General features: G+C 62.6%; 209 protein-coding genes, 3 tRNA genes, 1 other RNA gene and 1 riboswitch (1 of these 214 running past the window's edge). Of the genes, 126 read left to right on the top strand and 87 right to left on the bottom strand.

Annotation, left to right across the window (positions count from 1 at the left end; all coding sequences use genetic code 11):
• Positions 1-128 precede the first annotated feature (128 nt).
• The 6 genes from ABWV64_RS07325 to tsaD form a co-directional block, all read right to left on the bottom strand.
• Positions 129-971, bottom strand: coding sequence for a flagellar motor protein MotB (locus ABWV64_RS07325; RefSeq protein WP_353343599.1), 843 nt, complete (start codon positions 969-971; stop codon positions 129-131).
• A gap of 103 nt (positions 972-1,074) precedes the next feature.
• Complete coding sequence (locus tag ABWV64_RS07320; RefSeq protein ID WP_353343598.1) at positions 1,075-2,097, bottom strand: amidohydrolase family protein; 1,023 nt, start codon at positions 2,095-2,097, stop codon at positions 1,075-1,077.
• A gap of 108 nt (positions 2,098-2,205) precedes the next feature.
• Positions 2,206-2,625: an EVE domain-containing protein gene (locus ABWV64_RS07315; protein WP_353343597.1), complete on the bottom strand. Its 420-nt coding sequence runs from the start codon at positions 2,623-2,625 to the stop codon at positions 2,206-2,208.
• On the bottom strand, positions 2,625-2,897 hold the full coding sequence (locus ABWV64_RS07310; RefSeq protein WP_353343596.1) for a YciI family protein: 273 nt from the start codon (positions 2,895-2,897) through the stop codon (positions 2,625-2,627). Before ABWV64_RS07310 ends, ABWV64_RS07315 begins: the two co-directional genes overlap by 1 nt.
• Positions 2,898-2,900: 3 nt before the next feature.
• Positions 2,901-3,851: an NAD(P)H-dependent glycerol-3-phosphate dehydrogenase gene (locus ABWV64_RS07305; protein ID WP_353343595.1), complete on the bottom strand. Its 951-nt coding sequence runs from the start codon at positions 3,849-3,851 to the stop codon at positions 2,901-2,903.
• Positions 3,848-4,945 (bottom strand): tRNA (adenosine(37)-N6)-threonylcarbamoyltransferase complex transferase subunit TsaD, encoded by a 1,098-nt coding sequence (gene tsaD / locus ABWV64_RS07300; RefSeq protein WP_353343594.1) that lies wholly within the window; start codon positions 4,943-4,945, stop codon positions 3,848-3,850. Before tsaD ends, ABWV64_RS07305 begins: the two co-directional genes overlap by 4 nt.
• Positions 4,946-5,042: 97 nt before the next feature.
• Here tsaD and ABWV64_RS07295 point away from each other — a divergent pair, with 97 nt between their 5' ends.
• From ABWV64_RS07295 to ABWV64_RS07280, 4 genes are all read left to right on the top strand, one after another.
• Complete coding sequence (locus ABWV64_RS07295) at positions 5,043-5,834, top strand: uroporphyrinogen-III synthase (protein ID WP_353343593.1); 792 nt, start codon at positions 5,043-5,045, stop codon at positions 5,832-5,834.
• Positions 5,835-6,031: 197 nt separating this feature from the next.
• Positions 6,032-7,348: a COG4223 family protein gene (locus ABWV64_RS07290; protein ID WP_353343592.1), complete on the top strand. Its 1,317-nt coding sequence runs from the start codon at positions 6,032-6,034 to the stop codon at positions 7,346-7,348.
• A gap of 10 nt (positions 7,349-7,358) precedes the next feature.
• Positions 7,359-8,879, top strand: a complete 1,521-nt coding sequence (locus ABWV64_RS07285) for a heme biosynthesis protein HemY (RefSeq protein ID WP_353343591.1) — start codon at positions 7,359-7,361, stop codon at positions 8,877-8,879.
• Positions 8,880-8,959: 80 nt separating this feature from the next.
• Positions 8,960-9,035 (top strand) — tRNA-Thr (locus ABWV64_RS07280).
• Positions 9,036-9,299: 264 nt separating this feature from the next.
• Here the strand turns inward: ABWV64_RS07280 and ABWV64_RS07275 are convergent.
• Positions 9,300-10,043: a DUF1013 domain-containing protein gene (locus tag ABWV64_RS07275; protein WP_353343590.1), complete on the bottom strand. Its 744-nt coding sequence runs from the start codon at positions 10,041-10,043 to the stop codon at positions 9,300-9,302.
• Between the two features lie 185 nt (positions 10,044-10,228).
• Between ABWV64_RS07275 and ABWV64_RS07270 the strand changes: the two genes are divergently transcribed.
• On the top strand, positions 10,229-10,885 hold the full coding sequence (locus tag ABWV64_RS07270; RefSeq protein ID WP_353343589.1) for a ribonuclease T2 family protein: 657 nt from the start codon (positions 10,229-10,231) through the stop codon (positions 10,883-10,885).
• Positions 10,886-10,984: 99 nt separating this feature from the next.
• On the opposite strand, the gene recR is transcribed toward ABWV64_RS07270, so the two are convergent.
• The 4 genes from recR to ABWV64_RS07250 all read right to left on the bottom strand — a co-directional run bounded on the left by recR (position 10,985) and on the right by ABWV64_RS07250 (position 14,266).
• Positions 10,985-11,578, bottom strand: a complete 594-nt coding sequence (gene recR, locus ABWV64_RS07265; RefSeq protein WP_353343588.1) for a recombination mediator RecR — start codon at positions 11,576-11,578, stop codon at positions 10,985-10,987.
• 112 nt (positions 11,579-11,690) lie between these two features.
• Positions 11,691-12,035: a YbaB/EbfC family nucleoid-associated protein gene (locus tag ABWV64_RS07260; protein WP_353343587.1), complete on the bottom strand. Its 345-nt coding sequence runs from the start codon at positions 12,033-12,035 to the stop codon at positions 11,691-11,693.
• A gap of 3 nt (positions 12,036-12,038) precedes the next feature.
• Complete coding sequence (locus ABWV64_RS07255) at positions 12,039-12,488, bottom strand: hypothetical protein (protein ID WP_353343586.1); 450 nt, start codon at positions 12,486-12,488, stop codon at positions 12,039-12,041.
• Positions 12,464-14,266 (bottom strand): DNA polymerase III subunit gamma/tau, encoded by a 1,803-nt coding sequence (locus ABWV64_RS07250; protein WP_353343585.1) that lies wholly within the window; start codon positions 14,264-14,266, stop codon positions 12,464-12,466. The genes ABWV64_RS07255 and ABWV64_RS07250 overlap by 25 nt, the downstream gene beginning before the upstream one ends.
• Positions 14,267-14,514: 248 nt before the next feature.
• Between ABWV64_RS07250 and ypfJ the strand changes: the two genes are divergently transcribed.
• On the top strand, positions 14,515-15,354 hold the full coding sequence (gene ypfJ / locus ABWV64_RS07245; RefSeq protein ID WP_353343584.1) for a KPN_02809 family neutral zinc metallopeptidase: 840 nt from the start codon (positions 14,515-14,517) through the stop codon (positions 15,352-15,354).
• A 91-nt stretch (positions 15,355-15,445) separates the two neighbouring features.
• Positions 15,446-15,811: a DUF6404 family protein gene (locus tag ABWV64_RS07240; protein WP_353343583.1), complete on the top strand. Its 366-nt coding sequence runs from the start codon at positions 15,446-15,448 to the stop codon at positions 15,809-15,811.
• Positions 15,812-15,814: 3 nt separating this feature from the next.
• Here ABWV64_RS07240 and rsgA read toward each other — a convergent pair whose 3' ends face one another.
• From rsgA to ABWV64_RS07220, 4 genes are all read right to left on the bottom strand, one after another.
• On the bottom strand, positions 15,815-16,897 hold the full coding sequence (gene rsgA / locus ABWV64_RS07235) for a ribosome small subunit-dependent GTPase A (RefSeq protein ID WP_353343582.1): 1,083 nt from the start codon (positions 16,895-16,897) through the stop codon (positions 15,815-15,817).
• A gap of 147 nt (positions 16,898-17,044) precedes the next feature.
• An RNA gene (gene ffs / locus ABWV64_RS07230) (signal recognition particle sRNA small type) lies at positions 17,045-17,143 on the bottom strand.
• 103 nt (positions 17,144-17,246) lie between these two features.
• Positions 17,247-17,597 carry a hypothetical protein gene (locus ABWV64_RS07225; protein ID WP_353343581.1) on the bottom strand — a complete coding sequence of 117 codons (351 nt, stop codon included), beginning with the start codon at positions 17,595-17,597 and terminating at the stop codon, positions 17,247-17,249.
• Between the two features lie 126 nt (positions 17,598-17,723).
• Positions 17,724-19,643, bottom strand: a complete 1,920-nt coding sequence (locus tag ABWV64_RS07220; RefSeq protein ID WP_353343580.1) for a bifunctional 2',3'-cyclic-nucleotide 2'-phosphodiesterase/3'-nucleotidase — start codon at positions 19,641-19,643, stop codon at positions 17,724-17,726.
• Between the two features lie 258 nt (positions 19,644-19,901).
• On the opposite strand from ABWV64_RS07220, the gene nudC reads away from it, so the two are divergent.
• Entirely contained in the window at positions 19,902-20,873 is a 972-nt protein-coding gene (gene nudC, locus ABWV64_RS07215) for an NAD(+) diphosphatase (RefSeq protein ID WP_353343579.1), read from the top strand.
• A 49-nt stretch (positions 20,874-20,922) separates the two neighbouring features.
• Complete coding sequence (locus tag ABWV64_RS07210; RefSeq protein ID WP_353343578.1) at positions 20,923-21,390, top strand: SRPBCC family protein; 468 nt, start codon at positions 20,923-20,925, stop codon at positions 21,388-21,390.
• 25 nt (positions 21,391-21,415) lie between these two features.
• Here the strand turns inward: ABWV64_RS07210 and ABWV64_RS07205 are convergent, their stop codons facing one another.
• Positions 21,416-21,559, bottom strand: coding sequence for a hypothetical protein (locus ABWV64_RS07205; protein ID WP_353343577.1), 144 nt, complete (start codon positions 21,557-21,559; stop codon positions 21,416-21,418).
• Between the two features lie 139 nt (positions 21,560-21,698).
• Positions 21,699-22,535 (bottom strand): prephenate dehydratase, encoded by an 837-nt coding sequence (locus tag ABWV64_RS07200; RefSeq protein ID WP_353343576.1) that lies wholly within the window; start codon positions 22,533-22,535, stop codon positions 21,699-21,701.
• A 138-nt stretch (positions 22,536-22,673) separates the two neighbouring features.
• Between ABWV64_RS07200 and ABWV64_RS07195 the strand changes: the two genes are divergently transcribed.
• The 5 genes from ABWV64_RS07195 to ABWV64_RS07175 all read left to right on the top strand — a co-directional run bounded on the left by ABWV64_RS07195 (position 22,674) and on the right by ABWV64_RS07175 (position 29,204).
• Positions 22,674-23,186 (top strand): c-type cytochrome, encoded by a 513-nt coding sequence (locus ABWV64_RS07195; RefSeq protein ID WP_353343575.1) that lies wholly within the window; start codon positions 22,674-22,676, stop codon positions 23,184-23,186.
• 223 nt (positions 23,187-23,409) lie between these two features.
• A complete protein-coding gene (locus ABWV64_RS07190; protein WP_502902637.1) occupies positions 23,410-25,374 on the top strand; it encodes an extracellular solute-binding protein in 1,965 nt (654 codons plus the stop codon).
• Between the two features lie 9 nt (positions 25,375-25,383).
• Complete coding sequence (locus ABWV64_RS07185) at positions 25,384-26,475, top strand: microcin C ABC transporter permease YejB (RefSeq protein ID WP_353343574.1); 1,092 nt, start codon at positions 25,384-25,386, stop codon at positions 26,473-26,475.
• Positions 26,476-26,490: 15 nt separating this feature from the next.
• Positions 26,491-27,597, top strand: coding sequence for an ABC transporter permease (locus ABWV64_RS07180; protein WP_353344558.1), 1,107 nt, complete (start codon positions 26,491-26,493; stop codon positions 27,595-27,597).
• A complete protein-coding gene (locus ABWV64_RS07175; protein ID WP_353343573.1) occupies positions 27,594-29,204 on the top strand; it encodes an ABC transporter ATP-binding protein in 1,611 nt (536 codons plus the stop codon). The genes ABWV64_RS07180 and ABWV64_RS07175 overlap by 4 nt, the downstream gene beginning before the upstream one ends.
• Before the next feature lie 6 nt (positions 29,205-29,210).
• On the opposite strand, the gene hemN is transcribed toward ABWV64_RS07175, so the two are convergent.
• The gene (gene hemN, locus ABWV64_RS07170; RefSeq protein WP_353343572.1) at positions 29,211-30,566 is read right to left on the bottom strand and encodes an oxygen-independent coproporphyrinogen III oxidase; all 1,356 of its coding nucleotides are present in this window, start codon (positions 30,564-30,566) and stop codon (positions 29,211-29,213) included.
• 66 nt (positions 30,567-30,632) lie between these two features.
• Between hemN and fnrL the strand changes: the two genes are divergently transcribed.
• Positions 30,633-31,379, top strand: a complete 747-nt coding sequence (gene fnrL, locus ABWV64_RS07165) for a transcriptional regulator FnrL (RefSeq protein ID WP_353343571.1) — start codon at positions 30,633-30,635, stop codon at positions 31,377-31,379.
• Positions 31,380-31,488: 109 nt separating this feature from the next.
• Here fnrL and ABWV64_RS07160 read toward each other — a convergent pair whose 3' ends face one another.
• Positions 31,489-32,328, bottom strand: coding sequence for a universal stress protein (locus tag ABWV64_RS07160; protein WP_353343570.1), 840 nt, complete (start codon positions 32,326-32,328; stop codon positions 31,489-31,491).
• Between the two features lie 202 nt (positions 32,329-32,530).
• Here ABWV64_RS07160 and ccoN point away from each other — a divergent pair, with 202 nt between their 5' ends.
• From ccoN to ccoP, 4 genes are read left to right on the top strand one after another with little or no spacing between them, the layout of a single operon-like run.
• Positions 32,531-34,135 (top strand): cytochrome-c oxidase, cbb3-type subunit I, encoded by a 1,605-nt coding sequence (gene ccoN / locus ABWV64_RS07155; protein WP_353343569.1) that lies wholly within the window; start codon positions 32,531-32,533, stop codon positions 34,133-34,135.
• Between the two features lie 14 nt (positions 34,136-34,149).
• Positions 34,150-34,878 carry a cytochrome-c oxidase, cbb3-type subunit II gene (ccoO, locus tag ABWV64_RS07150; protein WP_353343568.1) on the top strand — a complete coding sequence of 243 codons (729 nt, stop codon included), beginning with the start codon at positions 34,150-34,152 and terminating at the stop codon, positions 34,876-34,878.
• Between the two features lie 11 nt (positions 34,879-34,889).
• Complete coding sequence (locus tag ABWV64_RS07145) at positions 34,890-35,084, top strand: cbb3-type cytochrome c oxidase subunit 3 (RefSeq protein WP_353343567.1); 195 nt, start codon at positions 34,890-34,892, stop codon at positions 35,082-35,084.
• 4 nt (positions 35,085-35,088) lie between these two features.
• Positions 35,089-35,949: a cytochrome-c oxidase, cbb3-type subunit III gene (gene ccoP / locus ABWV64_RS07140; protein ID WP_353343566.1), complete on the top strand. Its 861-nt coding sequence runs from the start codon at positions 35,089-35,091 to the stop codon at positions 35,947-35,949.
• 246 nt (positions 35,950-36,195) lie between these two features.
• Here ccoP and ABWV64_RS07135 read toward each other — a convergent pair whose 3' ends face one another.
• A complete protein-coding gene (locus tag ABWV64_RS07135; RefSeq protein WP_353343565.1) occupies positions 36,196-36,345 on the bottom strand; it encodes a hypothetical protein in 150 nt (49 codons plus the stop codon).
• Positions 36,346-36,440: 95 nt separating this feature from the next.
• Here ABWV64_RS07135 and ABWV64_RS07130 point away from each other — a divergent pair, with 95 nt between their 5' ends.
• The 5 genes from ABWV64_RS07130 (at position 36,441) to ccoS (ending at position 41,791) form a co-directional block, all read left to right on the top strand.
• Positions 36,441-37,307: a LysR substrate-binding domain-containing protein gene (locus tag ABWV64_RS07130; protein ID WP_353343564.1), complete on the top strand. Its 867-nt coding sequence runs from the start codon at positions 36,441-36,443 to the stop codon at positions 37,305-37,307.
• A 162-nt stretch (positions 37,308-37,469) separates the two neighbouring features.
• On the top strand, positions 37,470-38,897 hold the full coding sequence (gene ccoG, locus ABWV64_RS07125; protein ID WP_353343563.1) for a cytochrome c oxidase accessory protein CcoG: 1,428 nt from the start codon (positions 37,470-37,472) through the stop codon (positions 38,895-38,897).
• A 5-nt stretch (positions 38,898-38,902) separates the two neighbouring features.
• A complete protein-coding gene (locus ABWV64_RS07120; RefSeq protein ID WP_353344556.1) occupies positions 38,903-39,367 on the top strand; it encodes a FixH family protein in 465 nt (154 codons plus the stop codon).
• Between the two features lie 55 nt (positions 39,368-39,422).
• On the top strand, positions 39,423-41,636 hold the full coding sequence (locus ABWV64_RS07115) for a heavy metal translocating P-type ATPase (protein ID WP_502902624.1): 2,214 nt from the start codon (positions 39,423-39,425) through the stop codon (positions 41,634-41,636).
• Positions 41,633-41,791, top strand: a complete 159-nt coding sequence (gene ccoS / locus ABWV64_RS07110; protein WP_353343562.1) for a cbb3-type cytochrome oxidase assembly protein CcoS — start codon at positions 41,633-41,635, stop codon at positions 41,789-41,791. The genes ABWV64_RS07115 and ccoS overlap by 4 nt, the downstream gene beginning before the upstream one ends.
• A 298-nt stretch (positions 41,792-42,089) precedes the next feature.
• On the opposite strand, the gene ABWV64_RS07105 is transcribed toward ccoS, so the two are convergent.
• A complete protein-coding gene (locus tag ABWV64_RS07105; RefSeq protein WP_353343561.1) occupies positions 42,090-43,517 on the bottom strand; it encodes a D-alanyl-D-alanine carboxypeptidase family protein in 1,428 nt (475 codons plus the stop codon).
• A 296-nt stretch (positions 43,518-43,813) separates the two neighbouring features.
• Positions 43,814-44,515 (bottom strand): HAD family hydrolase, encoded by a 702-nt coding sequence (locus ABWV64_RS07100; RefSeq protein WP_353343560.1) that lies wholly within the window; start codon positions 44,513-44,515, stop codon positions 43,814-43,816.
• A 187-nt stretch (positions 44,516-44,702) separates the two neighbouring features.
• On the opposite strand from ABWV64_RS07100, the gene clpS reads away from it, so the two are divergent.
• The 4 genes from clpS (at position 44,703) to hemF (ending at position 47,903) form a co-directional block, all read left to right on the top strand.
• Positions 44,703-45,026 carry an ATP-dependent Clp protease adapter ClpS gene (gene clpS, locus ABWV64_RS07095; RefSeq protein ID WP_353344552.1) on the top strand — a complete coding sequence of 108 codons (324 nt, stop codon included), beginning with the start codon at positions 44,703-44,705 and terminating at the stop codon, positions 45,024-45,026.
• Between the two features lie 31 nt (positions 45,027-45,057).
• Positions 45,058-46,095 (top strand): class I SAM-dependent methyltransferase, encoded by a 1,038-nt coding sequence (locus tag ABWV64_RS07090; RefSeq protein WP_353343559.1) that lies wholly within the window; start codon positions 45,058-45,060, stop codon positions 46,093-46,095.
• Between the two features lie 75 nt (positions 46,096-46,170).
• A complete protein-coding gene (locus tag ABWV64_RS07085) occupies positions 46,171-46,968 on the top strand; it encodes an SDR family NAD(P)-dependent oxidoreductase (protein ID WP_353343558.1) in 798 nt (265 codons plus the stop codon).
• A gap of 23 nt (positions 46,969-46,991) precedes the next feature.
• Positions 46,992-47,903: an oxygen-dependent coproporphyrinogen oxidase gene (hemF, locus tag ABWV64_RS07080; protein WP_353343557.1), complete on the top strand. Its 912-nt coding sequence runs from the start codon at positions 46,992-46,994 to the stop codon at positions 47,901-47,903.
• A 142-nt stretch (positions 47,904-48,045) separates the two neighbouring features.
• Here the strand turns inward: hemF and hemE are convergent, their stop codons facing one another.
• A complete protein-coding gene (gene hemE / locus ABWV64_RS07075; protein WP_353343556.1) occupies positions 48,046-49,083 on the bottom strand; it encodes a uroporphyrinogen decarboxylase in 1,038 nt (345 codons plus the stop codon).
• Positions 49,084-49,181: 98 nt separating this feature from the next.
• On the opposite strand from hemE, the gene hemC reads away from it, so the two are divergent.
• Positions 49,182-50,129, top strand: coding sequence for a hydroxymethylbilane synthase (gene hemC / locus ABWV64_RS07070; protein WP_353343555.1), 948 nt, complete (start codon positions 49,182-49,184; stop codon positions 50,127-50,129).
• Between the two features lie 69 nt (positions 50,130-50,198).
• Here hemC and ABWV64_RS07065 read toward each other — a convergent pair whose 3' ends face one another.
• Both ABWV64_RS07065 and ABWV64_RS07060 read right to left on the bottom strand, forming a co-directional pair.
• Entirely contained in the window at positions 50,199-50,741 is a 543-nt protein-coding gene (locus ABWV64_RS07065; RefSeq protein ID WP_353343554.1) for a YcxB family protein, read from the bottom strand.
• A gap of 86 nt (positions 50,742-50,827) precedes the next feature.
• A complete protein-coding gene (locus ABWV64_RS07060) occupies positions 50,828-52,246 on the bottom strand; it encodes an FAD-binding oxidoreductase (protein ID WP_353343553.1) in 1,419 nt (472 codons plus the stop codon).
• Positions 52,247-52,395: 149 nt separating this feature from the next.
• A riboswitch (cobalamin riboswitch) is annotated at positions 52,396-52,605 on the top strand.
• A 126-nt stretch (positions 52,606-52,731) separates the two neighbouring features.
• Here ABWV64_RS07060 and ABWV64_RS07055 point away from each other — a divergent pair.
• The 9 genes from ABWV64_RS07055 (at position 52,732) to ABWV64_RS07015 (ending at position 61,122) form a co-directional block, all read left to right on the top strand.
• Entirely contained in the window at positions 52,732-53,538 is an 807-nt protein-coding gene (locus ABWV64_RS07055) for a DUF4198 domain-containing protein (RefSeq protein ID WP_353343552.1), read from the top strand.
• A gap of 3 nt (positions 53,539-53,541) precedes the next feature.
• Entirely contained in the window at positions 53,542-54,153 is a 612-nt protein-coding gene (cbiM, locus tag ABWV64_RS07050; RefSeq protein WP_353343551.1) for a cobalt transporter CbiM, read from the top strand.
• Positions 54,150-54,815: a NikL family nickel/cobalt ECF transporter subunit gene (locus ABWV64_RS07045; protein WP_353343550.1), complete on the top strand. Its 666-nt coding sequence runs from the start codon at positions 54,150-54,152 to the stop codon at positions 54,813-54,815. Before cbiM ends, ABWV64_RS07045 begins: the two co-directional genes overlap by 4 nt.
• Positions 54,812-55,588, top strand: coding sequence for a cobalt ECF transporter T component CbiQ (gene cbiQ, locus ABWV64_RS07040; protein WP_353343549.1), 777 nt, complete (start codon positions 54,812-54,814; stop codon positions 55,586-55,588). Before ABWV64_RS07045 ends, cbiQ begins: the two co-directional genes overlap by 4 nt.
• Entirely contained in the window at positions 55,575-56,285 is a 711-nt protein-coding gene (locus tag ABWV64_RS07035; protein ID WP_353343548.1) for an energy-coupling factor ABC transporter ATP-binding protein, read from the top strand. Before cbiQ ends, ABWV64_RS07035 begins: the two co-directional genes overlap by 14 nt.
• Positions 56,286-56,392: 107 nt before the next feature.
• Positions 56,393-56,947 carry a glutathione peroxidase gene (locus ABWV64_RS07030; protein WP_353343547.1) on the top strand — a complete coding sequence of 185 codons (555 nt, stop codon included), beginning with the start codon at positions 56,393-56,395 and terminating at the stop codon, positions 56,945-56,947.
• A 93-nt stretch (positions 56,948-57,040) separates the two neighbouring features.
• A tRNA-Met gene (locus ABWV64_RS07025) sits at positions 57,041-57,117 on the top strand.
• Positions 57,118-57,385: 268 nt separating this feature from the next.
• Positions 57,386-59,530 carry an HAD family hydrolase gene (locus ABWV64_RS07020; protein ID WP_353343546.1) on the top strand — a complete coding sequence of 715 codons (2,145 nt, stop codon included), beginning with the start codon at positions 57,386-57,388 and terminating at the stop codon, positions 59,528-59,530.
• Complete coding sequence (locus ABWV64_RS07015) at positions 59,527-61,122, top strand: glycosyltransferase (RefSeq protein ID WP_353343545.1); 1,596 nt, start codon at positions 59,527-59,529, stop codon at positions 61,120-61,122. The genes ABWV64_RS07020 and ABWV64_RS07015 overlap by 4 nt, the downstream gene beginning before the upstream one ends.
• Positions 61,123-61,171: 49 nt before the next feature.
• On the opposite strand, the gene ABWV64_RS07010 is transcribed toward ABWV64_RS07015, so the two are convergent.
• Genes ABWV64_RS07010 through ABWV64_RS07000 form a run of 3 tightly spaced genes read right to left on the bottom strand, consistent with a single transcriptional unit; the run spans position 61,172 to position 65,542 of the window.
• Positions 61,172-62,041, bottom strand: a complete 870-nt coding sequence (locus ABWV64_RS07010) for a hypothetical protein (protein ID WP_353343544.1) — start codon at positions 62,039-62,041, stop codon at positions 61,172-61,174.
• Between the two features lie 35 nt (positions 62,042-62,076).
• Positions 62,077-64,638, bottom strand: coding sequence for a glycosyltransferase family A protein (locus tag ABWV64_RS07005; protein ID WP_353343543.1), 2,562 nt, complete (start codon positions 64,636-64,638; stop codon positions 62,077-62,079).
• 7 nt (positions 64,639-64,645) lie between these two features.
• A complete protein-coding gene (locus tag ABWV64_RS07000) occupies positions 64,646-65,542 on the bottom strand; it encodes a hypothetical protein (protein WP_353343542.1) in 897 nt (298 codons plus the stop codon).
• 249 nt (positions 65,543-65,791) lie between these two features.
• Between ABWV64_RS07000 and ABWV64_RS06995 the strand changes: the two genes are divergently transcribed.
• Positions 65,792-66,526 (top strand): sulfotransferase family 2 domain-containing protein, encoded by a 735-nt coding sequence (locus ABWV64_RS06995; RefSeq protein WP_353343541.1) that lies wholly within the window; start codon positions 65,792-65,794, stop codon positions 66,524-66,526.
• Positions 66,527-66,533: 7 nt separating this feature from the next.
• Here ABWV64_RS06995 and chrA read toward each other — a convergent pair whose 3' ends face one another.
• Positions 66,534-67,841 carry a chromate efflux transporter gene (gene chrA / locus ABWV64_RS06990; RefSeq protein WP_353343540.1) on the bottom strand — a complete coding sequence of 436 codons (1,308 nt, stop codon included), beginning with the start codon at positions 67,839-67,841 and terminating at the stop codon, positions 66,534-66,536.
• A 467-nt stretch (positions 67,842-68,308) separates the two neighbouring features.
• Here chrA and ABWV64_RS06985 point away from each other — a divergent pair, with 467 nt between their 5' ends.
• Complete coding sequence (locus ABWV64_RS06985) at positions 68,309-70,693, top strand: putative bifunctional diguanylate cyclase/phosphodiesterase (protein ID WP_353343539.1); 2,385 nt, start codon at positions 68,309-68,311, stop codon at positions 70,691-70,693.
• 38 nt (positions 70,694-70,731) lie between these two features.
• On the opposite strand, the gene ABWV64_RS06980 is transcribed toward ABWV64_RS06985, so the two are convergent.
• From ABWV64_RS06980 to ABWV64_RS06965, 4 genes are all read right to left on the bottom strand, one after another.
• Positions 70,732-71,565, bottom strand: coding sequence for a shikimate dehydrogenase family protein (locus tag ABWV64_RS06980; RefSeq protein WP_353343538.1), 834 nt, complete (start codon positions 71,563-71,565; stop codon positions 70,732-70,734).
• The gene (locus tag ABWV64_RS06975; protein ID WP_353343537.1) at positions 71,562-73,067 is read right to left on the bottom strand and encodes a tripartite tricarboxylate transporter permease; all 1,506 of its coding nucleotides are present in this window, start codon (positions 73,065-73,067) and stop codon (positions 71,562-71,564) included. The genes ABWV64_RS06980 and ABWV64_RS06975 overlap by 4 nt, the downstream gene beginning before the upstream one ends.
• 1 nt (position 73,068) lies before the next feature.
• Positions 73,069-73,653, bottom strand: a complete 585-nt coding sequence (locus ABWV64_RS06970; RefSeq protein ID WP_353343536.1) for a tripartite tricarboxylate transporter TctB family protein — start codon at positions 73,651-73,653, stop codon at positions 73,069-73,071.
• Positions 73,654-73,830: 177 nt separating this feature from the next.
• Positions 73,831-74,826 carry a Bug family tripartite tricarboxylate transporter substrate binding protein gene (locus ABWV64_RS06965; protein WP_353343535.1) on the bottom strand — a complete coding sequence of 332 codons (996 nt, stop codon included), beginning with the start codon at positions 74,824-74,826 and terminating at the stop codon, positions 73,831-73,833.
• A 314-nt stretch (positions 74,827-75,140) separates the two neighbouring features.
• Between ABWV64_RS06965 and ABWV64_RS06960 the strand changes: the two genes are divergently transcribed.
• The 3 genes from ABWV64_RS06960 to tal all read left to right on the top strand — a co-directional run bounded on the left by ABWV64_RS06960 (position 75,141) and on the right by tal (position 78,878).
• A complete protein-coding gene (locus tag ABWV64_RS06960; RefSeq protein ID WP_353343534.1) occupies positions 75,141-76,892 on the top strand; it encodes an FAD-dependent oxidoreductase in 1,752 nt (583 codons plus the stop codon).
• Entirely contained in the window at positions 76,892-77,737 is an 846-nt protein-coding gene (locus ABWV64_RS06955) for a sugar phosphate isomerase/epimerase family protein (RefSeq protein WP_353343533.1), read from the top strand. The genes ABWV64_RS06960 and ABWV64_RS06955 overlap by 1 nt, the downstream gene beginning before the upstream one ends.
• 196 nt (positions 77,738-77,933) lie before the next feature.
• Positions 77,934-78,878 (top strand): transaldolase, encoded by a 945-nt coding sequence (gene tal / locus ABWV64_RS06950; RefSeq protein WP_353343532.1) that lies wholly within the window; start codon positions 77,934-77,936, stop codon positions 78,876-78,878.
• Positions 78,879-78,887: 9 nt separating this feature from the next.
• Here tal and ABWV64_RS06945 read toward each other — a convergent pair whose 3' ends face one another.
• The gene (locus ABWV64_RS06945; protein WP_353343531.1) at positions 78,888-79,313 is read right to left on the bottom strand and encodes a hypothetical protein; all 426 of its coding nucleotides are present in this window, start codon (positions 79,311-79,313) and stop codon (positions 78,888-78,890) included.
• A 240-nt stretch (positions 79,314-79,553) separates the two neighbouring features.
• Here ABWV64_RS06945 and ABWV64_RS06940 point away from each other — a divergent pair, with 240 nt between their 5' ends.
• On the top strand, positions 79,554-80,219 hold the full coding sequence (locus ABWV64_RS06940; protein ID WP_353343530.1) for a TetR/AcrR family transcriptional regulator: 666 nt from the start codon (positions 79,554-79,556) through the stop codon (positions 80,217-80,219).
• Positions 80,220-80,235: 16 nt separating this feature from the next.
• Here ABWV64_RS06940 and ABWV64_RS06935 read toward each other — a convergent pair whose 3' ends face one another.
• The 5 genes from ABWV64_RS06935 to ABWV64_RS06915 form a co-directional block, all read right to left on the bottom strand.
• Positions 80,236-80,466: a formate dehydrogenase subunit delta gene (locus ABWV64_RS06935; protein WP_353343529.1), complete on the bottom strand. Its 231-nt coding sequence runs from the start codon at positions 80,464-80,466 to the stop codon at positions 80,236-80,238.
• Positions 80,463-81,251, bottom strand: a complete 789-nt coding sequence (fdhD, locus tag ABWV64_RS06930; RefSeq protein WP_353343528.1) for a formate dehydrogenase accessory sulfurtransferase FdhD — start codon at positions 81,249-81,251, stop codon at positions 80,463-80,465. Before fdhD ends, ABWV64_RS06935 begins: the two co-directional genes overlap by 4 nt.
• 17 nt (positions 81,252-81,268) lie before the next feature.
• On the bottom strand, positions 81,269-84,154 hold the full coding sequence (fdhF, locus tag ABWV64_RS06925) for a formate dehydrogenase subunit alpha (protein ID WP_353343527.1): 2,886 nt from the start codon (positions 84,152-84,154) through the stop codon (positions 81,269-81,271).
• 154 nt (positions 84,155-84,308) lie between these two features.
• A complete protein-coding gene (locus ABWV64_RS06920) occupies positions 84,309-85,832 on the bottom strand; it encodes a formate dehydrogenase beta subunit (protein WP_353343526.1) in 1,524 nt (507 codons plus the stop codon).
• Positions 85,829-86,329, bottom strand: coding sequence for a formate dehydrogenase subunit gamma (locus tag ABWV64_RS06915; RefSeq protein WP_353343525.1), 501 nt, complete (start codon positions 86,327-86,329; stop codon positions 85,829-85,831). Before ABWV64_RS06915 ends, ABWV64_RS06920 begins: the two co-directional genes overlap by 4 nt.
• A gap of 298 nt (positions 86,330-86,627) precedes the next feature.
• On the opposite strand from ABWV64_RS06915, the gene ggt reads away from it, so the two are divergent.
• Positions 86,628-88,523 (top strand): gamma-glutamyltransferase, encoded by a 1,896-nt coding sequence (gene ggt, locus ABWV64_RS06910; protein ID WP_353343524.1) that lies wholly within the window; start codon positions 86,628-86,630, stop codon positions 88,521-88,523.
• A gap of 82 nt (positions 88,524-88,605) precedes the next feature.
• On the opposite strand, the gene ABWV64_RS06905 is transcribed toward ggt, so the two are convergent.
• From ABWV64_RS06905 to ABWV64_RS06890, 4 genes are read right to left on the bottom strand one after another with little or no spacing between them, the layout of a single operon-like run.
• On the bottom strand, positions 88,606-90,390 hold the full coding sequence (locus tag ABWV64_RS06905; protein ID WP_353343523.1) for a phospholipase D family protein: 1,785 nt from the start codon (positions 90,388-90,390) through the stop codon (positions 88,606-88,608).
• Positions 90,383-92,197 carry a sensor histidine kinase gene (locus ABWV64_RS06900; RefSeq protein WP_353343522.1) on the bottom strand — a complete coding sequence of 605 codons (1,815 nt, stop codon included), beginning with the start codon at positions 92,195-92,197 and terminating at the stop codon, positions 90,383-90,385. Before ABWV64_RS06900 ends, ABWV64_RS06905 begins: the two co-directional genes overlap by 8 nt.
• 9 nt (positions 92,198-92,206) lie before the next feature.
• Positions 92,207-92,830 (bottom strand): RNA polymerase sigma factor, encoded by a 624-nt coding sequence (locus tag ABWV64_RS06895; protein ID WP_353343521.1) that lies wholly within the window; start codon positions 92,828-92,830, stop codon positions 92,207-92,209.
• The gene (locus ABWV64_RS06890) at positions 92,827-92,985 is read right to left on the bottom strand and encodes a NepR family anti-sigma factor (RefSeq protein ID WP_353343520.1); all 159 of its coding nucleotides are present in this window, start codon (positions 92,983-92,985) and stop codon (positions 92,827-92,829) included. The genes ABWV64_RS06895 and ABWV64_RS06890 overlap by 4 nt, the downstream gene beginning before the upstream one ends.
• 115 nt (positions 92,986-93,100) lie before the next feature.
• Here ABWV64_RS06890 and ABWV64_RS06885 point away from each other — a divergent pair, with 115 nt between their 5' ends.
• The gene (locus tag ABWV64_RS06885; protein ID WP_353343519.1) at positions 93,101-93,943 is read left to right on the top strand and encodes a response regulator; all 843 of its coding nucleotides are present in this window, start codon (positions 93,101-93,103) and stop codon (positions 93,941-93,943) included.
• Positions 93,944-94,111: 168 nt separating this feature from the next.
• Here ABWV64_RS06885 and ABWV64_RS06880 read toward each other — a convergent pair whose 3' ends face one another.
• The 9 genes from ABWV64_RS06880 to ABWV64_RS06840 form a co-directional block, all read right to left on the bottom strand.
• Entirely contained in the window at positions 94,112-95,047 is a 936-nt protein-coding gene (locus tag ABWV64_RS06880; protein ID WP_353343518.1) for a carbohydrate kinase family protein, read from the bottom strand.
• Positions 95,048-95,096: 49 nt separating this feature from the next.
• Positions 95,097-96,575 (bottom strand): mannitol dehydrogenase family protein, encoded by a 1,479-nt coding sequence (locus tag ABWV64_RS06875; protein ID WP_353343517.1) that lies wholly within the window; start codon positions 96,573-96,575, stop codon positions 95,097-95,099.
• Entirely contained in the window at positions 96,563-97,336 is a 774-nt protein-coding gene (locus ABWV64_RS06870; RefSeq protein ID WP_353343516.1) for an L-iditol 2-dehydrogenase, read from the bottom strand. The genes ABWV64_RS06875 and ABWV64_RS06870 overlap by 13 nt, the downstream gene beginning before the upstream one ends.
• Entirely contained in the window at positions 97,333-98,337 is a 1,005-nt protein-coding gene (locus tag ABWV64_RS06865; RefSeq protein WP_353343515.1) for an ABC transporter ATP-binding protein, read from the bottom strand. Before ABWV64_RS06865 ends, ABWV64_RS06870 begins: the two co-directional genes overlap by 4 nt.
• Before the next feature lie 10 nt (positions 98,338-98,347).
• A complete protein-coding gene (locus tag ABWV64_RS06860) occupies positions 98,348-99,178 on the bottom strand; it encodes a carbohydrate ABC transporter permease (RefSeq protein WP_353343514.1) in 831 nt (276 codons plus the stop codon).
• 12 nt (positions 99,179-99,190) lie between these two features.
• Positions 99,191-100,057, bottom strand: coding sequence for a carbohydrate ABC transporter permease (locus ABWV64_RS06855; protein WP_353343513.1), 867 nt, complete (start codon positions 100,055-100,057; stop codon positions 99,191-99,193).
• 106 nt (positions 100,058-100,163) lie between these two features.
• The gene (locus tag ABWV64_RS06850) at positions 100,164-101,471 is read right to left on the bottom strand and encodes an ABC transporter substrate-binding protein (RefSeq protein ID WP_353343512.1); all 1,308 of its coding nucleotides are present in this window, start codon (positions 101,469-101,471) and stop codon (positions 100,164-100,166) included.
• 101 nt (positions 101,472-101,572) lie between these two features.
• Positions 101,573-102,601, bottom strand: coding sequence for a LacI family DNA-binding transcriptional regulator (locus tag ABWV64_RS06845; protein WP_353343511.1), 1,029 nt, complete (start codon positions 102,599-102,601; stop codon positions 101,573-101,575).
• Between the two features lie 218 nt (positions 102,602-102,819).
• On the bottom strand, positions 102,820-102,990 hold the full coding sequence (locus ABWV64_RS06840; protein ID WP_353343510.1) for a DUF1328 domain-containing protein: 171 nt from the start codon (positions 102,988-102,990) through the stop codon (positions 102,820-102,822).
• Between the two features lie 217 nt (positions 102,991-103,207).
• Here ABWV64_RS06840 and ABWV64_RS06835 point away from each other — a divergent pair, with 217 nt between their 5' ends.
• From ABWV64_RS06835 to phoB, 12 genes are all read left to right on the top strand, one after another.
• A complete protein-coding gene (locus ABWV64_RS06835; RefSeq protein ID WP_353343509.1) occupies positions 103,208-103,534 on the top strand; it encodes an ElaB/YgaM/YqjD family protein in 327 nt (108 codons plus the stop codon).
• Positions 103,535-103,544: 10 nt separating this feature from the next.
• The gene (locus ABWV64_RS06830) at positions 103,545-103,874 is read left to right on the top strand and encodes a phage holin family protein (protein ID WP_353343508.1); all 330 of its coding nucleotides are present in this window, start codon (positions 103,545-103,547) and stop codon (positions 103,872-103,874) included.
• 179 nt (positions 103,875-104,053) lie between these two features.
• Positions 104,054-104,254, top strand: a complete 201-nt coding sequence (rpmI, locus tag ABWV64_RS06825; RefSeq protein WP_353343507.1) for a 50S ribosomal protein L35 — start codon at positions 104,054-104,056, stop codon at positions 104,252-104,254.
• Positions 104,255-104,266: 12 nt separating this feature from the next.
• Positions 104,267-104,629: a 50S ribosomal protein L20 gene (gene rplT / locus ABWV64_RS06820; protein ID WP_353343506.1), complete on the top strand. Its 363-nt coding sequence runs from the start codon at positions 104,267-104,269 to the stop codon at positions 104,627-104,629.
• A gap of 153 nt (positions 104,630-104,782) precedes the next feature.
• The gene (gene pheS / locus ABWV64_RS06815) at positions 104,783-105,856 is read left to right on the top strand and encodes a phenylalanine--tRNA ligase subunit alpha (protein ID WP_353343505.1); all 1,074 of its coding nucleotides are present in this window, start codon (positions 104,783-104,785) and stop codon (positions 105,854-105,856) included.
• 84 nt (positions 105,857-105,940) lie between these two features.
• Entirely contained in the window at positions 105,941-108,352 is a 2,412-nt protein-coding gene (gene pheT / locus ABWV64_RS06810) for a phenylalanine--tRNA ligase subunit beta (RefSeq protein ID WP_353343504.1), read from the top strand.
• A gap of 299 nt (positions 108,353-108,651) precedes the next feature.
• Positions 108,652-109,695, top strand: a complete 1,044-nt coding sequence (locus ABWV64_RS06805; protein ID WP_353343503.1) for a substrate-binding domain-containing protein — start codon at positions 108,652-108,654, stop codon at positions 109,693-109,695.
• A gap of 84 nt (positions 109,696-109,779) precedes the next feature.
• Positions 109,780-111,018, top strand: a complete 1,239-nt coding sequence (gene pstC / locus ABWV64_RS06800; protein ID WP_353343502.1) for a phosphate ABC transporter permease subunit PstC — start codon at positions 109,780-109,782, stop codon at positions 111,016-111,018.
• Positions 111,015-112,379 carry a phosphate ABC transporter permease PstA gene (gene pstA / locus ABWV64_RS06795; RefSeq protein ID WP_353343501.1) on the top strand — a complete coding sequence of 455 codons (1,365 nt, stop codon included), beginning with the start codon at positions 111,015-111,017 and terminating at the stop codon, positions 112,377-112,379. The genes pstC and pstA overlap by 4 nt, the downstream gene beginning before the upstream one ends.
• 14 nt (positions 112,380-112,393) lie before the next feature.
• Positions 112,394-113,191, top strand: coding sequence for a phosphate ABC transporter ATP-binding protein PstB (pstB, locus tag ABWV64_RS06790; RefSeq protein ID WP_353343500.1), 798 nt, complete (start codon positions 112,394-112,396; stop codon positions 113,189-113,191).
• A 5-nt stretch (positions 113,192-113,196) separates the two neighbouring features.
• The gene (phoU, locus tag ABWV64_RS06785; RefSeq protein ID WP_353343499.1) at positions 113,197-113,916 is read left to right on the top strand and encodes a phosphate signaling complex protein PhoU; all 720 of its coding nucleotides are present in this window, start codon (positions 113,197-113,199) and stop codon (positions 113,914-113,916) included.
• A gap of 3 nt (positions 113,917-113,919) precedes the next feature.
• Positions 113,920-114,609 (top strand): phosphate regulon transcriptional regulator PhoB, encoded by a 690-nt coding sequence (gene phoB / locus ABWV64_RS06780; protein ID WP_353343498.1) that lies wholly within the window; start codon positions 113,920-113,922, stop codon positions 114,607-114,609.
• Between the two features lie 67 nt (positions 114,610-114,676).
• On the opposite strand, the gene uraH is transcribed toward phoB, so the two are convergent.
• Positions 114,677-115,036 carry a hydroxyisourate hydrolase gene (uraH, locus tag ABWV64_RS06775; RefSeq protein WP_353343497.1) on the bottom strand — a complete coding sequence of 120 codons (360 nt, stop codon included), beginning with the start codon at positions 115,034-115,036 and terminating at the stop codon, positions 114,677-114,679.
• 150 nt (positions 115,037-115,186) lie between these two features.
• Between uraH and puuE the strand changes: the two genes are divergently transcribed.
• From puuE to ABWV64_RS06740, 7 genes are all read left to right on the top strand, one after another.
• The gene (gene puuE, locus ABWV64_RS06770; RefSeq protein WP_353343496.1) at positions 115,187-116,599 is read left to right on the top strand and encodes an allantoinase PuuE; all 1,413 of its coding nucleotides are present in this window, start codon (positions 115,187-115,189) and stop codon (positions 116,597-116,599) included.
• Complete coding sequence (locus ABWV64_RS06765) at positions 116,596-117,411, top strand: bifunctional allantoicase/(S)-ureidoglycine aminohydrolase (RefSeq protein WP_353343495.1); 816 nt, start codon at positions 116,596-116,598, stop codon at positions 117,409-117,411. The genes puuE and ABWV64_RS06765 overlap by 4 nt, the downstream gene beginning before the upstream one ends.
• Entirely contained in the window at positions 117,408-117,899 is a 492-nt protein-coding gene (locus tag ABWV64_RS06760; protein ID WP_353343494.1) for an ureidoglycolate lyase, read from the top strand. Before ABWV64_RS06765 ends, ABWV64_RS06760 begins: the two co-directional genes overlap by 4 nt.
• A 51-nt stretch (positions 117,900-117,950) precedes the next feature.
• Positions 117,951-119,300, top strand: coding sequence for a uracil-xanthine permease family protein (locus ABWV64_RS06755; RefSeq protein WP_353343493.1), 1,350 nt, complete (start codon positions 117,951-117,953; stop codon positions 119,298-119,300).
• 246 nt (positions 119,301-119,546) lie between these two features.
• Positions 119,547-120,023 carry an SsrA-binding protein SmpB gene (gene smpB, locus ABWV64_RS06750; RefSeq protein WP_353343492.1) on the top strand — a complete coding sequence of 159 codons (477 nt, stop codon included), beginning with the start codon at positions 119,547-119,549 and terminating at the stop codon, positions 120,021-120,023.
• Positions 120,024-120,168: 145 nt separating this feature from the next.
• A complete protein-coding gene (gene sseA, locus ABWV64_RS06745; RefSeq protein ID WP_353343491.1) occupies positions 120,169-121,026 on the top strand; it encodes a 3-mercaptopyruvate sulfurtransferase in 858 nt (285 codons plus the stop codon).
• On the top strand, positions 121,026-122,210 hold the full coding sequence (locus tag ABWV64_RS06740) for an amino acid aminotransferase (protein ID WP_353343490.1): 1,185 nt from the start codon (positions 121,026-121,028) through the stop codon (positions 122,208-122,210). The genes sseA and ABWV64_RS06740 overlap by 1 nt, the downstream gene beginning before the upstream one ends.
• A 75-nt stretch (positions 122,211-122,285) precedes the next feature.
• On the opposite strand, the gene dapA is transcribed toward ABWV64_RS06740, so the two are convergent.
• Entirely contained in the window at positions 122,286-123,158 is an 873-nt protein-coding gene (gene dapA, locus ABWV64_RS06735; RefSeq protein ID WP_353343489.1) for a 4-hydroxy-tetrahydrodipicolinate synthase, read from the bottom strand.
• A 162-nt stretch (positions 123,159-123,320) separates the two neighbouring features.
• Here dapA and ABWV64_RS06730 point away from each other — a divergent pair, with 162 nt between their 5' ends.
• Complete coding sequence (locus ABWV64_RS06730) at positions 123,321-125,444, top strand: lytic transglycosylase domain-containing protein (protein ID WP_353343488.1); 2,124 nt, start codon at positions 123,321-123,323, stop codon at positions 125,442-125,444.
• A 312-nt stretch (positions 125,445-125,756) separates the two neighbouring features.
• Here the strand turns inward: ABWV64_RS06730 and ABWV64_RS06725 are convergent, their stop codons facing one another.
• The 3 genes from ABWV64_RS06725 to mnmC2 all read right to left on the bottom strand — a co-directional run bounded on the left by ABWV64_RS06725 (position 125,757) and on the right by mnmC2 (position 128,171).
• Complete coding sequence (locus ABWV64_RS06725; RefSeq protein WP_353343487.1) at positions 125,757-126,323, bottom strand: VPLPA-CTERM sorting domain-containing protein; 567 nt, start codon at positions 126,321-126,323, stop codon at positions 125,757-125,759.
• A 232-nt stretch (positions 126,324-126,555) separates the two neighbouring features.
• Complete coding sequence (locus ABWV64_RS06720) at positions 126,556-127,425, bottom strand: DMT family transporter (protein ID WP_353343486.1); 870 nt, start codon at positions 127,423-127,425, stop codon at positions 126,556-126,558.
• Entirely contained in the window at positions 127,422-128,171 is a 750-nt protein-coding gene (gene mnmC2 / locus ABWV64_RS06715; RefSeq protein WP_353343485.1) for a tRNA (5-methylaminomethyl-2-thiouridine)(34)-methyltransferase MnmC2, read from the bottom strand. Before mnmC2 ends, ABWV64_RS06720 begins: the two co-directional genes overlap by 4 nt.
• Positions 128,172-128,271: 100 nt before the next feature.
• Here mnmC2 and ABWV64_RS06710 point away from each other — a divergent pair, with 100 nt between their 5' ends.
• The gene (locus ABWV64_RS06710) at positions 128,272-129,396 is read left to right on the top strand and encodes an NAD(P)/FAD-dependent oxidoreductase (protein WP_353343484.1); all 1,125 of its coding nucleotides are present in this window, start codon (positions 128,272-128,274) and stop codon (positions 129,394-129,396) included.
• Between the two features lie 100 nt (positions 129,397-129,496).
• Positions 129,497-129,913, top strand: a complete 417-nt coding sequence (locus ABWV64_RS06705) for a VOC family protein (protein WP_353343483.1) — start codon at positions 129,497-129,499, stop codon at positions 129,911-129,913.
• A 4-nt stretch (positions 129,914-129,917) separates the two neighbouring features.
• On the opposite strand, the gene ABWV64_RS06700 is transcribed toward ABWV64_RS06705, so the two are convergent.
• The 4 genes from ABWV64_RS06700 to ABWV64_RS06685 all read right to left on the bottom strand — a co-directional run bounded on the left by ABWV64_RS06700 (position 129,918) and on the right by ABWV64_RS06685 (position 133,112).
• On the bottom strand, positions 129,918-130,457 hold the full coding sequence (locus ABWV64_RS06700) for an NADPH-dependent FMN reductase (RefSeq protein WP_353343482.1): 540 nt from the start codon (positions 130,455-130,457) through the stop codon (positions 129,918-129,920).
• Between the two features lie 129 nt (positions 130,458-130,586).
• Positions 130,587-131,279 carry a YiaD family glycine zipper/OmpA-like lipoprotein gene (locus ABWV64_RS06695; RefSeq protein ID WP_353343481.1) on the bottom strand — a complete coding sequence of 231 codons (693 nt, stop codon included), beginning with the start codon at positions 131,277-131,279 and terminating at the stop codon, positions 130,587-130,589.
• A 125-nt stretch (positions 131,280-131,404) separates the two neighbouring features.
• Positions 131,405-132,202: a methylated-DNA--[protein]-cysteine S-methyltransferase gene (locus ABWV64_RS06690; RefSeq protein ID WP_353344550.1), complete on the bottom strand. Its 798-nt coding sequence runs from the start codon at positions 132,200-132,202 to the stop codon at positions 131,405-131,407.
• A gap of 286 nt (positions 132,203-132,488) precedes the next feature.
• Positions 132,489-133,112 carry a Hint domain-containing protein gene (locus ABWV64_RS06685; protein WP_353343480.1) on the bottom strand — a complete coding sequence of 208 codons (624 nt, stop codon included), beginning with the start codon at positions 133,110-133,112 and terminating at the stop codon, positions 132,489-132,491.
• 176 nt (positions 133,113-133,288) lie between these two features.
• Here ABWV64_RS06685 and nth point away from each other — a divergent pair, with 176 nt between their 5' ends.
• Both nth and ABWV64_RS06675 read left to right on the top strand, forming a co-directional pair.
• Positions 133,289-133,933, top strand: coding sequence for an endonuclease III (gene nth, locus ABWV64_RS06680; protein WP_353343479.1), 645 nt, complete (start codon positions 133,289-133,291; stop codon positions 133,931-133,933).
• Complete coding sequence (locus ABWV64_RS06675) at positions 133,930-134,913, top strand: adenosine kinase (protein WP_353343478.1); 984 nt, start codon at positions 133,930-133,932, stop codon at positions 134,911-134,913. The genes nth and ABWV64_RS06675 overlap by 4 nt, the downstream gene beginning before the upstream one ends.
• Positions 134,914-135,312: 399 nt before the next feature.
• Here the strand turns inward: ABWV64_RS06675 and ABWV64_RS06670 are convergent, their stop codons facing one another.
• Positions 135,313-136,131: a sulfotransferase family protein gene (locus ABWV64_RS06670; protein WP_353343477.1), complete on the bottom strand. Its 819-nt coding sequence runs from the start codon at positions 136,129-136,131 to the stop codon at positions 135,313-135,315.
• A gap of 147 nt (positions 136,132-136,278) precedes the next feature.
• Between ABWV64_RS06670 and ABWV64_RS06665 the strand changes: the two genes are divergently transcribed.
• Together ABWV64_RS06665 and ABWV64_RS06660 are read left to right on the top strand one after the other, a co-directional pair.
• The gene (locus tag ABWV64_RS06665; RefSeq protein WP_353343476.1) at positions 136,279-137,856 is read left to right on the top strand and encodes a DUF5928 domain-containing protein; all 1,578 of its coding nucleotides are present in this window, start codon (positions 136,279-136,281) and stop codon (positions 137,854-137,856) included.
• Positions 137,857-137,869: 13 nt separating this feature from the next.
• Positions 137,870-138,253 (top strand): HIT domain-containing protein, encoded by a 384-nt coding sequence (locus ABWV64_RS06660; RefSeq protein WP_353343475.1) that lies wholly within the window; start codon positions 137,870-137,872, stop codon positions 138,251-138,253.
• Positions 138,254-138,345: 92 nt separating this feature from the next.
• Here the strand turns inward: ABWV64_RS06660 and polA are convergent, their stop codons facing one another.
• Positions 138,346-141,171 (bottom strand): DNA polymerase I, encoded by a 2,826-nt coding sequence (gene polA / locus ABWV64_RS06655; RefSeq protein ID WP_353343474.1) that lies wholly within the window; start codon positions 141,169-141,171, stop codon positions 138,346-138,348.
• A 43-nt stretch (positions 141,172-141,214) separates the two neighbouring features.
• On the opposite strand from polA, the gene ABWV64_RS06650 reads away from it, so the two are divergent.
• Entirely contained in the window at positions 141,215-141,688 is a 474-nt protein-coding gene (locus ABWV64_RS06650; protein WP_353343473.1) for a hypothetical protein, read from the top strand.
• A gap of 116 nt (positions 141,689-141,804) precedes the next feature.
• On the opposite strand, the gene ABWV64_RS06645 is transcribed toward ABWV64_RS06650, so the two are convergent.
• Positions 141,805-141,984 carry a zinc-finger domain-containing protein gene (locus ABWV64_RS06645; RefSeq protein ID WP_353343472.1) on the bottom strand — a complete coding sequence of 60 codons (180 nt, stop codon included), beginning with the start codon at positions 141,982-141,984 and terminating at the stop codon, positions 141,805-141,807.
• Positions 141,985-142,071: 87 nt separating this feature from the next.
• On the opposite strand from ABWV64_RS06645, the gene ABWV64_RS06640 reads away from it, so the two are divergent.
• The 3 genes from ABWV64_RS06640 to ABWV64_RS06630 all read left to right on the top strand — a co-directional run bounded on the left by ABWV64_RS06640 (position 142,072) and on the right by ABWV64_RS06630 (position 145,032).
• Positions 142,072-143,001: an ABC transporter ATP-binding protein gene (locus ABWV64_RS06640; protein ID WP_353343471.1), complete on the top strand. Its 930-nt coding sequence runs from the start codon at positions 142,072-142,074 to the stop codon at positions 142,999-143,001.
• 62 nt (positions 143,002-143,063) lie between these two features.
• Positions 143,064-143,993 carry a cation diffusion facilitator family transporter gene (locus ABWV64_RS06635; RefSeq protein ID WP_353343470.1) on the top strand — a complete coding sequence of 310 codons (930 nt, stop codon included), beginning with the start codon at positions 143,064-143,066 and terminating at the stop codon, positions 143,991-143,993.
• Between the two features lie 61 nt (positions 143,994-144,054).
• Positions 144,055-145,032 (top strand): BtrH N-terminal domain-containing protein, encoded by a 978-nt coding sequence (locus ABWV64_RS06630; RefSeq protein ID WP_353343469.1) that lies wholly within the window; start codon positions 144,055-144,057, stop codon positions 145,030-145,032.
• Between the two features lie 49 nt (positions 145,033-145,081).
• Here the strand turns inward: ABWV64_RS06630 and ABWV64_RS06625 are convergent, their stop codons facing one another.
• The 4 genes from ABWV64_RS06625 to ABWV64_RS06610 form a co-directional block, all read right to left on the bottom strand.
• Positions 145,082-145,801, bottom strand: a complete 720-nt coding sequence (locus ABWV64_RS06625) for a helix-turn-helix transcriptional regulator (protein WP_353343468.1) — start codon at positions 145,799-145,801, stop codon at positions 145,082-145,084.
• A gap of 30 nt (positions 145,802-145,831) precedes the next feature.
• Positions 145,832-146,215 carry a VOC family protein gene (locus tag ABWV64_RS06620; RefSeq protein WP_353343467.1) on the bottom strand — a complete coding sequence of 128 codons (384 nt, stop codon included), beginning with the start codon at positions 146,213-146,215 and terminating at the stop codon, positions 145,832-145,834.
• 129 nt (positions 146,216-146,344) lie between these two features.
• Positions 146,345-147,130 carry a hydroxypyruvate isomerase family protein gene (locus tag ABWV64_RS06615; protein WP_353343466.1) on the bottom strand — a complete coding sequence of 262 codons (786 nt, stop codon included), beginning with the start codon at positions 147,128-147,130 and terminating at the stop codon, positions 146,345-146,347.
• A gap of 3 nt (positions 147,131-147,133) precedes the next feature.
• Positions 147,134-147,757 (bottom strand): DUF1285 domain-containing protein, encoded by a 624-nt coding sequence (locus ABWV64_RS06610; protein WP_353343465.1) that lies wholly within the window; start codon positions 147,755-147,757, stop codon positions 147,134-147,136.
• A gap of 69 nt (positions 147,758-147,826) precedes the next feature.
• On the opposite strand from ABWV64_RS06610, the gene ABWV64_RS06605 reads away from it, so the two are divergent.
• Genes ABWV64_RS06605 through ABWV64_RS06590 form a run of 4 tightly spaced genes read left to right on the top strand, consistent with a single transcriptional unit; the run spans position 147,827 to position 154,638 of the window.
• Positions 147,827-148,867: an AAA family ATPase gene (locus tag ABWV64_RS06605; protein WP_353343464.1), complete on the top strand. Its 1,041-nt coding sequence runs from the start codon at positions 147,827-147,829 to the stop codon at positions 148,865-148,867.
• 17 nt (positions 148,868-148,884) lie between these two features.
• Positions 148,885-149,745: a DUF58 domain-containing protein gene (locus ABWV64_RS06600; RefSeq protein ID WP_353344548.1), complete on the top strand. Its 861-nt coding sequence runs from the start codon at positions 148,885-148,887 to the stop codon at positions 149,743-149,745.
• The gene (locus ABWV64_RS06595; protein WP_353343463.1) at positions 149,742-152,537 is read left to right on the top strand and encodes a DUF4159 domain-containing protein; all 2,796 of its coding nucleotides are present in this window, start codon (positions 149,742-149,744) and stop codon (positions 152,535-152,537) included. Before ABWV64_RS06600 ends, ABWV64_RS06595 begins: the two co-directional genes overlap by 4 nt.
• Positions 152,538-152,547: 10 nt before the next feature.
• Positions 152,548-154,638: a hypothetical protein gene (locus ABWV64_RS06590; RefSeq protein ID WP_353343462.1), complete on the top strand. Its 2,091-nt coding sequence runs from the start codon at positions 152,548-152,550 to the stop codon at positions 154,636-154,638.
• Between the two features lie 90 nt (positions 154,639-154,728).
• Here the strand turns inward: ABWV64_RS06590 and ABWV64_RS06585 are convergent, their stop codons facing one another.
• Together ABWV64_RS06585 and ABWV64_RS06580 are read right to left on the bottom strand one after the other, a co-directional pair.
• Positions 154,729-155,121 carry a hypothetical protein gene (locus ABWV64_RS06585; RefSeq protein WP_353343461.1) on the bottom strand — a complete coding sequence of 131 codons (393 nt, stop codon included), beginning with the start codon at positions 155,119-155,121 and terminating at the stop codon, positions 154,729-154,731.
• A gap of 35 nt (positions 155,122-155,156) precedes the next feature.
• Entirely contained in the window at positions 155,157-155,897 is a 741-nt protein-coding gene (locus ABWV64_RS06580; protein ID WP_353343460.1) for a DUF599 domain-containing protein, read from the bottom strand.
• Between the two features lie 218 nt (positions 155,898-156,115).
• Between ABWV64_RS06580 and ABWV64_RS06575 the strand changes: the two genes are divergently transcribed.
• From ABWV64_RS06575 to ABWV64_RS06545, 7 genes are all read left to right on the top strand, one after another.
• The gene (locus ABWV64_RS06575; RefSeq protein ID WP_353343459.1) at positions 156,116-157,549 is read left to right on the top strand and encodes an FAD-linked oxidase C-terminal domain-containing protein; all 1,434 of its coding nucleotides are present in this window, start codon (positions 156,116-156,118) and stop codon (positions 157,547-157,549) included.
• The gene (locus ABWV64_RS06570) at positions 157,549-158,679 is read left to right on the top strand and encodes an FAD-binding protein (RefSeq protein WP_353344546.1); all 1,131 of its coding nucleotides are present in this window, start codon (positions 157,549-157,551) and stop codon (positions 158,677-158,679) included. The genes ABWV64_RS06575 and ABWV64_RS06570 overlap by 1 nt, the downstream gene beginning before the upstream one ends.
• Before the next feature lie 5 nt (positions 158,680-158,684).
• On the top strand, positions 158,685-159,017 hold the full coding sequence (locus ABWV64_RS06565) for a hypothetical protein (protein ID WP_353343458.1): 333 nt from the start codon (positions 158,685-158,687) through the stop codon (positions 159,015-159,017).
• A gap of 2 nt (positions 159,018-159,019) precedes the next feature.
• Positions 159,020-160,342, top strand: a complete 1,323-nt coding sequence (glcF, locus tag ABWV64_RS06560; protein ID WP_353343457.1) for a glycolate oxidase subunit GlcF — start codon at positions 159,020-159,022, stop codon at positions 160,340-160,342.
• 62 nt (positions 160,343-160,404) lie between these two features.
• On the top strand, positions 160,405-161,217 hold the full coding sequence (locus ABWV64_RS06555) for a trypsin-like serine peptidase (protein WP_502902623.1): 813 nt from the start codon (positions 160,405-160,407) through the stop codon (positions 161,215-161,217).
• On the top strand, positions 161,214-162,095 hold the full coding sequence (locus ABWV64_RS06550; RefSeq protein WP_353343455.1) for a trypsin-like serine peptidase: 882 nt from the start codon (positions 161,214-161,216) through the stop codon (positions 162,093-162,095). The genes ABWV64_RS06555 and ABWV64_RS06550 overlap by 4 nt, the downstream gene beginning before the upstream one ends.
• Before the next feature lie 253 nt (positions 162,096-162,348).
• A complete protein-coding gene (locus ABWV64_RS06545; RefSeq protein WP_353343454.1) occupies positions 162,349-162,816 on the top strand; it encodes an Hsp20 family protein in 468 nt (155 codons plus the stop codon).
• 130 nt (positions 162,817-162,946) lie between these two features.
• On the opposite strand, the gene ABWV64_RS06540 is transcribed toward ABWV64_RS06545, so the two are convergent.
• Both ABWV64_RS06540 and ABWV64_RS06535 read right to left on the bottom strand, forming a co-directional pair.
• Positions 162,947-164,413 carry an NAD-dependent succinate-semialdehyde dehydrogenase gene (locus ABWV64_RS06540; RefSeq protein ID WP_502902622.1) on the bottom strand — a complete coding sequence of 489 codons (1,467 nt, stop codon included), beginning with the start codon at positions 164,411-164,413 and terminating at the stop codon, positions 162,947-162,949.
• 126 nt (positions 164,414-164,539) lie between these two features.
• The gene (locus tag ABWV64_RS06535; RefSeq protein ID WP_353343453.1) at positions 164,540-165,541 is read right to left on the bottom strand and encodes a P1 family peptidase; all 1,002 of its coding nucleotides are present in this window, start codon (positions 165,539-165,541) and stop codon (positions 164,540-164,542) included.
• Between the two features lie 258 nt (positions 165,542-165,799).
• Here ABWV64_RS06535 and ABWV64_RS06530 point away from each other — a divergent pair, with 258 nt between their 5' ends.
• The 7 genes from ABWV64_RS06530 to ABWV64_RS06500 all read left to right on the top strand — a co-directional run bounded on the left by ABWV64_RS06530 (position 165,800) and on the right by ABWV64_RS06500 (position 174,210).
• Positions 165,800-167,008, top strand: coding sequence for an aminopeptidase P family protein (locus ABWV64_RS06530; RefSeq protein WP_502902621.1), 1,209 nt, complete (start codon positions 165,800-165,802; stop codon positions 167,006-167,008).
• Between the two features lie 448 nt (positions 167,009-167,456).
• On the top strand, positions 167,457-168,530 hold the full coding sequence (locus tag ABWV64_RS06525) for a hypothetical protein (protein ID WP_353343451.1): 1,074 nt from the start codon (positions 167,457-167,459) through the stop codon (positions 168,528-168,530).
• A gap of 33 nt (positions 168,531-168,563) precedes the next feature.
• Positions 168,564-169,703, top strand: a complete 1,140-nt coding sequence (locus ABWV64_RS06520; RefSeq protein WP_353343450.1) for a hypothetical protein — start codon at positions 168,564-168,566, stop codon at positions 169,701-169,703.
• A 45-nt stretch (positions 169,704-169,748) separates the two neighbouring features.
• Positions 169,749-171,689, top strand: coding sequence for an AAA family ATPase (locus tag ABWV64_RS06515; protein WP_353343449.1), 1,941 nt, complete (start codon positions 169,749-169,751; stop codon positions 171,687-171,689).
• 87 nt (positions 171,690-171,776) lie between these two features.
• Positions 171,777-173,267 (top strand): DUF6638 family protein, encoded by a 1,491-nt coding sequence (locus ABWV64_RS06510; RefSeq protein ID WP_353343448.1) that lies wholly within the window; start codon positions 171,777-171,779, stop codon positions 173,265-173,267.
• Positions 173,264-173,551, top strand: coding sequence for a hypothetical protein (locus ABWV64_RS06505; protein ID WP_353343447.1), 288 nt, complete (start codon positions 173,264-173,266; stop codon positions 173,549-173,551). Before ABWV64_RS06510 ends, ABWV64_RS06505 begins: the two co-directional genes overlap by 4 nt.
• Positions 173,552-173,559: 8 nt before the next feature.
• On the top strand, positions 173,560-174,210 hold the full coding sequence (locus ABWV64_RS06500; protein ID WP_353343446.1) for a DUF1523 family protein: 651 nt from the start codon (positions 173,560-173,562) through the stop codon (positions 174,208-174,210).
• A gap of 130 nt (positions 174,211-174,340) precedes the next feature.
• On the opposite strand, the gene ABWV64_RS06495 is transcribed toward ABWV64_RS06500, so the two are convergent.
• Positions 174,341-175,738 (bottom strand): aminotransferase family protein, encoded by a 1,398-nt coding sequence (locus tag ABWV64_RS06495; protein ID WP_353343445.1) that lies wholly within the window; start codon positions 175,736-175,738, stop codon positions 174,341-174,343.
• 240 nt (positions 175,739-175,978) lie between these two features.
• Here ABWV64_RS06495 and ABWV64_RS06490 point away from each other — a divergent pair, with 240 nt between their 5' ends.
• From ABWV64_RS06490 to ABWV64_RS06460, 7 genes are all read left to right on the top strand, one after another.
• Positions 175,979-176,989 carry a lipid A-modifier LpxR family protein gene (locus ABWV64_RS06490; protein WP_353343444.1) on the top strand — a complete coding sequence of 337 codons (1,011 nt, stop codon included), beginning with the start codon at positions 175,979-175,981 and terminating at the stop codon, positions 176,987-176,989.
• 116 nt (positions 176,990-177,105) lie between these two features.
• On the top strand, positions 177,106-178,170 hold the full coding sequence (locus ABWV64_RS06485; protein ID WP_353343443.1) for a Hint domain-containing protein: 1,065 nt from the start codon (positions 177,106-177,108) through the stop codon (positions 178,168-178,170).
• A gap of 194 nt (positions 178,171-178,364) precedes the next feature.
• On the top strand, positions 178,365-178,985 hold the full coding sequence (rpsD, locus tag ABWV64_RS06480) for a 30S ribosomal protein S4 (protein WP_353343442.1): 621 nt from the start codon (positions 178,365-178,367) through the stop codon (positions 178,983-178,985).
• Positions 178,986-179,141: 156 nt separating this feature from the next.
• On the top strand, positions 179,142-180,557 hold the full coding sequence (locus tag ABWV64_RS06475; RefSeq protein ID WP_353343441.1) for a homospermidine synthase: 1,416 nt from the start codon (positions 179,142-179,144) through the stop codon (positions 180,555-180,557).
• Between the two features lie 246 nt (positions 180,558-180,803).
• On the top strand, positions 180,804-181,889 hold the full coding sequence (gene hisC / locus ABWV64_RS06470; protein WP_353343440.1) for a histidinol-phosphate transaminase: 1,086 nt from the start codon (positions 180,804-180,806) through the stop codon (positions 181,887-181,889).
• Complete coding sequence (locus ABWV64_RS06465) at positions 181,886-182,821, top strand: prephenate/arogenate dehydrogenase family protein (RefSeq protein ID WP_353343439.1); 936 nt, start codon at positions 181,886-181,888, stop codon at positions 182,819-182,821. Before hisC ends, ABWV64_RS06465 begins: the two co-directional genes overlap by 4 nt.
• Positions 182,818-183,657 (top strand): extensin-like domain-containing protein, encoded by an 840-nt coding sequence (locus ABWV64_RS06460; protein ID WP_353343438.1) that lies wholly within the window; start codon positions 182,818-182,820, stop codon positions 183,655-183,657. The genes ABWV64_RS06465 and ABWV64_RS06460 overlap by 4 nt, the downstream gene beginning before the upstream one ends.
• Before the next feature lie 3 nt (positions 183,658-183,660).
• Here ABWV64_RS06460 and ABWV64_RS06455 read toward each other — a convergent pair whose 3' ends face one another.
• The gene (locus ABWV64_RS06455) at positions 183,661-184,665 is read right to left on the bottom strand and encodes a DUF2125 domain-containing protein (protein ID WP_353343437.1); all 1,005 of its coding nucleotides are present in this window, start codon (positions 184,663-184,665) and stop codon (positions 183,661-183,663) included.
• Between the two features lie 67 nt (positions 184,666-184,732).
• Here ABWV64_RS06455 and ABWV64_RS06450 point away from each other — a divergent pair, with 67 nt between their 5' ends.
• From ABWV64_RS06450 to ABWV64_RS06440, 3 genes are all read left to right on the top strand, one after another.
• Positions 184,733-185,260 carry a gamma-glutamylcyclotransferase gene (locus tag ABWV64_RS06450; RefSeq protein WP_353343436.1) on the top strand — a complete coding sequence of 176 codons (528 nt, stop codon included), beginning with the start codon at positions 184,733-184,735 and terminating at the stop codon, positions 185,258-185,260.
• A 97-nt stretch (positions 185,261-185,357) separates the two neighbouring features.
• Positions 185,358-186,620 (top strand): biopolymer transporter ExbB, encoded by a 1,263-nt coding sequence (locus ABWV64_RS06445; RefSeq protein ID WP_353343435.1) that lies wholly within the window; start codon positions 185,358-185,360, stop codon positions 186,618-186,620.
• Positions 186,621-186,623: 3 nt separating this feature from the next.
• The gene (locus ABWV64_RS06440; RefSeq protein WP_353343434.1) at positions 186,624-188,201 is read left to right on the top strand and encodes a peptidoglycan -binding protein; all 1,578 of its coding nucleotides are present in this window, start codon (positions 186,624-186,626) and stop codon (positions 188,199-188,201) included.
• A gap of 10 nt (positions 188,202-188,211) precedes the next feature.
• On the opposite strand, the gene ABWV64_RS06435 is transcribed toward ABWV64_RS06440, so the two are convergent.
• From ABWV64_RS06435 to gloB, 3 genes are all read right to left on the bottom strand, one after another.
• Positions 188,212-189,177, bottom strand: a complete 966-nt coding sequence (locus ABWV64_RS06435; protein ID WP_353343433.1) for a M23 family metallopeptidase — start codon at positions 189,175-189,177, stop codon at positions 188,212-188,214.
• Positions 189,177-191,504: an ATP-dependent Clp protease ATP-binding subunit ClpA gene (gene clpA / locus ABWV64_RS06430; protein ID WP_353343432.1), complete on the bottom strand. Its 2,328-nt coding sequence runs from the start codon at positions 191,502-191,504 to the stop codon at positions 189,177-189,179. Before clpA ends, ABWV64_RS06435 begins: the two co-directional genes overlap by 1 nt.
• Before the next feature lie 349 nt (positions 191,505-191,853).
• Positions 191,854-192,621 carry a hydroxyacylglutathione hydrolase gene (gene gloB / locus ABWV64_RS06425; protein WP_353343431.1) on the bottom strand — a complete coding sequence of 256 codons (768 nt, stop codon included), beginning with the start codon at positions 192,619-192,621 and terminating at the stop codon, positions 191,854-191,856.
• Positions 192,622-192,695: 74 nt separating this feature from the next.
• Between gloB and ABWV64_RS06420 the strand changes: the two genes are divergently transcribed.
• Entirely contained in the window at positions 192,696-193,436 is a 741-nt protein-coding gene (locus ABWV64_RS06420; RefSeq protein ID WP_353343430.1) for a class I SAM-dependent methyltransferase, read from the top strand.
• Positions 193,437-193,649: 213 nt separating this feature from the next.
• Here ABWV64_RS06420 and ABWV64_RS06415 read toward each other — a convergent pair whose 3' ends face one another.
• Both ABWV64_RS06415 and ABWV64_RS06410 read right to left on the bottom strand, forming a co-directional pair.
• Positions 193,650-195,431 carry a hypothetical protein gene (locus ABWV64_RS06415; RefSeq protein WP_353343429.1) on the bottom strand — a complete coding sequence of 594 codons (1,782 nt, stop codon included), beginning with the start codon at positions 195,429-195,431 and terminating at the stop codon, positions 193,650-193,652.
• A 282-nt stretch (positions 195,432-195,713) separates the two neighbouring features.
• Entirely contained in the window at positions 195,714-196,868 is a 1,155-nt protein-coding gene (locus tag ABWV64_RS06410) for a hypothetical protein (protein WP_353343428.1), read from the bottom strand.
• 589 nt (positions 196,869-197,457) lie between these two features.
• Here ABWV64_RS06410 and ABWV64_RS06405 point away from each other — a divergent pair.
• From ABWV64_RS06405 to ABWV64_RS06380, 6 genes are all read left to right on the top strand, one after another.
• Positions 197,458-198,018, top strand: a complete 561-nt coding sequence (locus ABWV64_RS06405) for a F0F1 ATP synthase subunit delta (protein ID WP_353343427.1) — start codon at positions 197,458-197,460, stop codon at positions 198,016-198,018.
• A complete protein-coding gene (gene atpA, locus ABWV64_RS06400; RefSeq protein WP_353343426.1) occupies positions 198,019-199,557 on the top strand; it encodes a F0F1 ATP synthase subunit alpha in 1,539 nt (512 codons plus the stop codon).
• A gap of 15 nt (positions 199,558-199,572) precedes the next feature.
• Positions 199,573-200,448 (top strand): F0F1 ATP synthase subunit gamma, encoded by an 876-nt coding sequence (locus ABWV64_RS06395; protein ID WP_353343425.1) that lies wholly within the window; start codon positions 199,573-199,575, stop codon positions 200,446-200,448.
• Positions 200,449-200,466: 18 nt separating this feature from the next.
• Positions 200,467-201,888, top strand: a complete 1,422-nt coding sequence (gene atpD, locus ABWV64_RS06390; protein ID WP_353343424.1) for a F0F1 ATP synthase subunit beta — start codon at positions 200,467-200,469, stop codon at positions 201,886-201,888.
• A gap of 11 nt (positions 201,889-201,899) precedes the next feature.
• Positions 201,900-202,325 carry a F0F1 ATP synthase subunit epsilon gene (locus ABWV64_RS06385; RefSeq protein WP_353343423.1) on the top strand — a complete coding sequence of 142 codons (426 nt, stop codon included), beginning with the start codon at positions 201,900-201,902 and terminating at the stop codon, positions 202,323-202,325.
• Between the two features lie 175 nt (positions 202,326-202,500).
• Complete coding sequence (locus ABWV64_RS06380; protein WP_353343422.1) at positions 202,501-202,851, top strand: H-type lectin domain-containing protein; 351 nt, start codon at positions 202,501-202,503, stop codon at positions 202,849-202,851.
• 168 nt (positions 202,852-203,019) lie between these two features.
• Here ABWV64_RS06380 and ABWV64_RS06375 read toward each other — a convergent pair whose 3' ends face one another.
• A complete protein-coding gene (locus tag ABWV64_RS06375; protein WP_353343421.1) occupies positions 203,020-203,895 on the bottom strand; it encodes a 3-hydroxybutyryl-CoA dehydrogenase in 876 nt (291 codons plus the stop codon).
• Positions 203,896-204,069: 174 nt separating this feature from the next.
• On the opposite strand from ABWV64_RS06375, the gene ABWV64_RS06370 reads away from it, so the two are divergent.
• Positions 204,070-204,900, top strand: coding sequence for a DUF6473 family protein (locus tag ABWV64_RS06370; RefSeq protein WP_353343420.1), 831 nt, complete (start codon positions 204,070-204,072; stop codon positions 204,898-204,900).
• A gap of 106 nt (positions 204,901-205,006) precedes the next feature.
• Here the strand turns inward: ABWV64_RS06370 and ABWV64_RS06365 are convergent, their stop codons facing one another.
• From ABWV64_RS06365 to ABWV64_RS06340, 6 genes are all read right to left on the bottom strand, one after another.
• Positions 205,007-205,927, bottom strand: a complete 921-nt coding sequence (locus tag ABWV64_RS06365) for an electron transfer flavoprotein subunit alpha/FixB family protein (protein ID WP_353343419.1) — start codon at positions 205,925-205,927, stop codon at positions 205,007-205,009.
• Positions 205,927-206,685: an electron transfer flavoprotein subunit beta/FixA family protein gene (locus ABWV64_RS06360; protein ID WP_353343418.1), complete on the bottom strand. Its 759-nt coding sequence runs from the start codon at positions 206,683-206,685 to the stop codon at positions 205,927-205,929. The genes ABWV64_RS06365 and ABWV64_RS06360 overlap by 1 nt, the downstream gene beginning before the upstream one ends.
• 235 nt (positions 206,686-206,920) lie before the next feature.
• Positions 206,921-207,493: a cob(I)yrinic acid a,c-diamide adenosyltransferase gene (locus ABWV64_RS06355; protein ID WP_353343417.1), complete on the bottom strand. Its 573-nt coding sequence runs from the start codon at positions 207,491-207,493 to the stop codon at positions 206,921-206,923.
• Between the two features lie 3 nt (positions 207,494-207,496).
• A complete protein-coding gene (locus ABWV64_RS06350) occupies positions 207,497-207,703 on the bottom strand; it encodes a twin transmembrane helix small protein (protein ID WP_353343416.1) in 207 nt (68 codons plus the stop codon).
• 431 nt (positions 207,704-208,134) lie between these two features.
• Positions 208,135-208,986 carry an SDR family NAD(P)-dependent oxidoreductase gene (locus ABWV64_RS06345; RefSeq protein WP_353343415.1) on the bottom strand — a complete coding sequence of 284 codons (852 nt, stop codon included), beginning with the start codon at positions 208,984-208,986 and terminating at the stop codon, positions 208,135-208,137.
• Between the two features lie 145 nt (positions 208,987-209,131).
• Complete coding sequence (locus ABWV64_RS06340; protein WP_353343414.1) at positions 209,132-209,686, bottom strand: SH3 domain-containing protein; 555 nt, start codon at positions 209,684-209,686, stop codon at positions 209,132-209,134.
• A 327-nt stretch (positions 209,687-210,013) separates the two neighbouring features.
• On the opposite strand from ABWV64_RS06340, the gene ABWV64_RS06335 reads away from it, so the two are divergent.
• On the top strand, positions 210,014-212,326 hold the full coding sequence (locus ABWV64_RS06335; RefSeq protein WP_353343413.1) for a DNA topoisomerase IV subunit A: 2,313 nt from the start codon (positions 210,014-210,016) through the stop codon (positions 212,324-212,326).
• A 146-nt stretch (positions 212,327-212,472) separates the two neighbouring features.
• On the opposite strand, the gene ABWV64_RS06330 is transcribed toward ABWV64_RS06335, so the two are convergent.
• Positions 212,473-213,849: a cytochrome P450 gene (locus ABWV64_RS06330; protein WP_353344542.1), complete on the bottom strand. Its 1,377-nt coding sequence runs from the start codon at positions 213,847-213,849 to the stop codon at positions 212,473-212,475.
• Positions 213,850-214,154: 305 nt separating this feature from the next.
• Between ABWV64_RS06330 and ABWV64_RS06325 the strand changes: the two genes are divergently transcribed.
• From ABWV64_RS06325 to rpoB, 13 genes are all read left to right on the top strand, one after another.
• Positions 214,155-215,063 carry a hypothetical protein gene (locus ABWV64_RS06325; protein ID WP_353343412.1) on the top strand — a complete coding sequence of 303 codons (909 nt, stop codon included), beginning with the start codon at positions 214,155-214,157 and terminating at the stop codon, positions 215,061-215,063.
• A 298-nt stretch (positions 215,064-215,361) separates the two neighbouring features.
• Entirely contained in the window at positions 215,362-216,537 is a 1,176-nt protein-coding gene (tuf, locus tag ABWV64_RS06320) for an elongation factor Tu (protein ID WP_353343397.1), read from the top strand.
• Between the two features lie 191 nt (positions 216,538-216,728).
• Entirely contained in the window at positions 216,729-217,061 is a 333-nt protein-coding gene (locus ABWV64_RS06315) for a hypothetical protein (RefSeq protein WP_353343411.1), read from the top strand.
• A gap of 83 nt (positions 217,062-217,144) precedes the next feature.
• The gene (locus tag ABWV64_RS06310) at positions 217,145-218,113 is read left to right on the top strand and encodes a zinc transporter ZntB (protein WP_353343410.1); all 969 of its coding nucleotides are present in this window, start codon (positions 217,145-217,147) and stop codon (positions 218,111-218,113) included.
• A gap of 109 nt (positions 218,114-218,222) precedes the next feature.
• Complete coding sequence (locus ABWV64_RS06305) at positions 218,223-218,942, top strand: CatB-related O-acetyltransferase (protein ID WP_353343409.1); 720 nt, start codon at positions 218,223-218,225, stop codon at positions 218,940-218,942.
• Positions 218,943-218,980: 38 nt separating this feature from the next.
• Positions 218,981-219,056 (top strand) — tRNA-Trp (locus ABWV64_RS06300).
• Positions 219,057-219,163: 107 nt separating this feature from the next.
• Positions 219,164-219,361: a preprotein translocase subunit SecE gene (gene secE, locus ABWV64_RS06295; protein ID WP_353344540.1), complete on the top strand. Its 198-nt coding sequence runs from the start codon at positions 219,164-219,166 to the stop codon at positions 219,359-219,361.
• 396 nt (positions 219,362-219,757) lie between these two features.
• Positions 219,758-220,291, top strand: coding sequence for a transcription termination/antitermination protein NusG (gene nusG, locus ABWV64_RS06290; protein ID WP_353343408.1), 534 nt, complete (start codon positions 219,758-219,760; stop codon positions 220,289-220,291).
• 105 nt (positions 220,292-220,396) lie between these two features.
• A complete protein-coding gene (gene rplK / locus ABWV64_RS06285) occupies positions 220,397-220,822 on the top strand; it encodes a 50S ribosomal protein L11 (RefSeq protein WP_353343407.1) in 426 nt (141 codons plus the stop codon).
• Entirely contained in the window at positions 220,822-221,517 is a 696-nt protein-coding gene (gene rplA, locus ABWV64_RS06280) for a 50S ribosomal protein L1 (RefSeq protein WP_353343406.1), read from the top strand. The genes rplK and rplA overlap by 1 nt, the downstream gene beginning before the upstream one ends.
• 250 nt (positions 221,518-221,767) lie before the next feature.
• Positions 221,768-222,283: a 50S ribosomal protein L10 gene (rplJ, locus tag ABWV64_RS06275; RefSeq protein WP_353343405.1), complete on the top strand. Its 516-nt coding sequence runs from the start codon at positions 221,768-221,770 to the stop codon at positions 222,281-222,283.
• A gap of 72 nt (positions 222,284-222,355) precedes the next feature.
• Positions 222,356-222,733, top strand: coding sequence for a 50S ribosomal protein L7/L12 (gene rplL / locus ABWV64_RS06270; RefSeq protein ID WP_353343404.1), 378 nt, complete (start codon positions 222,356-222,358; stop codon positions 222,731-222,733).
• 251 nt (positions 222,734-222,984) lie between these two features.
• On the top strand, positions 222,985-226,943 hold the 5' portion of the coding sequence (rpoB, locus tag ABWV64_RS06265; protein WP_353343403.1) for a DNA-directed RNA polymerase subunit beta. Its footprint extends 178 nt past the window's final position; 3,959 of the gene's 4,137 nt are visible here — the first part of the coding sequence; the start codon lies at positions 222,985-222,987; the stop codon falls past the right edge of the window.

Genomic DNA, 226,943 nt, shown 5'->3' with positions numbered 1-226,943 from the left:
TCCGCTTGTTTCTCAGAGGTTTGATGGTTTCACCGCGCCGTTCTTTGCGTGGGGACTCGCGCCGCCATAGGCGGGCGGCGCGATTTGCGGACAATTTAAGCTGTCTGCTGTATCGGTCTTTCGCCTGCCTAGAGGTTTTGCCGCAGCAAAGTGACCTCAAGCCGGTCATTGCGCAGGGCCATCGTATTGCCCACGGCGGGTTCGCGGTCGGCATGTCCGGTCACGCGCTGAACGCGGCTGCGGCTCATACCCTGTGCTTCCATCATGGCGCGCATGGCATCGGCGCGTCGGGTCGACACCTCCCAGACCGGATTTTTGGCCACGACAACAGGTTGCGCGCGCACATGGCCTTCGACCGCGACGGGGTTTTCGACCAGCTTGGTGATCTTGGCGAGCATCCGCGCCAGATCTTCGAGCAAAGCGGTCGGTGCATCGGTGTCAGGGTCAAAGAGCGGCGCGCCCTCAAGCGAGAAGAGCTCGATCACCAGCCCTTCGTCGGTGACGCGGGTCACGATGTGTTTGAGCTGTTCTTGCGTGGCCATGCTTTCGCCGCCGCGCCCCATCAAGGCGGCTTCCATCTCTTTGAAGGCGGCGTCCTCGGCGGCGCGGTTCTCGCCTTCTGCGGTGACGCCGCTTTCGCCGCGCGCCTGCGCTTGCGGTGTCGGGCGCAGGTTGGTCGCGCCTGTGCCGTTCTTGGGCAGGGTGAATTCGGAAAACACGCTATCGCCGCCAAAGGCCCCGTCGCCGCCGCCCGATACGCGGTTGATCGGGATCGTCGGAGAGAAGTAGTCGGCAATGCCTTTGCGTTGCTTTTCGGTCGTCGCGTTCAACAGCCACATCAACAAGAAAAAGGCCATCATCGCAGTCACAAAGTCGGCATAGGCGACCTTCCAAGCACCGCCGTGGTGCCCACCAGCGATGACCTTTTTGCGCTTAATGATTATCGGCGCGACATTGCTTTGTCCGCTCATCTCACCACCTCGTTTTTCACCCGAGGCCAGAGGTATCAGCGGCGCGCTTACTGTGTGCTTAACATCCGCAGGATAGGGAGATTTTTAAAAAACGGGCTTTAGTTCAAAGGCGATAGACCTTGGCCGCAGTGTCATGGAATAGCGCGGCTTTTTCATTGGCACTGGCCCCTGCGGCGATGCGTTTGAACGCGTTCCACAGGACCGGATAATCGCAAGCACCGCGATCCACGGGGAAGTTGCTTTCGAACATGCAGCGGTCTGCGCCGAACAACTCGATCGCGGTTTCCATATAGGGCCGCCAAAGCCGGGCCATTTCCCCCGAAGACGGCGGCAGGGGATGCAGATGCAAATCGAACCCGTTCACATCCATCGCCAGCCCGCCCAATTTGACACGGGCATTGGGGCATTTCGCCAGTTCGCTCATCGAGGCTTTCCAATCGGCGAATACGTCGTCGCCGCGCCCGCGGTATGGGCCGACGCCAAGCGGCCCGCCAAAATGATCCAGAACCATTACCGTTTCAGGATGCGCGCGCGCCAGATCGGTGAATTCCGCGATCTGCGGATGATAGAGCCACGCATCAAAGCTCAGCCCGTGGCCCGCGAGTTTGGCAAAGCCTGCGCGAAAATCCTCCTGCATCATCAGCCGCGGTTTAATATCGGGCAGCGCGTCGTCAAATCCGGGGTCCACGGCGGTGATATGGCGGATACCGCGCAGGCGGCCCTTTGCGGCGGCTTTATGCGCCTCGATCGTCTCGTCCAGAAGGTCGGGTTTGGTCAGGTCGGCAAAGGCGACGATGCCCCCGCAGGCATTTATGGCGGGGTTTTTCGCGGCGGCCTCTTCAGCCACGCCGACGACGAATTCCGTCTCGCCCACAGGGCGCAGATGCTCCGGCCCATCGGTCTTATGCGCCCAGCGGCATTGGATAAAAACCGACGCCTTGACGTTGTGACCAGAGGTCAGATCGGCGAGCAACTCGTCGCAAAAATAAGGGCCCAGACGATCCCAAAGGTGATGATGCGGGTCGATGATCGGCAGGTCCGGCTCGAGAATGTCCTCGCGCAGTTTGCCGAGCCATTCGGGCCGGTTCATCACATGTTTCATCATCTCGCGCGGTGCGTTCGCCATGGTCTCTCTCCCTCTCATCGCGCCTGTCCGTGCGCGATCCTCGAATGGAAAACTGGCATAGGGATAGAGCGCGCGCCAGCAAAATCATGTTCCGCAGGCCAAATGACCCTAGCCCGCAAATTCGCCCATCGTGCAAACGATTTGCCATTCCTCTTCGCTCACCGGCTGCACCGACAGGCGGGCGGATTTGACAAGGGCCATACCGGCAAGACGCGGCTCGGCCTTGATCTCGGCCAAGGTGACCGGACGGGGCATATCGGCGACGGCGCGGATATCGACACAGTCCCAGCGCGGGTCATCGGTGCTGCTGTCGGGGTGGGCGGGGGCGCAGACCTCGACAATGCCGACCACGGCTTTTTCCTTTTGCGAATGGTAGAAAAATCCGCGATCTCCGAACGCCATCTCGCGCATAAAGTTGCGCGCTTGGTAATTGCGCACGCCGTCCCATTCCTCGCCCGCATCGCCCTTGGCTTTCTGGTCGTGCCAGCCCCACGTGTCCGGTTCGGATTTGAACAGCCAGTAGCGCATTACCCGATGACCTTGTTCCATTGGGTCAAAGTGACGCTCTCGAACAGACCCGCAAGCGCATAGGGGTCCTTTGCGGCCCAGCTTTCAGCCGCCTGCATGTCCTCGACATCAAGGATCACCAAAGATCCGGCCATTTGCCCGTCACTGTCGAGCAACGGACCGGCCTGCGCCACAACGCCGGTGTCGGCGATATAGGCCAGATGCGCGTCGCGGTTGTCTTTGCGGGTTTGTAGCGCGCCGGATTTGTCTTTGGCCATAAGGGCGATGAGCATGGGTTATTCCTCCTTGAGGGGACGGTTGAGCAGGTATTGGATAGCCTCGGCAACGCTGATTCCGCCACCTGAAATTTCATGAACCATCTGGCAGATCGGCATTTCGATACCGGTTTGGCGCGCCAGTTTTGTGACCGCTTCGGCGGTTTTGACACCTTCGACGGTGAGGGCCGGATCAAAGGCATCGCCGCGCCCCAAGGACAGCCCGAAGCGGTAATTGCGCGATTGCTCGGAGGTGCAGGTCAGCACCAGATCGCCAAATCCCGACAGGCCGGTGAGCGTTTCGGCGCGCGCGCCCAAATGCACGGCAAGGCGGGTCATTTCAGCAAAGCCGCGGGTGATGACGGCGGCGCGGGCGCTGTCGCCCATGCCCTCGCCAATGGCGGCGCCGCAAGCAATCGCGATGACATTCTTGAGCGCGCCGCCAAGCTCGGCTCCGGTCACATCCGCCGTGCGGTAGAGGCGCAAGCTTGGCGTCGAAAGCTGGTCTTGCAAGGCCTGCGCGGTGGCCGCATCGGCGCAGGCCAAGGTCAATGCCGTGGGCAATCCGCGCGCGATGTCGGCGGCGAAACTGGGGCCGGTGAGGATCGCGGGCGTGGCGCTTGGCCAATGCTGCGCAAGGATCGCGGCGGGGCCGTGCAAATGGTGCAGATCAATGCCCTTGCAGCAGGCCACAAGCGCCTTTCCGGCAAGCGGCGCTTTGATCCGGTCCGCAAACCCGTCAAGGCTTTGCATCGGCATAGCGAAGAGAAGCACATCGGCGCCGAGCGCCGCGTCGAGGTCAGCCGTCACCGTCACGCTATCGGGCAGGCGCACGCCGCGCAAACGCGGGCTCTCGCGGGTCTCGAGCAAAGGCGCGGCATCGCGCGCCCAAAGCGTTATGGGGCGGGTCTTGCCGATGGCCACGGCCAGAGCCGTGCCAAATGCACCGCCGCCAAGAATGGCTATGCTCATGCTTTTGCTCCCTTCTTGCCGCTGCCCAGCATCGCAGCGCTGTTTTGATCCAAGGGCCAGCGGGGCCGCGCGGCAAGGGTCATATCGTGGCGGACACCTTCGGCCATCAAGGCCGCGCCCGCATAGGCAATCATCGCGGCATTGTCGGTGCACAGGCGCAGCGGCGGCGCGCTGAAGGTCACGCCGCGCTCAAGGCACAGGGCTTCGAGCGCCGCGCGGATCGTGCCATTGGCCGCGACGCCGCCCGCCACCGCCAAAAGCGGCGTATCTGGGGCTTCGCCTTGGTAGAGCGCCAAAGCGCGGCGGGTCTTTTCGGTCAAGACCTCCGCAATGGCGGCTTGGAAGCTGGCGGCGAAATCGGCTTGGTCTTGGGCGGTTAATCCACCCGCTTCGGCCACGCGCGCGTCGCGGGCGCGCAGGATCGCGGTTTTGAGACCCGAAAAAGACATGTCGCACCCCTCGCGGTCGAGCAGGGGGCGCGGAAAGCGGTGGGCTTTGGGATTGCCCGATTTGGCCGCCGCCTCGACCGAGGGACCGCCCGGTTGCGGCAGGCCCAAAAGCCGCGCGGTTTTGTCAAAGGCCTCACCCGGGGCATCGTCGATGGTGCCGCCAAGGCGGGTGAACTCTTGCGCCCCGCGCACCAATAGAAACTGGCAATGCCCGCCCGAGACCAAGAGCATCAGATAGGGAAATGCGGCGTTGTCGGTCAGGCGCGGCGTCAAAGCATGGCCTGCCAGATGGTTCACGCCGATCAAGGGCAAACCGGCCCCCGCCGCGATGCCTTTGGCGCACATAACGCCCGACAATACGCCGCCGATCAATCCCGGACCGGCGGTGACCGCCACGCCATCCAGATCGCCAAGACCCAGCGCCGCCTCATCCAGAGCCGCGCGCACGCAGATATCGAGCTTTTCCGCATGGGCGCGGGCAGCGATTTCGGGCACAACGCCGCCAAAATCGCGGTGCAGGTCCATTTGCCCCTCGACGATAGAGGACAGCACCTCGGCCCCGTCCGGCCCGACGCGCACGACGGCAGCGGCGGTGTCATCGCAGCTGCTTTCGAGGCCGAGAAGGGTGAGGCTGTGTCGTTGCATCTGCGGCGGGACCTTTGGCGTTGCAGGGGCGGCGCGGTTGCGCCGCGCTTATGGGGCAGGTAACACCTTAGGCAGTTGCAAACAATATCGGCGCGCCATGTCTGCTTTGATCCTTCTCACTCGCCCGCGCGCCGCGTCCGAGCGTTTTGCGCAAGAGTTTCGCGCGCTCTATCATGTCCACGGGTCGGACGGTGGCGAGGGCGGCGCTTTGGTTGCGAGCAAGCAGGCGCCGCAGATCATGGTCCTTCCGCTCGCCGAAATCGTGCCCTGCGGGCCAGTGCCGGATATGAGCGCCTATCGCGGCGCTGTCTTTACCTCGCAAAATGCGGTTGCGGCCTATGCTTTGGGCGGGGGGAGCCGCGATATTCCTGCCTATTGTGTGGGCGACGTTACGGCGCAAGCTGCGCGTGATTTGGGGATGCGTGCCATGTCGTCGGATGGAACGGCCGAGGAATTGATCGCGGATATTTGCGCCAAAGGCCAAAACGGCCCGCTCATGCATCTGCGCGGCGCGCAGGGGCGCGGGCGGGTGGCACAGCGATTGAGCGCGGCAGGCATCCCTTGCGACGAGGCGGTGTTATATCGTCAGGACGACGTTCCGGTAAGCGTGCAAAACAAGGCCGATCTGACCGCGCAGGCGGCGCAAGCGGATGTGATCATCGCGCCGGTTTTCTCGCCATTGGGCGCGGCGCGGTTGTCGCTTTTAGGCGAATCTCCAGCCCCCATGTGGGTTCTCGCGATCAGCAAGGCCGCCGCTAACGCCTTGGACGGGCGCGGTGATGCGCGCATCGAAGTGGCTGATCGCCCGTCGTCTGACGCCATGCTCGCGGGGCTGAAGAGACTGTGTGACGCAGCAGAGCGCCTTGAGGGTCGCCCCAGTCCGCATTAGGCTAAGACAGCACAGGTTAAATGTATTTTCGAGAATCAGAGGTCCGACAGGTGGCAAAACCCAGCAAGCCCAACCCAAAGAGTCCCTCAAAGGCGCGCAGCGCTGCGGCCAAGACGCCAACTGCGAAGGCGAAAACGCAGACCAAGGCCGATGAGGCCAAGGCCGCAGAGGCGCAAACCTCTAAGGGAATCGAAGGGGTGATCGAGACGATGCAGTCGAAAGCGGGAAGCAAATCGGCCAAGGCGGCACAGGCCGGTGAGGGTGCCAGCACGGGCAAGGATGGCGCAGCGGCGGATACGCCGAGCGCCAGCGACGCCGCTGCGGCTGACGCTACCCCAGCACCTCAAGCCGCGACGGACATGGGTGAACCCGATGCGGCGGAGCCTCCCGCGCAGGACCTGTCCGAAAACTCCTCTGAGGCAAAGACAGATGATTTGGCGGATGCCACGGAGGAAACGCAGGCGCCTGCCGCGCCGCAGGCCCTCGAGGAGAATGCGGGCGACGACGCGAAATCTGCGGATGCTGCGGATCAATCTGCCGCGCCTGTTGCTGTGGCCACTGTCCAAGGCGCACCCGAGCAAAGCGGCGGGTTTTTTCCGGCGCTCTTGGGCGGGGTGATTGCCGCAGGGCTTGGCTTTGGTGCCGCTTATGTGTGGCTCGATGCGCCTGCGGGTGATCGTGCGGCGCTGGAGGCGCTACGCGAGGATGTCACGGCGTTGCAATCGGCAAAGCCTGCGTCGGTTGATACATCCGCGCTGGAGCAAGGATTGGCCGAGGCGCAGGATTTAGCCGGTGATGCGAGCGCGCAGATCGCGGCTTTGTCGGACCGCACTGCGGCGCTTGAAGCGCGGCTCGCGCAATTGGAAAGCTCTGGCGTGTCGTCTTCGCTTTCGCCCGAGGCGGTGAAAGCCTATGAGGCCGAGCTTCAGGCCTTGCAAACCTCGATGGCAGAGCAGCGCGCCGCTTTGGACGCCGCTGCGGCCGCTGCCGCGCAGGCCGAGGCCAGCGCCGAAGACAGTGCCAAATCCACCCTCGCGCGTGCCGCTTTGGCGCGGGTGCAGGCCGCGCTCGACAGCGGATCGGCTTTTGCGCCTGCACTTGCGGATCTGGCCGAGGCGGGCGTGGAGGCACCGGCGGCGCTTGGCGCGTTGGCGCAAGAGGGCGCACCGACATTGGCGACGCTGCGCGCCGGCTATCCGGCGGCGGCGCGCGCTGCTTTGGCACAGGCGCGCAAGGATGCGGGACCAGACGCGGGCGGCGGATTGACCGGCTTTTTGAAGGCGCAGCTTGGCGCGCGCTCGCTTGCGCCGCGCGAGGGCGATGATGCCGATGCGATTTTGTCGCGCGCCGAGGCCGCGCTCGATGCGGGGCGGTTGAACGATACAATGGCCGAGCTTGCCAGTTTGCCCGAGGCGGCGCGGGCCGTGATGGGCGATTGGCTGTCCCAAGCGCAGGCCCGTCTTGACGCGGTTGCGGCGGCGGATGCGCTTGCGCAAGATCTGAACCAGAATTGAGGATAACGCGATGCTTTGGTCGGTAGTGAAAATAGTTCTATTCGTGGTCCTCGTGGCGGCGGCAACGCTGGGCGCTTCTGCGCTATTGGATATGGAAGGGGGCGTGCGGATCGCGCTGGGCGGTATCGAGCTGAACCTGACACCGCTCAAAGCCGTATTGGCGATGATCGTCCTTGTGGCGGCGGTCTGGCTTTTGCTCAAACTGCTGTCGCTTGCGATTGCGGTATTGAAATTCATCAATGGCGACGAGACCGCGATCACCCGCTATTTCGACCGTAACCGCGAACGCAAAGGGTTCGAGGCGCTTTCTGAAGGCGTGATGGCCTTGGCTTCGGGCGAAGGCAATCTGGCTATGGCCAAGGCGGCCAAGGCGGAAAAATACCTGCGCAAACCGGAGTTGACCAACCTGATCACCGCGCAAGCGGCCGAAATGGTGGGCGATACGCGCAAGGCGGAAACCGTCTATAAACGGCTTTTGGCCGATGACCGCACGCGGTTTGTCGGGGTGCGCGGGATCATGAAGCAAAAGCTCGCCAACGGCGATACGGAAACGGCGCGCAAATTGGCCGAGAAGGCTTTGGCGCTCAAACCCAAACATGCCGAGACTCAAGACACGCTTTTGCAACTTCAGGCTCGCGCCCAAGATTGGGCCGGTGCGCGCGCCACGCTGCGCACCAAGCTCAAATACGGCACCTTGCCGCGTGATGTGCACCAGCGCCGCGATGCGGTTCTGGCTCTGTCCGAGGCCAAGGACGTGCTTAACGAGGGCAATGATATTTCTGCCCGCGAAGCCGCAATCGAGGCCAACCGGCTCTCGCCCGATTTGATCCCTGCTGCCGTGATGGCGGCGCGCGGATATATCGAACAAGGCAAACCGCGCTATGCCGTGCGGGTGATAAAAAAGGCATGGGACGCGCAGCCGCATCCCGATCTGGCCGCGGCATTTGCCGCGATCGCACCCGAAGAGACGCCGCAAGCGCGGATCAAACGGTTTGCGCAATTGGCCAAGATCAAACCCGATCACCGCGAGACAAAGCTGCTCATGGCCGAATTGAATATCGCGGCCGAAGACTTCCCCGCCGCCCGCCGCGCTTTGGGTGATCTATTGGAGAGCTCGCCTGATGCGAGGGTTTTGACGATCATGGCGGCCATTGACCGCGGCGAAGGCGCGGCGGACGCCGTTGTGCGCGGCTGGCTCACCCGCGCGCTCAATGCCCCGCGCGGCCCGCAATGGGTGTGCGAGAATTGCAATCACGTCCACGGCGAATGGATGCCGGTTTGCGATCAATGTCAGGGCGTCGATACATTGGCGTGGAAGACACCGAAAGAAAGCGAGATCATGGGCGCATCGGGGGCGGCTATGCTCCCGCTCATCGTCGGCGCGATTGAGGACAACAGCGATCAAGAGGCCGCTGATGCCAGCGCGGAGGTAGTCGAGGACGCCGACGTCGCCTCGGACGAAACAGCCACACAGGCAGAGGGCGCGCAGGCCGAGGTGATCGACGCCGAAGTCGTGCCAGACAAAGCCTGAAGCCGCGCGCAGAATTTGCTTTTCCATCGCGAAACGTGGTGGTAAAGCGCTGCGCATACGGGGCGATATCCGCCCCGCTGGCCGCTGTAGCTCAGATGGTAGAGCACGTCATTCGTAATGATGGGGTCGGGGGTTCGAGTCCCTTCAGCGGCACCAAAATTTCCTTATAAATTGTTGTTTTGAAAGACGTAATTTGGATTGATTTTCATCAATCCGCCTCTCTATCTCCCTTTGTATGTCTGCTGTTTTGCTTTGGGTGATTGTCCTACGCGGCGACGATGCGCGTCGGCCATCATTGGCGCATATCGCATGTTGGCGCGGGCCAAACAGACCCCTGCACCTTGGGGCGGGTCGGTCCGCAAAAGCAAAAGCCCGCGCAAATCTGCGCGGGCTTTTGTTATCGCTCTGAGGGTCGCGCGTTTACGCGTCGTCGTCGTCGTCATCATTGCCGGGAAGGTTGAAGAACGTGTCGGCATCAAAGACCTTCTCTTCTTCTTTCTCTTCGCGGTCATCGGAGAGCGAGAATGTCTCGAGGCCCTCGATCGCGCTGGGGATTTTGGGTTCGGGATCCATCGACAGGCTTTGCTCGGTCGAGAGCAGCTTGCGGCGCTCGTCGTCGGTCATTGCCGCGCCTTCGGCCGCCTTTTTCGCGGCGGCTTTTTGCACGGCGGCATCCAGCTCGGATTGCTTGCAAAGCCCCAAGGCGACCGGATCGATCGGTTGGATGTTGGCGATGTTCCAATGGGTGCGCTCGCGGATCGCTTGGATCGTCGGCTTTGTAGTGCCGACCAGCTTGGAGACCTGCGCATCGCTCAATTCGGGGTGGAACTTCACCAGCCACAGGATCGACGCAGGGCGGTCTTGGCGTTTGGACAGCGGGGTATAGCGCGGGCCGCGGCGTTTTTCCTCGCCCACGGCGGCGGCGTTGAACTTCAGTTTCAAAGCGTGCAGCGGGTTTTTCTCGGCCGCATCGATCTCGTCTTGGGTCAGCTGGTTGTTGGTGACCGGATCAAAGCCTTTGACGCCTGCGGCGACATCGCCATCGGCAATGCCTTGGACTTCCAACTCATGCATGCCGGTGAAATCGGCAATCTGCTTGAAGGTAAGAGTGGTGTTGTCCACAAGCCAAACGGCTGTGGCCTTTGCCATAATCGGTTTTGCCATATCGGCCTCCTTACAAAATCTCGCGCCGGATGTTGCGCCACCGGCGGGCGGGCCACGCCGGAGAGACCATCGGGGCAAATCTTTCCCGTCGCCTGAAAGAGGCGGCCCTTCGGGAAGGGTCTGGTTTCCATTGTGGGGGAACTTGCAGGCTATATACTGCGCAAAATTGCATAAGGAAAGAGTGAATGCGGTCCCTCACGCGTGTCGTTCAAGCCATTTTGATGGCGCTTGGCCTGTTTTCGGCCTCTGCCGCCCATGCGGATGGCGAGCCTTCGGGCGAATTTGACTATTATGTCATGGCGCTCAGCTGGTCGCCGACATGGTGCGCGCTGGAGGGGGATGCGCGGCGCTCGCCGCAATGCGATGCGTCCGAGGATTTCGGATGGGTCCTGCACGGGCTTTGGCCGCAATACCATCGCGGCTGGCCCGCATTTTGCCCGACAACCGCCCGCCAGCCGACGCGCACGATGACCCAAGCGATGGCCGATATCATGGGGACATCGGGGTTGGCGTGGTATCAATGGAAGAAGCACGGGGTGTGTTCGGGGCTTTCTGCGCCGGACTATTATGCGCTTGCGCGGCAAGCCTATGCGGCGATCAATCGCCCCGAGGTGTTTCGCAAATTGTCCAAACCTGTGAGCCTGCCCGCCAAGCTGATTGAGGAGGCCTTCATGAAGGCCAATCCTGCGCTGGAGCCGGATATGATCACGGTGACGTGCAAGGCAGGCCGCATCCAAGAGGCGCGGATTTGTCTGTCAAAATCGCTTGATCCTGTGCCCTGCGGCCAAGATGTGGTGCGCGACTGCAGGCTAAAGAATGCGCTTTTCGATCCCATTCGGTAAAGCGCCGCGGCGTTGCATTTACCTTGAATACGCCTGCGATAGCCGGCTGCAGGCCCGCGAAAGTTGCCGCGCGCGGGGCAGGCGAGGGAGAAGGTTTGGCTAAATCTCGCGCCGCGCGTTGAGCGCTGCGGTGATCGTGCCATCGTCGAGGTAGTCGAGCTCGCCGCCGATGGGCACGCCTTGGGCCAACGTGGTGATCCGGCAGCGGCCCTCCAGTTGATCGGCGATGTAATGGGCGGTGGTCAGCCCATCGACCGTCGCGTTGAGCGCGAGGATGATTTCGCTGACCTCCTCGTCCTCGACGCGCTGCGCCAGCTTCGGGATGCGCAGGGTCTCGGGCCCGACCGCGTCCAGCGCCGAGAGCGTGCCGCCGAGCACATGATAGCGGCCCTTGAACACCCCCGAACGCTCCATCGCCCAAAGGTCGGAGACATCTTCGACCACACAAATCTGTCCAATGGCGCGCTCGTTCGACAGGCAGATTTCACAGACCGGCTGCGCGGCGATATTGCCGCAGTTGCTGCACTCGCATGCGGTTGCGGCCACGTTGGTCATCAGGTCGGCCAGAGGTTCCATTTGCAGCGCGCGCTTACGGATCAGTTGCAAGACCGCGCGGCGCGCCGAGCGCGGCCCGAGGCCGGGCAGCTTGGCCATCATGTCGATCAGGGCTTCGATGTCGCGGGTGCTGCTCAATGGGGGAAACCTTGCGGGGTGAGGCGGGGGCGGGAGCCTCCGGCGGGGATATTTTGGGAACCTGCAAAGGGGCGCGCGCTTTTGGCGGCCCCCTGCGGGCGTATCGGGCCGCTTAGAAGGGAAGTTTCATATCGGCGGGCAGGCCCATGCCTTCGGTGATTTTGCTCATCTCCGATTGGGCGCGTTCATTGGCCTTTTGCTGGGCGTCCTTGATCGCCGCGAGGATCAGGTCTTCGACCACTTCCTTGTCATCGCCGGAGAAAATCGACGGGTCGATGTCGAGCGATTTCAATTCGCCCTTTGCCGTTGCGGTGGCTTTGACCAATCCCGCGCCGGATTCGCCGGTGACGATGATGGCGTGCATCTCCTCTTGCAAGGAGGCCATTTTCTCTTGCATCTCTTTGGCGGCTTTCATCATTTTGGCCATGTCACCCATGGCGCCCAAACCTTTGAGCATGTTCTAGATCTCCTTTGCGCGGCGTGCGGGCCGCAGTGATTGTATGATTGCGATGACGGATATGGCGGCAAGGATCGTGATCGGCAAGGTCGGCTGTGCGACGCATCCCTCTGCGCGGGCCATTTCATGAAATCCGGTGGGGTCGAGTTTTGCGCCTGCCCATGTGAGCATGGCCAAGAGGCCTGCGACCAAGGCGGCAGGGGTCCACAGCGTGGGCCGTTTGAAATAGAGAGCGGCACCGAGCAGGGCCAAAAGAACGAGGCCGGGTGCGGTTGAAAAGACGTGGTAGGTTTCGGTCAGCCCGCTGGCCGGTCCTTGATCGGGCGACCAATTGGGGCGCTCTTTATCGCAGACACTGGCCATAGCGGAGCCCGCGCCGAGCAACAGCGCGGCGGGCGCGAGCAAGGCCAAGCGCGCGGTGGGCAGGGTCAGTCTTCTTCGAAAGGGTCCCATTCATCCTCGACTTCTGGCAGGGCCTCGGCTTGGGCCGTGGCGGCAATGTCTTCGGCGGTGCGCACTTCGGTGATGCGCGCGCGCGGGAAGGCCAAGAGCACAGCTTGCACCAAAGGATGTGCGGCGGCTTCGGCCTTGATGGCGTTGTCTTTGGCGTCGCGGCGTTCGGCGACGGTTTGCGCGTCGCTGCCGTTGACCACGATCACCGCCCATCGGTTGCCGGTCCAGCGTTGCAAGCTTGCGCCGAGGCGCTGGGCAAGATCGGCGGGCGCGCGGTCGGTGGGGGTGAATTCGATCCGACCGGGTTGGTAGGCGGCAAGGCGCAGGGTGGTTTCGACCTCGATTAGCAATTTGGCATCGCGGTTGGCGCGAATGAGTTCGATCACATGTTCGAAGCTCGGATAGCGCGCCAATGCGGCATTGGGTTCTTCTGCCAGCATGGCCACGGGGCCGGAGCCGCCTGACAGGGTTGGCGCATGGGGCGTATTGCCGCCAGGATGGGTCGGGGCGGAGGCATATCCACCGCTTTGCGCGCTGGTTTGTGCGCCGCTGGCGGGGGCGCTCGAGGTTGTGCCCTGCGAGGCGCCGTCGCCAGCAGGGCGCGGGGTGTTTTCGAGCTTGCGCACAAGGTCCTCGGGCGCAGGCAGATCGGCAACATGGGTTAGGCGGATCACGGCCATTTCGGCGGCCATCATCGCATTGGGCGCGGCGGCGACTTCGTCGAGGGCCTTGAGCAACATTTGCCACATCCGCGTCATCGCCCGCATGCCGAGGCGTTCGGCGAGGTCCACTCCGCGGCTGCGTTCGTCGGGGGAAACGGTCGGGTCATTGGCGGCGTCAGGGGTGATTTTCACCACGGAAATCCAATGGGTGATTTCCGCCAGATCGCGCAGCACCGCCATCGGATCGGCGCCGTCGGCATATTGGCCGGACAGCTCGGTCAGCGCCGCCGCCGCATCGCCGCGCATGATCATTTCAAACAGGTCCAGAACACGGCCACGATCGGCAAGGCCGAGCATCGCGCGCACCTGATCGGCGGTGGTCTCGCCCGCGCCGTGGCTGATCGCCTGATCCAGAAGCGAGGTTGCATCGCGGGCCGATCCTTCGGCGGCGCGGGTGATGAGCGCCAGCGCTTCGTCGGTGATCTCGCCGCCTTCGGCATCGGCAATGCGGCGCAGCAGGCCGATTTGGTCTTCGGGTTCGATCCGGCGCAAATCAAAGCGTTGGCAGCGCGACAGGACCGTGACGGGCACCTTGCGAATCTCGGTGGTGGCAAAGATGAATTTGACGTGTTCGGGCGGCTCTTCGAGGGTCTTGAGCAACGCGTTGAAGGCGTTGTTCGAGAGCATGTGCACCTCATCGATGATATAGATTTTATAGCGGGCCGAGGCGGCGCGGTAATGCACCGAGTCGATGATTTCGCGAATGTCATTCACGCCCGTGCGCGAGGCGGCATCCATCTCCATCACATCGACATGGCGGCCCTCCATGATCGCCGTGCAATGCTCGCACTGCCCGCAAGGGTCGGTGGTCGGGCCGCCGGTGCCATCCGCGCCGATACAGTTCATCCCCTTGGCGATGATCCGCGCGGTGGTGGTTTTGCCCGTGCCGCGAATGCCGGTCATGATAAAGGCCTGCGCAATGCGGTCGGCGGCAAAGGCGTTTTTCAACGTGCGCACCATCGCGTCCTGCCCGACGAGATCGGCAAAGGTCTCGGGGCGGTATTTGCGGGCGAGGACCTTATAGGCGGTCTGCTCTGTGTCGCCGGACTGGCTCATGGAGGCTCCTAGATTCTAATCCACGCAAGGGTAAATGCCCGCGCGCCGAAGGTCCACTGCTGTCTGTGATGCGATTGGGGCGCGGCAGGCCGTAAAGGCCGCTGCCCGCTTTGCATCCATATGCTCTGTTCGAAAGTTGGACGGCGCGTCCGAGCGCGCGCTTGTTTGGTTGCTCTATTCGTGCGGCGGGGTAATATCGCGGCACAGGCGGCGCATTGGGCTGCGGCCAGTTTCCGGAGTGATATGCCATGCGTTTGAGAGGCACCCGCGCCAGCCGCAATATCGAAGACCGCCGCCGCCGTGGCGGGGCCAAAGCCGGTGGAATTGGCGGTGTTGGCCTTTTGATCGTTCTGGCTGTGGGCTATTTCGCGGGGATTGACGTGACGCCGCTTCTCGAAGGCGCCGCCCCGATGCAGCAGCAAAGCAGCAGCCGCGAATTGACCCCGCAAGAAGAGCGCGCGGGGGAATTCGCCGCGCGGGTTCTGACCACGACCGAAGAGGTTTGGGGGCAGATTTTCCCCCAGCAGGTCGGCAAACCCTATAGGCCGCCGATCATGGTGCTTTATGCGGGCGTGACGCAAAGCCCTTGCGGCGGAGCCTCCGGTGCGACGGGGCCGTTTTATTGCCCCGCGGATCGCAAAGCCTATCTCGACACGGCGTTTTTCGCCACGATGGAGCGGCAACTCGGGGCCAAGGGCGATTTCGCCGCGGCCTATGTGATCGCCCATGAGGTCGCGCACCATGTGCAAAACGAATTGGGCATCCTGCCCGAGGTCAACCGCCGCCGCGCGGCGGTCTCGCAGGCCGAGGCCAACGCGCTGACCGTGCGGCTCGAGCTTCAGGCCGATTGCCTGTCGGGCGTTTGGGCGCGCGCCGTGGGCAGCAGGCTTGAGCAGGGGGATCTCGAAGAGGCGCTCAACGCCGCGCGGCAGATCGGCGATGACACGCTGCAACGCAATGCGGGCCGTGTGCCGCAGCCGCACACCTTTACCCATGGCACCAGCGCACAGCGCGCCGGATGGTTCAAACGCGGCTATGACAGCGGCGATATGAACCAGTGTGATACTTTTGCAGCGCGCCGCCTCTAGCGCCGCGCCGCGCGTTGATTGACCCTGCGGAAGCCTGTAATCTGCGCCTATTCACGGTGACCGGTTTACCCGTATTGAAAGGGCGCCTCTTATGCTGACCCAGCGCGATCATATTTATAGCTCCAAATACCAAAATGCCCTGCGCGAGATGGAATTGGCAGGGGTTGCACCGCGCGATGCCGATCCTTGGACGCAGCGCGTCTTGCGCCGTTTGGGCGTGCCGCACCGCCCCGCATATTATCGCGGGTTTTGTTGCACCGCGCTGATGAGCGGGACCCTGTTCGGGCTGTTTTGCCTGTTGTTTTTGGTGTTGATCTACAACCGTGAGGGCCTGTTTTCGGTGCAAACCATGACGATCACCGGCGTTCTTGCGGGGCTGTTCTTCGGGATTGGTGTGGCGCTGATTGTGCGGCGCAAGGCGATCGAGTTTAAACTTAGCTCTTGGGACGCGCTTTAACCGCTAGCGGCGAAACTTGCCCTGCTTTCCTTGCTGGCTTTCCGACTGCACACGTTTGTGGAAGCGCGACATCTTTTTCTCGCGCCGCCGTTTTTCGCCGACGCTTTCGGTATTGCGATTGTCTTCCTCGGCAAGCTTTTTCCAACGCTCGACGCGCTCTGCGTCCAACTCGCCCGCTGCAATCGCCGCGCCGATGGCACAGCCCGGCTCGCCCGCGTGGGCGCAATCGCGAAAGCGGCAGTCGGCGGCCAGATCGACGATGTCTTCAAATAGGGTATTAATCCCCGCCGCCGCATCGATCAGGCCCAATTCGCGCATGCCAGGCATGTCGACCAAAACCCCGCCACCATCGAGCAAATGCAAGCTGCGCGCGGTGGTTGTGTGACGGCCCTTGGCATCGTCTTCGCGGATGCCGCCGGTGGCCTGCGCGCGCAAAGCATCGCGGTCGATACCGGTCAAGCCGTTGATCAACGTCGATTTCCCGACGCCCGATGAGCCGATAAAGGCCACGGTGCGCCCTGCGCTGCACCACGGGCGCAGATGTGCCAGATCGCCTTGGTCCTTGGAGTTCAGCACAATGACCGCTGCGATCCGGTCGGAAATCCCGCGCGCTTGGGCGGCATAATCTTCGGGCGTGCGCCCCACGGCCAAATCGGATTTGGTGAGCAAGATCACCGGCGTTGTTTCGGCCTCGAGGGCCAGCGCGACATAGCGCTCAAGCCGCGCGATATTGAAATCGGCGTTGCAGGAGGTCACGATAAAGAGCGTATCGACATTGGCGGCAATCAGCTGCGGGCGCACCTCGGGCCCTGCGGCGCGGCGGGTGAGCAAGGAGGCGCGGTCCAGAACGCGGGCGATGCGTCCGCTGTCATGGGCAAGCACCCAATCGCCGACCGCGACCTCGCCTGTGGTCAGCCCCGGCGGGAAATGCAAATCCGCGCCGCCCGCACCATTGAGGCCCGTGGCCCCCGCACGCTCGAGATGGGTGATGCGGTAAGGCGCTACATCGCCGTCATCGGCGCCAATTTGATTGGCAAAATATGCGCGCCATCCCAAATCTGTATCGCTGTGCGGTGTCGACCTCATGTGGAGGGCCGAAGCTGGCCGCGTAGAGCGGAGCACTGGAGAGGGATGCAAAGGGCGCGCGCCAAAACCAGCGGTCAGGCCGTGCGGAGTAGGACATCAATGCAGGTCATAAACATCCCTCCGGCAAGGGCCGCGCGGCGCGGCGTGAGGTGAGAGGCTGGACAACGACCCAAGCGGGGCTCGTTACGGCTGCTTCCTTCCGGATCTGACCGGGTTGGCGAGGCGCTCGCCCGCGCCAACCTCTCAAGGCTGCATATAGGGGCCGCGCGGCGGATTCGCAAGCCTTACGCATAAGTGGCACGGCAACGTTGCGCTCGCAGCGCGGACAGGCTGCCGCGTTTGTGTGCTGCTATGGCGTGCCAGTGCCGCAGCGGATTTTCCCGAAGGCTCCATAGCAGGCCAGAACGCGCCCGAAACCGTTTAGTGCGTAGTGGTTATAGACCAGCCGGTCGCTGACCCTTTGCGTCACATGAGGTTTGACCAGCTCGAAACAGGCCGTCGCCGAGACTTTGCATATATCGGACAGCCCTTGCGCCACGGTCTTATTCGCAGGCGCAAAATCGCCTTTCATCACCGCGGCGCGCAGGGCATCGGGCATGTTTGCGGCCAATCGGGCTTGGGGCGGACGCGTCGCGATGGCCACTGCGGCGGCGACGATGATGGCGGCCAAGAGCAGTCTGATCAAAGGAAATAAACGCATTCGGTTGGTCCTGCTGCCGCGCCGCGCCAAACTGGCGGGGCTTTGGGCTGCAAAGACCCTATTGCAGGGCAAATGTCCATCCGTGCCTAGGGGGAACTTCGCTCTTAAATAGGCAGTGCGCGGGCCTCAGAGGGTTAGGCGCAGGCGGGCAAAACCGTTTTCGAGATCGCCAAGGTCTTCGGGGGAGAATTGTGCGATCTCCTCCATATGGTCGCGCGCTTGCGGCGATGTGTCGAACAAGAGCTGCGCCCCGCCCGCAGGGGCAAATGACCAGATTTCGCGATGCTGCAAATCGTTGACAAGGCCGGACTGGATGTAATCCAGAACGATCTGACGGCTGGTTTGATCGCTGCGAATGACAACTGTGTCGCCCTCCGCCCCTGGAAAATCGCCACCACCGCCAGCCCGAAACGAGTTTGTCGCAATCAGGAATTTGTCGTTAGCGCGCACCGGTGCACCGTTGTAGCACAGGTTCAATATGCGCTCGGATCCGGCATTTGCGGTTCTGCCGCGCTCGTTAAAGCGAGGGGGGCGGGTGATGTCGATTTGGTATGTGACCCCGTCGATCACGTCGAAATTGTAGCTGGGGAAATCGGGATCGAGAAGCATTTGATCTTCGCGCGACTGGGTAATCGTTTGAAACACGCCGGCCGCGCGCTCGAGCCATCCGGCGAGCTGCGCGCCGTTGACTTGCACGGCACGGAACATATTGGGAAAGACATAAAGATCGGCAAGATTGCCGAGGGCCAAAGTGCCCGATGGCAGGTACGTGTAGTTCTCCGGCCCGCCGCGACCGCCGGTCTTGAACGGCGCTGCGGCTGAAAGCACCGGCAGCCCTTCCCATTGGGTCCCTTTGGTTAACTGCGCAAGGTGGTGCTTTTGCGCTTCGGTGACCATTTGGACGGAGGCATCGGTGCCCAGCAGCGAGAAATAGCTGTGCACGGGGCGCGTGATCGCCCCAACCGGCCGCCGTAGATAGGTCAGGGTTTGTTTATGCGCCTCTTCGGTGCAGGCAAGGATCTCCGTATCCTCTTCGACCAAAGCCTGCGGGGCATGATCCGCACCGCGCACGGCAGTGGGCAGCAGTTGGCTTTCGTGGCTCTTTACCCGCCAAATGCCGCCTTCGCGCAGGAGGTTCAAATCAATTTGCCCAAGGACATTTCCGCCAAATCCGGGCATGACGGCAGGGGTGCCGCAGATGGTGCCGTTGTTCGGGTTCACATGCTCGCTGCTGGCGTGGTCGGGTCCGGGGAATTGTAAATGGCTGTGCCCGCAAACCATCGCATCGATCCCCGAAACCGCAGCCAAGGGCAGGGCCGCATGTTCCATATTGCGCCGATAATCCGCGTCCCCGAGGCCCGAATGGCACAGGGCGATCACAATATCCGCGCCCTCTGCACGAATTTTGGGCACCAATGTGCGGGCGGTTTCGACAATATCATGGGTTTCGACATGGCCCAGAACGTGCCGGCGGTCCCAGATCATCATCTGTGTGGGCAGAACCGAGAATATGCCGATGCGCAGCGGCTCTATGCTGCCGCCCTCGCAGCAGATGTCGCGCGTCAAGATGGTGAAGGGCGGCATGAGGGTTTGCTCGAACGTGCGGTGGCGCGCGGCTTCGGGCGGCGAGAACACATTGGAGCACAGCACCGGAAACCGCGCATCGGCCAGCGATTTGCTCAAGAAGTCGAGGCCGAAATTAAACTCGTGGTTGCCCAGACCGACCGCGTCATAGGACATCCGGTTCATCGCAGCGATCGCCGGATGTGGCGCGGGGTCATTCTTGTCGCGCTCATAGGCGATGTAATCGCCCAAGAGCGAGCCTTGCAAGAAGTCGCCGTTGTCGACGAGAATGCTATTGTCTGCGTCGCGGCGCTGTTGCCGGACCAATGTTGCAATACGCGCTAGGCCGCCCGATGTGGTCGGACGGTCTGCGAAGTAATCATAGCTGCGCAAGTTGACGTGCACGTCGGATGTTGCAAGCACTCTGAGAGTGGCTTGTGCGGATGTGGCGGGCGCGGGCGGATGTGAAGTTCGGTGGGGCAAGTGGGACCTGTATTGTCGTTATTTGGAGGCTTGGAGGCGTAGGCGGCCCCAAGCACGGGACTGGCTTGCAAAATCGGCATCACATTTACTCGGTGGAGAACCTCATAACACAATGAAATATCTAATCAATCAACTTTAAGGTGTGTTTGCGAAAAAAAATCACCCAAATGTGCTTTTGACGACGCATTGCGCATTGGCGGCGGGCGAGGCATCAAGTGAACGGGGCCGGATTACAAGGCGCAAGCAAAAGGAACGGGCATGAAAATTGCAGAGACAGTAACCTTTGGCGGTGCGGGATTGGATCGTGCGGGCGAGCTGCGCAGCGATGCACAGGGGCTGGCGCAGGCGCTCGCTGCGGATACCAGCCGGACGCTTGTTTTGTGGCGCGGCAAGCCGTTGCTCGCGGATCATGGTCAGGGCGGGTTGATGCTTTTGCCGCTGGACCACCCGATCATGCGCGATGCATCGCAGGCACGCATCTTGCTGGGGCGCGATGTTCAAGGGGCCTATATTTTTGCGGTAGATCTGGCGCAGTGGTCGCCTGCGGATGTGGACGAGACGCAGATGGGCAGCTTTCTGGACCGCTCGCTACAGTCGCATCCTACCGCGCCCGAGGCGGCATTTACCGAGCTTCGCCTCGCGATGGCCTCGCAACTGACCCCGATGGAGGCGGAGCTGACCGCGGCGGCGGTGGCGAATTTCAACTGGCACCGCAGCCATATGTTTTGCTCGAAATGCGGGCAGCCGTCGCAGATGGCTTTGGCCGGATGGCAACGCAATTGTGCCTCTTGCGGGGCAGAGCATTATCCGCGCACCGATCCGGTGGTGATCATGTTGATCACCCGTGGCAATTCGGTGCTGATGGGGCGTTCGCACGGATGGCCTGCGGGAATGTATTCTCTGCTCGCGGGGTTCGTGGAATCGGGCGAGCCGATTGAGGGTGCGGTGCGGCGCGAGGTCTATGAAGAGGCGCGCATCAAAGTGGGCGCCGTGGACTATCTGGCCAGCCAGCCTTGGCCTTTTCCGAATTCCTTGATGTTCGGTTGCCATGGCGAGGCGCTTGATACGGATATCGTCATTGACCCCAAAGAGATCGAAGATGCGCGTTGGTTCACCCGCGAGGAGATATTGGCCTCCTTTGCGGGGCAAAATCCCGATTTGCTGCCCGCACGGAAAGGGGCCATTGCACAATTTATCCTGCGCAACTGGCTTGCGGACAGGTTGGATTAACGCAACAATACCCCCAAGAAAAATCGGCAAACCGACGAGAGCAGACCTGATGCAGTTTACCACACACCAAGATATCGAAGCTCCGATTGATCATGTTTTTGCGCAGGTCTCGGATTTCTCCGGCTTTGAGAGATCGGTGCTGCGCCGCGGTGCAGAGGTCAAACGTGTGGTGGACCGCCCCGTGCCGAGCGCTGGTATGGCGTGGGATGCGCGGTTTCCGATGCGCGGCAAGAACCGCGAGATGCATATCGAATTGACCGAATATGATGCGCCCAACTTGATGGCCTTCCAATCGGTTTCTCAAGGTCTCGAAGGCGCGATGCAGATCGATTTGGTGGCGTTGTCGCGCGGGCGCACACGGATGAACATCAGCGTCGGCCTGACGCCAAAAACGCTTTCGGCGCGTTTGTTGGTGCAATCTTTGAAACTGGCGCGCAATAATTTGAACAAGCGGTTCAATCTCAAGGTGGCAGAATATGCCAAAGAGATCGAAGAGCGGTTTTCGCGCATCGTTTGAGCGCGCAGCTTTCGCCAGACATCCATTACATAAATTCGCTCGTTGCGATGTGCGGCGGGGCGCTGAGCGCGCCGGTTTGACGCGCGAATAACTGTTCGGCGATCAATATCGCCACGGTGCCTGCGAGCAAAAGGGCAACGGTAAGTGCAGCAAGCCAAAGCGGTTTCATTCGTCTCATCCTGTTGTGTGTGTCTGTGGATGATACGCACGGCTCGCGGGTTTCCGTCGGACCAACGGGCGAAAAGGCGCCGCAACGCAAAACGCCCCGCAAACCGCGAGGCGCAGCGTTGATGAGGTGAAAAATGGGCCTAGTTGCTGGGCACTTTCGCGGCAGGATAGACGCCCAGAAGGGCCATGGAATTGGTGAAGTAATCCAATTCATCAAGCGCCAGTTGCACATTGCGGTCATCGGGGTGTCCGTCGATGTCGGCATAAAACTGCGTCGCGGTGAAGGAGCCGCCGACCATATAGCTTTCGAGCTTGGTCATGTTGATGCCGTTGGTCGCAAACCCGCCCATGGCTTTGTAAAGCGCGGCGGGGATGTTGCGCACTTCAAAGATAAAGCTGGTTTTCATACCGCCGCTGCCGCGCCGCGACAGGTCGGGCGTGCGCGACATGATCAAGAACCGCGTCGTGTTGTTGGACTGGTCCTCGATATGACGGGCCAGAACGTCGAGGCCGTAAATCTCGCCCGCCAATTCGCTGGCCAAGGCGGCTTTGCGTTTGTCGTCTTGTTGCGAGATGAGCAGGGCCGATCCGGCGGTGTCCGCGCCGGTGATCCGCTCGATCCCGTGTTTGCTCAGAAAGTCGCGGCATTGGCCCAGCAGCATGGAATGGGACGTGGCCGAGGTCACCTCGTCCAGCGTCGCACCAGGCAGGGCGAGCAAGTTGATATGCACCCGCACATAGGCCTCATTGATGATATGCAGGCCCGAGGCGGGCAGAAGGTGGTGAATATCGGCGACCCGCCCGAAGGTGGAGTTTTCGACCGGCAGCATGGCAAGTTCGGCCTCGCCCTTGCGCACGGCCTCGATGGCATCCTCAAAGGTGGCACAGGCCATCGGTTCGTGATCGGGCAAAGCCTCGCGGCAAGCTTGATGCGAATAGGCGCCTGGTTCGCCTTGAAAAGCCACTCGTTTCGTCATTCGTCAATCATTCCCGTCCATAAAATGCGCTCAGAGGCGTTTGGTCGCGGAAACTATACCTTGCGTTCGGTAAGGGGAAGCGAATACATACGCGCCCAAAGACACCGATTAAGAACGGGCTGATCCATGTTTGATACAATGACAATGACGAAGGTTTTGGGCGCTGGCTGTGGCGCCTTGCTGGTATTCTTGCTGGGCAACTTTGCTGCAGAGATGCTTTATGAAACGGGCGGCGGTCATGGCGAGGGCGAACACGCTGCGGGCTATGTCATCGAAGTGGCCAGCAACGATGCCGCCGCGACGGATGCCGCCGAAGGCCCCAGCTTTGCAGAACTGCTCGCCTCGGCCGATGTGGGCAAGGGCGCGAAAGCCTTTGGCAAGTGCAAAGCCTGCCACAAGCTTGAGGACGGCGCGAATTCGACTGGCCCCTCGCTTTACGATGTTGTGAACCGCACCGTGGGCACAGAAGAGGGTTTTGCTTACTCCGGCGCTTTGGTGGCCGTGGCCCAGACATGGAGCCCCGAGAACCTCGACCAATTCCTCGAAAACCCCAAGGGCTTCGCGCCGGGCACGAAGATGTCCTTCTCGGGCTTGAAAAAACCCGAAGATCGCGCCAACCTGATTGCCTATCTCGACACGCTCGACGACTAAGCGCAGGCGTTGAAATTATTTGAAAAAGGCCGCGTCCATCGGGAGGCGGCCTTTTTTGTGCCTTGAGGGCGCGATCACGGACGGCTCACGCATTCTCAACTTGAAACTCCTAGGCCGCCTCCGTTAGCCTTGCGTAAAATGCCAGCCGGAAAAACCGGCTCCGAGGAGGATGTGCATGCGCGATCTCGACACCGTTTTTGACCGCACCCGAAGCCGCCAAGCAATGCCCCGCGCGCAAGTGCGCGCCAAAGCCGCCAAACCCGCAAATGCGCAGGGGTTTTGGCAGGTGCTGGCGCTGGGCGCGCTTTGTGCAGCCTTGGCATGGACGGCGGGCATGGCGCGCGGCGAAAGCCATATGCAGGCCCCGACCGGCGACGGTGTCATCCGCTCGCACGGCTATTCGTTTTTCGGCGATCTCAAATACCCCGCCGATTATCCGCATTTCGACTATGTGAACCCCGATGCGCCCAAGGGCGGCGAGATTTCTCTAGCCGCACCTGGAACTTTTGATTCGATGAACCCCTATAGCCGCAAAGGTCGCGCGGGGCGGTATTCGTGGATGGTTTACGAGAGTCTGCTGGGCGAGATGCCCGCCTCCGGCAGCAGCGCGCCCGCCGATGTCTATGGCGAGAGCTACGGGCTTTTGGCCGAGCGGCTTGAGTATGACGAAGGCAAAACATGGGTGATCTTTTACATGCGGCCCGAGGCACGGTTTTCGGACGGCACGCCGGTGACGGCGCATGACGTGGTCTTCACCCACAACCTGTTCTTGGAGCAGGGCCTTCCCTCCTATGCGACTGCGGTGAAAAAACGGGTGCTCAGCGCCGAAGCCTTGGACGATCACACGGTGAAATTCACCTTTGCCACGGGTATCTCGCGCCGCTCCTTGATTGATCAGGTCGGCGGCACGCCGGTTTTTGCGCGCAAATGGTATGAGCAGAACGGCGCACGGCTGGACGAGCCGCGTCTTGATGCCGCGCCTGGATCGGGGCCCTATGTGATCGAAAGCGCCGAGGTGAACCGGCGCATCGTCTATAAGCGCAACCCCGATTATTGGGGCAAAGACCTGCCGATCAACAAGGGCCGGCATAATTTCGACCGTATCCGCATCGAGTATTTCGCCGATGACAGCGCAAGCTTCGAGGCCTTCAAGGCGGGCGAATACACCTTCCGCCCCGAAGGCGATTCGAAAAAATGGGCAACGGGCTATGATTTTCCTGCCCGCAACCGCGGCGATGTGATCCTCGAAGAGCTTCCCGATGGCACCCCGCCGACCCCCACGGGCATCGTGTTCAACCTTGGCAAAGAGCCGCTCAAGGACCGCAATGTGCGCCGCGCCATTGCCTTGGCCTATAATTTCGAGTGGACCAACGCGTCGTTGCAATACGGGCTGTTCTCGCAGCGCCACAGCTTTACCCAAGGTTCGCCGCTGGAGGCCGAAGGCGCGCCCGAGGGGATGGAGCTTGAGTTGCTCAAATCCCTCGGCGATCTGGTGCCCGAAGAGATGCTCACCGAGCCTGCGCTTCTGGCCCATACGTCAAAGCCCGAAAGGCTGACCGACCGGCGCAACCTGCGCGCGGCGATGAAGATGCTCGACGAGGCGGGATGGAGCGTCGGCGATGACGGGATCCGGCGCAATGCGGCGGGGCAAAAGCTGTCGCTGGATTTCCCGATCAATTCGTCGGGCTCGGCCACATTGGAGGCTGTCGTTACGAATTTCGCCCAAAACCTAGAGGCGATGGGCGTGGATATCCGCGTTGAAAAGGTCGATCCGAGCCAATTCACCCTGCGCAACCGCGACCGCGATTACGATCTGATCTTCGACAATTACGCGGCCTTCCTCGGCACGGGCACCGGATTGATCCAGATGTATGGCACCTCCGAGGTGGAAAACAACGTCTTCAACCCTGCGGGCCTTGCCTCGCCCTTGGTGGATAAACTGATCGACGTGTCGCTCAATGCGGCCACCCGCGAAGAGCAGGACGCGGCGCTTATGGCGCTCGACCGTGCCTTGCGGCACGAGTTTTTCATGATCCCCGTTTGGTATAACCCCACCTCTTGGGTGGCCTATTGGAACATGTATGAGCACCCCGCCGAATTGCCGCCCTATGCTTTGGGGATTTTGGATTTCTGGTGGTGGAACGCCGATAAAGCGGCGGCGCTCAAAGCCTCCGGCGCGCTGAGGTAGTCCGCCGGTATGGGAGCCTATATCTTACGGCGATTGCTGCTGATCATTCCCACGCTATTGGGGATCATGGTCATCAATTTCGCGCTTGTGCAATTTGTCCCTGGCGGTCCGGTCGAGCAGATCATTGCCGAAATGCAAGGCCAAGGCGACGTGTTCGAGGGCTTTGCAGGCGGCGGCAATGACGCAGGCGCCGATATGGGCAGCGCGGGCGGCGATGAAAAATACCTTGGCGCGCGCGGGCTTCCGGCGGAGTTCATCGCCGATCTCGAGCGACAATTCGGCCTTGATAAGCCGCCGCTTGAGCGGTTCATCGGCATGATGTGGAACTATATGCGGCTCGATTTTGGCGAGAGCTATTTTCGCAAGATTTCCGTGGTCGATCTGGTGCTCGAAAAAATGCCCGTGTCGATCACGCTTGGCCTTTGGTCGACGATTATCGCCTATCTGGTGTCGATCCCCTTGGGCATTCGCAAGGCGGTGCATGACGGATCGCGCTTCGATACATGGACGTCGGGTTTGATTATCGTGGCCTATGCGATCCCTGGTTTCTTGTTTGCGATCCTTTTGATGGTGCTTTTTGCGGGCGGGTCTTATTGGCAAATCTTCCCGCTGCGCGGGCTGACGAGCGAGAATTTTGACCAACTCAGCGCCTTTGGCAAAGCCAAGGACTACCTGTGGCACATCGCCTTGCCCGTTATCGCCTCGACGATTTCGGCCTTTGCCACGCTGACCTTGCTGACCAAAAACAGCTTTTTGGACGAGATCAAAAAGCAATATGTCATGACCGCGCGGGCCAAGGGGTTGACCGCCAGCCGCGTGCTTTACGGCCATGTGTTCCGCAACGCGATGCTCATCGTGATCGCGGGATTTCCGGCGGTGTTTATCGGGGTGTTCTTTGGCGGCAGCCTGTTGATCGAGACGATTTTCTCGCTCGACGGATTGGGCCGTTTGGGCTTCGAGGCTGCCGTGGCGCGCGATTATCCGGTGATGTTCGGCACGCTGTTTATCTTCGGGTTGATCGGCCTTGTGGTCGGCATCCTGTCGGACCTGATGTATGTGCTGGTCGATCCGCGCATCGATTTTGAAAAGCGCGAAGGGTAGGGCGATATGGCTTTGATCACTCTTTCGCCGCTCAATGCCCGCCGTTGGCGCAATTTTTGCCGGAACCGGCGCGCCTATTGGTCTTTGATCTTGTTCAGCATTTTGTTCGGCCTGTCGATGTTCGCCGAGTTTCTGGCCAACGACAAACCGATCGTGGTGAATTATCGCGGCGCGTACTACATGCCGATTTTCAACTTTTACCCCGAAACGGAATTTGGCGGCGATTTCAAAACCGAAGCGATCTACCGCGATCCGGAGGTCAAATGCCTGATCCGCTCCGGCGGGATCGAGGCGTGTTTAGACGATCCCGACGGCATCTTGGAAGAGATCGACGCGGGCACTTATACCGCCGAAGGGTTCGACAAAGGCTGGTCGATCTGGCCGCCCATCCCCTACAGCTATGACACCCCCGTTGACCGCCCAGGCGCCGCGCCCTTGCCGCCCAACGGGCAAAATCTGCTCGGCACGGACGATACCAAACGCGATGTTCTGGCGCGGGTGATCTATGGCTTCCGGCTGTCAGTTCTGTTCACCTTGATCGTCACTGTGATCTCGACCGCCATCGGCATTTTCGCGGGGGCGATGCAGGGGTATTTTGGCGGCTGGGTGGATTTGATCACGCAAAGGGCGATGGAAATCTGGTCCTCGACGCCGCAGATTTACGTGATCATCATCATGTTCTCGATCCTGCCGAGGGGGTTCTGGCTCTTGGTGTTTATCACCGTCCTGTTCGGGTGGATGTTCTTGGTTGGCGTGGTGCGCGCCGAATTCCTGCGTGCGCGTAACCTCGAATATGTCCGTGCCGCCAAAGCCTTGGGCGTCAGCAACGCGACGATCATGTTCCGCCATATGTTGCCCAATGCGATGGTGGCGACGCTGACGATGCTGCCCTTTATCGTGACCGGAACGATTGCCTTGTTGGCAGGGCTGGATTTTCTGGGCTTCGGGTTGCCGGCGTCGTTGCCGTCTTTGGGCGAATTGACCTTGCAAGCCAAACAGAACCTAGAGGCGCCGTGGCTGGCCTTCACCGCCTTTTTTGCCTTCGCTATCATGCTCTCGCTTCTGGTCTTCATCTTTGAGGGCGTGCGCGATGCCTTTGACCCACGAAAGACCTTTCAATGAGTATTCTAGAGGTCAAAAACCTGACCGTGGGCTTTCGGCAGGACGGCAAGACCCATGCAGCGGTCAAAGGCGTCAGCTTTGCGCTGGATCGCGGGGAAACCGTGGCTTTGGTGGGCGAATCCGGATCGGGAAAATCGGTCACGGCGCTTTCGACGGTGTCGCTGCTGGGCAGCAATGCCGAGGTCAGCGGATCGGTCACCTATGACGGGACCGAGATGATCGGCGCGTCCGAGCGCGATTTGCGCCGTGTGCGCGGCAACGATATCTCCTTTATCTTCCAAGAGCCGATGACCTCGCTCAACCCGCTGCACACGCTTGAAAAGCAATTGGCAGAATCGATTGAGTTGCACCAAGGGCTGCGCGGCGAGGCCTTGCGCGCGCGGATTATTGAATTGCTCTTGCGGGTCGGCATCCGCGATCCTGAAACCCGCCTCGGGGCCTATCCGCACCAATTGTCGGGCGGGCAACGTCAGCGGGTGATGATCGCCATGGCTTTGGCCAACAAACCCGATGTGCTGATCGCCGACGAGCCGACGACGGCGCTGGACGTGACCATACAGGCGCAGATTTTGGAACTGCTGGCCGAGCTCAAACGCGAGGAAAACATGGGGCTGTTGTTCATCACCCATGATCTGGGCGTGGTGCGCCGCATTGCCGACCGCGTCTGCGTGATGAAGGACGGCGAGATCGTCGAAGAGGGGCCGACGGCCGAGATTTTCGCCGCACCCAAACATCCCTATACGCAAAAGCTGCTCGCGGCGCGGGCGGTCGGGCGGCCCGCACCGGTGGCGGATGATGCGCCGCAGGTGGCGAAAACCGAGCATCTCAAAGTCTGGTTCCCGATCCAGAAGGGCTTTTTGAAAAAGACCGTCGGCCATGTCAAAGCCGTCAATGACGCAAGCATCGACGTGCGCGCAGGCGAAACCCTTGGCATCGTCGGCGAAAGCGGCTCGGGCAAGACCACGCTGGCGCTGGCGATTATGCGGCTCATTGCCTCCGAGGGGGCGATCAATTTCGACGGCCGCGATTTGCGCAGGGTTTCGACCAAGGCGCTGCGCAGCCTGCGCGGCGAGATGCAGATCGTGTTCCAAGACCCGTTCGGCTCGCTCAGCCCGCGCATGACCTGCGAGCAGATCATCGCCGAGGGGCTTGGCGTGCATGGCACATCTGCGGGCAAGGACCGGCGGCAAATGGTGGCCGATGTGATGGTCGAGGTCGGGATGGACCCCGAGATGATGCATCGCTATCCGCATGAGTTTTCCGGCGGGCAGCGCCAAAGAATCGCCATCGCCCGCGCGATGATTTTGCGGCCGAAACTGGTGGTTCTGGACGAGCCGACCTCGGCGCTGGACATGACGGTGCAGGTGCAGATCGTCAATCTTTTGCGTGATCTACAGGTGAAATACGGTCTGGCCTATCTGTTCATCAGCCATGATTTGCATGTGGTGCGCGCCATGAGCCACAAAATGATCGTGATGCGCCAAGGCGATGTGGTCGAGGCGGGAGAGGCAGGCGCGATTTTCGAGGCACCCCAAACCGAATATACCCGCGCGCTTTTGGCGGCGGCGCTTGATTTGAAGGCCGATGAAGCGGTGACGGGGCAATAGCGCGCGTCAGATCGCCGAGCTATGCCCTGCTTTGCTCAGATCGTAGGCATCGATGCTGCGCGCGATCATACGGGTCAGCGCCCGCGCATCAGGCGGGATCGCAAGGCGGTCCGCCGTGACATGCAAAAGCCCATCGTAGCCGCGTGCGATGTCGGCAAACCGGCGGCCCACTTCGGCGTGCGACAGGCCGAAGTCACGGCGCAGCTCCTCGGCGTTGATTTCAAAATCGCACATCAGGGCTTCGATCATCCGCCCGCGCAATTTGTCCTCCGCGCTAAAGGTATGACCGCGGCTGATGGAAAACCGGTTCTCGCGGATTTTGGCTGTATGCGCGCCGGTGGCCGGCGCGTTTTGGGCGAACCCTTGCGCAAAACGCGAGATCGACGAGGCGCCAACGCCAATGAGGGCGGCGGCGGTGTCATCGGTGTAGCCTTGGAAATTGCGGCGCAACCTGCCCGCGCGCGCGGCCTTGGCCAGCCCGTCTTCGGGACGCGCGAAATGGTCGATCCCGATGGCGTCATAGCCGTCCCATTCAAACAATCGCGCGGCGGTTTCGAACAGGCCCAGCCGCTCTTGTGGGGTCGGCAGCGCATCGGATGGGATCATCTGTTGGCGTTTGGCCATCCACGGCACATGGGCATAGCCATAAAGCGCCACGCGGTCCGGCGACAGCGCCAGTAGCTTTTGCACGCTTTGGGTGATCTTTTCATTGGTCTGATGGGGAAGGCCAAAGAGGATATCGGCATTGAGGCTTTGAATTCCGCGCGCACGGATCATATCGGCGGCGTCGCGGGTGATGTCAAAACTTTGCAACCGCCCGATGCTTTGCTGGATGCCCTCGTCGAAATCCTGCACCCCGATCGAGGCGCGGTTCATTCCCGCAGCGGCCAGCGCATCAAGGCGGGCCGCGTCGATCTCGTTGGGATCGATTTCGACGGAAAACTCGTAGTTTGGCGCAAAGGGCGCGATTTGCGCGATCTTTGTCGCCAGTTCGGTCATCATCTGCGGTTGCAGCAAGGTCGGCGTGCCGCCGCCCCAATGCAGCCGCGACAGGCGCGTGCCCTCGGGCAGGTGCCGTGCCAACATGTCCAACTCGCTCAGCAGGGTCTTGAGATAGGCCTCTACCGGCGCATCGTTTTGCGTGCCTTGGGTGCGGCAGGCGCAAAACCAACACAGGCGACGGCAGAAAGGCACATGGACATAGAGCGAGATTTCGCCATCTACGGGCAGGGCCTTGATCCATTGCACATAGGTGTCCGGCCCGACGTCATTGCTGAAATGCGGGGCGGTGGGGTAGGAGGTGTAACGCGGCACTTTCGCGTCAAACAGCCCCAGTTGGGTAAGTTGGGTTTGTGTGACCATAGCGGCGGTGATATGGTCAAGCCTGCAAGAACACTTTGATACAGATCAAACGCGCGACGAGAACATATGCTCAAAGAACAGATCAAATCCTTGGCTCACGATTGCGACGGATGTCCGATCCGCCATCGTGCGGTTTGTGCGCGTTGCGAATCCGATGAGCTGGAGCGTCTCGAAGAGATCAAATATTATCGCAGTTTCGAGGCCGGTCAGACGGTGATCTGGTCCGGCGACAAGATGGATTTTGTCGGCTCTGTCGTTTCGGGCATTGCGACCTTGACCCAGACGATGGAGGACGGGCGCACCCAGATGGTGGGCCTGTTGCTGCCGTCCGATTTTGTCGGTCGCCCCGGGCGCGAGGGATCGGCCTATGACGTGGTGGCGACGACGGATCTGGTGATGTGCTGTTTTCGCAAGAAACCCTTCGAAGAGATGATGGTTTCGACGCCGCATGTGGCGCAGCGGTTGCTTGAAATGACGCTTGATGAATTGGATGCGGCGCGCGAGTGGATGCTTGTTTTGGGCCGCAAAACCGCGCGCGAGAAAATCGCCTCGCTGTTGTCGATTATCGGGCGGCGTGATGCCTCGCTGAACTTGCGCGAAGCCACGGGTGCGGTGGTGTTCGACCTGCCGCTGACCCGCGAAGCCATGGCCGATTATCTGGGGCTGACCTTGGAAACGGTGAGCCGCCAGATGTCGGCGCTCAAACGCGACGGGGTGATCGCGCTTGAAGGCAAGCGCCATGTGACGATCCCCGATTTCACGCGGCTGATGGATGAAGCGGGCGATGACGCCGATGGCGGGATCTTCGCATAAGGCGTGCTGCGGGCGGCGGCCGCTCCCTAGTTGGCACAAGAAATAGTTGGCACAGAAAATGCCGCGCGAGGATCTCCTCGCGCGGCTTTGTTTTGTGCGGCGGCGCGGATCAATGCGCCATCAGCACCGGCAATTTGGCCTGTTCGAGCATATAGCGCGTCGCGCCGCCCAAGATGGCTTCGCGAAAGCGCGAATGGCCGTAAGCGCCCATGACGATCATATCGGCGTCGATGTCGGCGGCGTGGCGGCTGATCACATCGGATATGCGCGGCAAGGTTTTGGACAAAACGTCAATCTCGCAGCGCACGCCGTGGCGCGATAGATATTGCGAGAGCATCCCGCCAGGATCAGAGCGCGACGGGCCGTGGGTGGGCGGATCGATCACCACCACATGCACGGCCTCGGCTTGGGTCAGGAAGGGCAAGGCCGCGCGGGCTGCAGCCAAGGCTTCGGAGCTTTCGTTCCAGCCCAAAAGGATGCGTTTGGGCGCGGGGTTTGGCGCCACATCATTGGGCAGGACCAAAACCGGCACGCCGCCTTCGAACAGCGCGGCCTCGACGATGGGTTCCAATTCGGCGCCGCGATCCGTGCCGTAGGGTTGGGGCAGCACCGCCAGATCCGAGAACCGCGCCCGCGTCGCCACATGACGCGCCAGATCGGCCAGTTGCGCCACGCCGCTTTCGGCGCTCCAGCGGATTTCCGACGGGCCAAAGACCGCACGCGCCGCCGCTTCGATTGCTTCGGCCTCGGTTTGCGCCCGCGAGATGGTTTCTTGGAGCACGGCGGCGCTGGCCCCCGCATAGTAATAGCCCGTCTGGCTGCGATCGACGCCAAGGCAAAGCGCGTCCACATGCGCATCCAGCCGCGTCGCCAAGGCGATGGCATGATCGAGGGTCGGTTTGATCAGGGCTTCATCCGTCAAAACGGAAAAGATTGACTTATAGGCCATGGGATCCTCCTCAGGATTGGCATTTGTGCCCTCAGGTTAGGCGCAACCGGCCGCAGCAGCCTTGATGCGGGTCAAACAACGGCGCCGCTTGTCTTGATGCAGATCAAAGCGGGGGGCTGTGGGACGGGCGAAAAGGCAATCAGTCAAAATCCGCCCATGCGATGGGATTCGAACCGCGTGGGAACCGACGAAGGGACGCAACATGAACAACTATCTCAAGCTGATCGTGCTTGGCTTGATCACGCTTTTTGCGATGATCGCGGCCAATTACGCACGCGATCTGGCCTATATGGTGAACGCACTGACGATTGTGCTGGTCGCCGGTGGCCTATTTTTGTGGACTTTGCGCCGCACGGGCGAGCCCCCTGTGCCGGTGGATCAGTCCGTCTATATGGATGATGTGGTGCGCGCGGGCGTGATTGCAACGGCGCTTTGGGGCGTTGTTGGGTTTCTCGCCGGCACGTTCATCGCCTTCCAACTCGCCTTTCCGGCCCTGAATTTCGAATGGGCCCAAGGCTATATGAACTTCGGCAAACTGCGTCCCCTTCACACCTCGGCGGTGATTTTCGCCTTTGGTGGTAACGCTTTGATTTGCACGTCCTTCTATGTGGTGCAGCGGACCTCGGCGGCGCGGCTTTGGGGCGGTAATCTTGGTTGGTTCGTCTTTTGGGGCTACAATTTCTTTATCGTTCTGGCGGCCACGGGCTATATCCTTGGCGCGACCCAGTCGAAAGAATATGCCGAACCCGAATGGTATGTTGATCTGTGGCTGACCATCGTCTGGCTGGCCTATCTGGCTGTGTTCCTCGGCACGATCATCAAACGCAAAGAGCGTCACATCTATGTGGCGAACTGGTTCTATCTGTCCTTCATCATCACCGTGGCGATGTTGCATGTGGTCAATAACCTGAGCATTCCGGTCTCCATCTGGGGGTCCAAATCGGTTCAGGTTTTCTCGGGCGTGCAAGATGCGATGACCCAGTGGTGGTATGGCCACAACGCCGTGGGCTTTTTCCTCACCGCCGGTTTCCTTGGCATGATGTATTACTTTGTGCCCAAGCAAGCCGAGCGTCCGGTTTTCTCGTATAAACTGTCGATCATCCACTTCTGGGCGCTGATCTTCTTGTATATCTGGGCCGGTCCGCACCATTTGCATTACACCGCCTTGCCCGATTGGGCCTCGACCCTTGGCATGGTGTTCTCGATCATCCTGTGGATGCCCAGCTGGGGCGGTATGATCAACGGTCTGATGACGCTTTCGGGCGCATGGGACAAATTGCGCACCGATCCGGTGATCCGGATGATGGTGATTTCGATCGGCTTCTACGGCATGTCCACATTCGAGGGTCCGATGATGTCGATCCGCGCTGTGAACTCGCTGAGCCACTACACCGACTGGACCATTGGTCACGTGCACTCCGGTGCGCTCGGTTGGAACGGTATGATCACTTTTGGCGCGCTTTATTTCCTCGTGCCCAAACTGTGGCACCGCGAGCGTCTGTATTCGCTTAGCCTTGTGAGCTGGCACTTCTGGCTCGCGACCATCGGCATCATCCTTTACGCGGCCTCCATGTGGGTGACCGGTATTATGGAAGGCCTGATGTGGCGCGAAGTGGATGCCAACGGCTTCTTGGTCAACAGCTTTGCCGACACCGTGGCTGCCAAGCTTCCGATGTATGTGGTGCGTGGAACAGGGGGTGTGCTCTACATCGCTGGCTCTATCATCATGTGTTACAACCTGCTCATGACTGTGCGTCGCACACCGGCTGTCGAAGCCGCTGCGCATGACGCAGTCCCGGCCGAATAAGGAGGGCCGGAACAATGGCTATTCTCGACAAACACGCCGTTCTGGAAAAGAACGTCACCTTGCTCTCGGTCTTTGCCTTTTTGGTGGTGACCATCGGGGGGCTGGTAGAAATCGCGCCGCTCTTCTGGCTCGAAAACACCATCGAGGATGTAGAGGGCATGCGCCCCTACACCCCGCTGGAGCTGGCTGGGCGCGACGTCTACATCCGTGAGGGTTGCTACGTCTGCCACAGTCAGATGATCCGCCCGATGCGCGACGAGGTGGAACGCTATGGTCACTACTCTTTGGCCGCCGAAAGCCAGTATGACCACCCGTTCCAATGGGGCTCCAAACGCACGGGGCCGGACCTTGCACGTGTGGGCGGGCGCTATTCGGACGAATGGCATCTCGATCACATGACCGATCCGCAATCTGTGGTGCCTGAATCCGTGATGCCGAAATACGGCTTCCTGAGCAATCGCAGCCTTGAGGGCAAATATATCGAAGACAACATGAAGGTGCATTCGGTTGTCGGCGTGCCCTACAGCGAAGAGATGCTCGCCAATGCGCAGGCCGATTTCCTCGCCCAAGCCGATCCGGACAGCGATTACGACGGGTTGATCGAACGCTATGGTGACAAGGTACAGGTGCGCAATTTCGACGGCCAAGAGGGCGTAACGGAAATGGATGCGCTGATCGCCTATCTGCAAATGCTCGGGACTTTGGTTGATTTCTCGACCTTCACCCCCGACGCCAGCCGCTAGGAGGAGCGATTATGGAAACCTATTCCCTTTTGCGCGGATTCGCTGACAGCTGGATGCTGATGGTGCTCTTCGCCTTCTTTATCGGTGTGATCCTCTTCGTCTTCCGCCCTGGCGCAAGCAAGATCGATCGCGACATCGCCGAGATCCCGTTCCGGCATGAAGACAAACCCGCGCCCGCAGCGCGCGGCAATGCCAAGGAGGCCTGAAACCATGGCTAAAAAACCTGACAATAAGCAAGATGTCGGCACAACCGGCCATTCTTGGGACGGGATTGAAGAGTTCAACAATCCGCTGCCGCGATGGTGGCTTTGGACCTTCTACCTGACCATCATCTGGGGCATTGGCTATGTCATTGCCTATCCGGCGTGGCCCTTGATCAATGGCGCGACGGCGGGTGTTCTGGGCTATTCGACCCGCGCCGAAGTGGCCGCCGATATCGCCGCCGTGGATGCGCAGAACGAAGCCATCAATGCCAAGCTGGCCAGCACCGAGTTGACGGAAATCTCCGCCGATCCCGCGCTGAACGGCTATGCGCAATCGGCCGGTGCCGCCGTGTTCAAAACATGGTGCGCCCAGTGCCACGGGTCCGGCGCTGCCGGTGCCAAAGGCTATCCGAACCTGCTCGACAACGATTGGCTTTGGGGTGGGGATATCGAAGAAATCCACACCACCATCGCCCATGGTATCCGCAACGAGACCGATGACGACGCCCGCTACAGCGAAATGCCCGCCTTTGGCGAGATGCTGGAGGGTGACGAGATCGATCAGGTTGTGAACTATGTGCTGTCCCTGTCGGGCACTGCGCCTGATGCCTCTATGGTCGAGGCCGGTGCGGTGGTCTTTGAGGACAATTGCGCGGCCTGCCATATGGAAGACGGCACCGGCGACCGGACCCAAGGCGCGCCCAATCTGGCCGATGCGATCTGGCTCTATGGTGGTGATTTCGACACCGTCAAAGAGACCGTGACCTATTCGCGCTTTGGCGTGATGCCCGATTGGAACTCCCGCCTCACCGAGGCGCAGGTTCGCGCTGTGGCCACCTATGTCCACAGCCTCGGCGGCGGCGAATAAGCCGCGCTGATCCGAGATACCCGCGCGCCTTCGGGCGCGGGGGTTGGCACCGACCCTCCGTCCTGTTCGCGCGTTTCCTGGAGGGCCGGTGTCCTTAATCAAACAGCCCCGCTATTTTGGCGGGGCTGTTTTGCGCTTTAGGCTATTTGCGCTTGATCTCGCCCTAGCGTTTGCGCGGCGGGGTTTGCGGGGCGCTATCGGGTTGGCGCGCCGCAACGCGCAGCATATCGACATAAATATGGAGCATCATTTCGGCCCGCGTCCGAGCCGGCGCTCATAGGCTTGCGGCATTTCCATCGTGGTGGGGTAGGGCGGCAAAGTGGCCCAGCTTGATTGCGGCGGATCAAGGCTCATGCGGGCGGCCTGCGGGTAGCTGTGTAAGTTGTGATGTTTCATCTTGGCGCTCCTATGCGGTGATGCCTATGAAATAGTCATGATATGTGGCAATCTCAAAGCCACAGATGATTTTATGCTGTAAGTGGAGCTTACATATGAATTGGCGCGATCTTCCGCCCCTCTCGGCCTTGCGGGCCTTTTGCGCCTTTTCCCAAGAGGGCACGATGAGCGCGGCGGGGGCGGCGCTCAACGTCAGCCATGCCGCGATCAGCCAGCAATTGCGCGGGCTGGAGGAGCATCTGGGCGTGGCCTTGCTGGATCGCAGCGGCGTGCGCCCTGTCATGACCGAAGCAGGCCGGCGTTTGGCCGATGCGCTAGAGGCGGGGTTCGGCACGATCCACCGCGAGATCGAGACGATGACAGGGCGCGATGCGGACCGGCCCTTGCAAATCTCCACCACTCCGGCCTTTGCATCGGGCTGGCTTTTGCCGCGTCTGGCGGGGTTTCGCGCAGCCCATCCCGAGGTCAGTTTGATGATCGACCCGACATCGGCTCTGCGCACGCTCGCACCGGGGGGCGTGGATGCGGCGGTGCGTTTTGGCGCGGGCCACTGGGCGGGGCTGGAGGCCGAGCTTTTGGTTTCTTCGCCGATTGCGGTCGTCGCCGCGCCTGAACTGGTCGGCGATGCGGTGATCTCTTCGCCCGCCGATTTGCGCCCCTTTCACTGGCTTCAGGAGCTGGGCACCGGCGAGGCGCAGCAATGGCTCCACCGTCACGGCGCGCCCGAAGGGTTTGGCAGCGGTGTCACCACTTTGCCTGGCAATCTTTTGCTCGAAGCGGCGCGGCAAGGCCAAGGTGTGGCGATCATCGCCAAGGCCTTTGTCGAGGCCGATCTGGAGGCGGGGCGGCTGCGGCTGTTGTTCGAGGATGACCGCCATAAGGGCTATTATCTTGTCACCCGCCGCGGGGTGCAGCGCCCCGCCCTGCGCGCCTTCACGCGCTGGCTGCGCAAAGAGGTGTGACGCGGGGGGCGGGGGGGCACGCAATCCGGCCTGCGCAATCCGGCCAGCGCAAGCAGGGCGCAAAAAGATGCGCCCAAAAGTTAGATTTTGATGCAGATCAAAGCTCGGGCGGCGCGAGCCTGTGACAAGGACAATGAGACATACATATCCGGAGTTTCGCACGTGTCCGATTCTGATGCCCCAAAACTATACGCGGCCCGCGAGCCGATTTTCCCGCGCCGCGTCTCGGGGGTTTTTCGCAACCTGAAATGGGCGATCATGATCGTCACTTTGGGCATCTATTACATCACGCCTTGGCTGCGCTGGGACCGCGGGCCGGAATTGCCCGATCAGGCGGTTCTGGTCGATCTGGCCAGCCGCCGGTTTTTCTTTTTCTGGATCGAGATCTGGCCGCATGAGTTCTATTTCATCGCGGGGCTTTTGGTCATGGCGGGGCTGGGGCTGTTTTTGTTCACCTCGGCCTTGGGCCGTGTGTGGTGCGGCTATGCCTGTCCGCAGACCGTCTGGACCGATCTGTTTATTCTGGTCGAGCGCTGGATCGAGGGGGACCGCAATGCGCGGCTGCGGTTGCACCGCCAGAAAAAGCTCGATTTTCGCAAGGCCCGTCTGCGGGTGACAAAATGGACGTCGTGGTTGTTGATCTCGATCGCGACGGGCGGGGCTTGGGTGTTTTACTTCACCGATGCACCGACGCTGTTGGTCAATCTGGTCACCGGACATGCCCATCCCGTCGCCTATACGACCATCGCGATTTTGACGCTGACGACCTTTATCTTTGGCGGTTTCGCGCGTGAGCAAATCTGCATCTATGCCTGCCCGTGGCCGCGCATTCAGGCCGCGATGATGGATGAGGACACTTTGGTCGTCGGGTACCGCGAGTGGCGCGGCGAGCCGCGCGGCAAGCACCGCAAGGCCGAGGGCGCGGACCAGTTGGGCGATTGCATCGATTGCATGGCCTGCGTCAACGTTTGCCCCGTGGGGATCGACATCCGCGACGGGCAGCAACTCGAATGTATCACCTGCGCGCTGTGCATTGATGCCTGCGACGATATGATGGACAAGATCGGCAAGCCACGCGGTTTGATCGACTATATGGCCCTGACCGACGAGGCGCGCGAGCGGGCGGGTATGGAGCCGAAATCGGTTTGGAAACATGTGTTTCGCCCGCGCACCATCATGTATACCGTGCTTTGGGCTTTGGTCGGCTTTGCGCTTTTGTTCGCCCTGTTCATTCGGGCGGATATCGATTTGACGGTGGCGCCGGTGCGCAACCCGACCTTTATCACCATGTCCGACGGCACGATCCGCAACACCTATGAGGTGCGGCTGCGCAACAAACATGGCGAGACGCGGCCGTTCCGCGTGACCGTCAAGGGCGATCCATCCTTGCGCGTGGCCGTCGAGGGCAGCCCCTACGAGGTGGTCGATGTGCCCGCAGACAGCACGAAACTGGCGCGGATTTATGTTATGGCACCCAACGGCTCGGCCCCCGCCGAGGCAGAGCGCACCGCGTTCCGCTTTTGGGTCGAAGACACGGCGAGCGGCGAGCGCGCCTATAAAGACAGCGTATTCAACGGAAGGGCGAATTGATGCAGATGGCAAAAGAGCCGCGTAAAATCACCGGATGGCATGTGTTTGCGATCTTTGCTTTGGCCTTCGGGGTGATCATCGGCGTCAACCTCGTGCTGGCCTTCAGCGCGGTCAAAACCTTTCCTGGGCTGGAGGTGAAAAACTCCTATGTCGCCAGTCAGGAGTTCGATCTGCGCAAGGCCGCGCAAGAGGCTTTGGGTTGGAAGGTGCGCGCCGATCATCGCGACGGTGAGGTGGTCTTGTCGATCACCGATGAGGCGGGCGCACCGGTGATTGTCGGCGATTTGCACGCCGTTGTCGGGCGCGCGACCCATGTGCGCGAGGACGTCGAGCCGCAATTCGCCTTTGATGGCACCGCCTATGTGGCGCCGCTCGAACTCGGCGCGGGCAATTGGAATATCCGCATGACCGCTCTTGGCAGTGACGGCACCGAATTCTCCCAACGCGTGATCTTGCATGTGAAACGATAGGCCGCTCCCAGCGGCCCCCAAACCGGACCCCTCCCTCATGTCGTCAATGAGCACCATGACCCCTTCGATGTCGGCCTGCCCCGCGTGCTCGGCCGCCCCCGCCGCCGAGGCTTTGGCCAATCGCGCGGCGATCAAGGATGCGCAAATCGCGCTCAGCTTGCCGCAAATCCATTGCTCGGCCTGTATCGCGGGGGTGGAGCGGGTCTTGTCGGCGCAAGAGGGCGTCGAGGATGCGCGGGTCAACTTGACGCTCAAACGCGCGATGGTGCGCGCTGCGCCCGAGGTGACGGCGCAGCATCTGGTCGAGGCGCTGGAGGCGGCAGGCTATGTCGCGCACCAGCTTGACGCGGGCACCATCGCGGCAACGCAAACCGACCGCGCAGGGCGCGATTTGTTGATGCGTCTGGCGGTGGCGGGATTTGCCTCGATGAATGTGATGCTGTTGTCGGTCGCGGTCTGGTCCGGCGCGGCGGATGCCACGCGCGATCTGTTCCACTGGATCTCGGCGGCGATCACCTTACCGACCATTGCCTTTTCCGCGCAGCCCTTCTTTCGCAGCGCCTTTTCCGCCCTTGCGGGCAAGCGGCTCAACATGGATGTGCCGATCTCCTTGGCGATCCTTCTGGCCGTAGCGACATCGCTTTGGGAGACCAGCCTGTCGGGTGAGCATGCCTATTTCGATGCGGCTTTGACCTTGACGTTTTTCTTGTTGGCGGGGCGCTATCTGGATCATCGGACCCGCGCCGTGGCGCGCTCTGCCGCCGAAGAACTGGCGGCGCTGGAGGTGCCGCACGCGCTGCGTTTGCAGGCCCTCGGCGGGGCCGAGGAAGAGGTCCGCGTCAGCGCGCTGCGCGCCGGTGATCTGGTGCTCGTGCGGCCAGGGGGGCGGATGCCCGTGGACGGGGTGGTCGTGCAGGGCACCTCCGAGATCGACCGCTCGCTTTTGACCGGAGAAACCCTGCCGGTCTTCGCGGGCGAGGGGCAGGGGGTTTCGGCGGGCGAAATCAATCTGACCGGCCCGCTGGTGCTGCGCGCGACGGCGGTGGGGGCGGATAGCTCCTTGCACCAGATGGCCGATCTGGTGGCCATCGCCGAAAGCGGGCGCTCGCGCTATACCTCGCTGGCCGATAGCGCCGCCAAGCTCTATGCGCCTGGTGTTCATATCCTGTCTGCCTTGAGTTTTCTGGGCTGGTGGGCCTATTCGGGCGATCTGCGCATGGCGCTCAATATTGCCGCGGCGGTGCTGATCATCACCTGCCCCTGCGCCTTGGGATTGGCGGTGCCTGCGGTGACGACGGCGGCCTCGGGACGCCTGTTTCGCAAGGGGATGTTGATCAAGGATGCCACGGCGCTGGAGCGCTTGGCGCAGGTCGATACGGTGGTCTTTGACAAGACCGGAACCCTGACGGCGGGCACGCCGGTTTTGACCAATCTGGCGCAGGTCGAGGTGCAGGCGGCGCAGGTGGCTTTGGCCTTGGCGCTCGGCTCTTCGCATCCTTTGTCGCAGGCCTTGGTGCAGGCGGCGCAGGGGGCTTTGATTGCGCCCGCGCGGGTCGAGGATATCCGCGAAATTCCAGGCTACGGGACCGAAGGCATCTGGCAAGGGCGCGCCGTGCGTTTTGGCCGCGCGGCATGGGCGGCGCAAGCCAGCGGGGGCGATGCGCGCGGCTTGGCGGGCACGGCGGCGTGGCTCGGGATCGAGGGCGCGGGGCTGCATGGATTTGCCTTTGAGGACAGCCTGCGCGCGGGGGCCGAAGAGGCGGTGGCGCAGGTGATGGCGGCGGGGCGCGCGGTCTATCTGATCTCGGGCGATACGCCCCATGCGGTCGAGGCTTTGGCGCAAAAACTGGGCATCGCGCATTGGATGGCCGAGGCGCTTCCGGCGGATAAAGTCAGCCGTATCAATGATTTGACGGCCGAGGGGCGGCGTGTTTTGATGGTTGGCGACGGGCTGAACGATACGGCGGCTCTGGCCGGAGCGCATGTGTCGATCTCGCCCGCTTCGGCGCTGGATGCGGCGCGGGTGGCCTCTGATATCGTGCTGCTCGGCGGGGATCTGTCGCCGATCCCCGAGGCCTTGGATGTGGCCCGTTCGGCGACGGCGCGGATCAAGGAAAACTTCCGTATTGCAACGCTTTACAACGTCATCGCCGTGCCTGTGGCGATCATCGGATTGGCCACGCCGCTGATTGCCGCGCTGGCCATGTCGCTCAGTTCTATCACCGTCTCGCTCAATGCGCTGCGGTTGGCGCGGGGGGCGCGAAAATGAGTATTCTGGCCTATCTTATTCCGATTTCTCTGGTGCTCGGCGGGGTGGGGCTTTTGGCTTTTGTCTATACCGTGCGCAGCAATCAATATGACGATCCGGACGGCGATGCGCAGCGGATTTTGAGCGACGAATGGGACGATCATCCGCGCCCCTGAGCGCCGTGATCCGTGCCTGTCCCTGCCCCCGAAAACCCGCAAAAACCGGCGTCGGTATCACGTCGGTATTTTGTCGGTATCGCGTCGGTGCGATTTTTCGCGCGAATTTTGCGGGGATTTTGGCGCGCCGCCGCGATGGGACGCTGAGACTTGCCCAGTCGCAGAGGTTCGCGCAGGGCAGGGCCGAGCACAGGGCAGGGCGCAGCAGCGCCCGCGCGCGGGGCGAGATTGGTTTGAGTGCGGCCCACAAAAGTGCAGCCCACAAAAAAGGCGGCGCTCAGCGGGGCCGGTCATCTTGTTAGCTGGCCGGTCCGATCATGAAGCAGGTGACCTTGCGCGCGGCCAGACGGCGACAGGCCAGATCGGCGGTCTCGCGGCTCATACCCATGAAATTGGCATCAAATCCAGAGCGGCGTTTGACCACTTTGCGCAATGTGCCGTCCAGCGTGCTCATCTCGTTCAGCGCGGTGGTCAGCAAGACGCGTTCGGCCTTGTAGCGGCTGGGATAGCTGCCGACATTGATGCCCCAATGACGCCCGCCCGAGGTCGACACGCGGGTGACCACTTCGGGTTCGGGGCGGCGCTGCGGCGCGACGCTGGCGAGGACCACATCCTTGGGCCGTGCGGCGGGTTTGAGGCTGCGCGCGGGGGCGGCGGGGGTCTGCGCCGCCGCGGTGTTTGCGGGGGTCTCCAATGCGGCGGCCAAAGCGGCCTGCACCGCCGGTTTCGGCGTGGCGTTGGCTTCGGTGAGCGCTTCGAGAATATCGCCCTTCATCGCCACCACCACAGGGGCCGGAGCAGGCGCCGCGCCGGGGCGGGCCTGCGGGCGCAGGCTTTTCTTGACGGCGGTCATGATACGGATGGTTTTGCCCGCCTTGCCGTCCGATGTGCTGCGCCCTGCGACGATGATCGGCTCGCTTTTGCCGACGCTTGGCTTTTTCGGTTTGCGCAGGGGGGCGCGGCTGGGTGCGCGGCGGAACCCGAGGTCGAGCAGTTCGGCGACTTTGGCATTGCGCGAGGCGGTGGAGCGCCCGCCGAAGACCGTGGCGATCACCCGCTCGTTGCCGCGTTGGGCAGAGGCGACAAGGTTGAAGCCCGCCGCGCGGGTATAGCCGGTTTTGATCCCGTCCGCACCGCGATAGGAGGCCAGCAGGCGGCTGTTGGTATGGCTGACGGTGCGCACGCCCGCATCGGCGGTTTTGCGCGAGAAGAGGTTGTAATACTGCGGGTAGTCATAAAGCACATGCCGCCCGAGGATCGACATATCGCGGGCGGTGGACATATGGCCGCTTTCGGTCAGGCCATGAGCATTTTTGAAGGTGGTGCGCGTCATGCCGAGCGCTTTGGCCGTGCGGTTCATGCGGCGGGCAAAGGCGGCTTCGGAGCCTTCGATCGCCTCGCCGATCGCGGTGGCGGCGTCATTGGCCGATTTCACCGCAGCGGCGCGCACGAGGTAGCGCAGCTTGATCTTCTGACCCGCCTTGAGGCCAAGTTTGGAGGGCGGCTCGCTGGCGGCATGTTTGGAGATGCGCACCATCGTATCCATCGAAATCTCGCCCGCCTCGACCGCTTGGAAGGCGATATAGAGGGTCATCATTTTGGTCAGGGATGCAGGGTGCAACCGCGTGTCGGCATTGCGCGAATGCAGCACCTCTCCGGTGCGTGCATCCATCACATAGGCCGCATAGGGCGCGGCTATCGCGCTGAGCGGCACGACGAGGATCATCCAAAATAATGCAAGAATATACAGCCCTTTACGGGCCGGCTGCCTATGCCGAACCTTCACGGTCTTCACCTTTTTTCTGCCTCGTGCCGCCGGTTATCCGACTGGCTTATTGATTTGCGACGAGGCTAACACGGGTGCGATTCTCGCGAAAGGATTGATTTACCATGCTGCAGTGAAAGATTGCGGCGCTTTTTGGCATATATTGGGGCAAGGACGGGGCAGACCACTAGATCGGCAATTGTGGCGGGAATGTGGCGGCGCGGGGCGACGATTTTTCGCCAACCGTTGCCAAAAGGTCAGCCGATCGAGCGCACCAATTGGGCAATGGTGCTCAGATCGGGAATTTCGTGGTAGCGCGGCGCGCCCAGCGGCGGTTCGGCATGCTCAATCTCCCAGCTCAGCCCGTGCGGGACATAAACGCCCCAACCGCCCGCATCGACCACGGGGCGCACATCGGATTTCATCGAATTGCCCACCATCATGGCGCGCGCGGCCCCCTCGCCGTGGCGGGCGAAAATCTCGGTATAGACGGCGGGGGTTTTATGGGACACGATCTCGACCCCGTCGAACAGATCGCCCAATCCCGATTGCGCCAGCTTGCGCTCTTGGTCGAGAAGATCACCCTTTGTTATCAACAAGATGCGGTGGCTATCTGCGATCTCTTCGACGGCTTGGCGCGCATGGGGGAGCAATTCGATCGGATGGGCGAGCATCTCTTGTCCGGCCGCGATGATCTGCGAGATGACCGAGGCGGGCACGCGCGATTGGGTGACCTCGATGGCGGTTTCGATCATCGACAGAACAAAGCCCTTGATGCCGAATCCGTAATGGCCAAGGTTGCGTTTTTCGGCCTCCAAGAGCCGCGCCATCAGGTGCTCTTGCTCGGCATAATCGGCGAGTAGCTCGGCAAAGCGGGCATGGGTAAGATGAAAGAAACGCTCGTTGTGCCACAGCGTGTCATCGGCGTCGAAACCGACTGTTGTGAGGATTTTCGCCATTTCTGTGCCCTCGCCCCTCTTTTCAGTGCCGCCTTTAAGGTTATATACAGCCCCAAGATGCCAATCACACCCCGCCAATGATTTATCCCGCAAGAGAATTCGTAACCCCATGTCCTTTGCCATGACCGACGATCTGATGCCATTTGCCATGCGGTTGGGCCTGTCGCCTCGGGCGCTGCCCTTTGTGATGTCCGGCGAGGGCGGCGAGGATGACGATGGCGATGTCTCCCTCGCGCTCAAGACCCGCCCCAAAACCAAACGCCCGCCGCTCTATAAGGTGATGCTTTTGAACGACGATTACACGCCGATGGAATTTGTCGTGGCGGTGCTGGAGCGGTTTTTCTCGATGAATCACGCGCAGGCCTTCGAGATCATGCTGACGGTGCATAAAAAGGGCCTCGCGGTGGTCGGCGTGTTCAGCCACGAGATCGCCGAGACCAAGGTGATGCAGGTGATGGATTTCGCCCAGCAGCACCAGCACCCGCTGCAATGCACGATGGAAAAAGAATGAGCGCTTTGCGCCGGATGCGGGACGTTATCTGATGGCAGGATCACGGCTTGAGGCCGCTTTGGCGGCAGGTTTGCCCGTGGCCGAAGGGGCGCGGATCGCGGTCTTTGCCCCGCGCAGCGATACCGATCTGTCGGCCTTTGCGGCGGATCAATGCCATATCATCACCGGATTTCGCCCCGACCGCGATCATTTCGCCGCCCAAGGCTATGCGTGCAACACCGCGCCCGAAGGCTGTTACGGCGCGGGTTTGGTGATCGTGCCGCGGGCCAAGGCTTTGGCGCGCGGGCTTGTGGCCTTGGCCGAAAGCGTCACCGATGGGCCGCTCATCATTGACGGGGCCAAGACCGACGGGATCGAACCGATCCTCAAGGAGGCGCGCAAACGCGGGGGCGTTGCGGGGCAGATTTCCAAAGCCCATGGCAAGCTGTTCTGGCTTTTGCCTGACGCGGATGCGCAGGGCGATGCGGGCGCGCAAAGCGCGCGGTTTGCCGATTGGGCGCTGCCCGAGAGCCAGATCATCGAAGGCGGCTACCACACCGCGCCGGGCGTGTTTTCCGCCGATGCGATTGATCCGGCCTCCAAACTTCTGGCGGCGGCCCTGCCCGACAAGCTTGGCGCGCATATCGCCGATCTGGGCGCGGGGTGGGGCTATCTGTCGGCGCAGGTTCTGTCGCGCGACAGCGTCAAAACCGTGCATCTGGTCGAGGCGGACCATGCGGCATTGGACTGTGCGCAGCGCAATGTGGCGGACGCGCGGGCGCAGTTCCATTGGGCCGATGCCACCCATTGGACCCCGCCCAAAGACGCCTCTGCGCCGCGGATCGATACGGTGGTGATGAACCCGCCCTTCCACAGCGGGCGGCGCGCCGAGCCGGAGCTTGGCCGCGCCTTTATCGCGCAGGCGGCGCGCATCCTTGCGCAGTCCGGACATCTGTGGATGGTGGCCAACCGGCATTTGCCCTATGAAGAGGCGCTGGCGGCCGGTTTTGCGCATGTCGAGGAAGTCGCGGGCGACAACCGCTTCAAGGTGCTGCATGCGCAGCGGCCCAAAGCGCGCTCTCGCCCCTAGGCGCGTGATCGCGTAGCCTCGCCAAAACGGAATCACCCACGCATCCACCTCGCAATCTTTCAAGGGACGGCTGTCATGTCATTTTCCATCGCGGGTAAAACCGCCATTGTCACCGGCGCGGCCAACGGGATCGGCCTTGCCATCGGGCGCCATTTCGCGGATCGCGGCGCCAATGTGGTCTTTGCCGATATGGACGAGGCGCGGCTTCTGGACGAGCTTGGCCCCAATGAAGAAGGCAAGGCGACGCGCTATTTCGCGGGGGATTTGCGCGAAAAGCTGACGATTGCCAATCTTCTGTCGGCGACGATTGATGCCTTTGATCAGGTGGATATTTTGGTCAATGGCGCGCGGCAGATCACCTCTGCCGATCCGCTTGATGCGGAGGCCGACAGCGTCGAATTGATGCTCAACCAGAATTTCCTCTCGGCGCTGCGCCTGTCGCAACTGGTCGCCAAACGGATGATGAAGCAATCGCAAAGCGGCGAGGGTCCGGCCGGATCGATCGTCAACCTGTCGTCGATTGCGGCGCGCACGGCGCATCCCGAATTGATGGCCTATTCGATCTCGACCGCCGCTTTGGACCAGATGACGCGCAGCCTTGCCGTGGCCTTGGCCCCGCACCGCATCCGCGTCAATGCCGTGGCCTTCGGTTCGGTGATGTCGGCCAGCTTGCAAGAGACCCTGCGCGATCATGCCGATTACCGCGAGGATATCGAACACCACACGCCGCTGGCGCGGATTGCCGCGCCATCGGAATTGGCCGAGGCGGTGCAATATCTGGCCTGTGACGCGTCAAGCTTCATGACCGGCCAAGTGATGACGGTGGACGGCGGGCGCACCTTGCTTGATGCTGTCTCTGCGCCCGCGCATTAACCCATATCTGAAAGGCGCTGCCGATGACCGATGCTCCGCTGTTTACCCCCGAAATGAGCGATGAAAAAGTCCGCGCCTCGGCGTGGTTTCGCGCCCTGCGCGACGAGATTGTCGCCGCTTTCGAAGCCCTTGAGGACAGCCAGACGCAGGGGCCGACGGCGGGCCTGCCTGCGGGCCGCTTCGAGGTCAGCGAAACGCGCCGCGCCTCGGACGACGGATCGGACGCCGGCGGGGGCCTGATGTCGGTGATGCGCGGCGGGCGGGTGTTTGAAAAGGTCGGGGTGAATATTTCGACCGTCTACGGCAGATTGGCCCCGCGGGCACAGGCGGCGATGGCGGCGCGCAAGGGCATAGAGGGCATGGCCGAGGATCCGCGGTTCTGGGCCTCGGGCATCAGCCTTGTCGCCCATATGCAAAACCCCCATGCCCCCGCCGTGCATATGAACACGCGCATGTTCTGGACGCCCCATGCGTGGTGGTTCGGCGGCGGGTCCGATTTGAACCCCTGCATCGAATATGCCGAGGATACGGCGCATTTTCACGCGGTGCAAAAATCCCATCTTGATCCGCATGACCCCGCGCATTACCCGCGTCTGAAGGCATGGGCGGACGAGTATTTCTACATCCCCCACCGCAACCGCGCGCGCGGGGTCGGGGGGATTTTCCTTGATGATCACAACAGCGGCGATTGGCAGGCGGATTTCGCCCTGATCCAAGACATCGGCCGCGCGTTTCTGCCCGCTTTCGCGCCGCTCACCCAAAAGCGCCGCGACCAGCCGTGGAGCGAGGCCGACAAGGAGGCGCAGCTCGTGCACCGCGGGCTTTATGCGGAATATAACCTCGTCTATGACCGCGGCACCAAATTCGGGCTGGAAACCGGCCATGACGCCAATGCGGTATTGATGAGCCTGCCGCCCATGGCGAAATGGGTTTGAGAGAATAGCCGCAAAAGCGAAGCGGCTGCGAGGGTATGCCGCAAAAGCGAAGCGGCTGCGAGAGTGTAAACCCAAAAGCCCCGCCTGATCCGGCGGGGCTTTTTCTAGCGCGGCGGCGGGGCGCTCGCCGGTTTCTTGCGGATCACGCGTTCTCGCGCAGGGTTTCGATCATCAAGGTGACGTTTTCGGGGTCGGCGTCGGGTGTGATGCCGTGGCCGAGGTTGAAGATATGCGGGCCTTTGGAGAAAGCCTCGCGCACATGGCGCACCTCGTCGATCAGATCCTGCCCGCCGGTGACCATATGCGAGGAGGCGAGGTTGCCCTGCACACAGCCATCGACCTGCACATGTTTTGCGCCCCATTCGGGGGTGATCGAATTGTCGAGCGCCACGCAATCGACGCCGGTTTTGCCATGGAACCCGATGTATCCCTCGCCCGCTTCGCGCGGAAAACCGATGATCGGGATATGCGGGTGGCGCTGTTTCAATGCGGCGGTGATTTTGCGCGCCGGTTCGACGGCATAGGTCTCAAAGGCCGCGCCCTTGAGCGATCCGGCCCAGCTGTCAAAGATTTTCACCACCTCGGCGCCGGCTTGGATTTGCTGGTCGAGATATTCGATCGTGCCTGCGGTGATCAAATCGATCAGCGCGGCGAACAGCTCCTCATTGCCTTCGCGCAGCGCATGGGCGGGGGCTTGGTCGGGGGTGCCGCGCCCCGCGATCATATAGGTCGCCACGGTCCAAGGCGCACCGGCAAAGCCTATCAGCGTCGTCTCTTGGGGCAATTCGCGCGACAGGATTTTGACGGTTTCATAGATCGGGGAGAGCGTCTCATGGATCGCGCCGACACCTTTGAGTGCGTCGAAATCGGCCTTGGATGTCACCGTGGACAGGCGCGGGCCTTCGCCGGTGACAAACCACAAATCCGCGCCAAGCGCTTGAGGAAGAAGCAAAATATCGGCAAAGAGGATCGCCGCGTCAAAGCCGTAGCGGCGGATCGGTTGCAAGGTCACCTCGGCGGCCAGTTCGGGGTTATAGCACAGCGAGAGGAAATCACCCGCCTGTGCGCGCGTGGCGCGGTATTCGGGCAAATAGCGCCCCGCCTGCCGCATCATCCAGATCGGCGGCGTGGGTAGGGTTTCGCCCGCCAACGCGCGCAGGATTGTCTTTGTCTGAGCCATGATGCACCTCCGGTTTGGCCACGTGGTCGCCTTGGGGCGACAAGATGTCAAGCATCGCCTTCTTGTCAGGACGATCCGCCGCGTCTAGACCCTTGGCCATGACATTGACATTGCCCACACCCGCCCAGCCTCTCAAGATCGGAACCCGCGGCTCGCCGCTTGCCTTGGCGCAGGCCTATGAGACGCGCGCGCGGCTCATGGCGGCCTTTGATCTGCCCGAAGAGGCGCTTGAGATCGTGGTGATCAAGACCACCGGCGACAAGGTACTCGACCGTCCGCTCAAGGAGATCGGCGGCAAGGGGCTATTCACCCGCGAGATCGAGCAGGCGATGCTTGTGGGCGAGATCGACATCGCCGTGCATTCGATGAAGGACATGCCGGTTTTGCAGCCCGAAGGGTTGACCTTGGATTGCTATTTGCCGCGCGAGGATGTGCGCGATGCCTTCGTGTCTTTTGATCACGACAGCCTTGCGGCGCTGCCCGAAGGGGTCAAGATCGGCACCTCCTCCTTGCGCCGCCGCGCGCAGCTTTTGATTGTGCGGCCCGATCTGGAGGTCGTGGAGTTTCGCGGCAATGTGCAAACGCGGATGAAGAAATTGCAAGACGGCGTGGCGGCCTGCACCTTCTTGGCGATGGCGGGGTTGAACCGCCTTGGCATGAACGATGTGGCCAAATCGGCAATCGAGCCCGAAGAGATGCTGCCCGCGATTGCCCAAGGCGCCATCGGGATCGAGCGGCGGTTGGACGATCTGCGCTGCGCCGCGCTTCTGGAGCCGCTGCATGACCGCGCCACGGGCGAGCGTCTGGCCGCCGAACGCGCGCTTCTGGCGGCGCTGGATGGCTCATGCGAGACGCCGATTGCGGGTCTGGCGGAACTGGACGGCGGCACATTGCGCCTGCGCGGCGAGGTGCTGCGCCCTGACGGGTCGGAGCGTTTGTGCGAAGAGGCGACGGGCGCGATCGAGGATGGCGCAGAGATGGGCCGCGCGATGGCGGCGCGTTTGCTGGATCGGGCGGGCGAAGGGTTTTTCGACTGGCGGGGCTGATGCCCCCCCGCGGTTTTGGCCGCTCCTGAGGTTTTTGCCCTCTTTGCGCTCTGTTCTGCCCTTCGCGGGCTAGGGCGCTTTTGCCGTCTTGGCCGCCTTGGCCGCCGCGATCCACTCTTTGATCTGCGCCAGCAGGGCGGCGCGCTCTGCACCACTGGGCAGGGCGCTGCTCGGGATCATTTGAAAATGGCCAAGGTCCAAGAGCAGGACAAATCCGCCCGCGCTGTCGGTGGCATCGTCGAAATGCTCCCATCCCAAAAACATCTGCGCGCCAGGTTTGTCGGTGGCAAAACCCTCGGGCGTCAGCGTCACCGTGCTCACCCCCGCGCGCAGCGAGCTGTTTTGCAAACTGGCCGCGATCTGGCGGGTGAGGCGGCGGCGATAGAGGACATATCCGCCCAGCACCACAGCAAAAACCACCGCCGCGGTGATCAGGTAGCGATCCGGATATCCGTTGAGGAAAAAGAGAACCCCCAAGATATAGCTCGCAACCAAGATGATCCGCGCGGCGCGCCCGATGCGTTGGGCATTGGGCCGGTAGTGTTGCACCGACAGTTTGGAGGCGGCGGCGAGGTTGAAATCGGCGATACGCGCCTGAGTTTTGAATGTCATCTTATGACCTTACAGTGTTTTGCGCGCAGCCCAAGCCTTAACCGCGCCGCCGCCCGCGCGGAGCCTGCCATGAGGCCCATCGGGGGTTAAGCGTCCGGCAGAACCTTACCCGGATTGAGGATGCCATTGGGGTCGAGCGCGGCTTTGATCGCGCGCATCGCGCCGATAGAGGCGGCATTCTTGCGCCGTGCCATAGAGGGTTTTTTGGTGATGCCGATGCCGTGCTCGGCCGAAAAGCTGCCGCCCATCGACAGGGCGACCTCCTCGACCGCCTCCATGATGGCGTCGATATGGTCCGGCGCGTCATGGCTGGGCCAGACCGAATAATGCACATTGCCATCGCCCAGATGCGCCACCGTGATCGAGCGCGCATCCCCGTCAAGCCGCGCCACGGCGGCGTCGGCGGCCTCTAGGAAATCCGCCACACGGTCGAGCGGCACGGCAATATCGTTGAGCTGGATCGGCTGGCGGGCCATGGCGATTTCGGCGGCGGCCTCGCGGCGCTCCCACATCTGCGCGCGCTGGGCCTCGTTTTGGGCGATCACCGCGTCGAGCACCTCGCCGCTGTCCAAGAGCGCGCCGAGCACCTCTTCGAGACGGGCGGCGAGGGGCGTTTGCCCGTCCGGCCCCGCATCCGCATCGCGCGGCGCGGTGGCGGCGACCTCGACAAGGATATTCACCTCATAGGGCGCATCAAAGGGTTCGGGCGCGGGGGTGCCCATGGATTTGCCGCGCGCGATATGGCCTTCGATATAGTTGCGCGGCATATATTCGAACGCCTCCACCGCGCCGCCGGTTTCCTCTTGCAACCGGTTCAAAAGCGCCAGCGCGCTGGGCAGGTCGGGCGCGGCGACCATGGCGGTGGCATAGGCGCGCGGTTTGGGGTGCAGTTTGAGCACCGCCGCAGTGATAATGCCCAAGGTGCCCTCGGCCCCGATCATCAGATGTTTGAGGTTATAGCCCGAATTGTCCTTATGCAGTTCGGACATGATCTCCATCACCTCGCCCGTGGGCAAAACCACCTCCAGCCCCAAACACAGATCGCGCGTGTTGCCATAGCGCAAAACATTGCTGCCGCCCGCATTGGTGGCCAGACATCCGCCGATGCGCGCCGAGCCGCGCGCGCCGAAGGTGAGCGGGAAAATCATATCCTGCGCCGCGCAGGCCTCGTGCAGATCGGATAGAATCACCCCCGCTTCGACAATGGCGATGCGGGCGTTTTGGCGGATCTCGCGGATCGCGGTCATCCGCTCCAGCGAGACGATGATCGCCCCCTCGCCATAGGTGCCGCCCGCAAGGCCGGTGTTGCCCGCCATGGGCACGACGGGGGTGCCTGTTTGATTGGCCAGACGCAAGATCGCGCCGATCTCTTGGGCGGTTCTGGGGCGTGCCACGGCGCGCGGGGTAAAGCTATATTTGCCAGACCAATCGCGGGCATATCCGGCCATATCACCGCCGGTGAGCAGGTTTTTTGCCCCGACAATTGCCCTGAGTTCGTCGATCATCTGTCTCTCCTCGCCTGCCTTTGGGCGGCGCCGAAGGGGCCGCCGCCTCAATCCCTTGCCCATGCTTGCGCCGATCACTCGCGCGGCGCAAGGGGGCGTCTTGGCCGCGCGCACGGGTCGGCGCGGTTGACAAACCTGCGCGCGAGATGCCAATTGGGCGGGCTTATGGTTCCGGGTAAACCCACGCCCGGATGAAAAGGGAACACGGTGAGGAGTAGCCAATCGGCGCCGAATCCGCGACTGCCCCCGCAACTGTGAGCGGTGAGCGATGCCGAAAAATGCCACTGGGGGTGACCTCGGGAAGGCCGGCAAAGCAAAGACCCGCGAGTCAGGAGACCTGCCCTAAGTGGTGGCCGCGCAGAGCGGCGATCAATGTTCACCGGATGCCGGGGTAGGCATCTGGCGCAGAGTATTTTCCGCGCCTGACACCCCCGTCCCTTGGTCGCAAGCCGTGCAATCGCGCGCTGCGGCAGGAGACTATATTTATGCGTAGCAACGCGATGCTTAAGACGATTTTCACCCTCATACTGGCCGTGGGGACGGGTGTTTGCGCCCCCGCGCAGGCGCATTTCCAATTGGTCTATACGCCCGAGGTCCTGCCCGAAAAATCCGGCGATCTGCCGCTCAAGCTGGTGTTCTGGCACCCGTTCGAGAACGGGCCGGTGATGGATATGGGCGCGCCGGAGGCGTTTTTCGCCCTGCATCGCGGCGCGCGGATCGATTTGATGGACAGCCTCACGCCGACGCGGTTCGCCGGCGCGCAAAACAGCGCGGCGGCCTATGATGCGGTGCTGCCGGTGCGGCGCGCGGGCGATTATGTGCTGGCGCTGCAACCTGCGCCCTATTTCGAGCAAAGCGAAGACAAATACATCCAGCAATTCGCCAAAAGCTACGTCAACCGCGCCGGATTGCCCACCGATTGGGAGGCCGAATTGGGCATGGCGGCCGAGATCATCCCGCTTTCCAAACCCTATAATGTCATCGCCGGAAGCAGCTTTACCGGCCGCGTGATGGCGGATGGCAAACCCGTGGCGGGGGCCGAGATCGAGGTCGAATATATCGCCGCCCTGCCGGATATGGAGACCTCCAAAGCGGGCGCGCCCAGCGTTGGTCCGATGCCAGGCGGGGCGGTTGTGATCCGTTCGGACGACAATGGCCTGTTTACCTATGCGGTGCCGCGCGCGGGCCATTGGGGCTTTGCCGCGCTTGATATCGGGCCGGACAAGACGCATGGCGGCAAGGATCTGAGCCAAGATGCGGTGATCTGGATCCGCGCCTTTGGGTTGGAGTGAGCCATGCATATTGTTGACGGCGCATTGTCCAATCCGGTGGTGATCGGCGGTGCCTTTGTGGCGGCGGGGGGCATTGCGATGGGGCTCAAACGCCTGCCGGTGGAGCGTATTCCGGCGGCGGGGGTTTTGAGCGCCTGTTTCTTTGTCGCCTCGCTCATTCATGTGCCGGTGGGGCCGTCTTCGGTGCATTTGATCCTCAACGGGATGGCGGGGCTGGTGCTGGGCTGGGCGGCTTTTCCGGCGCTGTTTGTGGCGCTGTTGCTGCAGGCGGTGTTTTTCGGCTTTGGCGGTTTGACGGTGCTCGGGGTCAATACGGTTTTGATCGCGGCGCCCGCCGTGGTGATGCATTACCTGTGCACCCCGATGATCCGTGCAAGCGCCCCGTCGCGCGCCGCGATCTGGGGCGGATTTGCGGGCGGGGCCTCTTTGGCTTTGACGGGGCTTTTGGTGGCCTTTGCCTTGGCGCTGACGGGGGATGCCTTTGTGCCTGCGGCGAAATTGGTGATCGTTGCGCATCTGCCGGTCATGGTGATCGAGGCGCTGTTGACCGGTGCGGCGGTGATGCTGGCGCGGCAAGTCAAACCCGAGCTTTTCGCGCCGGAGGCTTGGGCATGAGCGCCGCCCGCAGGTCGGGCGCGGGCAAGCGTGGCGCGCGCCGATGGATATTGTCGGCGCTGCTGCTTTGCGCGATGGCGGCGCCTGTCTCGGCCCATAAGGTTATCGCCTCGATCTATGCGGCGGGCGCGCGGCTTGAAGGCGAGATCGGGTTTTCCAACGGGGTCTTTGCCGCCGATACGGTGATCTATGTGCGCGCAGGTGATGGCGCGCCCTTGGGCGAGGTGGTGACCGACGCCGAAGGCTTCTTTACCTTCACGCCCACCCGCGCCGTGGCGCATGTGTTTCACGCGGATCTGGGCGCGGGCCATGTGGTGAATGCGCGTGTCGAGATCGAAGACCTGCCGCGGGGCCTGCGCGAGGGGTCTGCGCCTGCGCCGCTGGCAGCGGCGGGCGGCGGCGGGGCGGATGCCTCTGGCGCCGGTCTGGCGTGGCAGCAAGGGGCGGGCGCCTCGGGCGGCGCTGCGGCTTTGGCAGGCGCGGATCGCGCCGCGCTCTCGCAGCTTTTGCAAGACGAGTTGCGCCCGCTCAAACGCGAGGTCGCCGCCCTCAAAGAGGTGCGCAGCATGCAAGATATCCTTGGCGGGATCGGCTATATCGCGGGGCTTTTCGGGCTGGGGTTCTATATCGCGGCGCGGCGCAAGCTGGGGCAGGACGCATGAGCCTTCTGGCCGCTCTTGCCCCCGCCCATGCGGCCCCGCGCGCAAGATTGGGCGCGGTGGACCCGCGCGCGCGGGTGGTGATGGCATCGGCTTTTGCGGTGGTGACCGTGGCTTTGTCGGGCTTTGCCGCGCTGATCGCGGCGCTGGGCATGGCTTTGGCGCTGATGGCGATGGCGCATTTGCCGGTGGGCGCGACCCTGCGCCGGATGGCGGCGATGGATATGTTCATCTTTGCGCTCTTGGCGATGTTGCCCTTCACCACACCTGGCACGCCGCTTTTTACGGTTTTCGGCTGGACGGCCAGCGTCGAGGGGGCGCAGCATGCGGCGCAGATTGCGTTGACCGCCAATGCGGTGGTTCTGGCGATGCTGGCGCTTTTGGGCACAATGGAGGCGGTGACCTTGGGCCACGCGCTGCATGCGCTGCGCTGCCCCGAACGCTTGGTGCAACTGATGATGTTCACCGTGCGCTATATCGAGGTTCTGGGCGAGGAATACGCCCGTATGCGCGGCGCGATGCGCGCGCGCGGGTTTCGCCCGCGCAGCAATTGGCACAGCTATCGCAGCTATGGCTATCTGGTGGGGATGATGCTGGTGCGGGCGATTGAACGCTCCGAACGTATCCTCGGCGCGATGAAATGCCGTGGCTTTACGGGGCGTATTCCGCTGCTGGAGCGGTTTCGCATGGGGCGGAGCGATTGGCAGTTTGCCGCGCTGTTTGCCGCCGCTCTGGCGGCATTGATCGCGATCGAGGTGGCCGATGTGTTTGTTTGACCTGCGCGATGTGCATTTCGCCTATGCGGGCCGCGCGCCGGTCCTGTCGGGCGCGTCGTTTCAATTGCGCGAAGGCGAGCGGCTGGCGATCAACGGCCACAACGGCGCGGGCAAATCGACGCTTTTGCGGCTGATGGTCGGGTTGCTGCGCCCCGCCTCGGGCGAGGTCATCGCCTTTGATCGCCCGCGCCGCCGCGAGGCCGATTTCCACGAGGTCCGCCGCCGCGCCGGATTGGTGTTCCAAGACCCCGATGACCAGTTGTTTTGCCCCACCGTGGCCGAGGATGTGGCCTTTGGCCCGCTCAACCTCGGCCAAAGCCGCGACGAGGCCATGGCGCAGGTCGACAGCGTGTTGTCCCTGCTCGATCTGATGTATCTACGCGACCGGATCACCCATAAACTGTCGGGCGGGGAAAAGCGGTTGGTCAGCCTCGCGGCGGTTCTGGCGATGTCGCCTGCGGCCTTGCTGCTGGACGAGCCGACCAATGCTCTGGACGAGGAAAACGAGGCGCGGCTGGTGGAGATTTTGCAATCCTTGCCCCAAGCTATGGTTCTGGTCAGCCATGATCCGCATTTTCGCCGCAAGATCGCAACCCGCAGCCTTGTGCTGCGCGGCGGGGTCCTTGGCGAGGCCGCGCCAAGCGCCCCCGCCTGCCGTCATGCGGGCGGCGCGGATGCGGGCGCGGATCGGGGCTAGGCGCTCTGGATGAGGCGCGCTTTGAAGAGCTGCGCTCTGGACGAGGCGGCGCGCGGTGCTATATGGCCCGCCATGAGCGATCAACAACGGTCATCCGAGGTCATGTGATGCATAGAGTTTCCCGCCGCCGCGCGATTGTGACGGGCGCCGCCGCCTTGGCCCTCGGGGCGCCGCGCGCTGGCGCCGCCGAGCCGGTGCCGGATTTCGAATTTGCCTCCATCGACGGCGGGGTCTTGCGCTTGAGCGCCTATCGCGGCGGACCGGTTTTGGTGGTCAATACCGCCTCGCGTTGCGGCTACACCAAACAATATAGCGGGCTTCAGGCGCTTTATGACCGCTACCGCGCGCGCGGCCTGACGGTTCTGGCGGTGCCCTCGGGCGATTTTCGCCAAGAGCTTGGCAGCGATGCCGAGGTCAAGGCCTTTTGCGAGCTGACCTTTGGTCTGGACCTGCCGATGACCACGCTGACCCCTGTGCGCGGCCCGCAGGCGCATCCCTTCTACGCATGGCTCAAAACCACCGCAGGCTTCGAGCCGACGTGGAATTTCAACAAGGTCCTGCTCGACGGCGAAGGCCGCGTGGCCGATGTTTTCGGCTCTGCGGCCAAACCGCAATCGCGCCAGATCACCGATCGCATCACGGCCTTGCTGGACGCAAAATAAGCCCCCGCAAGCGGGCGGTTTGATTAGTTCAAAATTCTGCGGCTTTCGGGCTTGACGGGTTGGCATCCTTGGCATACCTACCGCATCGGTTTTGGCGGAGTAGCTCAGTTGGTTAGAGCAGCGGAATCATAATCCGCGTGTCGGGGGTTCAAGTCCCTCCTCCGCTACCAAACCGACCTCCCGAGTTTTGGTGATCTATGCCCTGACGGGCGGGGCGCTTTGCGCCATGATCCGCGGCGCGCTAAGGGCGGCGGCGCGCAATTTGCCAAGGCGCGGCAATGGCCCTAGTCTGGCGCAGGCAGGCGCGTCCTCAGGGCAGGTCGCAAGACCCTTGCCGAGCGGCGCTTTGGCGCGGGCTGCTGCGCTTGACGCCCTGCTTTGGCGCGGTCTATCAAGCGCCGACAGGGTGATTGGTTTACTGGCACGAAAGGCCGAAAAGTGCTGGCTTCTCAATGGATGCAGATCGCGGTTTCGATTGCCCCCAAAAGGGCCGCGCGGCTGATCGCCAAGCGCAAATTTGCGCATCTGTCCAAGGACGCCAACAACTTCACCCACCCCGATGATCTGGCGCAGATCGCCGCGCCCTACCGGATGGTCAGCTTTGATCTGTTCGACACGCTGGTGTGGCGCAAGATCGCCCTTGAGGATGTGCATCGCAAGACCGCCGAATTTGCCGATACAGCTTTGACCGGCGATGACGGCCCCTTGCCGCGCGGCCTGTTGCTGCATGCGCGCGGGGCGCATCAAGAGGCGGTGAAACGCGCAGGCATGGCGTCGAAAACCGCCTATCGCAACGAGGTCGATCTGGCCGAGGTTTTCGCCTCGGCGCTGGCGCCCTATATCGGCGATGCGCGCGCCCGCGCCCGCGCGGTCGAGGCTTTGATCGCCTATGAGATCGAGACAGAGCGCCGCGCCTTGGTGGTCGATCCGGCGATGCGCGATTTCGCGCGCGCGCTGCGCGCGCAGGGCAAGACGGTGATTTTGGTCTCGGATATGTATTTCTGCGAGGCTTGGCTGCGCAGGCTTTTGGCCGATCTGGACCTGCTGGACCTGTTCGACCATATCTTTGTTTCGGCCAGCGTCGGGGTGACCAAACACAGCGGTCTGCTCTTTGATCATGTCGATGAGACGCTGGGATCGCGCGATTGGCCGCGCCTGCATCTGGGTGACAATTGGACCAATGATGTGGCGCAGCCGCGCGCCCACGGCTGGGACGCGCTGCATTATTTCAACCGCCGCAACGAAGAGCGCAAGGATGCGCTGGAGCGGCTCGCGCGCCACCGCGTTCATGCGCGGCGCGGCGCGGCGCGCGGGTTTTTGCGCGCGGTGGAGAATGGGCCGCAAGCGTCCCATGGCGGGCAAACCGACCGTTTGACGCGGCTTGTTGCCGCCAATTTCCTTGGCTTTGCCCATGAGGTTTGGGCCGAAGCGGTGCGCGGGCGCTATGATCGGGTGCTCTTCTTGACCCGTGACGGCACGATCTTCCGCCCGCTGCTCGAAGAGGCGGCGCGGCAAAGCGGTGCGGCGGCGCATCTGGACCTGCCGACGATGGGCGAATTGGCGCTCAGCCGCCGCAGCGGCGCGCTTTTGGCCCTGCCCGCGCCCGATGATCCCGAATGGGAGGGTTATCTGCGCGATCAAACCCAATGGTTGCAAGGCGAGGCGGCCAGCCTGACCCAAGTTATGCGCGCCTTTGCGCTGACGGCGCAGGATCTGCCGCAGATGCACGGGCAGGGCGCGGAGGATATGACGCTGGAGGCCGCGATGGCGACGCCCGCGCTCAAATCCGCGCTGGCGGCGGCTTTGGCGGCCAAGCAAGACCGCGCGGCGCTCTATCTGGAGCAGCAGGGGGTTTTCCAGCCTGATCTGCGGATTTTGCTGGTCGATATCGGCTATTCGGGCACGGTTCTCAAATCGCTGAGCGCGCATATCCATGCGCGCGAGCGGGCGGAGCAAGGCGCCGATCAGGGCGCCTCGGCGCGGCTCAGCTTGATGATCTTTGCGGGCAATCGCTACTATGCGGGCAATCTGGACCGGATGCATCCGCGCGCGCAGATGCTGCCGCCTGCGGTGATCGACCAAAGCACATGGCGCGCGCGGGCGCTGTCGTTGAATTTCGCGTGGCTGGAGCCTTTTGCCGTGGATCGCCGCCGCGGCAGCCTGCGCGATTATGCGCCCCAAGAGAGCGGCGCGCTTGCGCCGGTCTTTGCCCCGCCCAATGCACACGAAGAGGCGGCAGACGCCGAGGTCATATTGGATCAGGCGCGCGAGATCGGGGCATTGATGCGCCTGTCGCCGCTGCCGCAAAAGGGCGCGCGCGCGGCTTTGGCCGAGGCGCTTGTCGCCCGCTTTGGCGCGCCCACACGGGCCGATGTGGCGCGGCTTGGCGCGTTGACCCATCATGCGGGCCTGTCCGAGGTGGTTGAAAGCGGGCTTATCGGGCGGCTGCGCCTGTGGCGGCTGCGCCGTGATCTGACGCGCCTGATGGCCGAGGACAGGTGGATCCAAGGCAGTCTGGCCGCCAGCCGTTTGGGTCTTTTGACCCCTCTTTTCAATCGCATGATAGGTTTGATCACCCGATGAAAATCCTGATTTACAACTGGGCGCCCTTTGACAATCCGGTGATGGCGGGCGGCGGGGTCACGACCTATCTGCGCAATGTGATTGACGAATTGCTGACCCGCGAGGGGGTCGAGATCTACTTCCTTTCTTCGGGCGAGCGTTACGGGTTTTTCGATCGCAAACCGCGCATCGAGGCGACGGGCAATGTCTATGACGATCCGCGGATCAAGAGCTTTGCCGTGATCAATTCACCGATCAAAGCCCCCGCGCATGATGCATTTTATGCGGTGGATCAATGGCTCGCCGATCCCGTCACGCCGCGGCTTGTGGGCGAATTTCTTGCCGCGCATGGCCCTTTTGATGCCTTCCATATCCACAACCTCGAAGGCATCGGCGCGGGGGTTTTGAGCTTGCCCAAGGACGCGGGCGCGCGGCGGATGTTCTATACATTTCATAACTATATGCCGCTGTGCCCGCAGATCGAGCTGCTCTATGATCAACGGCTGCCCTGCACGGATTACCGCGATGGCACGCGCTGTGTGGGCTGTTTGGGGCACGAGCGGCGCATGGGCGATCTGATCGCCTTTGACCGCGTGGGCGGCGCGATCAAGGGGCGCGGTTTGGCCGGTCATCCCTTGGGCGGGTTTTTGTTCGATGTCTATTCGGGCAGCAAATCCTACGCCCGCGCGCTGCGCAATCTGGCGCGCGATCTGGTCCACGGGGCGCGCACGCGGTTTCGCCATTGGCACCTGCGCCCGAAAACCGAAGCGGGCCAGCGCCAGTCATGGCGGCCAAGCGCGAAGACCAAACCGCTCAATATCCTGCCGCTGGACCCGCCGATGCTGGGCGGCGCGGCCTATAAGGCGTGGCGCGAGACCAATGGCGCGGCGCTGCGCGATCATATGGATGCGATTTTCGCGGTCTCGGACCTGTGCCGCGATACGGCCTTGCGGTTTTTGCCCGAGGGCACGGCGGTCGAGACCTTGGCCTTGCCGATCGATATCGAGATCTGTGCCAAGGAGCGCGAGGCGCTGCGGGCCGCGCGCGTGCAGGGGGATACCCTAGGGCGCGACGGGGTGACGCTCTCCTTTATCGGCTATGATATCCCCTCCAAGGGCTTGCCGTTCTTGATCGACGCCTTGGCGCAGATCGACGATCCGTTTTACCGCGAAGAGGTTGACCTGCTCATCGTGGCGCGGTTTGACGGGCAACGCAAACGCCAGCTTGCACAGCTTGAAACCCGCTTTCGCAGCGTCAAAATCGTGCCTGGATACGGGCGCGATCAACTGTGCGAACTGGCGCAGAACATCGATTTGAACATCGTGCCGTCGATCTGGTGGGAGACCTTTAATCAGGTCACGGTGGAGCTGGCGCGCCTTGGCGTGCCGTCCTTGGTGTCCTCCCATGTGGGCGCGAAACAGGTGATCGCCGATCCGCAGAGTTTTGTGTTCGAGGCGTCAAATGCGCAAGATATGCGGCTCAAGCTTGACCGGCTTTTGCGCGATCCGGCGCTGCGCGCGGGCTTTTTTGATCGCGAGTTGGTGATGCCGACCATGGCCGGACATGTGGATGAATTGCTGGCGCGCTATGGCGGGTCCAGGTCGGCGGGCTAGGCGGCAAGCTCGGCAGGCGCGCGCGGCAGCGGCGCGCTCACGCGCCTAGCTAGGCCAAGGCGGCCGCGTAATCCTCGGCATAGGTTTGCGCCAGAGCCTCGGGCATGGTCCAGTTTTGCGGCGAGAATTTGCCAAATTCCTCGACCGGAAAAATATCCACCAATGCGTCATTGACCAATTCGGCCCGCATCGGGTTGAGCACTTCGCGGTTCATCACGCGGCACAATTGCACCGCGCGCATCGAGGGCGAGGGGTTGTGCACCTCCTCGGTGTCCAGTTTGAGCGTCAACCCGCCCAGCCCGAAGCTGGTCAGAATGCGGCTCATATATCCGTCCATCCCGACCTCTGCGATGGCCGACATCGGCACCACATCGACCGCAGCCGCGCCGAAACGGGCCTCAAAGGCGCGCACGGCGGGTTGCCACAAAAGCGCGCCAAGGTCGACCTCGGCATCCAGCCAGCCTTTGAAATCGCGGCTTTCGTGTTGGCGGTGGACGAAATGCGCATAGGTCGACGACAAAAGCGCCGCTTGCGGGCGGATGGTGAGCACGATCTTGACCTGCGCCGCGCCGCAATTGGAGAGGATTTCGGCGGCACGCTCGGCGCGGTCGATGCCGCCCGTCCCGAATTTTCGCGAGGGCATGAAATCGTGGCAAAAGGTCTCTTCGGAGCAGATCACCCGATCATAGCGCGCCAGATAGGGCGCGAAAAAATCGGCAGTGGCTTGGACAATGTTGTCGACGCGGCGGCCGCGGTAGGCGGCCAGATAAAGGCCAAGGTAGTCGTGACCGCGCAGGTCTTCGGGCAAGATCAGCCCCACCCCCGCCCGCGACAGCCGCGCGCGGTTGAGCCGCAAGACATGTTGCAACGTCGAGGTCGCCGTTTTGGGCGAGCCGGGATGCACGATCAAGGTGGTCAAAGCGATGTCCTCGTCCTAGCAAAGCGCAACGCGCGTCAGCCCAGCGTCGGGCGCTCGAAGCCCTTTTCGAACCCTTCGACAAGATAGTGGTGATAGGGCAGCAATTCCCCCTTGCCGTTATAGGGCGTGGCCCAGATTTCGGGATACAGACGCAGATAGGTGATGTGGTCGAAATCCTCGGGGCTGGGGATCAGCGGCAACAGCTTGGGCAGGTATTTGCGCCGCTGCGCAGGGTCCGACAGGGCGGCCAGCCGCATGGTCCAGCGGATGCGCGACGCGATCCGGCGCGGCGAGGCGCTGCGCGGCAGGGCGGCTTTCACCGAGCGCTGGATATGGTCCATATCGACCTGCGGCAGTTGCGGCGCGGGTCCGGGCATCTGCGCGGGGTCTTTGCCAGCGGCGGTGTCGGGGTAGAACTCTTTCAAAATGGCTTTTTGGTTGTTCCACGACACACCCATGTGATGGTCGAGCCGTTTTTCCAGATGTTGCACCGCCCCTCGGGTCGAGGCGAAATTATGCTCCATCACGCGCTGGCTATGGGCATTGGCGATGGCGATGCGCAACCCGTCGGGCACATCGGGGTCGCGCATGATGGCATTGGTGACCACCGAGAAATATTGCCCGTGCAGGCTGCGCCCGCCGGTGATCGAATTGGCATAGACGCCGTCGCGGGTGCTGTCGCCCATATCGCGGTGGTGGTAGTGCGACAGGTAGGCGTCCAGAAAGCCGATATTGGCCTTCATCAGGAAATCGAGGTTGAAGCGCCAATCGCCCAAAACCGGCAGGCTTTCGTCATAGCCGCCGACCTCGTCATAGACCCAGCGGCGATAGAGGAAGCTGATCGGGGCAAAGAAATTGCCCACCGCCATTTGGGTCAAGGAGACCTCCGAAACCCATGGCATATAGGGTTCGGATTTGTGGATGATGACCTCGTCATTCTTGATCTGCTCGGAGACCCGCCATGCGCGCGACAGCACGCCTTCGAAATTGGCCGCAGCGGCGCGCGGGGCTTGCAAGAACTCGACGCTCTCGCGCAGGAAATCCGGCTCCCATTGGTCGTCGTCGTCGTGGATCACCACAAATTCGGTATCGACGGCGCGCACGCCCATGTTGGAGGCGGCTTCCATCCCGACACTTTCGGGGTTGGTGATCACGGTGATGCGGGTGGGGTCGACGCCGCTGCGGGCGATGATCTCATGCACGGATTCGGTTTCGCCGCCATCATTGACCACGACCCATTGCAGGTTTTTCCACGTCTGTTTGGCCACCGATTGCGCCGCGCGTTTGAAGAGCAGCGGGCGGTTTTTGGTGCGGGTGACCACGGCGACCGATCCGGCCCAATCTGCGGGTTTGCGTTTGGCTGCGGCGGCGGCTTTGGGCGACAGTCCGGCCTTTTCATGCGAGGCAAAGAAGGAGGATTTCTCGTCGACGCTGGAGACCTGCAATTGCAAGGCGCGGGCTTTTTTGGTCTCGTATTCCAATGCGATCTGGCCCTGCGGCCATAGCGAATGCTGGATGCGCTGCTCGCTCGATTGTTTGCTGGCCGCATCGCGCAGCACCGGCACATCGCCTTGGCGTCCGAAATCGACCGACCGGTCCTTGCCCGCCAAGGCCACGGCGTCGTTCCGGTCGGGCGTGACCAGCATCGGCACCAGTTTGGGCAGGGCCTTGTGGTAGTCGATGTAAATCTGGTCGGGCGTCAGATGGGCGTTTTTGCGGATATAGTCGAGAATGCCCAGATAAAGCGCGTCCTGCTCGGCGTCGGGCAATTCGTCTTGCACGGCTTTGAGCTGCGCGCGGGCGAGGGCATCATTGGGACCGCCGACCAGTTCCTCGACCGAAGGGGCGTTGGGCTCCAAGATCGTTTCGATCAAATGGCGGTGGGTGATGAACACGGTTTGCGGCTGCGCCGGAGTATAGGCGGGTGCATCGAAAAGCACGCCGTAACGCCCCGCCATGGGTGCGTCATCCATGACGCCAAAATACATGCCCTCAAAGCCGTATTCGGGGAAAGCATGGGTGAGCATCCGCTGGATCGAGCCTTTCCAGCCCGAATCCACCAAGACATAGCCTTGGTTGTCATGGCGGTCGCCCTTGGCCTTCAGGTGGGTTTCAAACCACGTCTTGAGGCCCTCATGGCTGGCGATCAGCCGCTCGCGAAAGAAGGTCGAGGCGGGATCATTGGCGGCGATCAGGCTGCGGAAATTGGCCTCGGTGTAGGGTTGGCGCAATTTGCCGAGCGTGGCCATATGGGGATTTTTCTCGTCCCATTCATATTGCAGATAGGCGCGGCACAAATCGCCCAGCGTCACGTTTTGGAGCGACTCGGCGGTGATCTGATGGGCGGTGGCAAAGGTCTCGGGATAGGGCGCACCGGCTTTGCACGCCGAAATGCGCGAGATGCCGAAAAGCTCTGCGTCAAAGGGCAGATCGGTGCCCGCATAGGCGGTCATCATGTCTTCGATGCGTTTGCCCGACCGGGTGCAATAGAGCGCCTTGCGCCCCTTGGTTTGCGCCAAAAAGGCCAGTTTGTCGTGAAGCTGCGCAATCCAGTGAAGGAAAACAGGCCCGAGGAGATTGGTGTATTTTTGGGTCATAATCTATTCAAACGGTTGGCACAGACATGGGCAAAGGCAGCTTGCGCTGGCCGAAGACCGTCTCGATGGTTTTGAAATGGCTGTCGCGGCGCTCTTGCAAGATTTTGCGCGGCACCGGCAGGTAACGCGCGGCCCAGCCCGCTTCGATGGGTTTGCGGAAATCCGAGGTCAGGCTGTCGCCCATATGCAAAAATTCCTCGGGGGCGACATCCATCATCTTGGACAGATAGGGGAAAATCGTGCCGCTGCGTTTGTTGATCCGCGTGTCGGCGGTCGAGACCAGATGCGCGACGCGGCTCATATCGCAGCCGCAGTTTTCCAAAAGGGTCTGGATCTGATCGGCCTGTAGATACATGTCCGAGACAAAGATCACCTGTTTGTCCATATCGACCAGCCGGTCGATCAGATCGTCGATAAAGGGCGCGATGCGCAATTGTTCGGTTTCGATCTCGATCTCGGTCTCGCACCATTTTTCGGCCCATTGCTTGCGCTCGCCCTCAAGACGCAGCGCGTGCATCATATTGAGCGCGATATCGCTGAGCCGTCCTTCGGTGGTGTGCTCGACCATTTCCGACAGTTGATAGGCGTGCGAGGCGCAGGTCAGCCGCGCCGTCAGGCAGGCCCGCGCCGATGGGGCCGCATCGCCCGAAAGCTGCGCGGCAAACCGCGTGGCCACGTCGTGAAACCGCTCCAATTCGCTTTTGCCATCGCGCCACAGCACCGTGTCGAACACATCAAAGGAGACCACCTCGGCGTCTTGCGCTTGGTCCAGAATACCGGCCAAAAGCGCCTGCGATTGTGCGCTCTCGTGGAAGGCTTCGAAACCTGCCGCGCCGAGTATGGCTTGTTCGAGAACACCGAAATGCGGGGCATCGTCATGTGCAGCGGGCTTGGGCTTTGGCATCGGCTGGTCCTGAATTCGACTTGTCTGGCGCGACTGTTAAACGACCCAAGGGGCCGGAGCAACCTTATCGGCCAAAGAAAACAGGTGCTTTCTAACGCTTTGCCCCCGCGCGGGGCAGGGGGAATGTCGCGCTATTTCAATCCATCCCGCAGCGTCATCAAGGGTGTTGACGCTGGCGCGGCGCGGCGCAAGACTGTGTTGCGCCGGTATGGGTCACAGGGTATTTGGTGCGTTACAAAAGAGGTTTTCATGACACCCGAAAAACAACACGAGCTTGCGGATCGCTTTGATCTGGCCTTTGGCAAGATGAATTATCTGCTCAATATCGATGAGGCGCGCCGCATCGTGTATCATGAAACGCCCAAGGTCGCCTGCACCTCGATCAAGAAATACATGATCGACCAAGCCTCCGGTGCGCCCGTCGAGATGGAGCCGCGCAAAGTGCATGATCGCAGCGCCTCTCCGCTGCGGATGCTCGACAGCTATAGCGACGCCGAGATCGACGCGATGTTTTCGCCCGATGGCGGGTATCGCCATTTTTGCTTTGTCCGCGACCCCTATAGCCGCGTGTTGTCGGCCTATCTCGACAAGCTGATGACCAATGAATGGGAGCGAAAGCGCCATTTGCCGATGTTCGGGTTCAAACCCGATGCGCGCCCGCAATTCGTCGAATTCCTGCGCCGCCTGTCGCGCCGCCCCGACCGCGAGCGTGACATCCATTATATGACGCAGGCGCGGTTGACGGGACGGTTGGCTGGGTTCGAGACCTCCTACATCGGGCATTTCGAGAATTTCAAACATGACTTTTTGAAGCTGAAGCTGGAGCTTTTCGGCGATAGCGAAGGCGAGGATTACCAGCAGTTCGGCAAGCACCATTCCTCGGGGGCCGATGACAAGACGGCGGAATATTACGGCGAGGAAGAGCGCGCCTTGGTGCGCGATATCTACGCCGTGGATTTCGCGGTCTATGGCTACGCGCTTTAGGGCGGGGCTAAAATAACCCGACCCCCCACGCGGCCCCCGCGCAAGTCACCAAGGTCCAGACCACGCCCAGATGCAGCCGCAACAGCAAGAGCGCCGCAAGCGCGATAAGCGCGGCGGCGGGCAAGCTGAACGTCGCCGGATCGGGGCTCCATAGGGTCAGCGGGCCATAGGTTTCGCGGGTAACTGCGCCAAAGAGCACATGCAAAGCGAACCATAGAGACAGGTTCAAGATCACGCCGACAACGGCGGCGGTGATGGCCTGTAGCGCGGCGTTCAATCGCGGCTGCGCGGCCATCCATTCGATGTAGGGCGCCCCCGCGAATATCCACAAGAAACACGGCGCGAAGGTCGCCCACAGCACCACCGCGCCGCCCGCAAAACCCATGGCGGTGCCGCCCGCGTGAAACCCCGCCATCATCCCCACGAATTGCGTGACAAGGATCAACGGGCCAGGTGTGGTTTCGGCCAATCCGAGGCCATCCATCATTTCCGCCGCGCTCAGCCATCCAAATCCGGTGACCACGTCCTGCGCCATATAGGCCAGAACGGCATAGGCCCCGCCAAAGGTGACCACCGCGAGTTTGGAGAAAAACAGCCCCAGCATTGGCAGGATCGTCTCGCGCGCCAGTGCGGCAAGCAGCACCAAAGGCGCGGCCCAGATCACCAATCCGGCCGCAATTGTGCCCGCCGTGCGCGCCATCGAGGTCCCCGAGCGCGGGCTATGGGCGCGGCTGCTGGGCGGCATCTGCGCGTCCGCATTGCGGCGCAAAAACACCGCGCCATAGAGGCCTGCGGCCAGAACGATGAGCGGATAAGGCAGGCTGAGGAGGAAAATACCGACAAAGGCCAGCGCGGCGATGGTCCAATGGGCGCGCTGGCGCAAGGCGCGTTTGGCCACGCGCAGCAGGGCCTCAAGCACGATGGCGACTGCCGCCGCCTGCACGCCCAAAAACACCGTGCCGAGCAGGGGCATTTGCGCATAGTGCATATAGAGCGCGGCAATCGCGGCGATCACCATCGCCCCTGGCAGGACAAACAGCAATCCGGCGACCAAACCGCCGCGTATCCCGTGCAAGCGCCAGCCCGCATAGGTCGCCAGTTGCATGGCCTCCGGCCCCGGAAGCAACATGCAAAAGCTCAGCGCGTTGAGGAATTGCTGTTCGGTGAGCCATGCGCGCTCGTCGACCAATATCCGGTGCATCAGGGCGATTTGCGCTGCGGGGCCGCCAAAGGACAACAGCCCGATTTTGAGGAAAACCCCGAAGGCCTCGGCGCGGGTGGGCGGCGCGGCGCGGGTCTGCGCGGCGGCGCTCACGGGGCGCTCCGGCGCGCGTGCGCAGCAGGGGGCGCATAGTGCCGCGCGCCGTTTGATGGGGCGGCATGGCGCCGCGCGCTGGGCAAAAGCTGGGGATCTTGGGCAAAATCCTCATCGATGCGAACATTAATGAGCGTGGGGCAATCGGGGGTGCCGACCAAACGGGCGAGTTGATTTGGAGTGATTTCCGTCGGAGACGCCATAATACATCCTTCCCTAGGTTTAGGTGTCGCAGGATGCGGGGTTTGGCTGGCGCCTCACGAGGCCGCCGCAGGCCCCATAGGCCGTTCATCCCAAATTGCGCGCGCTCTTGTCAAGGGTGTCCGCCGCGCGCGCCGCGTCCCTTTGCGCCGTCCGCGCGGGCCTCATATATGCATGTTTTTTGATGTTTTCGCCCAATTTAACCCAATATTAGCTTTTCCTAACCATTCTCTTGCGGGGTGAAACGGTAACAAGGTTGGTGGCTCTTGATCATATTGGATCAGGTCTTTCGCAGGTTGGGCGCGATCTCGGATCGCCGCGCAATGCTCAGTGACGGCGCGCAGACGCATCACTCCGAAGGGTTTTTGCCGCTGCTGCGCTATCACCAGCTCAACACGATTTTCTCGCTCACCCCCGTGATGATGATCGCCAATCTGCTCAACGCCGCCGCCTTTGCCATCTTGGAGTTGCGCTTGGGGTTGATGTCGGGCGCCGATTGGGCGTGGTGCTTGCTGGTTTTCGGCCTCGGGGGCACAGAGCTGTTGCGCCCGTCGCGAAAGAAGACGCAGCGCAAACACTCCCGCGCCAGTGCGCGCAGCATCGGCAAGATCGTTGTGAGTTCGGTGCTCTTGGGGCTGATCTGGTGCTATCCTTTGACGGTGATCGCCTTTGGCGGGACCAGCGAGGAGATCGCCTTTGTCAGCGCCCTGACGGCGGGGATGGTGGCGGGCGGGGCCATCGCGCTTTATCCGGTGCCCTTGGCGGCGCTGAGCTATATTGGCGTTTTGACCATCGCGGTGCCTCCGACGATCTTTTTCGGCCTGCCGGAGATGGTCGTGCCTTTCTCGATTGTGACGCTGATTTTCTTTGTGGTGGTCATGGTATCGGTGGGGCATCACCACCAAGCCTTTGTGCAAGAATTCTCGCGCCGTTTGAAGGCGGAGTTCCAGATGGAGTTGCTCGATCTGATGATCGGCAATGACCAGACCCGTTTTGACAATTGCATCTGGCAAACGGATGAAGATCTCAAGCTGATCACCCTTGCCGATCCGGTGCACCGGATTTTGGGACTGCCTGAGACGGTCGGCACTCTATCGATTCCCGATCTGATCGAGGCTTCCGGCCATCGGGCGGCTTCGGCCCATTGCCGCGCGCTTCTTGAAGGGTTGCTCGGCTTGCACGGGGAGGTGCCCGAAGAGTTTTGTTTTCGCATCACCCGCACCGAGAGGGGCGAAAGCGCGCGCACTTTGGAGGTGGCCGGACGGCGCGCCGATCTGCGCGAAAGTGGCGGCACCTATTACAACGGCTATATCAAGGATGTGTCCGAAGAGGTTCTGGCGTTGGCCGAGGCGCATCGTTTGGCGACCCACGACAATATGACCGGCCTGCCCAATCACCGCGAATTCCTGCGCCAAGTCGAGGCGATGATCGCCGAGCGGCTGGCATGGCAGGAGCAGTTCCATCTGGGGCTTTGCTTTATTGACGCCGATAACCTCAAACGCACGAATGACAGCTTTGGCCACCGTGCGGGCGATCGGCTTTTGACGGCGATTTCCGAGCGGTTGGAGCAGATCGAACTGCCTTGCAAGGTGGTGTGCCGCAAGGGCGGGGATGAATATCTGATCTTCCATATCTGTGAGACTGCACAGGAATTCGCCAGCGCGACCGAGCGGTTGCACCGCCATCTGAGCGGGATGTTCGATTTCGACGGGCGCGCCTTGCAGATGCAATGCACCATCGGGGCCTCCTCTTGCGCCTTGGGGGCAAAAACCATCGAGCAGCTTGAATTCGAGGCGGATGTCGCGCTCAAGAACCAAAAGAAAATCTGGAAATCGCAGGTCGGTTTTTATGAGGAGACCCTTGGCGCGGCGCATCGGCGCAATGCGATTGTTGCGCGCGATTTGCGCGCGGCGCTGAGCGAGGATGCAATGGATCTGGCCTATCAACCGATTGTCTCGGGCGATGATCGCCGCGTCTGGGCGGTGGAGGCTTTGCTGCGCTGGACCCATCCGGAGCTTGGGCCGATCAATCCGCAAAAAGTGGTGGAGATTGCCGCCGCCGAAGGGTGCAGCGGCGATTTGACCGAATGGGTGATGCGGCGGGCGCTGCGCGACGGGCGGGCATGGCCGCGGGAGGTGCAAATTTCGGTCAACGTCTCGGCCAGCGAGTTTGACCGCCCCGATCTGAGCGCGCTTGTGGCGCGGGTGCTCAAGTCCGAGCGCTGCGCGCCCGAGCGGCTATGGCTGGAGATCACCGAAGACCAGTTCTTGCCGCGCAACACCCGCGTGGCGCAGAATATTTCGGGTCTGCGCGCTTTGGGCGTCAAGCTGGCGATCGATGATTTCGGCAGCGGCTATTCCTGTTTGAGCAATCTGGACGACATCGAATGCGATGTGATCAAGATCGACCGCTCTTTGGTGCAAAACTGTCATTTGCGTCCGACCAGCTTGACGATGATCGTCTCGCTAAGCGCGATTGCGCGGGCCAACGGGCGGGTCGTCGTGGTCGAAGGCGTGGAAAACACGGCCGAGGCCGAGGCCTTGGAATTGGCGCAGGTCGATCATTTCCAAGGCTTCTTGTTCCATCGCCCGATGCCCGCCAAGGAGGTGAGCGAGGTGATCCGCGCCAAGGCGGCATCGGACGCGGCCTGACCTGCGGCGCATGGGGCTGGCTTTGCGCGCGCCCTTTGTCAGGGGCCGCTCAGCTTGCCGCGCATGGCCTGCGCGTCCACCGGCGCGCGGCTAAAGATGTGCCACGCGTCGATGCCTTGGTTGAAGAACAGCTCATAGCCTGAAATCACCTGTAGCCCCGCCTTGCCTGCATCGGTGAGAAACACCGTATCGACGGGGGTATAAACGGCATCGAAGGCCCATGAGGCCCCGCTCAAATGGGCGGCGGGCAAGGGCGTGCCATCAAGGCCGACCATGCCAATCGGGGTGCAGTTGATCAGACCATCGGCGCCGCGCGCCGCCTCGGCGGCATCGGTGAATATCTCGATCCGGCTCTCGCTGCCCGCCGCGCGCAAACCGGCGGCGAGCGCTTCGGCCTTGCCCGCGTCCAGATCGACCAAGCGGATCACCGGAGCATGTAGCGCGAGCAGGCCGAAAGCCACCGCTTTGCCCACCCCGCCGGTGCCGATCAAACATACGGTGCCTGTGCTTTGCGCGCCGCGCGCCGCGCGGTAGGCCGCGACAAAACCGGTGCAATCGGTGTTATGGCCTTCGGGGCCGTCTTGGGTAAACACCACCGTATTGACCGCGCCAATCGCGCGCACCAACGGATCAGGCACCGCAACGCGGGCACAGACGCGCTCTTTATACGGATAGGTGATGTTGATGCCGCGATAGCCCTCGGCGGCGGCCCAATCGAAAACCTCGTCAAAGCTTTGCCCCCTGTCGGCGGGGATCAAGCGGTCATAGCTCACGTCCAGACCGGTGATTTCGCCCGCCAACCGGTGCAGCATCGGCGATTTCGAGCGGGCGATATTATCCCCGATCAAACCCAGTCGCAGTGTCGCGCTCATTTTGCACTCCGCAGGCGGGATTTGATCTTGGTCCAGAGCGGCGTCTGGCTGACGAAAATGAGGATCACCGCGATGAAGAGGACGCAAGAGACGGGGCTGGTGAACACACCGTGGAAAAAGCGGCCAAGGTCTTCGCGCTCGGAGATGATCGCACGGCGCCAGTTGTCATCCAAAAGCCGCGACAGGATCACGCCAAGGATCACCGGCCCGAGCGGATAGCCGTAAAAGCGCATGAAGTAGCCCAAGACGCCAAAGCCCAGCATCCAATAGACATCGGTGATCGAATTGTTCACCGCAAAGGCCCCGACAATCGACAGCAACAAGATCAGCGGGATCAAAACCGCGCGCGGCATTTCAACGATCTTGGTGAAAATCCGGATGCCGGTGAGGCCGAAAAGCAGCATGAAGAAATTGGCCGTGACCAAGGCGCCGACGATGAACCAGAACATGTCGGGCTGGTCGATCATCAACATCGGACCGGGGTTGAGGCCGTGGATGAAGAGCGCGCCGATCATGATCGCGGTCACCGCATCTCCGGGGATGCCGAGGGTCATCATCGGAATAAACGCCCCGCCGACGGCGGCATTATTGGCGGTTTCGGGGGCGACAAGCCCCTCCATCGCGCCTTCGCCAAAGGGCACTTCGGGGTCTTTGGTCACGCGTTTGGCGTGGTCATAGGCCATCAATGCGGCAATGTCCCCGCCGGTGCCTGGAAGCGCGCCGATGATCACCCCGATCGAGGAGGTTTGCAAAGACAAGGGCAGGTGACGGCGCACCGCGCTCCACGAGGGCACAATGCGGCCGATCTTTTGTTTTACGGCGGCGGTATTGACGTGGTGCAATTGGTTGAGCGCCTCGCTGACGCCGAACATGCCGATCATCACGGCGATGAAATTCACCCCGCCGCGCATGATTTGCAGATCAAAGGTAAAGCGCTCGGTAAAGGTCAGCGGGTCCATGCCCACCGCGCCAAGCGCAATGCCGAAGGCACCGGCAAAAATGCCCTTGAGCAGGCTGCCGCCCGACAGCGAGCCGACAAGAAGAATGCCCAGAACCGCAAGAAGCATATAGTCGCGCGGTTGGAATTTCAGCGCGAAATCCGACACCAAGGGCGCCGCCAGCGCGAGAACGCCGATGCCCAGAAGGCCGCCGAAAAACGACATGACGGTGGTGACGCCAATGGCCACGCCCGCTTCGCCGCGCTTTGCCATCGGATAGCCGTCAAGCGCCGTGGCAATCGCCGAAGGCGCGCCAGGGATGTTGAGCAAAATCGCCGTGCGCGAGCCGCCGTAAACGCCGCCCATATAGATGCCGATCATCAGCGAGATCGCCGGATAGACGTCCCAAGAGAAGGTAAAGGAGATCAGGATCGACACGGCCATGGTGACCGACAATCCGGGGATCGCGCCGACATAGACGCCCGCCAAAGTGCCAAGGCCGACGAGCAGCAAGAGCTGGGGTTGGGCAAAAACGGTGAGGAAGGCTTGAAGGGCTTCAAACATGTTAAACTCCTTTGCCGAACAGGCCGCGAAGCCATGCGAGCATTTCGCCTTCGGGCACGATGCCAGCGGGCATGAGCACGGTGAAAACGATGCGGAAAATCAGGTAGATGGCGATGAGGCTGAGCAGGCCGACGAGGGCGCTGAAGCCCCAAGTGCGGCGGCCCAGAATCTTGATCGAGAGGATCAAGAACACCGCCGATGTGGGCAAAAAGCCCAGCGGGTTGAGCGCCAGCGCGTAGAGCACCAGCAAGACAACCGCGATGATCACATTGGGCGGCAAGATCACCCGAAAGAAGGATCCCGCGTCGCGTGCGGGGCGGCGCAGGGTCTGGATCAGGACGGCAATCGCGGCGATGCTCATCACCGCCGTGGTGGCCATCGGCACGCTGCCCGGCGCGCTGAGCGCTTCGAAACCGGAAATGCCATAGGCGCTGTAGAGCAGGCCGAGGCTGGCCAGCGCGACGAGCACGGCAAAGACGGCCTCGCCCGGGCGGCGGTGCGCCTCGGGGGCGTTGGGCGTCTTGCCGCTTGGGGTGTCGGCGGCGGATTTCGGGGCAGGGGGGGCGGCATTTTCCGGATGGGTCACGGGGCATGTCTCCTTGGGCCAATGATCAGGGCGAATGCGCTGGGCGGCCTCGGGGCTGCGGGTGCAGGGCTTCGCTTGCCGCAAAATGCGGTGCGCGAAGGGTGGCACATGTTGGGGGGCTGGGGATAGTTGCAAAAAGGGCGGGCCTGATCGGACCCGCCCCCTTGTCGGTCGGTCTTATTTCTTGCGTTCGATGCCGAACTCTTCAGGCGACTTTTTGGTCAGACCTGCGTCTTGCATGAGCCATGCGGTGGTTTGCTGCCAACCGGTGAGGAAGTCTTGCGCCTCTTGGCCGGAGATCCCCATCATGGTGAAGCCGCGACCGTTCATCAGCTCGACGAAATCGGGCGCTTTGGAGGCTTCAGCATAGGCGGCCGAGAGTTTGGCCACGACATCATCCGGCGTGCCTTTCTTGACGAAAACGCCGAAGAACGGACCCCAAGGCAGCATCGCGTTGAACTCGGGGTTGGTGTCGGTGATCGCAGGCACGTCGGGCAGCGCGGGGCTGGCGGCGGTGTCGAACAGGGCCAGAGGCTTCATGGTGCCGGCGCGGATGCCTTCGACCGAGGCGCCCAAAACGGCGGGCATCACGTCAATGGCGCCGCCTTGCAAAGCGGTCAGCGCGGGGCCGTCGCCATCATAGGGCACAAAGATCACCGGCAGATCGGTGGTCGAGCGGATCATCGCCGTGACGACCGACGGCAGGCCGCCCGGACCGGTGGAGCCGAAACGCACTTCATTGGGGTGCGCGGCGATATATTCCAGCATCTCGGGGTAGGTGTTGAACGGCGCATCGGGACCGGCGACCAAGATCGGCGTGCCGCGGGCCAGAATGTTGATCGGCGTGAAATCGTTATAGTCCTTGTCGCCAAGGCCCATGACTTTGTAGAGCAGCGGGTTTTCCGCGCCCATCAGCAATTGGTAGCCATCGGCATCGCCGTTGGCCACGTGGTTGAGCGCAATCGCGCCCACGCCGCCGGTCATGTTTTGCATCACGATCGAGCCGCCGAGGATTTTTTCGGCATGGGGCGTGACGGAGCGCATCACCGTATCGGTGGAGCCGCCGGCCCCCCATTGGATGATCCCTTGAATTTCTTTGGTGGGGTATTCGGCCACGGCTGCGGTGGCACTCAGACCAAGAGCGACAATTGCGCTGATCAGTTTACGAGACATCTCTTTCCTCCCTTTGAGCGTCTGGGGCTGGCGTTTCCTCCTCGGACCCGCCAGCGATGCCTTAAAATGTAACGATTGGTCAATTTGTCAATTGAAATGTTCTGTTTGGTTAAATTAATGATAGGTTTAACCATGGCTGGCCATAGGGATCGAGGGGCTTGCCGCGGTTCGATGAGGATAAAACAGATATTTCACAGTCATTTACGCAAGGCAGGTCTCGGGAGGGTCAGCGGCGCGGCTTTTGGAGGAAAAATGCGATGAAACCGGCGATATCGGAGAAAAACGGCGATTCCGGGGGCGACTCACCCTCCCAGATGGAGTGTGATTTTCTGGTGGTCGGGTCGGGCGCGGCGGGGCTTTCGGCGGCGGTTTGCGCGGTGCATGCGGGTCTGCGCGTGATCGTGGCAGAGAAGGAACCGGCGCTCGGCGGCACCACCGCATGGTCGGGTGGATGGATGTGGACCCCGCGCAATCCACTGGCGCGGCGGGCGGGCATCAACGAAGATATCGCCGCGCCGCGCGCCTATCTCAGAGCGGTTCTAGGCGCGCAATACGACGCCGAAACCGTCGAGGCGTTTTTGCAGCAGGCGCCGCAAATGGTCGCCTTTTTCGAGGCGCAGACGGCGCTGCAATTCGAGGGCGGATTGGCGATCCCCGACACCTATGGCGCGGCAGAAGGGGCGGGAACCGGTGGGCGTTCGGTGATTGCCGCACCTTTTGATGCGCGCGCTTTGGGGGCGATGGCGGCAAATTTGGCCCGCCCGATGCCGGAGACCACCTTTCACGGAATGACGATCCAAGCGGGACCGGACCTGCGCGCCTTTATGACCATGACCCGTTCTGCGCGCGCCTTCGTGCATGTGGCTCGGCGGGTGCTGCGCCACGGCTATGACCTGCTGCGTTACGGGCGGGCGATGCAACTGCGCAACGGGATGGCGCTGGTGGGGCGTTTGGTGAAATCCGCCGAAGACCTGCCAGTCACGTTCATGCTGCAAACGCGGGCGGTCTCGCTGATTGATGCCGCAGCGGAGCAATCCGGCACGGGGCACTTCGATACCGCGCAAAGCGCCAGCGCTCAAAGTGGCGGACCGCAAAGCGCCGACCAGAGGATCATCGGCGCCGTGCTCGAACGCGGCGGGCAGAACATACGCGTTCTGGCGCGTTGCGGCGTGGTGCTGGCAACGGGCGGCTTTCCCCATGACCCCGCGCGCCAAGCCGCGCGCATTCCCCATAGCGATCATCACCTGAGCGTGGCCGCGCCCTGCGCCACGGGCGACGGGCAGCGCCTCGCGGTTCAGATGGGCGCCGCGCTGCGCGAGGATCTGGCCGCGCCCGCCGCCTATTGTCCGGTCTCCGAGGTGCCGTTGGGCAAGGGGCGCAGGGGCCGTTTTCCCCATATCATCGAGCGCGGCAAGCCGGGGATCATTGCGGTCAGGGCCAACGGGGCGCGGTTTTGCAATGAGGGGCTGGGCTATCATGACTATGTAACCGCGCTTTTGGCGGCGACCCCCGAGGGCGAAGCGCCGGTGTCGTGGTTGATCTGCACCCGCGCGTTCCAGCGCCGCTACGGGCTTGGCATTGCGCGGCCTTTCCCCTTGTCCGAAAAACCGTGGATCAAGGCGGGCTATATCAAAACGGGGGCCACGGTGCGCGGCCTCGCCCAAGCCTGCGGCATTGATCCGGCGGGATTGGCCGAGACGTTGGAGCGCTATAACGCGGGTGCCGAACGCGGCGAGGATGTTGAATTCGGGCGCGGCACCACGCCCTATATGCGCCTGCAAGGCGACCCCGCGCATGGGCCGAACCCCTGCGTCGCCCCCATCGCGGGCGGGCCGTTCTATGCGGTCAAAGTCTATCCGGGCAGCTTTGGCACCTTTGAGGGGCTGCGCGTCAACCGCCATGCGCAGGTGCTGCGCGCCGATGGCAGCGTGCTGCGCGGGCTATATGCGGCGGGCACGGATATGGCGAGCGTGATGGGCGGGCATTATCCGGCGGGGGGGATCAACCTCGGCCCCGCCATGACCTTTGGCTATATCGCGGCGCGCCATGCCGCAGGAGAGGCATGATGACCCAGCAAAAGACCACAGGCCAACCCCAGCCGCGGCAGTTTTCCATCGCGCATCTGACGGCGATTGATCTGCCGCCGCATGAGTTGATCCATCTGGCGGCGCGCTGCGGCTATGATGCGGTCGGGTTGCGGCTCATTCGGGTGACAGACACCAGCCCCGGTTACCCGTTGATGGAGGACCCCGCGATGATGCGCGCGGCGCAAAGCGCATTGGCCGAAACGGGGGTTTTCGTCAATGACATCGAGTTTGTGAAGCTCACCCCCGATCTGGAGGTTGCGACGCTTGAGCCGATGCTGGCGACGGGGGCGGCCTTGGGCGCGCGCCATGTGATTTGCGCGCCCTATGATCCGGATTTGCCCCGCCTCGCCGTGCGTCTGGCGCAGATGAGCGAACTGGCGGCGGGATATGGGATCAAGGCGATGCTGGAGTTTTTCCCTTGGACCGTTGTGCCCGATCTGCCCGCCGCCCGCGCGCTTGTCGCGGCCAGCGGCGCGGATGCGGGGATTTTGGTCGATGCGCTGCATTTCGACCGCTCCGGCAGCCGCTTGGCCGATCTGGCGGCGCTGCCCCCTGCGCAGGTGCCCTTCTTGCATCTGTGCGACGCGCCGGTGCATCCGCCCTATAGCACCGATGACCTTTTGCATGCGGGGCGGGCCGAGCGTTTGCCGCCGCTTGAAGGGCAGATCGATTTGACCGCCTTCCTTGGGGTCTTTCCCGCGCAAAGCCTGATCGCGCTCGAAGTGCCGATGACGGCGGCCACCGCGCGCGAGGGCATAGAGGCCGTGGCAAAGCGGGTGATCGCGGCCGCGCGCACCTGCGCGGCGCAGGCGGAGTTACGGTGAGGGCGCCGTAGGGCCGACCGCTGCGGTTTCGGCCCGCTTGCGGCCATGAATACGGCGTGATGTGAGCGCAAACATGCGTAATTTCGCTTTTGTGTCCAAAAATGCGGAAAAATCCGCGATCTGCCCCTCCGCGCACCTTGCGCGCTGCGTCAAACATGCGACAAAGCCAGAGCAAAGGGCAAAAGGAGCGCAGGATATGGCAACAGTTTTGGACCAACTCAGAGAGATGACGGTCGTGGTCGCGGATACGGGCGAAGTGGCGGCGGTCAAAACCTATCAGCCGGTCGATTGCACCACCAACCCTTCGCTGGTTCTGGGCGCCTTGCAAGACCCCGCGTCGGAGGCTCTGGTCAGCCGCGAGATCGAGGCAGGCCGCAAGGCAGGGCGCAGCGCGCAGCAGGTTTGCGACGCGCTGACCGTGGCCGTCGGGGCCGAACTGGCCGCGCTGGTGCCAGGGCGGGTGTCGACCGAGGTGGATGCCTGTTTGTCCTTTGACACCGATGCGACGGTGGCCCGTGCCCGCGCGATCATCGCCGATTACGCCGCGCGCGGCATCGACAAAAGCCGCATCCTGATCAAGATCGCCGCCACATGGGAAGGCATCCGCGCCGCCGAAATCTTGCAAGGCGAGGGCGTCGATTGCAATCTGACGCTGCTGTTTTCCTTGGCGCAAGCCGTGGCCTGTGCCGATGCAAAGGCGTTTTTGATCTCGCCCTTCGTGGGCCGCATCACCGATTGGTATAAAAAGGCCGAAGGCAAAGACAGCTACGGCCCGAATGAGGACCCCGGTGTTTTGTCGGTCAAGGGCATCTATGACTATTACAAATCCAACGGGATCGACACGGTGGTCATGGGCGCATCCTTCCGCAGCACCGATCAGATCAAAGCCTTGGCCGGTTGCGACCGTTTGACCATCGCGCCGAAGCTTTTGGAGGAAATGGGCCGCGAAGAGGCGGTCTTGCCGCGCGCGCTGAGCGAGAAAACCGCCAGCGCCGCCGCCCCGATCACGATGGACGAGCGGGCCTTTCGTTGGGCGATGAACGCCGATGCGATGGCGACCGAAAAGCTGGCCGAAGGCATCCGCAATTTCGATGCCGACCATCAAAAGCTGATCAAAATGATCGCGGCGCGGATGGGGTAACCTGCCCGATCAGGGCACGTAGGTCTCTTGCCAGAGCGCGTCAAAGCTTTGCCCGCTCTGGCCGCACATCTGCATCGCGGCGGCTTCGGTCACGCAGATCCGCAGCTTGATCTTGCTGATATAATCGAGCGCCTGCTCAAGCATGCGGGCGCTGCCGAAGACGGTATCGTCGCTCACCATCACCACGCTGAGCGCGCCGGAGGAGAATTTCGAAAGCGGGCGCGACAGCCCGAACAGATTGGTCAAAATCTGGGTGAAACCCGCATCGACTTGCGTCACGGCGCGGGCGTCGCTGAGCATGATGAAATCGGGGTCGAAATCGGGCATCGCGACATAGTCGAGGAAGGCCTGTTTCGCCTCTTTGACCGTGACGGGCCCGTCAAACCGGAAAAGCGCGATCTCGCGGGGCGTGTGAATTTGGATCTTATAGGGCATTATGCCTCACGAAGACGCAGATGAGCACGAAGCGCGCGCTAGAGATCATCATATCGAACGGTGCCAAAGATACTATGCCGATGGGGCAACTTTGTGGCAAATACTGGTGAAACGCGCATTGGGGCGATCTTTCATCGTTGCCGCACTGCGCGTTCGTCCAAATGACGGAGCGAAACTGGCTTGGGGAATTGAACCATTTTTTTAATTTGTTAGTCTTTGTCCGAATCTTCGGGAGGTTACATGGCACGCGAGACGCAAGAGGCGGCCCCCAAAGGGCGGCGCTCGGGATGGAAGCAAAACCCCGAAGCCGTGCGCGAGAATATTTTGCGCGTGGCGCGCGAAGTGTTCTCCGAAGCGGGGTTTTCGGGCGCGCGGGTGGACGAGATTGCCGCCCGCACAGAGACCTCCAAGCGGATGCTGTATTATTATTTCGGGGACAAGGAAGGGCTTTACCGCCATGCGCTGGAGGCCTCCTACCGCGAGGTCCGCGAAGGCGAGCACGAGCTTGATCTGGTCGGGTTGTCGCCGGATGATGCGCTGCGCAAGCTGGTGGAATTCACCTATGACCACCACCGCCGCAACCCCGAATTTATCCGCCTCGTGATGATCGAGAACATCCACAATGGCGCCAGCCTTGCACAGTCCAAAGTGATCAAGGATATGAACAAGACCGCGATTGCGGGGCTTGAGGATATTTTGGCGCGCGGCCGCGACAGCGGTGTGTTTCGCAGTGATATCAAGGCTTTGGCGCTGCACTGGCAAATTTCGGCCCTGTGCTTTTACAACGTGTCGAACCGCATAACATTTTCGGCGCTGTTCTCCGCTGCCGAGATGTTCGAGGAAGAAGGCCAGATCGAGCGCCGCGATTGGGTGGTAGATGCGGTGCTGCGCAAGGTTCTGGCCTAGGCGCTATTGCGCGGCCTCACCCCTGCGGTGCGGGCAAGGTCATTTTCGCGGCGGCGGCCCGCGCCAAAGGGGTCAATCCCGCGCCGCCTCGGGCCAGATGCGCATGCAACTGCGCCCGCATGCGCGGCTCCCAAAAATCATCGAGATGCGCGGCCACTTTGGCGGCTTTTTCGGCCTCGGTCAGTGGCTGGGTGGCGAAAAATCCGGCGATCTGATTGGCCATATAGGTCAGCTTTTCGGGCTTCATGTCGTGATCCTGTCGGGGCGGGTGAAGATGTCGAACTGGCCGCGATCTGCCCTTGGCAGGCAGGCAAGGGTCAGCCCCGCCGCTTCGGCCTGCTGGACGGCCAAAACCGTAGGGGCGGAGACGGCGCACAGGACCGGCGCGCCCGCGATGGCGGTTTTTTGCACCATATCCACCGACAGGCGGCTGGTCATCAAGACGGCGCCCGTGGCCGGATCAATGCCGCCGCGCGCCAAGGCACCGATCAGTTTGTCGAGCGCGTTATGGCGGCCCACGTCCTCGCGCAGGCACAAGATGTCCCCTTGCGGCGTGACAAAGGCGGCGGCATGGGCGGCGCGGGTGGCGTCTTGGAGCGGTTGCTGGGCGCGCAGGGCATCGGCCGCGCCGATCAGCGCGGATTGCGACAGGCGCAGCGCGACATGGCCGCGCTCGGGCAGCGGGCGCAGCGCCGCCTCCAGACTGTCGATCCCGCACAGCCCGCATCCCACCGGCCCCATGCTGCGCCGCCGCCGTGCGGCCATCGCCTCGGCGCGCGGCGCGGCAAGCCACAGGCGCGCCTCAAAGCCCTGCGGATGGGGCAGGATATCGAGGCTCTCGATCTCGCGCGCGCTGTCGATCAGGCCCTCGGAGAGGCTGAAGCCGAGGGCGAAATCCTCCAGATCGGAGGGGCTGGCCATCATCACCGCTTGGGTGCTGCCTTGATAGGTCAGCGCCACGGCGACCTCCTCGGGCAGGGCGCGCGCGCCGCTGTCGGTGGGCATTTCGCGTGCGGCGGGGTGTGGGGCCATATCGCGCCTCTTGGCAGTCATTCCGCCGCCGGAGTGATGCGGCGCGACTTTGCGGCCTGCGCGGCATAGTCGTCCTGCCACGTTGTCGTCGGGCCGTTCGACAGGCTCACCTGCACCGCCGTGACCTTATATTCGGGGCAATTGGTGGCCCAATCGGAATAATCGGTGGTTATGACATTGGCCTGTGTGTCGGGGTGGTGGAAGGTGGTGTAAACCACACCCGTGGAGACGCGGTCGGTCAGCGTGGCGCGCAAGGCCGTCTCGCCGGAGCGCGAGGCGAGGCGCACGAAATCGCCCTCCTTGATGCCGCGCACCTCTGCGTCATGGGGATGGATTTCCAACAGGTCCTCGCCGTGCCAGACCGTATTGGCCGTGCGCCGCGTTTGCGCCCCGACATTATATTGCGACAAGATCCGCCCCGTGGTCAAAAGCAACGGAAAGCGCGGGCCGGTTTTCTCGTCCGTGGCGATATATTCGGTATGGATGAACCGCCCCTTGCCGCGCACAAACCCGTCCATATGCATGAGCGGCGTGCCGGTCGGATGCTCCTCGTTGCAGGGCCATTGCACCGATCCGTGCTCTTCAAGCAGATCATAGGAAACGCCTGCGAAGCTGGGCGTGGTGGCGGCGATTTCCTCCATGATCTGCGCGGGGTGGGTGTAGCGCCAATCGGCCCCCATCGCATTGGCCAAAAGCTGCGTCACCTCCCAATCGGCATAGCCGTTCTTGGGCGCCATGACCTTGCGCACGCGGTTGATGCGCCGTTCGGCATTGGTGAAGGTGCCGTCTTTTTCCAAAAAGGACGAGCCGGGCAAAAATACATGGGCGTAATTGGCGGTCTCGTTGAGAAACAGGTCATGCACGATGACACAGTCCATCGCCTCCAGACCCGCCGCCACATGTTTGGTGTCGGGGTCCGATTGCAGGATGTCCTCGCCTTGGCAGTAGAGCCCTTTGAAGCTGCCATCCACCGCCGCATCGAGCATATTGGGAATGCGCAGCCCCGGTTCGGGGTCGATGGGCACGCCCCATGTCTGTTCGAATATGGCGCGCACATCGGGGTTTTTGACATGGCGATAGCCGGGCAATTCATGCGGGAAGCTGCCCATATCGCACGATCCTTGCACGTTGTTTTGCCCGCGCAAAGGGTTCACCCCGACGCCCTTGCGCCCGATATTTCCGGTCAGCATCGCCAGATTTGCAATGCCGATCACGGTGGTTGATCCTTGGCTGTGTTCGGTGACGCCAAGCCCGTAGTAAATCGCGCCATTGCCGCCCGCGGCGAACAATCGCGCCGCGGCCCGCAACTGCGCCGCCGCAACGCCGGTGAGCATTTCGGTGGCTTCGGGGCTGTGGCGCGGATCGGCGGCAAATTCGGCGTATTCGCGGTATTCGTCCCAATCGCAGCGCGATTTGATGAAGGCCTCATCGGCGAGGCCTTCGGTGACGATCACATGGGCCATGGCGGTGACCACGGCGACATTCGTGCCAGGACGCAGGGCAAGGTGATGCGCCGCCTCGACATGGGCCGAGCGCACGATATCGGTGCGGCGCGGGTCGATGACGATCAATTTTGCCCCCGCGCGCAGGCGCTTTTTCAGGCGGCTGGCAAAAACCGGATGCCCGTCGGTGGGGTTGGCGCCGATGATGACGACCACATCGCTGTGCTCGACGCTGTCGAAATCTTGGGTGCCCGCCGAGGTGCCGAAGGTTTGCCCCAATCCGTATCCGGTGGGCGAATGGCACACCCGCGCACAGGTGTCGGTATTGTTATTGCCAAACACCGCGCGGGCCAGTTTTTGCACCAGATAGGTTTCCTCATTGGTGCAGCGGCTCGAGGTGATGACGCCGATGCTCTTTTGGCCATGGGTCTGTTGGATGGCGCGCATCCGTTGGGCGGCAAATGTCAGCGCCTCGTCCCATGACACTTCGCGCCACGGATCGGTGATCTTGTCGCGCACCATCGGGGCCAAAATCCGGTCGCTATGTTCGGCATAGCCATAGGCAAACCGCCCCTTGACGCAAGAATGGCCGCGGTTCGCCTTGCCGTGTTTATAGGGCGTCATGCGGACCAACCGGTCGCCGTTCAGCTCGGCCTTGAAGCTGCATCCGACCCCGCAATAGGCGCAGGTGGTGATGACGGAGCGCTGCGGCGTGCCCATCTCGATCACCGATTTCTCTTGCAAGGTCGCGGTCGGGCAGGCGGCGACGCAGGCCCCGCAGGACACGCAATCGGAGGCGAGGAAATCTTGGTCCGCGGTGCCGGCGCTGACGCGGCTGCCGAACCCGCTGCCTTCGATGGTCAGGGCGAATGTGCCTTGCACCTCTTCGCAGGCGCGCACGCAGCGCGAGCAGACGATGCATTTGGCCGGATCATAGGTGAAATAGGGGTTGCTGTCGTCCTTGGGGATATAGGCGGGGTTTGCCTCGCCGTTCTGGCGGGTCTCGAAATGGTTCTGCCCGCTCTCGTAGCGCACATCGCGCAGGCCGACCGCGCCCGCCATATCTTGCAATTCGCAATCGCCATTGGCCGCGCAGGTCAGGCAATCGAGCGGGTGGTCGGAGATATAAAGCTCCATCACCCCGCGGCGCAGTTTGCGGATTTTCGGCGTCTGGGTGTGCACTTGCATCCCCGCCGCCACGGGGGTGGTGCAAGAGGCGGGCGTGCCGCGCCGCCCTTCGATTTCCACCACGCACAGGCGGCACGAGCCAAAGGCCTCGACGCTGTCGGTGGCGCACAGCTTGGGGATGGCGAGCCCCGCCAAAGCCGCCGCGCGCATTACCGAGGTGCCTTCGGGAACGGTGATCTCCTGCCCGTCGATGGTCAAGGTGACCGGCGCGCCCGCGCGCGCAGGCGTGCCTAGGTCGCGCTCATCGGTCCAAGGGATGATCAGGTCTTTCATTGGCGGGCCTCCTGAGCCGGTCGGGATGGGGTGTGCCTTGGCCCGTGGCGCATCGCGGCACGGGCATCGCCCGAACCGCCCCCACGGGGCGGGCGATCATCGCCCACCCCTCGGTTCGGGCGATGCCCTTCGTTGGATTTACGCAGGTAACAGATCATTGCGCCGCCTCCCGCTGCTGGTCGAAATCTTCGGGGAATTGCTCCAACGCCGACATCACCGGATAGGGGGTAAAGCCGCCCAAGGCGCATAGCGATCCGTCGCGCATGGTCTCGCACAGGTCGCTCAATATCTCCTTGGCCGCCGCATCCCCCGCCGCGATCCGGTCGATGGTTTCCACCCCGCGCACCGCGCCGATGCGGCATGGGGTGCATTTGCCGCAGCTTTCCACCGCGCAAAACTCCATTGCAAAACGGGCCATCTGGCGCATGTCCGCGCTGCCGTCAAAGACCACGATCCCCGCGTGGCCGATCAATCCGCCCGCGCCGTCGAACTCTTCATAGCCGAAAGGCACATCGAATTTATCGGGGGCGAAATAGGCCCCCAAAGGCCCGCCGACTTGCACCGCTTTGACCGGCCCACCCGTGGCGGTGCCGCCGCCGATCTCTTCGACGATCTGGCCAAGGGTCATGCCAAAGGCCGCCTCGAAGAGCCCGCCGTATTTGACGTTTCCGGCGATTTGCAACGGGATCGTGCCGCGCGATTTGCCGATGCCATGGGCGGCATAATGCGCCGCGCCGCGCTCGAAAATCACCGGAACGGTGGCGAGGCTGATGACGTTATTGACCACGGTGGGGCGGCCCATGAACCCCTCCAAAGCGGGCAGGGGCGGTTTGGCGCGCACCACGCCGCGTTTGCCTTCGAGCGAGTTTAAAAGCGAGGTTTCCTCGCCGCATACATAGGCTCCCGCGCCGGTGCGGACCTCCATGTCAAAAGCCGCGCCCTCGCCCATGATCGCCGCGCCCAAGATGCGGTTTTTACGCGCGATTTCAATGGCATCCTCCATCACGCGGATCGCGTCAGGGTATTCGCTGCGCAGGTAGATATAGCCGCGCGTGGCCCCGACGCCGAGGCCCGCAATCACCATGCCTTCGATCAAGGAAAACGGGTCGCCCTCCATGATCATCCGGTCGGCAAAGGTGCCGCTGTCGCCCTCATCGGCGTTGCAGACAATATATTTTTGCGCCGCCTCGGCCTTGCGCACGGTCTCCCATTTGATGCCGGTGGGAAAGCCCGCGCCGCCGCGCCCGCGCAAGCCGCTTTGCGTGACCTCGCCGGTGATTTCCGCGCCGCTCATCCCAAGCGCGCGGCGCAGGCCGGACCATCCGCCGTGAGCCTCGTAAGTCTTTATATCCAAAGGATCAATCACGCCGCAGCGGGCAAAGGTCAGGCGGGTTTGCGCGGCCATATAGGGGATATCTTGGGTGGGGCCGAGGCTGGCGGCGCTGCCGTCCAAAATGGCCTCGGCCTGATCGGGGGTGACCGGCCCGTAGGCGATGCGCTCGCCGTCCTGCTCGACCTCGACCAAAGGCTCCAGCCAGATCATTCCCCGCGTCCCCGTGCGGATCAACTCGATCTCTTCGTCGCGCGATTTTGCCTTTGAAACAAGGGCTTTAGCGACGTCTTCGGCGCCAAGGGCGAGGGCGGCGCTGTCGCGGCTGAGGTAGATGCGGCGGGTCATGACTGGACCTCGGATTTGATGCGCTCAAGGGTTTCGAGCGTGACGCGGCCCATGGGCGCGCCGTCGAGCAGTGCGGCGGGGCCGCAGGCGCAAAGCCCGAGGCAATAGACCGGTTCGAGCGTCAGCGCCCCGTCGGGGGTCGTTTCATGCCATTCGAGGCCGAACAGAGCCTTGGCCGCCGCTTCCAGATCGCGCCCGCCGACGGCTTGGCAGGCCTCGGCGCGGCAGATCTTCAAGACATGGCGGCCAGCGGGTAAGTCACGGAAATCATGATAGAATGACGCGACGCCATGGACCTCGGCGGCGGTGATATTGAGCGCCTGCGCGAGGATCGGATAGGCGGCTTGGGGCAGATATCCGAGCCGCGATTGCACCTCGTGCAGGACCGGCAAAAGCGGCCCTTCGGCCCCCTCATGGGCGGCGAGCGCGGCGGTGCAGGCCTCGGTGATATCTTGGCTTGATGGCTGGCGCGCGGCGGCGCTGGCGGCTGTCGTCATTGGGTCCTCCGTGGGCGCAGCTAGACGGGTTTTGATGGGGAAATCAATATGAATGATCCGTGGATTGATAGGCGCATCCTATCAAATCCCTGTCTGTAACGCGTCGGTATCACGTCGGTATTGCGTCGGTGCGCCCCGCCGATGCGCGCCGCCGCGCGCGCGGCCATTGCGCCGCGCCTGCATTGGCGCTCATAGTGGGGCAAGTCGCGGGCCAAACTATGGGCCGAATTTTCTGGCCAAACTTATCGGCCAAAACAGTGGGCCATAGGTGTAGGCCGAACCGATCTGGAGGATTGTCATGCCATCGCTTTTGCCGCGCCTGCCCGTCATCAGGCGCACCGCCGCCATCACGGCCCTCATCGCTGCCCTGATCGCGGCTGGCGGTTTCGCCGCGCCGCTTGTCGCGCAGCAGGCCGCCGATGCGGTCGCGCCGGAGGCGGGCACGGGCACGCCATCCGCTTCGGCCCCCGGTTCGGGCGCTGCTTCGGGCGGTGCGGGCGATGTGGTGATGCGCCCCGATGTGGCGCGGGCGCTGGCCGCCAAAGCGGCGGGCGCGCCGGTCGCGGCGCGCGAGTGGATGATCGCGGTGGCAAATCCTGCGGCGGCGGCGGCGGGGGCGGATGTGCTGCGCGCGGGCGGCACGGCGGCAGATGCGATGATCGCGGCGCAGGCGGTTCTGGGGCTGGTCGAGCCGCAATCCTCGGGTCTCGGCGGCGGGGCGTTTTTGGTCTGGTATGACGCGGCCAGCGGCGCGGTGACCACGCTCGACGGGCGCGAGACCGCGCCTTTGGCCGCCACGCCCGCGCTGTTTCTGGACGGCTCCGGCGCGCCGCTAAAGTTCTTTGACGCGGTGGTGGGGGGATTGTCGGTCGGAACCCCGGGCACGCCGGGCTTGATGCAAGAGGCCCATGCGCGCTGGGGCAAATCGGCGTGGAGCAGGCTTTTCGATCCGGCGATCACCTTGGCCGAGCAGGGGTTTGCCGTCTCGCCGCGACTGGCGGGGTTGATCGGGGCGGATGCCGAGCGATTGGCGCGCCATCCGCGCACGGCGGCCTATTTCTTGCCCGACGGTGTGCCGCTGGCGGCGGGGCAAAGGCGCGACAATCCGGCCTATGCGCAAAGCCTGCGCGCCCTTGCCGCGCGCGGGGCACAGGCCTTTTACGGCGGTGCCATCGCCCAAGACATCATCGACACCGTGCAAAATGCGCCGCGCGCGGGGCGGCTGGCGGCGCTTGATCTGGCGATTTACCGCGTCAAGGAGCGCGCGCCGGTCTGTGTGCCCTACCGCATGTATGAGGTCTGCGGCATGGGCCCGCCCTCGTCGGGTGCGCTCAGCGTGGGACAGATTTTGGGGATGCTGAACAGCTTTGATCTGGCCGCATCGGGGCCGCAGGATGCGCAAAGCTGGCGGTTGATCGGCGATGCCTCGCGGCTCGCCTTTGCGGATCGGGGCCGCTATATGGCCGATAGCGATTTCGTACCGATGCCGGTCAAGGGTTTGGTCGAGGCGGGCTATCTGGCGGCGCGGGCGGGGTTGATGGGCAAGGATGCGCAAAGCGGCACGCGGATCGAGACGGTCGAGGCGGGCACTCCCAAATGGGACCATGCGCAGCTTTGGGCCGATGATGCGGCGATCGAACTGCCCTCGACCACGCATATTTCGATTGTGGATGGCTATGGCAATGCCCTGTCGATGACGAGCACGATCGAGAATGCCTTTGGCAGCCGCTTGATGACGGCGGGGGGATTTTTGCTCAACAACGAGATGACGGATTTTTCCTTTCGCAGCCACCGCGACGGGGTGCCTGTGGCCAATCGGGTCGAGCCGGGCAAACGTCCGCGTTCCTCCATGGCGCCGACGATTGTGATGCAGGGCGGCAAGCCGGTGCTGGTCGTCGGATCACCGGGCGGCAGCCGCATCATCGGCTATGTGGCGCAGGTGATCGTGGCGTGGGCGGATTGGGGTATGGATGTGCAATCGGCGATTGCCATGCCGCATCTGGTGAACCGGTTCGGCCCCTATGATGTGGAGGCGGGCACGCAGGCCGAGGTCATGATCCCCGCGCTGGAGGCGATGGGATATGAGGTCAAGGCGCGCGATCTCAATTCGGGGATACATGCGATTGACCTGCGCGGCGGGATGCTGCGCGGCGGGGCCGATCCGCGCCGCGAGGGTGTGGCCTTGGGCGAGTAGCCGCGCGGCGCGCAGAGAGGTGCGCGCAGGCAGGCGCTCAGGTCGGGGCGCATAGATCGCCGCATGTGGTGACGGCGCGCGACTAGACCATTTCGGGCGGCACGGCGGGCAGGGGCGCGCCAAAGCCTTCGGCGGCGCGCAGATCATAGGGCACGATAAACCCCGCGCGGGTTTGCGGCGGGCGCGCGCCGTTGGTGCGGGCGGTGGCCTGCCATGCGGCGCGGGCGGTTTCGAGGTCGAAATGCGCAGGGCTGGCGGCCTCGCACAGCCAATGGGAAAACACCGCGCGGCGCAGGGTCTCGACCTGATCGCGTTGCGTCAGCCTCAGCCCCGCCTCGGTGTCCCAATAGAGCGAGCGGCCGTTGAGATTGGCCGAGGAGACGATGGCGCTTTGGTCGTCAAAGATCGAGACTTTGGCGTGGACATAGATGATCGGCGCGCGGGCAAGCTGTGCGCGCGGGGCGGGTGCGGTCTGTGTGCGTGCTGCTTTGCCTGCCCGTGCGTCGGCCTTTGAGGCGGGTGCGGGGGCGCGGCGCACCGGCGCGCCGACAAACAGGCGCGGGCCAAAGGCGCGGCGCATATGGCGCAGGTTGCGCGCTTGCAGATATTCGCCAAAGCGGGCGTCGGGTCCGGTGTTGTTTTCAAAGGCCACGTCTTCGGGCGCGGCGGGCAGGATCACCACCGCCTGTAGATCGGGGCGCGCCCGCGCCGCCGCGCAGAGGGCACGCGAGACCGATTGATCGCGCAAGAATTGCGTCTCGATATAGATCAGCCGCCGCGCGCCATGGATGGCCTCGATATGGGCCTGAGCGATTTCGGCGCGCAGGCGGTGGGGCGACAGATGCAGCGGGCCGAAACGGCGCGGTCTCGACAAGGTGGTCACAAAGGCGCTGCCCTTTGGCGCGCGCTGTTGGGAGGGCGCGGATGGCTCGGGCGGCGCGGGGTGCTGGGGCGGCGCGGCGCGCGCGCCATTGGCGGCGCGGGCGGCGGTGCGGGCGGCGCTTTGGTCTTGCGCGGGCGGGGCTTCGGTGCCTTTGGTCCATGATTGAAACCCGCGCAGATGCGCCCTTGCCTGCGCCACCACGGGGCCGCTCACCACAAGCTGCACATCGTGCCATGTGGCCTCGGCGGCGCGTGCATGGGCCTTGGTGTCATAGCGCCGCTCGTCAAGGTCCAGCCCGCCGATATAGAGCCTTTCGCCGTCAAAACAGGCGAGCTTTTGGTGGTGCGTCACGGGCGAGAGCACGGGCGGGGGCGGGCCAAGCCGCGCGCGCAGCGCTGCGCCGCCGATGCCGCTCGCCAGATGGGGCTTGAGGTGCGGCATATCGCGCAGACGGGCGGCGCGCTGCGGCGCGGGCAGCGCATCGAGCGCGCGCGCATGACGGCGCAGCTTGGCCAGCGCGAGGGGCCAAAACAGCACCCGCGCCGCAATCCCCGCGCGCGCCGGATGAAGCGCGGCGGTCACGGTGAGTTTGGAATGCGCGCCCGCCAGCGCCTCGGCGGCGGCGAATTGGCGGATGCTGCGCCATGTGCCGCGGTGCAGCTCGGCTGCGGCAATCGGGTCGAAATCGGCAATCACCATATCGATCTCCACCCCGCCGCGCAGCACATGCACGATCAGATCGAACCATGTCTCGCCAATGGCGCGGCCCGCGTCGCTGCGCAGCTTGGTGTCCAGATCAAAGACCCGAAAGCTGGCGCGGATGTCGCGCCGCGCCGTGAGGAACAGATGCTCCAATGCGGGATAGGCCTCTTGCGCAGTGACCAGCACCTTGAGGGTTTCGATCTCATCCGCCGGATCGTTGCCCGCCGGATCGTTGCCCGCCGCGCCTTGCCCGCCTGTTTGCGGTGCTTGCAGATCAGCCATCGGCCTTGGCGCGCGGCGGCTGGGTGGCAAATCCGTCCTGCACATCCTCTTCGGCTTGCGGAGTCTCGTCGGCCAAGGTCAGCGCCAGCAAGAGCCGGTATTGAGCGTCTGTTTGCTCGGTGGTGATCTGCGCGCCGATCTGCACCGCGAAGGCTTTGATCAATTGCCCGCCCAGTCCGGTGCTGGTGGCGACATGGGGCATTTCGGCCAGATGGGTGCCGATGGAATTGACGATGCTGACATCGACCTTCCGCTCGCCGGTGCGTTTGAAGCGCACGGCGATCATCGGCGCGCTGCCATCGGGCGGCTTGCCCAGATATTTGACCGCATTGGTCAGGGCCTCGGTGACCAGCAACGAGAGGGGCACCGCCTGATCGGGCAAAAGCGCGAAATCGTCGATCTCGATCTCGACCGAGACGCCCGAGGGCGGCAGCGCGGATTTGAGCGTCTGGTTGATCACCTCGTTGAGCAAGGTGCGCGCATGGACCGAGGCCAGCCGCGAGGTGCGGTAAAGATTGCCATGCACCGTGGCAAGGCCGAGCACGCGGTCCTGCACACGGCGTAGCGCGGCGCGGGTGTCTTCATGGGCGGCTTTGCGCGCTTCCATGCTGACGATCGAGGCGATGAGTTGCAGGTTGTTTTTGACGCGGTGGTGCACCTCTTTGAGCAGCACGTTCTTCTCGCGGATGCCGTTTTCCAATTCGGCCTCGTCGAGGGCGATGGTATGGGCCATCTGGTTGAAGGTCTCTTCCATCTGGAGCAATTCCGCAGGGGCGGGGCGCACATCATCGGGCGAGAAATTGCGGCTTCCGGCGGCAAAGCGGCGCATTTTGAGCCGCAGGGCGTGGACATGGCGGATCACCAGCCGGTGCACCGCGATATAGGCGACCAGAAGGCTGATCAGCCACATGATCAGCGGAAACATCAATGCGGCGCGGTCGATCAGATTGCCCTCGCCGAGCAGGTCCTCGGGCTTCCAGACGCTAAAGCTGTAGCTGACACCGGGGATGACGGCGACGGAGGAATAAAGCCGCTCGGAGCCGTCTTGATTGAGGGCCGAGAAGGTTTTGGCCCCCTGCATGGCGATGGTGGACAGGGCGATGCCTTGCGGCATCTCGTTGCGCGCGGCCTCGCGGTTGCTCAGCGTCAGGAGCAATTCGCCGTCTTGGTTGAAGCTGATCAGCTGCACCGGCCCCGCGCCGTGCGGTGCAGGGCCGCCCGCCGTGTCTGCGCCCTGCGCGCCGCTGTGCGGTCCGGGCAGGTGGTGCGGAATGTTCTCGGGCGGCAAGGAGAGCGAGACAAAACCGGCATAACGGTCATCGATCACCACGGGGCGCACCACCACGATCACCGGACGGTCCGACACGCGGCCACGGTCGATGCTCATCACCCGCGGGCGCGGGTCGGCCATCATCCGGCGGGTCACCTCGCTGCGCCGCAAATCGGCGGGCAGGGCGTTGGAGTTGCAGGTCGAAATGCCGCTGACGGGGACAAAGAGCGCCAAAATGAATTCGGGATGCGATTGCAAGAACTGCGTGGCCACGTTTGAGCAGGCGGCGCGATCCCCCATCACCGGTTTGATCGCCTCGCCCAAAACGCGGCTGGCGGCGAAACCGCGATAGAGCAGCGCGCGCTGCGGCTCCACCGCGATCAAGGTGCGGCCAAGCACCGCCGAGCGGCTCAGCTCTTCGGCCTGCCGCGCCACGTTTTGCGTTTGGAAAAAGGCGATCAAGCCGACGGGCAGCAGGGCCACGGACAGTAGCATGATCACGCGAAACGCGAGGCTTTGGGTGGTCTTGACGCGCATCGGGGGCCGTCAGCCGCTCGGGTTGGCGTTGGCGGTGATCACGGCCATGGTGGACTCGTCGGTCAATTCCAGCTTCTCGTCCTCGTCCAGTTGCAGCAATTCGGCCAGTTTCGCGCGCCCGCGATTGGCGCGGCTTTTGATCGTGCCGACGGCGCAGCCGCAGGTTTCGGCGGCCTCTTCATAGGAAAACCCCGAGGCCCCCACGAGGATCAGCGCCTCGCGTTGCTCGTCGGGCAATTGCACGAAGGCGCGTTGGAAATCTTTGAGGGCAAGACGGCCGTCGTGGTCGGGTTTGGAGGCGAGATTGTTCGAATAGATGCCATCGACATCGGCGACCTCGCGTTTGGATTTGCGCCGCCCCGAATAAAAGGTGTTGCGCAAAATCGTAAACAGCCACGCGCGCAGGTTGGTGCCGGTTTTGAAGCTGGCAAATTTGCTCCACGCCTTGACGATCGTGTCCTGCACAAGGTCATCGGCGGCGGCGCCGTTGCGCGTCAGGCTGAGCGCAAAGGCGCGCAGGGCGGGCAGATGTTCGATGATCGCATCGCGCGGATCGGTGGCATTGATGCCGCCTTGCGCGTCATCAGCAGGCACAGCCGCATCGGACAGGGCGGCGGCGGCGGGGCCACTCATTTGTTGCTCCCGTTTTGCGCGTCTTGCTCTTTGAGCTGGGCGAGAAGCTGCGCAAAGCGGTCGGGCATCGCCTCTTCTTGAGCGGCCTGAAACACACGGCGCAGGTTCTCGTCGATCTGCCGCTGCACGTTGCTGTCTGGTTTCGTCTTCGACATGCTGACTTTCTGAACTATTTTGAGGTGCCTGTTAGATTTCTTGGAACTTAACGCGGCATGTTGCGTTTGGTTCCTGAAAAAAGCGAAAAAACCGAAAAAAAGGGTGATCAGCGAAATGACGACTTCTACGGCGAATGGAAACGGGGCCGATCAGGGACAAACATCGGGCGATTTTGTTGCGCAGATTGCGCAAAACCTGCCCTTCTTGCGCCGCTATGCGCGGGCATTGACCGGATCGCAAACCTCGGGCGACACTTACGCCGCGGCGACTTTGGAGGCGATGCTTGAGACGCCCGATATTGTGGACCGCTCGATGGACCCCAAAGTGGCGCTCTTTGGTGCGTTTCACGCCATCTGGTCCAGTTCCGGCGCGCCGGTGGACAAGGGCGGATCGGGGGCCTTTGCCAAGGCGCAGGCGCATCTGGCCAAGCTGACGCGCAACACGCGCGAGGCGCTTTTGCTGCATACGGTCGAGGAGTTCCGCACCGGCCAAGTGGCACAAATCATGGGCCTGCCCGAAGCGGAGGCCGAAGAATTGATCGCCATCGCACAGCGCGAGATCGCCGATAGCATCTTGGGCAAGGTGATGATCATCGAGGACGAGGCGATCATCGCGATGGATTTGCAAAGCATCGTGGCCAGCATGGGCCATGCCATCACCGGCGTGGCGCGCACCCGCACAGAGGCGGTCGAACTGGGCAAGGCCGAGCGCCCCGACTTGATCCTTGCCGATATTCAACTGGCCGATAATTCCTCGGGCATTGATGCGGTGAATGATCTTTTGGAGGCGCTGGGCGATGTGCCGGTGATCTTTATCACCGCCTTCCCCGAGCGGCTTTTGACCGGCGAGAAACCCGAACCGGCGTTTTTGATCACCAAGCCTTACAGCGAAGAGCAGGTGCGCCTCGCCGCGAGCCAAGCGATGTTCTTTTCCTCGACGGAAACCTTGTTGGCCTAGGCAGGCCCCGCGCCGCAGGGGCGCGCCGCCGCGTCCGGATTGCGCGCGAAATCACGTGCAAAAAACAAAGGCCGCGCAGGGCAATCCGCGCGGCCTTTTGATCTGGTGCGGTGGGGGTTCGGGGCGGGCGATGTCTTGCCCGTTCTCTTTGGTTCGTGCCTGCCTGCCCTAAATCTCTGCGGCAAGCTCCGAGGCCCAAGGCGGGTTGGCCCCCGCCCGTCCCACCACCACGGCGGCCACGCGCGCGCCGTATCGCAGCGCCTCTTCCAGCGCCGCCTCGGGCAGGGCGCGGATTTGCTCTTTGCGCAGCAATCCTTGTGCCTCCAGATGGGCCAGAACGCCCGCGTTGAACGTATCGCCCGCGCCGACCGTGTCGACGATCTGCGCCGCCTGCGCGGGCACCGAAACCTCGATATCGCGCATATAGCCGCTCGCCCCCGCGCCGCCGCGGGTGATGATGACCACGGCGGGGCCTTTGTCCAAAACCTGCGCCGCCTTGTCGCGCAGCGGCCCGTCGCCGCCGATCAACCACTCAAGGTCCTCGTCCGACAGTTTGACGATATCGGCCTGCGCCATCATCGCGTCCAGCCGCGCGCGATAGCGGGTCTCGTCGCGGATAAATCCGCTGCGGATATTGGGATCGATCATCACCGCGCGCCGCCCCGCCTCGCGCGCCAAAAGCGCGGCGTAGGCCTCGGCGCAGGGCTCGCAGGCAAGGCTGATCCCGCCGAAAAACAGCGCGCCGACATGATCGGGCAAAGGCGGCAGATCCTGCGCGGTGATCATCCGTCCGGCAGAGTTTTCATCCATGAAATGATAGCGCGCCTGCCCCTGCGTGAGCGTCACAAAGGCCAAGGTCGTGGGCCGGTCCGAACGGATCAGCAAGCCGCGATCCACACCGGATGCGCCAAGCGCCGCGTCGAGCTGTGCGCCGAACATATCGCGCGACAGGCCGGTGAGCATGCCGCTCGGCGCGCCCAGCCGCCCCAGCGCGATGGCGGTGTTGAAGACCGCGCCGCCCGCATGGGGCACGAAGCCCTCCTGCCCCGCCGCGCAGGGGGCGGGGATCATGTCGATCAAGGCTTCGCCGCAACATAGGATCATAGGGTGCCTTTGCAGGTTGGGGCGGGGGCGCGGTCTGTGCTCATCTCGCTCATGGCCCTAGATAGGCCTCGATCGCGGCGCTCATGCCGCGCGCATGGATCACATCGAGCCAGCGGCCAAAGGCCTCGGCAAAAATCGCGCTCTCGCCCAGATCGCCGTAAAACTGCGTCATCTCGAGCCATTTTTGCGGATCGGATTGCGCGGCGATGGCGCGGGCCTGTAGCAGGTCCCAATGTGGATCATTGGGGGCGACGGTGCTGGCGTCCTCGCGGATGCCGGTGCAATAGCGCGCCCATGCCGCCGACACCAGCGCCAGCCCCTCGACAGGCGCGCCCGTGGCCAGCCCGCTGCGCACCGAGGGCAAGATGAAACCGGGGTGGCGGCTTGAGCCGTCAAAGGCGACGCGGCGGGCCGTATCGGCGATCTCGGGATTGGCGAAACGGCGGTCGATCAGGTCGAGATATTGCAGCGGCGTCATATCCGGCACGGCGCGCACATGGGGGGCGATTTCCTCGCGCACGACCTTGTGCAGCAGCGCGCGAATGCCCGCATGGGCCATGGTTTGCGCGATGGTCTGCAGGCCCAAAATCTCGGCTGGGCCTGCGATGATCTGATGGCCGCCGTTGAGAATGCGGATTTTCATCGTCTCGTAATCATGCACATCGGGCGAGAAGGTCGCGCCGGCCTTGTCCCAATCGGGGCGACCTGCGCAAAACGCATCCTCGATCACCCATTGGCGGAAATTTTCATGGGTGACGGGGGCATTGTCGCGCAGGCCAAACCCATGCGCCAGTTCGATTTCCTTGGGGCCGGTGGCGGGGACGATGCAATCGACCATGGAGTTGGGAAAGCTGCAATGCGCGTCGATCCAATCGGCCAGATCGGGATCGCCGAGCCGCGCCAGCGCCACGAGGGTCTGGCGCAAGACCGCGCCATTGCCTTGCAGGTTGTCACAGCTCATGCAGGTGAAAGGGCCATGCCCTGCCGCGCGGCGGGCCTTCAGCGCCGCAATCATCGCGCCAAAGGCGGTGCGCGGGTGGTCGGGATGGGCGGCGTCATGGAGGATATCGGGATGGGCGGCGCTGAACCCGCCGCTGGCCGCATCGATGAAATAGCCGCTCTCGGTCACGGTCAGCGACACGATGCGAATGGCCGGATCGCTCATCTGTGCGATCAGCGCGCCATGGCCCTCCTCGACCGGCAAAAACCCGATCATCGCGCCGCAGACCTCGGCGGATTTGCCCGAGGGGTCCAGTTCGATCAAGGTGGTCAGGCAGTCTTGGGCCAAGAGTTTGTCGCGCATGGCGGCATCGCCGGCGCGCACGCCTGCGCCGATGATGGCCCAATCGTGGTTCATCCCCTGATCCATCACCCGATGCAGATACCACGCCTGATGGGCGCGGTGGAAATTGCCAAGCCCGATATGCACGATGCCCGCGCGCAGCGCGCTGCGATCATAGGCGGGCACGCGCACCTCGGGCCCCAGATCGGCGAGGGTTTGGTTCGACAGGGGGGTTAGCTCATCCATTGGCCGCCATCCACATTATAGGTCTGCGCGACGATGTAATCGGCCTCGCTGCTGGCCAGAAAAACGGCCATTCCGGTCAGGTCTTCGGCCACGCCCATCCGCCCGAAAGGCACGGCCTCGCCGACCTCGCGCTTCTTCTGGCCGGGGGCTTTGTTTTCGTGTTTGGCGAAAAACGCATCGACGCCGTCCCAATGCTCTCCGTCGACGACACCAGGGGCGATGGCATTGACGTTGATCCCGTGTTTGATCAAATCCAGCCCCGCCGATTGCGTCAGCGAGATCACGGCGGCTTTGGTGGCGCAATAGACCGCGACCAAGGCTTCGCCGCGGCGCCCTGCCTGACTGGCCATGTTGATGATCTTGCCGCCCTCGCCGCGCGCGATCATATGTTTGGCAACGGCCTGCAAGGTAAAGAGCGTGCCTGCGACATTGATGTCAAAGACGCGGGCATAGTCTTGGCGGGTGATGTCCGCAATCGGCGCGGCGGTGAACAGCGCGGCGTTGTTGATCAGGATGTCGATCTGGCCGAAACGGGCGAGGGCGGCTTGGATGCCCGCGTCGATGCTGGCTTGGTCGGTGACATCCATGCGCAGGGCCATCGCCTGATCACCCAAGGCTTCGGCGGTTTGCGCTGCGCGCTCGGCGTCGATATCGGCGATGATCACCCGCGCGCCCTCACGGATATAGCGTTCGGCAAAGGCGCGGCCGATGCCACGCGCGGCGCCGGTGATCAGCGCGGTTTTTCCGGTCAGCCGTGTCATGCGATGCGCAGCCCCTTGGCGTCGAAGCGGTGGATTTTATCGTTGCGCGGCGACAGGTAGACCGTATCGCCGTGGTGAAAGCTCACCTCACCAGGCGCACGCACGGTGATGGTTTCGGCCAATCCGGTTTCGTGGATGTGAAAGAACGTGTCGGAGCCAAGATGCTCGGCCACGCCGACGGTGCCTTTCCAGATGCCGTTTGCGGCGTCCACGTCGATATGTTCGGGGCGCACGCCGATGGTATGGGCCTCATGTTTGGCGGCCTCGGCCCCCTCGATGAGGTTCATTTTCGGCGAGCCGATGAAACCGGCGACAAAGGTGTTGCGCGGGCTGTGGTAAAGCTCGAGCGGGCTGCCGACCTGTTCGATATGACCGGCGCGCAGCACGACGATTTTATCGGCCATGGTCATGGCTTCGACCTGATCGTGGGTCACGTAAATCATTGTCGTGGCAAGCTTTTTATGAAGCTCGGAGATTTCCAGCCGCATCCCGACGCGCAGGGCGGCATCAAGGTTCGACAAAGGCTCGTCGAACAAGAAGGCCGACGGTTCGCGCACGATGGCGCGGCCAATGGCGACGCGCTGGCGCTGTCCGCCCGACAATTGCCCGGGGCGGCGGTCGAGATAATCGGTCAGGTTGAGCGCCTTGGCGGCGGCTTCGATCTTGGCGTCTTGGGTGGCCTGATCGACCCCCGCCATCCGCATCGGAAAGGCGATGTTCTTGCGCACGCTCATATGCGGATAAAGCGCGTAGGATTGGAACACCATTGCCAGCCCGCGTTTGGCAGGCGGGATCGTGGTCGCGTCATTGCCGTCGATGCGCAGGGTGCCCGAGGTCATATCCTCCAGCCCCGCAATCAGCCGCAGCAAGGTGGATTTGCCGCAGCCCGAGGGGCCGACAAAGACCGTAAATTCGCCATCCTCGATGGTCAGGTCCAGCGGCGGGATGACCTCCACATCGCCGAACTTCTTGGTGACTTTTTCAAGCGTGATTTGTCCCATGGGATGTTCCTTATTTAACCGCGCCAAAGGTGAGGCCGCGGACAAGCTGTTTCTGGCTGAACCAGCCGAGGATCAGGATCGGCGCGATGGCCATGGTCGAGGCCGCCGAGAGTTTGGCGTAAAACAGGCCTTCGGGGCTGGAGTAGCTGGCGATAAAGGCGGTCAGCGGCGCGGCTTTGGCCGCCGTCAGGTTGAGCGTCCAGAAGGCTTCGTTCCATGCGAGGATGAAGTTCAGCAGCAAGGTCGAGGCAATCCCCGGCACCGCCATGGGCGTGAGCACATAGAGGATTTCGGCGCGCAGCGTGGCGCCATCCATCCGCGCGGCCTCCAAAATCTCGCCCGGGATCTCGCGAAAATAGGTGTAGAGCATCCAGACGATGATCGGCAGGTTGATCAGCATCAAGACCACGGTCAGGCCGAGGCGGCTGTCCAGTAGGCCCATTTTGATGAAGAGCAGATAGATCGGGTAGAGCACGCCCACGGCAGGGAGCATTTTCGTCGAGAGCATCCACAAAAGGATGTCTTTGGTGCGGCGCGAGGGCACAAAGGCCATCGACCACGCCGCAGGCACCGCCACGATGAGGCCCAAGAGGGTCGAGCCGCCCGCGATAAAGATCGAGTTCCACAAGAAACGCGCGTAGTCCGAACGCTCCATCACGACCGAGTAATTCTCCAGCGTCCAGTCAAAGAAGAAGAACACCGGCGGGTCGGAAATCGCCGTGGCTTCGGTTTTGAAACTGGTCAGGATGGTCCAGAGGATCGGGAAAAAGATCAACAGTCCCACGGCCCAAGCGGCGATGGTGTTGAGGATCTTGCGGCGGGTGGTGACGGTGCGGGCCATGGTTGTCTCTCCTCACGCGTCCAGATTTTTGCCGACGATGCGCATCAAGAACACCGCCATGATATTGGCCAGAATGACCGCATAGATACCGCCTGCCGATCCAAGCCCGACGTTCTGGCTTTCGAGCACGCGTTGATAGATCAGATAGGTCAGGGTTTTGGTGCCGAAGCTGCCTTGGGTGGTGACGAAAATCTCGGCGAAGATCGACAGCAGGAAGATGGTCTGGATCAGCACGACGATGGTGATGGCGCGCGACAGGTGCGGCAAGGTGATATAGCCAAAACGCGACAGGGGCGGCGCGCCGTCCATTTCGGCGGCCTCCAATTGTTCGCTGTCGAGCGATTGGATCGCGGTGAGCAGGATCAAGGTCGCAAAGGGCAGCCATTGCCACGAGACGATCATCACGATCGAACTGAGCGAAGCTTGGCTGAGCCATTCGATCGGGGTCAGGCCAAAGGCCTTCCACAGATGCGCGAACAGGCCGTTCACGGGGTCCATGAACATGTTTTTCCACACAAGCGCCGACACGGTGGGCATGACAAAGAAGGGGGCAATCACGAGGATGCGCACCACGCCTTGGCCCCACATGGGTTGATCCAAAAGCATGGCCAGCAGGATGCCCAAAACCACGGTGATGATCAAAACGCTGCCGACGATGGTGAGCGTGGCAAGGACCGAGGGCCAAAAGGCGCTCGAGGTCACAAAGCGGATGTAATTGTCAAACCCGACCCATCCCAGATCACCGCCGCGCAGGGGCAGGTATTTCTTGAACGAGAAATACAGCGTCATCGTCAGCGGCACCAGCATCCAGCCCAACAGCAAAATCACGGCTGGGGCCATCATCAAACGGGCGGCGGATCGGGAATGTTGCGTGGCCATGACATCTCTCCTCGCGGGCGGGGCCGCGGTTGTTTTACTCTGCCAGGATATAGAAATTCGGGTGGGGTGGGGGGCGAAAACCATCCGCCCCCCGAGATCGACGCGATCAGTAGCCTGCGGCTTCCATCTCGTCTGTGGTCAAAGCCTGCGCCTTGGCGAGGGCTTCATCCACGGTTTGTTGTCCGGCCAAAGCGGCCGAGAACTCTTGGCCCACCTGCGTGGCAATACCGGCAAATTCGGGGATCGCGACGAATTGCACACCGGTATAGGGCACGGGTTTGACCGTGGGTGCGTTCGGGTCTGCCGAGTTGATCGAATCGAGCGTCATCTGCGCGAAGGGCAGTTTGGCGTATTCGGGGTTCTCGTAGAGCGAGGTCCGCGTTCCCGGAGGCACGTTGGCCCAGCCTTCATTGGCCGCGACCAAGGCGGTGTATTCCTTGCTGGTGGCCCAAGCGACGAATTTTTTCGCTTCATCGGTGGCGTCCGAACCGGCCGGAATGGCCAAGGACCATGCCCACAGCCAGTTGCCGCGCTTGCCCAGACCTGCATCGGCGGCCAGAGCAAAGCCGACCTTATCGGCGACGGTGCTGTCTTTGGGGTTGGTCACGAAGGACGCCGCAACGGTGGCGTCGATCCACATGCCGCATTTGCCCTGTTGGAACAGCGACAGGTTTTCGTTGAACCCGTTGGTCGAGGCACCGGGAGGGCCATAGTTGGTCATCAGGTTCATATAGGTGTCGAGGGTGGTTTTCCACTCGGGCTGGTCGAATTGCGCGGTCCAGTTTTCGTCAAACCAGCGCGCGCCGAAGGAGTTCGACATGGCGGAGAGAAAGGCCATGTTCTCGCCCCAACCGGCCTTGCCGCGCAGGCAGATGCCGTAAACGTCATTGGCCTTGTCGGTCATGGCGGCGGCGGCTTTTTCAATGTCGGCCCATGTGGGCGCGTCGGGCATTTGCAGGCCAGCGGCCTCCATCAGGTCCTTGCGATACATAACCATCGAGCTTTCGCCATAGAAGGGCGCGGCGTAAAGCTCGCCGTCCACGGTCAAACCGCCGCGGATCGCGGGCAGGATGTCATCGGCGTCCCATTCGGCGGGCAGATCGTTGAGCGAGACCAACCAGTTTTGCGCGCCCCAGATCGGAACCTCATAGGTGCCGATGGTCATCACGTCGAACTGGCCGCCCTTTGCGGCGATGTCTTGTGTGACCCGTTGGCGCAGCACGTTCTCTTCGAGCGTGACCCATTCGACTTTGATGTCGGGGTGTTTCGCGGTGAAATCATCGGTCAGACCCTGCATGCGGATCATGTCCCCGTTGTTCACGGTGGCGATGGTGAGTGTGGTTTCGGCTTGCGCGAAAGTGGCTGCGAATACAGCCGCCGCGCTCACCCATGTGAGCGGCGTCCTGATAGTCATCCTTTGTCCTCCCTAAGTGCATCGAATGCTGTGGATCAGCTTAGTGAGAACCGATACGCGGCGTCAATTCTTTTTTTACGCGCGTAAAATTGAGCAAGGTTTCAAGCGGATGCGCGCATCACCAGCCGCCCTTCGAACAGAACTTCGCGCTCCGAATCGCGTACCGTGCCGCCATCGACGAGGTTGAGAATCGTCTCGACGCTGCCTTTGGAGATGGATTTGTAATCTTGCGCCACGGTGGTCAGCGACGGGCAGGTAAACCGCGCGAACGGGTGGTCGTCATGGCCCGCGATGCGCATCGAGCAATCTTCGGTGATGCCGACGCGAATCCCGCTTTCATAGGCCGCCGCCAGAAGGCCGATGGCCAGACGGTCGTTGCTGCACAAAACCGTGCGGCTGGGCAGGCCGCCCTCTTTGATCACCCGCAGCCCCTCGCGATAACCGATGTCCTCGAAATCCCAACCGCTGCCCTCGACGCGCACCACATGGGGCGCATGGCCTAGATCTTGCATCGCCCAAAGATAGGCCTCGCGGCGTTTGTTGGCATTGGGGTTGACGGGGGGCATTTCGAAAAAGCACGGCGGCTCGCCGCTGCGGCACAGGTATTCGACCATCAAGGGCACCGATTGGAACGGGTCCGAGCCGATAAAGGCCGCGCCGACGCCCTCGATGTTGCTGTCAAAGAGGACCGTCGGCACATCCTTGCAAAACCCTTCGATCTTGGCGCGGTCCGAAGCGCGGCCCAAGGGCGCCATCAACACCCCCGCAGGCCGGATCGCGCGCAGGGTTTCGAGGATCTCGATCTCATGGTCGCGGCTGCCGTGGGAGCTGAAGGTCGAGGGGGAATAGCCTGCGTCGATGAGCAGCCCCTCGATATTGCGGGCCATTTCGGAAAAGAACGGGTCGGCCACATTGGGCACGACGATGCCGATGTTTTTGGTCAGGCGGCGGTTCTGGTTGACCGCATAGAGGTTGGGCCGGAAGTCATAGCGCTCCAGCGCCGCTTCGATCCGCTCGCGGGTGGATTTGCGCACGCTGGAGGGATCGTTGAAATATTTCGAAACCGTGGGGCGCGAGACGCCGCTTTTGGCGGCGAATTCTTCCATATTCCTGATCTTGCGCTCGCTCATCGCCCACCCCGCCCTAACTTACGCGATGGTCAAATTTAATTTATCGCGCGAAAATAATTAACTTACCTTAGGAAGGATTGCGCCGCGAGGTCAAGGCGCGCGGGGCCGATTGACCCCTGCGGCGCCGCGACAAAAAAGCCCCCGCCAAGATGAGGGCGGGGGCTAAAGCAGTGATATGGCATCCGGTCGCCGGCTCTGGCGCCGGCGCGGCGCAGGGATCAAGGCGTGCGGCCCTTGAGAGCGCGCACCACCATGGCGACGACAAAGAGCGCGAGGAAAATCACGAAAAGCAATTGCGCGATGCCCGCCGAGGCGCTGGCAATGCCGCCAAAGCCGAACACACCGGCGATGATGGCGACGACGAAGAAAACAACAGCCCAATACAGCATGGTTTCAATCCTTTGGTTATGGGGCGCAGCGACTGCGCTTGAGGGGTTCAACTGGGGGATCAACGCGAGGCGGGCGGCGGCGGTTCCCATATTTTATTGGGAATTTTTTGCCGCTGCGTTGGAACCTTTTGGCGCGGCGCGGCGTTGTTTGGGTAATCGCGGCCCGCTGCTGTCACAGCTTATGAGGCGGGCCCTCACATAGATCAGGAGATATATCATGGCCGCTGCGACCAAGTTGAAAGTTACCGAAACCACCACCGAGGATCTGGCCGCGCAGGTGGAGGCGCTCAAGTCCGATCTGGCTGCTTTGACCGGCACTTTGGCCGAATATGGCAAGACCCAAGGCGCGCATTTGAAAGAGGGCGCAAAGGCCCGCGCGGCATCGGCCCGCGAGAGCGGCGAGGCGCAAATCGCGCAATTGCGCGCGCAGGGCGCCGAGCTTGGCAAACAGGCCGAGAGCTTTGTGCAAGAAAAACCCGCCATGTCGGTGGGCCTTGCGGCGGGGCTGGGCTTTGTCGCTGGTCTGTTCTTGGCCCGCAAATAAGCGTGCGTCGATGCTCAGCGATCTCAAGCACAAAGCCACAAGGACAGCGCGCAAGGCCGCGTTGTCCTTTGTGGCGCTCATGGCGCTTTGCGTCGGAGCGGGGTTTTTGACCGTGGCCGCTTGGCTGTTCTTGCAGGTCCATTACGCCCCGCAGGGCGCGGCCTTGATCATCGCTTTGGTCTATTTCGGGCTGGCGGCGATCCTCTTTGCCATCGCGGCCTCCAAACCCGAAGACATCGCGCCCGCCCCCGCCGCGCCCGCCGCCAAAGGCCCCGATCTGGCGCAGGCCTTTGCCTTTGGCATCGAGGCCGCCGCCGCCATGCGCCGCGCACGGCGCTAGGGCGCGGGCCTGCGTTTTGACCCGCGCCTTGCCTTTGCCCCTGAAATTTAAGGGGGCGGGGGCGGTATTTTCCCTTGCCAGCCTTCTCGTTTGCGCCTAAGGAAGCGCTTCCATCGCGCGACCGGCCCGAAGTGGCATGCCGAGTCGCGTTTGACACCGACCCAAACGAGGAGACGGAAATGCCCAAAATGAAGACCAAGTCGAGCTGCAAAAAGCGGTTCAAAACAACGGCCAGCGGTCGTGTGAAAGCCGGACAGGCAGGCAAAAGCCACGGCATGATCAAACGCACCAACAAATTCCTGCGCAATGCGCGCGGAACCACCACGCTGTCGGCTCCTGATGAGAAAATCATCAAGTCGATGATGCCATACGCGCGCTAAGGAGGGTTTGATATGTCTCGTACCAAAGGCGGAACCGTCACGCACGCGCGTCACAAAAAGATCATCAAAGCCGCAAAAGGGTATTACGGTCGCCGTAAGAACACCTTCCGCGTCGCCACGCAGGCCGTGGACAAGGCCAACCAATACGCCACACGCGACCGCAAGGCCCGCAAGCGCAGCTTCCGCGCGCTGTGGATCCAGCGGATCAACGCCGCCGTGCGCAGCCACGACGAAGCGCTGACCTATTCGCGCTTCATCAACGGACTGTCCTTGGCCGGTATTGAAGTGGACCGTAAGGTTCTGGCCGATCTGGCCGTGCACGAGCCCGAAGCATTTGGCGCGATCGTTGATCAAGCCAAGGCGGCGCTCGCGTAACCCATCCCTTTCACTGAGGGATCAGAGATTTGAGAAGCCGCGGGCCTATAATGGGCCGCGGCTTCTTGCGTTTGTGTGCCACGCTGGGTAGCAACAGCCCAAACCCCGCCCGTCATCGCGCAGATGGGGATCAAGGACGAACAGGAGGATCGGATGGACGATCTGAGAGACAAGTATATCGCGGCCATCGCGGCGGCCTCTGACGAGGCGGCGCTCGAAGATATCCGCCTTGCCGCTGTTGGCAAAAAGGGCGAGGTCGCGCTCAAGATGCGCGAGCTGGGCAAAATGACCCCCGAAGAGCGCCAGATCGCAGGGCCGAAATTGAACGCGCTCAAGGACGAGATCAATTCGGCCTTGGCCGCCAAGAAAACCGCGCTGGCCGATGCGGCGCTTGATGCGCGGCTGGCCACCGAATGGCTCGACGTGACCTTGCCGTCGCGCGCCCGTCCGCAAGGCACGGTCCACCCCGTCAGCCAAGTCACCGAAGAGATCAGCGCGATTTTCGCCAATCTCGGGTTCGCCGTGGCCGAAGGGCCGCAGATCGAGACGGATTTCTACAATTTCGACGCGCTCAACATGCCGACGCACCACCCCGCGCGCCAAGAGTTCGACACCTTCTATATGCACCGCGCCGAGGGCGACAACCGCCCGCCGCATGTGTTGCGCACCCATACCTCGCCGGTGCAAATCCGCGCGATGGAGAAAAGCGGCGCGCCGATCCGCGTGATCGCTCCGGGGCGGGTGTATCGTTCGGATTACGACCAGACCCATACGCCGATGTTCCACCAAGTCGAAGGCCTCGCCATCGGCAAGGATATCTCGATGGCGAACCTCAAATGGGTTCTGGAGGAATTCTTTGCCGCCTTCTTCGAGATCGACGGCATCAAAACCCGTTTTCGCGCCTCGCATTTCCCCTTCACCGAACCCTCGGCAGAGGTGGATATCCAATGTTCGTGGGTCGATGGGCAATTGCGCATCGGCGAGGGCGACGGATGGATGGAGGTGCTCGGCTCGGGCATGGTGCATCCCAAGGTCTTGCAAGCGGCAGGCGTTGATCCCGAGGCGTGGCAGGGCTTTGCCTTTGGCATGGGGATCGACCGTCTGGCGATGCTCAAATACGGCATCCCCGATCTGCGCGCCTTCTTTGACAGCGACTTGCGCTGGCTGCGCCACTACGGGTTCTCGTGTTTGAACCAACCGACATTGCACGGGGGTTTGAGCCGCTAGCAAAACGCGGCGCGGCGCATCTGCCGCCGCCCCGACGGATCAACGGCCCACCCCCAAGATTTCCCTCCATAAGGAGACCGCAAAATGAAATTCACTCTCTCTTGGCTCAAAGAGCATCTGGATACCACCGCGACGCTGGACGAGATCCTTTATGCGCTCACCGACCTCGGGCTTGAGGTCGAAGAGGTGATCGACCCTGCTGCCAAGCTGGCCGGTTTTACCCTCGCCAAGGTCACCCATGCCGAAAAACACCCCGATGCGGACAAGCTGCGCGTGTGTAAGGTGCAAACCGACGAGGGCGAAAAGCAGATCGTTTGCGGCGCGCCCAATGCGCGAGAGGGCATTACCGTGGTGCTCTGCAAACCGGGCGACTATGTGCCGGGGATCGATGTGACGCTTTCGGTGGGCAATATTCGCGGCGTCGAGAGCCACGGCATGATGGCCTCCGAGCGCGAATTGGAATTGTCGGACGAGCATGACGGCATCATCGAATTGCCCTCGGGCGAGGTCGGGCAGACCTTTACCGACTGGCTGGCCGAACATGATCCGGCCAAGGTCGATCCGGTGATCGACATTGCCATCACGCCGAACCGTCCCGATGCGCTGGGCGTGCGCGGCATTGCGCTTGATCTGTCGGCGCGCGGGCTGGGCGTGATGAAACCGGTCAAAGCGGCCAAGGTGGCGGGCGCATTTGCCTCGCCGCTCAAGGTGACGATCGATGCGGACACCCGCGAGGACGGCTGCGCGGTTTTTGCCGGACGGCTCATTCGCGGCGTGAAAAACGGCCCCTCGCCCGAATGGCTGCAAAGCCGTTTGCGCGCCATCGGGTTGCGCCCGATTTCGGCCTTGGTCGATATCACCAATTTCTTCACCTATGACCGCAACCGCCCGCTGCACGTTTTTGACGCCGATAAGGTGACGGGCGATTTGCGCGTGCACCGCGCGCAGGGCGGCGAGGTGATGACCGCGCTCGACGATAAGGACTACGCGCTCGCCGAGGGCATGGTGGTGATTTCCGACGATAAGGGCGTCGAGAGCATCGCGGGCATCATGGGCGGGCTGGAGACGGGCTGCACCGAAGAGACGGTCAATGTGTTTTTGGAGGCCGCCGTTTGGGACCCGATCCAGATCGCCAAAACCGGCCGCGCGCTCAAGATCAATTCGGACGCGCGCTATCGCAACGAGCGCGGGATTGATCCGGATTATAACATGCAAGCCATTGAAGATGCTGCGCAAATGATCCTTGATCTGTGCGGCGGCGAGGCTTCCGAAGTGGTTGTCGCGGGCGAGGTGCCGGATGTGGCGCGGGCTTACAAGCTCGACACCGACCGCGTGCAAAGCCTTGTCGGCATGGAGATTTCCGCCGACGAGCAACGCCGCACATTGACCGCTTTGGGCTTTGTGATCGACGGCGATATGGCGCATGTGCCCTCGTGGCGCCCTGACGTGCTCGGCTCTGCCGATCTGGTGGAAGAAGTGGCGCGTGTGGCCTCTTTGACCAAACTCGAAGGGCGGCCTTTGGCGCGGCTGGACGACGGGATTCCCGCCCCGATCCTGAGCCCCGCGCAGATCCGCGAAAGCGCGGCGCGGCGCATGGCGGCCTCTTTGGGCTACAACGAATGCGTGACCTACAGCTTCATCGATCAGGCCAGTGCCGCATTGTTCGGCGGCGGGTCGGATGCGACGATGCTGGAGAACCCGATTTCGAGCGAGATGAGCCATATGCGCCCTTCGCTTCTGGCGGGTCTGCTGCAAGCGGCGGCACGCAACCAGTCGCGCGGGTTCAATGATCTGGCGCTTTTCGAGGTCGGCCCTGCCTTTAGCGGCGGCGAGCCGGACGAGCAGCAGTTGCAGATCAGCGGCATTCTGGTCGGCCGCACCGGTCCGCGCGATGTGCATGGCGAAATGCGCAGCGTCGATCTTTATGATGCCAAGGCCGATGCCGAAGCGGTCCTGTCCGCCATCGGCGCCCCCGCCAAGGTGCAAATCCTGCGCGGCGCTGAAGGCTGGTGGCATCCGGGGCGGCATGGCAAAATCTGCCTTGGGCCGAAAAAAGTGCTCGGCGTGTTCGGCGAAATCCATCCCAAAATTCTGGCGCAGATGGATATCAAAGGGCCGGTGGTCGGTTTCACCATCTATCCCGCAGAAGTGCCCTTGCCGAAGAAAAAGGCCGCGACGCGCCCTGCTTTGGCGATCCGCGATCTGCAAGCGGTGGAGCGGGACTTTGCCTTTGTCGTGGATGCGGATGTCGAGGCTTTGACTTTGGCCAACGCCGCCGCAGGCGCCGACAAGGTGTTGATCGAAAACGTGCATGTCTTTGATGAATTCACCGGCGCGACCGCAGAGGCGCAAATGGGCGCGGGCAAGAAATCCATCGCCGTGACCGTGCGGTTGCAACCCGCCGAGAAGACGCTCAAGGAAGCCGATATCGAAGCGGTCAGCGCCAAGATCGTCGAGAAGGTCACCAAGGCCACCGGCGGCGTGCTGCGCGGCTGATTTCGGCCAAGCCCCTGTAAACAAAGGCCGCCCTTTTTTGAGGGGCGGCCTTTGGCGCTTTTGGCCGCGGCTCAGGCTAGCGAATCCTTGTTACAAAAGGCGGAGTAATTGTGCGGATTTCGCAGGGATTTTTGCATCTCGCTAGAGTTAAAATCTTTTGTTGTCAGGTGCTTACTTGTTATTGGTCAGGTTTCATAAAGCTGTTACAAAAGCATTACATAAGCGACACACCGACGATTTAGGCAGCCCCCAAGGCCGCGAGAATGTTGGCCGCGAGATGTAACCCTAAAGGAGCTATTATGTCCCTTATCAAATTGTCCGCCTCCGCAATGGCCATCGCCGCCGTTTGTGCCACTGCCGCCTCGGCGCGCGACCAAGTCCAGATTGCCGGTTCCTCGACCGTTCTGCCCTATGCGTCGATCGTCGCCGAAGCCTTTGGCGAAAACTTCGACTTCCCGACACCGGTCGTGGAATCGGGCGGCTCCTCCGCCGGTCTCAAAAAGTTCTGTGAAGGCGTGGGCGAAGGCACCATCGACGTGGCAAACGCCTCGCGCAAGATCAAAGACAAAGAGATCGCCGCCTGCGCCGAAAACGGCGTGACCGACATTATGGAAGTGCGCATCGGTTATGATGGCATCGTCTTTGCCTCCGACATCAACGGCAACGGCTTTGAATTCACGCCCTCCGATTGGTTCCTTGCGCTCTCCGACAAAATCGTCGTGGACGGCCAGATCGTCGCCAACCCCAACAAGACTTGGGCCGATGTGAATGCGAATTTCCCCGCGCAAAACATTCAAGCCTTCGTTCCGGGCACCAAGCACGGCACGCGCGAAGTCTTTGAAGACAAGGTGATCCTCGCAGGCTGCGAAGAGACCGGCGCCTTTGAAACCTTCCTCGCCGCCGCCGAGGGCGATGACGAGAAAGCCAAGAAAAAAGCCGCCGAGAAAGCCTGTATCTCGCTGCGCACCGATGGCGCGTCGACCGACATTGACGGCGATTACACCGAAACCCTCGCGCGTATCGAAAGCAACAAGGACGGCATCGGCGTCTTCGGTCTGGCCTTCTACGAGAACAACACCGACAAGCTGCAAGTGGCGACCATGTCGGGCGTCGTGCCGTCGACCGAAAGCATCGCAAGCGGTGACTATCCGGTGTCGCGCCCGCTCTACTTCTACGTCAAGAGCGCGCATATCGGCGTGATCCCCGGCCTGCAGGAATATGCAGAGTTCTTCGTCTCTGACGATATGGCTGGCCCCGACGGCCCGCTCGCCGAATACGGCCTCGTCTCCGACCCCGAGCTGGAGCAGACCCAAGCAGCCGTCGCAGGCGGCAACAACATGTAAGCCAAACGCGGCTTAGACAAAACCGGCGGCGGCCCGACAGAACGGGGCCGCCGCCCCACAATACAAAGCTAAAGCAGGTCCCTTATGTCCTTGGCTCTTTCCTTCCTCTGTGTCCTCGCGATTTGCGTCGCGGGGTATTTTGTTGGCCGCTTGCGCGTTGCCGCGACAGGGGACAGCCGCACGCGCCATTCGCGCGCGGTCTATCACGGGCTCAACACGGCGCTGACGGGGTTTGTGCCTGCGGCATTGGTTTTCATGGCCTATATGGTGCTGCGCAAGATCGCCGAAAAATCCGATGCGCTGGCCCTGCCGGTCGGGGCGGATCGGGTGATGGCTTGGGCGATTTTGGCGCTTTGCGTGGCGGGCGTTGTGTTTGCCCTCTCCAAGATCACCGCCGAGTATCGCGCCCGCAATGCGGCAGAGCGCTGGATCATGGTTTTGCTGATCTTTGCCGCCTCTGTTGCGATTTTCACCACCGTCGGGATCGTGATGTCGATGTTGCTGGAGACCGGCAATTTCTTCTCGCAATACGCGTGGACCGAGTTCTTTTTCGGCGTGACATGGGCACCGGATTTTCGCGGCGATAGCGCGCTGGGAATTTTGCCGCTCTTGTGGGGCACGCTCTACATCAGCTTTATCGCGCTGCTGGTGGCGGTGCCGATCGGGCTGTTTGCGGCGGTCTATCTGTCGGAATATGCGGGGCCGAAAACCCGCTCTATCGCCAAGCCGTTGATCGAGGTTCTGGCCGGTATCCCGACCATTGTTTACGGTCTTTTCGCGCTGATCACCGTGGGGCCGATGCTGCGCGATTATTTTGCCCAGCCGATGGGATTGGGCGACAGCGGATCGTCGGTGATGACGGCGGGTCTGGTGATGGGGATCATGCTCATTCCCTTCGTCTCGTCGCTTTCGGATGATATTATCAACGCGGTGCCGCAGGCGATGCGCGACGGCTCTCTGGGCCTTGGCGCGACGAAATCGGAAACCATCAAACAGGTGGTCGTGCCTGCCGCCCTTCCGGGGATTGTTGGCGCGATCTTGTTGGCGGCGAGCCGCGCGATTGGCGAGACGATGATCGTCGTCTTGGGCGCGGGGGCGGCGGCGGCGCAGTTCAGATCCGGCATTGGCGAGGTCATCAACCCCTTTGAGGCGATGACCACCGTGACCGTGAAAATCGTCAGCCAGCTTACGGGCGATACGGATTTTGCCGCGCCCGAAACCTTGGTGGCCTTTGCTTTGGGGCTGACGCTGTTTGTCTTTACCCTCGGCCTCAATGTGCTCGCGCTCTACATCGTGCGCAAATATCGGGAGCAATACGAATGAGCGACGCGACAAATTCGGGCGCGATGCCCGTGCCGCCCAAGCGCAAGACGCTGCTGGAGCCGGATGCGCGCACCAAGCGGCGCAATGCCGCCGAGGCACGGTTTCGCGCCTATGGAATGGGGGCCATCGGCATCGGGGTTCTGGCCTTGGTGATGCTGTTGATCTCGATCTTCAGCGCCGGATCGGGCGCGTTTTCGCAGACCTATCTGACCATGCCGGTCGAATTGTCGGAGGCCAAGCTCGACAAAAAGGGCGGGCGCGATCTCGACAACCTCAAGAAGGTCACGACCATCGGCTATGCGGGGGTTCTCAAAACCTCGCTGGCGGCTTTCATCGCCACCGAGGGCATCGAGATCGAGGGGCTGAGCGATAAGGACGCGGCGCAGATCATCTCTAAAGAGGCCGCCGCCACGGTACGCAATGCGGTTCTGGCCGATCCCGATCTGATCGGCACGACGCAGGAGTTCACGCTTTTGGTCAACGGGCGGATCGACGGGTTCTACAAGGGCCGCGTGACGATGGACAGCGCCGAGCTTGACGGCAATGTCTCGCCCGAGCAATTGATGCTGGCCGATGCGCTCAAGGAGCGCGGCTATCTGCGCACCAAATTCAACTGGGCATTTTTGACCGCGCCCGATGCCTCGGACCAGCGCCCCGAAGCGGCGGGGCTAGGCGTGGCGATCCTTGGCTCGCTTTATATGATGTTGACGGTTCTGGTGCTGGCGCCGGTGATCGGGGTGGCGGCGTCGATCTACCTTGAAGAATTCGCGCCCAAGAACCGTTGGACCGATATCATCGAGGTGAATATCTCGAACCTCGCCGCCGTGCCGTCGATTGTGTTCGGCATCCTCGGCCTTGCGATTTTCATCAACTTTGCGGGCATGCGCGCCTCTGCGCCGATTGTCGGCGGATTGGTTTTGACGCTGATGACCTTGCCGACGATCATCATCGCCACCCGCGCGGCGTTGAAGGCCGTGCCGCCGTCGATCCGCGATGCGGCTTTGGGTCTTGGCGCGTCGAAAATGCAATCGGTATTCCACCATGTGTTGCCCCTCGCCGCGCCTGGTATCTTGACCGGCACGATCATCGGTCTGGCGCAAGCCTTGGGCGAGACCGCGCCTTTGCTGCTCATCGGGATGGTGGCCTTTGTGCGCGAATACCCCGCCGCTTGGAGCCCCGAAAACGGGTTGTTCGGCGAGCCGTCGACCGCGCTTCCGGTGCAGGTTTTCAATTGGACACAGCGCGCCGATCCGGCTTTTGTCGAACGGGCCTCGGGGGCGATTATTGTGTTGCTGGTGTTTCTTGTGGCGATGAATGTCGTGGCCGTGTTGCTGCGCCGCCGCTTCGAGCGCCGTTGGTAGGGTGAGCATCTGACATGAATGATATGCGAATTATGGAGAGAGCCGTGGACGTGAAAGAGATCAAGATCGCGGCCCGTGGGTGTCAGGTCTATTATGCCGATACCCATGCGATCAAAGACGTCGATGTGGACATCGAGGATAAAACCGTCACCGCCTTTATCGGCCCTTCGGGCTGCGGCAAATCCACGTTTTTGCGCTGCCTGAACCGGATGAACGATACGATTGATATCTGCCGCGTCGAGGGCGATATCCGTCTGGACGGCGAGGACATCTATGACCCCAAGGTCGATCCGGTGCAATTGCGCGCCAAGGTCGGGATGGTCTTTCAAAAGCCCAATCCTTTCCCCAAATCGATCTATGACAACATCGCTTACGGCCCGCGCATCCACGGCATGGCCAAGACCAAGGCCGACCTTGATGTGATCGTGGAAAAGAGCCTGCGCCGCGGGGCGATCTGGGACGAGGTCAAGGACCGTCTCGACAAACCGGGCACCGGATTGTCCGGCGGTCAGCAACAGCGCCTGTGCATCGCGCGCGCCGTGGCCACCGAGCCGGAGGTTTTGCTGATGGACGAGCCTTGCTCGGCGCTTGACCCGATTGCCACGGCGCAGGTCGAGGAATTGATCGACGAATTGCGCGCGCAATATAGCGTGGTGATCGTCACCCACTCGATGCAGCAGGCCGCGCGGGTCAGCCAGAAAACGGCGTTTTTCCACCTTGGGAATTTGGTCGAATTTGGCGAGACGGGGCAGATTTTTACCAACCCCGAAGACCCCCGCACCGAAAGCTATATCACTGGACGGATTGGATAAATCGCATGGTAACCGAACAGCATATCGCCAGCGCCTTTGACCGCGATCTGGAGGCGATCCAAGCCTTGATCATGAAAATGGGCGGTTTGGTCGAAGCCAATATCGGCGATGCGGCCAAGTCGCTCGAAGAGCGCGACAATGAATTGGCCGATAAGGTCCGCGCCGCTGATAAAGTCATCGACCGGATCGAAGAGCAGGTCAATGAAGAGGCCGCGCGGGTGATCGCGCTGCGCGCGCCGCAAGCGCGCGATCTGCGCACGGTGTTGACGGTGATGAAGATCGCCTCCAGCCTCGAACGCTGCGGCGATTACGCCAAGAACCTCGCCAAACGCACCGGCGTTCTGGTGCAGATGCAGCCCGTGGGCGGCGCCTCCAAGTCGATCCGCCGCATGGCGCGCGAGGTCGAGCAGATGCTCAAGATGGCGCTGGATGCCTATATCCACCGCGACGTGGCGATGGCCGAAGAGGTGCGCCTGCGCGACCGCGAAGTCGATCAGATGTATAATGCGCTGTTTCGTGAATTCCTCACCTATATGATGGAAGATCCGCGCAATATCACCGCCTGTATGCATCTGCATTTCATTGCCAAAAACATCGAACGCATGGGCGATCATGCCACGACGATTGCCGAGCAGGTGATCTATCTGGTCACTGGCGAAATGCCCGAAGAGGCGCGCACCAAGGCCGATGTGACCTCGACTGAGGCGATTGAGGTGGAGGACTAAGCCATGGCTGCCGATCAACTGCGTGTTCTATTGGTCGAGGACGAACCGGCGCAGCGCGAGATTTTGGCGTATAACCTTGAGGCCGAAGGCTTTTTGGTGAGCCGCGCCGAGACGGGCGACGAGGCTTTGGTTTTGGTGGATGAGGTGGTGCCGGACCTCATTGTGCTGGATTGGATGTTGCCAGGCGTGTCGGGGATCGAGATTTGCCGCCGTCTCAAAACCCGCGCTGCGACGCGCAATGTGCCGATCATCATGCTCTCGGCCCGCTCCGAAGAGGCCGACCGCGTGCGCGGGCTTGAAACCGGCGCGGATGACTATGTGGTCAAACCCTATTCGGTGGTCGAATTGATGGCCCGCGTGCGCACGCAATTGCGCCGCACCCGTCCGGCAGCGGTGGGGCAAAAGCTCAGCTTTGACGATATTATCCTCGACGCCGAGACCCATAAGGTCACCCGCGACGAGCAGCCGCTCAAGCTTGGCCCGACCGAATTCCGGCTGCTCTCGACCTTTATGGAGAAACCGGGGCGGGTGTGGAGCCGCGAGCAATTGCTTGATCGGGTTTGGGGGCGCGATATCTATGTGGATACGCGGACCGTGGACGTGCATATCGGCCGCTTGCGCAAGGCGCTTTGCACGCATGGCGGCGATGATCCGCTGCGCACGGTGCGCGGCGCGGGATACGCATTGGGCTAAGCGGGCAGCCGCGCAAAGGCGGCGCAGGACCGATCGGCCGCGCCGCGCCAGAGCTTTGGCTGCGGGGTTAGCTGCCGCGATAGGTCGAATAGCCAAAGGGCGACACGAGCAGCGGCACATGGTAGTGGGCGGCGGGGTCGGAAATCCCGAAACGGATCGGCACCACGTCTAAAAACCGCGGCGCTTCGGGGGGCGTGCCCGACGCGTCAAGGTAATCGCCCGCCGCAAAGACCAATTCATAAACGCCCACGGCAAAATCCTCTTTGGGCAGGATCGGCGCATCGGTGCGCCCGTCGTCATTGGTCACCATGGTGGCCAGATGGCTGCGCGTCTCGCCGTTGATGCGGTAAAGATCAATGCGCAATCCGGCGGCGGGGCAGCCTTTGGCCGTGTCGAGAACATGGGTGGTCAGATAGCCGTCAGCCATGAGATGCTCCTTTGACGTGCAGCTTTGCATATGCTTGCCTGATTGATACGCGCATCCTGTCTGGCAAAGCACCCCTGAAAGTGTTTCTTGAAAAAATTGATAATGCATAGGGGCCGGATCGCTTAGAAATTTGGCAAAGGGGACGACAAGATGCAGCGATATGAGCGCGATATGCTGGGCTATGGGGCCGATGCGCCCGATGCGGCGTGGCCGGACGGGGCGCGCGTGGCGGTGCAATTCGTGCTCAATTACGAAGAGGGCGGCGAGAATTGCATCCTGCACGGCGATGGCGCGTCAGAGGCGTTTTTGTCCGATATCGCGGGGGCCGCGCCATGGGCGGGGCAACGCCATTGGAACATGGAATCGATCTATGAATATGGCGCGCGGGCGGGGTTCTGGCGGCTGCACCGTCTGTTCACCGGCGCGAATATTCCGGTGACGATCTACGGCGTGGCCACCGCCTTGGCGCGCAGTCCGGCGCAGGTCGAGGCCATGCAGCAGGCGGGTTGGGAGATCGCAAGTCATGGCCTCAAATGGGTCGAGCACAAAGACATGCCCGAGGCCGAGGAGCGCGCCGCGATTGCCGAGGCGGTGCGGCTGCACAGCGAAGTGACGGGCACGCGCCCGCGCGGATGGTACACAGGCCGGTGCAGCGAAAACACCGTCCGCCTTGTCGCCGAAGAGGGCGGGTTTGATTATATCTCCGACACTTATGACGACGATCTGCCCTATTGGATCGACGTGCAGGGGCGTGATCAATTGATCATCCCCTATACGCTCGAGGCCAATGATATGCGCTTTGCCACGGCTCCGGGCTATATCACCGGAGAGCAGTTTTTCACCTATCTCAAGGATGCGTTTGACGTGCTCTATGCCGAAGGCGGGGCGGGGGCGGCCAAGATGATGTCGGTCGGCCTGCATTGCCGGTTGATCGGACGGCCCGGAAAACTGGCGGGTCTGAAAAAATTCATCGACTATATCCAAGGGTTTGAGGGCGTGTGGTGCCCGCGCCGGATTGATGTGGCCGAGCATTGGGCCAAGACGCATCCGCCCAAACGGATCGAGCGGCCCAGCCGGATGAGCCAAGCGCGTTTTGTCGAGGCCTATGGCGGCGTATTCGAGCATAGCGCGTGGATCGCCGAGCGCGCGCATGGGCTGGAGCTTGGCCCCGCTCATGATTGCGCGGCGGGGGTGCATAATGCGCTTGCGCGCATTTTCCGCAGCGCCTCGGAGGCGGAGCGTTTGGGCGTGCTTAAGGCGCATCCCGATCTGGCCGGAAAGCTCGCAGCGGCCAAGCGTCTGACCGCGCAAAGCACCGCCGAGCAGGCGGGCGCGGGATTGGATGCGCTGACCGACGCCGAGCGCGCACAGTTCACGCAAATGAACACCGCCTATGTGGAAAAACACGGGTTTCCCTTTATCATCGCCGTGCGCGACCATGATAAATCCGGCATTCTGGCGGCCTTCGAGCGCCGCATCGGCCATGACCGCGACAGCGAATTTGCGGAGGCCTGCCGCCAAGTCGAACGCATTGCACGGCTGCGTCTAGAGGATCTGTTTTGAGTTATGCCTTCCCCATGGGCGGCCACCCGTCGCAGGACCAAGACCCCGATGGCCGGGCGATCTTTACCGAGGCCTACGCCCTGCTGCCCGCCGAAACGATGCGCGATATCGTGACCTCGTTCCTGCCTGGATGGGTGCAGACCCGCGCGTGGATTTTGGCCCGCCCGTTGACGGGTTTTGCCGAAACCTTTGCGCAATATGCGCTCGAGATCGCGCCGGGGGGCGGCAGCCACACGCCCGAACCCGAACTGGAGGCGCAGGGCGCCTTGTTCGTTGCCCATGGCGCGGTGCGTCTGACCTTGGGCCGCGACACCTATGATCTGGAGGCAGGGCATTTCGTCTATCTGCCGCCTGCCGCCGTGTGGTCCTTGTGGAATGTGTCGGATGCGTCCGCAGGGGTGCACTGGATCCGCAAACGCTACAACCGCATCGCCGATATGTTGCCGCCCGAAGCCTTTGTCGCGCATGAACGCGACGTGACCGCGTCGAATATGCCCGATTGCGATGGCAAATGGTCGACGCAGCGGTTTTTCGATCCGCTGGACATGCGCCATGATTTCCACGTCAATATCGTGAACTTCCTGCCAGGCGGGCGGATCCCCTTTGCCGAGACCCATGTGATGGAACACGGGCTTTATGTGTTGCAAGGCACGGCGCGCTATTTGCTCAACACGGATTGGGTCGAGGTGGGTGCGGGCGATTTCATGTGGCTGCGCGCCTTTTGCCCGCAGGCCTGTATCGCCACGGGCGAGGAGCCGTTCCGCTATCTGCTCTATAAGGACGTGAACCGTCATGTGGGGCTGACGCTTTGAGCGCGCGGATCGCCACCGAGCCGCTGACGGTTCAGGCTTTCGCGCCCTTCGGTGATGTGCTGGAGGCTGCGGGCGATCCCGACAAGATCATCAACCAAGGCCATTGCGGTCGATACCACGACCGTGCGCGATTGGATTTTGCCGATGGGCGCGCGGGGATCAGCATATTCAAGGCCGCGCCGCGTGCCTTGCCCTACCGGCTCGATTTGATGGAGCGCCATCCTCAGGGCAGTCAGGCCTTTGTGCCGATGAGCATGACCGAGTGGTTGGTGATTGTCGCCGCTGATGCGGGCGGCAAACCCGCCGCGCCGCGCGCCTTTATCGCCGCTGCGGGCCAAGGCATCAATTTGCTGCGCAGCACATGGCACGGGGTTTTGACGCCCCTGCATGCGCCAGGTCTGTTTGCCGTGATCGACCGGATCGGCGCGGGCGCGAACCTCGAAGAATACCCCCTTGATCAGCCGGTTCTGATCGAGAGGGGAGACTAACCGCCGAAAAGAGCGGGCAATCCAACCGGAAGGACAGATCGGAGAACATCAATGAGTAACGCAAGCCTCGGGACGCCAGAACAGCTGCGCGATCCCAATTATACGCCGCCAATGGCGCAAGCGGTGCCCTTGGGCATTCAACACGTCCTGGCCATGTTTGCCAGCAACGTCACCCCCGCGATCATCGTCGCGGGCGCGGCGGGCTTCGGGTTCGGATCGAATTCGCCGGAGTTTCCGAACCTGATCTATATGATCCAGATGTCGATGCTTTTTGCCGGCATCGCCACCTTGTTCCAGACCATCGGCATGGGGCCGGTGGGCGCGCGTTTGCCGATTGTGCAAGGCACGAGCTTTGCCTTTTTGCCGGTGATGATTCCAGCCGTGGCAGGGCAGGGGGCCGCAGGGCTGTCGGGGTTGATGACCGGCATTGTGATCGGCGGGATCTTCCATTTCCTGCTCGGCACGGTGATCGGGCGCATCCGCTTTGCGCTGCCGCCCTTGGTGACGGGGTTGATCGTTTTGATGATCGGGCTGGCGCTGCTCAAGGTCGGCATTCAATATGCGGCGGGCGGTGTGCCAAAGATCGGCAAGCCGGAGTTCGGCACGCTGGCGATGTGGCTGCCGGCCTTGGTCGTGATTGTCGTCTCTTTGTTTTTCAGCTTTTTCACCAAAGGGCTTTGGTCCGTGGCTTCGGTGCTTTTGGGACTGATCGCGGGCTATGTCGTCGCCTATCTGATGGGGCAGGTGAGCTTTGCCAATGTTGGCCGCGCGGCGATGTTCGCACCGCCCATGCCGTTCAAATGGGGCATTGAATTCAACGTGGCGACCATCGTGGGCATGTGTTTCATGGCGGTGATTTCGGCGATTGAAACCGTGGGTGATGTGTCGGGCGTGACCAAAGGCGGCGCAGGGCGCGAAGCGACCGACAAGGAAATCCAAGGCGCGACCTTTGCCGATGGTTTGGGATCGGCCGTCGCCGGTGTGTTCGGCGGTCTGCCCAACACCTCGTTCAGCCAGAACGTCGGGCTGATTTCGATGACCGGCGTGATGAGCCGCAATGTGGTGACCATCGGGGCGCTGTTCTTGATTGTCTGCGGGTTGATCCCGAAATTCGGCGCGATTGTTGCGACGGTGCCGATCAATGTGCTGGGCGGCGGCGTGATCGTCATGTTCGGCATGGTGGCCGCAGCGGGCATCAACATGCTATCGGATGTGAACTGGAACCGCCGCAATATGGTGATCTTTGCGATCTCCTTGTCGGTGGGCTTTGGCTTGCAACTGGTGCCCGAGGCGCTTCAGCACACCTCCAAGACGGTGCAAATCCTGCTCACCTCGGGCTTGCTGCCTGCGGCGGCTTTGTCGATCGTCCTCAATCTGGTTTTGCCGCAAGACCTCGATTGATCGGCTGATCCAAGATTGGCAGCGCCCGACACAGGGCGGGCGTGATAGCGCCCTCCCGCCCGATCCGGCGGGAGGGCGTTTTTTGCTACGGCCTCACCCGCGCGATACGCGCGCGCCCCGTGGGGGCGGTTCGGGCGCTGCCAAAGCGACGCTTTGGCACAACGGGCTCTTGGGTTTTGCGGTCTGCGCGCCTACATATGCAAGCCATATAGACAGCGCCCTCAAGGGCAGATAGACAGCAGCCCCATGGCCAAACCAAAGACAGACCCCAATTACAAAGTGATCGCCGAAAACCGGCGCGCGCGCTATGACTATGCGATCGAGGACGACCTCGAATGCGGCATCATGCTTGAAGGGTCCGAGGTCAAATCGCTGCGCGAGGGCGGATCGAATATCGCCGAAAGCTACGCCTCCGTGGACGACGGCGAATTGTGGCTCGTGAACGGCTATATCGCGCCCTATAAACAGGCCAAACAGTTCAAACACGAAGAGCGCCGCCGCCGCAAACTCTTGGTCTCGCGCAAGGAATTGGCGCGGCTTTGGGCGGCGACCAACCGCAAGGGCATGACGCTGGTGCCATTGGTGATGTATTTCAACCACCGCGGCATGGTGAAGCTGAAAATCGGCATCGCCAAAGGCAAGAAGAACCACGACAAACGCGACACCGAGGCCAAGCGCGATTGGGGCCGCCAGAAGGCGCGTTTGCTGCGCCACGGCGAATAGGCGCGCCGCACCTGCGATCTGCGACCATTTTCCATACAATCGCCGCCGTTTCGGGCGCGCCCCCCGCTTGCGCGAGCGGCCCAAGCCGCGTAGCAAGGGCGGGACTTTTGCGAAACCTCAAAGATTGATCATGGGAGCCCGACAGATGGCAAGCGATGATCCACAGGTGCTGGTCTCGACCGACTGGCTGGCACAGCATCTCAAAGACCCCGATATCAGGGTGCTGGACGCCAGCTATTTCCTGCCCGGTGTCGAGCGCGACGCGCGCGCCGAATATGCGCAGGCCCATATTCCGGGGGCGCGGTTTTTTGACATCGACGAGATCAGCGATCTGCGTTCGGACCTGCCGCATATGGTGCCGCCGGTCGAAAAATTCATGTCGCGGATGCGGTCCATGGGCGTGGGCGACGGGCATCAGGTCGTGGTCTATGACAGCCAAGGCATTTTCTCTGCGCCGCGCGTGTGGTGGCTGTTCAAGCTGATGGGCCAAAACGATGTTGCGGTTCTGGACGGGGGATTGCCCAAATGGGTGGCCGAGGGCCGCGCGACCGAAGACATGGCCCCGATCGTGCGCGACCGCCATATGACGGTGCGGCGGCAAAACCATCTGGTCAAAGACGTCACGCAGGTCTCTGCGGCCTCCAAGCTGGGCGATTACGAGATCATCGATGCGCGCTCTGCCGAGCGGTTTCGCGGCGAGGTGGACGAGCCGCGCGCGGGGCTGCGCCGCGGCCATATTCCGGGCGCAAAAAGCCTGCCCTTTGCCGATCTTTTGTCCTCGGCGGGCACTTTGAAAGGGCCTGCGGGGTTGAAGCTGGCCTTTGAGGGCGCGGGCGTCGATATGGATAAACCGGTGATCGCCAGTTGCGGATCGGGCGTGACGGCGGCGGTGATCTGTCTCGCGCTGGAGCGTTTGGGCAAATCCGACTACGCAGTATATGACGGGTCATGGGCCGAATGGGGGATGTTCCCCACCCTCCCCGTCGCCACGGGAGAAGCGTGATGTTTTCCAACCTCAAAGAACAACCGGCGGATAAAATCCTCGCCCTGATGCAGATGTATAAGGACGATCCGCGCGAGACCAAGATCGACCTTGGCGTCGGCGTCTACAAGGATGCTTCGGGCAATACGCCGGTGATGCGCGCCGTCAAAGCCGCCGAGCGCCGCCTTGTCGAAGAGCAGCAAAGCAAAGCCTACGTCGGCCTGCTCGGCGCGCCGGAGTTTTCGGATGCGATGATCGATCTGATCTTGGGCGATGCGGTGGGGCGCGCCAATATCGCCGCCGCCGCCACCCCCGGCGGCACCGGCGCGGTGCGCCAAGCCTTTGAAATGATCCGCATGGCCAACCCCGATGCGCGGGTGTTTGTCTCGGATCCGACATGGCCGAACCATTTGAGCATCCTCAAATATCTGGGGATGGAGGCGGTGCCGTATCGCTATTTCGACGCCGAGACGCGCGGCGTGGATTTCGCCGGAATGATCGCCGATCTGGGCGGGCTGCGCGCGGGCGATGTGGTGTTGCTGCACGGCTGTTGCCACAATCCGACCGGCGCGAATTTGAACCTCACCCAATGGCAAGAGGTCATTGATGTGCTCAACGCCAAAGGCGCGGTGCCGATGATCGACATCGCCTACCAAGGCTTTGGCGACGGGCTTGAGGCCGATGCGGCGGCGACGCGTTTGCTCGCCTCATCGGTGCCCGAATGTTTGATCGCCGCGAGTTGTTCGAAGAATTTCGGCGTTTACCGCGAGCGCACGGGGCTTTTGATGGCCATCGGCCAAGACAGCGGATTGCGCGCCGTGACCCAAGGCACATTGGCGTTCCTGAACCGTCAAAACTATTCCTTCCCGCCCGATCACGGCGCGCGGGTGGTGACGATGATCTTGCAAGACGAGGCCCTGCGCGCCGATTGGGCGGCGGAGCTGGAGCAGGTGCGCGGCTCTATGCTGGGCCTGCGCGCCGATCTGGCCCGCGAATTGCAGCGCCTGTCGGGCTCGGACCGCTTCGGATTTCTGGCCGAGCATCGCGGCATGTTCTCGCGCCTTGGCGCGGCGCCCGAACTGGTCGAGAAACTGCGCAGCGAGCACGGGATTTACATGGTCGGCGACAGCCGCATGAATATCGCGGGTCTGAACGCCCATACGGTGCCGATTTTGGCCAAGGCGATCATCGAGGTCGGCATCTGATCTGCCCCGCACCGCCCAAAGAAAAAGCCCCGCCGGATCGCTCTGGCGGGGCTTTTTTGTCGATCGTGTCGCGGCTTACAAAAGGCCCGCGTGCACCATCGCGTCTTTGACCAAAACCTTCGTCGCGTCCGACAGGCCGGTGAGCGGCAAGCGCACTTCGTCGCCGCACAGCCCCAGAAGCGACATGGCGTATTTGACCCCCACAACACCTGGCTCGGTAAAGATCGCCTTGTGTAGCGGCATCAATTTATCCTGAATTTCCAAGGCCTTCGCATAGTCCCCCGCCGCGCAGGCGTTTTGCAGATCGGCGCATAGGCGCGGCGCGACATTGGCGGTGACCGAAATGCAGCCGGTGCCGCCTTGGGCGTTGAACCCGTGCGCCGTGGGGTCTTCGCCCGACAATTGGATGAAATCCGCGCCGCAGGTCATGCGCTGCATGCACACGCGCGCCAGATCGCCGGTGGCATCCTTGACCGCGATGATGCGCGGCAGTTTGGCCAATTCGCCCATGGTTTCGGGGGTCATGTCGATCACCGAGCGGCCAGGGATGTTGTAGATCACGATCGGCAGGGTGCAGCAATCATGCACGGCTGTGAAATGCGCGATCAAACCGCGCTGCGTCGGTTTGTTGTAATAGGGCGTGACGACCAAAGCCGCCGTCGCGCCGACCTTTTCCGCATGTTGGATCAAGCGGATCGATTCGAGCGTATTGTTGCTGCCTGCGCCTGCGACGACGGGCACGCGGCCAGCGGCGGCGCGCACGACCTCCTCGACCACGGTTTCATGTTCGCGGTGGGTGAGCGTCGGGCTCTCGCCGGTGGTGCCCACGGGGACAAGGCCATGTGTGCCTTCGCCGATGTGCCATTCGACCAGCTTTTTCAGCGTCTCCAGATCCAGCTCGCCGTTTTTGAACGGCGTGACCAGTGCGGGCATTGACCCTTTCAACATGTGACGCTCCTTTTTTCAAAATGACGGGCGACAGGCCCGTGAGAGATATGCGGCGGACCTTACCCCTCCCTTGGCGCGCTGCCAAGTTTGTGAATGGACGGGCGGGGGCCACAGCTTTAGATTAGCGCTGTCTATCCTTTGCCTTGGCAGGAATTGCAAGAGATGTTGCGTATTGCGTCGATCATAGCGCTCGGTCTGTGCCTGCCCCAAGGGGCGGCGGGCGAGGCGGTTTCGGTTTCCTTGCGTCCGGTGATGCGGCCCGCTGTGAAACCCGCCGCGCATGTGCTTGCACCTGCGCCTCAACAAGCCGCACAGGCGCAAAGCGCGCAGCGGGCGCAAGAGGCGGGCAGCCCGCCGATTTCCGTGGCCGCCGTGATTGCGCCGCCGCCCTCGCGCCTTGCGCCGCGCCCCTTGGGCAGCGCGCTGCGGTTGGCCTCTGCGGGGCGTTGGGCCGATGCGGTGGAATTGTCCAAACGCGCTGATCCGCTCGGGCCTGACCTGATCGAATGGGTGAGGCTGCGCGCAGGGCAAGGCAGCGCCGAAGAGACGCTCGCCTTCCTTGATAAACATGGCGGTTGGCCCGGTTTGGAGTATCTGCGCAAGCGCGCCGAGCCTGCTTTCGAGATGGCCGATGATGCGCAGGTTTTGGCGTTTTACGGCGGCTATGGGCCGCAAACCGGCGCGGGGGTTTTGCGCTATGCGCAGGCCTTGATCGCGGCGGGGCAAGCGGCCAAGGCTGAGGCGCTGGTCACCGATGCGTGGCGCAGTTTTGATCTTGGCACCCGTGATCACCAACGGTTTTTGGAGCGGCACGGCGCGTGGCTGGCCCCGCATCACGGGGCGCGGCTTCGGATGGCGCTGTGGCGCGGGCTTGACGGCGATGCGGCCTTGATGGAGCCTTTGGTCGCCGCGCCCGATTGGGGTTTGGCCAAGGCGCGCCAAGCGGTGCAAAGCGGCGCGGCGGGGGCCGATGCGATGATCGCGGCCCTGCCGCTCGCGCAGCGCGGCGATGCGGGGCTGGCCTATGACCGCTTCCGCCGGATCATGAAAAGCGGCACCGCAGAAGAGGCCGCAGCCTTGATGCTGGCGCGCTCCGAGATCGCGGGCGGTTTGGGGCTGCCCGAGCGTTGGGCCAGCGAGCGGCGGTCCTTGGCGCGGCAATTGATGCGGGGCGGCAAGGCGCAACTGGCCTATCAACTGGCGGCGCAGCACCAGCTTTCCGAAGGGTCCAACTACGCCGATCTGGAGTGGCTGGCGGGCTATCTGGCGCTGCGCTATCTGGACAAGCCCGCCGTGGCTTTGGAGCATTTCGACCGCTTCCGCGCGGCGGTGCAAACCCCTATTTCATTGGGCCGTGCGGGCTATTGGATCGGCCGTGCCGCCGAGGCCTTGGGCGATACGCAGCGCGCGGCGCGCGGCTATGTCTTGGGCGCGCAGCATCAAACCAGCTTTTACGGACTGCTGGCCGCAGAGCGCGCCGGATTGCCGGTCGATAGCGATCTGGCGGGCGATGAGATTTTCGCCGATTGGCGCCGCGCGGAATTTTTGCAGCGCCCCGTCGCGCAGGTGGCGCGGGCGGCCTTGGAGGCGGGCGAGATCGGGCTGGCCGAACGGTTCTATACCCATCTCGCCGAGAGCCTTGACCGCACCCAGATCGGACAGATGGGCGCGATGCTCGAGGCGATGAACCGCCCGCATCTACAGGTCATGGTCGGCAAGCGTTCGGCGCGCGAGGGGCATGTGTTGCCGGGGCCATATTATGCTTTGCATGAAATGCGTTACATGGATTTGCCGGTGGCCAAGGAGATGGCTTTGGCGATTGCGCGGCGCGAGAGCGAGTTTGACCCGCGGGTGCGCAGCGGCGTGGGCGCGCAGGGGTTGATGCAACTGATGCCTGCCACGGCCAAGGAAGTAGCGCAGGGGCTCGGGCTGGCCTATGACGCGCGCCGTTTGGGGCAGGACTGGCGCTATAACGCCGTGCTGGGCAGCGAATATCTGTCGCAGATGGCAGCGCGGTTTGACGGGAATGTCATCATGATATCAGCGGCTTACAATGCCGGCCCGTCGCGTCCGATCCGCTGGATGGAGGAGTTTGGCAATCCGCTCAACGGCGAGATCGATATGGTCGACTGGATCGAACATATCCCCTTTCGCGAGACACGAAACTACGTGATGCGGGTGGCCGAGAGCTTGCCGGTCTACCGCGCGCGCCTTGGCGGCGATGCGCTGCCCATGCCCTTCAGCGCGGAGATCAGCGGCCATAGCTTGCGCCCGCCGAGCGAGTGACGCGGCGGCGCGCAAAGGGGCAAAACCGGCTGCCTGTATCACGTCGGTAAAACGTCGGTATTGCGTCGGTGGCGTTTCGGGATGTCCGGATGCGGCGCGAGGGGCCACGGCGAGCGCACCGCCCGCCGCATGATCCGACGCGAGAACCAATGTCGTTTGAAAGACCGCTGGGGCTGCGTGAGCGGCCGCGCCACTGTCCCGCGCACTCGCAAGATCTGCGGGTGTCGGCCCGTTCGTGCAAGTGCTCCGATCAGCGCCACAGGGCAGCAGGTCAGCCCAAGCGCGGCCGTCTGGCGCGCTTGGGCATTGGGGTCAGGCCGCTTTCTTGCGACGCGCGAGAGCGCCCATGCCGATCAGGCCGGCCGCAAGCAAGGGAAATCCTGCCGGCAGAGGGACGTCGGGAATGCCACTCGTTGTGTTGATCGTCAGGCTGTAGCTATGCACTCCGCTGTTGCCTGACGGCACGACCCCGAAGCCGTATGTGCCCGCGGGAAGGGTCCCGAGTGATGCGAAAATATCCGTTCCAGAAGAGCCAGAACCCGCGAAGCTGAAGCAGCAGCCGCCACCGTCGTCATAGAGGGTCCCGAACGTCAGGCCCGAGATGGTTGTCAAATCGACTGTGAAATCTCCGCTCACGGAAAACTGGAAGGTGTCGAATTCATCTACACCGTCACTTGTGCCGGAGCCTCCGGCATCAAGGGTGCCGACAATTGTGTAGCTTCCTGCGGTCGTGAGATCAAAGAAAGGATTGGCCGATGAGCCAACAGTGGACAGGAAATTGGTGAGGTCTCCGTCAATGGCTTCATCATGGAATGTTGCGGCGCCTGCCGCGCCCGCAGTGAGCGCCAAGGCCGTGGCGGCGATCGTAAAATACTTCATATGTCCCCCAGAAAAAAGGTTGAGTTAAGGATTGTTCAATCCGTCCAGAGTTCCGCAAGACTGGGGTGTGAGTCAAGGGGCGCGCCCCTTGCGCCGCGCGGGGCACGGCACTCCGCTTGAATATCCGGCATTGTGTCCCAGATGAAAGCAAACCTGCGACCGCAAGAGGGGGGGGCGTGTTTTTTGGCCCGCAGGCGCCGCCGCCCGCATCTCGCGCCGCCGCGCGCCCCGCCTATGCCGCTTGGCGTGCGCGCCACAGGGTGAACAGACCGGCGCTCACGATGATGCCCCCGCCCAAGGCGACGTGATGGGGCACGACCTCGCCGAAGACCATCACCCCGATGCCCGAGGCAAAGACCAGTTGTAGATAAGCAAAGGGCTGCACCGCGCTGGCCTCGGCCACCTCGTAGCAGCGGATCAACAGGTAATGCCCCAGCGCGCCGGTCACGCATAACAGCGCCATCCAGCGCCAGTCATAGGCGCTCATCGGCTCCCATGTGCCGATGCCCACGGCGGTCAAAACCACCGCCCCCGTCACGCCGGTCCAAAAGAAGCTGGTGGCGGCGCTGTCGCGGCGGGCGGCATAGCGCGTCAAAAGCCCGTAGAGCGCGAACATCAAGGCGGCGATCAAAGGGATCACAGCGGCGGGGCGAAACACCCCGAAACCGGGTTGCAAGACGATGATCACCCCGACAAACCCCGCGCCGATCGCCGCCCATCTGCGCCATCCGACGCGCTCGCCCAAGACCGGCCCAGACAGCGCCGCGATGAGCAGCGGATAGCAGGCAAAAACTGCGTGGCTTTCCACCAGCCCGAGCAGTTTGAACCCCAAAACCATGACGCAGATTTCCGCCGCCAGAAGCGTGCCGCGCAGGATTTGCAAGACGGGCTGATCGGTGCGGGCGGCGGCGCGCAGGCCTCCGGCCTTGGCGCTGGCCACGGCGATGACGAAAACCGCGAAGAACCAATAGCGGATCATCACCACCATGCGCACATTGTATTCGCGCACGAGATATTGCGAAATCCCGTCTTGGGCGGCGAAGACAAAGGTCGTGGCGATCATCAAGATCACCCCGAGGCGGGTGTTTTGCGCGGCGCTCATGCGGGCGGGCTTTGCGGATCGGTCTCATTGCGGGGCGCGGCGGGACCCACGGCGGAATCCACGGCTGGACCAGCGGCGGGCATCTGCGCCGTGGTCATATGGCGCTTGCGGCCAAAGCCCTTGATACGGCGCACGTCAAACCCCGCCTCGGCCAGATTGCGGCGCACGAAACCGGCGGCGGTATAGGTGGCCGCCGTGCCCATCGGGGCGGTGCGGCGGGCAAGCGCGCGCATCAGCGCCGCATCCCATAGCTCGGGGTTTTTGGCCGGAGAAAACCCGTCCAGAAACCACGCATCGGCGCGGCCTTGCCACTGCGGCACGGTCTCGCGCGCATCGCCCTCGATGAGGGTGAATTCAAGATCGGGCAGCGAGAGCTGCTTTGGCGAGGCTTCGAGGCGGGGCATCAGATCGTCGCTTATCTGCGCGATCTCGGCAAAGGCCCGATGGGCGCGGCGCATCTCGGCGGCCTGCATCGGGAAGGCCTCGAAGGAGGTGAAATGCAATCGCCCCTGCGCGCCGCTTTGCCGCCACAGGCGCAGCGCCGCCAATAGGTTCAGCCCCGTGCCAAAGCCAAGCTCGGCAATGTGGAAGCCGTCCGCAAAGCGTTCGGGCAAATCGTTGCCTTGCAAAAACACATAGGCGGTTTCGGCCAGCCCGTTTTCGAGGCTGAAATAGGGGTCGTCGAAACGGGTCGAGACCGGCACACCGCTGTCGCGCCATGTGAGGTCTGCGTGCTGGCTTTGCATCGCGGGGTCCCTTAGAGAAGCAGTGAAAACCGGCGCGCCGTGATCGGCCGCGCCCGCCCAAAATGCGCAGGCTGCGGGCAAATGGCAATGGGGGCGATGGATGGCTGTGGATGCTACGGTAAGGGGGGCGGGGATTTTCGGCCTGTCGGTGGCGTGGTCCTTGATCTTGCGCGGGGCGCGGGTGCGGGTGATTGACCCCCACGGCGTGGGCGCGGGGGCGAGCGGCGGCGTGGTCGGGGCTTTGGCGCCGCATGTGCCGGAAAACTGGAACCCGAAAAAAGCCTTTCAACTCGAGAGCCTGTTGATGGCCGAGGCCTATTGGAAGCAGGTCGAGGCGGTGTGCGGCTTGCCCTCGGGCTATGCGCGCCTCGGGCGGGTGCAGCCCTTGGCCGATGCGCGGGCCGTGGATCTGGCGCGCGGGCGCATCGCGGGGGCGCAGGCGCTATGGCAAGGGCGCGCGGCGTGGCAGGTTGTGGGTATGCGGGCGGATGCGGGCGCAGAGGCCAGTGCAGAGGCCAGTCCAGAGATCGGTGCACGGGGCAGTGCAGATACGGTTGCCGATACGGTCGCGGCATGGGGCGCATGGCGGCCGCATAGCCCGACGGGATATTACGTCTATGATACGCTCTCGGCGCGGATGCATCCGCGCATGGCGGCGCAGGCCTTGGCCGAAGCGATCCGCGTCAAGGGCGGCGAGATCGTGCAGGTGGGGGCGGACGAGGGCGCGGTGATCTGGTGCACCGGCGTGGCCGATCTGGAGGCGATATCGGCGGCGCGGGCGCGCCCCGTGGGCGGCGGCGTCAAGGGGCAGGGCGCTTTGCTGCGCTATGAGGCCTCGGGCTTGCCGCAGATATTTGCGGGCGGGGTGCATGTGGTGCCCCACGCGGATGGCACGGTGGCCGTGGGCTCGACCTCGGAGCGCGCGTATCGCGATGCGCGTAGCACCGATGCGCAGCTGGATGCGGTGATCGCGGCTGCCCGCGCGGCCTTGCCCGCTCTGGCCGATGCGCCGGTGATCGAGCGCTGGGCAGGGGTGCGGCCCAAGGCGCGCTCGCGCGCGCCGATGCTGGGCGCGCATCCGCTGCATGAGGGGGCCTATATCGCCAATGGCGGGTTCAAAATCGGCTTTGGCATGGCGCCCAAAGCGGGCGAGGTTATGGCCGATCTGGTGCTCGGCGGGGCGGCGGATATTCCCCAAGGCTTTGAGCCGGAAGCGAATTTTTGAGCCGTGCAGCGATGGCGCAGTCCATAGGGCGCGAAACTCACAAGGCGCGCAGTCCATAGGGCGCGGACCCTACAGGGCGCGGCAGACAGGAGAGACGACAATGCAAGACATGCAAGCGGCGGGCGGCCCCGCTGTGCAGAGCCTTGACCATCTGGTGCTGACGGTGCGCGATCTGGACCGCAGCATCGCCTTTTATCAGGCGCTGGGTATGCGGGCCGAGTGGTTCACCCCGAAGGGCGGCGCGCCGCGTCCGGCTTTGGTCTTTGGCGCGCAGAAAATCAACCTGCATGTGCTGGGCGCCGAGTTCGAGCCGAAGGCGGCGCAGGTGGCCGCAGGCTCGGCGGATTTGTGTTTCCTGTCGCAAACGCCGCTTCAGGAGTGGGCCGCGCATCTGGCCCGCGCGGGCATCGCCATCGCGCAAGGCCCCGTGGCGCGCACGGGGGCGCAGGGGCCGATCCTGTCGATCTATCTGCGCGATCCCGATGGCAATCTGATCGAAGTGTCGAACCGGCTCTAGGGCGTCATTGCTCCGCCTCGCGGCGCAGCGCCTCCATCAGATCGGCGAGCATGTTCGCCGTCGTCTCGCGCGTCAGCCGCCCCTGCGCGTCAAAGGCATTGCGGCTGTCGCCAAGCATCACATCCGGCCCTGCGATGATGCGCGCGCGAAACGGCGTCAGGCAGGCGCGCAGCATGACTTGCGCGCGCGCGCCGCCGGTCATGCCCGCCGCAGCGGTCATGATGGCGACGGGTTTTGCGGCAAAGGGTTTGATCGGCGTGCGGCTGACCCAATCGAGCGCGTTTTTCAAAACCCCCGATACGGCGCTGTTGTATTCGGGGCTGGAGATGATCACCGCGGGAGCGGCGGCGATGGCCTCGGCCAAGGCGGTGACCGCTTCGGGCATGCCCGCGTCCTCGATGTCTTGGCTATAGAGCGGCAGGTCGAGCGAGGGCGCCGCATAGGGACCGCCATAAAGTCGCGCCGCCTCGGCCAGCAAAAGCGCATTGGTCGATCCGGCGCGCAGCGCGCCGCACAGGCCGATCACGGGAGCAGGGGACGACATGGGCAATTCCTTCCAAAGAGTGACGCGCCCCACCCTAGAGCCTTGCGCCGCCATGAAAAGGCCAAAAGAAAACGCCCCGACCTATGGACAGGCGGGGCGTTTATAGATGGCGATGCGGCGCGGCGCGGTTTAGGCGTTCGGCAAGATCACGATTTCAACGCGGCGGTTTTGCGCGCGGCCCTCGGGCGTCAGGTTCGAGGCAATCGGTTGATCCTCGCCGCGGCCCGTCGTCACGATGCGCGAGGGTGCAACCCCCGACGCGATCAACACATTGGCCACGGTGCTGGCACGGCGCGCCGACAGGTCGAGGTTATAGGAGGCCCCGCCGGTGTTGTCGGTATGGCCCAGAACCTGCACGGTGGTATTGGGGTAATCGTTCAGATTGGCCGCGACGGTGCGCAGATCGCTTTGCAGATCGGGGCGCAGCGAGGCGCTGTCGGTGGCAAAGAGGATGTCTTGCGGCAAGGTCACGATCAACCGGTCGCCGGTGTTGCGGATGGTGACATTGTCATTGCCCAGATCGCGGCGCAATGCGGCCTCTTGTTTGTCGAGGTTGTTGCCGATGGCCGCGCCTGCGCCCGCGCCGACCAGCCCGCCGATCACCGCGCCTTTGGCTTTGTTGTCCGAGACCATGGCGCCCGCGGCGGCGCCGACGAGGCTGCCCAAAAGCGTGCCTTGTTTGGTGTTTCGCTGCGGATCATCGGGGTTCATCATCGCCGGATCGGTGCAAGCGGTCAGCGCGATCAAAGAGGCCGCGCCAAGCGCGAGAGCGGATTTGGGAAAGGCGCGGGGGCGCGCGGCGGCGGTTTGTGTTTGGGTCATGTCTTTGCCTCGGTCATTTGTGCCCGTCTCGGGCGGGGTTTTCCCTTATATAGGCCGAGTTTGCGCGCGGCCCAACAGGGCGCGCGGGCGCAGGCGGCACCAATCGGCGGAAAATAGCGCATCGCCTATCCGTCGCGGCGGGCGCTTTCATAGGCCAAAAGCGCGCGTTTGACCGGCAGGCCCCAGTGGTATCCGCCAAGCGCGCCGGATTTGCGCAAGGCGCGGTGGCAGGGGATCAGCCAGCTGACCGGATTGCGGCCCACGGCGGTGCCGACGGCGCGCACGGCGCGGGGGCTGCCGATGGCACCTGCGATCTCGCTATAGGTGGTGACATGGCCCGAGGGGATGCGCAAAAGCGCCTCCCAGACCTTGATCTGGAAGGGCGCGCCGATCAGATGCAGGCGGGTTTCGCCGCGCTGGGCGAGCGCGGCCTTTGCCATGGGCGCAAGGGCGCGCGGGTTTTCGGCAAACCGCGCCTTGGACCAGCGCGCGCGCAAATCCGCCATCGCCGCCTCGGGTCCGGTTTCGGCGGCAAAGGCCAACCCGCAAAGGCCGCGATCCGTGCCCATGACCAACGCGGGGCCAAAGGGGCTGTCGAACCAGCCCCAATGGATGGTCAGCCCTTCGCCCTTGCGCGCAAAATCACCCGGGCTCATGGCTTCCCACCGCACGAAAAGATCATGCAGGCGGCTGCTGCCGGACAGGCCGATGGCGTGGCTGGTTTGCAATGTGGTCATGCGCTCGCGCAGCATCTGTTTGGCCTGATCGAGGTGCAGATATTGTTGGTAGCGCTTGGGCGAGATGCCCACCCATGCGGAGAACAGCCGCTGGAAATGCGCGGGGCTCATGCCGATCTGCGCCGATAGGGCCTCCAGCGAAAGCGGCCCATCGGCGGCGTCGATCGCCTCGATGGCGCGGCGCATGACGGCGTAGTGATAGCCGCCCTGCGCGGCGGCATCGGTCTGGGCAGGCGCAAGGTCGGGGCGCGGGTCAGGGGCGGCGGGCGACGCCGCATCGGGGGCTGCCTTGGGGGGGCATTGTGCGGCTTGGGTCATGGTCACACTCTCATGGCTTGGATGAGACGAGCCTAGCGAGCCGCGCGCCGCCGCGCGACCCGAATTTTGCGCAATCGCGGCGGCGCGGACAAAGAGAAAGCGCGCCGGTGACTCACCCGCGCGCTTGGACCCTCACCGCGAAGCGGCGGAGCGCCTAGGCAACCAGCAGGTCCAGAAGCGACATATCCACCGGTGCCGTTTGGCGGATCATCTGCGCCTCGTCACGGGTCAGGCACATGCGCGCGGTCTGCGCATTCGGGTCGAAAATCCGGCTCTTCTTGCGCACCCAATCGGGCACATCCAGACGCAGCGCCATCTCGGCGTCCACGGTTTCGACCCAAAGCCCGCCTGCGTTGACCAATTCGTGCTGCTCCATCAAAATGTGATGATAGACCAGCCCGCCCATATTGGGATCGGGACGTTTGGAATGGCGGCGCGACAGATCGGAAACGCGGGCCAAGGCCTCGTCGGTGCCGTGATGCAATTGCACATCAGGCACGCGCAGCATCGCGCGATGCCCCGGTGCGAGGCGCAGCCGCTCGATCGGGCTGTCGCCGACGGGACCATCGCCAGGATAAAGCACGACCGGATCGGGCAAAGGCACGCCCTCGGGCGTGGTGCCGCGCATCCGTCCCATCCACAGGATCGGCTGCGCGCCGTGATCGCGGGTGATCATCTTGTCACCGGGGGCGAGCCATTCGACAGGCATCTCGCCATCGGTGGTCATCACAATCGTTCCGGGGCCAAAGCCCGATACAGGCGTCGTTGTCAGGTTCATGTTCATTGTCTCATGCCAGTTGCCCTATTACCCTGCGCCCAAGTTATTAATCGCGACTTGAATCGCCAAATCAAAAGCCTCGAAAGCTTGAGCAAAAATCATCTCGAATTTTCGTAAGTTTGGCGCAAACCCCGATCAAACTTGTCTTGCGCCGTGAGTGCGGGCATAGAACAGGCATGGCCAGACAACTCGACTATCATACGATCTTTGAGATATTTTCGCGCTTTGCCGAGGCAGAGGCCGAACCCAAAGGCGAGCTTGACCACACCAATGCCTATACGCTGGTGGTGGCGGTGGCGCTGTCGGCGCAGGCGACCGATGCGGGGGTCAACAAGGCCACCGCCAAGCTGTTCCAGATCGCCGATACGCCGCAAAAGATGCTTGATCTGGGGCTTGAGGGGCTGACCGAGCATATCAAAACCATCGGATTGTTCCGGCAAAAAGCCAAGAATGTCATGAAGTTGAGCGAAATTCTGGTGCGCGATTACGGCGGCGAGGTGCCGTCCAGCCGCGCCGCGCTGCAATCCTTGCCCGGTGTGGGGCGCAAAACCGCCAATGTCGTGCTCAACATGTGGTGGGGCATGCCCGCACAGGCCGTCGATACCCATATCTTCCGCTTTGGCAACCGCTCGGGCGTATGCCCTGGCAAGGATGTCGTCGCGGTCGAACGCGCCATCGAGGACCAGATCCCCGCCGAATTCCAACGCCATGCCCATCACTGGATGATCTTGCACGGGCGCTATACTTGCAAGGCGCGTAAACCACTTTGTGGCACTTGTCTGATACGCGACCTGTGTGAATTTGAGGAAAAGAACCTATGAGCAAATACCAAGTCGTCGGCATCGGGAATGCCATTGTCGATGTGATCAGCCCCGCAGACGACAGCTTTCTCGACCTGATGGGAATCGAAAAAGGCATCATGACGCTGACCGAAAAGGCGCGCGGCGAGATGCTTTATGCCGCGATGAAAGAGCGCGTGCAGGCCCCAGGCGGGTCGGTGGCCAATACATTGGCCGGTCTGGGCAATCTGGGCCTGACCACGGGGTTCATCGGGCGGGTGCATGACGATGCGCTGGGCCGGTTCTACGCCGAGGAAATGGCCAAGGGCGGCACGGATTTCGTCAACCCGCCGGTGGCGGGCGGCGATTTGCCGACCTCGCGCTCGATGATCTTTGTTTCGCCCGATGGCGAGCGCTCGATGAATACCTATTTGGGCATATCCGCCGATCTTGGCCCCGATGATGTGTCGGACGATGTCGCGGGCGCGGCACAAATCCTCTTCCTCGAAGGCTATCTTTACGACAAGGACCAAGGCAAAACCGCCTTCGAGGCCGCCGCCAAAGCTTGCAAATCGGCGGGCGGTCTGGCGGGCATCTCGCTCTCCGATCCCTTCTGCGTTGACCGTCACCGCGATGATTTCCGCCGCTTGGTCAAAGACCTCGACTATGTGATCGGCAACGAGCACGAATGGGAATCGCTCTACCAAACGGATCTTTCCGCCGCATTGGAGCAAGCCGCGTCAGAGGCGGGCCTCGTGGTCTGCACCCGCGGCGGCGATGACGTGGTGCTGGTGCGCGGTGACGAAGAAGCCGTGGTGCCCGTGACCCCCGCCAAAGTGGTCGATGCCACCGGCGCAGGCGATCAATTCGCCGCCGGTTTTCTCTTTGGTCTGGCGACGGGGCAATCGCTTGCGGTGTCGGGGCGCATGGGCTGTATCGCGGCGCATGAGGTGATCGGCCATTATGGCGCGCGCCCCGAAACCGATCTCAAAGCGCTGTTTCGCGCCGAGGGCCTGCTCTGATCAAAAACGCGGGGAAAGGCTTTCCGCCCCGCCCCGCGCCATTTGAGACTGGCCAGCGCGATTTTCCGCGCCGTGTCGCCACAGGCCTTTTGCACATGTGGCCGCATGCGGCATTTTGCACGCATACAAGTCGTTCGCTGGTCCAAGGTGCGCGCCCCGCTACACCATCGGCGCAGGGGGCGGCTTTTCCTTGGAGGGCCATCGGCGCTTCCGCCTGTTCCCTGCCTTAGGTGTAGCGCGATTAACCTTAAACAAAGGTTACGAAAGCCGTGAAAAATCGCGCCAAACTGTCCGCGCCGCTTTTTCTTGGTGCAAATACTTTCGGGGGGTGAGGCCGCAAGGCCGAGGGGGGCAGACAGCCCCCCCTCCGCCAGCCGCCTTTGCGGTCACCGCCGCGCGTTAATCGCCCAGCTTGGCATGCACCTCGTCCAGATCAATCTCGCCCACCGGCATTTTATTGGCCGGATTTTCGAAATCATATTTGAACAGGTGGAAATCACGTTTGTAGATTTCATAAACCAGATGCATCGACAGATCGTCGAAATACTCCTCGACCGGATGGGCGCGTTTGGGCCCGTGGCCCTCGCTCTCATTGAACCGCGGAATGCTGCTTAAATCGACCGCATGGGGCGTCTCGATCGCATCAAGCACCTGTTGCATCCCGTCATTGAAGGCCTCGGTCCAGAAAATCTTGTCGTAGCTGCCGCCATTGACGATGAAGGTCGAAATATGCCCTGACATGGCCGACCAATGGATGTCCGGCTCCATCGGGCGGCGCCAGCGGATGGTGTCGCGCGCAAAGAGCAAGAAGCGGCGAAAGCTCTGGATCTGGTCAAACTCGTCCTGCCCGTCCGGCCCGCCCACATCGATCCCGTATTTCTGGATCAAAAGCGGCACCAGATTGCCGCGATAGCGTTTGCCGTTGCGCTGGATGCCGCAAATCTTGTCGAAAAACGACGACAGGATGCGCGTGTAGGGGTTGCGCACGCAGGTAAAGGCATAGGAGCTGTGGTTTTTGACATTGGCTTCGATCTTGGGCTGGCTGTCGTCGAGCGCCCATTTGTGCAAGCCCTCTTGGGCGTCATGAATGTCGCCGTCGAAAAACGCACCGTGATCGGAGTAATACATAATTTGCCCGATGGTCGAACAGGCGCATTTGGGCACCACGCGATACACGACGCTTTCACTCTGCGTCATCCAAGTTCCGGGAAACCCCATATGCTGCCGCCTCCAATCGATCTGCGGCTTTTTGGCCCGCCGCAGTTACTATCTTGCTAAAAAAGCAGAAAATTGCTGTTTATTCAACGCCTGTTCATCTCTATCAAGGTAAACAATCACCGTAAATAGGGGCTATTGGTTTCCAAAATGGCAAAAATCGCCTTCATCCTTTTATGCCACAAGGACCCTGATGCCATCATCAAACAGGCCGAGCGCCTGACGGCGGTGGGCGATGTGATGTCGATCCATTTCGACGCGCGCGCCAAACCCGAAGATTTCCAACGCATCCGCGAGGCATTGGACGGCAATCCCAATGTCACCTTCGCGCGCAAACGGATCAAATGCGGCTGGGGCGAATGGAGCCTCGTGCAAGCGACGCTCCATGCGGTCGAGGCGGCGGTCGACGCCTTCCCGCGCGCCACGCATTTTTACATGCTGTCGGGCGATTGCATGGCGATAAAATCGGCGGAATATGCGCATGAATTTCTGGACGCGCGCGATTGCGACTATGTGGAAAGCGTCGATTATTTCGAAAGCGACTGGATCAAGACCGGCATCAAGGAAGAGCGGCTGATCTACCGGCATTTCTTTAACGAGCGCAATCACAAGCGCCTGTTCTACGCCTCGATGAACCTGCAGCGCCGTTTGGGGCTGACGCGCGAGGTGCCCCATGATTTGCAGATGATGATCGGCAGCCAATGGTGGTGCCTGCGCCGCCGCACCATCGAATGGATTCTCGATTTCACCAAACAGCGCCGCGATGTGATGCGGTTTTTCCGCACGACATGGATCCCCGACGAGACGTTTTTCCAAACCCTCGTGCGCCATCTGGTGCCCGAAAACGAGATCGAGAACCGCACGCTGACGTTTTTGATGTTCACCGATTACGGCATGCCGGTGACCTTCTATAACGACCACTATGATCTGCTGCTCAGTCAGGATTTCCTTTTCGCCCGCAAGATCAGCCCCGAAGCCAACGAGCTTAAACGCCGTTTGGGGCGGCTTTATGCCAGCGAGGGAGTGGAGTTCAAAATCTCCAACGAAGGGCGCAGCCTGTTCAAATTCCTGACCGGACGCGGCCGCATCGGCCGCCATTTCGCGCCGCGCTTTTGGGAGGCCGAAAGCACCCTTGGCCGCGAGCGCGAGTTGATGATCGTCGTGTGCAAGAAATGGCACGTTGCCAAACGGTTGCTCCATGAGGTGCGCAAGGTCACCAATGTGCCCGCGATCGAATATCTGTTTAATGAGGAAAGCTGCGATCTGCCCGATCTGGGCGGGATCCAATCGACCTTGGGCAAACGCACCCGCCACAGGCGCGCCTTGATGCGGATGCTGTTCGATTATTACGACACGGATCAATTGATCATCTGCCTCGACCCGTCCAATCTGGAACTGATGCAGGATTTCGGCTCGGATCGCTCGGTGACGCGGATTTTGGAAATCGAATGCGTGTTCGACGACGACTATCTGGTGGGCCACGCCAAACGCGTCGGCCTTGCGGGCGAGCAAACCTCGCCCGACACGCTCGAGCGGCTGCTGCCGACGATCCGCAACGATATGGTCTATGAAAGCGATCACATCCGCGAGGCGGGGTTCGAATATCTCTACCGGCTGCGCCAACGCGCCACGCCCGAGGAAAATGCCGCGCCCTTGGCGCAATTCCTTGCCATCGCGCCGGACACGGCCCATGACATCGCGGCAACGCCGCATCTGTTTACCGACTAAAGGAGCGCGCCCTATGGCCTATCTCTATGATGATCAAAACGTTTTCGCCAAAATCCTGCGCGGCGAAATTCCCAATAAAACCGTGCTCGAAACCGAACACAGCCTCGCCTTTCATGACATCTCCGAACAAGCGCCGGTGCATGTTCTGGTGATCCCCAAAGGGCCTTACGTCACTTACGACCATTTCGCCAATACGGCCTCCGAGGCCGAGATCGTAGATTTCACCCGCGCCATCGGCGAGGTCTGCAAGATCATGCAAGTCGAACCCGGCGCAGGTCACGGCGGGTTTCGCGCGATTTCAAACGCGGGCGATGCGGGCGTGCAAGAGGTGCCGCATTTGCATGTGCATATCTTGGGCGGCCGGCGTTTGGGCCGGATGCTGGCCAAGGCCGAATAAGAGATTTCAGCCTCCGGCGGGGATATTTTCAGAACCAGCAAGCGGCGGCGCTTTTGCAGGTTCGTCAAATATCCTCGCCGAAGGCATAAAAGTTAATGCGCCTGCGCCCAGTTGTCGCCGGTGCCCGCGTCGACGACGAGCGGCACGTCGAGCTTGACCACCGGATCGGCGGCGTTTTGCATCACGCCTCGCGCCACGTCGATCACCTGTTCGGCGGCGCCGCGCTCGACTTCGAAGATCAATTCATCATGGACCTGTAGCAACATTTTGCACGGCAGGTCCTTGATGGCGTCCGGCATGCGGATCATGGCGCGGCGGATGATGTCGGCGGCGGTGCCTTGGATCGGCGCGTTGATCGCGGCGCGTTTGGCAAATCCGGCGCGCGGGCCTTTGGCGGCGATCTCGGGCGTGTGGATGGTGCGGCCAAAGAGGGTGCGCACAAAGCCGTGCTCTTTGGCAAAATCGGTGGTGTCCGACATATATTGTTTGATGCCGGGGAAGCGTTCGAAGTAGCGGTCGATGAAGCCTTGGGCCTCGGAGCGCGGGATGCGCAGGTTGCGCGCGAGGCCAAAGCCCGAGATGCCGTAGATCACGCCGAAATTGATCGCCTTGGCTTGGCGGCGGATGTCGGGGGTCATCTGGTCCAGCGGCACGTCGAACATTTCCGAGGCGGTCATGGCGTGGATGTCCTGCCCGTCGCGGAAGGCCTGTTTGAGCGCGTCGATCCCCGCGATATGGGCGAGGATGCGCAATTCGATCTGGCTGTAATCGAGCGAGATCAGGCATTTGCCTTCATCGGCGACAAAGGCTTCGCGAATGCGGCGGCCTTCTTCGGTGCGCACGGGAATGTTTTGCAGGTTCGGATCGGAGGAGGCCAGCCGTCCGGTATTGGCCCCCGCGATGAGGTAGGAGGTATGCACGCGGCCGCTGTCGGGGTTGATATGTTCTTGCAGCGCGTCGGTATAGGTGGATTTGAGCTTGCTCAGCGAGCGCCAGTCGAGCACCCGCGCGGGCAGGTCGTGCCCCTCGGCGGCGAGGTCTTCAAGCACATCGGCCCCCGTCGCATAGGCGCCGGTTTTGCCCTTTTTGCCGCCCTCAAGGCCCATTTCGTCAAACAGGATTTCGCCCAGTTGCTTGGGCGATCCGACGTTGAAGCTGCGCCCCGCAAGTTCGTGGATTTCCGCCTCCAGCCCCGCCATTTTTTGCGCAAAGGCGTTGGACATGCGCGAGAGCGTATCGCGGTCGACCTTGACGCCGTGCATTTCCATTTCGGCCAGAACGGGCACCAAAGGCCGCTCCAGCGTCTCGTAAACGCGGGTGACTTTGGCGGCGTGAAGCTGCGGTTTGAGCATTTGCCACAGGCGCAGGGTGATATCGGCGTCTTCGGCGGCATAGGGCACCGCCTCGTCGATGGGCACCAGATCGAAGCTGCGCGCCGATTTTCCGCTGCCGAGCAAGGGTTTGATCGGGATCGGCGTATGGCCGAGGTAGCGTTCGGACAAAGTGTCCATCCCGTGCCCGTGCAGCCCCGCATGCAGCGCGTAGGAGATCAGCATCGTATCGTCGATCGGCGCGACGGTGATGCCGTTGCGGGCAAAAATCTTGGCGTCATATTTCATATTCTGCCCGATTTTGAGGATCGCCGCATCCTCCAGCACCGGTTTGAGCGCGGCCAGAACATCGGCGGCGGGCAATTGCCCGTCGGCCAGTTTGTCCTCGGCAAACAGATCGTCCGAGGCGCCTTCGCGGTGGATCAGCGGGATATAGCAGGCATGGCCCGCCTCGACGCAAAGCGAGATGCCGACGAGATCGGCGCGCATCTCGTTCAGGCCGGTGGTTTCGGTATCGACCGCCACATAGCCGCGTTTGCGGATCGCCGCGATCCATGTCTCAAGCGCCGCCATATCGCGGATGCACTCATATTGCGCCTTGGCGAAATCGGGCTGTTCGGGGGCGGCGGGCGCGTCGGTTTGCGCATCGCCCGCAGAGGCGGCGGGCACGGCATCGGGGATCTCAGGGGCCTCGCGCCCCAACCTGTCGGCGACGCGTTTCGACAGGGTGCGAAACTCCATTTCCACAAGGAAGGGCAGCAATTTGTCAGGGTCGGGATCGCGCACTTCGAGATCATCAAGGGTAAAGCCCAGCGGCGTGTTGCAATCCAGTTGCACCAGCTTTTTCGACAATTCGATCTGCGCACGGTTGTCGATCAGGGTCTGGCGGCGTTTGGGCTGTTTGATCTCTTCCGCGCGGTCCAAAAGAGTTTCGAGATCGCCAAATTCGTTGATCAGCAGGGCGGCGGTTTTGATCCCGATGCCCGGCGCGCCCGGAACGTTATCGACGCTGTCACCGGCGAGGGCCTGCACATCGACAACGCGGTCGGGGCCAACGCCGAATTTCTCCTCGACGCCCTCGACATCGATGCGGCGGTTTTTCATCGCGTCGAGCATTTCAACCCCGCCGCCGACCAATTGCATCAGGTCCTTGTCCGAGGAAATGATCGTGACGCGCCCGCCCGCCGCGCGGGCCTGCACGGCCAACGTGGCGATGATGTCATCGGCCTCATAGCCTTCAAGCTCCTCGCAGGCGATGTTGAAGGCCTCGGTAGCGCGGCGCGTGAGCGGCATTTGCGGGCGCAAATCTTCGGGCATGGCGTCGCGGTTGGCTTTGTAGAGGTCATACATATCGTTGCGAAACGTATGGCTGCCCTTGTCGAAGATCACCGCCGCATGGGTCGGCGCATCGGGGCCGTTGTCCTCTTCGATATATTTTTGCAGCATATTGCAAAACCCCGCCACGGCGCCGATGGGCAATCCGTCGGATTTACGCGTCAGCGGCGGCAATGCGTGATAGGCGCGAAAGATAAAGGCCGATCCGTCGATCAGATGCAGATGGCACCCCTTGCCGAAATTCATGCTCATGTCCTATCCTCGCCTGCGTATCATTTGCGAGGATATCAGTGCCATGTTTCGATCCATTCTTCCAGCCGCCATTGTCGCTCTTGCGGGGCTTTTGCCGCTGCAAAGCGCGGCGCAGGCAGAGGCCTGCCGCAATACGATGGACGAGGAGAACTGTGTGCGGGTGCTGGCCTGTGTCGGCGCGCAGGGCGTGGTGTTTGACGGTCATGCTTACGGGTGGGAGCAAGGCGTGGTCAAAGGTCTGCTGAGCAGCGGCGTGCCTTGCGGCGGGCAATGGAGCGCTAACGGCCCGATGGGCACGGGATTTGCGCAGATGCAATGCGGCGACGGGGTCACGGGCAAGGTGATCTATTTCAAGCAAGACAGCCTGACCGGCACTGCGATCGGGCGCGGGAAAACCTCGCGCGGGGAGGCGATCCGCATCTGGTCGGGGCGCAATGTGCTTGAGTATCTGCGCCGCGAGGGCGGGCGCGAGCGGGCGATTTTGCCCTGCGAGAGCGGCGATATTCCGGTCAGCTAGGCCGCGCGGCGCGTTCGGTCACGCGTTTTGCCAAGCGTGCGGGGCGCGGTGGGGCGCGCTGGGGCCGGACGCTCGGACCATGCGGCGCGCTCGGGCCATGCGCTGAGGCGGGGCGCTCAGACCTTGCCTTCGAAATCCTTATGGACGTATTTCGCATCGCAATAGCCGCATTCGACAAACCCTTTATCGGCAGGGATTTGCAGCCAGACGCGCGGATGACCGCCCGCGATATCGCCGCCGTCGCATGCGACCTTATAGCTGTCCACAATCTTGGTTTCGGGGGCCTCGATGGTCATCGCGGAATCCTTCTTTAGGTTGCCGAACGGCAGGGGATGAATTACCTCGCGAATATGAGCCAAGCAGCGAGCAGGAGCAAGAGCGCCATGACGTCCAATGCGATCGAGATCAGCGGGTTGCGCAAAACCTATCGCGGCGCCAAGGGCGAGCCGGAGAAAGAGGCGCTCAAAGGCATCGATCTGAGCATCCCGCGCGGGTCGGTTTTCGGCCTTCTCGGACCCAATGGCGCGGGCAAATCCACCTTGATCAATATTCTGGCGGGGCTGGTTTTGAAAACCGAGGGCCGCGTCAATATCTGGGGCTTTGATCAGGACGAAAATCCGCGCATGTCGCGGGCGTCCATTGGCGTCATGCCGCAAGAATTGAACCTTGATCCCTTCTTTACCCCGCGCGGCGCATTGGAAGTGCAGGCGGGGCTATACGGCGTGCCTGCGCGCGAGCGCGACAGCGACGGGATTTTGAAAATGATCGGGCTTGAGGACAAGGCCGAAGCCTATGCGCGCACCCTGTCGGGGGGGATGCGGCGGCGGCTTTTGCTGGGCAAGGCCTTGGTGCACCGCCCGCATATCTTGGTGCTCGACGAGCCCACGGCGGGGGTTGATATCGAGTTGCGCCAGATGCTTTGGGAAAACGTGCGCAAATTGAACCGCCAAGGCATGACCATCATCTTGACCACGCATTACCTCGAAGAGGCCGAAGAGATGTGCGACGAGATCGCCATCATCAATCACGGCGAGGTGGTGGCGCGCGACACCACGGCGAATCTGCTTGGCTCGCTGGATGCGAAAACCATGGTGATCCAGCCCTCCACCGTGCCCGAGCGTTTGCCCCAAGCCGAAGGCATCGCGGTCGAGACCCGCGCGGGCGGGGCGATTGCGCTGAGCTATAATTCCAAATCCACCAGCGCCGATGCGGTTTTGGAGGCGGTGCGCGCGGCGGGGATTTCGATCTCGGATGTGAAAACCGAACAGGCCGATTTGCAGGACGTGTTTTTGGACCTCACCCGCAGCCGTTGATCGCGCTTGGGTTTTGCCAAAGGCGGGCATAGGTTGGATGTGTCGCAACTCGGAGACCGCAGATGCCGCATGATCATTCCGGCCCTTCGCATCATCATCACGGCCACCATCACCCGCAGATGGAGGAGGGCGACCGGCGGATGCAATTGGCCGTTGCGGTCAATATCTTGCTCACCGTGGTGCAGATCATCGCAGGGGTGATTTCCGGCTCGCTCGCTTTGATCGCCGATGCGATTCACAATCTGTCGGATGCGCTGTCGCTGATCATCGCCTTTTTGGCGCGCAAGATCGGGCGCCGCCCCGCCGATGCGGGGATGACCTTTGGCTATGGCCGCGCCGAGGTGGTCGCGGCTTTGGTCAATTACACCACGCTGATTGTCGTGGCGCTCTATCTGGCGGCGCAGGGGGTGGAGCGGCTCTTCAATCCGGCGGCGGTCGAGGGCTGGATCGTGGTGGTGGTCGCTTCTGTGGCGTTGGTGATCGATACGATCACGGCGCTTTTGGTCATGCGCATGGCGCGCGACAGCATGAACATCCGCGCCGCGTTCTTGCACAATGTCGCCGATGCGCTCGGCTCGGTGGCGGTGATTGTCGGCGGGACGTTGATCTTGCTTTATGACTGGCGGCTGGTCGATCCTTTGATCACGCTGCTGATCTCGGGCTATATCTTGTGGCACGCGGGGCGCGAGGTCGGGCCGGTGGTGCGGGTGTTGATGCTTGGCGCGCCGCAGGACACGGATTTGAACGATGTGGTCGCGGGTTTGCGCGCCATCCACGGGGTCGAGGATTTGCACCATCTGCACCTGTGGCGGATGCAAGAGCATGAAACCGCTCTGGAGGCGCATATCGTTATCGGCGAGGGGGCCGATGCGCAGGCGGTCAAAACCCGTATCAAGACCCATCTGAGCGAGCGGTTTTCGATCCGGCACAGCACATTGGAATTCGAACAAAGCGGGGCGGCCTGCACCGGCGCGCCGCTGATCGGGCATTAGGTCGGGCCTAAATCGGGCGCTCGGATAGGGGCCGAGGCGCGATGCGATATAGGAGGACGCGATGACGATCATTGCCGATTTCAACCCTGCCGCAGGGCAGCATTGCGAGACCACGACCACCTGCAATTTGCTGCGCCATGCGGGGCTGGAGATCAGCGAGCCGATGCTCTTCGGGCTGGGCCAAGGGATCGGCTTCGCGATTTTCGCGATCAAATCCATGCCCGCGCCTTTCATCGCGGGGCGCAGCAAAATGGAGGAGGTCACCAAACACGCCGCCGCCAATCTGGGCTTCGAGGTCGCGTTTCGCCAAACCCGCTCGTCCAAGAAAGCATGGGAGAATATCGCCGCTTTCATCGACGCGGGCACGCCCGTGGGGGCAAAGCTCGATTGCTATTACCTCGATTATTTCGCGTCCGATGTCCATTTCGCCGCCCATTACGTCGCGGTCTACGGCTATGACGCGCAGCAGGTCTTTGTCGTCGATACCGCGCAACAGGGCGGCGCGCTGACCACCTCGCGCAGCGGGTTCGAGCAGGGGCGGTTTTGGAAAGGTCCGATGGCATCCAATGCGCTGACGTGGACGGTCAAAGGGCCAAGCGCGAAGCCCGATTGGGCGGGAGCGGCGCGCAGGGCCATTCGCGCCAATGCCGCCTCCTACCTTGCCCCGCCGATCCGCAATTTCGGGGCCAGCGGCATTCGCAAGGCGGCGGGGATGGCCGCGAATTGGGGGCAGACGATCGAGGATGCGCCTGCGCAGCTTGCGCAAATGGGCATGTTGATGGAACGCGCGGGGACGGGCGGCGGTCTGTTCCGGCGTATCTATGGCGCTTTTTTGGACGAGGCGGCGGGCTATCTGGGCGCGGCGGCTCTGGCCCCTGCGCGCGCGTTGATCGGCAAATCTGCGCAGGGGTGGACGCGGGCGGCGGCCTTGCTCGAAACCGTGCAAAGCGATCCGGCGGCGCTTGACGAGGTTGCGCCGCTGTTTTTGCAAATCGCCGATTGGGAAGAGCAGGCCTTTGCCCTTCTGGCCGAGATCTAAGGCGCGGCTTGGCCGCCCGAACGGCCCCTGCGCCCGTGCGTAGGCTGGCCTAGATCATTTCGCCCATGGATTTGCCGCCGCTGGTGTCGGGATTGGCGCGTTGGCGCGCGTAATAGGCGGCGGCGCTTTTGTCCGGCTCGATGCGAAACACCTCGCCCGATTGCATCTGCGCGATGCGGTCGATGCGAAAGCTGCGAAAATCGTTGCGCGTCTCGCACCATGCGCCAAGGGTCCAGACCTTGCCCCAAAAATACAGACCCACAGGCCGCACGATGCGGGTGCTGGGCGTTCCATCGGCGCGCGCATAGGCAAAATGCAGCCGCCTGCGGGCCTCAATAGCGCGCTCCAGATCGTCGAGCCGCGCGCGCAGCTCGGGCGTCATTTCGGCGGGTTGAAAAGCATGGATGCGCACCGCGTCGGCGCGCGCGCGCGCGGCGTCGGGCAAGACGGCGTTGATCTTGACCAAAGCCTCCTCGGCGGCAGAGGCCATGCCCGCCCCGCCCCATGCGCGGATCATCCGCGCCCCCGCCGTCAGGGCGGCGATCTCGTCATTGGTGAACATCAAGGGCGGCACGTCATATCCCTCGCGCATCAGATATCCGACACCTGCCTCGCCGTCGATGGGAACGCCCGACCCGATGAGGTCGGCCACGTCGCGGTAAATCGTCCGCGGCGTGACCTCCAGCCTCTCGGCCAACATCGCCGCTGTCAGCAGCCGTCCGCCCCGCAGATATTGCACGATCTGGAATAGGCGGTCGGCGCGGCGCATGGTGTCTCCTCTCGGGTAAGGCTCGGCGGATCAGCGTGCAGTGTGGCTCACATACAGGCCGAACCTATTGCCGTCGAGGTCGCGTGCATAGATGAATTTGCCCGAGGGCACCGGATATTCCACCGCGTCCGTCTCGCCCCCTGCGGCGCGCAGGCGCTGCGCGGCCTCGGCCAAGGTGCCTTGGATAAGGATATGCAAAATAGGGCCTTGGCCGTCTTTGGCGGGGCTGCCTTCGACCAGATGCCCCGATACGCCTTCGCCGCCCGCATAGGGAAAGACGGTCATTTTCATCGGCCCCATGTCATCGGTGATGCTCAGCGGCACATTCATCGCGGCGCTGTAGAAGGCGGTTGCGGCGGCAAGGTCGGATACAGGGATTTCGCCCCAAACAATTGCGTCTCGTTCCATGGTCATTCTGTCTCTCCTATCGAGGTTTGTGTGTTGTCGATATGAGAGGTCTAACACCCCCCTACTGACAGCATTCTGTCAGCAGGGTTCGGCAGAGCGGAAAAAAGATCGAGGCCCGAGGCGGGGATTGCCCGCCTATGCGCGCATGGCGGCTTTGGCCTCTTTGAGCCATTTCAGCCCCGCTTCGGTGGATTTGCGCGGGTTGTATTCGGCGCTGACATATCCGGCGTAGCCCTCGGCATCGAGCTGGGCGAAAAAGGCCGGATAATCGATCGCGCCCGCCACCGGTTCGTGGCGCCCGTCGGGATCGGCGATCTGGATATGCAGGGCGCGGTGGCCGTGTTTGGCCCAAGTGGCGGGCATATCGCCGGTGATCTTATGGGCATGATAGGTGTCGAATTGCAGGCCCAGATTGGGCGCGCCGACCTCGTCGAGAATCTGCGCCGCCTGATCGAAATCCTTGAGAAAATATCCGGGCATATCGACGGTATTGATCGGCTCGATGGTCAGGCGGCGCTCGGGGGACCTATCCTCGGCAAAACCCGCGGCCCAGGTTAGATTTTGCACAAAGGTTTCATGGGCCTCGTCCCCCTCGGCGACGCCCGCCATGATATGCAAATGCCGCGCGCCGAGCGCATCGGCAAAGCGCAAGGCGCGGCGGAAATCATGCTCAAACCGCTCCTGCCCGCCGATGGTGGCGGCAAATCCGCGCGGCCCGCCGGTGTAATTGGGCGGCGGTGTGTTGATCAACGCCATGGGCAATCCGGTGATGCGCAGCACCTCGATGATGTCTTTGGCCGGTTCGTCATAGGGAAACAGAACCTCGACCGCATCAAACCCCGCCGCCATGGCCGCCGAGAACCGCTCGATAAACGGGCCCTCCTTGAACAAAAAGGACAGGTTGGCGGCAAATTTCGGCATGGGTTAGTCCTCGGGCAACTCGCGGCTTTCGATTATGGGGAAAAATTCGCCGCCCGACCAGAGGCCGAACCATTCGGTCTCGCCGACGGTTTCGTGCGCGCCGATCTCGACAAGGCGGTAAAAGCTTTTGCGGTCGATTAGCGCCTCGAGGTTGGAGCGGATCAGCACATAGGGCGAAGGCTCTCCCGCTTCGTCGCGCACAACGCGGATCGGGTGCTCGGGGCCTGCCACGGCGGTCTCGCCCAGATTGGTCTCAAAGGTCAAAACCTGTTCGCGGCCCGCGCCAGATACGGTGAAATCCACCCCCACGAAAGGCGCGTCATCGACGGTGATTCCGACCTTTTCGACCGGAGTGACCAAAAAATAGTCATCCCCGTCGCGGCGCAGGATGGTGGAAAACAGTTTGACCAACTCGGGCCGCCCGATGGGCGTGCCAAGGTAGAACCACGTCCCGTCGCGGGCGATGCGCATGTCCAGATCCCCGCAAAACGGCGGATTCCACAGGTGCACCGGCGGAAGTCCGCGCTTTTTCGCACCGGTTTTGCCTGTGGCGGCACGGGCGGCGGCGGCGATTCCTTCGGCGGATGGGGCTGCTTTGGTCTCGGTCACGGTATTTTGTCCCCTCATTGCTTTTGTCATTTGCAGTTTGCACGATACAGTCACATCAAAGCATATAGGTCACTGAGGAGTTTTGCCATGTCTGCCAACAGGTCCGCCGAGACGGCTGCGACGATAGAGCCGGCCGATCTGGTGCCGCAGATCGAAGCCTTGGAGGCGAAGCTGGCCGAGGCCAAAGCCTCGATCACCGCGCGGTTCATCGGGCAGGAGCGGGTTGTCGACCTGACGCTTTCGGCGCTTTTGTGCGGCGGTCATGCCCTGCTGATCGGCTTGCCCGGTCTGGGCAAAACGCGGCTTGTCGAAACGCTCAGCACGGTGATGGGGCTGGACGGCTCGCGCATCCAGTTCACCCCCGATCTGATGCCCGCCGATATTCTCGGCTCCGAGGTGCTGGAAAAGGCCAAGGACGGCACGCGCAATTTCCGCTTTGTGCCCGGTCCGGTGTTTTGCCAGCTTTTGATGGCCGACGAGATCAACCGCGCCAGCCCGCGCACCCAATCGGCGCTGTTGCAGGCGATGCAGGAAAAACGCGTGACCGTGGCGGGCGAGGATCGCCCGCTTGGCGTGCCCTTCCACGTCTTGGCCACGCAAAACCCGATCGAGCAGGAGGGCACCTATCCTTTGCCCGAGGCGCAGCTTGACCGGTTTTTGGTGCAAATCAACGTGGCCTATCCGGACCGCGACACCGAACGCGATATTTTGCTCTCGACCACGGGCGCGGCGGAGGGCGAGGCCCATGCGGTCTTTACCGCCGATGAATTGCTCGCGGCGCAGGCTTTGTTGCGGCAAATGCCGGTGGGCGAAAGCGTGGTCGAGATGATCCTCGATCTGGTGCGCGCCTTCCGCCCCGATGATGCGTCGGCCTCCGAGAAGGTGCGCGACACCGTGGCATGGGGGCCAGGGCCGCGCGCGGCGCAGGCCTTGATGATGACAGTGCGGGCGCGGGCGATGCTCGAAGGGCGTTTGGCGCCGTCGGCCGAAGATGTGATTGCCATGGCCGAGCCGGTGCTGATCCACCGGATGGCGCTGAATTTCGCGGCGCGGGCGCGCGGCGACAGCCTTGCCGATCTGATCGCGCAAACCGCCGCGCAGCTTGGCCGGAGCGAGGCCGCCGCGTGAGCGATAGCGCCCCCCAGATGTTGCGCGCGCGCGCCGAGACGCAGGCGGCGCGCTTTCCGCCCCTGCTGGCGCGGGCCGAGCAATTGGCGGGCACCGTTCTATTGGGCGATCATGGCCGCAGGCGAGCGGGCATGGGCGATGATTTTTGGCAATACCGCCCCGAGCAACAGGGCGATTCCACGCGGATGATCGACTGGCGCCGCTCGGCGCGCGGGGACGAGCGCTTTGTGCGCGAACGCGAATGGCAGATTGCGCAAAGCGTGATGTTTTGGGTCGATCAGGCCGCTTCGATGCAATTCACCTCTGCGGACGCTCACCCCGAAAAGATCGACCGCGCGCGGCTTTTGGCGTTGGCCTTGGCGGTGCTTTTGGTGCGCGGCGGCGAGCGGGTCGGATTGACCGGCACGCTCTTGCCCCCACGCCGCGGCAAGAACCAGATTTTGCGGCTGGCCGAATTTTTCTCGCGCCCTGACGAGGCCGATTTCGGCGCGCCCGAAAGCCGCGCCATGATCCCCAATGCGCGGGCGGTTTTTGTGTCCGATTTCATGGGCGATCTGGGCGAGGTCAAAACCGCGCTGACCAAAGCCGCCGATCGCGGCGTGCGCGGCGTGTTGCTACAGGTGCTCGACCCCGCCGAAGAGGCTTTCCCCTACCGCGGGCGCACGATTTTCGAGAGCATCGGCGGCAGCGTGGCGCATGAGACCCTCAAGGCGGGCGATTTGCGGGGGCGCTATCTGGAGCGGCTGGCGGCGCGCAAGGCCGAGCTTGGCGATCTTTGCGCGCGCACCGGTTGGCAATTTTATACCCATCACACGGATGCGTCGGCGCAGGCGGCGCTGCTGTGGCTTTACCGCGCGTTGGATCGGGGGGCGGCATGATCGGACCTGTCGGATTTGCCGCGCCTTGGCTTTTGGCGGCGCTTGTGGCCTTGCCGGTCTTGTGGCTGATCTTGCGCGCGGTGCCGCCCGCGCCCACGCGCCGCCGCTTTCCGGGCGTGGCGCTTTTGCTGGGTCTCAAGGACGCCGATAGCGTCGCGGATCGCACCCCGTGGTGGCTCATGCTGCTGCGGATGCTGGCGGTGGCGGCGGTGATCATCGGGCTGGCGGGGCCGGTGCTCAACCCGCGCGCGCAAGAGGGCGCGCCGAGCCGCGCGCCGCTGTTGGTGGTGCTCGATGCCTCATGGGCGAGCGCGGCGCAGTGGCGGGCGCAATCCTTGCTTTTGGAAGACATTCTGGACGAGGCCGCGCGCGCCGGACGCCGCGCCGCCTATCTGCGCCTGACCGATGCCGGTGAAGCGCCGCGCTTTGCCCCCGCCGCCGAGGTGGCGCGCGGGATCGGCAATATGGCGCCGTTGCCGTGGCAGGCGGGCGAGGACGATATCAAAGCGGCGCTGGCGCGCTTGCCCGAGGGAACTTTCGACAGCATCTGGATGTCGGACGGTCTGGCGCGCGGCGGCCGCGCCGATATGGTCGCGGCGCTCGGCGCGCGCGGGGCCTTGCGCGTCTATCAAAGCGCGCAGCCGGTGTTGGGCATGACCCCTGCGGCGCCCGAGGGCGCTGCGCTGTCGCTTCGGGCGCTGCGCAGCGATGCATCATCTGGCGCGCGCGAGGTTTCGGTGGCGGTGCATGGGCTTGATCCGGCGGGCAATCCGCAAATCCTCGCCCGCGTGCCGATGCAGTTCGCCGCAGGCGCGCAGGAGGCCGTGGCCGAGCTGAGCCTGCCTGCCGAATTGCGCGCGCGGCTGACGCGTTTCGAGATCGAAGGGGTGCGCAGCGCGGGGGCGGTGGCCTTGTCCGATGACAGCCTGCACCGGCGCGAGATTGCCATTATCGGCGGCGGGCGCGCCCGCGAGGGGATGGAGCTTTTGTCGCCGCGCCATTATCTGGACCGCGCTCTGGAGCCATCGGCGGATATGATCGAGGGTGATCTGGCCGATATCCTGCCCGCCAATCCCGATGTGATCATTCTGGCTGATGTGGCCACTTTGGCGCCTGCCGAGGCGGCGCAGTTGACCGAATGGGTCGAGCGCGGCGGGCTGTTGCTGCGCTTTGCCGGTCCGCGCCTTGCCAGCAGCGATGTCAGCCGCGCGCGCGAGGATGCGCTGATGCCGGTGCGGTTGCGCGCGGGCGGGCGTTCGGTGGGTGGCGCGATGAGTTGGGGCGAGCCGAAAACCCTTGCGCCTTTTGCCGCAGACAGCCCCTTTGCGGGGCTGGTGATCCCTGCCGAGGTGACCGTCTCGGCGCAGGTTCTCGCGCAGCCCGATCCCGATCTGGCCGCCCGCGTCATTGCCGCGCTCAGCGATGGCACCCCCTTGGTGACGCGTAAATCCATGGGCGCGGGGCAGGTGGTGCTGTTCCATGTCACCGCCAATGCCGAATGGTCGACGCTGCCGCTGACCGGATTGTTTGTCGAGATGCTGGAGCGGCTGGCGGTGCTGTCGGCGATGGCCGCGCCGCAGGCCGAAACCTTGGCGGGCAGCACATGGCAGCCGGTGCAGGTGCTTGATGCCTTTGGCCGCATCGCGGCGGCGGGCACATTGGCGGGCGTCGACGGGGCCGATTTGATGCAAGCGCCCTTGGGCCGCGATTTGCGCCCTGGCCTCTATGAGGGCGAGGGCCGCCGCATCGCGCGCAGCGTTCTGGACCGCGAGGCGGCGCTTGCGCCTGCGGTTTGGCCCGCCTCGGTGGCGGTCACCGGATTGGAGCGCCGCCCTGCGGTCTTGCTTGGCGGCTGGCTTTTGGCGCTGGCGCTTGTGGCTTTGGCGGCGGATGTGGCGGCGTCTTTGGCGCTGTCGGGGCGGCTCTTTTCGGCGCGCGCCAAAACGGCCTCCGGCGTCAAAGCCGCGGTTTTGGCGGGGGTTTTGGCCCTCACGGCCTTTGGCGCGCCCCAAAGCGGGCAGGCGCAAGACAGCAATGACATGGCCGCGATCGACGCCTCGGCCGAAATCGTTCTGGCCCATGTGATCACGGGCGATGCGGGCATTGATGCGACGGCGCGGGCGGGGCTTTTGGGCCTGTCCGAAACCTTGTATTTTCGCACATCGGTCGAGCCGGCGACGCCCAAAGGGGTCGATCTGGAACGCGATGAACTGGCGTTTTATCCGCTGCTCTACTGGCCCGTCACGCCGCAGCAGCCGCAGCCGTCGGATGCCGCCTATGCGCGGCTCAACCGGTATTTGCGCGCGGGCGGGATGATCTTGTTCGACACGCGCGACGCCGATATCGCCCGCTACGGCAGCGCCAGCCCCGCAGGGCGCAAGCTGCAACAACTGGCCGCGCCTTTGGATATTCCGCCTCTGGAGCCTTTGCCCGCCGATCATGTTCTGACCCGTGCGTTCTATTTGCTTCAGGATTTTCCGGGCCGTTGGCTGAGCCGCGAGGTCTGGGTCGAGGCCGCGCCTGCGGATGCCGAGAAGATCGAAGGCATGCCGTTTCGCAACCTCAATGACGGTGTCTCGCCGGTGGTGATTGGCGGCAATGACTGGGCTGCGGCATGGGCGGTGGGCGAGAACGGGCAACCGCTCTATCCCGTCGGGCGCGGGTTTGCGGGCGAGCGCCAGCGCGAGCTTGCGCATCGCTTCGGGGTCAATCTGGTGATGTATGTGCTCACCGGCAATTACAAATCCGATCAGGTCCATGTGCCGGCCTTGCTGGACCGGCTCGGGCAATGAGGAGCGCGCGATGACCAATACATTGCTGTTTGCGCCGCTGCTGCCTTGGGCTTTGATCGCGGTTCTGGCCGTGCTGAGCGCGGCGGTGGTGGCGCTGGCTTTGGTGCGCGGATTGGCCGGATGGGCCTTGCGCGCTCTGGCGATGCTGGTGGTTCTGGCGGCGCTGACAGGGCCGGTGATGCAACAAGAAGAACGCGCGCCGCTGTCCGATATCGTCTTGATGCTGGAGGATGAGAGCGCCAGCCAGAAGCTGTCCACCCGCGCCGCGCAAACGGCGGCGGCGGCGGATGCTTTGGCGGCGCGGATCGAGGCGCGCGGCAATACCGAATTGCGCCGGATCACCGTGCCGGACGGGCAGGGCGACGAGGGCACGCGGTTGATGGGGGCCTTGGCCGAAGCCTTGGCCGAGGAGCCGCGCGGGCGTATCGCGGGGATCGTGGCGCTGTCGGACGGGCGGGTGCATGACGTGGACCGCGCGCCCGATCTGCCTGCGCCGATGCATCTTTTGTTGTCGGGCACGCCCGAGGATTGGGACCGCCGGTTGATTGTCGAGGCCGCCCCCGCCTTTGCGATTTTGGGCGAGCCGGTGACGCTCAAGCTGCGCATCGAGGACAGCGGCGCGGCGCCCGAGGGGGTGACATCGGCGCCATTGGACATTGCCATCGACGGGGCCGAGCCGCAGCGCTTTGTCCTGCCCGTGGGGCAGATGATCGAATTGCCGATCACCTTGGAGCACGGCGGGCGCAATGTGATCCGCTTCTCGGTGCCCGAGGTCGCGGGCGAATTGACCGCGCGCAACAATGCCGCCTTGGTGCAGATCAACGGGATGCGCGACCGTTTGCGCGTTTTGCTGGTCAGCGGAGAGCCGCATCCGGGCGGGCGCACATGGCGCAATCTGCTCAAATCGGACAGCTCTGTCGATCTGGTGCATTTCACCATCCTGCGCCCGATGGAAAAACAAGACGGCGTGCCGGTGGCGGAATTGTCGCTGATCGCCTTTCCGACGCGCGAATTGTTCCTCGAAAAGATTGATGATTTCGACCTGATTATCTTTGACCGCTACAAGCGGCGCGGGCTTTTGCCTTCGCTCTATCTGGAAAATGTCGCCAATTACGTGCGCCGCGGCGGGGCGGTTTTGATTGCGGCAGGGCCGGATTTTGCCAGCGCCGATAGCATCTATCGCTCGCCTTTGGCCCCCGTGGTTCCGGCGCGGCCTTCGGCGCGGGTGGTCGAGCAGGGCTATTTGCCCAAGGTGACCGATCTGGGCGCGCGCCATCCGGTGACCTCGGGCTTGCTCAAGGATGCGGCTGATCACCAGCGCGCCGAGGGGCGCGAGGTCGATGAGGATACGCCGCCATGGGGCCGTTGGTTGCGGCAGGTCGAGGTCGAGGCCCTGTCGGGCACCACGGTGATGAGCGGGGTCGAGGACCGGCCCTTGCTGGTTCTGGACCGTGTGGGCGAGGGGCGCGTGGCGCTTTTGGCCTCCGATCAGGCGTGGCTTTGGGATCGCGGCTTCGAGGGCGGCGGGCCGCAGGCGGGGCTGCTCAAGCGGTTGGCGCATTGGATGATGAAGGAGCCGGAGCTTGAGGAAGAGGCGTTGATCGCCGAGGCCGAGGGCCAGAGCCTGCGCATCATCCGGCGCACCTTGGGCGAGAGTATCGGCGCGGTGACGGTGACCACGCCCGAGGGCGTCGAGGTCAAGGTGCCGCTGGAGAAAACCGCCGAAGGGCGGTTCGAGGCGCTCTTTGAGGGGCCGCAGATCGGGCTTTACCGGCTCAGCGAGGGCGATTTGAGCATTGTTGCGGGGCTTGGCCCTGCCGCGCCCAAGGAGTTTGAACAGACGATTGCCTCGGGCGAGGCTCTGGCGCCGGTGATCGGCGAGACGCGCGGCGCGATCATGGCGCTGAGCGACGGCGTTCCGGCGCTGCGCGATGTGCGGGCGGGGCGTCCGGCGGCAGGGCGCGGATGGATCGGGCTGACCCCGCGCGGGGCCTATGAGACCTTGGCGCTCAAACAGATCGCGCTTTTGCCCGCGTGGCTGGTGCTACTGCTGGCCTCGGGATTGATCCTTGCCGGATGGCTGCGCGAGGGGCGGCGATAGGGCGCTTGGGGCGTTCAAGATTGGCGCCCAAGTTTTGCGTTCATGTTTGCCGCTGCTCGGGGCCTTGCGCGGGGCCTCATGCGGATTACCTCAGCGGATCAGATCCACCGGCTTGCGCGTCTCCGCCAGCCCATGCACCGAACAGCCGGCGCGAATGAAAATCCGCTGCGTGCCATCGGGCACCAACACGCCGGAAAGACTGCGGGTGAAGGGTTGCTCGTCCACATGGGGGTGGTGCAAAATCCGCTGGCCCAGAACCGTGCCATCCTCGGCTTCCACCTGCCAGCGATCCGCATAATGGTCCCAGCCGCTGTCGGGGTGGAGGAGGGTGACGTCGATGCGCCATCCCATCGCGGCGGGCGTGGCGCTGGCGTGGGTGATCTGCGGCGCATCGGCGCGCAGGGGCACAGCCATGGCGGCCAGACATGCGCCAACAAGCGCGGTGCGCAGCAGGGCAAGGCGAAGGGGATCGGAAGATGTCATAGGACCAGCCTATCCGATCCGCGCCCGATCTGTCATCACGTCTTGGTGCGCGCCGCGATGCGTGAGGCCAGCCCCATGTTATCGCCATCGCCCAAAATCGCCGCGCGCGATTGCGAGGCAAACTCGCGCCGCCAGAGCACCGATACGGTGAACAGCGTCGCCCCCATCAAGGCCAAGGGGCCAAGCATCCACGCCGTGGTGCCAAGCGCGAAATAGACCGAGCGCAGCCCGCGATTGAACCCGCGCGCGGCGGTGATATTGACCTCGGCCGCCTTGGCGGCGCGCGGCAGGGCGGCGCCGTCTTGGGCATTATTGGGCACGGCGGCCATCAGCACGAGGCAATAGCCGAACAAACGGTGCGACCAGACGAATTTCAAAAAGGCGTTGGCCAGAAAAATCAACGTGACCAACAGCTTGATCTCCCACACAATCGCAGGGGCGCTGTCGAGCGTGAGATCATTGGCCACGCCCACCAGCCGCTCGGAGTTGCCGATCAAGGCCAGCCCGCCGCCAATGGCGATCATCACCGCCGAGGCGAAAAACGACGTGCCCTCGCGCAGGGTGGCAAGGGTCTGCGCGTCGAAAATACGCGGCTGGCGCGTCACCAGTTGGCGCATCCATTCGCGGCGGTATTCGGCCATCAAAACCGAGACCGAGGGCCGCGTTTGCGAGGGGTGCTCGATCCGCCAGCCGATCAAGAGCCAAGCGGCAAACAGCCCGCCCACGGCGGCGAAATCAAGCGGGGTAAAAAGGGTGATACGGTCGGTCCAATTCATTGGCCTGTCATAGCGCGCGGTGCGGGGTCTTGTCATGCGGCAAAATTGGTAATAAGACTTTACCAATAGCGCCGCCGTCCTGCGACCCTTGTTCGATTGCTGTGGCTTTGCCCCTGTTTTCGGGCATGATCCGACCCAGTGGGGCCGCCTGCGCCCTGCACCCGCCATTTGCCCCCCCGTCCTGTGCCCCCTGCGCGCGGCCGACAAGGAGATATCCGATGCAGATGCCTGTGCCCGATGCTGCCGTATTGGCAAGAAAATCCGAACTGGTCGCGCGGCTCAGGGCGGTCATGGCGTCCGGCGCGGTGATCGACGATCCGATGGAAACGCGCGCCTATGAATGCGATGCGCTCACCGCCTATAAATGCGCGCCCTTGGCGGCCATTTTGCCCAGCACCACGGGCGAGGTCGCGGCGGCGCTCAAAATCTGCCACGAGATGGGCGTGCCTGTGGTGCCGCGCGGCGCGGGCACCTCGCTTGCGGGCGGGGCGCTGCCCACGGCCGATAGCGTGATCTTGGGCGTGGCGCGGATGAACGCTGTGCTGGAGACCGATTACGCCAACCGGTTGATCCGCGTGCAGACGGGGCGCACCAACCTCAGCGTCACAGGCGCGGTCGAACAGGACGGTTTTTTCTATGCGCCCGACCCGTCGAGCCAGCTTGCCTGTGCCATCGCGGGCAATATCGCGATGAATTCGGGCGGGGCGCATTGCCTCAAATACGGGGTGACGACGAACAATCTGATGGGCGTCACCATGGTGACCATGGAGGGCGAGATCCTCGAGATCGGCGGCGGCTACCTCGATGCGGGGGGATTGGATTTGCTCGGGGTGATCTGCGGCTCCGAAGGGCAGCTTGGCGTTGTGACCGAAGCGACATTGCGCATCCTGCCCAAGCCCGAAGGCGCGCGGCCCGTTCTCATCGGCTACGACAGCAATGAGGTCGCGGGGGCCTGCGTGTCGGATATCATCAAGGCGGGGGTTTTGCCCGTGGCGATCGAATTTATGGACCGCCCCTGCATCCGCGCCACCGAAGCCTTTGCCAAGGCCGGATACCCCGATTGCGAGGCGCTGCTCATCATCGAGGTCGAAGGCTCGCAGGCCGAGATCGACGCGCAACTGGCGCGGATCATCGAGATTGCCGAGCGCCACAACCCCGTCGAATTGCGCCAAAGCAAATCGGCCGAAGAAAGCGCGCGCATCTGGCTGGGCCGTAAATCGGCCTTTGGCGCCATGGGGCAGATCAACGATTACATGTGTCTGGACGGGACGATCCCCGTGTCGGAATTGCCCTATGTTTTGCGCCGCATTGGCGAGCTGTCGGCGCAATACGGGCTGGGCGTCGGCAATGTGTTTCACGCGGGCGACGGCAATATGCACCCGCTGATCCTGTTCGATGCCAATAAGGACGGCGATTTGGAGAAATGCGAGGCGATGGGGGCCGATATCCTCAAGCTATGCGTCGAGGTCGGCGGATGCCTGACGGGCGAGCATGGGGTGGGCGTCGAAAAGCGCGATCTGATGGCGCATCAATATAGTGACGCGGATCTGGAGGCGCAGATGCGGATCAAGGATGTGTTTGATCCCAAATGGCTTTTGAACGCGGCCAAGGTGTTTCCTCTGGCCCATTCGGACGCGAGGCGCGGCGCATGATGCGGCCCCAAACCGAGGGCCAATTGGCCGAGGCGATCCGTGATGCGCGCGCGCCTTTGAGCGTGCAAGGCGGCGGCACGCGCGGACTTCACGTGGCGGGCGAGGGGCTGAGCACGGCGGCGCTGCGCGGGATCAGCCTCTATGATCCGGGCGCTTTGACCATGGTCGCGGGCGCAGGCACGCCCTTGGCCGAGATCGAGGCGGCCTTGGAGGCCGAGGGGCAGATGCTCGCCTTTGAACCCTATGATCTGGCCCGCATGACGGGGGCGCAGGGCACCTCGACCATCGGCGGGGTCTTTGCGACCAATGCGTCAGGCCCGCGCCGCGTGCAGGTCGGGGCGGCGCGCGATTTTCTGCTTGGCGTGCGGTTTGTGGACGGGTCGGGCGAGATCGTCAAAAACGGCGGGCGGGTGATGAAAAATGTCACCGGCTATGATCTGGTCAAACTGATGGCGGGGGCGCATGGCACTTTGGGCGTGCTCAGCGAGGTCAGCTTCAAAACCCTGCCGCGCCCCCAAGCCAGCGCCACATTGCGGATCGCTGGCCTTGATCCGGCCCGCGCCGTGGCGGCGATGTCGGCGGCCATGGGCACGCCCTATGACGTGAGCGGCGCGGCGCATCTGGAGGCGGGCGGCGGGCAAACGGTCCTGCGTCTCGAAGGGTTCGAGGGGTCGGTCGCCTACCGCGCGCGCGCCCTGCGCGAGGCGCTGGCACCCTTCGGCGATGCGGCGCCCTGCGAGGGGGCGATCTGGTCCGGTTTGCGTGATCTGTCGGCGCTCGGCGCGGCGCAGCAGATATGGCGCGCGGCACTACGGCCCAGCGATGCACCCGCGTTTTTAGCGCGATTGCGCGCGCTTGGCGGCGGAGCCGAGGCGCGGGTGATGATGGATTGGAGCGGCGGGCGGTTGTGGATCGGCGCATCGGCGGGCGCGCAAGAGGGCGTGGCGCTGCACCGCGCTTTGCAAGAGCTTGGCGCGCAGATGCGCGGGCATGTGACCTTGATCCATAGCGATGCACCGCTGGAGGGTCCGAGGTTCCAGCCCGAGGCGGCAGGCGTGGCACGGATCAGCGCGGCCTTGCGGCGCAAATTCGACCCGCGCGGCCTGTTGAATGCGGGGCTGATGGGATAATGCTCTTGTCCTTCGTCATCGCCTTTATCGCCGGACCGGCGGCGTTCTTCGTTCTGGCGCGGCAATCGCGCGGACGGGTGGCGGTCTGGTCTTTGGGGCTGATGGCGGCGGGGTTGACGATTTCGGCTTTGGTCCTGTTCGAATGCGCCGCGGGCCAAGGCGCGCAGATCGCCGCTCTGGTCATGCTGTGGCTGGCATGGATCGCGGCGGTGACGATGGTGGTGCAGGCCCTGCGCCGCCGCTTGCCGCATATGGCGCGGGTGCTCAACGCGCTTGGCGCCATGGCGACAACATTGCCGTGGTTCGGTTTTTACTTTGCAACAATGGTGGCCCTCTAGATATGCGCACAGAATTTACCGCTCGGCAGCTTGAAAACCCCGCCACCGCCCGCGCCAACGAGATTTTGCGCGCCTGCGTGCATTGCGGCTTCTGCACCGCGACCTGCCCCACCTATCAGGTGCTGGGCGACGAACTCGACAGCCCGCGCGGGCGCATCTATCTGATCAAGGATATGCTGGAAAACGAGCGGGTGCCCGATGCCAAAACCGTGGGGCATATCGACCGCTGCCTAAGCTGTCTGGCCTGTATGACGACCTGCCCGTCGGGGGTGCATTATATGCATCTGGTCGATCATGCGCGCGCCTATATCGAGGAGCGCTACAAACGCCCGCTCACCGATCGCGCGCTGCGGTGGGTTCTGGCGCGCATTCTGCCCTATCCGACGCGGTTCCGTCTGGCTTTGCTGGGCGGGAAAATCGCGCGGCCCTTCGCTTGGGCGATGCCCGATGCGCGGCTCAAGGCGATGCTGGCCATGGCGCCCAAATATATCCCGCCCGTCAGCCGCAATGACGATCCGCAAAGCTTCGCGCCGCAGGCCCCGCGCAAGATGCGGGTGGCCTTGATGACGGGCTGTGCGCAAAAGGCGCTCAACACCGATATCAACGATGCGACGATCCGGCTTTTGACGCGGCTCGGCTGCGAGGTGGTGGTGGCCAAAGGCGCGGGATGCTGCGGCGCGCTCACCCATCACATGGGCAAGGAGCGCGAAAGCCACTCCGCCGCCCGTGCCAATATCGAGGCATGGAGCGCCGAGATGGAGGCGGGCGGATTGGACGCCATCGTGATCAATACCTCGGGCTGCGGGACGACCGTGAAGGATTACGGCCATATGTTCCGCAATTCCGACATTGCCGATAAAGCGCATAAAATCAGCGCTTTGGCCAAGGATATCAGCGAGGTATTGATGGATCTGGACCTGCCCCAAGGCGGGGCCGCGCCCTTGTCTGTGGCCTATCACGCGGCGTGCTCCTTGCAGCACGGGCAGCAAATCAAGACCCATCCCAAAACGCTTTTGGCGCGGGCGGGGTTCACGGTTCTGGAGCCTGCGGACAGCCATCTGTGCTGCGGCTCGGCGGGGACCTATAATTTGATGCAGCCGGAGATTTCCGGCCAGCTTAAGGCGCGCAAACTCGCCAGTTTGCAGGCGCTCAAGCCGCAGGTGATTGCGGCGGGCAACATCGGCTGCATGATGCAATTGGGCGCGGGGGCGGGCGTGCCGGTGGTGCATACGGTCGAGTTGCTCGATTGGGCCACGGGCGGGCCGAAACCGCCCGCGATGCGCACCGAGACCGCCCGCGCGCAGCCGGTTCCGATTTTGCGCTGATCTGCCCTATTTTCGCCGCAAGCGCGGGTTACTCAAGGCTAACAAAACCTTGAGGGATTGGGATGCTGAGCGCTATCCGATTGATTACATGTGCTTTCTTGGCGTTTGCACCGCTGGCATTGGCGGCGCAGGATGCGCAATTGCGCCGTCTCGACACCATCGACGACAGCCGTGGATGGGAGGCCGTGGGCCGTTTGGACGTGGACGGGCGCGGATTTTGCACCGGCGCTTTGATCGCGCCCGATCTGGTGCTGACGGCGGCGCATTGCCTGTTTGACAAGGACAGCAAGGCGCGGATCGACCACGAGAAAATCGAGTTTCTGGCCGGATGGCGCAACGGGCGCGCTTCGGCCTATCGCTGGATCAAACGCGCGGTTGTGCATCCCGAATATGTCTATGACGGCGAGGTCGGCGCCGAACGGGTGCGCAATGACGTGGCTTTGCTGGAGTTGCACCACCCCATTCGCAACACGACAGTGCGCCCCTTCGAGACGGACATCCGCCCGCGCAAGGGCGCGAAAATCGGCGTGGTCTCCTATGCGCGCGGGCGCTCGGATGCGCCTTCGCTGCAAGAGATTTGCCACGTCATGGCGCGCCAGCAAGGCGCGTTGGTGATGTCTTGCGATGTGGATTTCGGCAGCTCCGGCGCGCCGATTTTCTCCTTCGAGGGCGGCGTTGCGCGCATCGTGTCCGTGGTCTCGGCCAAGGCCACGGTGGAGGGCCAGCAGGTGGCGCTTGGCACGCAGCTTGAGGTGCCTTTGGAGATTTTGCGCGCCGAACTGGCCTCGGGCAAGGGGCTGGGGATCAATGCGGCGGGGCATGTATTGGTTGGCACGGCGCGGCGCGCCAATGGTGCCAAATTCGTCAAACCATGAGCGCGGCGCGGCGCATCATCGCGGCTGTGGCGGCGGCGCTTTTTGCCTTGCCTGCAGGGGCAGAGAATTCCGGTCTCAAACGGCTGGGCCATCCGAGCGATATTTTGGGATGGGAGGCCGTCGGGCGGCTTGATTTCGCGGGCGGGTTTTGCACCGGCGTGTTGATCGCGCCCGATCTGGTTCTGACGGCGGCGCATTGTATTTATGACCGGCGCACGGGTGCGGCGCGGCCGACGCAAAAAATGCGATTTCGCGCCGGATATCATGACGGGCGCTCGATCATCGACATGAAAATCGACCGCGCCGTGGCCGACCCCGATTACCGCCCCGCAGGGGGCACGGGGCCGAGCAACACCCGCCATGACGTGGCGCTTTTGAAGCTTGAGTATCCGGTGCCGGATACGGCGGCCAAACCGTTCAATTTGCACTCCGGCCTTGCGGTGGGGCAACGGGTGAGCGTGGTTTCCTACGGGCGCGGGCGCTCCGAGGCGCTGTCGCGGCAAAAGGACTGCGGGCTTTTGCGGCGCGAGGCGGGGCTGATGGCCTTTGATTGCGACGTGACCTTTGGCTCATCCGGCGCGCCGGTTTTTGTGCGCGAAAGCGGGCGGGCGCGGATTTTGTCGCTGATCTCGGCGGGGCGCGAAAAGGATGGCGGGATGATTTCCTTTGGCATGGAATTGCCCGCGATTGTCGCCTCGCTCAAACACGCATTGCGCGGCGCGCGCAGCGGCGGATTGACCGCATCGGCAGGGGCCAAGCGCATCACCATCGGCGCGCAGGCCGGGGTGAAGGCAGGCGCGAAGATGGGGGCGGGCAAACCACCCGTGCGGCGGCTTGGCAGTTCGGGCGGCGCGAAATTCGTGCGCGCCAAAGAGTAGCGCCGCACAGCAAGGCGGTAGGGCAAGACGGCACAGCTAGACAGCAGAGCAAGACGGCACAGCTAGACAGCAGAGCAAGACGGCACAGCAAGACCGCGCCTCAAGGGCGCGCCGCGCGCCTCTTGAAACCGATAAACCCCATCCCCAGATAGATTTTGCAGCAACGCCTCATGAGGGTTGCCGCGACTTATGACTGCGCCTGTCCGCGACGGAAGGCGCGCCCACTTTTGGTATCGCTCAATGGAGGATTCCCATGCGAAATTTTGACCTTGCTCCGCTCTATCGTAAGTCTGTCGGCTTTGATCAGATCGCCGATATGATGGACCGGATGATTTCTACCGAGACCGCCTCGCCCAGCTACCCGCCCTATAACATCGAGAAGACCGCCGAAGACGCTTGGCGCATCTCGATTGCCGTTGCCGGATTTGCCGAAAGCGATCTGGGTGTGGAAATGCGCGAGAATGCGTTGATCGTCACGGCCCGTAAGGCCGAAGAGATCGACGAAAAGACCTATCTGCATCGCGGAATTGCCACGCGCGCCTTTGAGCGCCGGTTCCAGTTGGCCGATCATGTGCGTGTGACGGGCGCGGAATATGCCGACGGTATGTTGCATGTCGATCTGGTGCGCGAGGTGCCCGAGGCGCTCAAGCCGCGGCAGATTGCGATCACCCGCGCAGCCTCTGCCGATGATGGCGTTTATGACAGCCAAGCGGTGAACTGACGCAGACCCCATCTCGCGGTCTGTTGTCCCCCAGCCGCGAGAAAGCCCGCTCCGACAGGCGTGTCGGGGCGGGCTTTTGTTTGTCCCATGTGGGCGCTGATGCCCTATCGGCAAAGCCTTGCGGCGGGCCTTACACCGACATGCAGATGTATTTCATCTCCAGATAGTCCTCCATCCCGTGGTGGCTGCCTTCGCGGCCAAGGCCGGATTGTTTGACCCCGCCAAAGGGCGCGACCTCGGTCGAGATAATGCCGGTGTTCACCCCGACGATCCCGTATTCGAGGGCTTCGGCCACCTTGTAAACGCGGCTCAGATCCTTGGCGTAGAAATAGGAGGCGAGGCCGAAAATCGTGTCATTGGCCAAATCGATCACCTCGTCCTCGTCTTCGAATTTGAACAGGGGCGCGAAGGGGCCAAAGGTCTCTTCGGTGGCCACGGCCATCTCGCGGGTGGCGCCGGTGACGATGGTGGGCGCAAAGAAATTGCCCTCCATCTGGTCCCCGCCCAAGATCACTTCGCCGCCTTTGGATGTGGCGTCGGCGATATGTTCCTTGACCTTATCGGCGGCCTCGGCGTTGATCAGCGGGCCGAAATCCGTGCCTTGAGCCATGCCGTCGCCGACCTTCATCTTGCCGACCGCCGCCTTGAGGCGTTTGGCGAATTCGTCATAGACGCCCGCTTGCACATAGATGCGGTTGGCGCATACGCAGGTCTGGCCGTTGTTGCGGAATTTGCACATGATCGCGCCCTCGACGGCGGCGTCGAGATCGGCGTCGTCAAAGACGATAAAGGGCGCGTTGCCGCCCAGCTCCATCGAGCATTTCATCACCTGATCGGCGGCTTGGCGCAGCAAGATGCGCCCCACTTCGGTCGAGCCGGTAAAGGTCAGTTTGCGCACCAAGGGGTTCTCGCAAAACTCCTTGCCCGCCTCGGAGGCGCGCGAGGAGGTGACCACCGAGAACACGCCTTTGGGGATGCCCGCGCGCTCGGCCAGAACCGCAAGCACCAGCGCCGAAAGCGGGGTTTCCTTGGCGGGGCGCGCGACAAAGGCGCATCCGGCGGCCAAGGCGGGGCCAGCCTTGCGGGTGATCATCGCATTGGGGAAATTCCACGGGGTGATCGAGGCGGCAACGCCGATGGGTTGCTTGATCACCGTGATGCGTTTGTCGCGCTGGTGACCGGGGATGGTTTCGCCGTAATTGCGTTTGGCCTCTTCGCCGAAAAACTCGATGAAGGAGGCGCCATAGGCAATCTCGCCCTTGGCCTCCGCGAGGGGTTTGCCTTGCTCGGCGGTCAAGATGGTGCCCAGATCGTCTTGGTTCTCCATCATCAGATCGAACCATTTGCGCAAGAGGGCGGCGCGCTCCTTGCCGGTCAACTTGGCCCAGTCTTTTTGCGCCTTTGCGGCGGCTTCGATGGCTTTGGCGATCTGTGCGCGGCTCAGGTCGGCGACATTGGCGATCACATCGCCGCGGGCGGGATTGGTGACCTCGAATGTGCCCTGCTCGCCTGCGGTCCATGTGCCGTCCAGATAGGCGGCTTCGACCAGAAGGCTGGGGTCTTTGAGCAAGGATTTGAGATCGGTTTGAGCGGGCATGATGTGTCCTCCTGAGGTGTGTCTCTTTGCAGAGCATTTAGGGCGCGGCTTGTCCAGAGAAAGCGGCGGGAGCGGTTGTGGCCGATCTGCGCCTCCGGCGGGGATATTTGCGGAACCTGCAAAGGGTCAGCCGTGGGTGTCCGCATAGGTCGGCATCACGTCGCCAGCGGCGGCGCGGGCATGGAACACGGCGCGGGCGATGGCGCGGGCCATGACGGTGGCGGCGCCGTGGCCAAGATAGAGCGTATCGGCGGCGGGGTTTTGCAGTGCGCGCGCGCCGGTGGCGGCGGCGAAAATCAGGTCTCCGTCCATCGGGGTATGGGCAGGGAAGAGCGCGCGGGCAAAGCCGTCATGGGCGGCGGTGGCAAGGCGGGTGCATTGCGATTGCGTGAGGTCCGCGTCGGTGGCGATTATGCCGATGGTGGTATTGGCGGGCGCATCGGCGCGGGCGCCCATTTTGGTCGGCGGGGTATGGGTGTCGCCGTAGTCTGTTGCGGTGCCTTTGCCGCCGAATTCGCCGCCCTGTTCGAAAGGCGCGGCCCAAAAATGCGGGCCGCCGTTTACGGTGGCCGCGCCAAGCGCATTGACCGCGACCAGCGCGCCGATGGTATGGCCGGAGGGCAGGCGGATCGAGGCCGAGCCTAGCCCACCTTTGAGATTGGCGGTGAGCGCGCCGGTGCCCGCGCCGTAGCTGCCCAGATTGAAGGTCTCGGCGGCCGCGCCCAAGGCCGCGCGGCCAAGGGATTTATAGGGGTTCTCGGCCCAGTTTTTGTCGCCGCCATTGATCAGGTCGAACAAGATGGCCGAAGGCACGATGGGCACGTTTTGATCGCCGACGACAAAGCCGCGCCCCTGCGCGCGCAGCGCATCCGCAACGCCGGAGGCCGCATCCAGCCCGAAGGCCGATCCGCCCGAAAGCACCAGAGCATCGACCTGCTCGACGGTTTTGTCGGGGGCCAAAAGATCGGTTTCGCGGGTGCCGGGCGCGCCGCCCATGACATGCACGCCCGCGGTAAAGGGCGCATCCCCGACGAGCACGGTGCAGCCGGTTTTGATCGCGTCGTCAGAGGCATTGCCGACCCTCAGGCCGGCCACATCGGTGATCAAATTGCGCAGGGGCTGGGTCATGGTGGGCCTTTGATGGTTGGCGGCGACACCGGTCGGCGGCGCAGACGATCTTGCGGGCGCATAAAGCGCGGGCGCTTGGGCGCTACTATTGGCAAGGCGCGCGAGAGGCGCAAGGGCGCAATCCTGCGCTGCGGTTTTCACGTGCCTTGATGGAAGCGCCATGGTAGCAAGCCCTACGGCTGCGGAGGATGGCGTCTTCCGGTTTTGAGGCCGAACAGTCCTGAACGCCGGGACCTTTCTTTGTTTGGGGAGGTCATGATGACTGAACGCACTGCTTTTGAATTTATGCCCAACGGGGCGCGCGCGACATTGCCGTTTGCGCCCGAGGAATATGCTGCGCGGCTCTCCGGTTTGCGCGCGGTGATGGAGGAGATGGGGGTCAGTTCGGCCGTTCTGACCTCGATGCAAAACATCGCCTATTATTCGGGCTTTTTGTATTGCAGCTTCGGGCGGCCCTATGGGCTCGTCGTGACCGAGGATCGTGCGGTGGTGATTTCGGCGGGGATTGACGCGGGGCAACCGTGGCGGCGCAGTCATTGCGAGAGCCTGACCTATACCGATTGGGCGAGGGGCAATTTCTGGCGCGCGATTGCCAGCATTGTCGATGGCGACGAGGTGGTCGGATATGAGGGCGATCACCTGACGCTGCAGATGCGCGATGCGCTCGAACATCATCTCGACCCGATGGTGATCTTGGATATCTCCGAGGCGATGATGCGGCAACGGATGGTAAAATCTGTTGCGGAACAGGCGCTTATCCGCGAGGGCGCGCGGATTGCGGATCTGGGCGGGGCGGCGATCCGCGAGGCGATCACGCTTGGCGCGCGGGAGATCGACGTGGCCATGGCGGGGCGCGATGCGATGGAGTTGGAGATTGCCCGCGCCTTTCCCGATGCCGAATATCGCGACACTTGGGTGTGGTTCCAATCGGGGATCAACACCGATGGGGCGCATAATCCGGTGACCTCTAGAGCTTTGAAAACGGGCGATATTTTGAGCCTCAATACCTTTCCGATGATCTCGGGATACTACACGGCTTTGGAGCGCACGTTGTTTTTGGGAGAGGTCGATGCGGCCTCCTTGGCGATTTGGGAGGCCAATGTGGCGGCGCATGAACTGGGGCTGTCCTTGATCAAGCCGGGCGCAAGATGCGATGAAATTACCAAAGAAATCAATGCCTTCTATGCCGAGCGGGATCTTTTGAAATATCGCAGTTTCGGCTATGGGCACAGCTTTGGCATCTTGTCGCATTACTATGGGCGCGAGGCGGGATTGGAGCTGCGCGAGGATATCGACACGGTGCTCGAAGAGGGCATGGTGGTGTCGATGGAGCCGATGCTGACGATCCCCGAAGGCATGGCGGGCGCGGGCGGGTATCGCGAGCATGATATTCTAATCATTGGGAAAAACGGCGCCGAGAACATCACAAAATTCCCCTATGGACCGGCACATAATGTGATCGCCTAGGCGCGCGCGGGGGCGGCGCATCCCGCGCCTCTGGCCCCGATCGCCGCGCCCGTCAGGGCAGGGCGGGCGCGGCATTTTGCGCCCGCTTTCGGGCGGGTTTTTGCTGCGGTTCGGGGGCGCGATTTGGCGGTCGGTATCACGTCGGTATTTTGTCGGTATTGCGTCGGTGCGATTTTGCGCGGCGCGGGCAGGGTCGGGCTGGCTGGGTCGGTCGGGCTGGCGGGTTAGAACGGGCGGAGCAAAACGCGCAGGGTCAGGCTGGCAGGGTCGGGCGCGCGAGCCTCTCATCGGGGCGCCAAGCGCAATCGGCCGCGCGCCGCGCCGGATTTTCCTTCCCTTCCATTGGCGGTTTTGCAACAGTTCAAACAAAGCGGGGGCGGGGGTATGTAAATTGGTGTTACATCTTCCCATATCCCATTTGTAACGACGATTTCATGAGGGATAAGTGATGGCCAATTTCGAAACCCAGATGCGCGAAAGCCAAGAGCAGGTCGCAGCCGCGCAGGCGAAAATCTCCGAACTGACCAGCCGGATCGAGAGCGCGCGCGGCAAGATCGACAGCGGCGAGGCGAATATCGACATCGAGAACGCCACGCTTGAGGATGTGCACGCCCATACCGAGGTGATGAACGCCAATATCGCCGAATTGATCATGGGGCTGGACGATGTGACATCGGCCTTTTCCAAAGACTTCAACGAGATGCGCTCGAAAACCGGATGGGAAAGCTTTGTCGGGATTTTCGCCAAGGCCAAATCGGAATCGATGCGCCAAGAGCGGATGAAAACCGCCAGCATCGACGACAAGCTGCAAGACCTCATCGCCAAATCCGATGTGATCACACAGCTGTTGCAAGGGCAATTGGCGGTGCTCGAAGAGCAAAAGACGCGGGTCGAGGACAACCTGACCGGCACGCTGGACGAGCGCGAATTTACCGTGGGCGAATTGGAGGCCGTGCGGGCCGAAATTCTGGCGATGGATCCCAAGATCATCGAATTGGAGAATAAAATCTCGGTCGAGCAGGACGCCGCCGCGCGCACGCGGCTGGAGACGCAATTGGCCGATCTGAACAAGGCCTATAACGCGATGGTGCAGGACGAGCAGGTCAAATTGGCCAAGAGCCAGACGCTCGAGCGCTATATCGAGAAGGGCAAGACATGGGTCGACAGTTTGCAAAACCAGGCCGCGACGCAGATGGTTTTGATCAACAAACTGCAAACGGACACCAAGCAACGTGTTGTTTTGTATGACGCTTTGACCAAATCGCTCAAGACCGCGCAGCAACAGGACGTCGCGCACCGGATCAACGAGATCGGGGTGGAAACCGACAAGGAGGCACAGGCCTCTATGGCGGCGATCGGCACGGCGACGAACCAGCGGATGGCCGACATGCTCGAAGGTCACGCGGATAATATGGTCTTTGCGCGGCAGGTTCTGGAGGCCAAGGCCAAGGCGGACGAACGCTTTGCGCGCCGCTTCGAGAAGATCGTCGAGCAGCATGACAAGAACCTTTACGGGGGCTGATCCGATGCGCCGCTTCCATGGGCAGAGCGCGCCATGAGCGCCGCCGATCTCACGCGCGACCATGTGGCGCTCACCGACGGGTTCGCGGCGCGGCGCTATTTCGCCAAATTCGAGGCGATCACCGCCCATATGGGGCGCGTGGCGGCGCAGATGCGCGCCGAAGGGCGGTTGAGCGATACGGATGTCGATATTCTGGGCCGCTATCAGGTGGCGCTGGGCTTTACCTTCAAGGCGCTGGCGCTCAAATACCTGATGACCGGCAAGGCGAGCGAGCGGTTTTTGACCGCCATGAGCTTTGACGCGGTCGAGAGCGGTTTTCCCGTGGCGGCGGAGCTTTTGGTCATGGCCAATGACGCGCTGCAAGCCGAACGCCATCTGGCGCAGGCGCCAAGCGCGGCGCAGCTCAAGGCCGATATGGTGCAAAAGATCACCAGTGATTACGAGGTGCCGGTCAAGCTGCAATATGCGCTTAGCCAGCGGCTCTATTACGAGGAACTGGCCAAGGGCGGGCTGTTTTGGGCGCGCAATGATCCCGAGGCGATCTGGATCGAGAACAGTGGCGAGGGGCGCGATATGCGCCGCCGTTATGTGCTGCATTGGGCGGTTTATGACAGCCAATACAACCTGCCCGCCGTCTATATCATGGAGGTGGAGGACAGCGGCAAATACGCATTGGCCAGGGATCAGCGCCGATGGCCCGAGGTGCAGGCGCATTTGATGGGGCAGGCCTTGGGCGGGCTGAAACTGGTGACGATTGCGGCGGGGTTTGACGAAAGCTTTGACGATCTGCACCCCAAACGTTTGCGCCGCTTCCATCTGGGGCCGATGTATAGCCATGCCTTCACCCGCCAGTCGGGGCCGATTGCCGAGGTTCTGGCCAGCGCCAAGGCGCCGATGGGCCAAGATTGGGCGATGGCGTGGACGCTTGAGGTGCTCTCGTCCGAAAAGGTGCGCGAGGAGCGCGCCGGATGGCTGAGCACCGTGGAGCGCGAGGTCTATGCGCTCGACCCGTTTTCGGGGCGCGGCGCGGATACGGGGGCCACATCGACCGAGCGGATGATCATCCTGCCCGAACGGCCCTATCAGGCGCTCGAAGAAATGCGCCCCGCGGGCTTCGAGAGCATCCGCAAATTCGTGGTCAGCCCGCAAGGACGGGTGTTGAGCTATAGGTAAAGGCGCGCGCCACTGGGCGGCGTGCGAAGCGAGAAGGCGTAAGAGATGAGTTTGACCAGCGATCTGATGGAGCTGCGCGAGGGCGATATCACCAAACATTACGCGGCGGCGACCGCGATGATCGAGGGTGTCGATCACACCCCGCGCATCGGCAAGGGCAAAGAGGCCTCTGCCGCGCCCGAACGCTCGGCGGGGATCGGCACGCGGCGGCGGTTTCGCAGCACCACACCGGGTTTGGTGACGCGTTCGACCGCGCGGCCCGAGGGGGTGCAACTGGCCGCCACGATCGAGGGGGCGGGCGCCGCCGATCCTCTGGTCTCTCCGGCGCAGGCCAGCGCCCTGCATGCGCTGCGCCGCGCTTTGGCGATTGCTCTGGCGGTGGGCGAGACCTACGGCGAGGCGACCGGATTGACGGCGCTCAAACGTGCCAATCTTGAGGGCGGCTTGTCCGACGCCCGCAAATCGGAGTTCTCCGAGCTTCTCGCCGCCGAGGCTTTGTGCGTCACTTACGTTTTCGCCAATGCGGCGGCGTTTTTGATCGGGCCGCTTTTGGGCGAGACCACGGTCGAGGTGGGCGAGGTCGAGGAAATCCTGACCGACAACGCGCAACTGGCGCTGCACGGGATGATCTGGGAGCTTGACCAAGACATTGCCGCGCTGGGCACGGATGATGCGCGGCTGGTGGCGGTGATCGCGGCCTATGCCGAACAGGCGATGGAGAAAATCGCCCTGCGCGCCCAAACCGCCCCGCGACTTCAGGCTTTCACGGGCGCAAGCTGGCGCATCGAGGCCGATGATCTGACCCTGCGCGGCTTTACCCCCGCCTCCAAGGGCAAGGGCACGACCCTGACCATGACCTTCAAAAAGCCCCATGAGGTCGTCGGCAACCATATCGCCAAATACCAAGCCATGCGTTTGGCCAAAATGCTCATGGCCTATGATTTCGACCGCAAATTGAACCCGTTTGCCGAACTCGGCGGGTTTATTTTCACCTTTATGGGCGACGGCAAACCGGGGACCGGCAAGACCACGCTGATCCAGATGATGGCCGGATTGCTCAATGACTATTGCGCCGTGGCGGGATATCCGTTCCGCTATCAAAACCTGTCGACCGACAATATCGACAGCTATCAAGGCAAATCGGGCCAGAACGCCAAAGCCTTTATCAACACGGTGCTCGACCCCACGGTGATCGGGTTCGGCACCATCGATGATATCGACCAATTGGCGGGCAAACGCGGGGACCGGCAATCCTCGGCGGGGCAGCTTGAGATCACGGCGGTGTTGATGGAAAGCTTTGCAGGGGCCAATACGGTGGTGCGCGGCAATTGCACCTTTGGCATGTTCTCGAATTATCCCGAAAACGTCGATGACGCCCTGCGCCAACGGGCGGGGGCGCGGTTTTTGATCGACGGGCCGCAAACGCGCGAGGATTACATCGACATTCTGGCGCTCTTGATGGGCAAGCACCACGACATCCCTCTGGGCGATCACGAGGTCTTTGCCGCGCAGGAAATCAAACGCGCCGTCGCGGCCAGTTTCGAGGGCCACAACCGCCCGCAAGAGGCCGGATTGATCGAGGTTTTCGCCCGCGTCGAGGAAAAGATCGGCGCGCTTGATACGATTGCCAAACTGGGCGGCTATCTCAAGGCGATCCAAGAGGCGGACCCGCGGTTCACAGGACGCGCGATCAAGAATATCACCGATGCGGTCAAGGTCCGGTCGATGGATTTCGAATTGCCCGACGCGTGGATGGAAAACCCCGACCTGTTCTTGTTCAAGGATTACGAGACCAAAAAGGCGATGATCGAGGATCTGCGCGTCAAGGTGACGCCGCAAATGGTCTTGCAAGAGATCAACCGCTACGCCGACAGCGAGTTTCGCTACGCCGACAAAAGCGACGAGGTGGCGATCGACAATATGGTGCGCGATTTTGGCCGCCAAGAAGAGGCCAAGCGGCGCTATCTGGAGGGGAAGAATGGCTAAGGCCCCTACTCCTATCGCGCCTTTTTCCGACCCGCGTATCGGGGCGGGATGGGCGGCGCAGCGCCGCCCCGCGGGAGGGGTGCGCCGATGAAACGTCTCATCCAAAAGGGCCTGATGTTCGGCAATCTCTTTGCGGTGGACAGCCCCGCTTTGGTGGCGCGCTACAACCGTGCGCTCAAAAAGCTGACGGGGCATGAGACCAAGCTGGAGGAGTTTTACGTCGATATTTCAGGCTATTCGCCGGAGGTGGGCGAGGAGCTTGGCGATCATCTCTATCTCAATCAAGGGGGCTGTAACCGGCAATTCATCCTGCTCTCGCCCGAGCAAAAGCGCGCGCCGCTGTTGGGGGCGAAATTTTCCACCTCGCGGGGGATTCTGCGCGGCTTTATCGACGCCAACGAGGCGCAGATTTTCGCGCTGACGGCGCGCGATGCGCTGGCGGGCGAGTTGATGAATTCGGTCTACCGCCTCGACAGCCCCGCGCGATTGTTCGATCTGCGCAAGATCACGGTCGAGGCCGATACCACCGAAGGCAGCCTTGCGGGGGTGGCGGCTTTGGCGGCGCGCGTGGACCGCTTTATGGCGCAGGAAAACGCGTGGTATGACGAGGCGCTGATCGGCGAGATGATCGATCTGTCGCGTCAAGCGGGCGATTTTGCGCGGGTGCCGGTGCAGCTAAAGCATACCGAATTCGAGCAGGGTGATTTTTGGACCGCGCATTTTGGCGGGCTTTATGTGCTGCGCGATCTGACCCAGCCTGCGGTGATCGCGCCGGAGGCTGATGATCTTGGCCCTGTGCCGGTGGAGCGGGTGATCGACATCACCGACCGCAATGCGATTGCGCGCTATCTGGCGGATAACGGATTGGTCGAACCGATCGTCAAGGCGCGCGGCGTGGATGCGGCGGCGATCTTGCGCCAGAAGATGGAATTCATTGCCGTGGATGCGGTGGCGGGGCAAGACGGCGTGGAAATCGGCAATGATGCCAATGTCTTGCACCGGCTTGCGCGGCGCTACGGCGAGGCCCTGCCCGAGGCCTTCTATGGTTTGGAGGCGATGCTGCGCTGGGCGACAGGGGCGGGCAAATGGCCCAATATCACCTCCGAGCATCCGGCCTATTTCTATACGCTGCGCGCCGCCGATGTGCCGCAGCGCGATTTGATCAACATGCTCTTGGCGCAATTGGCGCCCAAGGATATCCGGCAATTGTTCATTTGCCATAAGGACCTGTTTTACAAGCTTTATGCGGGCTGGCCGGAGGCCAAGAAAGCCTATGTGGCGGACTATCTGCAGCGCGCCTATCAGGCCGATAAGGCGGGCGCGCGCGCGGCGCTTTTTGCCCATGACGCGCCGATGGATGACAGCGGCCCGCCCCCGCGCGAGGACCTTGTGACGCGGGTCGGCCCATGGGGCGCCGTGGCCGCCGCGCGCGCCAGACGCGCGGTGCGCGGCGCATCGGGGCCGTGGGACAAGGTGGGGGACAAGACAGGGGACAAGACGGGGGACAAGCCCGAAAAATGGGGTAAAAAGAGCGGCAAGTCGAAATCGAAATCCAGATCCAAGGAGAAGCGGCGATGATGGGATTTGCGCGGCTGGCGCTTTTGGGCGCCATCGGATTGACGGCGATCTATTTCATCGTCTCGCTTTATTCGCGCTCTGTGCGGCGCGAGAAACTGGAGAAACGCTGGGACGCGGCGCATGAAAACGCGCCCTTGGGGGCTGACGATCCGGCGCGCAGGGCCTATATCGAAGAGGGCATGGCGGCCTATGAGGGGTCGCTGCGCAAAAAATTGATCTGGTTGATCTTTGTGCTGCCGGTCTTGGCGGTGATCGTCTTGATCTATTTGAATAATTTTTCCTGAGGCTGGATATGCTGTATTATATGAAATGGATCTTCTACGCGGTTCTGGCGCTGATCACCTTTGCGTTCTTTCACTATGTCCTGCCGCAACATGACATCGTGCGGGTGACCGCGACCGAGGTGATCCGCACCGATTTCACCGGCTTTAACCGCCGCTTTTACGCCCAAGCGGACAGCGGCAATGTCGATGGCACCACCCGCGATATCCGGCTGATCAACACGGTGCGCCCGAACGGCAAGGTGATGGTCTATCGCAATGAGGACACCGGATGGATCTGGCCGCCCTATTTCAAGTTCGACAGCTCGAACCTGCAGGCCGAGGCGGGGGATGAAATTTCGACCAAGAGCAATCCGACATGGGTCAAGATCACCCATTACGGCTGGCGCAACGAGTTTTTCTCGATCTATCCCAATGCGGTGGCGGTCAAACCCGTGGCAGGCCCCGATGTCGGCACCGGATGGCCGTGGTTCAACACGATTTTCCTTGCGGTGCTTTTGGTGCTTTTGCTGATGGTGCGGCGCATCTGGCTGCAGTTTCGCGAGCGTTCGATCGACCCTTTGCTTGAGGATGTCGAGGACGGATGGGAAGCGGCGGGCGATAATATTGCCCAAAAACGCGGGCGGTTTTCGCGCTGGCTCTCGACGTGGCGCGGCAAATAGCGCGCCCGCGCCGCAGTAAAATCGAAGTGTAAAATCGAAGGGCAGACTCAGGATGTCAAAAACGGCGCTGCGGGGATCCGCGCAGCGCCGTTTTTTGTTTGCCTTTGCCGATGGCCTGCGCCCCAGAGGGCTAGCCAAAGACGCGGGTGAGCGCGGCGTCGACCGCGCCGGTGATGGCGTCGATGTCTTGCTCGGTCGCGATCAGCGCGGGCGAGAAGCACAGCGTGTTGTTATAGCCAGGCACCGAGCGGTTGGTCGCGCCGATGATCACGCCCTGCGCCCCGCATTCGGCGACGACTTTGGCGGCGAGCTTTTCATCGACGGGGGTTTTGGCGGTGCGGTCGCTGACCAATTCGGCGCCGCAGAACAATCCCGCGCCGCGCACATCGCCGATCACCTCGTGTTTTTCGGCCAGCGCCGAAAGGTTGCCCATCAGGCGCGCGCCCATCGCGGTGGTGTTGTCGAGCAGGCCCTCCTCTTCGATGATATCCATATTGACCAAAGCCGCCGTCGGCCCCGCCGTGCAGCCGCCAAAGGTCGAGATATCGCGGAAGTAATCGAGCGGATCGTCGGGCTGCGCCTTGAACATGTCAAACACCTCTTCGGTGGTGACAAGGCAGGCGATGGCGGCATAGCCCGAGGCCACGCCCTTGGCCATGGTGACGAAATCCGGCTCGATCCCGTAGTGTTGATAGCCGAACCATGTGCCCGTGCGCCCGACGCCGCAGACCACTTCGTCGATATGCAAAAGGATGTCGTATTTGCGGCAAATCTCCTGCACGCGCGCCCAATAGCCTTCGGGCGGGACGATGACGCCGCCGCCTGCGGTGACCGGCTCAAGGCAAAGCGCGCCAACGGTTTCGGGCCCTTCGCGCAAGATCACCGCCTCGATCGCATCGGCGGCGGCGCGGCCGTAATCGGCGCCCGACAGATGGCCGAGGTCTTGGTCCTCCTTGTGATACTCAAGGCAATGGGGGACTTCGACAAACCCCGGGGCAAAGGGGCCGTATTGGGCGTTGCGCTCTTGTTGCCCGCCCGCCGACAGGCAACCGATGGTCGTGCCGTGATAGTCGCGCGCGCGGTAGAGGATTTTATGCTTGGTGCCGCCGTATTTCTTATGGGCGATCTGGCGGACCATTTTAAAGGCCTTCTCATTGGCCTCCGAGCCCGAATTGCAATAATACATCCGGCTCATCCCCGGCATTTTGGTGAGCAGCTTTTCGGCAAACAGCGCGCCAGGGATCGATCCGGCGGCACCGGCGAAATAGTTCAGCTGCACCAATTGGTCGCGCACCGCATCGGCGATGCGTTCGCGCCCGTAGCCGACATTGACGGTCCAGACGCCGCCCGACACCGCATCGAGGTATTCCTTGCCGTTCTGGTCCCAAACGCGCATGCCGCGCCCTTCGGTGATGATGCGCGGCGCGCCGGTTTCAAAAGGTTTATGTTGGGTCAGGTGATGCCAGACGTGGGCGCGGTCGGCCGAGACGATTTTTTCGATGTCATTGCCATGCAGGGTGCTGTCCATGAAGCGGCTCCGTAGAATGCGAGGTGAGAGAGGGCGCGCGGGGCGCGATTTGGGGTAGACCCTGCGCCCAAATATCCGCTTTGGCAAGCTGGGGAAATACGGGGGGGCGGGGCGGGCTTTGCTGCAATTTCGCCGCACCTTTGGGGGTTTATGCGCGCGCGCGGCTGCGGGCGGTGGCGCGGCGCGGGCGCTTTGGCTAGGGTCAGGGTAACTGCCTTGCCCGATTTGGACCCGATACGCATGCCCCGATTCTCCTCGCCGTTCCATGCTGCAACTCTGGCCGCCGCGGTCTGCGCCGCGCTGTTTGCCGCCCCTCTTCGGGCCGGTAGCGAGGCGGATGTGCCCGCCGATGGCGAGGTTGCGCCGCAGGCCGCCGGCGTCGAGGGCGATATCGCCAAGGGCGGGTTTTTCAAAATCGGCTATGGGCGTTTGGTGACCAATGATCTGCTTGGCGACGGGCAGGACCGCTGGCGCACCGGATCGGTCGCCTCAAGCCGCATCTATGCGCGCGCGCCTTGGGCGGGGGCCTTGCCCTCGCAGATGGGCGAGGTGATCGAATTGCGCTTTTCCGGCGAGATCATGGCCCCCGACAATTTGAGCAGCCCCGCCGCAGGGGATCGGCCCTTTGCGGGGGCGCTGTCTTTGGGGGCGCATACGCATTTTGCGCGCGGCCAGACCGAATTTGCCCTTGGCGCCGATCTGGTGGTGACGGGCAAACAGACGGGGCTGGACGGGTTTCAAACCGGCCTGCACGATCTTTTGGGACGCGGCGCGGCCTCGGCGGCGGTGCGCGATGCGCAGATCGGCGACGGCATCCATCCGACATTGGTGTTCGAGGCGGGGCGCGATCTGAGCCTTGGCGGCGCGCAATTGCGCCCCTTTGTCGAGGCGCGCGCGGGGGCCGAGACCTTGCTGCGCGTGGGCGCGGATATGACCATCGGATCGGTGGGCATGGGCGAATTGCTGGTGCGCGATCCGGTCAGTGGCCAACGCTACCGCACCACCGAGAACGGCGAGACCGGCTATAGCTTTGTCCTCGGGGCCGATATGGCCGCCGTCGACAGCAGCATTTTCCTGCCCGAAAGCCGCGGCTATGCGCTCAGCGATGCGCGCTCGCGTGCCCGCTTTGGCGTGCATTGGCAAGGCGAAAGCAGCAGCGTGTTTTACGGGCTGACCTATCTGGGCGAGGAATTCGTCGGGCAGGGCGAGGGGCAGGTTCTCGGCTCGCTGCGGCTCAACCTCGACTTTTGATTTTCTGCCACAGTTGCAACTCTTCGCATCTTTGACGTGAAGACAAGGGTTTGCAGGGGCAATTGTCTCTGTTAACGATTGCTTAATAAAAAATAAAAACGAGGCAGTAGACAGGTATGAAAACGGGCTTTCGAGGCACGTTCGTCATCTCCTTGTCGCAGACGGAAGTCGACGGTTTATCCGCCCCGCCCCTTCAGGCGTTGAACGTGGGCGCGGCGTGGTCTTGGCACGGGGACGCTGTGCGGGTGGACGGACCAAACGATGTGATGCGGCTTGAACAGGCGGATGGCGAAGCAGATCTTCGCAAACGCGCGGCGCGTATGGTGCGCCGCCTCGTGGGCAGCGCCGTGGCGCGCAGTGCCCCGATGGGCGAGGCCGATTACGCCGCCCCCCTTGCAGACAGCAGTTTCGTGGTCACCGACGGGGCAAAAACCTATACGGTGACCTTGATCGAGGTCGGCGGCGGTGCGGCGCCTTTGCTCATGTTTCTCAATGAATTGCCCCCCAAGGGCGTCGATCTTTGGGTGGTGCATCACACGCTGGATATCGCCGCGCAGCAAAGCGCATCGGCGGGTGACGGCGGGGTGATTTGCTTTACCCCTGGCACGATGATCCGCTGCGAGGACGGGCTGCGCGCGGTCGAAGAGCTGCGCGAGGGCGACAAGGTTTTGACCAAGGACAGCGGCGCGCAGGAAATCCAATGGACCGGATCGCGCCGGATGAGCGGCGCGCGGCTCTTTGCGATGCCCAAGCTGCGCCCGATCCGGATCCGCACCGGCGCTTTGGGCGTCGAGCGCCCCGATGCCGAGCTTTTGGTCTCGCCCGAGCACCGGATGTTGATCAAGGGCGACGAGGCGCGGGCGCTGTTCAACACCTCCGAAGTGTTGGTCGCGGCGCGTGATCTGGTCAACGGGTCCAATATCGTGGTGGATTTGAAGGTGCGTCAGGTGACCTATGTGCATCTGCTGCTGCCCTCGCATCAGATCGTTTGGGCCAATGGGGTCGAAACCGAAAGCTTCCATCCGGCCAATGCGGCGCTGGGCACGCTGAGCCCTGACGACCGTCGGCGTTTGCTCGAACATCTGCCGCAGCTGGAGCAAGATGCGCAAAGCTACGGCGATTTTGCGCGCCGCAACCTGAGCGCCTCCGAGGCGGCGATTATGGGGCATGACGCGGCCTGATTTACCCTGTGCTGCGCGGGCCGCCGCATTGAGGCGCGGGAATCTGTTGACACGCCCTCGCGCGGCTGTATAAGCGCGCTTTCATTGGTGTTGGTGGCCCCCGCAAGGGGATGCCTGTCGGGCTTCGGCCAGAGGACAACGCCCTTTCCATCCGCCGCATTTTGCAGCGGGTCCAAACCGAAAGGATATCAGCCGTGACCAAACGCACGTCTGCCAAGTATAAAATCGATCGCCGCATGGGCGAAAACATCTGGGGCCGCGCAAAATCGCCGGTCAACCGCCGCGAATATGGCCCCGGTCAGCACGGCCAGCGCCGCAAGGGTAAATTGTCGGACTTCGGTCTGCAGCTGCGCGCCAAGCAAAAGCTCAAAGGGTATTACGGCGATCTGACCGAAAAGCAGTTCCGCCGCATCTACGGCGAAGCCGAGCGTGTCAAAGGCGACACCGGTGAGAACCTGATCGGTCTGCTCGAGCGCCGTCTCGACGCCGTTGTTTACCGCGCGAAATTCGTGGCCACCGTTTTTGCGGCGCGCCAGTTCGTGAACCACGGCCATGTGACCGTGAACGGCAAACGCGTCAACATCCCCTCCTACCGTGTGAAAGAGGGTGACGTGATCGAAGTGCGCGAGCGCTCCAAGCAGATCGCCGTTGTCATCGAGGCCACCCAATTGGCCGAGCGCGATGTGCCCGATTACATCGAAGCGGACCATTCGAAAATGAAAGCGACCTTCGTGCGCACTCCTGGTTTGGGGGATGTGCCCTATCCGGTGATGATGGAGCCGAACCTCGTGATCGAATTCTACGCGCAGAACTAAGCCTGCGCCGATCCAGTCGAGGAAGGGCCGCACCGAAAGGAGCGGCCCTTTTTCTTTGTGGCGGGCGGATTTTCTTTGCCCCGCGCCTATGCGTCCCGTTATGACGCGCATGTCTTTTCACGGGCCGATGCGGCCCGCAGCCCGCAGGAGCGCCCCATGACCTATCCCGTTTATGGCCGTATTGACGGCCCCGTTGTGATGATCGGCTTTGGATCGATCGGGCGCGGCACCTTGCCGTTGATCGAGCGGCATTTCGACTATGACGCGAAACAGATGTGCGTGATCGATCCGTCGGATGCGGGGGCGACGTTCTTGCGCCAACGCGGCATCCGCCACGAACAGGTGGCCCTGACGCCGGAGAATTACCGCGAGGTTCTGGGCGCGCTGTTCGCGGGCGGCAAAGGGTTTTGCGTGAACCTGAGCGTCGATACCTCCTCGCTCGATATCATGAAGCTGTGCCGCGAGATGGGGGTGCTTTATATCGATACGGTGGTGGAGCCTTGGGCGGGGTTCTATTTCGACACGGCCGAGAATGCCGAGCGCACCAATTACGCGCTGCGCCAGACGGTGCGCGACGAGAAAGCCGCCAATCCGGGCGGGACGACGGCGGTGTCGTGCTGCGGCGCCAATCCGGGGATGGTGAGCTGGTTCGTCAAGGAGGCATTGTTGCAACTGGCGCGCGATACGGGGGCCGATGCGCAGGTGCCGCAAGATCGCGCCGGATGGGCGGCGCTGATGCAGGGCCTCGGGGTCAAGGGCGTGCATATCGCCGAGCGCGACACCCAAGCGCGCCGCACCCCGCGCCCGCGCGGCGTCTTCGTGAACACGTGGTCGGTCGAAGGCTTCATCGCCGAGGGCTTCCAGCCTGCCGAATTGGGATGGGGCACCCATGAGACATGGATGCCCGAAACGGCGCATTCGCATGAGACCGGATGCCGTGCGGGGATCTGGTTCGAACGCCCGGGCGCGATCACGCGGGTGCATACGTGGTGCCCGACACCGGGGCCGCAGTTCGGCTATCTGGTGACCCATAACGAGGCGATCTCGATCTCGGATTACTACACTGTCGGCGCGCCCGAGGCACCGGCCTACCGGCCGACCTGCCACTATGCCTATCACCCCTGCGATGATGCGGTTTTGTCCTTGCATGAGATGTTCGGATCGGGCCGCCAGCAGCAGGTGCATCACATTCTGGCCGAGGATGAAATCGTCGAGGGCATCGATGAATTGGGCGTGCTGCTTTACGGGCACGCGAAAAACGCGCTGTGGTATGGATCGCGGCTCAGCAATGCCGAGGCGCGCGACCTGGCGCCCTATCAGAACGCCACGGGGCTACAGGTCACATCGGCGGTTCTGGCCGGTATGGTTTGGGCGCTCGAGAACCCGCAAGCGGGGATCGTGGAGGCCGACGAAATGGATCACGCGCGATGCCTTGAGGTGCAGCGGCCGTATCTTGGCCCTGTCGAGGCGCATTATACCGATTGGACGCCGTTGCAGGACCGTTGGGAGCATTTCCCCGAAGACATCGACGAAAGCGATCCGTGGCAGTTTCGCAATGTTCTGGCGACCTGAGGGCCTGAGGGCCTAAGCGCATGAGGGCGTACGGCGCAGCGCGCGGCGGGGACTGGCGGCGCTGCGGCGGGCCGCGTTTGTTTTGCGCCGCTCCGAGCCTGCGGCGGGGATATTTGAAGAGCCGGCAAAGCGGGCGGGTTTGCTGCGCCGTGATGGGGGCGAAATGCCGCGTAGGGCAACTATTGCGGGGTTCATTCTTCCCTTGGGGCGGATGCGCGGATAAGAGGTTTGCAGGAGAGATTAACGATGACGCAGATTACGCCGCAATCCGGCATTATGGAGATCGAGCTTTACCAATCGGGGGCCTCGAAAATCGAGGGTGTCGAGCAGGTGGTCAAGCTCAGCTCGAACGAAAATCCTTTTGGCGCCTCCGAGGCGGCGATCGAGGCATTTCGCCGCGCCTCTTATGATCTGCACCGCTATCCGAGCACCGATCATGCCGCCTTGCGCGGGGCGATCGGCGAGGTGCACGGGCTTGATCCGGAGCGGATTATCTGCGGCGTCGGCTCGGATGAGGTGATCCACTTTTTGTGCCAGTGCTATGCGGGCGCGGGCGATGAGGTGATCCACACCGAGCACGGGTTTTCGATGTATCGCATTTCGGCCTTGGCGGCGGGGGCGACGCCCGTGGAGGTGCCCGAGCGCGAGCGCGTGGTCGATGTGGATGCGATTTTGGCGGGCTGCACGGCGCGCACGCGGCTGGTGTTTATTGCCAATCCGGCCAATCCCACCGGCACGATGCTGAGCGAGGCGGAATTGACCCGTTTGGCCGACGGGGTGCCCGCGCATGCGATTTTGGTGATCGACAGCGCCTATGCGGAATATGCGCAGGACTATGACGGCGGCGCGGCTTTGGCCAGCGCGCGGCCCAATGTGGTGATGACGCGGACGTTTTCCAAGCTTTACGGGCTGGGCGGGCTGCGCGTCGGTTGGGGATACGGGCCGCGCGAGATCATCGATGTGCTCAACCGTATCCGCGGGCCGTTCAATTTGAGCCAGCCCGCTTTGGTGACCGCCGAGGCGGCGGTGCGTGATCGCGCCTATGCCGAGAAATGCCGCGCCGAGAACGCGCGGCTGCGCGGGTGGTTGGCCAAGGCTTTGGACGATGTCGGCGTGGCGTCCGATGCGTCTTCGGCCAATTTCATTCTGGCGCGGTTTCGCGACGCGGCGCAGGCCGAGGCCTGCAATGCGCATCTCAATGCGCAGGGGCTGATAGTGCGGGCGACCAAGGGCTATAAATTGCCTCACTGCCTGCGCATCACCATTGGCGATGAGGCGTCGTGCCGCCGCGTGGCCCATGCGGTCGGACAATTTATGGAGACACAGTCATGAGCGCGCCAGTCGCAGCGCCGGTTTACGGGCGGGTTGCATTGATCGGGCTGGGGCTGATTGCCTCCTCGATGTTCTGGGCGATCAAACGCGCCGGATTGGCGGGCGAGGTCACGGGCTATGCGCGCTCAAACGAGACGCGCGCCACGGCCCGCGAGATCGGCCTGTGCGACCGCGTCTGCGACAGCGCCGCCGAGGCGGTGCAGGGCGCCGATCTGGTGGTGCTTTGCGTGCCCGTGGGGGCGATGGGTGCGGTGGCGGAGGAAATCGCGCCGCATCTGAAGGCGGGCGCGACGGTGTCGGACGTGGGATCGGTCAAGGCGGCGGTGATCGCGGCCGTGGCGCCCCATATCCCCCAAGGCGTGCATTTCATCCCCGCGCACCCATTGGCAGGGACCGAGCACAGCGGGCCGACATCAGGTTTTGCCGAGCTTTTCGACAACCGCTGGAGCCTGATCGTGCCGGTCGCGGGCAGCGATGCGCAGGCGGTGGCGCGGCTGCGCGCGTTTTGGGAAGGGCTGGGTGCCAATGTCGGGGAAATGGACCCCGAGCATCACGATCTGGTGCTGGCGGTGACCAGCCACACGCCGCACCTGATTGCCTATACGATGGTGGGCGTGGCCGATGATCTGGGCCGCGTGACCGATAGCGAAGTGATCAAATATTCCGCCGCAGGTTTTCGCGATTTCACGCGGATTGCGGCCTCGGACCCGACGATGTGGCGCGATGTCTTCTTGAACAACAAAGAGGCGACGCTGGAGATTTTGGGTCGCTTCACCGAGGAGCTTTTTGCGCTGCAACGGGCGATCCGCACCGGCGATGGCGAGATGCTGCATGATTATTTCACCCGCACGCGGGCCATCCGCCGCGGTATTATCGAAGCTGGCCAAGACACGGACGCACCCGATTTCGGGCGCGCGAAAGCGGGCAAGTGAGGCTGCGCGCGGGGCTTGTCGCGGCGCTGGTGCTCAGCGCGGGCACGGGAGCGGCGCGCGCGCCCGAGGTCTCGCTGCGCCCCGTTGCGCGGGCCGGTAGCGAGATGGCCCCGTCGGTGCAGGCCGCACCTTTGGCCGCGCCGCAAAGCGCCCCGTCGCAGGCCCCCAGCCAGCCGCAAAGCCAGCCGCAAAGCCAAGCCGCCGCTCCCGAGACGACGAAAAAACGCTTTGGCCTGTTTCGCTCCTTGCGCCCCAATGCGCGCGGCAAGGATGTCGAGGCCACGGGGCGCAAGGCGCGGCAATTGGCCAAGAAAGGCGCGGTTTGCGGTGATCTTGCCATCCAGGGCGAGGCGGTGGGCCGCGTTGCGGGCAAGCTCAAAGGTTGCGGTGTGAGCGATGCGGTGCGGGTGCGCTCGGTTTCGGGCGTGGCGCTGAGCACGGCGTCGGTGATGGATTGCGGCACGGCGCGGGCGCTCAAATCATGGGTGGATCGTGGGATGAAACCGGCGGTTGGCGGCATCGGCGGCGGGGTGCGCTCGATCCGCGTCGCGGCGCATTATGCGTGCCGCACCCGCAACAGCCAGCGCGGCGCGAAAATATCCGAACACGGCAAGGGACGGGCGATTGATATCTCGGGCTTTACCTTGGTCAACGGGACACAGATCAGCGTGCTGCGCGATTGGGGACGCGGGCGCGAGGGGCGCGCCTTGCGCAAGATGCATGGCGCGGCGTGCGGCCCCTTCGGCACGGTTCTGGGGCCGGAGGCCAACAAATACCACCGCGACCATTTCCATTTCGACACCGCCCGATATCGCAGCGGCAGCTATTGCAGATAGCGCCTAGCGCAGCCGGATCACCGGCGCAGGCCCGATCGGAAGCGGGCCAAGGCGGATCAGGCCGCCTTTGAAATCCAATGGAATATCAAGGGTTTTGGGGTTGCCCGCCATCTGCGCGAGGGTCGAGAGCGCGCGCTCGGTGAGGTTCAAAACCGGTTCGGGCCAGGCGCCGGTTTGCCGCGCGAGGGTGATGATTTGCGGCCAGTTGCGCGCCTTGAGGGTGATGCGCCCCGTGGGAATGCCCGCCGCATCGACGCTCAGCGCCCCTGCCGCCGCCAGTTGCAACTCGCCCCATGTGGCCTCGGCCAAGCTCACGTCGATCTGCACCGGCTGCGGGCGCGCGCGTTCAATGGCGTAGCGGTCCCACGGCGCGTCAAATTCGATGCTCAGATCGGCGCGCAGATCGCCCAGAGCCTGCGGCAAACGCCCCTGCGGGTCGATCACGCGGCGCATCGGGGCGGAGGGCGAAATGCCCGCGCCGGTGACGCCAAATCGGTAGCGGCTCTCAAAGCCCGCCGCGCGCTCTACCGCGAGGTTGAGCGCGCCGATGTCCAAACTGCCGCCCTCTTCGCGGGTGCGGATCGCCAGATCCTCGCCCTCAAGCACCGCCTTTTCAATCGCCAGCGCGCTGGTGGGTGCGACACGGGCCGAGGCGCGCATGCGGGTGCTGTGGATGTCGAATTTGGCCAAGGGCGTGGCGAGGGTTTGATCGTTCGGCCAGACGGCGATGACGTGGTTGGGCCGGTAGCTGAGCGCGAAAAGCTGGAAAAACGGGGCCTGCCATGCCACCCCCGTGGCCGGATCGGCAAGGGCGATATCGGTGAAGGTGCTGTCGAAACGGTTGGGAAAGCCGCGCAGCGACAGATCGGAATATTCCGCGACCCAGCCTTCGGCGCGGCGCGTGTCGAACCACGCCTCCAGCCCGCCGCGCAGGGCGCGCGATCCGACAAACCAATAGCCCGACCACAAAACCGCCGCGACGATCACCAATCCGATTAGCTTGCGCATCCAAAATGCCCTCTTTTGCCCGCCTATGGCGCGTGTTTATAAGGGTGCGCGCGAAAGGACCAGCATCATGACACTTTGGGTATTCGGCTATGGCTCTTTGGTTTGGAACCCCGGTTTCGAGACCGAAGAAAGGGTGATCGCCTCCTTGCCCGATTATGCGCGCAGCTTTTGCATGCGTTCGATCCACCATCGCGGCACCGACGAAAACCCCGGCCTTGTTCTGGCGCTCGACCGCGCGCGGGGGGCGGCGTGTCACGGGGTGGCCTTTCGGGTGGCGGATGATCTGGCCGACGGGGTTCTGGCCTATCTGCGCGAGCGCGAATTGGTCTCCTCGGCCTATCTCGAAGAGGTTTTGGAGGTCGAGTTGCGCGGCGGCGGGCGGGCGCGCGCCGTGACCTATGTGGTGGACCGCGCCCATGAGCAATATTGCGGCGGGCTGGCGCTCGAAGAGCAGGCACAGATCATCGCCCGCGCCCACGGCGGGCGCGGCCCCAATAGCGAATATCTGTTCAACACGGCGGCGCATCTGGCCGAGCTGGGCCTTGCCGATGGTGATCTGGATTGGCTCAGCGCAAGGGTGCGCGCGTTGATGTGATCGCCTGCCCGCGCGCCGCGCGCTAATTCTCTTGGCGCGGGCGGGGTTTTGCGATTAAGCTTTGGTCAAAGAATTCCAGAGTTCAGGAGCCCTGCGCATGGCGCATCCGGACCGCGAGGCCGAAGTGCACTTTTCCCAACCTGTGCGCCAGATCATATCGATGCTCATCGTGCTCGCCCTGTGCGGCGCGGGGGTCTTCCTTGCCTTGCCGCGGGTTTTGCCGGTTTTCCAAGCCAACCCCTATCTCAACAGCTTCATCGTCTTTGTCTTTGTCATCGGTGTGGTGACCTGTTTCGTGCAGGTGGTGCAATTGGTCTCCTCGGTGCGCTGGATCGAAGCTTTTGCCCGCGATGCGGTGGAAAAGGAAGGGGTCAAGGCGCCGCGCCTTCTGGCGCCTTTGGCGGCCTTGCTGCGGGCGCGCTCCAAACGGATGCAAATCGCCGCGACGTCGACCGCCTCGATCCTCGACAGCGTCGCCACGCGGATCGATGAGGCCCGCGATGTCACGCGTTATATCGTCAACCTGTTGGTATTCCTTGGCCTTTTGGGCACGTTCTACGGGTTGGCGACGACGGTGCCGGCCTTGGTCGATACCATTCGCGGCCTCGCGCCGCAGGATGGCGAAACCGGTGTGGCGGTGTTCAACCGGTTGATGACCGGCCTTGAGGCCCAGCTTGGCGGCATGGGCGTGGCCTTTGCTTCCTCGCTTTTGGGTCTGTCCGGCTCGCTCACCGTGGGGCTCTTGGAGCTTTTCGCAGGCCATGGACAAAACCGCTTTTACCGCGAGTTGGAAGAATGGCTCTCGACCATCACCCGCGTCGGATTTGCAGCCGAAGGCGGCGACAGCGGCATCGAGAACGCAGTCGTGGCGGGGGTGCTCGACCATATGTCCGAGCAGATGGAAGGGTTGCAGGAGATCTATGTGCAATCGGACATCCGCCGCGCGCAGGTCGAGGAAAAGCTCGGCGCGCTGGCCGATGCGGTGGAGCGTTTGACCCTGCGCCTTGGCGATCAGAGCGCCGCGCATGAAAGCCATCTGGCGCTGGAGCGGATCGCCGAAGGGCAAGAGCGGGTGGTCGCCGCCGTCGAGCGCGCCGCGGGGGCGGGCGGCAGCGGCGCGATGGACGCCGAAGGATTTGACGCCGAAAGCCGCATGCGCCTGCGCTCGATCGACGTGCAGATGCTGCGGATTCTCGAAGAGATCAGCGCGGGCCGCCAAGAGACGATGAGCGAATTGCGCAATGATCTGGCCGCTTTGGGCCGCGCCTTGGGCCAAAGCCGCAGCAGCGGGCCGCGCAAAATGCGGCTGGCCACGGGCGATGCATCGCGCTCGGGCGACGAGACGGGCGAGGAGGGCTGACCCATGGCCCTATCGCGCCGCGCGGGCCGCGAGCCTGCGCCGATCTGGCCCGGATTTGTCGATGCGATGACGGGGCTTTTGCTGGTTCTGGTCTTTGTCTTGACGATCTTCATGGGGGTGCAATCGGTCCTGCGCGAAACCATCAGCGGCCAAGAAAGCCAGTTGGATGCGTTTTCCGACGAGGTCGCGGCCCTCTCGAAAGCGCTGGGGCTGGAGCAACAGCGCGCCGGTGATCTGGAGGCGCAATTGGGCGCGCTCACGGCGACGCTGACGCAGGTGCGCCGCGAGGCCGCAGAGCAAGAAACCGCACTGGCCGGTGCCCGCGCCAAGATCAGCGATTTCGAAGCGCAAGTCGCGGGGCTGTTGTTTGAGCGCGACCGGCTGAGCGCCGATCTGGCCGATGCGAGCGAGAGCGCCGAGAGTTTGCAATTGCGATTGACGGCGGCGCAGGCGGATCGCGACGATGCCTTGTTGATCGCCGATGAAAAGGCCGAAGCGGCGCGGCTCGCGGCGGCGCAGCGCGCGGCGCTGGAGGCTTTGGCCGCCGATCTCAAATCCGATCTGGCGCAAAACCAAGAGGCTCTGGCCGCCGCCACCTCCGAGTTGCAGGCCGAAGAGGCGGCGCGTTTGGCCGAGGCGGCGGCGGCGCAGGCGCTGCGCGCGCGGCTGGAGAATGCCGATGCGGAATTGACCGCCATGACGATGGCCTTGGAGACCCAACGCGCGAAGGCCGAGGAAACGCTGACGCTTCTGGCTGCCGCCGAGGCCGCGCGCGACCGGCTGGCCGCCGCGCAAGAGGCGCAGCTTTCGGAGGCGGACAAACGTGCGGGGCTCTTGGCGGCGGCCAATGCGGCCTTGTCGCAAGAGGAGGCAAAATCCGCCGAGGCGATGCGCCAGCAGGCTTTGCTCAACCAACAGGTCGCGGCCTTGCGCGGTCAATTGTCGAGCCTTCAGGCGCTTTTGGATGACGCAAAAGCGCGCGATGCCGCCGCGCAGGTGCAGTTGCAATCGCTCGGATCGGACCTCAATGCCGCATTGGCCCGCGTCGCCGCCGAAGAGCGCAAGCGCGCCGAATTGGAAGCGGCCGAGCGCAAGCGGCTGGAGGCGGAAACGCAGGATCTGGCCAAATACCGCTCGGAGTTTTTCGGCCGGATGCGCGAGGTTCTGGGCGCGCAGGAGGGGGTGAAAATCGTCGGGGACCGATTTGTGTTTTCCTCCGAAGTCCTCTTTCCGCCCGGTGCGGCGGAGCTTTCGGCGCAGGGCCAGCGCGAGATCGCCAAAGTGGCGCGCATCCTGCGCAATGTGGCGGGGGATATTCCGGCGGGCATCGATTGGGTGATCCGCGTGGACGGGCATACGGATAATGTGCCCTTGTCCGGCGAGGGCGAATTCGCCGACAATTGGGAATTGAGCCAAGCGCGGGCCTTGTCGGTGGTGCGCTATATGTCGGGCGATCTGGGCATTGCGCCGGAGCGGTTGTCGGCCAACGGCTTTGGCGAATTCCAACCGGTGAACCGTGCCAATACCCCTGCGGCGCGGGCGCAAAACCGGCGTATCGAATTGAAACTTACCGAGAAATAATGCGCGCGCCCTAGCGCAGGTCGGCGCGGATCTGCGTTTGGGCGATGATCTGGCCGCCGCGCAGCAAGCTGGCGCGGCCTTCGTAATCGCCCGCAGGCCATTGCGGCGCGCGCCGTTTTTTGCCGGTGGCGCGGAAAAACTGTGCCTGATCCTTGTCCAAAACCGCGTCATGGCGGATCAATTCGCCCTCGGGCCCCGTGATGGACAGGCGCATGATGTCGCCCGATTGCCCGCCAAACGCATAGGCCCAGAGCACAAAGGCGGGGGCATCGCGGGCGGGGGCTTCATCGGCGGTGCCGGCCTTGATGGCGTCAAAGCTGGGCACGAGGGGCGCGAAACCGGCGGCCAGAATGCCGCCCGCCGAATAGGGAATATCGCGGTCCCAAAGGGTGGTTTGCGAGGGCGCGCCGCAGGTGATCTGCCCGTCGGGGTCAAAGGGGTCGACCTGCGCGCCGTCCTTGCGCAGCGAGATGTGAAGATGCGGGAATTGTGTGCGCCCGCTCAGCCCGATTTCGCCCAAAGGCGTGCCGGCGGTGACGCGCTCTCCCTTGGTGACGGTGATCGAGCCGCGCTTCATATGGCAATATTGCGTGTCCCATCCGCCCGCGTGGCGGATCACCACGCCGTTGCCGCAATCCTTGCCCTCGATCTTGGCCTCGGTCTCGCGGGTGAGGATCGCATCCTCCATCCCGTCGCGCAGACCCAGCACCACACCGTCGGCCGCGGCCAGAACCCGCACGCCCGCCGCCATTTCGGCGCGGCTGCGCAGGCGGATGTCAGTGCCTTTGTGGCTGTCATAGGTGGCACTGCCGCAGGTGTAATCGGAGGCGCCGCTTGTGGGGTCGTCGTCGACGTAATGCTGGATAAAACAGGTCTCGCCGAGGGTGCAGTCGACGGGCCATGAAAGCGAAAAATCCTCCGCAGCGGCGGGCGCTGCGAAGGATAGGATCAGGGCGATATGCCGTGCAAGCCGCATCAATCGGCGGTGAGCAAGGGCGGCTTTTTGCTGGACGAAATGCGCGCCTTTTTCGGGCCTTCGGTCTTGAGGTCGATCTTGCCATCCTTGACACCGACCTTGACCACACCGCCTTTGGCCAGCTTGCCAAAGAGCAATTCCTCGGCCAGCGGCTTTTTGATGTGCTCTTGGATCACGCGGCCCAAGGGGCGCGCGCCCATCTTGCTGTCATAGCCCTTGTCGGCCAGCCATTCGGCGGCGGGGCGGGTCAGTTCGATGGTGACATTGCGGTCCATCAATTGCGCTTCGAGTTGCAGCACGAACTTCTCGACCACTTGCAAGATCGTGTCTTTGGGCAGCGGCGCGAAGGAGACCACCGCATCCAGACGGTTGCGGAATTCCGGCGTGAAGGTGCGTTCGATCGCGGCGGTATCCTCGCCCTCGCGGCGGTCGCGGTTGAAGCCGATGGCCTCTTTGGCCTGTTCGGTGGCGCCCGCGTTCGAGGTCATGATCAAGATCACATTGCGGAAATCCACGGTGCGGCCGTTGTGGTCGGTCAGCTTGCCGTTGTCCATTACCTGCAGCAAGATGTTATAGACATCGGGGTGGGCTTTTTCCATCTCGTCGAGCAGCAAGACGCAATGCGGATGTTCGTCCACACGGTCCGTGAGCATGCCGCCTTGGTCAAATCCGACATAGCCGGGAGGCGCGCCGATGAGGCGCGAGACCGCGTGTTTCTCCATATATTCGGACATGTCGAAACGCAAAAGTTCGACCCCGAGAGTATCGGCCAATTGCTTGGCCACCTCGGTTTTGCCGACGCCGGTGGGACCGGCGAAGAGATAGTTGCCGATGGGTTTTTCCGGCTCGCGCAGGCCCGCGCGGGCCAGTTTGATCGCCGAAGACAGGGCCTCGATCGCCGCATCTTGGCCAAAGACCACGCGTTTGAGCGATTTCTCCAGATCCTTGAGCACCTCGGCATCGTCCTTGGAGACGTTCTTTGGCGGGATGCGGGCGATTTTGGCGACCACGGCTTCGATCTCTTTGACGCCTATGGTCTTGCGCCGTTTGCTTTCGGTCACCAGCCGCTGCGCCGCGCCAGCCTCGTCGATCACGTCGATGGCTTTGTCGGGCAGTTTGCGGTCGTTGATATAGCGCGAGGCCAGTTCGACCGCCGATTTGATCGCATCATTGGTGAATTTCACCGCGTGATGCTCTTCGAAATAGGGCTGCAGGCCGCGCAGGATTTTGACCGTATCCTCGACGCTCGGCTCGCTCACGTCAATTTTCTGGAACCGGCGGCTCAGGGCGCGGTCCTTCTCGAAGTGCTGGCGGAACTCTTTGTAGGTGGTCGAGCCCATGCAGCGCAGCTTGCCGCCCTGCAAGGCGGGTTTGAGCAGGTTCGAGGCATCCATCGCGCCGCCGGAGGTGGCACCTGCGCCGATCACCGTGTGGATCTCGTCGATGAAGAGCACCGCATCGGGGTGGTCTTCAAGCTCGGTCACCACGGCTTTGAGACGCTCTTCGAAGTCGCCGCGATAGCGGGTGCCCGCCAAAAGCGCGCCCATATCGAGCGAGAAAATCGTGGTTTCGGAGAGAACCTCGGGGGTCTCGCCGTCGATGATTTTGCGTGCAAGCCCCTCGGCGATGGCGGTTTTACCAACGCCGGGATCACCGACCAAAAGCGGGTTGTTCTTGCGGCGGCGGCACAGCACCTGAATGCAGCGCTCGACCTCGCCGGAGCGGCCGATCAGCGGATCGACATCGCCTTGGCGGGCTTTTTCATTGAGATCGACGCAATATTTGCCAAGCGCGCTTTCCTTGGCCTCTTCGGCTTCGGTCGGGCCGTGCTCGTGCTCGGTCTCGGCACTGGCGCCGGAAATCGGGCGCGGTTCGCCGTAAGCGGGGTCTTTGGCGACGCCATGGGCGATATAATTGACCGCGTCGTAACGGGTCATGTCCTGCTCTTGCAAGAAATAGGCGGCGTTGCTTTCGCGTTCGGCAAAAATCGCGACCAAGACATTGGCGCCGGTGACCTCGGTGCGGCCGGAGCTTTGCACATGGATCGCGGCGCGTTGGATCACGCGTTGGAAGGCGGCGGTCGGCACGGATTCCGAGCCGTCGATATCGGTGACGAGATTGGCCAGATCCTCGTCGATGAATTCCACCAGCGTTCGTCGCAAATCGTCCACATCGACGCTACAGGCCTTCATGACCTTGGCCGCTTCGGGCTCGTCGAGGAGCGCGAGCAGCAGGTGCTCGAGCGTTGCAAATTCGTGGCTGCGGGCATTCGCAAGCGCCAGTGCGGCGTGGATTGCCTGTTCCAGTGTGTTCGAGAATGAAGGCACTTTGTGCTCCTTCTGATCTGGGTTGGGGCGATGTTGACACCAACCATGGCCTCATAGTCTTAAAGTTTGGTCGATTGCGGCCCCGCTTCAAGTGCTTTTTGTGATTTAACGATCACATTTCGTGTTTTGGGCTGTATTTGCCGTGATTATGCGCCCATCCATGGGGCGTTGCCGTAACGGCAAGGGCGCGCTCTGTGGGTTAACCATGCGGATCTGTCTGCGTGGCGGCGCATGCGCCCCGCCCCGCGCAATGGCGTATGAACCGCGTCGGAGCACCCGCTGCGCACGCCTGCATTCGGGCCGCGTATGAACATATAGGGGCGCGGCGCGCTGATACCACTAGATCGGGCTAGAATTTGTCCTTGCGCGCGCGCAATTCGGTAAAGACATCGACCGGAGCGGCGCCCTCCATACCCACGGCGCGGGCGAGACGCGCATCGCCCGCGCGCAAGAAGGGATTGGTCGCCAGTTCCAAGGACAAAGGCGCGGGCACGGTGGGTTGACCGGCGGCGCGGGCGGCGTCAATCGCGGTGCTGCGCGCCTGCAAATCGGCATTATCCGGATCGACGCTGAGCGCGAAGCGGGCGTTGGACTGGGTGTATTCATGGCCCGAATAGACCATGGTTTGAGCGGGCAGGGCGGCGAGTTTTTCCATGCTGGCATGCATCTGCGCGGGCGTGCCCTCAAAGAGGCGTCCGCAGCCCAAGGCCATCAGGCTGTCGGCAGAAAACAAAGCGGCGCTTTGCGGCAGGTAAAAGGCGATATGGCCAATCGTATGGCCGCTGACGTCAAAAATCTGCACCGGCTCGCCGCCGAAATCGAATGTCTCGCCCTCGGCCACGGCAAGGTCGAGATCGGGCAAGCGGTGCGCATCTGCGCGCGCGCCGACCACTTTGGCCCGATTGGTTTCGAGCAAGGGCGCCACCCCGTCGATATGGTCCCAATGGTGGTGGGTCAAAAAGATATGGCTCAGCCGCCAGCCGCGCGCCGCCAAAGCGCGCCGGATCGGGTCGGCATCGGGCACATCGACCACGGCCGTTTCGCCGCTTTGGGCATCATGGAGCAGATAGGCGTAATTGTCCGACAGGCAGGGAATTGTGATGATCTCAAGAGGCATGGCGTTTTATCTCCCTGTTGATATGCTTTGCGCAGATGGTGCGATGACCGTGACCGATCCGGAGCCTGCCTGCAATGCATCTTGATGTGCAAGACCTGCGCAACTTTTATTACCGTAGCCATCTTGGCCGTGCGGCGCAAAAGACCGTGCGCGACCAGATGCTCAAGCTGTGGCCCGAGGCCAAGGGGCAGACGGTGGCGGGCTTTGGTTTTGCGGTGCCGTTGTTGCGGCCCTATCTGGCCGATGCGCGCCGCGTTGTCGCCCTCATGCCCGCGCCGCAGGGGGTGATGCCGTGGCCTGCGGGCCTGCCCAATGTGTCGGTGCTGAGCGAAGAGACCCTATGGCCGCTTGAAACCGGACGGGTGGACAAGCTGGTGGTGCTGCACGGGCTGGAGACCTCCGAGCGGCCATCGGCGTTGCTCGAAGAATGCTGGCGCGTCTTGGGGCCAGGGGGGCGGGCGCTGTTTATCGTGCCGCATCGTGCGGGGCTTTGGTCGCGCTCGGATCGCACGCCTTTCGGCTTTGGTCGCCCCTATAGCCAAGGCCAGCTCGAGAGCGAATTGAAGCACCATAATTTCCTGCCCGAGCGGCATATCAGCACGCTTTACCAGCCGCCCTCGCACAAGCGGTTCTGGCGCAAGACCGCGCCGATGTGGGAACGCGCGGGCAGCAGCCTGTCGGTGATCCTGTCGGGGGGCGTGTTGATGGTCGAGGCGACCAAACGCGTGCATGCGCCCGCCGGGCCAGGGCTGCGCGAAGCGGTGCGCAAACCCTTGGGGGCCTTGGCGCCCGCGCCCAAGGTCAAGCCGGTTTAAACGCTGCGCCTGAGCGTCTGCGCCCTGTCGCTCGCCTGCGCCTTGTGAAACGGGTCCGGTTTGGGCGTGACGCTTGCGAGCCATGTTTGGCCGTCCCAGCCGCCGCTGCTCTGGCGCGGTGCCGCGGGCAAATCCGCAGGTGTTGGCGCGCCGCTCAAAGCAAAACGCGCGCCCCGAGAGAGGCGCGCGTTTGCAATTTCGCCGTTTGGATGATCAGGCCGCCGCTTCGGTCGCGGTGGTGTTGATCGGGAAGTTGAAGCTGCTGGTCAGCGTGCCGTTCACCGTGATCCCCACCGTGTCGTTGAAGGCGTCGGTGATATCCAGCCCGCCGCCCGAGGCGGACACGCCGGTTTTCACGCCCAGATCAATTTCGGCCAGAACCGTCGCGCCGCCAAAGTCGGCCATGAAGCCCTCCTCGGTCAGGCCCAGACCGGCCGCTTTCGACAAGAAATAGACCGTGCCGGTTTGCGTAAAGCTGACCGGATCGTCCGATGTGGCATCGGTGATCGTATCGGTCTCGACCACGGTGACTTGGAAGTAATCCACCGCCGTATTGGCCGCGAGGTTGACGGTGATCGTATCGGCCTCTTCGGAGAAGGCGACGGCAATCGGCGCTGTGCCCGCTTCGAGGTTGAGGGTGATCGCGTCGGTGCCGGTGCCCGGATCGATGGTCGCGCCGCAGGCGGCGGTGATCACATCGTCGCCCGCGCCGCCGTCGATGATGACATTGGCCGGACCGGCCACAATCGTATCATTGCCATCGCCCAGATCGGCGGTGCCGCCGATGCCTGCGGTCCATGTGACCGTGTCATTGCCCGCACCCGCATCAAGCAAGGTCGCTGCCGTGATGACCGCCGTATCATCCCCGTCGGTGAGGGTCTGCGGCGTCACAGGACCGGCGAAGGTTTCGGGCGCATCGGTGGCCAAGGCCTCTTCGGTGCTGGTGACAAAGCCGAGGTGGACCAGCGGATCGAAAGCCTGCGCATCGATATTGGTGAGGCGCAGGGTCAGGCTGCCGACCGTCTGCTCCGCGCCATTGGTGGCGGTCAACAGGACATCCAAGGTGTTGCCGGCTTCGTTGCTGACGGTGGACATCTCGGTGATCACCGACAACTCGCCGTCGATCTCGTCAAATGCGTCGATGAGAATGCGATCTTCCTCGGCGTTGAAATCGGTGATCTCGAAAACATTGCCCGCCAAGGAGGGCAGGCCTTGCTGCGCGTTCCAATCGGGCAGCGCGCCCTCCGATCCGGTCAGGCCGATCACAAAGGTATCGGCCCCTTCGCCGCCCGTGGCGGTCACACTCGCGCCGCTGTCGGTGGCGTTGCCTTGATAGGCAAGGATGTCGTCGCCGTCGCCGCCTTCCAACTCTGCGCCGCCCATGCCCAGCAAAGTATCGTCGCCCGCATTGCCAAGCGCCGTGCTGTTGCCATCGCCCGCGAGCAGGTCGTCGTCCAGACCGCCCTTGCCGACCGCCAGTTCGGACAGTTGCAAGATGTCGCTGCCTGCTTCGCCCTTGGCCAAGGCGGTGCCGCTGGCGATAAGGATATCGGAGCCTTCCTCGCCCTCGCCGAAGGCATCATCGGTCAAGGTCAGCGTATCGGAGGCGAAGCCCCCCGACACGGTGCTCTCGCCTGAACCGGTCATCACATCCGAGCCGGTGCCGCCGAGCGCCTCGCCCTGATCTGCGGCGCTGAGCGTATCGGCGCCTTCGCCGCCGACCACAATGCCGGTGCCGGAGGCGGACATGACATCGGCCCCGTCGCCGCCAAAGGCGATCTGGTCGTCTGCGGCGCTGAGCGTGTCCGAACCGGTCGTGCCGGTGATGGTCTCGATGCTTGCGGGGGTTTCCGGCGTTTCGGGCGTTTCTGGTGTCTCGGGGGTTTCGGGGGTGTCCGGATCGGTCTGTGTGTCGTCCGTTGACGTGTCTGCGAGATCATAGAGTATACCAACCGCGAGCGTTCCGACCAGCGCGTAAAAAATCGTTAAAATCATCTCGTACCCTTTTCTCTCGTTCCCAGTGACATGGTTAACGTCGTTAACGTTTTCGTATAACGGCGGGGAAAGTTAGTCAATTTTTTGGCGATTTTGGCCGCGCAAAGCGCAACAATCGCGTGCGTTTTGCGCGATTGTTGCGCGGTCGGTGGTCATATGCCGCCCATTGGGAGCGTCGGACGCGAGAATCGCACCGCAGCGCGCCAATGCCTATCGCGCCTGCTGGGGGCGCGATGGCAAAAATTCTTTTTTCATAAGGGGTTCGCAAACCCGCTCGGCCGCTCAGGCCGCCATGCGGCGCGCGATGCTAAAGGCCAGATCGGCGCGGCTGAGACTATGATCGCCCAAGACGCGGATCACACGGCGCGCGGGGATCACCCCGTCTTGCAACAGCACCAGATCGGTGTAGTCGCCGCTCGGATGCTGGCGGAAGCTGATGCGCGGCACGCGGCGTCCTTCGGTCAGCTCAATGAGCAGGACTTCATCCTCGGCACTAAACCCTTCGATGATGTCATCGGGATCGCCGATGCCTGCGCCATGGTGCAAGCACAGGGCCGAAGGCGTGGGCGTTTCGGGAACCTCGTCAATCGCGGGCAGGGGCAGCTCGGCGCTTTGCGGTTGCGCGGCATCGGCATTCACCTGCGCGGCACGCGCAGCCAGAGCGGCGCAGCGGCCCAAGAGCAAATCATCGTCTTGGTCTTCGTGGCCGTCATCGTCGGGGGCCGCGTGCGGCGCGGCGGCGGTGGATGCGGGCGTATCCTCGGCGGAAACCTCTGCTTCGGAAACATCATCTGCCGGAAGATCGCCGGCTGCGTGATCTTCATCGGCCTGCTCTTCGACCGCTTGGACCAGCGGCGCGGCGAAGCGGTCTTCGGAGGCCGTGAACACCATCGTGTCGGCATCCGATGTCATCAGGGCCGATACGGAACATTGTGCAGCGGTCGGGGCGGGTTGCTCGGCAACCGCAAAGCCGGACAGGTCAAGCGTGCCAGACAGCGGCGCCGTTTGGGCGGCGTCCTGCGCGGGCGTGGGGGGCTGCATGGGGGCTTCCGCGGTGTCTTGAACGGCGTGTTGGCGCGTCTCGGCATCTTGCTGCGCTTGCGCATCGCGCTCGGCGGCGCGGCGGGCGCGGCGCGGGGTGATGCGGCCGGTCTCGTCCCCGCCTGCGGCGGTGAGGGGGCGGCCTTCGTCGATTTTGGCGCGCAGCGAATCCAGAAGCGCGGCGTCGGCTTCGATTGCGGGGTCGCGTTGGGGCGCGGCTTGGGCGAAGGAATGGCTGCCGTCCATGTTTTCGAGCACCAGATCAGCGCCGTCAAATTCGGCCGATCCGGCCTCGAGGCTTGGCTCATCGTTTTGCGCCTCAGTGGCGCGGCGGCCAAGGCGGCCGGTCAGCGCGCCGGTCAAGGCGCTCAGGGACGGGAAAGAGGACTGTCGCATCAGCATATTCTTGTCTCCACTGCCGCTTCTTCACAAAGCGTTAATAGTTTGTGATTCCCTTCTGCGCGCAAAGCGTGACAGCCTGAGGGCGCAAAAAGGGCGATATCTTGCCGAAGGATTAACGCCAGTGCCTCATTTGGCGGCGCTGGCGCAAAAACGGGCCTTTGATTATCGTGGATCAGTGCGCGCGCGAGGGATCGCGCCGAAGGCGGGAAGGGGGCTTTTACCCGCCGCAGGACCGCACCAGAGCGCGCCGCAAGCCCCACGCCGGCGGCGATAGCGATAACGGCAGGCCGGTAAAACCGACCGGTTTGGTCATGAAAACGGGCGGGGGAATCGCAAAAAGACAGATTTTTGAAACTTTTTATTGCGCTCTGCGGCGGTGCAAAGCGTCGCACTTGGGTTAAGGCTTTGAAAAGATGCGGTATTCATTTGCATACAATCAATTTCGCGCGGGTTGCTAGGAAGGAATTGCTCTGCTACACCCACGCCGATTTCTAAGCTTTGAAAACGATCAAGGCATCCAAACGCCCTCGGATGACCCCAAGCGGGGTCTGTCAAACCGAGGCCAGATATCGGAAGGGTGGACGTGTCCGAACCAGCAGCGATCTCATCCGGCATTGCCGCACGCTATGCCACGGCCGTTTTTGACCTGGCCAAAGAAACAAAGAAGGTGAAAGCCGTTGAGAGCGACGTGAGCGCTCTTGAGGAGGCTCTTGCCGCCAGCACCGATTTCGCAACCTTGATGTCTTCGCCGCTTTACTCGCGCGAAGAGCAAGAAGGCGCGATTGCTGCGATTGCCAAACAGATGAAGCTGTCGCCCATGATGGGCAACACGCTGCGCCTGATGGCGAGCAAACGCCGCCTGTTTGTTTTGCCTGCTTTGCTGAACGCGCTGCGTGAAGCCATTGCAGCGGACAAGGGCGAAGTGACCGCCGAGGTCGTATCGGCCAAGGCATTGACCAAGGCCCAGTCGGACAAATTGTCCAAAGTCTTGGCGGCCAATGTCGGCAAAGACGTTTCCATCAAAGCGACCGTGGATGAGAGCCTCATCGGCGGTCTTGTTGTTAAAGTGGGTTCGAAGATGATCGACACGTCGATCCGTTCGCGCCTCAACTCCCTCCAGAATGCAATGAAAGAGGTCGGATAAATGGGTATCCAAGCTGCAGAAATTTCTGCGATCCTGAAGGACCAGATCAAAAACTTCGGCAAAGACGCCGAAGTTGCCGAGGTTGGCCGCGTGCTGTCCGTTGGCGATGGTATCGCGCGTGTCTACGGACTCGACAATGTGCAGGCCGGTGAGATGGTCGAATTCCCCGGTGGTATCCGCGGAATGGCCCTCAACCTCGAATCTGACAACGTCGGTGTTGTTATCTTCGGTGCTGACCGCGACATCAAAGAAGGTGACGTTGTCAAGCGCACCAACTCGATCGTGGACGTTCCTGCAGGCGACGCTCTTTTGGGCCGCGTTGTGGACGGTCTGGGCAACCCGCTGGACGGCAAAGGCCCGATCGAGGCGACCGAGCGCCGCATCGCGGACAGCAAGGCCCCCGGCATTATCCCGCGTAAATCGGTGCACGAGCCGATGGCAACGGGCCTCAAATCCGTTGACGCGATGATCCCCGTTGGCCGTGGCCAGCGCGAACTGATCATTGGCGACCGTCAGACCGGCAAAACCGCCGTGGCTCTGGATGCGATCCTGAACCAGAAATCCTACAACGAAGCTGCTGGCGATGACGAGAGCAAGAAGCTCTACTGCATCTATGTTGCGATCGGTCAAAAGCGTTCGACCGTGGCCCAGTTGGTGAAAAAGCTCGAAGAGAGCGGCGCGATCGAATATTCGGTTGTGGTTGCTGCGACGGCTTCCGATCCCGCACCGATGCAGTTCATGGCCCCCTATGCCGCGACCGCGATGGCGGAATATTTCCGCGACAACGGCCGCCACGCCTTGATCATCTATGATGACCTTTCCAAACAGGCCGTGTCCTACCGCCAGATGTCGCTCTTGCTGCGCCGTCCGCCCGGTCGTGAAGCCTATCCTGGTGACGTTTTCTATCTTCACTCGCGCCTGCTCGAGCGTTCGGCCAAGCTGAACGAAGATTTCGGCTCCGGTTCCTTGACCGCTTTGCCGATCATCGAAACCCAAGGCGGCGACGTTTCGGCGTTTATTCCGACCAACGTGATTTCGATCACCGACGGCCAGATCTTCCTCGAAACCGAACTCTTCTACCAAGGGATCCGCCCTGCTGTGAACACCGGTCTGTCGGTTTCGCGGGTTGGCTCCTCGGCCCAGACCAAGGCGATGTCCTCGGTTGCCGGTCCGGTGAAACTGTCGCTCGCGCAATACCGCGAAATGGCCGCCTTTGCGCAGTTCGGTTCCGATCTGGACGCTTCGACCCAAGCCTTGCTCAACCGCGGTGCGCGTTTGACCGAGCTGATGAAGCAGCCGCAGTATTCGCCGCTGACCAACGCGGAAATCGTTTGCGTCATCTTCGCAGGCACCAACGGCTACCTCGACAAGATCGCGGTGTCGGATGTTGGCCGCTACGAGGCTGGCATGCTGGCGCATCTGCGCGGCAAGCACGCCGATTTGCTCAAGTGGATCACCGACGAAGATCCCAAGATCAAAGGTGAAGCCGCAGATAAAGTGAAAGCCGCGCTCGACGAATTCGCCGCTGACTTCGCTTAAGGGAGAGGTGAGGCAATGCCAAATCTCAAGGACCTGAAAAACCGGATCGCGAGTGTGAAAAACACCCGTAAGATCACCAAAGCCATGCAAATGGTTGCCGCGGCGAAGCTTCGCCGCGCGCAGGAGGCTGCTGAACAGTCCCGCCCCTATACCGCGCGTTTCAACGCGGTTCTGGGCGGTCTGGCTGCATCCGTTGGCGGGTCTGACAGCGCACCCAAGCTGCTGTCGGGCACCGGAGCGGACCAAGTGCATCTGCTCGTCGTGATGACCGCCGAACGCGGTCTGTGCGGCGGCTTCAACAGCAACATCAGCAAGTTGGCGCGTGCCAAGGCAGAAGAGCTGATCGCCGCAGGCAAGACCGTCAAGGTTTTGACCGTGGGCAAGAAAGGCCGCGACGCAATCCGCCGCGATCTGGGACAGTATTTTGTCGGTCATGTCGATCTGTCCGAGGTGAAGCGCCTTGGCTATGACAATGCCCAAGGTATCGCACAGGACATCCTGACGCGCTTTGACGGTGGTGAGTTTGACGTCGCCACGATCTTCTATGCGAAGTTCGTGAACGTGGTCAGCCAGATCCCGACAGCGCAGCAGATCATCCCCGCCGCTTATGAAGCGGATGAGGATGCCGGTGCGAGCACGCTTTATGACTACGAGCCCAGCGAAGAGGCCATTCTGGCCGATCTGCTGCCGCGCGGTGTCGCCACGCAAATTTTCAGCGCCCTGCTGGAAAACGCGGCGTCCGAGCAAGGGGCGCGTATGTCGGCAATGGATAACGCCACACGCAACGCGGGCGAGATGATCGATAAACTGACCATCGAGTTCAACCGTTCGCGTCAGGCGGTCATCACCAACGAGCTAATCGAAATTATCTCGGGCGCGGAAGCGCTCTAAGAGGACGGAGACTTAACAATGGCTAATATTGGCAAAATCACGCAGGTGATCGGCGCCGTGGTCGACGTGCAGTTCAGCGACACGCTGCCCGCGATTCTGAACGCGCTGACCACCGACAACAACGGCAAGACGCTGGTGCTCGAAGTGGCGCAGCACCTTGGCGAAAACACGGTTCGTGCGATCGCTATGGACGCGACCGAAGGTCTCGTGCGCGGTCAGGACGTGACCGACACCGAAGCGCAGATTTCTGTGCCCGTCGGCAAAGCGACCTTGGGCCGCATCATGAACGTGACCGGCGATCCGGTTGACGAAAAAGGCCCCGTGAATTCGGAATCGCGCCGCCCGATCCACGGCGATGCGCCTGCCTTCGACCAACAGTCGACCGCGACCGAAATCCTCGTGACAGGCATCAAGGTCATCGACCTTCTGGCGCCTTACACCAAGGGTGGTAAAATCGGTCTGTTCGGCGGTGCCGGTGTGGGCAAAACCGTTTTGATCATGGAACTGATCAACAACATCGCCAAAGTGCACTCGGGCGTGTCCGTCTTCGCCGGTGTTGGCGAGCGGACCCGTGAAGGCAACGACCTTTACCACGAGATGATCGAATCCGGCGTTATCGTGCCCGATAACCTCGAAGAGTCGAAAATTGCTCTGGTCTACGGCCAGATGAACGAGCCTCCCGGAGCGCGTATGCGTATCGCTCTGACCGGCCTGTCGCTGGCGGAACAGTTCCGTGACGACACCGGTTCGGACGTTTTGTTCTTCGTCGACAACATCTTCCGCTTTACCCAAGCGGGTTCGGAAGTGTCGGCTCTGCTTGGCCGTATTCCTTCGGCTGTGGGCTACCAGCCGACGCTGGCGACCGACATGGGCGCGATGCAGGAACGTATTTCCTCGACCAAATCCGGTTCGATTACATCGGTTCAGGCCGTTTACGTTCCCGCGGATGACTTGACCGACCCTGCGCCGGCCACCTCCTTTGCCCACCTTGACGCGACCACGGTTCTTGATCGTGCGATCTCGGAAAAAGGCATCTATCCCGCTGTGGATCCGCTGGGTTCGACCTCGCGTTTGCTTGACCCGCTGATCATCGGCGACGAGCACTACAAAGTCGCGACCGACGTGCAGCAGGTTCTTCAGCGCTACAAGTCGCTGCAAGACATCATCGCCATTTTGGGCATGGACGAATTGTCCGAAGACGACAAACTGGCCGTGGCGCGTGCGCGTAAAATCGAACGCTTCCTGTCGCAGCCCTTCGACGTTGCGAAGGTCTTCACCGGTTCGGATGGTGTGCAGGTTCCGCTCGAGGATACCATTGCATCGTTCAAAGCCGTTGTTGCAGGCGAATACGATCACCTGCCCGAAGGCGCCTTCTACATGGTTGGCGGCATCGATGAAGTGATCGCCAAAGCCGAGAAAATGGCGGCTGACGCCGCTTAAAGGGGGGCCTTATGGCTGATACCGTGCAATTCGATCTGGTGAGCCCCGAGCGCAGCGTTGCGTCGCTTGAGGTCACACAGGTTCAAATTCCCGGCGCTGACGGGGACATGACGGCCATGGCCAATCATGCCCCGACCATCACCACCCTGCGTCCCGGCCTTTTGTCGGTGGACGGGCCCTCGGGCGCGGCATCCTATGTCGTGACCGGCGGCTTTGCCGAAATCGGCGCGGACGGGATCACCGTTCTGGCCGAACGTGCCATCCCCCGCGAGGAGATGACACAGGCGCATATGGACGAGATGGTCACCGCAGCACGCGAGGCCCATGCGCAGGCGAAGGAAGTCTTCGTCAACGAGCCGGGTCCCGTGGATGATGCGGCCAAGCTTTTGGCGGATATGGTGGCCATGGGCGACCACATCGGCCTGTCGGCGAATTGATCTTTTCCGCTTTGCGGAGGTGAAAATGACAAGGGGCTCCGCGATTGCGGGGCCCTTTTTGCGAAAAGGACGTGTCAAACTCTCGCCCGAATTGCATTTTATGAAAACGTTAAACACCTAAGAGTTACACCTGCCTTCACTGACAGGCATGCAATAGATTTGGAAGCGCGGCAGAATGAAGCGTCTCGATAGCCACCTGATCGGAATGGATCAGGGCGACAATATTTTGTTCTCGGATTTCGAGGACGGCGGCGACATGTGGACCGGCACGGGGCCGCGTCTGCGGCGCAAACGCGTGGAGTTTTCGCAAAGCTTCGCGCAGGTGCCGATGGTGCATTGCGCGCTGTCGATGTGGGACATGGACAGCGAGACCAATGCGCGCGCCGATACGGGCGCGGAAAATATCACCGAGACCGGATTCGAGATCGTGTTCCGCACATGGGGCGATACGCGCGTGGCGCGTGCACGCGTGCGCTGGATGGCGATCGGTCCGCTGCCCCATGAGGATGATTGGCAGCTCTACTAGGCGGCCCCCTGCGGCGCTGCGGGCGGGCCAAGGGCCTTGGCGGAGCAAAGGATGCCTCCGGCGGGGATATTTTTGGAACCTGCAAGACAGGGCGCGGCGCAAAGCCGCGTGCGCGGCGCGGCTCGGGCGCTTTGGATTAAGACATGTCAGGCAAAAGGCCCGCGCGCGCTAGCGTGTGGGAACAGGCGTCTCGCCGCGGTAGTCGTAGAAGCCGCGCCCTGATTTGCGGCCCAGCCATCCCGCTTCGACATATTTGGTCAGCAGGGGGCAGGGGCGGTATTTGGTATCGGCCAGCCCGTCGTGCAGCACATTCATAATCGCAAGGCAGGTGTCGAGACCGATGAAATCGGCCAGCTCCAGCGGCCCCATCGGGTGGTTGGCGCCAAGCTTCATCGAACTGTCGATGGATTGCACCGAGCCGACCCCCTCATAGAGCGTATAGACGGCCTCGTTAATCATCGGCATCAAGATGCGGTTGACGATGAAGGCGGGGAAATCTTCGGCGGCGGCGGAGGTTTTGCCAAGCCGCTCGACCACGGTGCGGCAGGCCTCATAGGTTTCCTCATCCGTCGCGATGCCGCGAATGAGCTCGACCAATTGCATCACCGGCACAGGGTTCATGAAATGGAAGCCCATGAATTTTTCGGGCCGGTCGGTGCGGCTGGCGAGGCGGGTGATCGAGATCGACGAGGTGTTCGAGGTCAGGATCGTGGTCGGCGTCAGATGCGGTAAAAGCTCGTCAAAGATCGCCTGTTTGACGGTTTCGCGCTCGGTCGCGGCTTCGATCACCAGATCACAAACGCCCAGATCGGTCAGCCTTTGGGTGCATGTGATCCGCGCCATGGTGGCATCTTTGTCGCTTTGGGAGACTTTGCCGCGCCCGACTTGCCGGTCCAGATTGCCCGAAATGGTTTCAATTGCAGCTTTTAGCGCGTCTTCGGAGATGTCGGTCATCATCACGTCATAGCCTGCAAGCGCCATGACATGGGCGATTCCGTTGCCCATCTGCCCTGCGCCGATCACGCCAACTGATTGAATTTCCATGAAAATGCCGCCTCTTTTGTCGATGCTGTTTTGAGGATAGGCGGCGGGGACCGAGGGTGCAAGGGCAGTGCAGGCACAGGTGCGAGGGTGTTTTAGTCAAAGTCGCCGATTAGGCCTTTGGTAACAGAGCTTGCGGCAAAGTCAGCGTGGGTGAGAAAAATTTAGGTGGGTGAAATGACCTATGAAACGATGGGCGATGGTGCCCTTGATTATTTCCCGTGTCGCTACGGGAAGTCCAAGCTTCTGTTCCGCGGTCCCAAGCGCAAGCTTGAGGGCGACTATGTCGCCTTCATTGGCGGCTCGGAGACCTACGGAAAGTTTATTGAAAGACCCTTTACGGATTTGGTCGAGGGTCAGATCGGGGTGCCTTGTGTCAACTTTGGTTGGCTCAACGCGGGGGTCGATGTTTTTGCCGGTGATGCCACGGTGCTCGAAGCGGCGGGTGCGGCGCGCGCCACGGTGGTGCAAGTCATGGGCGCGCAAAATATGTCCAACCGCTTTTACGCCGTGCATCCGCGTCGCAACGACCGGTTCTTGCAAGCCAGCGCCTTGATGCGCACGGTGTTCCGCGAGGTGGATTTCACCGAATTTCACTTCACGCGCCATATGCTACGCTCGCTGCGCACGCTGTCGCCGGAGCGTTACGATATGGTGCGCGAAGAATTGCAAAATGCATGGGTGGCGCGGATGAAAGTGCTGCTCGGCAAGATCGGCGGCAAGACGGTTTTGCTTTGGTTTGCCGATCATGCGCCGGAGATGTCGCTTGAGGATGATCTGGCCCATGACCCTCTCTATGTGACGCGCGAGATGATCGAGAGCTTGCGGCCCTTGGTGACCGAGGTGGTCGAGGTCACGGTGAGCGAGGCGGCTTTGGCGCAGGGCACGGATGGCATGAAGTTCAGCCAGATGGAAGCGCCCGCAGCAGAGCAAATGATGGGCCCCGCCGCCCATGCCGAGGCGGCGCAGGCGCTGTCTGCCAGCATTAAGGATCTGGTCGGGCTATAGCCGCGATACATCCGCCGCGCGCCGCCACGGCGCGGGGGCGGCAACGAAAAAGGCCCGCCTCTCGGATGAGGCGGGCCTTTCGTGTTCTGTCCGCAAAGACCGATGCTTAGAGCTTCGAGGTCAGTTCGGGGATCGCGTCGAAGAGGTCCGCCACGAGGCCGTAATCGGCCACTTGGAAGATCGGCGCTTCTTCGTCTTTGTTGATCGCCACGATGATCTTGGAGTCTTTCATACCGGCCAAGTGCTGGATCGCGCCGGAGATACCGACGGCGATATAGAGCTCGGGCGCGACGACTTTACCGGTCTGGCCGACCTGCAGATCGTTCGGAGCATAGCCGCTGTCCACAGCCGCGCGCGAGGCGCCGACCGCTGCGTTCAGCTTGTCCGCGAGACCTTCGATCAGGGCAAAGTTCTCTTCGGAGCCGACACCGCGGCCACCGGAGACAACGATGCCAGCGGAGGTCAGCTCGGGACGGTCCGAGGCGGCAACCTTGTCTTCGACATGGCTCGACAGGGCGGGATCGCCTGCGGCGCCGATGCTCTCTACTGCGGCTGCGCCGCCTTGACCTGCGGCATCGAAGGTCGATGTGCGCACGGTGAGGACTTTCTTCGCATCCGAGGATTTCACCGTCTGGATCGCGTTACCGGCATAGATCGGGCGCTCGAAGGTGGCGCCGTCCACGATGGCGGTCACGTCCGACAGAACCATGACATCCAGCAAGGCCGCAACGCGCGGCAGGATGTTTTTGGCCGAGGCGGTCGAGGGGCCGATGATGTGCTCGTAATCGCCCGCAAGCGAGACGACCAGATCGGCAACAGGCTCGGCCAGACCATTGGCATAAAGCGCATCGTCCGCGACCAGAACCTTGGACACGCCGTCGATTTTCGCGGCCTCGTCGCCTGCGGCAGCGGGGCCTGCGACCAATACGGTCACATCGCCAAGCGCCTTGCCTGCGGTGACGGCTTTCGCGGTGGCATCAACTGCCAATGCGCCGCCGGAGATTTCTGCGAGAAGAAGAACAGCCATTAGATAGCTCCTTTTTCTTTGAGTTTCGCGACCAGCTCGTCGACCGAACCGACCATTTCGCCAGCAGAGCGCGAGGCGGGTTCGGAGGTCTTGACGACTTCGAGGCGCGGTGCGGTGTCGACGCCGTAATCGGCGGCGGTTTTCTCGTCCAGCGGCTTTTTCTTCGCTTTCATGATGTTGGGAAGCGAAGCATAGCGCGGCTCGTTGAGGCGCAAATCGGCGGTGACGATGGCAGGCAGTTTGACCGAAATCGTCTGCAGGCCGCCGTCGACTTCGCGGGTGACTTTCGCCGCGTCGCCGTCGATCTCGACTTCGGAGGCAAAGGTCGCCTGACCCCAACCGGTGAGCGCGGCGAGCATTTGGCCCGTGGCGTTCATGTCGTTATCGATTGCCTGTTTGCCCGCGATGACAAGGCCGGGGGCCTCTTCGTCGATCACGCCTTTGAGGATTTTGGCAACGGCCAAAGGCTCGATGTCTTGGTGCACGTCATCGGCAGCCACCACGAGGATCGCGCGGTCCGCGCCCATGGCCAATGCCGTGCGCAGGGTTTCTTGCGCTTGCTTGACGCCGATGGAAACGACGACGACTTCGTCGGCCTTTCCGGCCTCTTTGAGGCGGATGGCTTCTTCGACGGCAATCTCGTCGAAGGGGTTCATCGACATTTTGACGTTGGCGAGATCGACACCGCTTCCGTCCGCTTTGACGCGCACTTTCACGTTATAGTCGATCACACGTTTGACAGGCACTAGCACCTTCATGAGCGTGGTCTCCCTTTAGAATTACATAAACGCACCGAAGATTCGGGCGCGTAGGTCTGGTGGCTTTGATATATTCTTGCGCGATGGGAAAACAGGGAAAAATAGGGGGTCTGCGTCTTCCCGACGCCGCGTTTTATCTTCCTTTGGGCGGAATTGCCTTCCGACAGGCGGAATTTTCCGAATCGCCCTGATGATCTCGTTCCTGCGCGGCGGCCGATGCGCCGCCAAGCGCAAGTTACCGGTTCGCGCCCGGCACCCATAGCACATCATCCACGCCGCCATTATTGGCCACGCGGCCCGCGGCAAAGAACCAATCGGACAGGCGGTTGAGGTATTTGACGGCGGCCGGATTGACCGGCTCGAGCGTGGCCAGTTCGGTGGTCAGACGCTCGGCGCGGCGGCTCACGGTGCGGCACAGATGCAGATGCGCGGCCAAAGCCGTGCCGCCGGGAAGGATGAAACTGCGCAGCGGTTCGAGCGTGGCGCTCATCGCGTCGATCTCCTGTTCCAGACGGTCCACCTGTGCCTGCGTGACGCGCAGGGGCGGGTATTCGGCCTCGGCATCCTTGTCCATTTCGGGGCGACAAAGATCGGCGCCAAGGTCGAAAAGATCGTTTTGAATCAATGCCAAAGCGGCGTCCATCTCGCCTGTCGCGTGGAGGCGGGCGAGGCCTAGGGTGGCGTTGGTTTCGTCGACGGTGCCGTAGGCGGTGACGCGGGCGGAATGTTTGTCAACGCGGGTGCCATTGCCAAGGGCGGTGGTGCCGGCGTCGCCGCTGCGTGTGTAGATTTTGTTGATCACGACCATGGATCAGCCTCCCGAGCGGCGAAAATATACAAAGGCGAGGATCAAGACGATGGCGACGAATTGCGCAATGATGCGCAAGCGCATGATTTTATTGGCATTTTTTCGGTTGAAATCGCCGCCTTTGGCGAAGCCGCCGACGCCGACCATCAAGATGCCGACCACCGCGAGGCAGGCCAGCGCCACCAGAATAAAGAGGGGATCGTCTTTCATTGGCTGTCTCCGTCCGATGCGTTGCCCGCCAGATGTAGCGTGCATTTGGGGAAAAGCGAATTGGTTATTTGGACGCGGCGGGGGCGCATTTTGGCCTGTCTGTATCGCGTCGGTATTTTGTCGGTATTGCGTCGGTGCGGTTTGCGCCCCCGAGATAGCGGGTTCGGAGCGGCGCAGCGGCGCGCGGGTGGGGCGACGACCGTCGGGGCAAAGCGGCGGCGGGAAGCGGCGGGACCCGGGGAGGCGGGGGCTGCGGGTGGGGCCGCAGGCGGGTGCGCGCGGCGGCGCGGGCAGATGCCTCCGGCGGGGATATTTGGCGAACCTGCAAAGAGGGGTGGCAGGTTTGAGGCGGCGGCGCCTTTGGGTGACGCTCGTGGGTAACGCTCGTGGGTGAGGCGCGTTTGTGCGGGCGCAGACGCAGGGCGCGCGGATCAGCCTTTGGCCAGCAGCCAGTCGAGGGCGCGGGTCGGGGCGAGGCGTTTGAGCGCGGCCATCGCATAGGTCGGCGTGGTGACATAGTAGCGCGCGCGCGGGCGTCTGGCCTCCAGCGCGCGGGCGAGTTTGTCGGTCACGGCGCGGGCGGGCAATTCGAAGGTATCGGGGCCGTTGTCGCGGTAGAGGCGTTTGAGCAGGCTGGCCTCGTATTGCGCGGCGCGCGGCGAGGCTTTCCAATCGACCCAGCGTTCGAATTCCTTGGCGGCGTTCTTGCGAAACTGCGAGGTGATCGGTCCGGGTTCGATGAGGATGATGTCGATGGCGGTGTCGCGCATCTCCAGCCGCAAGGTATCGGTCAACCCTTCGAGCGCGAATTTCGTCGCATTATAGGCGCCGCGCCAAGGAGCCGCGACAAGGCCGAGCACCGAGGAACATTGCACCACGCGCCCGTGGCCTTGGGCGCGCATCACGGGCAGCACCGCGCAGGTCAATTCATGCCAGCCGAACAGATTGGTTTCGAAAATATGGCGCAGGGCCGCGCGGCTGAGGTCTTCGCTCGCACCGGGGATGGCGAAGGCGCCGTTGTTGAACAGCGCATCCAGCCTGCCGCCGGTGGCGCCGAGCACCGATTGCACGGCGGCGGTGATGCTGTCGCTGTCGGCATAGTCGAGATGGACCGCGTCAAAGCCTTCGGCGGCCAGGCGCGCGACATCCTCGGCGCGGCGGGCGGCGGCAAATACGCGCCAGCCGCGCGCGCGCATCCCGTGTGCGGCGTCATAGCCGATGCCCGACGCGCAGCCGGTGATCAGGATCGAGCGGGGGGCGGGGGCTTGGGCCATGTCGGTCATTTCCGTCATCTTCGTCGGTGTCGTCAGTGTCGTCATGGCGCGAGATATGGCGAGGATGGCGCGGCGGCGCAAGCGCGATGCAAAACGCCCGCCGCTGCGGGGAGGCAGGGCGGGCGGATCGGGCGCGGTTATGCGGCGGCGCGGATCAGTTGGAGGCGGTGACCAGATAATCCGCCATCCAGCCGACGCGTTTGGTCTCCAGCACCCGCAGCTTGACCCAGCCGTTTCCGGGGTCTTGCAGGATTTCGACATCGGTGCCGCGCAACAATTGCCCGATTTTGTTGAACTCGGTGCCAGGGCCAAGGCGCAGGTTCACGCGGTTGCCGCTGATCTGGCGCAGGTCCAAGGCGGGTTCGGCGGCGCTTGAGGCGGTAAAGCTGACCGGTGTGGCTTGGACGGTTTGGCTGTTCGCGGTTTGGGTTTTGACGGTTTGCGGCGCGGCTTTGACCGTGGGCACGCCGAGCGCGGCAACCCCGACCTGATCGGCGGCGCGCACCGCTTTGGCGGTGGCGGCGGCGAGGGTGACCTTGGCGTCGGGCAATGCGGTCAGATCGCTTTGGGCGCGGGTGATGGCGGTATTGTCATCGCTGCGCGCAGCTTCGGCGCGCTGGTCGGGCATGGGCGCGCGGCTGCGCGGTTCATAGTCGCTGCCGCCGCTGAGTTCGAAAAAGGCCCAGCCCAGAAAAGCAAAAGTCGTCAAAATGAAGCGCCACATTGCGGCCTATCCCCCGTTCACTTGTTAACCGGCGCTAGGTGATGCCTTTGGCGCCCAGTTTTCGCCGCTGGCAGGCGGCACTCAAAACTTAATTTTTCCCTAACAGATTCGATCTCTTCGGGTCACCCCTAAATTGCCCTTTGGGGATAAGTTTTCCCGTCCTACGGGATCGGTTTTGAGCGGTCACGGGGAATATTCTTTTGGTTTTTCCCGCAGTTGCAGGGCGGCAACGGCCGATTGGCGGGCGGCGCGGCGCGGGCGGGGGCGAAAACCCCTCTGGACCCGAATGAGCGGCGCGATTACACAACATACATGAGTGACATGATTGACGACCCCAAGATGAACCCCGCCACCGGCGTCGAGAGCCTGCGCCGTGCGATTGGCGATCGCTATCTGACCTATGCGCTGAGCACGATTATGCACCGCGCGCTGCCCGATGCGCGCGACGGGCTCAAACCCGTGCACCGGCGGATTTTGTTTGCGATGCGTGAGTTGCGGCTGGCCTCGAACGGGGGGTTTCGTAAATCGGCGAAAATCTCCGGCGATGTGATGGGCAATTACCACCCGCATGGCGATATGGCGATTTACGATGCGATGGCGCGTCTGGCCCAAGATTTCAACGTGCGCTATCCGCTTGTGGACGGGCAGGGGAACTTCGGCAATATCGACGGCGATAACCCTGCGGCGAGCCGCTATACCGAAGCGCGGATGACGGCGGTGGCCGAGGCGCTGCTCGAAGGGCTCAACGAGAATGCGGTCGATTTCCGCGACAATTACGACGGCACGCTGCGCGAACCTGTGGTGTTGCCCGCGACCTTCCCCAACCTTCTGGCCAATGGCGCCTCGGGGATCGCGGTGGGCATGGCGACGAATATCCCGCCCCATAACATTGCCGAGCTTTGCGATGCCTGTTTGCATCTGATCAAAGTGCCCGAGGCGCGCGACGATACGCTTTTGAACTTCGTGCCTGGTCCTGATTTTCCCACCGGCGGCGTCATCGTCGAGCCGCGCGAGAATATCGCGCAAGCCTATGCCACGGGGCGCGGCAGCTTCCGGTTGCGGTGCAAATGGCAGGTCGAGGACCTTGGCCGCGGGCAATGGCAGATCGTGATCACCGAAATTCCCTATCAGGTGCAAAAGAGCAAGCTGATCGAGAAGATCGCCGAGGTGATCCAGACCAAGAAAGTGCCGATCCTCGCCGATGTGCGCGACGAGAGCGCCGATGACATCCGGCTGGTTCTGGAGCCGAAAAGCAAGAATGTCGAGCCAGAGGTCTTGATGAATATGATGTATCGCAACTCCGATCTGGAGGTGCGGTTCTCGATGAATATGAACGTGCTGATCGACGGGCTGACGCCCAAGGTCTGCTCGATGAAAGAGGTGCTGCGGGCGTTTCTGGACCACCGCCGCGAGGTGCTGCAGCGCCGCTCCGAGCACCGGCTCGAAAAGATCGACCATAGGCTCGAAGTGCTCGAAGGCTTTATCATCGCCTTTCTCAACCTCGACCGTGTGATCGACATCATCCGTTATGACGATGACCCCAAATCCGCCCTGATGGCCGAGGAATGGGGCAAGGAGCATGTGCGCGCGATTGACGAGAAATCCTATGTCTCGCCCCTGCCCGCCAGCGGCGAAGGCGAATTGACCGAGGTGCAGGTCGAGGCGATCCTCAACATGCGCCTGCGCAGCTTGCGCCGTCTCGAAGAGATGGAATTGGTCAATGAACGCAACGCTTTGATGGAAGAGCGCGCGGGGCTTGAGGACCTGCTTGAGCGGCCCGAACTGCAATGGGACGCGATCGCGGCGCAGCTCAAGGAGACCAAAAAGAAATTCGGCAAGGATTACGCGGGCGGCGCGCGGCGCACCCAGTTCGCCGAAGCGGGCGAGGTCGAAGAGGTGCCGCTCGAGGCGATGATCGACCGCGAGCCGGTGACGGTCGTGTGCTCGAAAATGGGCTGGATCCGCGCCATGTCGGGCCATATCGACCTGACGCGCGAATTGAAATTCAAGGATGGCGACGAGGGCCGGTTTATCTTCCACGCCGAGACCACCGACCGGATTTTGATCTTTGCCAGCAACGGGCGCTTCTACACCATCGGGGCCTCGCTCTTGCCTGGCGGGCGCGGGATGGGCGAGCCGGTGCGGCTGATCGTCGATCTGCCCAATGAGGCGGAAATCGTCGATCTGTTCATCTACCGCGAGGGGGTCAAAATGCTGCTGGCCTCTTCGGCGGGCGACGGGTTTGTGGTGCCTTCGGCGGAGCTTTTGGCGCAAACGCGGACCGGCAAACAGGTGCTCAACGTGCGCGGCGATGTGCGCGCGCAGGTCTGCCGCGAGGCCAAGGGCGATCATGTCGCCGTGGTCGGCGAGAACCGCAAGGTTCTGGTCTTCCCGATTGCCGAATTGCCCGAAATGGCGCGCGGCAAGGGCGTGCGGCTGCAAAAATACAAGGACGGCGGATTGTCCGATGCGACCACCTTCGAGATGGAGGCGGGGCTGAGCTGGCTTGATCCGGCGGGGCGCACGCGCACCGAAACCGCGCTTGACGAATGGACCGGCAAACGCGCCACGGCGGGCCGCATGGCCCCGCGCGGTTTCCCGAGGGACAATAAATTCACCTCCTAAGCGCCGCGCTCAAGGCGTCATATGGGACCAAGCAAAACGGGCGGCCTTCGCGGGCCGCCTTTTTCTTTGCGCCGCATGGAACGCGCTGCTCGTTTGGCGCGGCATGTTTCGCGCCGAAGGCGATGCGCCGTGCGGGTGCCCTTACGCTATCGCGTTGCTGCGGGCGCGGGATCTGGCGCGGGGGCGGGATCGGCGTCGGGCAGGGGCGTGGCGGTGAGCCATACGCCGCCCTCGGGCCGCAGGGTCAGGATCATCACCGGATCGGGGGTTTTGCCCGCCACGGCGGCAAACTCGAACCGCGCCAGTTGCGTGGCCAGAATGATCACCGCCTCTTGCAAGGCGAAAGAGGCGCCGATGCAGATGCGCGGCCCGTCGCCAAAGGGCAGATAGGCAAAGCGCGGCGCGGGGCTGCCGCCTTCGAACCGCTCGGGGATAAAGGCGTCGGGCGCCTCCCACAACAAGCGGTTTCGGTGCAGCGCATAGACCGGAATGGTGATCGTATCGCCCGCATGGATCGCCCGCTCGCAGAGGGTGTCGCGCTTTTGCGCGGTGCGCGCCAACAGCGCCGCAGGCGGGTAAAGGCGCAAGGTCTCGTCGATGATCTGGCGGATATAGGGCAGGCGGGCAAGGTCATCCGCGCAGGCGGCGCGGGCGCGGCTGCCCGATCCCAAAACCGCCGCCGCCTCGGCGCGCGCCTTGGCTTGGCGCGCCGGATCGAAGGCCATGAGGTAGAGCGCCCAAGCAAGGGTCAGCGCCGTGGTCTCGTGCCCCGCGACGATAAAGGTCAGCAGGTTATCGCGCAATTCGGCGTCATTCATGGCGCGGCCGGTGTCGGGATCGCTGCCCGCCAGCAGCAGGTCGAGCAGGTCGGGAATGGCGCTGGCCCCGCGCGCGCGCCGCTCGCGGATCGCCGCATCGGCCATGCTTTGGGTCTTGCGCAGGATCTTGCGGCTCATCAGGCGGGCAGGGCGCGGCACCCAAGTCGGCACGCCGATCACATCGAGAAACGAGACCCGCGCGGCCTCGTCGATGTAATTGTTGATGGCGCGGTTGATCTCGTCGCGCGAAAACCCCTCGCCGCCCGAAAAGGTCACATCCGAGATCACGTCGAATGTGGCGCGGGCCATTTCTTGCGCCATGTCCACGGCGCGTTTGCCCTGATTGGATTGCTGGCGGATACGGGCCGAGGTGGCATCGGCGACGGCGCTCATCACGGGGGCGAGGGCGTGGATGTTGCGATGCGAAAACGCGGGGGCGGCGGCGCGTCTTTGCCATCGCCAATGGGCGCCCTCGGCGACGAAAAGGCTCTCGCCGATGGCGGGGCGCAGCAGGTTTTTGGTCACATCCGATTTGGGATAGGCGGGGGCCTCGGCCACAAGCACATGGCGCAGCGCGGCAGGGTCCATGACCATATGCCAACGGCGCCCCATTTTGCCGCTGACCATCGGTTGGGTGGTGGCGATTTCGGGGATGATCAAAAGGATGTTTTTGCGCGCCGCATTGACGGTTTGCAAAATGCCCATGGGCTGGGTCACCAGTGGCACTTTGACCGGCAGGCGCGCCGCCGCCGGATCGGGCGCAGCGGACAGGGCGGACGCAAGGGCCCGTGATTTGGCAGGGTCGGTGGCAAGATCAGCGGCAAGATCGGCGTCGGACATCGTCAGGGCCTCCTTGCCGCAGATGGTAGACCTCGCGCGCGTCAATGCAAGCTTTGCCTGCGTGCGCGCCGCCCGATCACGGCGCATCACAGCGCCGCGCGCGGCCATCTGCTCCATTGCGCGCGCGGGCGCGCTGCGTTAGCTATGGTCTGCCCAAAGAAGAGAAGCCCATGACCCGACTGATTTATGCCGCCTGCGCCTTTGCTTTGCTCGCCCTCGGGGCCTGCACCGACGCCAGCGATTTGCACTCCAGCCGCGAGGATTTGGGCAATTTCGCCTTGGGTCATAACGTTGTGGTCGCGCCGCATCTGGTGAAAGGTCCGCTGTCGCGCGACATGGATGACGCCACATGGATCAAGACGGTGGAGAAGGATATCGAGGCGCGTCTGGGCCGCTATTCGGGCTCCAAACTCTATCACATCGGGGTCAGCCTCGACGGCTACGTTCTCGCCGCGCCAGGTGTGCCTTTGGTGTTCTCGCCCAAATCGGTTTTGATCATCAATGTCACCGCTTGGGACGATGCGGCGGGCAGGAAGCTCAATGAAGAGCCCAAGCAGTTGACCGTTTTTGAAGGCGGCGGCGGGGCGACGATCCTTGGCTCGGGCCTGACGCAATCCAAGGAGCAGCAGCTGGCCAATCTGAGCCGCAACGCCGCGAAGATGATCGAGATCTGGCTCGAGCGCCAGCACCGCGAGCAAGGCTGGTTCAAGGAGACGCCCGCGCAAAAGGCCGAGCGTCTGGCCGCCGAGGCCGCCGATCCGGTGGTGAAAGCCAAACCGGTCAAAGCCGAGGCAAAAGAGGCGGCACCCGCGGATGAGAGTGAGGCGCCCGCGCCGTCCGAACCTGCCAATACCGCCAAACCCGCCAGCGCCGCCGCCCCGAACGCCGCGCCCGCGCCTGCCGCCGCAGCGCAAGACAGCACCGCACAGACAGTGGCCGCAGCGCCTGCCGCCGGTTCTGCGCCCATGGCGCCGGTGATCGAAGGCGAGCCTGTCGCGCCGATGACATGGGCCGAGCGCCGCGCCGCGCGCAAAGCCGCGCGCGAGGCCGAAGCCGCCGCTCAGGCTGCAGCAGAGTAAAAACCGGCGCGCATTTGCCTTAACGCATTGAAATTATGTGCGCCTTCGGGCCGCCTTGGATGGGCGCGATGGCCCGCCGCGCGGCGCGCGGGACTGCGCGCGTGCAGTCCTGCCATGGCATCGCATCGCTTTGACGCGCCCGAATTGATCTGCAATTGATCTGCAATCGGGCGGATCGACAACTGTGGCTTGATTTTCCCGCCCAAAGCCAATAAATGGCCCGCGGAGTAACCCGATGGGCAATTGCCCGAAATATGACTTATGGGCCTTTGCCCCCCAACTTACGAGGCGCCTCGATATGGCTAAGGAAAAGTTTGAGCGTAATAAACCGCACGTTAACATCGGCACGATCGGCCACGTTGACCACGGTAAAACCACGCTGACGGCAGCGATCACCAAATATTTTGGTGACTTCAAAGCCTATGATCAGATTGACGGCGCGCCCGAAGAGAAAGCCCGCGGGATCACGATCTCGACGGCGCACGTCGAATACGAGACCGAAAACCGCCACTATGCGCACGTCGATTGCCCCGGCCACGCGGACTATGTGAAGAACATGATCACCGGTGCGGCGCAGATGGACGGCGCGATCTTGGTTGTGAACGCGGCCGATGGCCCGATGCCCCAGACGCGCGAGCACATCTTGCTTGGCCGTCAGGTCGGCATCCCGACCATGGTTGTTTACATGAACAAAGTGGATCAGGTTGACGACGACGAGCTGCTCGAGCTGGTTGAAATGGAAATCCGCGAATTGCTGTCGTCCTACGACTACCCTGGCGACGATATTCCGGTCATCCCCGGTTCGGCTCTGGCCGCTTTGGAAGGCCGCGACAATGCGATCGGCGAAGATTCGATCCGCAAGCTGATGGACGCTGTCGACAGCTGGATCCCGACGCCTGCACGTGCGGTGGACCAGCCCTTCTTGATGCCGATCGAAGACGTGTTCTCGATCTCGGGCCGCGGCACGGTTGTGACCGGCCGTGTCGAGCGCGGTGTGATCAACGTGGGCGACGAGATCGAAATCGTCGGTATCCGCGACACGTCGAAAACCACTTGCACGGGCGTTGAAATGTTCCGCAAGCTGCTCGACCGCGGTGAAGCGGGCGACAACATCGGCGCCTTGCTGCGCGGTGTGGACCGTGAAGGCGTCGAGCGTGGTCAGGTTCTGTGTAAGCCGGGTTCTGTGACCCCGCACACCAAGTTCGAGGCCGAGGCTTATATCCTCACCAAGGACGAGGGTGGCCGTCACACGCCGTTCTTCGCGAACTACCGTCCGCAGTTCTACTTCCGCACGACCGACGTGACCGGCACCGTGACGCTGCCCGAGGGCACCGAGATGGTGATGCCTGGCGATAACCTGAAGTTCGAAGTCGAACTGATCGCCCCGATCGCCATGGAAGACGGCTTGCGCTTCGCCATCCGCGAAGGCGGCCGCACCGTCGGCGCCGGCGTCGTGTCGAAAATCATCGCGTAAGCGGTGATTTGACGCGCTGGCAACGGCGAGTGAAAGATGCATTTAAGGGCTGCCCTCGGGCGGCCCTTTTTCTATTGGCCGCTTCTATTTCCCGCGCGTGATCGGGCGGGGAAATATGCGGGTATTGCGGTATTTTGCGCGGCGCGGCGTCAGGGTAGCTTGCGGCGCAAACATCATTGAGGAGCAAGCCCGTGACAAAAACACTCTGGCGCTTTGGGCGGATGGCCTTGACCATCTTGGCGGCCGTGGGGGCGCATGGCGCGCAGGCCGACGCATGGAGCGAGCGCAAGTGCTTCTATTACGAGGCGGCGGTTGGTGATGCCTTGGCCGCGCTCGGGCGTGAGGGGCTGCGGGCCGAGTTTTTGGCGCAAAACGATGCGTTTATTGCCGCGGGCTGTGTGAAGACCCATGCGATTTGCCCCGCGACGCCGCAGGAGGGCAGGCTGGTCGATATGCTCACGATGATGACGATGAATGAGGGGATGGCGAGCACTTTTGTGCCCTTTGGCTGCCGCGGCGGGTGAGCCGTGCGGGGCGCTTGTCTGCGTGAGGGGGCGCGGGGTGCTGCCTCTTGCGGCGGCGCGCGCCGCAGCCTACCGTTGCCTCTATGACAAACCCGATCAAATATGCCTACCGCCTTGATATTGCAGGTGCGGATCAATTGACCGAACGCGAGGCCATCGCGCTGTTGCATGATGATGCTTTGGCTTGGGTGCATCTGGACGGCACCCATCCGCAGGCGCGCCCATGGATCGAGGAGCATCTCGCCTATCTTGATCCGCATGCGATTTCGGCGCTTCTGGCCGAGGAAACCCGCCCGCGCGCGACGCGGATCGGCGAGGGGTTCTTGGTGATTTTGCGCGGGGTCAATCTCAACGAGGGGGCCGAGGCCGAGGATATGGTCTCGGTGCGGGCCTGGGTGGATGCGCATCGGATCGTGACGGTGTCGCGCCGTCGGATGCGGGCGATCGAAGATCTGATCGAGATGCTGCGCGGCGGCACGGTGATGAACGCGGGTGGGTTTTTGGCGCTTTTGGCCGAGCGTCTGGCGGTGCGGATCGACGGATTTGGCCGCGAGTTGGACGATTTTTCCGACACGCTCGAAGCCGAGGTGGCGGGCACGCCCGAGGCCTCGCTGCGGCGCAGGCTTGTCGATCACCGGCTGCGCTCGATCACCTTTCGCCGCTATGTCGCGCCGCAACGCGATGCTCTGGAGGCTTTGGCGATGTCCGAGGGCGGCGGCCCCATTGGCCCCGAGGACCGGCGCCGTTTGCAAGAGACCCACGACCGTATGACGCGGATGATCGAAGACCTCGACGCGATGCGCGAGCGGCTGACGGTCCTTCGCGAGGAGCTGGCAGGGCAGCTGTCTGACCGGCTCAACCGCAATATGTATCTGATCTCGATTATTTCGGCGGTGTTTTTGCCGCTGGGTTTTTTGACCGGCCTCTTCGGGGTCAATGTCGGCGGCATGCCAGGGGTCGAGGCGCCTTTGGCCTTTTGGTGGCTGTGCGGCGGTATGGGGGCGATTTTCGCGGTGCAGATCGCGCTTTTGCTGCGGCTGCGCTGGGTGTGAGTTGATATTTTTGCGCGGTCGTGGCACGATATGTCTCGCCGATGATGGAGGGCGCGATGAACAGCAAATGAACCTTGTTTGATTTTTCTTTATCACAGGAGTTCAGATTATGGCTGATTTGTCTTTGGACGCGCGCGCGCGTCATCCGATCACCCTGCCGGACGGGCAGGTCTATCCCAATACGGTTTGGCTGGATGCGGTGATCGACCATCCCAATATCGAGGTCGGTGCCTATAGCTATTACAACGATTTCGGCGCGGTCGAGGATTACGCCGCGCGGCTGGCGCCCTATTTGCACAAAGGCGCGCCCGAGCGTTTGCGCATTGGCCGGTTTTGCCAGATTGCCAATGGCGCGCGGTTCATCACCTCTTCGGCGGACCATCCAAAGAGGTGGTTCACCGCCTTTCCCTTTGCGGTGTTTGATGCGGCGCAGATGCCCTATTTCGCGCAGGAATTTGCCAAAGGGGGCGATACGGTGATCGGCCATGACGTGTGGATCGGCGATGGGGCGACGATTTTGCCCCAGGTGACGGTGGGCAATGGCGCCATCATCGGCGCGCGGGCGGTGGTGGCGCGCGATGTGCCCGCCTATGCGGTGGTCGCGGGCAATCCGGCGCGCGTGGTGCGGCGCAGGTTCGCCCCCGAGATCATCGCCTTGCTGGAGGCATTGGCATGGTGGGATTTGCCGCTGGAGACGATTGGCGCGCTGATGCCGGTCCTGACCTCGGCGCAGGTGGAGCCGTTGAAAAACGCGGTGCTTGAGCATCGTGGCGCAGGCGCAATGCCGCCGCCGTTTGATAATGGTAAAAATCCGTCTGAAACCGCTTGATCTCAACGCGCGCATGGCGTAATCCCGCCCTCGGTCTTAGGGGTATAGCTCAGCTGGTAGAGCGACGGTCTCCAAAACCGTAGGTCCCGGGTTCGAACCCTGGTGCCCCTGCCAAGACCCTTTTGCGGCGGTGATCAAATCCGCCGCGCCCTAATCCAGCCTTGAAATTGCTGCACGGCCCTCGTATGTCGGGCCTTGAAACGCAAAAAGAGATCGATCACATGGCCCGCACCAATCCGCTTCAGTTCATCAATCAGGTTCGCGCCGAGACCGCGAAAGTGGTTTGGCCCACGCGCCGCGAGGTGCTTTTGACCACGGGGATGGTGTTCGTGATGGCGGCGCTGACGGCGGTGTTCTTTGCGGTGGTCGATATTTTGATCCGCCAAGGTCTGACGGGGCTGTTGTCGCTGTTCGGTTGATCGCAGATCGCTGATCGCTACGGGATTTATCAAGACGCGCCCTTTGGGGCGCGTTTTGCGTTGCGGGCAGGCGCGAGGGGGCAGGGGCGAAGGGGCAGGGGCAGCGACGCACGGCGCAGCAACAAAATCGTAACCTTTGCCATTTGCGCGCCAAAGCTGTCGGCGCGCCATCGGCGGATTTGAGCGCATGAAAATGCGCCCTTGGGCCTTGAATTTTTGGGGTGCGCGATGTAGATCGCAAGTCTGATCAGGAAATGGCGTGTGGCGATTCGGGCCCCACGCCGATTTTTTGTTTCGGCGGCAAACAATTAAACGTTTGCAAAATATGAAGAATTTCCCCGATCCGCGGGCCTTATGGGCGCAGGGTCGGGCGCAAAAAATGGGACTTGGGTCAAGATGGCGAAACGTTGGTATTCTGTGAGCGTTCTCTCGAACTTCGAGAAAAAGATCGCCGAGCAGATCAAAACTTCCGCGCTTGAGAACGGTCTTGAGGACGAGATCGACGAAGTTCTGGTGCCCACCGAAGAGGTGATCGAAGTGCGCCGCGGCAAGAAGGTGACCTCCGAGCGTCGCTTTATGCCCGGTTATGTTCTGGTCCATATGGAAATGTCGGATGCGGGCTATCACCTGATCAACTCGATCAACCGCGTCACCGGTTTCTTGGGCCCGCAAGGCCGCCCGATGCCGATGCGCGATGCCGAGGTCAATGCGATCTTGAACCGTGTTCAGGAAGGCGAAGAAAGCCCGCGCACCCTGATCAACTTCGAGATCGGCGAAAAGGTTAAGGTCAACGATGGCCCGTTCGAGGATTTCGACGGCATGGTTGAAGAAGTCGATGAAGAGAACAATCGCCTCAAGGTGATGGTCTCGATTTTTGGCCGCGAGACGCCGGTCGAATTGGAATTCACACAGGTCACCAAACAGGCCTGATGTGTCGCCGTGGGAGGCAGCCGCATCGCGATGCGGCGGGCCGGACCACACAACTGAGAGCGGAAGGGGCGCGCCCCTGATGCGTTGGAATGAAGGAGAGGCCTCATGGCCAAGAAACTCGTCGGCACGATGAAGCTGCAAGTGCCCGCCGGTCAAGCGAACCCGTCCCCGCCCGTGGGTCCGGCGCTCGGTCAGCGCGGTATCAACATCATGGAATTCTGCAAGGCGTTCAACGCCAAGACGCAGGAAATGGAGCCGGGTGCACCCTGCCCGACCGTGATTTCGTATTACCAAGACAAATCGTTCACGATGGACATCAAGACGCCCCCTGCGTCTTATTTCCTGAAAAAAGCGGCAAAGGTTAAGTCGGGCGCGAAATTGCCAGGCAAGGAAACCGTCGCAACCGTGACCGCGGCTCAGGTGCGTGAAATCGCCGAAGCCAAGATGAAAGATCTGAACGCCAATGACGTTGACGCGGCGATGCTGATCATCATGGGCTCGGCCCGTTCTATGGGCATTGAGGTGAAGTAATGGCTAAGGTTGGAAAACGTTTTAGCGCCGCGCGCGAAGCTTTCGCAGGCAAAGAGGCTCTCTCGGTTGCAGAGGCTGTTGCTCTGGTCAAAGGTTCGGCTTCGGCCAAATTCGACGAGACCGTCGAAATCGCAATGAACCTTGGTGTCGATCCGCGCCACGCCGACCAAATGGTCCGCGGCGTTGTCGGTCTGCCCAATGGCACCGGTAAAACCGTTCGCGTTGCAGTCTTTGCACGCGGCGCGAAGGCCGATGAAGCCCAAGCGGCAGGGGCCGATATCGTTGGCGCCGAGGACCTGATGGAAATCGTCCAAGGCGGCAAGATCGAGTTTGACCGTTGCATCGCAACCCCCGACATGATGCCGATCGTTGGCCGTCTGGGTAAGGTGCTTGGCCCGCGCAACCTGATGCCGAACCCCAAGGTTGGCACCGTGACCATGGACGTCGCAGACGCCGTGAAAGCGGCCAAAGGCGGCGAAGTGCAGTTCAAGGCCGAGAAAGCCGGTGTTGTGCACGCGGGCGTTGGCAAAGTCTCGTTTGACGAAGCCAAGCTGGTTGAAAACATCCAAGCCTTCATCGACGCCGTGGCCAAGGCCAAGCCGTCGGGCGCCAAAGGTGCCTATATGAAGTCGATCGCTTTGAGCTCCACCATGGGCCCGGGCGTGACCATCGACGTGGCAAAAGCCACCGAGTAAAGAATTCAAGCGGCGTGCCTTCGGGGGCGCCGCGCGAATGGCGGGGCCGCTTTGGCCCTGTCCTGTCCGAGACGGAGGGTGCGGCGCAACCGCGTGGCATAAGTCCTTCCTGAGATGGGAAACGAGACAATTTCCGAAGGGCTTAGACCTTCGGGCGATATTGGCCTCGGGACCCTGAAATTGGACCCGATTGTCAGGGAAACCTGACGTAACTGAGCCGGGGGGAGACCCCCAAATTTGGAGTAAAACTGTGGATAGAGCCCAGAAAGAGAAAGTGGTCGAGGAACTCGGCCAAATCTTTGAAAGCTCTGGCGTTGTAGTGGTTGCCCACTACGCGGGTCTCACGGTTGCTGAAATGCAGGATCTTCGGGCACGCGCAAGCGAAGCCGGTGGAGCCGTACGCGTTGCCAAGAACAAGCTCGCCAAAATCGCCCTTGAGGGTAAGCCCTGCGCTTCGGTTGCAGAGTACCTTTCGGGCATGACCGTTTTGACCTATTCCGAGGACCCCGTGGCAGCAGCCAAGGTCGCCGAGGACTTCGCCAAAGGCAACGACAAGTTCGTTATCCTTGGCGGTGCAATGGGTGAAAACGCTCTGGACCGTGCCGGTGTTAAAGCCGTGTCGTCCATGCCGTCGCGTGAGGAGCTTATTGCTTCGATCGTTGGCTGCATCGGCGCACCTGCTTCGAACATCGCGGGGGCCATTGGCGCGCCTGCTTCGAACATCGCGGGTATTTTGTCCACGATCGAGGACAAGGCCGCGGCCTAAGCAATCTGAAATTCGCGTGGTGGCATAAGCCGCACGTTGGAACACACTTTAGAAAAACGGAAAGAGTCTAAAATGGCTGATCTGAAAAAACTTGCTGAAGAGATCGTTGGTCTGACGCTTCTCGAAGCCCAAGAACTGAAAACCATCCTCAAAGACGAGTATGGCATCGAGCCCGCCGCCGGCGGCGCAGTGATGATGGCTGGCCCTGCGGATGCAGGCGGCGCGGCTGCTGAAGAGCAGACCGAATTCAACGTGATCCTGGTTTCGGCCGGCGCGTCGAAAATCAACGTCATCAAAGAAGTCCGCGGCATCACCGGTCTGGGCCTCAAAGAAGCAAAAGAGCTGGTCGAAGCTGGCGGCAAAGCCGTCAAAGAAGGCGTCGACAAAGCCGAAGCAGAAGACATCAAAGCCAAGCTCGAAGCAGCTGGCGCCGAAGTCGAGCTCAAGTAATTGCGTCCGGCGTAAGCCGGAGCACCAAATGCAGGCTGGGTCCGATGGTTTTCGGGCCCAGCCGAACCTGTCTTAGAAAGGGCTTTCACGGCAATGCCGCAAAGCGTTTTCTCAGGTGAGGTTCACCGATCGGGAGGCTGTCCTTGGGAAGATGGCCATGAATTGATCAGAACTTAACCGTCTCGAAAGGGCGAGATGCCGGTGCCCAACGGTATCTTCGTCCCATGAGAAACTGAAAGGTGACATCGACCATGGCTCAATCCTTCCTTGGCCAGAAACGTTTGCGTAAATATTATGGCAAAATCCGCGAAGTGCTGGAAATGCCCAACCTGATCGAGGTGCAAAAAAGCTCCTATGATCTCTTCTTGAATTCCGGCGACGCGCCCCAGCCCACCGATGGTGAAGGCATCATGGGCGTGTTCCAATCGGTCTTTCCGATCAAGGATTTCAACGAGACCTCGATCCTCGAGTTCGTGAAATACGAGCTGGAAAAGCCGAAATACGACGTCGAAGAGTGCATGCAGCGCGACATGACCTATAGCGCGCCGCTCAAGGTCACCCTGCGTCTGATCGTGTTTGATGTCGATGAGGACACCGGCAACAAGTCGGTCAAGGACATCAAGGAACAAGATGTCTTTATGGGCGATATGCCCTTGATGACCCCGAACGGCACTTTTGTGGTGAACGGCACCGAGCGCGTGATCGTCTCGCAGATGCACCGCTCGCCTGGTGTGTTCTTTGACCACGACAAGGGCAAAACCCACAGCTCGGGTAAGCTGCTTTTTGCCTGCCGCATCATTCCCTATCGCGGCTCGTGGCTCGATTTCGAATTCGACGCCAAAGACATCGTGTTCTGCCGGATCGACCGTCGCCGCAAATTGCCGGTGACCACGCTGCTCTATGCGCTCGGTCTCGACCAAGAAGCGATCATGGACGCCTATTACGACACCGTCGATTACACGCTGGACAAGGGCAAGGGCTGGGTCACCAAGTTCTTCCCCGAGCGCGTGCGCGGCACCCGTCCGACCTATGATCTGGTCGATGCGGCCACCGGTGAAGTGATCGCCGAAGCGGGCAAGAAAATCACCCCGCGCGCGGTCAAGAAATTGATCGACGAGGGCAAGGTGCAAAACCTGCTGGTGCCTTACGAGCATATCGTTGGCAAATTCGTCGCCAAGGATATCATCAACGAAGAAAACGGCGCGATCTATGTCGAAGCGGGCGATGAGCTGACGCTGGAATATGACAAGGACGGCACGTTGATCGGCGGCACCGTGAAGGAGCTTGTCGATGCGGGTGTGACCGAGATCCCCGTTCTCGATATCGATAACATCAATGTCGGCGCCTATATGCGCAACACGATGGCGATGGATAAAAACATGGGCCGCGACACCGCGCTTATGGATATCTACCGCGTCATGCGTCCGGGCGAGCCGCCCACCGTCGAGGCCGCGTCGAACCTGTTCGACACGCTGTTCTTCGATTCCGAGCGCTATGACCTCTCGGCCGTTGGCCGCGTGAAAATGAACATGCGCCTTGCGCTGGACGCCGAAGACACACAGCGCACCCTGCGCCGTGAGGATATCGTCGCCTGTATCAAGGCTCTGGTCGAATTGCGCGACGGCAAGGGCGACATCGACGACATCGACCACCTCGGCAACCGCCGTGTCCGTTCGGTCGGTGAATTGATGGAAAACCAATACCGTGTTGGCCTTTTGCGCATGGAGCGCGCGATCAAGGAGCGTATGTCCTCGGTCGAGATCGACACCGTCATGCCGCAAGACCTGATCAACGCCAAACCTGCCGCGGCTGCCGTGCGCGAGTTCTTCGGCTCGTCGCAATTGTCGCAGTTCATGGACCAGACCAACCCCCTGTCGGAAGTGACGCACAAGCGCCGCCTCTCGGCGCTCGGGCCGGGCGGTTTGACCCGCGAACGTGCCGGTTTCGAGGTGCGTGACGTTCACGCCACCCACTATGGCCGCATGTGCCCGATTGAAACGCCCGAAGGGCCGAACATCGGTCTGATCAACTCGCTTGCGACCTTCGCACGGGTGAACAAATACGGCTTTATCGAAACACCTTATCGCACCGTCAAAGACGGCAAGGTGACCGATGAAGTGCATTATATGTCCGCCACCGAAGAGCAGCGCCACACCGTGGCGCAGGCCAACGCCAACCTCGACGAGGAGGGCAAGTTCATCAATGATCTGGTCTCCACCCGTCAGTCGGGCGAATATATGCTCGCGCCCAACGAAAGCGTGGACCTGATCGACGTCAGCCCCAAACAGTTGGTTTCGGTCGCGGCGTCCTTGATCCCCTTCCTTGAAAACGATGACGCCAACCGTGCTCTTATGGGCTCGAACATGATGCGTCAGGCGGTTCCGCTGTTGCGGGCCGAGGCGCCGCTGGTCGGCACCGGTATCGAGGAAATCGTGGCCCGCGATTCCGGCGCTGCGATCATGGCGAAACGCGGTGGTATCATCGACCAAGTCGATGCGCAGCGTATCGTGATCCGCGCCACCGAGGACCTCGAATTGGGCGATGCGGGTGTGGATATCTACCGCATGCGCAAGTTCCAGCGTTCGAACCAGAACACCTGCATCAACCAGCGTCCGCTGGTGAAAGTGGGCGATATGGTCACCAAAGGCGAAGTGATTGCCGATGGCCCCTCCACCGATATCGGTGAATTGGCCTTGGGTAAAAACGTGGTCGTCGCCTTTATGCCTTGGAACGGCTACAACTACGAAGACTCGATCCTGATCTCCGAGCGGATCGCCCGTGATGACGTGTTTACCTCGATCCATATCGAGGAATTCGAGGTCGCCGCGCGTGATACGAAGCTCGGGCCGGAAGAGATCACCCGCGACATCCCCAACGTCGGCGAGGAAGCCCTGCGCAACCTCGATGAGGCGGGCATCGTCTATATCGGTGCGGATGTGGAGCCGGGCGATATTCTGGTCGGGAAAATCACCCCCAAAGGCGAAAGCCCGATGACACCGGAAGAAAAGCTTTTGCGTGCCATCTTCGGCGAGAAAGCCTCGGACGTGCGCGATACATCGCTGCGTGTGAAACCGGGTGATTTCGGGACGGTTGTCGAAGTGCGCGTCTTTAACCGCCACGGCGTGGAAAAAGACGAACGTGCCTTGCAGATCGAGCGTGAAGAGGTCGAACGTCTGGCCCGTGACCGCGACGACGAATTGGCCATTCTGGACCGCAACATCTATGCGCGCCTCAAGGATTTGATGCTGGGTAAAACCGCCGTCAAAGGCCCCAAAGGCGTCAAGTCGAACTCGGAAATCACCGAAGATCTGCTCGGCATGCTGAGCCGCGGTCAATGGTGGCAACTGGCGCTCGAAGACGAGAAAGATGCACAGATTGTCGAGGCTCTGAACGAGCAATACGAGATCCAGAAACGTGCATTGGACGCGCGGTTCGAGGATAAGGTCGAGAAAGTGCGCCGCGGCGACGACCTGCCTCCGGGTGTGATGAAAATGGTCAAAGTGTTCATCGCGGTGAAGCGCAAGCTGCAACCGGGTGACAAAATGGCCGGTCGTCACGGCAACAAAGGTGTGATTTCGCGCGTTGTTCCGATGGAAGACATGCCGTTCCTTGCCGATGGCACGCCGGTTGATTTCTGTTTGAACCCCTTGGGCGTTCCGTCGCGTATGAACGTCGGTCAGATCCTTGAGACGCATACCGGTTGGGCCGCGCGCGCGCTCGGTGTGAAGATCGACGAGGCGCTGCAAGGCTATCGCCGCTCCGGCGATCTGTCGCCGGTCAAAGAGGCGATGCGCATTGCTTATGGCGATGACGTTTACGCCGAAGGCATCGAAGGCATGAGCGACGACCAATTGGTCGAAGCGGCAGGCAATGTGACCGGCGGTGTGCCGATTGCAACGCCGGTTTTCGATGGCGCCAAAGAGGCCGATGTGAACGACGCGCTGACGCGTGCCGGTTTCGACACCTCGGGCCAATCGGTTCTGTTTGACGGTCGCACGGGCGAGCAATTCTCGCGCAAAGTGACCGTGGGTATGAAATACCTGCTCAAACTGCACCACTTGGTGGACGACAAAATCCACGCGCGTTCGACCGGTCCTTACTCGCTTGTCACACAGCAGCCGCTGGGTGGTAAGGCGCAGTTCGGTGGTCAGCGTTTCGGGGAGATGGAAGTCTGGGCGCTCGAAGCTTACGGCGCGGCCTATACGCTTCA

This window comes from Litorivita sp. NS0012-18, assembly GCF_040371945.1.
GTDB lineage: Bacteria > Pseudomonadota > Alphaproteobacteria > Rhodobacterales > Rhodobacteraceae > Litorivita.
Note: the sequence above shows the minus strand (reverse complement) of the source record. Positions and strands in the feature narration are given on the sequence as shown.

Bases quoted from the DNA above. Each gene is read 5' to 3' on its own strand.
- ABWV64_RS07325 (WP_353343599.1), bottom strand. From the start codon at position 971: ATGAGCGGACAAAGCAATGTCGCGCCGATAATCATTAAGCGCAAAAAG.
- ABWV64_RS07320 (WP_353343598.1), bottom strand. From the start codon at position 2,097: ATGGCGAACGCACCGCGCGAGATGATGAAACATGTGATGAACCGGCCC.
- ABWV64_RS07315 (WP_353343597.1), bottom strand. From the start codon at position 2,625: ATGCGCTACTGGCTGTTCAAATCCGAACCGGACACGTGGGGCTGGCAC.
- ABWV64_RS07310 (WP_353343596.1), bottom strand. From the start codon at position 2,897: ATGCTCATCGCCCTTATGGCCAAAGACAAATCCGGCGCGCTACAAACC.
- ABWV64_RS07305 (WP_353343595.1), bottom strand. From the start codon at position 3,851: ATGAGCATAGCCATTCTTGGCGGCGGTGCATTTGGCACGGCTCTGGCC.
- tsaD (WP_353343594.1), bottom strand. From the start codon at position 4,945: ATGCAACGACACAGCCTCACCCTTCTCGGCCTCGAAAGCAGCTGCGAT.
- ABWV64_RS07295 (WP_353343593.1), top strand. From the start codon at position 5,043: ATGTCTGCTTTGATCCTTCTCACTCGCCCGCGCGCCGCGTCCGAGCGT.
- ABWV64_RS07285 (WP_353343591.1), top strand. From the start codon at position 7,359: ATGCTTTGGTCGGTAGTGAAAATAGTTCTATTCGTGGTCCTCGTGGCG.
- ABWV64_RS07275 (WP_353343590.1), bottom strand. From the start codon at position 10,043: ATGGCAAAACCGATTATGGCAAAGGCCACAGCCGTTTGGCTTGTGGAC.
- ABWV64_RS07270 (WP_353343589.1), top strand. From the start codon at position 10,229: ATGCGGTCCCTCACGCGTGTCGTTCAAGCCATTTTGATGGCGCTTGGC.
- ABWV64_RS07260 (WP_353343587.1), bottom strand. From the start codon at position 12,035: ATGCTCAAAGGTTTGGGCGCCATGGGTGACATGGCCAAAATGATGAAA.
- ABWV64_RS07255 (WP_353343586.1), bottom strand. From the start codon at position 12,488: ATGGGACCCTTTCGAAGAAGACTGACCCTGCCCACCGCGCGCTTGGCC.
- ABWV64_RS07250 (WP_353343585.1), bottom strand. From the start codon at position 14,266: ATGAGCCAGTCCGGCGACACAGAGCAGACCGCCTATAAGGTCCTCGCC.
- ypfJ (WP_353343584.1), top strand. From the start codon at position 14,515: ATGCGTTTGAGAGGCACCCGCGCCAGCCGCAATATCGAAGACCGCCGC.
- ABWV64_RS07240 (WP_353343583.1), top strand. From the start codon at position 15,446: ATGCTGACCCAGCGCGATCATATTTATAGCTCCAAATACCAAAATGCC.
- rsgA (WP_353343582.1), bottom strand. From the start codon at position 16,897: ATGAGGTCGACACCGCACAGCGATACAGATTTGGGATGGCGCGCATAT.
- ABWV64_RS07225 (WP_353343581.1), bottom strand. From the start codon at position 17,597: ATGCGTTTATTTCCTTTGATCAGACTGCTCTTGGCCGCCATCATCGTC.
- nudC (WP_353343579.1), top strand. From the start codon at position 19,902: ATGAAAATTGCAGAGACAGTAACCTTTGGCGGTGCGGGATTGGATCGT.
- ABWV64_RS07210 (WP_353343578.1), top strand. From the start codon at position 20,923: ATGCAGTTTACCACACACCAAGATATCGAAGCTCCGATTGATCATGTT.
- ABWV64_RS07205 (WP_353343577.1), bottom strand. From the start codon at position 21,559: ATGAAACCGCTTTGGCTTGCTGCACTTACCGTTGCCCTTTTGCTCGCA.
- ABWV64_RS07200 (WP_353343576.1), bottom strand. From the start codon at position 22,535: ATGACGAAACGAGTGGCTTTTCAAGGCGAACCAGGCGCCTATTCGCAT.
- ABWV64_RS07195 (WP_353343575.1), top strand. From the start codon at position 22,674: ATGACAATGACGAAGGTTTTGGGCGCTGGCTGTGGCGCCTTGCTGGTA.
- ABWV64_RS07190 (WP_502902637.1), top strand. From the start codon at position 23,410: ATGCCCCGCGCGCAAGTGCGCGCCAAAGCCGCCAAACCCGCAAATGCG.
- ABWV64_RS07185 (WP_353343574.1), top strand. From the start codon at position 25,384: ATGGGAGCCTATATCTTACGGCGATTGCTGCTGATCATTCCCACGCTA.
- ABWV64_RS07175 (WP_353343573.1), top strand. From the start codon at position 27,594: ATGAGTATTCTAGAGGTCAAAAACCTGACCGTGGGCTTTCGGCAGGAC.
- hemN (WP_353343572.1), bottom strand. From the start codon at position 30,566: ATGGTCACACAAACCCAACTTACCCAACTGGGGCTGTTTGACGCGAAA.
- fnrL (WP_353343571.1), top strand. From the start codon at position 30,633: ATGCTCAAAGAACAGATCAAATCCTTGGCTCACGATTGCGACGGATGT.
- ABWV64_RS07160 (WP_353343570.1), bottom strand. From the start codon at position 32,328: ATGGCCTATAAGTCAATCTTTTCCGTTTTGACGGATGAAGCCCTGATC.
- ccoN (WP_353343569.1), top strand. From the start codon at position 32,531: ATGAACAACTATCTCAAGCTGATCGTGCTTGGCTTGATCACGCTTTTT.
- ccoO (WP_353343568.1), top strand. From the start codon at position 34,150: ATGGCTATTCTCGACAAACACGCCGTTCTGGAAAAGAACGTCACCTTG.
- ABWV64_RS07145 (WP_353343567.1), top strand. From the start codon at position 34,890: ATGGAAACCTATTCCCTTTTGCGCGGATTCGCTGACAGCTGGATGCTG.
- ccoP (WP_353343566.1), top strand. From the start codon at position 35,089: ATGGCTAAAAAACCTGACAATAAGCAAGATGTCGGCACAACCGGCCAT.
- ABWV64_RS07135 (WP_353343565.1), bottom strand. From the start codon at position 36,345: ATGAAACATCACAACTTACACAGCTACCCGCAGGCCGCCCGCATGAGC.
- ABWV64_RS07130 (WP_353343564.1), top strand. From the start codon at position 36,441: ATGAATTGGCGCGATCTTCCGCCCCTCTCGGCCTTGCGGGCCTTTTGC.
- ABWV64_RS07120 (WP_353344556.1), top strand. From the start codon at position 38,903: ATGGCAAAAGAGCCGCGTAAAATCACCGGATGGCATGTGTTTGCGATC.
- ABWV64_RS07115 (WP_502902624.1), top strand. From the start codon at position 39,423: ATGACCCCTTCGATGTCGGCCTGCCCCGCGTGCTCGGCCGCCCCCGCC.
- ccoS (WP_353343562.1), top strand. From the start codon at position 41,633: ATGAGTATTCTGGCCTATCTTATTCCGATTTCTCTGGTGCTCGGCGGG.
- ABWV64_RS07105 (WP_353343561.1), bottom strand. From the start codon at position 43,517: ATGATCCTCGTCGTGCCGCTCAGCGCGATAGCCGCGCCCTATGCGGCC.
- ABWV64_RS07100 (WP_353343560.1), bottom strand. From the start codon at position 44,515: ATGGCGAAAATCCTCACAACAGTCGGTTTCGACGCCGATGACACGCTG.
- clpS (WP_353344552.1), top strand. From the start codon at position 44,703: ATGTCCGGCGAGGGCGGCGAGGATGACGATGGCGATGTCTCCCTCGCG.
- ABWV64_RS07090 (WP_353343559.1), top strand. From the start codon at position 45,058: ATGGCAGGATCACGGCTTGAGGCCGCTTTGGCGGCAGGTTTGCCCGTG.
- ABWV64_RS07085 (WP_353343558.1), top strand. From the start codon at position 46,171: ATGTCATTTTCCATCGCGGGTAAAACCGCCATTGTCACCGGCGCGGCC.
- hemF (WP_353343557.1), top strand. From the start codon at position 46,992: ATGACCGATGCTCCGCTGTTTACCCCCGAAATGAGCGATGAAAAAGTC.
- hemE (WP_353343556.1), bottom strand. From the start codon at position 49,083: ATGGCTCAGACAAAGACAATCCTGCGCGCGTTGGCGGGCGAAACCCTA.
- hemC (WP_353343555.1), top strand. From the start codon at position 49,182: ATGACATTGACATTGCCCACACCCGCCCAGCCTCTCAAGATCGGAACC.
- ABWV64_RS07065 (WP_353343554.1), bottom strand. From the start codon at position 50,741: ATGACATTCAAAACTCAGGCGCGTATCGCCGATTTCAACCTCGCCGCC.
- ABWV64_RS07060 (WP_353343553.1), bottom strand. From the start codon at position 52,246: ATGATCGACGAACTCAGGGCAATTGTCGGGGCAAAAAACCTGCTCACC.
- ABWV64_RS07055 (WP_353343552.1), top strand. From the start codon at position 52,732: ATGCGTAGCAACGCGATGCTTAAGACGATTTTCACCCTCATACTGGCC.
- cbiM (WP_353343551.1), top strand. From the start codon at position 53,542: ATGCATATTGTTGACGGCGCATTGTCCAATCCGGTGGTGATCGGCGGT.
- ABWV64_RS07045 (WP_353343550.1), top strand. From the start codon at position 54,150: ATGAGCGCCGCCCGCAGGTCGGGCGCGGGCAAGCGTGGCGCGCGCCGA.
- cbiQ (WP_353343549.1), top strand. From the start codon at position 54,812: ATGAGCCTTCTGGCCGCTCTTGCCCCCGCCCATGCGGCCCCGCGCGCA.
- ABWV64_RS07035 (WP_353343548.1), top strand. From the start codon at position 55,575: ATGTGTTTGTTTGACCTGCGCGATGTGCATTTCGCCTATGCGGGCCGC.
- ABWV64_RS07030 (WP_353343547.1), top strand. From the start codon at position 56,393: ATGCATAGAGTTTCCCGCCGCCGCGCGATTGTGACGGGCGCCGCCGCC.
- ABWV64_RS07015 (WP_353343545.1), top strand. From the start codon at position 59,527: ATGAAAATCCTGATTTACAACTGGGCGCCCTTTGACAATCCGGTGATG.
- ABWV64_RS07005 (WP_353343543.1), bottom strand. From the start codon at position 64,638: ATGACCCAAAAATACACCAATCTCCTCGGGCCTGTTTTCCTTCACTGG.
- ABWV64_RS07000 (WP_353343542.1), bottom strand. From the start codon at position 65,542: ATGCCAAAGCCCAAGCCCGCTGCACATGACGATGCCCCGCATTTCGGT.
- ABWV64_RS06995 (WP_353343541.1), top strand. From the start codon at position 65,792: ATGACACCCGAAAAACAACACGAGCTTGCGGATCGCTTTGATCTGGCC.
- ABWV64_RS06980 (WP_353343538.1), bottom strand. From the start codon at position 71,565: ATGAGCGCGACACTGCGACTGGGTTTGATCGGGGATAATATCGCCCGC.
- ABWV64_RS06975 (WP_353343537.1), bottom strand. From the start codon at position 73,067: ATGTTTGAAGCCCTTCAAGCCTTCCTCACCGTTTTTGCCCAACCCCAG.
- ABWV64_RS06965 (WP_353343535.1), bottom strand. From the start codon at position 74,826: ATGTCTCGTAAACTGATCAGCGCAATTGTCGCTCTTGGTCTGAGTGCC.
- ABWV64_RS06960 (WP_353343534.1), top strand. From the start codon at position 75,141: ATGGAGTGTGATTTTCTGGTGGTCGGGTCGGGCGCGGCGGGGCTTTCG.
- ABWV64_RS06955 (WP_353343533.1), top strand. From the start codon at position 76,892: ATGACCCAGCAAAAGACCACAGGCCAACCCCAGCCGCGGCAGTTTTCC.
- tal (WP_353343532.1), top strand. From the start codon at position 77,934: ATGGCAACAGTTTTGGACCAACTCAGAGAGATGACGGTCGTGGTCGCG.
- ABWV64_RS06945 (WP_353343531.1), bottom strand. From the start codon at position 79,313: ATGCCCTATAAGATCCAAATTCACACGCCCCGCGAGATCGCGCTTTTC.
- ABWV64_RS06940 (WP_353343530.1), top strand. From the start codon at position 79,554: ATGGCACGCGAGACGCAAGAGGCGGCCCCCAAAGGGCGGCGCTCGGGA.
- ABWV64_RS06935 (WP_353343529.1), bottom strand. From the start codon at position 80,466: ATGAAGCCCGAAAAGCTGACCTATATGGCCAATCAGATCGCCGGATTT.
- fdhD (WP_353343528.1), bottom strand. From the start codon at position 81,251: ATGGCCCCACACCCCGCCGCACGCGAAATGCCCACCGACAGCGGCGCG.
- fdhF (WP_353343527.1), bottom strand. From the start codon at position 84,154: ATGAAAGACCTGATCATCCCTTGGACCGATGAGCGCGACCTAGGCACG.
- ABWV64_RS06920 (WP_353343526.1), bottom strand. From the start codon at position 85,832: ATGACCCGCCGCATCTACCTCAGCCGCGACAGCGCCGCCCTCGCCCTT.
- ABWV64_RS06915 (WP_353343525.1), bottom strand. From the start codon at position 86,329: ATGACGACAGCCGCCAGCGCCGCCGCGCGCCAGCCATCAAGCCAAGAT.
- ggt (WP_353343524.1), top strand. From the start codon at position 86,628: ATGCCATCGCTTTTGCCGCGCCTGCCCGTCATCAGGCGCACCGCCGCC.
- ABWV64_RS06905 (WP_353343523.1), bottom strand. From the start codon at position 90,390: ATGGCTGATCTGCAAGCACCGCAAACAGGCGGGCAAGGCGCGGCGGGC.
- ABWV64_RS06900 (WP_353343522.1), bottom strand. From the start codon at position 92,197: ATGCGCGTCAAGACCACCCAAAGCCTCGCGTTTCGCGTGATCATGCTA.
- ABWV64_RS06895 (WP_353343521.1), bottom strand. From the start codon at position 92,830: ATGAGTGGCCCCGCCGCCGCCGCCCTGTCCGATGCGGCTGTGCCTGCT.
- ABWV64_RS06890 (WP_353343520.1), bottom strand. From the start codon at position 92,985: ATGTCGAAGACGAAACCAGACAGCAACGTGCAGCGGCAGATCGACGAG.
- ABWV64_RS06885 (WP_353343519.1), top strand. From the start codon at position 93,101: ATGACGACTTCTACGGCGAATGGAAACGGGGCCGATCAGGGACAAACA.
- ABWV64_RS06880 (WP_353343518.1), bottom strand. From the start codon at position 95,047: ATGATCCTATGTTGCGGCGAAGCCTTGATCGACATGATCCCCGCCCCC.
- ABWV64_RS06875 (WP_353343517.1), bottom strand. From the start codon at position 96,575: ATGGATGAGCTAACCCCCCTGTCGAACCAAACCCTCGCCGATCTGGGG.
- ABWV64_RS06870 (WP_353343516.1), bottom strand. From the start codon at position 97,336: ATGACACGGCTGACCGGAAAAACCGCGCTGATCACCGGCGCCGCGCGT.
- ABWV64_RS06865 (WP_353343515.1), bottom strand. From the start codon at position 98,337: ATGGGACAAATCACGCTTGAAAAAGTCACCAAGAAGTTCGGCGATGTG.
- ABWV64_RS06860 (WP_353343514.1), bottom strand. From the start codon at position 99,178: ATGGCCCGCACCGTCACCACCCGCCGCAAGATCCTCAACACCATCGCC.
- ABWV64_RS06855 (WP_353343513.1), bottom strand. From the start codon at position 100,057: ATGGCCACGCAACATTCCCGATCCGCCGCCCGTTTGATGATGGCCCCA.
- ABWV64_RS06850 (WP_353343512.1), bottom strand. From the start codon at position 101,471: ATGACTATCAGGACGCCGCTCACATGGGTGAGCGCGGCGGCTGTATTC.
- ABWV64_RS06845 (WP_353343511.1), bottom strand. From the start codon at position 102,601: ATGAGCGAGCGCAAGATCAGGAATATGGAAGAATTCGCCGCCAAAAGC.
- ABWV64_RS06840 (WP_353343510.1), bottom strand. From the start codon at position 102,990: ATGCTGTATTGGGCTGTTGTTTTCTTCGTCGTCGCCATCATCGCCGGT.
- ABWV64_RS06835 (WP_353343509.1), top strand. From the start codon at position 103,208: ATGGCCGCTGCGACCAAGTTGAAAGTTACCGAAACCACCACCGAGGAT.
- ABWV64_RS06830 (WP_353343508.1), top strand. From the start codon at position 103,545: ATGCTCAGCGATCTCAAGCACAAAGCCACAAGGACAGCGCGCAAGGCC.
- rpmI (WP_353343507.1), top strand. From the start codon at position 104,054: ATGCCCAAAATGAAGACCAAGTCGAGCTGCAAAAAGCGGTTCAAAACA.
- rplT (WP_353343506.1), top strand. From the start codon at position 104,267: ATGTCTCGTACCAAAGGCGGAACCGTCACGCACGCGCGTCACAAAAAG.
- pheS (WP_353343505.1), top strand. From the start codon at position 104,783: ATGGACGATCTGAGAGACAAGTATATCGCGGCCATCGCGGCGGCCTCT.
- pheT (WP_353343504.1), top strand. From the start codon at position 105,941: ATGAAATTCACTCTCTCTTGGCTCAAAGAGCATCTGGATACCACCGCG.
- ABWV64_RS06805 (WP_353343503.1), top strand. From the start codon at position 108,652: ATGTCCCTTATCAAATTGTCCGCCTCCGCAATGGCCATCGCCGCCGTT.
- pstC (WP_353343502.1), top strand. From the start codon at position 109,780: ATGTCCTTGGCTCTTTCCTTCCTCTGTGTCCTCGCGATTTGCGTCGCG.
- pstA (WP_353343501.1), top strand. From the start codon at position 111,015: ATGAGCGACGCGACAAATTCGGGCGCGATGCCCGTGCCGCCCAAGCGC.
- pstB (WP_353343500.1), top strand. From the start codon at position 112,394: ATGAATGATATGCGAATTATGGAGAGAGCCGTGGACGTGAAAGAGATC.
- phoU (WP_353343499.1), top strand. From the start codon at position 113,197: ATGGTAACCGAACAGCATATCGCCAGCGCCTTTGACCGCGATCTGGAG.
- phoB (WP_353343498.1), top strand. From the start codon at position 113,920: ATGGCTGCCGATCAACTGCGTGTTCTATTGGTCGAGGACGAACCGGCG.
- uraH (WP_353343497.1), bottom strand. From the start codon at position 115,036: ATGGCTGACGGCTATCTGACCACCCATGTTCTCGACACGGCCAAAGGC.
- puuE (WP_353343496.1), top strand. From the start codon at position 115,187: ATGCAGCGATATGAGCGCGATATGCTGGGCTATGGGGCCGATGCGCCC.
- ABWV64_RS06755 (WP_353343493.1), top strand. From the start codon at position 117,951: ATGAGTAACGCAAGCCTCGGGACGCCAGAACAGCTGCGCGATCCCAAT.
- smpB (WP_353343492.1), top strand. From the start codon at position 119,547: ATGGCCAAACCAAAGACAGACCCCAATTACAAAGTGATCGCCGAAAAC.
- sseA (WP_353343491.1), top strand. From the start codon at position 120,169: ATGGCAAGCGATGATCCACAGGTGCTGGTCTCGACCGACTGGCTGGCA.
- ABWV64_RS06740 (WP_353343490.1), top strand. From the start codon at position 121,026: ATGTTTTCCAACCTCAAAGAACAACCGGCGGATAAAATCCTCGCCCTG.
- dapA (WP_353343489.1), bottom strand. From the start codon at position 123,158: ATGTTGAAAGGGTCAATGCCCGCACTGGTCACGCCGTTCAAAAACGGC.
- ABWV64_RS06730 (WP_353343488.1), top strand. From the start codon at position 123,321: ATGTTGCGTATTGCGTCGATCATAGCGCTCGGTCTGTGCCTGCCCCAA.
- ABWV64_RS06725 (WP_353343487.1), bottom strand. From the start codon at position 126,323: ATGAAGTATTTTACGATCGCCGCCACGGCCTTGGCGCTCACTGCGGGC.
- ABWV64_RS06720 (WP_353343486.1), bottom strand. From the start codon at position 127,425: ATGAGCGCCGCGCAAAACACCCGCCTCGGGGTGATCTTGATGATCGCC.
- mnmC2 (WP_353343485.1), bottom strand. From the start codon at position 128,171: ATGCAAAGCCAGCACGCAGACCTCACATGGCGCGACAGCGGTGTGCCG.
- ABWV64_RS06710 (WP_353343484.1), top strand. From the start codon at position 128,272: ATGGCTGTGGATGCTACGGTAAGGGGGGCGGGGATTTTCGGCCTGTCG.
- ABWV64_RS06705 (WP_353343483.1), top strand. From the start codon at position 129,497: ATGCAAGACATGCAAGCGGCGGGCGGCCCCGCTGTGCAGAGCCTTGAC.
- ABWV64_RS06700 (WP_353343482.1), bottom strand. From the start codon at position 130,457: ATGTCGTCCCCTGCTCCCGTGATCGGCCTGTGCGGCGCGCTGCGCGCC.
- ABWV64_RS06695 (WP_353343481.1), bottom strand. From the start codon at position 131,279: ATGACCCAAACACAAACCGCCGCCGCGCGCCCCCGCGCCTTTCCCAAA.
- ABWV64_RS06690 (WP_353344550.1), bottom strand. From the start codon at position 132,202: ATGCGCCGCGCCATCGAGGCGATCGACGCCGCCGATGGGCCGCTTTCG.
- ABWV64_RS06685 (WP_353343480.1), bottom strand. From the start codon at position 133,112: ATGAACCTGACAACGACGCCTGTATCGGGCTTTGGCCCCGGAACGATT.
- nth (WP_353343479.1), top strand. From the start codon at position 133,289: ATGGCCAGACAACTCGACTATCATACGATCTTTGAGATATTTTCGCGC.
- ABWV64_RS06675 (WP_353343478.1), top strand. From the start codon at position 133,930: ATGAGCAAATACCAAGTCGTCGGCATCGGGAATGCCATTGTCGATGTG.
- ABWV64_RS06670 (WP_353343477.1), bottom strand. From the start codon at position 136,131: ATGGGGTTTCCCGGAACTTGGATGACGCAGAGTGAAAGCGTCGTGTAT.
- ABWV64_RS06665 (WP_353343476.1), top strand. From the start codon at position 136,279: ATGGCAAAAATCGCCTTCATCCTTTTATGCCACAAGGACCCTGATGCC.
- ABWV64_RS06660 (WP_353343475.1), top strand. From the start codon at position 137,870: ATGGCCTATCTCTATGATGATCAAAACGTTTTCGCCAAAATCCTGCGC.
- polA (WP_353343474.1), bottom strand. From the start codon at position 141,171: ATGAGCATGAATTTCGGCAAGGGGTGCCATCTGCATCTGATCGACGGA.
- ABWV64_RS06650 (WP_353343473.1), top strand. From the start codon at position 141,215: ATGTTTCGATCCATTCTTCCAGCCGCCATTGTCGCTCTTGCGGGGCTT.
- ABWV64_RS06645 (WP_353343472.1), bottom strand. From the start codon at position 141,984: ATGACCATCGAGGCCCCCGAAACCAAGATTGTGGACAGCTATAAGGTC.
- ABWV64_RS06640 (WP_353343471.1), top strand. From the start codon at position 142,072: ATGACGTCCAATGCGATCGAGATCAGCGGGTTGCGCAAAACCTATCGC.
- ABWV64_RS06635 (WP_353343470.1), top strand. From the start codon at position 143,064: ATGCCGCATGATCATTCCGGCCCTTCGCATCATCATCACGGCCACCAT.
- ABWV64_RS06630 (WP_353343469.1), top strand. From the start codon at position 144,055: ATGACGATCATTGCCGATTTCAACCCTGCCGCAGGGCAGCATTGCGAG.
- ABWV64_RS06625 (WP_353343468.1), bottom strand. From the start codon at position 145,801: ATGCGCCGCGCCGACCGCCTATTCCAGATCGTGCAATATCTGCGGGGC.
- ABWV64_RS06620 (WP_353343467.1), bottom strand. From the start codon at position 146,215: ATGACCATGGAACGAGACGCAATTGTTTGGGGCGAAATCCCTGTATCC.
- ABWV64_RS06615 (WP_353343466.1), bottom strand. From the start codon at position 147,130: ATGCCGAAATTTGCCGCCAACCTGTCCTTTTTGTTCAAGGAGGGCCCG.
- ABWV64_RS06610 (WP_353343465.1), bottom strand. From the start codon at position 147,757: ATGAGGGGACAAAATACCGTGACCGAGACCAAAGCAGCCCCATCCGCC.
- ABWV64_RS06605 (WP_353343464.1), top strand. From the start codon at position 147,827: ATGTCTGCCAACAGGTCCGCCGAGACGGCTGCGACGATAGAGCCGGCC.
- ABWV64_RS06600 (WP_353344548.1), top strand. From the start codon at position 148,885: ATGTTGCGCGCGCGCGCCGAGACGCAGGCGGCGCGCTTTCCGCCCCTG.
- ABWV64_RS06595 (WP_353343463.1), top strand. From the start codon at position 149,742: ATGATCGGACCTGTCGGATTTGCCGCGCCTTGGCTTTTGGCGGCGCTT.
- ABWV64_RS06590 (WP_353343462.1), top strand. From the start codon at position 152,548: ATGACCAATACATTGCTGTTTGCGCCGCTGCTGCCTTGGGCTTTGATC.
- ABWV64_RS06585 (WP_353343461.1), bottom strand. From the start codon at position 155,121: ATGACATCTTCCGATCCCCTTCGCCTTGCCCTGCTGCGCACCGCGCTT.
- ABWV64_RS06580 (WP_353343460.1), bottom strand. From the start codon at position 155,897: ATGAATTGGACCGACCGTATCACCCTTTTTACCCCGCTTGATTTCGCC.
- ABWV64_RS06575 (WP_353343459.1), top strand. From the start codon at position 156,116: ATGCAGATGCCTGTGCCCGATGCTGCCGTATTGGCAAGAAAATCCGAA.
- ABWV64_RS06570 (WP_353344546.1), top strand. From the start codon at position 157,549: ATGCGGCCCCAAACCGAGGGCCAATTGGCCGAGGCGATCCGTGATGCG.
- glcF (WP_353343457.1), top strand. From the start codon at position 159,020: ATGCGCACAGAATTTACCGCTCGGCAGCTTGAAAACCCCGCCACCGCC.
- ABWV64_RS06555 (WP_502902623.1), top strand. From the start codon at position 160,405: ATGCTGAGCGCTATCCGATTGATTACATGTGCTTTCTTGGCGTTTGCA.
- ABWV64_RS06550 (WP_353343455.1), top strand. From the start codon at position 161,214: ATGAGCGCGGCGCGGCGCATCATCGCGGCTGTGGCGGCGGCGCTTTTT.
- ABWV64_RS06545 (WP_353343454.1), top strand. From the start codon at position 162,349: ATGCGAAATTTTGACCTTGCTCCGCTCTATCGTAAGTCTGTCGGCTTT.
- ABWV64_RS06540 (WP_502902622.1), bottom strand. From the start codon at position 164,413: ATGCCCGCTCAAACCGATCTCAAATCCTTGCTCAAAGACCCCAGCCTT.
- ABWV64_RS06535 (WP_353343453.1), bottom strand. From the start codon at position 165,541: ATGACCCAGCCCCTGCGCAATTTGATCACCGATGTGGCCGGCCTGAGG.
- ABWV64_RS06530 (WP_502902621.1), top strand. From the start codon at position 165,800: ATGACTGAACGCACTGCTTTTGAATTTATGCCCAACGGGGCGCGCGCG.
- ABWV64_RS06525 (WP_353343451.1), top strand. From the start codon at position 167,457: ATGGCCAATTTCGAAACCCAGATGCGCGAAAGCCAAGAGCAGGTCGCA.
- ABWV64_RS06520 (WP_353343450.1), top strand. From the start codon at position 168,564: ATGAGCGCCGCCGATCTCACGCGCGACCATGTGGCGCTCACCGACGGG.
- ABWV64_RS06515 (WP_353343449.1), top strand. From the start codon at position 169,749: ATGAGTTTGACCAGCGATCTGATGGAGCTGCGCGAGGGCGATATCACC.
- ABWV64_RS06510 (WP_353343448.1), top strand. From the start codon at position 171,777: ATGAAACGTCTCATCCAAAAGGGCCTGATGTTCGGCAATCTCTTTGCG.
- ABWV64_RS06505 (WP_353343447.1), top strand. From the start codon at position 173,264: ATGATGGGATTTGCGCGGCTGGCGCTTTTGGGCGCCATCGGATTGACG.
- ABWV64_RS06500 (WP_353343446.1), top strand. From the start codon at position 173,560: ATGCTGTATTATATGAAATGGATCTTCTACGCGGTTCTGGCGCTGATC.
- ABWV64_RS06495 (WP_353343445.1), bottom strand. From the start codon at position 175,738: ATGGACAGCACCCTGCATGGCAATGACATCGAAAAAATCGTCTCGGCC.
- ABWV64_RS06490 (WP_353343444.1), top strand. From the start codon at position 175,979: ATGCCCCGATTCTCCTCGCCGTTCCATGCTGCAACTCTGGCCGCCGCG.
- ABWV64_RS06485 (WP_353343443.1), top strand. From the start codon at position 177,106: ATGAAAACGGGCTTTCGAGGCACGTTCGTCATCTCCTTGTCGCAGACG.
- ABWV64_RS06475 (WP_353343441.1), top strand. From the start codon at position 179,142: ATGACCTATCCCGTTTATGGCCGTATTGACGGCCCCGTTGTGATGATC.
- hisC (WP_353343440.1), top strand. From the start codon at position 180,804: ATGACGCAGATTACGCCGCAATCCGGCATTATGGAGATCGAGCTTTAC.
- ABWV64_RS06465 (WP_353343439.1), top strand. From the start codon at position 181,886: ATGAGCGCGCCAGTCGCAGCGCCGGTTTACGGGCGGGTTGCATTGATC.
- ABWV64_RS06455 (WP_353343437.1), bottom strand. From the start codon at position 184,665: ATGCGCAAGCTAATCGGATTGGTGATCGTCGCGGCGGTTTTGTGGTCG.
- ABWV64_RS06450 (WP_353343436.1), top strand. From the start codon at position 184,733: ATGACACTTTGGGTATTCGGCTATGGCTCTTTGGTTTGGAACCCCGGT.
- ABWV64_RS06445 (WP_353343435.1), top strand. From the start codon at position 185,358: ATGGCGCATCCGGACCGCGAGGCCGAAGTGCACTTTTCCCAACCTGTG.
- ABWV64_RS06440 (WP_353343434.1), top strand. From the start codon at position 186,624: ATGGCCCTATCGCGCCGCGCGGGCCGCGAGCCTGCGCCGATCTGGCCC.
- ABWV64_RS06435 (WP_353343433.1), bottom strand. From the start codon at position 189,177: ATGCGGCTTGCACGGCATATCGCCCTGATCCTATCCTTCGCAGCGCCC.
- gloB (WP_353343431.1), bottom strand. From the start codon at position 192,621: ATGCCTCTTGAGATCATCACAATTCCCTGCCTGTCGGACAATTACGCC.
- ABWV64_RS06420 (WP_353343430.1), top strand. From the start codon at position 192,696: ATGCATCTTGATGTGCAAGACCTGCGCAACTTTTATTACCGTAGCCAT.
- ABWV64_RS06415 (WP_353343429.1), bottom strand. From the start codon at position 195,431: ATGATTTTAACGATTTTTTACGCGCTGGTCGGAACGCTCGCGGTTGGT.
- ABWV64_RS06410 (WP_353343428.1), bottom strand. From the start codon at position 196,868: ATGCGACAGTCCTCTTTCCCGTCCCTGAGCGCCTTGACCGGCGCGCTG.
- atpA (WP_353343426.1), top strand. From the start codon at position 198,019: ATGGGTATCCAAGCTGCAGAAATTTCTGCGATCCTGAAGGACCAGATC.
- ABWV64_RS06395 (WP_353343425.1), top strand. From the start codon at position 199,573: ATGCCAAATCTCAAGGACCTGAAAAACCGGATCGCGAGTGTGAAAAAC.
- atpD (WP_353343424.1), top strand. From the start codon at position 200,467: ATGGCTAATATTGGCAAAATCACGCAGGTGATCGGCGCCGTGGTCGAC.
- ABWV64_RS06385 (WP_353343423.1), top strand. From the start codon at position 201,900: ATGGCTGATACCGTGCAATTCGATCTGGTGAGCCCCGAGCGCAGCGTT.
- ABWV64_RS06380 (WP_353343422.1), top strand. From the start codon at position 202,501: ATGAAGCGTCTCGATAGCCACCTGATCGGAATGGATCAGGGCGACAAT.
- ABWV64_RS06375 (WP_353343421.1), bottom strand. From the start codon at position 203,895: ATGGAAATTCAATCAGTTGGCGTGATCGGCGCAGGGCAGATGGGCAAC.
- ABWV64_RS06370 (WP_353343420.1), top strand. From the start codon at position 204,070: ATGACCTATGAAACGATGGGCGATGGTGCCCTTGATTATTTCCCGTGT.
- ABWV64_RS06365 (WP_353343419.1), bottom strand. From the start codon at position 205,927: ATGGCTGTTCTTCTTCTCGCAGAAATCTCCGGCGGCGCATTGGCAGTT.
- ABWV64_RS06360 (WP_353343418.1), bottom strand. From the start codon at position 206,685: ATGAAGGTGCTAGTGCCTGTCAAACGTGTGATCGACTATAACGTGAAA.
- ABWV64_RS06355 (WP_353343417.1), bottom strand. From the start codon at position 207,493: ATGGTCGTGATCAACAAAATCTACACACGCAGCGGCGACGCCGGCACC.
- ABWV64_RS06350 (WP_353343416.1), bottom strand. From the start codon at position 207,703: ATGAAAGACGATCCCCTCTTTATTCTGGTGGCGCTGGCCTGCCTCGCG.
- ABWV64_RS06345 (WP_353343415.1), bottom strand. From the start codon at position 208,986: ATGACCGACATGGCCCAAGCCCCCGCCCCCCGCTCGATCCTGATCACC.
- ABWV64_RS06335 (WP_353343413.1), top strand. From the start codon at position 210,014: ATGAGTGACATGATTGACGACCCCAAGATGAACCCCGCCACCGGCGTC.
- ABWV64_RS06330 (WP_353344542.1), bottom strand. From the start codon at position 213,849: ATGGGCATTTTGCAAACCGTCAATGCGGCGCGCAAAAACATCCTTTTG.
- ABWV64_RS06325 (WP_353343412.1), top strand. From the start codon at position 214,155: ATGACCCGACTGATTTATGCCGCCTGCGCCTTTGCTTTGCTCGCCCTC.
- tuf (WP_353343397.1), top strand. From the start codon at position 215,362: ATGGCTAAGGAAAAGTTTGAGCGTAATAAACCGCACGTTAACATCGGC.
- ABWV64_RS06310 (WP_353343410.1), top strand. From the start codon at position 217,145: ATGACAAACCCGATCAAATATGCCTACCGCCTTGATATTGCAGGTGCG.
- ABWV64_RS06305 (WP_353343409.1), top strand. From the start codon at position 218,223: ATGGCTGATTTGTCTTTGGACGCGCGCGCGCGTCATCCGATCACCCTG.
- secE (WP_353344540.1), top strand. From the start codon at position 219,164: ATGGCCCGCACCAATCCGCTTCAGTTCATCAATCAGGTTCGCGCCGAG.
- nusG (WP_353343408.1), top strand. From the start codon at position 219,758: ATGGCGAAACGTTGGTATTCTGTGAGCGTTCTCTCGAACTTCGAGAAA.
- rplK (WP_353343407.1), top strand. From the start codon at position 220,397: ATGGCCAAGAAACTCGTCGGCACGATGAAGCTGCAAGTGCCCGCCGGT.
- rplA (WP_353343406.1), top strand. From the start codon at position 220,822: ATGGCTAAGGTTGGAAAACGTTTTAGCGCCGCGCGCGAAGCTTTCGCA.
- rplL (WP_353343404.1), top strand. From the start codon at position 222,356: ATGGCTGATCTGAAAAAACTTGCTGAAGAGATCGTTGGTCTGACGCTT.